Origin of the sequence: Allobosea sp. LjRoot9, from assembly GCF_964252745.1 — a bacterium.
Lineage (GTDB): Bacteria > Pseudomonadota > Alphaproteobacteria > Rhizobiales > Beijerinckiaceae > Allobosea.
In genome coordinates this window covers 1,408,252-1,638,052 of the sequence record NZ_CAXUPC020000001.1, presented here as the reverse complement: position 1 = coordinate 1,638,052, position 229,801 = coordinate 1,408,252, and the positions used below count along the sequence as shown (strand labels likewise).

General features: G+C 66.0%; 188 protein-coding genes, 2 tRNA genes, 1 pseudogene and 1 riboswitch (2 of these 192 running past the window's edge). Of the genes and pseudogenes, 122 read left to right on the top strand and 69 right to left on the bottom strand.

Features of this window, described 5'->3' with window-relative positions:
• The 7 genes from ACSQ3P_RS07495 to ACSQ3P_RS07465 all read left to right on the top strand — a co-directional run.
• Nucleotides 1-820: the 3' portion of a transporter substrate-binding domain-containing protein gene (locus ACSQ3P_RS07495; RefSeq protein ID WP_436164940.1), read on the top strand. 29 nt of this gene lie to the left of the window's left edge; 820 of the gene's 849 nt are visible here — the last part of the coding sequence; its start codon lies off the left edge, out of view; it ends in the stop codon at nt 818-820.
• Nucleotides 821-922: 102 nt separating this feature from the next.
• The gene (locus ACSQ3P_RS07490; protein WP_436164939.1) at nt 923-1,585 is read left to right on the top strand and encodes an amino acid ABC transporter permease; all 663 of its coding nucleotides are present in this window, start codon (nt 923-925) and stop codon (nt 1,583-1,585) included.
• 10 nt (nt 1,586-1,595) lie between these two features.
• A complete protein-coding gene (locus tag ACSQ3P_RS07485; RefSeq protein WP_436164938.1) occupies nt 1,596-2,357 on the top strand; it encodes an amino acid ABC transporter ATP-binding protein in 762 nt (253 codons plus the stop codon).
• Nucleotides 2,358-2,370: 13 nt separating this feature from the next.
• Nucleotides 2,371-3,645 (top strand): NAD(P)/FAD-dependent oxidoreductase, encoded by a 1,275-nt coding sequence (locus ACSQ3P_RS07480; protein ID WP_436164937.1) that lies wholly within the window; start codon nt 2,371-2,373, stop codon nt 3,643-3,645.
• Nucleotides 3,645-4,613 carry a hypothetical protein gene (locus ACSQ3P_RS07475; protein WP_436164936.1) on the top strand — a complete coding sequence of 323 codons (969 nt, stop codon included), beginning with the start codon at nt 3,645-3,647 and terminating at the stop codon, nt 4,611-4,613. Before ACSQ3P_RS07480 ends, ACSQ3P_RS07475 begins: the two co-directional genes overlap by 1 nt.
• Complete coding sequence (locus ACSQ3P_RS07470) at nt 4,610-5,758, top strand: alpha-hydroxy acid oxidase (RefSeq protein WP_436164935.1); 1,149 nt, start codon at nt 4,610-4,612, stop codon at nt 5,756-5,758. Before ACSQ3P_RS07475 ends, ACSQ3P_RS07470 begins: the two co-directional genes overlap by 4 nt.
• Nucleotides 5,759-5,863: 105 nt before the next feature.
• Nucleotides 5,864-6,790 carry a 2-hydroxyacid dehydrogenase gene (locus tag ACSQ3P_RS07465; protein ID WP_436164934.1) on the top strand — a complete coding sequence of 309 codons (927 nt, stop codon included), beginning with the start codon at nt 5,864-5,866 and terminating at the stop codon, nt 6,788-6,790.
• A 345-nt stretch (nt 6,791-7,135) separates the two neighbouring features.
• Here ACSQ3P_RS07465 and ACSQ3P_RS07460 read toward each other — a convergent pair whose 3' ends face one another.
• Nucleotides 7,136-7,693, bottom strand: a complete 558-nt coding sequence (locus tag ACSQ3P_RS07460; protein ID WP_436164933.1) for a methylated-DNA--[protein]-cysteine S-methyltransferase — start codon at nt 7,691-7,693, stop codon at nt 7,136-7,138.
• 185 nt (nt 7,694-7,878) lie between these two features.
• Between ACSQ3P_RS07460 and ACSQ3P_RS07455 the strand changes: the two genes are divergently transcribed.
• The 3 genes from ACSQ3P_RS07455 (at nt 7,879) to ACSQ3P_RS07445 (ending at nt 10,880) form a co-directional block, all read left to right on the top strand.
• The gene (locus tag ACSQ3P_RS07455; RefSeq protein ID WP_436164932.1) at nt 7,879-8,376 is read left to right on the top strand and encodes a GAF domain-containing protein; all 498 of its coding nucleotides are present in this window, start codon (nt 7,879-7,881) and stop codon (nt 8,374-8,376) included.
• 302 nt (nt 8,377-8,678) lie between these two features.
• On the top strand, nt 8,679-10,109 hold the full coding sequence (locus ACSQ3P_RS07450; RefSeq protein ID WP_310150881.1) for an aldehyde dehydrogenase family protein: 1,431 nt from the start codon (nt 8,679-8,681) through the stop codon (nt 10,107-10,109).
• A gap of 363 nt (nt 10,110-10,472) precedes the next feature.
• Entirely contained in the window at nt 10,473-10,880 is a 408-nt protein-coding gene (locus ACSQ3P_RS07445; protein ID WP_436164931.1) for an ester cyclase, read from the top strand.
• A gap of 392 nt (nt 10,881-11,272) precedes the next feature.
• On the opposite strand, the gene ACSQ3P_RS07440 is transcribed toward ACSQ3P_RS07445, so the two are convergent.
• Entirely contained in the window at nt 11,273-12,388 is a 1,116-nt protein-coding gene (locus ACSQ3P_RS07440) for a Gfo/Idh/MocA family protein (protein ID WP_436164930.1), read from the bottom strand.
• Between the two features lie 151 nt (nt 12,389-12,539).
• Between ACSQ3P_RS07440 and ACSQ3P_RS07435 the strand changes: the two genes are divergently transcribed.
• Nucleotides 12,540-13,406 (top strand): LysR family transcriptional regulator, encoded by an 867-nt coding sequence (locus ACSQ3P_RS07435; RefSeq protein WP_436164929.1) that lies wholly within the window; start codon nt 12,540-12,542, stop codon nt 13,404-13,406.
• An 87-nt stretch (nt 13,407-13,493) separates the two neighbouring features.
• Here ACSQ3P_RS07435 and ACSQ3P_RS07430 read toward each other — a convergent pair whose 3' ends face one another.
• Nucleotides 13,494-14,270: a lipo-like protein gene (locus ACSQ3P_RS07430; protein ID WP_436164928.1), complete on the bottom strand. Its 777-nt coding sequence runs from the start codon at nt 14,268-14,270 to the stop codon at nt 13,494-13,496.
• A 68-nt stretch (nt 14,271-14,338) separates the two neighbouring features.
• On the bottom strand, nt 14,339-14,956 hold the full coding sequence (locus tag ACSQ3P_RS07425; RefSeq protein ID WP_436164927.1) for a ParB-like protein: 618 nt from the start codon (nt 14,954-14,956) through the stop codon (nt 14,339-14,341).
• A gap of 348 nt (nt 14,957-15,304) precedes the next feature.
• Here ACSQ3P_RS07425 and ACSQ3P_RS07420 point away from each other — a divergent pair, with 348 nt between their 5' ends.
• The 5 genes from ACSQ3P_RS07420 (at nt 15,305) to ACSQ3P_RS07400 (ending at nt 25,115) form a co-directional block, all read left to right on the top strand.
• Complete coding sequence (locus ACSQ3P_RS07420; protein ID WP_436164926.1) at nt 15,305-16,576, top strand: MdtA/MuxA family multidrug efflux RND transporter periplasmic adaptor subunit; 1,272 nt, start codon at nt 15,305-15,307, stop codon at nt 16,574-16,576.
• A complete protein-coding gene (locus ACSQ3P_RS07415) occupies nt 16,573-19,680 on the top strand; it encodes an MdtB/MuxB family multidrug efflux RND transporter permease subunit (RefSeq protein WP_436164925.1) in 3,108 nt (1,035 codons plus the stop codon). The genes ACSQ3P_RS07420 and ACSQ3P_RS07415 overlap by 4 nt, the downstream gene beginning before the upstream one ends.
• A gap of 3 nt (nt 19,681-19,683) precedes the next feature.
• Nucleotides 19,684-22,962: an efflux RND transporter permease subunit gene (locus ACSQ3P_RS07410; RefSeq protein WP_436164924.1), complete on the top strand. Its 3,279-nt coding sequence runs from the start codon at nt 19,684-19,686 to the stop codon at nt 22,960-22,962.
• A gap of 210 nt (nt 22,963-23,172) precedes the next feature.
• Nucleotides 23,173-24,600 carry an efflux transporter outer membrane subunit gene (locus tag ACSQ3P_RS07405; RefSeq protein ID WP_436164923.1) on the top strand — a complete coding sequence of 476 codons (1,428 nt, stop codon included), beginning with the start codon at nt 23,173-23,175 and terminating at the stop codon, nt 24,598-24,600.
• A 245-nt stretch (nt 24,601-24,845) separates the two neighbouring features.
• The gene (locus tag ACSQ3P_RS07400) at nt 24,846-25,115 is read left to right on the top strand and encodes a hypothetical protein (protein WP_436164922.1); all 270 of its coding nucleotides are present in this window, start codon (nt 24,846-24,848) and stop codon (nt 25,113-25,115) included.
• 100 nt (nt 25,116-25,215) lie between these two features.
• On the opposite strand, the gene ACSQ3P_RS07395 is transcribed toward ACSQ3P_RS07400, so the two are convergent.
• Nucleotides 25,216-26,715: a Do family serine endopeptidase gene (locus tag ACSQ3P_RS07395; RefSeq protein WP_436164921.1), complete on the bottom strand. Its 1,500-nt coding sequence runs from the start codon at nt 26,713-26,715 to the stop codon at nt 25,216-25,218.
• Nucleotides 26,716-26,871: 156 nt separating this feature from the next.
• The gene (locus tag ACSQ3P_RS07390; protein ID WP_436164920.1) at nt 26,872-27,588 is read right to left on the bottom strand and encodes a glycine-rich domain-containing protein; all 717 of its coding nucleotides are present in this window, start codon (nt 27,586-27,588) and stop codon (nt 26,872-26,874) included.
• A 523-nt stretch (nt 27,589-28,111) separates the two neighbouring features.
• On the opposite strand from ACSQ3P_RS07390, the gene ACSQ3P_RS07385 reads away from it, so the two are divergent.
• Nucleotides 28,112-29,143, top strand: coding sequence for an LLM class flavin-dependent oxidoreductase (locus tag ACSQ3P_RS07385; RefSeq protein ID WP_436164919.1), 1,032 nt, complete (start codon nt 28,112-28,114; stop codon nt 29,141-29,143).
• 224 nt (nt 29,144-29,367) lie between these two features.
• Here ACSQ3P_RS07385 and ACSQ3P_RS07380 read toward each other — a convergent pair whose 3' ends face one another.
• The 6 genes from ACSQ3P_RS07380 to ACSQ3P_RS07355 are packed head-to-tail and all read right to left on the bottom strand — an operon-like array spanning nt 29,368 to nt 36,787.
• Nucleotides 29,368-30,567, bottom strand: coding sequence for a M24 family metallopeptidase (locus ACSQ3P_RS07380; protein WP_436164918.1), 1,200 nt, complete (start codon nt 30,565-30,567; stop codon nt 29,368-29,370).
• Between the two features lie 44 nt (nt 30,568-30,611).
• Nucleotides 30,612-32,267 carry a dipeptide ABC transporter ATP-binding protein gene (locus tag ACSQ3P_RS07375; RefSeq protein ID WP_436164917.1) on the bottom strand — a complete coding sequence of 552 codons (1,656 nt, stop codon included), beginning with the start codon at nt 32,265-32,267 and terminating at the stop codon, nt 30,612-30,614.
• Between the two features lie 4 nt (nt 32,268-32,271).
• Nucleotides 32,272-33,090 (bottom strand): ABC transporter permease, encoded by an 819-nt coding sequence (locus tag ACSQ3P_RS07370; RefSeq protein ID WP_436164916.1) that lies wholly within the window; start codon nt 33,088-33,090, stop codon nt 32,272-32,274.
• On the bottom strand, nt 33,083-34,033 hold the full coding sequence (locus tag ACSQ3P_RS07365; protein WP_436164915.1) for an ABC transporter permease: 951 nt from the start codon (nt 34,031-34,033) through the stop codon (nt 33,083-33,085). The genes ACSQ3P_RS07370 and ACSQ3P_RS07365 overlap by 8 nt, the downstream gene beginning before the upstream one ends.
• A 7-nt stretch (nt 34,034-34,040) precedes the next feature.
• Complete coding sequence (locus ACSQ3P_RS07360) at nt 34,041-35,597, bottom strand: ABC transporter substrate-binding protein (protein WP_436164914.1); 1,557 nt, start codon at nt 35,595-35,597, stop codon at nt 34,041-34,043.
• Between the two features lie 11 nt (nt 35,598-35,608).
• Nucleotides 35,609-36,787 carry a M24 family metallopeptidase gene (locus ACSQ3P_RS07355; RefSeq protein ID WP_436164913.1) on the bottom strand — a complete coding sequence of 393 codons (1,179 nt, stop codon included), beginning with the start codon at nt 36,785-36,787 and terminating at the stop codon, nt 35,609-35,611.
• Between the two features lie 116 nt (nt 36,788-36,903).
• On the opposite strand from ACSQ3P_RS07355, the gene ACSQ3P_RS07350 reads away from it, so the two are divergent.
• The 4 genes from ACSQ3P_RS07350 to ACSQ3P_RS07335 all read left to right on the top strand — a co-directional run bounded on the left by ACSQ3P_RS07350 (nt 36,904) and on the right by ACSQ3P_RS07335 (nt 40,844).
• Nucleotides 36,904-37,638 carry a GntR family transcriptional regulator gene (locus ACSQ3P_RS07350; RefSeq protein ID WP_436164912.1) on the top strand — a complete coding sequence of 245 codons (735 nt, stop codon included), beginning with the start codon at nt 36,904-36,906 and terminating at the stop codon, nt 37,636-37,638.
• Complete coding sequence (locus ACSQ3P_RS07345) at nt 37,635-38,933, top strand: hydantoinase/carbamoylase family amidase (protein ID WP_436164911.1); 1,299 nt, start codon at nt 37,635-37,637, stop codon at nt 38,931-38,933. Before ACSQ3P_RS07350 ends, ACSQ3P_RS07345 begins: the two co-directional genes overlap by 4 nt.
• Before the next feature lie 169 nt (nt 38,934-39,102).
• Nucleotides 39,103-39,837: a 5-oxoprolinase subunit PxpB gene (gene pxpB, locus ACSQ3P_RS07340; protein ID WP_436164910.1), complete on the top strand. Its 735-nt coding sequence runs from the start codon at nt 39,103-39,105 to the stop codon at nt 39,835-39,837.
• Nucleotides 39,834-40,844: a biotin-dependent carboxyltransferase family protein gene (locus ACSQ3P_RS07335; RefSeq protein WP_436164909.1), complete on the top strand. Its 1,011-nt coding sequence runs from the start codon at nt 39,834-39,836 to the stop codon at nt 40,842-40,844. Before pxpB ends, ACSQ3P_RS07335 begins: the two co-directional genes overlap by 4 nt.
• Before the next feature lie 3 nt (nt 40,845-40,847).
• Here ACSQ3P_RS07335 and ACSQ3P_RS07330 read toward each other — a convergent pair whose 3' ends face one another.
• Nucleotides 40,848-41,612 (bottom strand): LamB/YcsF family protein, encoded by a 765-nt coding sequence (locus ACSQ3P_RS07330; RefSeq protein WP_436164908.1) that lies wholly within the window; start codon nt 41,610-41,612, stop codon nt 40,848-40,850.
• A 322-nt stretch (nt 41,613-41,934) separates the two neighbouring features.
• Between ACSQ3P_RS07330 and ACSQ3P_RS07325 the strand changes: the two genes are divergently transcribed.
• From ACSQ3P_RS07325 to ACSQ3P_RS07255, 15 genes are all read left to right on the top strand, one after another.
• Nucleotides 41,935-42,816, top strand: coding sequence for a transporter substrate-binding domain-containing protein (locus tag ACSQ3P_RS07325; RefSeq protein WP_436164907.1), 882 nt, complete (start codon nt 41,935-41,937; stop codon nt 42,814-42,816).
• 110 nt (nt 42,817-42,926) lie between these two features.
• Entirely contained in the window at nt 42,927-43,814 is an 888-nt protein-coding gene (locus ACSQ3P_RS07320; RefSeq protein ID WP_436164906.1) for an amino acid ABC transporter permease, read from the top strand.
• A 28-nt stretch (nt 43,815-43,842) separates the two neighbouring features.
• On the top strand, nt 43,843-44,646 hold the full coding sequence (locus tag ACSQ3P_RS07315) for an amino acid ABC transporter ATP-binding protein (protein WP_436164905.1): 804 nt from the start codon (nt 43,843-43,845) through the stop codon (nt 44,644-44,646).
• 4 nt (nt 44,647-44,650) lie between these two features.
• Entirely contained in the window at nt 44,651-45,244 is a 594-nt protein-coding gene (locus ACSQ3P_RS07310; protein ID WP_436164904.1) for a cysteine hydrolase family protein, read from the top strand.
• The gene (locus ACSQ3P_RS07305; protein ID WP_436164903.1) at nt 45,241-46,581 is read left to right on the top strand and encodes an LLM class flavin-dependent oxidoreductase; all 1,341 of its coding nucleotides are present in this window, start codon (nt 45,241-45,243) and stop codon (nt 46,579-46,581) included. The genes ACSQ3P_RS07310 and ACSQ3P_RS07305 overlap by 4 nt, the downstream gene beginning before the upstream one ends.
• Before the next feature lie 59 nt (nt 46,582-46,640).
• On the top strand, nt 46,641-48,017 hold the full coding sequence (locus tag ACSQ3P_RS07300) for an LLM class flavin-dependent oxidoreductase (protein WP_436164902.1): 1,377 nt from the start codon (nt 46,641-46,643) through the stop codon (nt 48,015-48,017).
• A 210-nt stretch (nt 48,018-48,227) separates the two neighbouring features.
• Nucleotides 48,228-50,144: a putative bifunctional diguanylate cyclase/phosphodiesterase gene (locus ACSQ3P_RS07295; RefSeq protein WP_436164901.1), complete on the top strand. Its 1,917-nt coding sequence runs from the start codon at nt 48,228-48,230 to the stop codon at nt 50,142-50,144.
• Nucleotides 50,145-50,187: 43 nt separating this feature from the next.
• On the top strand, nt 50,188-51,195 hold the full coding sequence (locus ACSQ3P_RS07290) for an aspartate/ornithine carbamoyltransferase family protein (protein ID WP_436164900.1): 1,008 nt from the start codon (nt 50,188-50,190) through the stop codon (nt 51,193-51,195).
• On the top strand, nt 51,183-52,100 hold the full coding sequence (locus ACSQ3P_RS07285; protein WP_436164899.1) for a hypothetical protein: 918 nt from the start codon (nt 51,183-51,185) through the stop codon (nt 52,098-52,100). The genes ACSQ3P_RS07290 and ACSQ3P_RS07285 overlap by 13 nt, the downstream gene beginning before the upstream one ends.
• Before the next feature lie 83 nt (nt 52,101-52,183).
• Nucleotides 52,184-52,313: riboswitch (TPP riboswitch) on the top strand.
• Nucleotides 52,314-52,406: 93 nt separating this feature from the next.
• Nucleotides 52,407-53,525: a hypothetical protein gene (locus tag ACSQ3P_RS07280; protein WP_436164898.1), complete on the top strand. Its 1,119-nt coding sequence runs from the start codon at nt 52,407-52,409 to the stop codon at nt 53,523-53,525.
• A 4-nt stretch (nt 53,526-53,529) separates the two neighbouring features.
• Nucleotides 53,530-54,978, top strand: coding sequence for an acyl-CoA reductase (locus ACSQ3P_RS07275; protein ID WP_436164897.1), 1,449 nt, complete (start codon nt 53,530-53,532; stop codon nt 54,976-54,978).
• Entirely contained in the window at nt 54,968-55,732 is a 765-nt protein-coding gene (locus ACSQ3P_RS07270) for an ABC transporter ATP-binding protein (protein ID WP_436164896.1), read from the top strand. The genes ACSQ3P_RS07275 and ACSQ3P_RS07270 overlap by 11 nt, the downstream gene beginning before the upstream one ends.
• On the top strand, nt 55,729-56,478 hold the full coding sequence (locus ACSQ3P_RS07265) for an ABC transporter permease (RefSeq protein ID WP_436164895.1): 750 nt from the start codon (nt 55,729-55,731) through the stop codon (nt 56,476-56,478). Before ACSQ3P_RS07270 ends, ACSQ3P_RS07265 begins: the two co-directional genes overlap by 4 nt.
• A gap of 3 nt (nt 56,479-56,481) precedes the next feature.
• On the top strand, nt 56,482-57,465 hold the full coding sequence (locus tag ACSQ3P_RS07260; RefSeq protein ID WP_436164894.1) for an ABC transporter substrate-binding protein: 984 nt from the start codon (nt 56,482-56,484) through the stop codon (nt 57,463-57,465).
• A gap of 12 nt (nt 57,466-57,477) precedes the next feature.
• The gene (locus ACSQ3P_RS07255) at nt 57,478-58,245 is read left to right on the top strand and encodes an SDR family oxidoreductase (protein WP_436164893.1); all 768 of its coding nucleotides are present in this window, start codon (nt 57,478-57,480) and stop codon (nt 58,243-58,245) included.
• Here ACSQ3P_RS07255 and ACSQ3P_RS07250 read toward each other — a convergent pair.
• The 5 genes from ACSQ3P_RS07250 to modA form a co-directional block, all read right to left on the bottom strand.
• Entirely contained in the window at nt 58,242-60,593 is a 2,352-nt protein-coding gene (locus ACSQ3P_RS07250; protein ID WP_436164892.1) for a xanthine dehydrogenase family protein molybdopterin-binding subunit, read from the bottom strand. The genes ACSQ3P_RS07255 and ACSQ3P_RS07250 overlap by 4 nt on opposite strands.
• 121 nt (nt 60,594-60,714) lie before the next feature.
• On the bottom strand, nt 60,715-61,089 hold the full coding sequence (locus tag ACSQ3P_RS07245) for a winged helix-turn-helix domain-containing protein (RefSeq protein ID WP_436164891.1): 375 nt from the start codon (nt 61,087-61,089) through the stop codon (nt 60,715-60,717).
• A gap of 166 nt (nt 61,090-61,255) precedes the next feature.
• The gene (modC, locus tag ACSQ3P_RS07240) at nt 61,256-62,344 is read right to left on the bottom strand and encodes a molybdenum ABC transporter ATP-binding protein (RefSeq protein ID WP_436164890.1); all 1,089 of its coding nucleotides are present in this window, start codon (nt 62,342-62,344) and stop codon (nt 61,256-61,258) included.
• The gene (gene modB / locus ACSQ3P_RS07235) at nt 62,341-63,039 is read right to left on the bottom strand and encodes a molybdate ABC transporter permease subunit (protein WP_436164889.1); all 699 of its coding nucleotides are present in this window, start codon (nt 63,037-63,039) and stop codon (nt 62,341-62,343) included. Before modB ends, modC begins: the two co-directional genes overlap by 4 nt.
• Nucleotides 63,036-63,842, bottom strand: a complete 807-nt coding sequence (gene modA, locus ACSQ3P_RS07230) for a molybdate ABC transporter substrate-binding protein (RefSeq protein WP_436164888.1) — start codon at nt 63,840-63,842, stop codon at nt 63,036-63,038. Before modA ends, modB begins: the two co-directional genes overlap by 4 nt.
• Before the next feature lie 145 nt (nt 63,843-63,987).
• Here modA and ACSQ3P_RS07225 point away from each other — a divergent pair, with 145 nt between their 5' ends.
• A complete protein-coding gene (locus ACSQ3P_RS07225; RefSeq protein ID WP_436164887.1) occupies nt 63,988-64,194 on the top strand; it encodes a TOBE domain-containing protein in 207 nt (68 codons plus the stop codon).
• 30 nt (nt 64,195-64,224) lie between these two features.
• Here ACSQ3P_RS07225 and ACSQ3P_RS07220 read toward each other — a convergent pair whose 3' ends face one another.
• The 5 genes from ACSQ3P_RS07220 to ACSQ3P_RS07200 form a co-directional block, all read right to left on the bottom strand.
• The gene (locus ACSQ3P_RS07220) at nt 64,225-65,529 is read right to left on the bottom strand and encodes a TRAP transporter large permease (RefSeq protein ID WP_436164886.1); all 1,305 of its coding nucleotides are present in this window, start codon (nt 65,527-65,529) and stop codon (nt 64,225-64,227) included.
• Nucleotides 65,530-65,593: 64 nt separating this feature from the next.
• The gene (locus ACSQ3P_RS07215) at nt 65,594-66,202 is read right to left on the bottom strand and encodes a TRAP transporter small permease subunit (protein ID WP_436164885.1); all 609 of its coding nucleotides are present in this window, start codon (nt 66,200-66,202) and stop codon (nt 65,594-65,596) included.
• A complete protein-coding gene (locus tag ACSQ3P_RS07210) occupies nt 66,199-67,203 on the bottom strand; it encodes a TRAP transporter substrate-binding protein (RefSeq protein ID WP_436164884.1) in 1,005 nt (334 codons plus the stop codon). Before ACSQ3P_RS07210 ends, ACSQ3P_RS07215 begins: the two co-directional genes overlap by 4 nt.
• A gap of 96 nt (nt 67,204-67,299) precedes the next feature.
• Nucleotides 67,300-68,928, bottom strand: coding sequence for a hydantoinase B/oxoprolinase family protein (locus ACSQ3P_RS07205; protein ID WP_436164883.1), 1,629 nt, complete (start codon nt 68,926-68,928; stop codon nt 67,300-67,302).
• An 11-nt stretch (nt 68,929-68,939) separates the two neighbouring features.
• A complete protein-coding gene (locus ACSQ3P_RS07200; RefSeq protein WP_436164882.1) occupies nt 68,940-71,054 on the bottom strand; it encodes a hydantoinase/oxoprolinase family protein in 2,115 nt (704 codons plus the stop codon).
• Between the two features lie 216 nt (nt 71,055-71,270).
• On the opposite strand from ACSQ3P_RS07200, the gene ACSQ3P_RS07195 reads away from it, so the two are divergent.
• The 3 genes from ACSQ3P_RS07195 to ACSQ3P_RS07185 all read left to right on the top strand — a co-directional run bounded on the left by ACSQ3P_RS07195 (nt 71,271) and on the right by ACSQ3P_RS07185 (nt 76,424).
• Nucleotides 71,271-72,764 carry an amidase gene (locus tag ACSQ3P_RS07195; RefSeq protein WP_436164881.1) on the top strand — a complete coding sequence of 498 codons (1,494 nt, stop codon included), beginning with the start codon at nt 71,271-71,273 and terminating at the stop codon, nt 72,762-72,764.
• Between the two features lie 100 nt (nt 72,765-72,864).
• Nucleotides 72,865-74,445 (top strand): ABC transporter substrate-binding protein, encoded by a 1,581-nt coding sequence (locus ACSQ3P_RS07190; protein ID WP_436164880.1) that lies wholly within the window; start codon nt 72,865-72,867, stop codon nt 74,443-74,445.
• A gap of 392 nt (nt 74,446-74,837) precedes the next feature.
• Entirely contained in the window at nt 74,838-76,424 is a 1,587-nt protein-coding gene (locus tag ACSQ3P_RS07185) for an ABC transporter substrate-binding protein (protein ID WP_436164879.1), read from the top strand.
• Between the two features lie 90 nt (nt 76,425-76,514).
• Here the strand turns inward: ACSQ3P_RS07185 and ACSQ3P_RS07180 are convergent, their stop codons facing one another.
• On the bottom strand, nt 76,515-78,122 hold the full coding sequence (locus tag ACSQ3P_RS07180; RefSeq protein ID WP_436164878.1) for a gamma-glutamyltransferase: 1,608 nt from the start codon (nt 78,120-78,122) through the stop codon (nt 76,515-76,517).
• Nucleotides 78,123-78,247: 125 nt separating this feature from the next.
• On the opposite strand from ACSQ3P_RS07180, the gene ACSQ3P_RS07175 reads away from it, so the two are divergent.
• Nucleotides 78,248-79,750, top strand: coding sequence for a PLP-dependent aminotransferase family protein (locus tag ACSQ3P_RS07175; RefSeq protein ID WP_436164877.1), 1,503 nt, complete (start codon nt 78,248-78,250; stop codon nt 79,748-79,750).
• Between the two features lie 15 nt (nt 79,751-79,765).
• On the opposite strand, the gene ACSQ3P_RS07170 is transcribed toward ACSQ3P_RS07175, so the two are convergent.
• Nucleotides 79,766-81,091, bottom strand: coding sequence for an aminotransferase class III-fold pyridoxal phosphate-dependent enzyme (locus ACSQ3P_RS07170; protein WP_436164876.1), 1,326 nt, complete (start codon nt 81,089-81,091; stop codon nt 79,766-79,768).
• Nucleotides 81,092-81,274: 183 nt separating this feature from the next.
• Between ACSQ3P_RS07170 and ACSQ3P_RS07165 the strand changes: the two genes are divergently transcribed.
• The 16 genes from ACSQ3P_RS07165 to ACSQ3P_RS07090 all read left to right on the top strand — a co-directional run bounded on the left by ACSQ3P_RS07165 (nt 81,275) and on the right by ACSQ3P_RS07090 (nt 102,116).
• Nucleotides 81,275-82,024 (top strand): SDR family NAD(P)-dependent oxidoreductase, encoded by a 750-nt coding sequence (locus tag ACSQ3P_RS07165; RefSeq protein ID WP_436164875.1) that lies wholly within the window; start codon nt 81,275-81,277, stop codon nt 82,022-82,024.
• The gene (locus tag ACSQ3P_RS07160) at nt 82,024-83,157 is read left to right on the top strand and encodes a TIGR03364 family FAD-dependent oxidoreductase (protein WP_436164874.1); all 1,134 of its coding nucleotides are present in this window, start codon (nt 82,024-82,026) and stop codon (nt 83,155-83,157) included. The genes ACSQ3P_RS07165 and ACSQ3P_RS07160 overlap by 1 nt, the downstream gene beginning before the upstream one ends.
• Before the next feature lie 7 nt (nt 83,158-83,164).
• Entirely contained in the window at nt 83,165-83,950 is a 786-nt protein-coding gene (gene phnX, locus ACSQ3P_RS07155) for a phosphonoacetaldehyde hydrolase (RefSeq protein WP_436164873.1), read from the top strand.
• A 14-nt stretch (nt 83,951-83,964) separates the two neighbouring features.
• Entirely contained in the window at nt 83,965-85,485 is a 1,521-nt protein-coding gene (locus ACSQ3P_RS07150) for an alkaline phosphatase family protein (RefSeq protein ID WP_436164872.1), read from the top strand.
• Between the two features lie 209 nt (nt 85,486-85,694).
• The gene (locus ACSQ3P_RS07145; RefSeq protein ID WP_436164871.1) at nt 85,695-86,825 is read left to right on the top strand and encodes an extracellular solute-binding protein; all 1,131 of its coding nucleotides are present in this window, start codon (nt 85,695-85,697) and stop codon (nt 86,823-86,825) included.
• 248 nt (nt 86,826-87,073) lie between these two features.
• Complete coding sequence (locus tag ACSQ3P_RS07140) at nt 87,074-88,171, top strand: ABC transporter ATP-binding protein (protein WP_436164870.1); 1,098 nt, start codon at nt 87,074-87,076, stop codon at nt 88,169-88,171.
• A gap of 4 nt (nt 88,172-88,175) precedes the next feature.
• The gene (locus tag ACSQ3P_RS07135) at nt 88,176-89,096 is read left to right on the top strand and encodes an ABC transporter permease (RefSeq protein WP_436164869.1); all 921 of its coding nucleotides are present in this window, start codon (nt 88,176-88,178) and stop codon (nt 89,094-89,096) included.
• Nucleotides 89,093-90,316: an ABC transporter permease gene (locus tag ACSQ3P_RS07130; protein ID WP_436164868.1), complete on the top strand. Its 1,224-nt coding sequence runs from the start codon at nt 89,093-89,095 to the stop codon at nt 90,314-90,316. The genes ACSQ3P_RS07135 and ACSQ3P_RS07130 overlap by 4 nt, the downstream gene beginning before the upstream one ends.
• A gap of 240 nt (nt 90,317-90,556) precedes the next feature.
• Nucleotides 90,557-91,426 (top strand): ImuA family protein, encoded by an 870-nt coding sequence (locus ACSQ3P_RS07125; RefSeq protein ID WP_436164867.1) that lies wholly within the window; start codon nt 90,557-90,559, stop codon nt 91,424-91,426.
• Nucleotides 91,332-92,876 carry a Y-family DNA polymerase gene (locus ACSQ3P_RS07120; protein WP_436164866.1) on the top strand — a complete coding sequence of 515 codons (1,545 nt, stop codon included), beginning with the start codon at nt 91,332-91,334 and terminating at the stop codon, nt 92,874-92,876. Before ACSQ3P_RS07125 ends, ACSQ3P_RS07120 begins: the two co-directional genes overlap by 95 nt.
• Before the next feature lie 10 nt (nt 92,877-92,886).
• Nucleotides 92,887-96,252 carry an error-prone DNA polymerase gene (locus tag ACSQ3P_RS07115; protein WP_436164865.1) on the top strand — a complete coding sequence of 1,122 codons (3,366 nt, stop codon included), beginning with the start codon at nt 92,887-92,889 and terminating at the stop codon, nt 96,250-96,252.
• A gap of 173 nt (nt 96,253-96,425) precedes the next feature.
• Nucleotides 96,426-98,024, top strand: coding sequence for an ABC transporter substrate-binding protein (locus ACSQ3P_RS07110; RefSeq protein ID WP_436164864.1), 1,599 nt, complete (start codon nt 96,426-96,428; stop codon nt 98,022-98,024).
• Nucleotides 98,025-98,253: 229 nt separating this feature from the next.
• Nucleotides 98,254-99,207: an ABC transporter permease gene (locus ACSQ3P_RS07105; RefSeq protein ID WP_069691260.1), complete on the top strand. Its 954-nt coding sequence runs from the start codon at nt 98,254-98,256 to the stop codon at nt 99,205-99,207.
• A gap of 1 nt (nt 99,208) precedes the next feature.
• On the top strand, nt 99,209-100,099 hold the full coding sequence (locus ACSQ3P_RS07100) for an ABC transporter permease (RefSeq protein WP_436164863.1): 891 nt from the start codon (nt 99,209-99,211) through the stop codon (nt 100,097-100,099).
• A 2-nt stretch (nt 100,100-100,101) separates the two neighbouring features.
• Nucleotides 100,102-101,139, top strand: coding sequence for an ABC transporter ATP-binding protein (locus ACSQ3P_RS07095; protein WP_436164862.1), 1,038 nt, complete (start codon nt 100,102-100,104; stop codon nt 101,137-101,139).
• Nucleotides 101,136-102,116, top strand: a complete 981-nt coding sequence (locus ACSQ3P_RS07090; RefSeq protein WP_436164861.1) for an ABC transporter ATP-binding protein — start codon at nt 101,136-101,138, stop codon at nt 102,114-102,116. Before ACSQ3P_RS07095 ends, ACSQ3P_RS07090 begins: the two co-directional genes overlap by 4 nt.
• Nucleotides 102,117-102,126: 10 nt before the next feature.
• Here ACSQ3P_RS07090 and ACSQ3P_RS07085 read toward each other — a convergent pair whose 3' ends face one another.
• From ACSQ3P_RS07085 to ACSQ3P_RS07045, 9 genes are all read right to left on the bottom strand, one after another.
• Nucleotides 102,127-102,876 carry a SapC family protein gene (locus ACSQ3P_RS07085; RefSeq protein WP_436164860.1) on the bottom strand — a complete coding sequence of 250 codons (750 nt, stop codon included), beginning with the start codon at nt 102,874-102,876 and terminating at the stop codon, nt 102,127-102,129.
• Nucleotides 102,877-103,003: 127 nt separating this feature from the next.
• On the bottom strand, nt 103,004-104,665 hold the full coding sequence (locus ACSQ3P_RS07080; protein WP_436164859.1) for a ShlB/FhaC/HecB family hemolysin secretion/activation protein: 1,662 nt from the start codon (nt 104,663-104,665) through the stop codon (nt 103,004-103,006).
• Nucleotides 104,662-123,819, bottom strand: coding sequence for a leukotoxin LktA family filamentous adhesin (locus ACSQ3P_RS07075; protein WP_436164858.1), 19,158 nt, complete (start codon nt 123,817-123,819; stop codon nt 104,662-104,664). Before ACSQ3P_RS07075 ends, ACSQ3P_RS07080 begins: the two co-directional genes overlap by 4 nt.
• Before the next feature lie 374 nt (nt 123,820-124,193).
• Entirely contained in the window at nt 124,194-125,303 is a 1,110-nt protein-coding gene (locus tag ACSQ3P_RS07070; RefSeq protein WP_436164857.1) for a 5-methyltetrahydropteroyltriglutamate--homocysteine S-methyltransferase, read from the bottom strand.
• A gap of 54 nt (nt 125,304-125,357) precedes the next feature.
• Nucleotides 125,358-126,101, bottom strand: coding sequence for an ABC transporter ATP-binding protein (locus ACSQ3P_RS07065; protein WP_436165178.1), 744 nt, complete (start codon nt 126,099-126,101; stop codon nt 125,358-125,360).
• Between the two features lie 31 nt (nt 126,102-126,132).
• Nucleotides 126,133-126,915 carry an ABC transporter ATP-binding protein gene (locus ACSQ3P_RS07060; RefSeq protein WP_436164856.1) on the bottom strand — a complete coding sequence of 261 codons (783 nt, stop codon included), beginning with the start codon at nt 126,913-126,915 and terminating at the stop codon, nt 126,133-126,135.
• Nucleotides 126,912-127,943, bottom strand: a complete 1,032-nt coding sequence (locus ACSQ3P_RS07055; protein WP_436164855.1) for a branched-chain amino acid ABC transporter permease — start codon at nt 127,941-127,943, stop codon at nt 126,912-126,914. The genes ACSQ3P_RS07060 and ACSQ3P_RS07055 overlap by 4 nt, the downstream gene beginning before the upstream one ends.
• A gap of 1 nt (nt 127,944) precedes the next feature.
• Nucleotides 127,945-128,799, bottom strand: a complete 855-nt coding sequence (locus ACSQ3P_RS07050) for a branched-chain amino acid ABC transporter permease (RefSeq protein ID WP_436164854.1) — start codon at nt 128,797-128,799, stop codon at nt 127,945-127,947.
• A gap of 185 nt (nt 128,800-128,984) precedes the next feature.
• Complete coding sequence (locus tag ACSQ3P_RS07045; protein WP_436164853.1) at nt 128,985-130,181, bottom strand: ABC transporter substrate-binding protein; 1,197 nt, start codon at nt 130,179-130,181, stop codon at nt 128,985-128,987.
• 267 nt (nt 130,182-130,448) lie between these two features.
• On the opposite strand from ACSQ3P_RS07045, the gene ACSQ3P_RS07040 reads away from it, so the two are divergent.
• From ACSQ3P_RS07040 to cysN, 4 genes are all read left to right on the top strand, one after another.
• Complete coding sequence (locus ACSQ3P_RS07040; RefSeq protein ID WP_436164852.1) at nt 130,449-131,234, top strand: SDR family oxidoreductase; 786 nt, start codon at nt 130,449-130,451, stop codon at nt 131,232-131,234.
• 187 nt (nt 131,235-131,421) lie between these two features.
• Nucleotides 131,422-132,252 carry a phosphoadenylyl-sulfate reductase gene (locus tag ACSQ3P_RS07035; protein WP_436164851.1) on the top strand — a complete coding sequence of 277 codons (831 nt, stop codon included), beginning with the start codon at nt 131,422-131,424 and terminating at the stop codon, nt 132,250-132,252.
• On the top strand, nt 132,249-133,151 hold the full coding sequence (gene cysD, locus ACSQ3P_RS07030) for a sulfate adenylyltransferase subunit CysD (protein ID WP_436164850.1): 903 nt from the start codon (nt 132,249-132,251) through the stop codon (nt 133,149-133,151). Before ACSQ3P_RS07035 ends, cysD begins: the two co-directional genes overlap by 4 nt.
• Entirely contained in the window at nt 133,151-134,785 is a 1,635-nt protein-coding gene (gene cysN / locus ACSQ3P_RS07025; RefSeq protein WP_436164849.1) for a sulfate adenylyltransferase subunit CysN, read from the top strand. The genes cysD and cysN overlap by 1 nt, the downstream gene beginning before the upstream one ends.
• A gap of 83 nt (nt 134,786-134,868) precedes the next feature.
• Here cysN and ACSQ3P_RS07020 read toward each other — a convergent pair whose 3' ends face one another.
• The 7 genes from ACSQ3P_RS07020 to ACSQ3P_RS06990 form a co-directional block, all read right to left on the bottom strand.
• On the bottom strand, nt 134,869-135,747 hold the full coding sequence (locus ACSQ3P_RS07020) for an EF-hand domain-containing protein (protein WP_436164848.1): 879 nt from the start codon (nt 135,745-135,747) through the stop codon (nt 134,869-134,871).
• Nucleotides 135,748-135,933: 186 nt separating this feature from the next.
• The gene (locus ACSQ3P_RS07015) at nt 135,934-136,341 is read right to left on the bottom strand and encodes a RidA family protein (protein WP_436164847.1); all 408 of its coding nucleotides are present in this window, start codon (nt 136,339-136,341) and stop codon (nt 135,934-135,936) included.
• 46 nt (nt 136,342-136,387) lie between these two features.
• Nucleotides 136,388-138,031, bottom strand: coding sequence for a benzoate-CoA ligase family protein (locus ACSQ3P_RS07010; RefSeq protein ID WP_436164846.1), 1,644 nt, complete (start codon nt 138,029-138,031; stop codon nt 136,388-136,390).
• Nucleotides 138,028-139,239 carry an acyl-CoA dehydrogenase family protein gene (locus ACSQ3P_RS07005; protein WP_436164845.1) on the bottom strand — a complete coding sequence of 404 codons (1,212 nt, stop codon included), beginning with the start codon at nt 139,237-139,239 and terminating at the stop codon, nt 138,028-138,030. Before ACSQ3P_RS07005 ends, ACSQ3P_RS07010 begins: the two co-directional genes overlap by 4 nt.
• Before the next feature lies 1 nt (nt 139,240).
• Nucleotides 139,241-140,074, bottom strand: coding sequence for an enoyl-CoA hydratase family protein (locus tag ACSQ3P_RS07000; protein WP_436164844.1), 834 nt, complete (start codon nt 140,072-140,074; stop codon nt 139,241-139,243).
• Nucleotides 140,071-140,616, bottom strand: a complete 546-nt coding sequence (locus ACSQ3P_RS06995; RefSeq protein WP_436164843.1) for a MarR family winged helix-turn-helix transcriptional regulator — start codon at nt 140,614-140,616, stop codon at nt 140,071-140,073. Before ACSQ3P_RS06995 ends, ACSQ3P_RS07000 begins: the two co-directional genes overlap by 4 nt.
• 3 nt (nt 140,617-140,619) lie before the next feature.
• Nucleotides 140,620-141,387, bottom strand: coding sequence for an SDR family NAD(P)-dependent oxidoreductase (locus tag ACSQ3P_RS06990; RefSeq protein WP_436164842.1), 768 nt, complete (start codon nt 141,385-141,387; stop codon nt 140,620-140,622).
• 229 nt (nt 141,388-141,616) lie between these two features.
• On the opposite strand from ACSQ3P_RS06990, the gene ACSQ3P_RS06985 reads away from it, so the two are divergent.
• The 4 genes from ACSQ3P_RS06985 to ACSQ3P_RS06970 all read left to right on the top strand — a co-directional run bounded on the left by ACSQ3P_RS06985 (nt 141,617) and on the right by ACSQ3P_RS06970 (nt 146,924).
• Nucleotides 141,617-143,941 carry a bifunctional salicylyl-CoA 5-hydroxylase/oxidoreductase gene (locus tag ACSQ3P_RS06985; RefSeq protein WP_436164841.1) on the top strand — a complete coding sequence of 775 codons (2,325 nt, stop codon included), beginning with the start codon at nt 141,617-141,619 and terminating at the stop codon, nt 143,939-143,941.
• A gap of 109 nt (nt 143,942-144,050) precedes the next feature.
• Nucleotides 144,051-144,386 carry a hypothetical protein gene (locus ACSQ3P_RS06980; RefSeq protein ID WP_436164840.1) on the top strand — a complete coding sequence of 112 codons (336 nt, stop codon included), beginning with the start codon at nt 144,051-144,053 and terminating at the stop codon, nt 144,384-144,386.
• A 172-nt stretch (nt 144,387-144,558) separates the two neighbouring features.
• A complete protein-coding gene (locus ACSQ3P_RS06975; protein ID WP_436164839.1) occupies nt 144,559-145,506 on the top strand; it encodes a ring-cleaving dioxygenase in 948 nt (315 codons plus the stop codon).
• A 275-nt stretch (nt 145,507-145,781) separates the two neighbouring features.
• Nucleotides 145,782-146,924 (top strand): tlde1 domain-containing protein, encoded by a 1,143-nt coding sequence (locus ACSQ3P_RS06970; RefSeq protein WP_436164838.1) that lies wholly within the window; start codon nt 145,782-145,784, stop codon nt 146,922-146,924.
• 12 nt (nt 146,925-146,936) lie between these two features.
• Here the strand turns inward: ACSQ3P_RS06970 and topA are convergent, their stop codons facing one another.
• Nucleotides 146,937-149,624, bottom strand: a complete 2,688-nt coding sequence (topA, locus tag ACSQ3P_RS06965) for a type I DNA topoisomerase (protein ID WP_436164837.1) — start codon at nt 149,622-149,624, stop codon at nt 146,937-146,939.
• A 230-nt stretch (nt 149,625-149,854) separates the two neighbouring features.
• Between topA and panB the strand changes: the two genes are divergently transcribed.
• Nucleotides 149,855-150,676 carry a 3-methyl-2-oxobutanoate hydroxymethyltransferase gene (gene panB, locus ACSQ3P_RS06960; protein WP_436164836.1) on the top strand — a complete coding sequence of 274 codons (822 nt, stop codon included), beginning with the start codon at nt 149,855-149,857 and terminating at the stop codon, nt 150,674-150,676.
• Nucleotides 150,677-150,782: 106 nt separating this feature from the next.
• Here the strand turns inward: panB and ACSQ3P_RS06955 are convergent, their stop codons facing one another.
• A complete protein-coding gene (locus ACSQ3P_RS06955; protein WP_436164835.1) occupies nt 150,783-151,799 on the bottom strand; it encodes a hypothetical protein in 1,017 nt (338 codons plus the stop codon).
• A gap of 220 nt (nt 151,800-152,019) precedes the next feature.
• Here ACSQ3P_RS06955 and ACSQ3P_RS06950 point away from each other — a divergent pair, with 220 nt between their 5' ends.
• From ACSQ3P_RS06950 to dprA, 5 genes are all read left to right on the top strand, one after another.
• The gene (locus ACSQ3P_RS06950; RefSeq protein WP_436164834.1) at nt 152,020-152,964 is read left to right on the top strand and encodes an aspartate carbamoyltransferase catalytic subunit; all 945 of its coding nucleotides are present in this window, start codon (nt 152,020-152,022) and stop codon (nt 152,962-152,964) included.
• 5 nt (nt 152,965-152,969) lie between these two features.
• The gene (locus ACSQ3P_RS06945; protein WP_436164833.1) at nt 152,970-153,212 is read left to right on the top strand and encodes a hypothetical protein; all 243 of its coding nucleotides are present in this window, start codon (nt 152,970-152,972) and stop codon (nt 153,210-153,212) included.
• On the top strand, nt 153,205-154,509 hold the full coding sequence (gene pyrC / locus ACSQ3P_RS06940; RefSeq protein ID WP_436164832.1) for a dihydroorotase: 1,305 nt from the start codon (nt 153,205-153,207) through the stop codon (nt 154,507-154,509). Before ACSQ3P_RS06945 ends, pyrC begins: the two co-directional genes overlap by 8 nt.
• Before the next feature lie 162 nt (nt 154,510-154,671).
• Nucleotides 154,672-155,295, top strand: a complete 624-nt coding sequence (gene plsY / locus ACSQ3P_RS06935; protein WP_436164831.1) for a glycerol-3-phosphate 1-O-acyltransferase PlsY — start codon at nt 154,672-154,674, stop codon at nt 155,293-155,295.
• A gap of 6 nt (nt 155,296-155,301) precedes the next feature.
• Nucleotides 155,302-156,528, top strand: coding sequence for a DNA-processing protein DprA (gene dprA, locus ACSQ3P_RS06930; RefSeq protein WP_436164830.1), 1,227 nt, complete (start codon nt 155,302-155,304; stop codon nt 156,526-156,528).
• Nucleotides 156,529-156,554: 26 nt separating this feature from the next.
• Here dprA and ACSQ3P_RS06925 read toward each other — a convergent pair whose 3' ends face one another.
• The 3 genes from ACSQ3P_RS06925 to ACSQ3P_RS06915 all read right to left on the bottom strand — a co-directional run bounded on the left by ACSQ3P_RS06925 (nt 156,555) and on the right by ACSQ3P_RS06915 (nt 158,063).
• A complete protein-coding gene (locus tag ACSQ3P_RS06925; RefSeq protein WP_436164829.1) occupies nt 156,555-156,761 on the bottom strand; it encodes a hypothetical protein in 207 nt (68 codons plus the stop codon).
• A 142-nt stretch (nt 156,762-156,903) separates the two neighbouring features.
• A complete protein-coding gene (locus ACSQ3P_RS06920) occupies nt 156,904-157,050 on the bottom strand; it encodes a hypothetical protein (protein WP_436164828.1) in 147 nt (48 codons plus the stop codon).
• A gap of 89 nt (nt 157,051-157,139) precedes the next feature.
• Complete coding sequence (locus ACSQ3P_RS06915) at nt 157,140-158,063, bottom strand: AEC family transporter (protein ID WP_436164827.1); 924 nt, start codon at nt 158,061-158,063, stop codon at nt 157,140-157,142.
• A 267-nt stretch (nt 158,064-158,330) separates the two neighbouring features.
• Between ACSQ3P_RS06915 and ACSQ3P_RS06910 the strand changes: the two genes are divergently transcribed.
• Nucleotides 158,331-158,774, top strand: coding sequence for a hypothetical protein (locus tag ACSQ3P_RS06910; protein WP_436164826.1), 444 nt, complete (start codon nt 158,331-158,333; stop codon nt 158,772-158,774).
• A gap of 60 nt (nt 158,775-158,834) precedes the next feature.
• A complete protein-coding gene (locus ACSQ3P_RS06905) occupies nt 158,835-159,140 on the top strand; it encodes a hypothetical protein (protein ID WP_436164825.1) in 306 nt (101 codons plus the stop codon).
• Between the two features lie 19 nt (nt 159,141-159,159).
• On the opposite strand, the gene ruvX is transcribed toward ACSQ3P_RS06905, so the two are convergent.
• The 3 genes from ruvX to ACSQ3P_RS06890 all read right to left on the bottom strand — a co-directional run bounded on the left by ruvX (nt 159,160) and on the right by ACSQ3P_RS06890 (nt 161,606).
• Complete coding sequence (ruvX, locus tag ACSQ3P_RS06900) at nt 159,160-159,684, bottom strand: Holliday junction resolvase RuvX (RefSeq protein WP_436164824.1); 525 nt, start codon at nt 159,682-159,684, stop codon at nt 159,160-159,162.
• 91 nt (nt 159,685-159,775) lie between these two features.
• Nucleotides 159,776-160,750: a tripartite tricarboxylate transporter substrate-binding protein gene (locus ACSQ3P_RS06895; protein WP_436164823.1), complete on the bottom strand. Its 975-nt coding sequence runs from the start codon at nt 160,748-160,750 to the stop codon at nt 159,776-159,778.
• Nucleotides 160,751-160,850: 100 nt separating this feature from the next.
• A complete protein-coding gene (locus ACSQ3P_RS06890; protein WP_436164822.1) occupies nt 160,851-161,606 on the bottom strand; it encodes a GntR family transcriptional regulator in 756 nt (251 codons plus the stop codon).
• A gap of 90 nt (nt 161,607-161,696) precedes the next feature.
• Between ACSQ3P_RS06890 and ACSQ3P_RS06885 the strand changes: the two genes are divergently transcribed.
• The 5 genes from ACSQ3P_RS06885 to ACSQ3P_RS06865 all read left to right on the top strand — a co-directional run bounded on the left by ACSQ3P_RS06885 (nt 161,697) and on the right by ACSQ3P_RS06865 (nt 166,672).
• Nucleotides 161,697-161,984 (top strand): UxaA family hydrolase, encoded by a 288-nt coding sequence (locus ACSQ3P_RS06885; RefSeq protein WP_069691299.1) that lies wholly within the window; start codon nt 161,697-161,699, stop codon nt 161,982-161,984.
• A 223-nt stretch (nt 161,985-162,207) separates the two neighbouring features.
• Entirely contained in the window at nt 162,208-163,398 is a 1,191-nt protein-coding gene (locus ACSQ3P_RS06880; protein WP_092166517.1) for a UxaA family hydrolase, read from the top strand.
• A 234-nt stretch (nt 163,399-163,632) separates the two neighbouring features.
• A complete protein-coding gene (locus ACSQ3P_RS06875) occupies nt 163,633-164,682 on the top strand; it encodes a YeiH family protein (RefSeq protein ID WP_436164821.1) in 1,050 nt (349 codons plus the stop codon).
• A gap of 83 nt (nt 164,683-164,765) precedes the next feature.
• Complete coding sequence (locus tag ACSQ3P_RS06870; RefSeq protein ID WP_436164820.1) at nt 164,766-165,695, top strand: hydroxyacid dehydrogenase; 930 nt, start codon at nt 164,766-164,768, stop codon at nt 165,693-165,695.
• Nucleotides 165,692-166,672: an Ldh family oxidoreductase gene (locus tag ACSQ3P_RS06865; RefSeq protein WP_436164819.1), complete on the top strand. Its 981-nt coding sequence runs from the start codon at nt 165,692-165,694 to the stop codon at nt 166,670-166,672. Before ACSQ3P_RS06870 ends, ACSQ3P_RS06865 begins: the two co-directional genes overlap by 4 nt.
• On the opposite strand, the gene ade is transcribed toward ACSQ3P_RS06865, so the two are convergent.
• Entirely contained in the window at nt 166,669-168,369 is a 1,701-nt protein-coding gene (gene ade, locus ACSQ3P_RS06860) for an adenine deaminase (RefSeq protein WP_436164818.1), read from the bottom strand. The two genes, ACSQ3P_RS06865 and ade, sit on opposite strands and share 4 nt — an antisense overlap.
• A gap of 121 nt (nt 168,370-168,490) precedes the next feature.
• On the opposite strand from ade, the gene ACSQ3P_RS06855 reads away from it, so the two are divergent.
• From ACSQ3P_RS06855 to ACSQ3P_RS06840, 4 genes are all read left to right on the top strand, one after another.
• Nucleotides 168,491-169,189 (top strand): metal-dependent hydrolase, encoded by a 699-nt coding sequence (locus ACSQ3P_RS06855; protein ID WP_436164817.1) that lies wholly within the window; start codon nt 168,491-168,493, stop codon nt 169,187-169,189.
• Nucleotides 169,190-169,266: 77 nt separating this feature from the next.
• Nucleotides 169,267-169,554 carry an Asp-tRNA(Asn)/Glu-tRNA(Gln) amidotransferase subunit GatC gene (gene gatC, locus ACSQ3P_RS06850; protein ID WP_069691306.1) on the top strand — a complete coding sequence of 96 codons (288 nt, stop codon included), beginning with the start codon at nt 169,267-169,269 and terminating at the stop codon, nt 169,552-169,554.
• An 85-nt stretch (nt 169,555-169,639) separates the two neighbouring features.
• Nucleotides 169,640-171,172, top strand: a complete 1,533-nt coding sequence (locus tag ACSQ3P_RS06845; protein WP_436164816.1) for an amidase — start codon at nt 169,640-169,642, stop codon at nt 171,170-171,172.
• On the top strand, nt 171,172-171,474 hold the full coding sequence (locus ACSQ3P_RS06840) for a chorismate mutase (RefSeq protein ID WP_436164815.1): 303 nt from the start codon (nt 171,172-171,174) through the stop codon (nt 171,472-171,474). The genes ACSQ3P_RS06845 and ACSQ3P_RS06840 overlap by 1 nt, the downstream gene beginning before the upstream one ends.
• Before the next feature lie 129 nt (nt 171,475-171,603).
• Here ACSQ3P_RS06840 and ACSQ3P_RS06835 read toward each other — a convergent pair whose 3' ends face one another.
• Both ACSQ3P_RS06835 and ACSQ3P_RS06830 read right to left on the bottom strand, forming a co-directional pair.
• Nucleotides 171,604-174,789, bottom strand: coding sequence for an efflux RND transporter permease subunit (locus ACSQ3P_RS06835; RefSeq protein WP_436164814.1), 3,186 nt, complete (start codon nt 174,787-174,789; stop codon nt 171,604-171,606).
• A 71-nt stretch (nt 174,790-174,860) separates the two neighbouring features.
• On the bottom strand, nt 174,861-176,018 hold the full coding sequence (locus tag ACSQ3P_RS06830) for an efflux RND transporter periplasmic adaptor subunit (protein WP_436164813.1): 1,158 nt from the start codon (nt 176,016-176,018) through the stop codon (nt 174,861-174,863).
• A gap of 229 nt (nt 176,019-176,247) precedes the next feature.
• Between ACSQ3P_RS06830 and gatB the strand changes: the two genes are divergently transcribed.
• Genes gatB through ACSQ3P_RS06815 form a run of 3 tightly spaced genes read left to right on the top strand, consistent with a single transcriptional unit; the run spans nt 176,248 to nt 178,787 of the window.
• On the top strand, nt 176,248-177,729 hold the full coding sequence (gene gatB / locus ACSQ3P_RS06825) for an Asp-tRNA(Asn)/Glu-tRNA(Gln) amidotransferase subunit GatB (RefSeq protein WP_436164812.1): 1,482 nt from the start codon (nt 176,248-176,250) through the stop codon (nt 177,727-177,729).
• Complete coding sequence (locus tag ACSQ3P_RS06820; RefSeq protein ID WP_436164811.1) at nt 177,726-178,232, top strand: N-acetyltransferase family protein; 507 nt, start codon at nt 177,726-177,728, stop codon at nt 178,230-178,232. The genes gatB and ACSQ3P_RS06820 overlap by 4 nt, the downstream gene beginning before the upstream one ends.
• Nucleotides 178,233-178,292: 60 nt before the next feature.
• Nucleotides 178,293-178,787 carry a GNAT family N-acetyltransferase gene (locus tag ACSQ3P_RS06815; protein WP_436164810.1) on the top strand — a complete coding sequence of 165 codons (495 nt, stop codon included), beginning with the start codon at nt 178,293-178,295 and terminating at the stop codon, nt 178,785-178,787.
• Nucleotides 178,788-178,822: 35 nt separating this feature from the next.
• On the opposite strand, the gene ACSQ3P_RS06810 is transcribed toward ACSQ3P_RS06815, so the two are convergent.
• Nucleotides 178,823-179,398: a hypothetical protein gene (locus ACSQ3P_RS06810; RefSeq protein WP_436164809.1), complete on the bottom strand. Its 576-nt coding sequence runs from the start codon at nt 179,396-179,398 to the stop codon at nt 178,823-178,825.
• 298 nt (nt 179,399-179,696) lie between these two features.
• Between ACSQ3P_RS06810 and ACSQ3P_RS06805 the strand changes: the two genes are divergently transcribed.
• Nucleotides 179,697-180,404 carry a glutathione S-transferase N-terminal domain-containing protein gene (locus ACSQ3P_RS06805; protein WP_436164808.1) on the top strand — a complete coding sequence of 236 codons (708 nt, stop codon included), beginning with the start codon at nt 179,697-179,699 and terminating at the stop codon, nt 180,402-180,404.
• Between the two features lie 134 nt (nt 180,405-180,538).
• Here the strand turns inward: ACSQ3P_RS06805 and ACSQ3P_RS06800 are convergent, their stop codons facing one another.
• A complete protein-coding gene (locus ACSQ3P_RS06800) occupies nt 180,539-180,931 on the bottom strand; it encodes a DUF2147 domain-containing protein (RefSeq protein WP_436164807.1) in 393 nt (130 codons plus the stop codon).
• A 355-nt stretch (nt 180,932-181,286) separates the two neighbouring features.
• Here ACSQ3P_RS06800 and ACSQ3P_RS06795 point away from each other — a divergent pair, with 355 nt between their 5' ends.
• Together ACSQ3P_RS06795 and ndk are read left to right on the top strand one after the other, a co-directional pair.
• Entirely contained in the window at nt 181,287-181,556 is a 270-nt protein-coding gene (locus ACSQ3P_RS06795) for an SEL1-like repeat protein (RefSeq protein WP_244546197.1), read from the top strand.
• Between the two features lie 92 nt (nt 181,557-181,648).
• Nucleotides 181,649-182,071 (top strand): nucleoside-diphosphate kinase, encoded by a 423-nt coding sequence (ndk, locus tag ACSQ3P_RS06790; protein WP_310154174.1) that lies wholly within the window; start codon nt 181,649-181,651, stop codon nt 182,069-182,071.
• Nucleotides 182,072-182,180: 109 nt separating this feature from the next.
• Here ndk and ACSQ3P_RS06785 read toward each other — a convergent pair whose 3' ends face one another.
• Together ACSQ3P_RS06785 and ACSQ3P_RS06780 are read right to left on the bottom strand one after the other, a co-directional pair.
• Nucleotides 182,181-182,609 (bottom strand): MerR family transcriptional regulator, encoded by a 429-nt coding sequence (locus ACSQ3P_RS06785; RefSeq protein WP_436164806.1) that lies wholly within the window; start codon nt 182,607-182,609, stop codon nt 182,181-182,183.
• A 104-nt stretch (nt 182,610-182,713) separates the two neighbouring features.
• On the bottom strand, nt 182,714-183,535 hold the full coding sequence (locus ACSQ3P_RS06780) for a MipA/OmpV family protein (RefSeq protein WP_436164805.1): 822 nt from the start codon (nt 183,533-183,535) through the stop codon (nt 182,714-182,716).
• A 176-nt stretch (nt 183,536-183,711) separates the two neighbouring features.
• Here ACSQ3P_RS06780 and ACSQ3P_RS06775 point away from each other — a divergent pair, with 176 nt between their 5' ends.
• The gene (locus ACSQ3P_RS06775; RefSeq protein ID WP_436164804.1) at nt 183,712-185,799 is read left to right on the top strand and encodes a molybdopterin-containing oxidoreductase family protein; all 2,088 of its coding nucleotides are present in this window, start codon (nt 183,712-183,714) and stop codon (nt 185,797-185,799) included.
• 121 nt (nt 185,800-185,920) lie between these two features.
• On the top strand, nt 185,921-186,268 hold the full coding sequence (locus tag ACSQ3P_RS06770; protein WP_436164803.1) for a hypothetical protein: 348 nt from the start codon (nt 185,921-185,923) through the stop codon (nt 186,266-186,268).
• On the opposite strand, the gene ACSQ3P_RS06765 is transcribed toward ACSQ3P_RS06770, so the two are convergent.
• A complete protein-coding gene (locus ACSQ3P_RS06765) occupies nt 186,252-186,974 on the bottom strand; it encodes a glutathione S-transferase family protein (RefSeq protein WP_436164802.1) in 723 nt (240 codons plus the stop codon). The genes ACSQ3P_RS06770 and ACSQ3P_RS06765 overlap by 17 nt on opposite strands.
• Nucleotides 186,975-187,093: 119 nt before the next feature.
• On the opposite strand from ACSQ3P_RS06765, the gene ACSQ3P_RS06760 reads away from it, so the two are divergent.
• A complete protein-coding gene (locus ACSQ3P_RS06760; RefSeq protein WP_436164801.1) occupies nt 187,094-187,882 on the top strand; it encodes a helix-turn-helix transcriptional regulator in 789 nt (262 codons plus the stop codon).
• Here ACSQ3P_RS06760 and purN read toward each other — a convergent pair.
• Both purN and purM read right to left on the bottom strand, forming a co-directional pair.
• The gene (gene purN / locus ACSQ3P_RS06755) at nt 187,810-188,373 is read right to left on the bottom strand and encodes a phosphoribosylglycinamide formyltransferase (protein ID WP_436165177.1); all 564 of its coding nucleotides are present in this window, start codon (nt 188,371-188,373) and stop codon (nt 187,810-187,812) included. The genes ACSQ3P_RS06760 and purN overlap by 73 nt on opposite strands.
• Before the next feature lie 71 nt (nt 188,374-188,444).
• Nucleotides 188,445-189,518 (bottom strand): phosphoribosylformylglycinamidine cyclo-ligase, encoded by a 1,074-nt coding sequence (gene purM, locus ACSQ3P_RS06750; RefSeq protein WP_092165070.1) that lies wholly within the window; start codon nt 189,516-189,518, stop codon nt 188,445-188,447.
• 138 nt (nt 189,519-189,656) lie between these two features.
• Here purM and ACSQ3P_RS06745 point away from each other — a divergent pair, with 138 nt between their 5' ends.
• The 3 genes from ACSQ3P_RS06745 (at nt 189,657) to ACSQ3P_RS06735 (ending at nt 192,328) form a co-directional block, all read left to right on the top strand.
• The gene (locus ACSQ3P_RS06745; RefSeq protein ID WP_436164800.1) at nt 189,657-190,187 is read left to right on the top strand and encodes a CDP-alcohol phosphatidyltransferase family protein; all 531 of its coding nucleotides are present in this window, start codon (nt 189,657-189,659) and stop codon (nt 190,185-190,187) included.
• Nucleotides 190,188-190,520: 333 nt separating this feature from the next.
• On the top strand, nt 190,521-191,630 hold the full coding sequence (locus tag ACSQ3P_RS06740; RefSeq protein ID WP_436164799.1) for an AI-2E family transporter: 1,110 nt from the start codon (nt 190,521-190,523) through the stop codon (nt 191,628-191,630).
• 5 nt (nt 191,631-191,635) lie between these two features.
• A complete protein-coding gene (locus ACSQ3P_RS06735; RefSeq protein WP_436164798.1) occupies nt 191,636-192,328 on the top strand; it encodes a hypothetical protein in 693 nt (230 codons plus the stop codon).
• Between the two features lies 1 nt (nt 192,329).
• Here ACSQ3P_RS06735 and ACSQ3P_RS06730 read toward each other — a convergent pair whose 3' ends face one another.
• Both ACSQ3P_RS06730 and ACSQ3P_RS06725 read right to left on the bottom strand, forming a co-directional pair.
• Nucleotides 192,330-193,565: an acyl-CoA desaturase gene (locus ACSQ3P_RS06730; RefSeq protein WP_436164797.1), complete on the bottom strand. Its 1,236-nt coding sequence runs from the start codon at nt 193,563-193,565 to the stop codon at nt 192,330-192,332.
• A gap of 99 nt (nt 193,566-193,664) precedes the next feature.
• Nucleotides 193,665-194,309, bottom strand: coding sequence for a hypothetical protein (locus ACSQ3P_RS06725; protein WP_436164796.1), 645 nt, complete (start codon nt 194,307-194,309; stop codon nt 193,665-193,667).
• Nucleotides 194,310-194,603: 294 nt separating this feature from the next.
• Between ACSQ3P_RS06725 and ACSQ3P_RS06720 the strand changes: the two genes are divergently transcribed.
• From ACSQ3P_RS06720 to ppx, 3 genes are all read left to right on the top strand, one after another.
• Entirely contained in the window at nt 194,604-195,206 is a 603-nt protein-coding gene (locus tag ACSQ3P_RS06720) for a TetR/AcrR family transcriptional regulator (RefSeq protein ID WP_436164795.1), read from the top strand.
• A 149-nt stretch (nt 195,207-195,355) separates the two neighbouring features.
• Nucleotides 195,356-197,560 carry an RNA degradosome polyphosphate kinase gene (locus tag ACSQ3P_RS06715; protein ID WP_436164794.1) on the top strand — a complete coding sequence of 735 codons (2,205 nt, stop codon included), beginning with the start codon at nt 195,356-195,358 and terminating at the stop codon, nt 197,558-197,560.
• Between the two features lies 1 nt (nt 197,561).
• The gene (gene ppx / locus ACSQ3P_RS06710; RefSeq protein WP_436164793.1) at nt 197,562-199,079 is read left to right on the top strand and encodes an exopolyphosphatase; all 1,518 of its coding nucleotides are present in this window, start codon (nt 197,562-197,564) and stop codon (nt 199,077-199,079) included.
• Nucleotides 199,080-199,100: 21 nt separating this feature from the next.
• Here the strand turns inward: ppx and rnd are convergent, their stop codons facing one another.
• Complete coding sequence (gene rnd / locus ACSQ3P_RS06705) at nt 199,101-200,240, bottom strand: ribonuclease D (RefSeq protein ID WP_436164792.1); 1,140 nt, start codon at nt 200,238-200,240, stop codon at nt 199,101-199,103.
• 141 nt (nt 200,241-200,381) lie between these two features.
• On the opposite strand from rnd, the gene aspS reads away from it, so the two are divergent.
• Genes aspS through ACSQ3P_RS06680 form a run of 5 tightly spaced genes read left to right on the top strand, consistent with a single transcriptional unit; the run spans nt 200,382 to nt 204,849 of the window.
• Complete coding sequence (aspS, locus tag ACSQ3P_RS06700; protein ID WP_436165176.1) at nt 200,382-202,157, top strand: aspartate--tRNA ligase; 1,776 nt, start codon at nt 200,382-200,384, stop codon at nt 202,155-202,157.
• 6 nt (nt 202,158-202,163) lie between these two features.
• Complete coding sequence (locus tag ACSQ3P_RS06695) at nt 202,164-202,535, top strand: hypothetical protein (protein ID WP_436164791.1); 372 nt, start codon at nt 202,164-202,166, stop codon at nt 202,533-202,535.
• A gap of 13 nt (nt 202,536-202,548) precedes the next feature.
• Nucleotides 202,549-202,866 carry a hypothetical protein gene (locus ACSQ3P_RS06690; RefSeq protein WP_436164790.1) on the top strand — a complete coding sequence of 106 codons (318 nt, stop codon included), beginning with the start codon at nt 202,549-202,551 and terminating at the stop codon, nt 202,864-202,866.
• A 43-nt stretch (nt 202,867-202,909) separates the two neighbouring features.
• Nucleotides 202,910-203,800 (top strand): glycosyltransferase family 2 protein, encoded by an 891-nt coding sequence (locus tag ACSQ3P_RS06685; protein WP_436164789.1) that lies wholly within the window; start codon nt 202,910-202,912, stop codon nt 203,798-203,800.
• 32 nt (nt 203,801-203,832) lie between these two features.
• Complete coding sequence (locus tag ACSQ3P_RS06680) at nt 203,833-204,849, top strand: acyltransferase family protein (RefSeq protein ID WP_436165175.1); 1,017 nt, start codon at nt 203,833-203,835, stop codon at nt 204,847-204,849.
• Here the strand turns inward: ACSQ3P_RS06680 and ACSQ3P_RS06675 are convergent.
• Nucleotides 204,824-205,441, bottom strand: a complete 618-nt coding sequence (locus tag ACSQ3P_RS06675) for a CatB-related O-acetyltransferase (protein ID WP_436165174.1) — start codon at nt 205,439-205,441, stop codon at nt 204,824-204,826. The two genes, ACSQ3P_RS06680 and ACSQ3P_RS06675, sit on opposite strands and share 26 nt — an antisense overlap.
• 184 nt (nt 205,442-205,625) lie before the next feature.
• Entirely contained in the window at nt 205,626-207,563 is a 1,938-nt protein-coding gene (locus ACSQ3P_RS06670) for a hypothetical protein (protein ID WP_436164788.1), read from the bottom strand.
• Nucleotides 207,564-207,744: 181 nt separating this feature from the next.
• Between ACSQ3P_RS06670 and ACSQ3P_RS06665 the strand changes: the two genes are divergently transcribed.
• The 6 genes from ACSQ3P_RS06665 (at nt 207,745) to ACSQ3P_RS06640 (ending at nt 210,305) form a co-directional block, all read left to right on the top strand.
• Complete coding sequence (locus ACSQ3P_RS06665) at nt 207,745-208,221, top strand: DUF192 domain-containing protein (RefSeq protein ID WP_436164787.1); 477 nt, start codon at nt 207,745-207,747, stop codon at nt 208,219-208,221.
• A gap of 101 nt (nt 208,222-208,322) precedes the next feature.
• Nucleotides 208,323-208,399, top strand: a tRNA-Pro gene (locus tag ACSQ3P_RS06660).
• 68 nt (nt 208,400-208,467) lie between these two features.
• Nucleotides 208,468-208,773: an ETC complex I subunit gene (locus tag ACSQ3P_RS06655; RefSeq protein ID WP_069691335.1), complete on the top strand. Its 306-nt coding sequence runs from the start codon at nt 208,468-208,470 to the stop codon at nt 208,771-208,773.
• Nucleotides 208,774-208,840: 67 nt separating this feature from the next.
• Nucleotides 208,841-208,917, top strand: a tRNA-Arg gene (locus ACSQ3P_RS06650).
• 374 nt (nt 208,918-209,291) lie between these two features.
• Nucleotides 209,292-209,951, top strand: coding sequence for a hypothetical protein (locus tag ACSQ3P_RS06645; RefSeq protein WP_436164786.1), 660 nt, complete (start codon nt 209,292-209,294; stop codon nt 209,949-209,951).
• Between the two features lie 138 nt (nt 209,952-210,089).
• A complete protein-coding gene (locus ACSQ3P_RS06640; RefSeq protein ID WP_092165111.1) occupies nt 210,090-210,305 on the top strand; it encodes an alkylphosphonate utilization protein in 216 nt (71 codons plus the stop codon).
• Nucleotides 210,306-210,314: 9 nt separating this feature from the next.
• Here ACSQ3P_RS06640 and ACSQ3P_RS06635 read toward each other — a convergent pair whose 3' ends face one another.
• A complete protein-coding gene (locus ACSQ3P_RS06635) occupies nt 210,315-210,602 on the bottom strand; it encodes a hypothetical protein (protein ID WP_436164785.1) in 288 nt (95 codons plus the stop codon).
• Nucleotides 210,603-210,898: 296 nt separating this feature from the next.
• On the opposite strand from ACSQ3P_RS06635, the gene ACSQ3P_RS06630 reads away from it, so the two are divergent.
• From ACSQ3P_RS06630 to ACSQ3P_RS06620, 3 genes are all read left to right on the top strand, one after another.
• Nucleotides 210,899-212,587: an ArnT family glycosyltransferase gene (locus ACSQ3P_RS06630; protein WP_436164784.1), complete on the top strand. Its 1,689-nt coding sequence runs from the start codon at nt 210,899-210,901 to the stop codon at nt 212,585-212,587.
• A gap of 73 nt (nt 212,588-212,660) precedes the next feature.
• Entirely contained in the window at nt 212,661-213,413 is a 753-nt protein-coding gene (locus ACSQ3P_RS06625) for a glycosyltransferase family 2 protein (RefSeq protein WP_436164783.1), read from the top strand.
• Entirely contained in the window at nt 213,410-213,739 is a 330-nt protein-coding gene (locus tag ACSQ3P_RS06620) for a lipid-A-disaccharide synthase N-terminal domain-containing protein (RefSeq protein WP_092165117.1), read from the top strand. Before ACSQ3P_RS06625 ends, ACSQ3P_RS06620 begins: the two co-directional genes overlap by 4 nt.
• 87 nt (nt 213,740-213,826) lie before the next feature.
• Here ACSQ3P_RS06620 and ACSQ3P_RS06615 read toward each other — a convergent pair whose 3' ends face one another.
• Together ACSQ3P_RS06615 and metC are read right to left on the bottom strand one after the other, a co-directional pair.
• Nucleotides 213,827-214,567, bottom strand: a complete 741-nt coding sequence (locus ACSQ3P_RS06615) for a transporter substrate-binding domain-containing protein (protein ID WP_436164782.1) — start codon at nt 214,565-214,567, stop codon at nt 213,827-213,829.
• A gap of 3 nt (nt 214,568-214,570) precedes the next feature.
• A complete protein-coding gene (gene metC, locus ACSQ3P_RS06610; protein ID WP_436164781.1) occupies nt 214,571-215,761 on the bottom strand; it encodes a cystathionine beta-lyase in 1,191 nt (396 codons plus the stop codon).
• Nucleotides 215,762-216,018: 257 nt separating this feature from the next.
• Here metC and ACSQ3P_RS06605 point away from each other — a divergent pair, with 257 nt between their 5' ends.
• From ACSQ3P_RS06605 to ACSQ3P_RS06570, 8 genes are all read left to right on the top strand, one after another.
• Nucleotides 216,019-217,044 carry an amino acid ABC transporter substrate-binding protein gene (locus tag ACSQ3P_RS06605; protein WP_436164780.1) on the top strand — a complete coding sequence of 342 codons (1,026 nt, stop codon included), beginning with the start codon at nt 216,019-216,021 and terminating at the stop codon, nt 217,042-217,044.
• 141 nt (nt 217,045-217,185) lie between these two features.
• Complete coding sequence (locus tag ACSQ3P_RS06600; protein WP_436164779.1) at nt 217,186-218,208, top strand: amino acid ABC transporter substrate-binding protein; 1,023 nt, start codon at nt 217,186-217,188, stop codon at nt 218,206-218,208.
• Between the two features lie 169 nt (nt 218,209-218,377).
• Nucleotides 218,378-219,400, top strand: coding sequence for an amino acid ABC transporter substrate-binding protein (locus tag ACSQ3P_RS06595; RefSeq protein ID WP_436164778.1), 1,023 nt, complete (start codon nt 218,378-218,380; stop codon nt 219,398-219,400).
• 149 nt (nt 219,401-219,549) lie between these two features.
• A complete protein-coding gene (locus ACSQ3P_RS06590; RefSeq protein ID WP_436164777.1) occupies nt 219,550-220,572 on the top strand; it encodes a transporter substrate-binding domain-containing protein in 1,023 nt (340 codons plus the stop codon).
• A 103-nt stretch (nt 220,573-220,675) separates the two neighbouring features.
• Nucleotides 220,676-221,869, top strand: coding sequence for an amino acid ABC transporter permease (locus ACSQ3P_RS06585; RefSeq protein WP_436164776.1), 1,194 nt, complete (start codon nt 220,676-220,678; stop codon nt 221,867-221,869).
• Nucleotides 221,870-221,879: 10 nt separating this feature from the next.
• A complete protein-coding gene (locus ACSQ3P_RS06580; protein ID WP_436164775.1) occupies nt 221,880-223,259 on the top strand; it encodes an amino acid ABC transporter permease in 1,380 nt (459 codons plus the stop codon).
• A gap of 20 nt (nt 223,260-223,279) precedes the next feature.
• Entirely contained in the window at nt 223,280-224,071 is a 792-nt protein-coding gene (locus ACSQ3P_RS06575; protein ID WP_436165173.1) for an amino acid ABC transporter ATP-binding protein, read from the top strand.
• Nucleotides 224,072-224,252: 181 nt separating this feature from the next.
• Complete coding sequence (locus ACSQ3P_RS06570) at nt 224,253-224,555, top strand: hypothetical protein (protein ID WP_436164774.1); 303 nt, start codon at nt 224,253-224,255, stop codon at nt 224,553-224,555.
• 84 nt (nt 224,556-224,639) lie between these two features.
• Here the strand turns inward: ACSQ3P_RS06570 and ACSQ3P_RS06565 are convergent, their stop codons facing one another.
• Entirely contained in the window at nt 224,640-225,812 is a 1,173-nt protein-coding gene (locus ACSQ3P_RS06565; RefSeq protein WP_436164773.1) for a glycerophosphodiester phosphodiesterase, read from the bottom strand.
• A gap of 110 nt (nt 225,813-225,922) precedes the next feature.
• Between ACSQ3P_RS06565 and ACSQ3P_RS06560 the strand changes: the two are divergent.
• A pseudogene (locus ACSQ3P_RS06560) lies at nt 225,923-226,303 on the top strand (Lrp/AsnC family transcriptional regulator); the annotation flags it as partial.
• Nucleotides 226,304-226,325: 22 nt separating this feature from the next.
• On the opposite strand, the gene ACSQ3P_RS06555 reads toward ACSQ3P_RS06560, so the two are convergent.
• A complete protein-coding gene (locus ACSQ3P_RS06555) occupies nt 226,326-226,466 on the bottom strand; it encodes a hypothetical protein (protein WP_175525400.1) in 141 nt (46 codons plus the stop codon).
• 491 nt (nt 226,467-226,957) lie between these two features.
• Between ACSQ3P_RS06555 and ACSQ3P_RS06550 the strand changes: the two genes are divergently transcribed.
• Together ACSQ3P_RS06550 and guaA are read left to right on the top strand one after the other, a co-directional pair.
• Nucleotides 226,958-228,256, top strand: coding sequence for an RsmB/NOP family class I SAM-dependent RNA methyltransferase (locus ACSQ3P_RS06550; RefSeq protein WP_436164772.1), 1,299 nt, complete (start codon nt 226,958-226,960; stop codon nt 228,254-228,256).
• A gap of 49 nt (nt 228,257-228,305) precedes the next feature.
• Nucleotides 228,306-229,801: the 5' portion of a glutamine-hydrolyzing GMP synthase gene (gene guaA / locus ACSQ3P_RS06545; RefSeq protein ID WP_436164771.1), read on the top strand. Its footprint extends 70 nt past the window's final position; the window shows 1,496 of its 1,566 coding nt (coding positions 1-1,496); it begins with the start codon at nt 228,306-228,308; the stop codon falls past the right edge of the window.

Below are 229,801 nucleotides of genomic sequence, written 5' to 3'. Positions count from 1 at the left end.
GATCGGGGCCGGCGCCGTGGCAGCTACCGCGCTGTCGCTGGCATCCAGCAGCGCCAGCGCCCAGAGCGCTTCGCAGAACACTTTTGACCGCATCCTCGCTACCAAGAAGCTGCGCCTCGGTGCGGTCGCAGCCGGCGCGCCCTGGTTCATGAAGGACCAGGCGACGGGCAAATGGGCCGGCCAGTTCTACGATATCGGCTCGGCGCTCGCCGCCGATATGGATGTGCAGCTCGAACTGGTCGAGACGACCTGGGGCAATGCGATCCTCGACCTGCAGGCCGACAAGATCGACATCATGTTTGGCCTGAACCCGACGCCGAAGCGCGCCATGGCGATCGATTTCTCGGGCACGGTCTATGACAGCGCGCTGGTCGTGATCGCGCGCCCTGGCTTCGAGCCCAAGACCTGGGCCGAGCTCAACGACCCCAAGGTCAAGATCTCGGTCGATATCGGATCGGCCCATGACCAGGTCGCCGGCCGGCTCTGCCCCAAGGCTCAGATCGTGCGCTTCAAGTCGATCGATGAAGCTACGCTGGCCCTGCGCAGCGGTCGCGTCGACGCCCAGTGCATCTTCTGGATGGGTGGCGTCCGCGCGGTGAAGCGCGACGCCGCGCTCGGCAAGGTCGTGGTGCCGCAGCCTCTGTTCGGCTCCACCTCCAATGCCGGCTTCCGCCGCGAGTCCGACAAGACCTGGCGCGATTTCGTCTCGATCTGGATCACCTATTCGCGCGGCCTCGGCATCGTGCGTGAGGCAGTGGTCGCCAGCCTCGCCAAGGTCGATCTGTCGCTCGACGACATCCCTCCGGGCGTCACATTCTGAAGCCTTCCGACCACTGGCTCCGGGCTCAGGCCCGGAGCCTTCGCGTCGTAGCTTCCGCCTGACTGGGGCCGCGGCGCCAATAACCTCCCGGAGGAGGACAGAATGTATCAGTGGCATTTCGACATCGTCTGGGGCTATCGCTGGCTGTTCCTGACCGGAACAGCGGTGACGATTGGGCTGACGATCGCGATCGTCATCCTCGGCATGGTCGTCGGGCTCGTTGCCGGCATCGCCCAGATTTCGCGCTCGCCGGTGCTGCGCTGGCTCTCCTGGGCCTATATCGAGATGTTCCGGCTGACGCCGCTGCTCGTGCTGCTGCTGTGGTTCTACTATGCCCTGCCGATCATGACCGGCATCAAGCTCGACGCGCTTCCCGCCGCGATCGTGACCCTCTCGCTCTATGGCGGATCGTTCTACGCCGAGGTGATCCGCGGTGGCATCGTCTCGATCGAGCCGGGGCAGTCGGAGGCTGGGCTCGCGCTGGGCATGACGCCGGCGCGCGTGATGCGCCGCATCGTGCTGCCTCAGGCGATCAAGCGCATGATTCCGCCGCTGATGAACCAGTCGATCATCCAGTTCAAGAACACCTCGCTGGTCTCGGTGCTGGCGGTGCCGGACCTGCTCTATCAGGGGCAGATCGTGGCGATGGACACCTATCGTGCGCTCGAGACCTACACCCTGATCGCAGCCATCTATGTCGTCGTGCTTCTGCCGCTGACAGCGATCGTCAAGCGCGCGGAAAAGCAACTCGCGCACAGCAACTAAGGCCACGACGATGAACCCCAAGATCGAGGTCTCCGGCCTGCGCAAGAGCTTCGGCTCCCTGACCGTGCTGCGCGACATCAACCTCACCGTCGAACCGGGCGCGGTCGTCGCGCTGATCGGCCCCTCCGGTTCTGGCAAGTCGACCTTGCTGCGCTGCCTGAACCTGCTGGTGATCCCCGAAGGCGGCAAGATCCGGATCGGCGAGAGCAGCTTCTCCTTCGGCGACAGCTCAAAGCTGCCTGGCGTGCGCGAGCAGGCCCGTTTCCGCTCCAACACCGGCATGGTGTTCCAGCACTTCAACCTGTTCCCGCATATGAGTGTCCTCCAGAACGTCATGGAGGGACCGCTCTCGGTGAAGAACATGCCGAAGGTCGAGGCCCAGGCGCTGGCGCGCCGGCTGCTCGCCAAGGTCGGCCTGAGCGACAAGGTCGATGTCTTCCCCAACAAGCTCTCGGGCGGCCAGAAGCAGCGCGTCGCGATTGCCCGCGCGCTCGCCATGGAGCCGGAGGTGATGCTGTTCGACGAGGCGACCTCGGCACTCGACCCCGAGCTCGTCGGCGAGGTTTTGGGCGTGATGCGCGATCTCGCCGCCGAAGGCATGACCATGATCATCGTCACCCATGAGATGGGCTTCGCTCGCGAGGTCGCCGACCGCGTCATCTTCATGCGCGACGGCGTGATCGTCGAGGAAGGGCCGGCCCGCGAGGTCATCGAGAACCCGGTGCAGGACGCGACCCGCGCCTTCCTCAGCCATTTCCACAATCGCGGCTGAGCGGATCAAGGCGATGGCGCGCGAGGCTTCCCAGACCGTCGCCGTCATCGGCGCCGGCATCATTGGCCTCTGCGCGGCGCTGGAGATCCAGCGCTGCGGGCACAAAGTCGTTCTGATCGAGCCCGAGGACCCTGGCGGCAGGCAGGCGGCCTCCTATGGCAACGGCACCTGGCTCAGTCCGGCGGCGATCATGCCGATCTCCGTTCCCGGCCTCTGGCGCAAAATTCCAGGCTTCCTGCTCGACCCGACCGGCCCCTTCGTGATCCGCTGGCGCGACCTGCCGGGGCTCGCCGGCTGGCTCGTCCGCTTCATCCTCGCCGGGCGCAGCTGGGCGCAGATCGAGGCCTGCGTCGCCGCGCGCTACCCGCTCTGCAAGGACACGGTCACCGACCACGCCGCCTTGGCGCAGGAGGCCGGCGTGCCGGAGTTGATCCGCAGGGAGGGGCTGATCTTCGTCTATCGCGATCGCACCGAGTTCCTGGCGGAAGCCCTGGAATGGGAGATGCGTGCTGCCCTTGGCGTGCGCTTCTCGCAGATCGAAGAGGATGAATTGCGCCGCCTTCTGCCGCAACTCGGGGCAGCCTATCGCTTTGGCGCAAGACTCGACGATGGCGGCCAGGTCGCCGATCCCGGCGCCTATTGCCGGGCCCTGGCCGAATTGGCGCTGCATCGCGGAGCGACGCGCGTCACGGCCCGCGCGACAGGCTTCACCATCGCCAGTGGCCGCTTGCGCGCGGTGGAGACCGATCACGGTTCCGTCGCCTGCGACCGCGCCGTGATCGCCGCCGGCATCGGTTCGCGCGATCTCGCCCGCCGCGCCGGCGACGCCGTGCCATTGATCTCGGAGCGCGGCTATCACGTCGTGATCCCTGATCCGGGCGTGGAGCTCGGCGCCGGGCTGATGCCGTCCGACGGCAAGATGGGCGTGGTCTCGACGCCGCAGGGCCTCAGGCTCGCGGGGCAGGTCGAGCTTGCTTCCGTCTCGACGCCGCCGGACTGGCGCCGCGCCGACATCCTGCTCGGCTTCGCCCGCACCATGTTTCCCGCGCTCGCCGAGCGCTTCGAGCGCGCCGAGATTGACCGCTGGATGGGCCATCGCCCCTCGACGCCGGACGGGCTGCCCTGTATCGGAGCGGCCTCGGCATGCCGCGATGTGGTCCACGCCTTCGGCCATGCCCATACCGGGCTGATCCAGGCTCCGGCTACGGCGAAGCTGGTCGCGGCTCTGATCGACGGGCGCATTCCGCCCTTCGATCCGTCTCCTTATTCGGCAAAGAGGTTCGGCTGATGGGCAATGAGTTGCTCTATCTCTCGCGCGGCGATGTCCAGGCGCTTGCCATCGCGCCGTCGGAGGCGCGCGAGGCCGTGCTGCAGGCCTTCCGCGACCATGCCGCCGGGCTGAACCAGAGCCTGCCGAAGAGCGCGCTGGGTCTCGGCCCCGGCCATGGTTTCCAGGCGATGACGGCTGCCTCCTCGGCGCAGTCCATCGCGACGCTGAAATGGGTGTCGATGGCGCCCGTGACGCCCAAAAGTCCGGTGCCAGGCATCAATGCGCTGATCTGCGTCAGCGATTATGCGAGTGGCGCGCCGATCGCGGTGCTCGACGGTGACGAGATCACGTTGATCCGCACCGCTGCCTTGTCGGCGGTTGCGGCATCCAGGCTCGCTCCGCCGGCGCCGCGCACGATCGGTTTCGTCGGCTGCGGGCTGCAGGCGCACGCCCATCTCGCCGCCTTTCTCGATCTCTATCCAGCTCTCGCCTCTGCGCTGCTGTTCAGCCGTAGCCGCGCCTCGGCCGAGAGCCTCGCCGAAGCCGCCTCCTTGCGTGGCCTCACGGCGGAGGTGGTCGAGGATGCGGATCAGCTGCTCGCGCAAAGCGACATCGTGATCTCGATGGTGCCCGGCGCGCCGGGTTTGCGGCCTTTCCTCGATGCCAACAGGATGAAGCCGGTCGCCTTCGCCTCGGCGGTCGATATCGGCCGCAGCTGGCGTCCGGAAACGCTACCCGCCTTCGACGTGCTCGTGACCGACAGTCTCGCCCAGTCGAGCGCGCCCTATGATGTCGACGGACAGCCGGTGACGACCGTCCGCTTCCAGCACGATCTCGTCGAGCTTGCCAACGCGCCGCATCCGACTGCTGCCGGGCGTCGTTCCTTCTTCTGCTTCCGCGGCTTTGCCCTGGCCGATCTCGCACTTGCGCATCTGGTCGTCGCCAAGGCGCGCATTGCGGGCATCGGCTTCAAGCTGCCGCGATGACCAAGCCCGCCTTCGCCCATATCCTCAATGTCGAGGATGCGCGCCGGGCCGCGAAACGGCGCCTGCCGCACGGTCTGTTCGAATATCTCGACCGCGGCAGCGAGGACGAGCTTTCGATCTCCGGCAACCGGCGGCAGCTCGATGCGATCCGGCTCGCGCCCTCGGTGCTGGTCGATGTGTCGCAGCGTTCGCTCGAGGCGGAGATCCTCGGCCATTCGCAGCCGCTTCCGCTTGTGATTGCGCCCACGGCCATGGCGGGTCTGGTCTGGCATGATGGCGAGATCGCGCTGGCCAAGGCAGCGGCGCGCGCCGGCATCCCTTTCTGCGTCTCGACCCAGTCGATCACCTCGGTCGAGCGCATCGCGGCGGAATCGGGCGCAAAGCTCTGGTTCCAGCTCTATGTCTGGAAGAACCGGCAGCGCACGCTGGCGCTCATCGACCGCGCCTGGGCGGCCGGGGCGGAAACGCTGGTGCTGACGGTCGACACCGCCGTCGGGCCCAACCGCGAATATAATCTGCGCAACGGCTTCGGCATTCCGCTCAAGGCCTCGGCGCGCGCCGGCATCGACCTGATGCTGCATCCGCGCTGGACGGCCTCGGTGATGCTGCGTTCGCTGATCGCCTCGGGCGTGCCGACCTATGCGCATTATCCCGAGGAGTTCCGCACCCAGCTCGGGCGGAGCTCGCTCTCCGACGAGCTGAGCCTCGCCACCGATGTGACTTGGGAGGATGTCCGCCTGCTACGCCAGCGCTGGAAGGGCAAGCTCATCCTCAAGGGCATCTTGCGCGTCGATGATGCGCTGACGGCGCTCTCCCATGGCGTCGATGCGATCGTGGTCTCGAACCATGGCGCGCGCAATCTCGACTGCGCGCCTGGCCCGACCGAGGTCCTGCCCGCCATCGTCGCGGCGATCGGGGGCCGCATGGAGATCCTGGCCGATAGCGGCGTGCGCCGTGGCGCCGACATCGCACGCTTCCTGGCGCTGGGTGCAAGCGGCGTCCTGATCGGCCGCGCGACGCTCTACGGCGTCGCGATCGGGGGCGCGGATGGGGCAGGGCGCGTCCTCGATCTCCTGAGCCATGAACTCAATGTGACGATGGGCATGCTCGGTGCGCGTAATCTGGCTGATCTGCGTCGCTGCTGAAGCTGTTGGCAGCGCGTGCCGGAGCGATGTCGACACGGACCATCATTGCATACAAGACAGAGCCTTCCAGGGACGCTAGGAACATGCCGTAGCGCGAGGAAAACTATGATCTTTCTGTACAAGTCCGAGGCTGTGCGCGGTAATCACTGGAAGGCCGTCTTCGAGGAGCGCGAGCCCGATCTGCCGTTCCGGATCTGGCCGGATGTCGGCGATCCCGCGCTGGTCAAATACATGGCGGTCTGGCTGCCGCCGGACGACATCTCGACCGGCTATCCCAATCTCGAGGTGCTGTTCTCGGTCGGCGCGGGCGTCGACCAGTTGAACCTCGATTTGGTGCCGCCAAACGTCAAGGTCGTCAGGATGCTCGACCCGAGCGTGCCGCAGATCATGGCCGAGTTCGTCACGACGGCGGTGCTGTCCCTGCATTGCGATGTCCTGACCCATATGGACCAGCAGCAGCGCGGGCTCTGGAACCCCCAGCCGTCCGCGACGGCTGGGACCAGGCGCGTGGGTGTGCTCGGGCTTGGGCAGCTGGGCAGCCTGGCGTGCAAGAAGCTGGCTTATGCCGGCTTCAAGGTCGCCGGCTGGAGCCGGTCGCGCCATGAGATCGAAGGCATCGAGACCTTCTCCGGGGAGGGCGAGTTCGATGCCTTCCTCGGCCGCACCGATATCCTGGTCTGCCTCCTGCCATTGACGGCGGAGACCCAGGGCATCCTGAACGGCGACCTCTTCGCCAAGCTGCCGCGCGGCGCCATGCTCGTGAATGTCGGGCGCGGGGGGCATCTCGATCAGGACGCCTTGCTGGCGGCACTGGATAGCGGCCAGATTTCCGGTGCGGTGCTCGACGTCACCGATCCCGAGCCGCTGCCGCCCGATCACCCGATGTGGACGCATCCGCGTATCCTGCTGACGCCGCACATCGCGAGCTCGGCGCAGCCGGGAACTTCCGTGGAGGTCATCCTGAAGAATCTGGACCTGTTGCGGGCCGGCAAGGAGCCGATCGGCCTGATCGATCGACAGCGCGGCTATTAGAGCGCGCCGGTTATGCTCTGAAACACACCGTCATTCCGGATCTACGCGGCTTCGCCGCTTGTCCGGGATGACGGCGTGGTTCCCGCACACCCGCCCAGCCTAACGGCTTCGCGAGGCCAGCGTTGCGGTGAGATTGCTCGTCGCCTGCAAGGCGCGGAGGTGCACCAGTAATTGGTCGAGGAGCCGTGACATGACCTTGGTGATTGCCGCCGTCCCCAGGCCGTGGCGGCCAGGATTTTCTCCTGCGGCTATGGCGGCGCCCTGCGCATGCATGAACGCAGACGCGAGCTGACCGGGCTCGAAGCAGCGGGGCGAGGGCGCGTATGCGCCCCCGATCCGCACAATTCAGGCAGCAGGCCGAAGGCTGTGCTGCGCTTCCGGCCGCGCCGTCGCATATCTCGCGACAGCCTCTTTCTCGCGCTGCAGCAGCACCCTCTTGCGGTACACGCCCCAGCGATATCCCGAGATCGAGCCGTCCTTCTTGAGGACGCGGTGACAGGGCACCAGGATCGCGATCGGATTGGCAGCGATCGCCTTGGTGACGTCGCGGGCATCGCGCGTGCCGAGGAGCGCGGCCAAGGCTCCGTAATGGATGGTCTCGCCCATCGGGATATCCCGGAGCATCTGCCAGACATTGATCTCGTAGGGCGTTCCGCGCAGATCGAGCGGGATGTCCGGGGCGAGGCCCGGTTGCTCGACCAATTGCGCCGTCGTACCAACGAGCTCGGCCAGGCCGCTTTCGTTGCTGACGATCTCAGCGTCCGGGAAGCGCGCATGCAGTGCCTCCTCCGCGGTCTGGCGCTGGTTGGCGAACTCGAAGGCGACCAGGCCCTTGGCCGAGACCGCAACCAGAAAGTCGCCCAGGCCGCTTTTGCCCCATGCAAAGTGGATGATGTCGCACATGGCTTTCTCCTGTCGGGTCCGATTGCTGGTCCTGAAAATAGGGTCCGAAGGCAGCGTCCTCCACCCGATTCCTGCCCAAGGGGGATGCTCATGCGGTGCGCGGACCGATGGTCGCGGCGGCACCCGGCATGTTAGGGAGGGCCAGACGGATGCCCAGCGTCCAGGCCCCCTGATGAGGAATGGCGATGTTTGAAGCGCTCGCGATCGCGACGGACGACAAGGCGGAATTTTATCGCGAATTGTCGCAGCAGCTCGAGGCTCTTCTGGCGGGGGAGGGCGAGGCGATCGCCAACGCCGCCAATACCTCGGCGTTGCTGTTCCAGATGATGCCGGGCCTCAACTGGGCCGGCTTCTACATCATGCGCGACGGCGAGCTCGTGCTCGGGCCGTTCCAGGGCAAGCCGGCTTGCGTGCGCATTCCGGTCGGGCGCGGCGTCTGCGGCGCGGCGGTCGAGCGCCGGCAGTCGATGCTGGTCGAGGATGTCCATGCCTTTCCCGGCCATATCGCCTGCGATGCGGCCTCCCGCTCCGAACTGGTCGTGCCCTTGCTCCGCGACGGCAAGGTGATCGGGGTGATCGACCTCGACAGCCCACATCCGGCCCGGTTCGACGCGGCCGATCAGGCCGGCATCGAAGCCATCGCCGCGATCTATCTCTCGGCGAGCGCTCCGATCGCGCCCTGACATGGCGGCATGGGGCCATGCCTGAATCCGGGCCGATCCGGCCGTGACAACCATCCGGCATCTGCCTACGTTGTAACCGTCGGAACACAGCGCGAAGCGCGTGCGGACAGACCGTGGACCGATCCTCGTCGTTTCGTCTGGCGGGATCGAACCGCGCGCCATCGTTTGGTCGTGAGGAACGCCAAGCTGTCGAGACCAGACCGATCGATCGCCTTTCGCCCGCTCGCAATCATTGCCGGCGCGGGCGGTTCCGGGCGGTCGGGAATAGCCACCTGCTGAGATCAGCCTTCGGAGAACGCACCATGTCGCACGCCTTGCAATTCTACATCGATGGTCAGTGGGTGGCTCCCTCGGGGAACAAGACGCTCGACGTGATTGATCCTTCGACGGAGGAAGCCTTCGCCACGATCGCGCTCGGCGAGCAAGCCGATGTCGACAAGGCGGTCGCTGCCGCCCGCGCCGCCTTCCCGGCCTTCGCCGCGACCTCCCGCGCCGAGCGCCTGGCGCTGATGCGCCGCCTGGCCGAGGCCTACAAGGCGCGTTATGCGGATATCGCCGATGCGCTCTCGCGCGAGATGGGCGCGCCGAAGGAGCTGGCCCACCGGGCGCAGGCCGGCATGGGCACCGCCCATCTGGCGAAGATGATCGAGACGCTGGAGACCTTCGAATTCGAGGAGCTGCGCGGCACGACCCTGATCGCCAAGGAGCCGATCGGCGTCGTCGGCATGATCACGCCGTGGAACTGGCCGCTGAACCAGATCATGTGCAAGGTCGCGCCGGCTCTCGCCGCCGGCTGCACCATGGTGCTGAAGCCCAGCGAGATCGCCCCGATCAACGCCATCATCTTCGCGGAAGTGATGCATGAGGCCGGCGTGCCGAAGGGCGTGTTCAACCTCGTCAATGGCGATGGGCCGACGGTGGGCGAGGCGATCTCGCGCCATCCGGGCGTCGACATGGTCTCCTTCACCGGTTCGACCCGCGCTGGTATCCTCGTCGCCAAGGCCGCGGCCGATACGGTCAAGCGCGTGCATCAGGAGCTCGGTGGCAAGTCGGCCAACATCATCCTGGACGATGCCGACCTGCAGAAATCGGTGAAGCTCGGCGTCGAAAGCGTCATGCGCAACTCCGGCCAGTCCTGCAACGCACCGACCCGGATGTTCGTACCGGAGAGGCTGCATGAGGAAGCGCTCGCCATCGCCAAGCAGGTCGCCGAGCCGCTCAAGGTGGGTGCTCCCTCGGCGGACGGCGTCTTCCTCGGCCCAGTCGTCAGCGAGGTGCAGTACGAGAAGATCCAACGCCTGATCGAGGCCGGCATCAAGGAAGGCGCGACGTTGGTCACCGGTGGACCGGGGCGTCCGGAAGGGCTGAACCGAGGCTACTATGTCCGCCCGACGGTCTTCGGCGGCGTCACCGACGAGATGGCGATCGCGCGCGAGGAGATCTTCGGCCCCGTGCTCTCGATCCTGCCTTATGGCAGCGAGGATGAGGTGATCGAGCGGGCGAACGATACGCCTTACGGGCTGGCCTCCTATGTCCAGTCCGGCTCGCTCGATCGCGCCCGTAAGGTCGCGGCCAAGATGCGCAGCGGCAATGTCTACATCAACTACCCGGCCTGGGACGCAGGCGCCCCCTTCGGCGGCTACAAGCAGTCCGGCAATGGCCGCGAATATGCCGGCTTCGGCCTCGAGGAGTTCCTCGAGATCAAGGGCACCGTCGGCTTCGAGGCGGCCTGAGCATGGCCACCCTGCGGCGGGGGCGTTTTACCCCCCCGCCGTATCGGGCCTGCGTGAGGGCCCGAGCCTCTGAAGTACCATGCCTCCGAAGCGCCATGCCGGAGCCGCAATCGGTTGAGACAAGCAAACCGTGCCGGGGACGACGGCCGACATTACGCCTGTGAAGCCAGGGTGGCCTGTGACAGCCAGGATGTGCCCATGCTTGTGTTTCCGATCGGTCCCGCGCTTTGCGCCTTGGCCTGCATGCTGGATGCAGAGTGTTGATCTCAATAAGCTTGATTTCGATGCTTCAGTGTATTGGCGCGCCCGCCGATCGGATACGATCTAAGGATGTACTGGACTGTTCAGGGGGGATTCTAAGAGATGGCCACCGAAGAAAACAAGAAGTTGGTTCGAAACTTCGTAGAGATTGCCATCAATAATCGGAATCTTGATGCCGCCGGCGATTATATGGCGGAGGACATGGTCGAGTTGGTTCCGTTTCCTGGGCAAGGTCCTGGCCTTGCCGGGTTGAGGGACGTGCTTCGCGGAATGTTCGCTGCATTTCCGGATATGCACTGGACCATCGAGGAGCAGATCGCCGAAGGCGCCAGTGTGCTGACCCGTTTTACTTGGACAGGCACGCACAATGGCGAATTCTTTGGCGTCCCGGCTTCGGGCCGTAAAGTGTCGGTTTGGGGGATGGTGATTGATAGTTTGGAGCACGGCAAAATCAAGCGCTCGCGTATCCTGATGGACGCGCTTGGTCTCATGCAGCAGATCGGTGGCTAGCGGAAAGCGCGAGTTCCTTACCAGCCAACCGGGTCGCTTCCGAGTGACCCCAGCGGGGAACGCATTGGGCCGAACAGACGGAGCTCTTGGCTCCTTGGTCCGGCTCGAATAACTCGACCTCTCCGTGGCATACGTTGGGTCCGCCTCTAATGCGCCAAAAGCGAAATTCCGGCTCCCGGAATTTCCTTTAGAAATCAATAGACACAACGTAGGCTTGCCCAGTTTCATCCTCTCTGGCGCTCGGCAGCAACGAGACCTTCTTCTACGGGCCGCTGCGCCTGTTCACGGGCGTCGAGGGGCTTTCCGGCCTCGTCTTCATCGGCTGGACCTCGGCTTTCACCTATTAGTGTATGACCCAGTTCTGGAACGGCCATTGAGGCGCAGGGATCAATCTAGAGCGATACCCGCCTTCCGCTCGCGGCGGCTCTCTCAATGGCGGCAATGACACGATGCACGGCCACAGCATCGTCAAAACGCGGTGTCGTGCGCGTGCCGTGCCGCAAATCATGCGCCATCCCGGCATAGACGCGAGCGACATTGCCCGGCTCGACATCGTCCGGCCAGCCGGCGCGATATGAGGCTGGCACTTCGATGGCTCGGAATGCCTTCTCCTCCCCCCTGATCCCTTTGAGGGTGAGCTGCACCATCTGCGTGTGACCGGACGGGCCTGAGACGCGGATGTCGCCCTTGGTCCCGTTGATTTCCCAGAACAGGCCATCGCCGTCGCGCGGTTCGCCGCCACGATAATGCAGCGAGACAGGCACGCCACCGGTCAGCATCCCGGAGATGAGGACCTGGTCGGGGGCGGATACGGGCATGATCTCGCCAGTGTCGACCACAAGCGCGGTTGGGCGCCGCGTCGTCAGCGCCGCCGAAACCTCCATGACGGGCCCGAGCACGCTCGTAAGCGCTGCCAGCGTATGGCCGACCGGGATCGTCAGCATGGTGGCGCCATTGCTGCGATCCAGCAGATAGCCATAGGTTTTCTTGTCGGGAATGTTGCCTCCGCCCTGCAGGGCGCCGCCCCACGCGACAAGCGTGGTCGACAGCACCTCTCCGACGAAGCCGTCCGCGATCAGCTGCTTCAGATATGCGATTTCCGGCGCAAACGGCGCCTGTGTGCCGACGACACCCAGGATGCCTTTTGCGTCCGCCAGTGCGGCCATGTCCTCTGCCTCGGCCAGGCCATTGCCGAGCGGCCATTCGCAATAGACGTGTTTGCCTGCTGCGATGGCCGCTTTCACGATCTCGAAGTGAGGGGGCACCTTGACGGCGACGGTCACGATATCGACCTCCGGCGCTGCGATCAGCTCCGCGACGGTGTCGAAGGCACGGGAAAGCCCGGTCTCGGCAATGGCTGCTTCGGCGCTCGCCCTGCTCGAATTGGCGACGCCCACGATCTCGAAGCTGTCCGAGAGCGCGCGCAGCGCAGGCACATGGGATCTTGCAGCCCAGCTCCGGCCTGGCTGCAAGCCCACGATGCCGACTCCCAAACGTTGGCCTGGCATGATGTCTCGTTCTCCTGGCTACCGTGTCGGCTGTGCCATCGGCGTCATCTGACATCGTGGATGGCAGGCCGATTTCGGTACCCAAACTATGTCCGCGCGCTCTCTGCAAAAATTCGGTATATCTGCCAGCGATCCCTGAGAATTCGCACAGATGACCGATTGGGAAGACATCCGCCACTTTCTGGCTGTGGCCGAGTGCGCCACGCTCTCAGGAGCGGCCCGCAAGCTGAAAGTAGATCATGCGACAGTGAGCCGACGGCTCGCGGCGCTCGAAACGGCGCTCGACGTCCGTCTGGTCGACCGGCTGCCGCGATCCTGCCGTCTGACGGCTATCGGGGAAGCCGTGCGCGAGCGCGCCCTGACGATGGAGGCAGGCGCGGACGGCATTGCCCGGCTGGCAAAGGCTGCACATGCGCCGCTCGTCGGCCGCGTCGCGGTCAGCGCGCCGCCCGTCCTCGTCGCTCCGCTGCTGGCTCGCCACCTCGCACGCTTCCATGACGAGCATCCCGACATCCGACTGTCGCTTGCGGCGCAAGGCGAGCAGGTTTCGCTGAGCCGCCGAGAGGCGGATGTCGCCGTTCGGCTGGTCCGCCCCGACGAGGCTGGCAGTGTCACGCGGAAGATCGGCGCGATGCCTTTCGGCCTCTATGCCCAGCGCTCGTACAGCCATCTCGCTGCACCTGAGCGTTGGCAATTCATCGCCTTCGACCAGGCCTTCGCCGACATGCCTCAACAGCAATGGCTGCTCGGCATTGCGGGCGACCGACCTATTGTCTGCGAATTGAACTATATCAGCGAGCACCTGATCGCAGCGCGGGCCGGGGTTGGCGTCGCCGGTTTGCCCTGCTTCCTTGGCGAGGCGGATTCCGATCTCGTCAGGATCGACAGGAACGCGCCGTCCTTCTCGCGCGATATCTGGCTCGTCGTCCATCGCGACCTGCGCAATTCGAGGCCAGTGCGCGCGGTCATGGATTTCGTCGCCCATATCATTGCCGAGGAACCGCTGCTGAAGCCGTAGACCGGACAGTTGCTGAGGCGCTTTCCTTGGCGGGGGCAGGGAGCAGCTCGGACGGTTCGGTCAGAATGCGACGTGATCCACGCCGCCTCAGGGCCCGTGGACCCAGGTCAGGCCCTTGTAGTTGAAGCCCTCTTCGAGCGTCGGCTTGATGATCTCGAAATAGGGCGAGATGTCGAAATCGGCAGGCGCGTAGAGGCTGTGATGCCGGATATGCAGGAGTTCCTGTCGGCGCCAGCTGCTGATGCCGCGCTTGACCGCGACGCCCTGCTCGATGCGCGGCAGGATGGGGTAGCCGATGCGCCCGAACGCCTCGGCGAGCAGGGTCGAGCAGATCGCCCGGGTCGGCTCTCCCGATCCGAGCGCGATCATGCGCCGCCGCCAGCGCGAGGGGATGGGCGGTGTCGGCAGCAGATAGCGGGCGAGGTCGACGATGTTGCGCATGTCGTAGCGGATGCCGAGGCGCGAGATCATGAAGTTGATCAGTTCGTCACGATCGCCGTCCGTCAGCCCGACCGGTCGGCAGATGCGGGTGTGGAACCGCGCCAGGCTCGAGAGCGGAATCGACCTGCAGCCCGCATCGAGGACGACTTCGATCAAGGTGTGGCGCTCGCTGCCGTCATCGGGCGCTCCAAGCACGTCCCCGACATAAAGCGCGGCATGCGACCAGGTCGAATGGGTCAGGTATTTGACCGCCGTCGCGATCATGCTGGAGCCGGCGACCAGCACGACATCGCCCGGCCGCAGCGTACGCCGCAGCGCATCCGGATCCGACGGGATGAAGAGCTCCTGGCCGGGCGTCTCGCGCAGCAGCACGCGGGCCAGCCTGTGTCCGAGCCAATCGAGAGCCGTATTGGATTGCCTCATCGCATCGTCACCTTGCGCCCTGCGTCCCGGGATATTCCTCGTCCGGCTGCGCCGGAGCGTGCGGTTGGCTAATCCTCTATGGGACCGCACCATCCCGGCAGATAGCTGGCCTCCTGGCCCCTTGCGAGATCGAGCGCCTTGACCACCGCTGCTTCGAATGCGCTCACGACACGCTTGCGCGGGATGCGCCGCCGCAGGAAGTCGGCCCACAGGAATTCGGAGAACGGCGTCACATCCTTGGCGAAACCGCCGGCGCGGCGGAGCTCTCCGGCGAGCGACCGATAGGGATCGTCCTTGAGGTCGCGGACCCGCTTGGGGATGTCGTCGACGCTGCGGCGCAGGCCCTCCGTGTCATAGGGATGGGTCCAGGCGCGGTGCTCGCAGACCGTCCAGAAGCTCTGCCTGGTCAAGCCCGACAGATCGGACACCACATTGACGAGCACCTCCTCGACGCCTTCCTCGTCAAGCGCGCGCGCCAGATGATGATGGTCGAGGATGTAGAAGCGGTCCTTGGGGCCCTTGAGCACCGGAATCATGTGCTTGCCCAGGAATTCCTGCGCATGCACGCCGTGTTTCTCGCGCCAGAGCCGGCGCTTGGCCTCGACCTCGCGCAGACCGACCGTCATCTGGGTCGGTCGGAGCTCGCTGATCCTGACGGGGTGAAGGATGGGCTCTCGCGTCGTCATCGGGGGCACCTCGCATGGGGGCGGCGGATTTCGGTGTGTAGGGACGATCGGGAGGAGATCGGCCGATCTTGACGGTATTCCATGGTGGCGCATGGATAAGACGCGAAATGAATAGGACGGGAAAAAGCCACATCTGTGGCTAGGTTGACCTGTGCCGAGTCGGCCCAGATCACGTCGCATGCGACGTGATCGATTCTAAAAGTTTAGAGCATTGCTCATGCGAAAAACCGGTACCCACTTTTTCGCGCAATGCTCTAGGGCCAGCGCTGGCAATGGGGATAGCCGCACGGCGTTTGCCCAACTGGTGTATCGTCGCAGTGGAGATCCGATAGTGGTGACGGTGCGCCGATGAACCAGAAGCCCGTGTTCCCGAAGCTGTCGCCCGACAGCGAGGCGCCTGCGGTTCCCGTGCGGAGATCGCGCCTGCGCTCGCCGGTCATCTGGCTGCTCCTCCTGCTCGTTGCCGGCGGCGCGCTCTGGTGGAGCCGGCGACAGGCCGCTGAGGCGCCGCCGCCGGCACGCGGCGGCCGCACGGCCGTGCCGATGTCGATCGTGCCGGAAATCGTTAGGAAGGGCGATATCGCGATCAATCTCGACGCGCTGGGAACCGTCACCTCGCTGGCGACCGTCTCGGTTCGGTCGCAGATCAGCGGGCAACTGGTCCGGATCGATTTCAAGGAAGGCCAGGACGTCAAGAAGGGCGATCTGCTCGCCGAGATCGACACGCGCCCCTATGAGGCGGTCCTGGCGCAGATGAAGGGGCAATTGGCGCGCGACGAAGCCCTGCTCAAGGGCGCGCAGGTCGATATGGCGCGCTATCAGGGCCTGTCCGCACAGAACGCCGTCTCGCGCCAGACGCTCGATACCCAGACCGCGCTGGTCGCCCAGTATGAGGGAACGGTGGCCGCCGACCGCGCCCAGGTCAACGCGGCCGAGGTCAATCTGCAATATTGCCGGATCGTCGCGCCGGCTGATGGCCGCGTCGGCCTGCGTCAGGTCGATCAGGGCAATTACGTCACCCCCGGGGACACCAACGGCCTCGTAGTGATCACCCAACTGGCGCCGATCAGCGTCCTGTTCACGATGCCGGAGGATAATCTTCAGGCGATCTCGGCGCGCTTAAGGAGCGGCGCGACGTTGCCGGTCACGGCTTTTGACCGCGCCGGCGCCAAGAAGATCGCCGAGGGCGTCCTGCAGACCTTCGACAGCCAGATTGATTCCACCACCGGAACGATCAAGCTGCGCGCGCAGTTCGGGAATGAGGCGAGGACGCTCTATCCGAACCAGTTCGTGAATATCCGCCTGCTGGTCGACACGCATAAGGACGTCACGCTGATGCCGACGGCCGGCGTGCAGCGTGGGGTGCCGGGAACCTTCGTCTATCTCGTTAATGCCGACGCCACAGTCTCGGTCCGCAAGGTCGAGCTCGGGATCAGTGATGGCGAGCATGTCGAGGTTCGCTCCGGGCTGAACCCGGGCGATGCCATCGTCGTCGACGGCGCCGACAAGCTGCGCGATGGCGCGAAGATCAGCGTGCGCTCGGAAAGCGGCGCGAGCCCGGCGCAACCAGAACAACCGGCAGGCGGCAGGCGGCGGCAGAATGGCGGCCGCCAGCCATGAGCCCGTCGCGGCCCTTCATCCTGCGGCCGGTCGCGACCACATTGCTGATGGTCGCGATCATGCTGTCGGGCATCCTGGCCTTCCGCTTCCTGCCGGTCGCGGCCCTGCCTGAAGTCGACTACCCGACCATACAGGTGCAGACCTTCTATCCGGGCGCGAGCCCCGATGTGATGACCTCCTCGGTCACCGCGCCGCTCGAGGTCCAGTTCGGCCAGATGCCGAACCTCAACCAGATGAGCTCGGTCAGCTCCGGCGGCGCATCCGTCATCACCTTGCAGTTCGGGCTCAACATCACGCTCGACGTCGCCGAGCAGGAGGTCCAGGCCGCGATTAACGCCGCCGGCAACCTGTTGCCCTCGGACCTGCCGGCGCCGCCGATCTACGCCAAGGTCAACCCGGCCGATGCGCCGATCCTGACGCTCGGACTGACCTCGGCGACGATGCCTCTGACGCAGGTGCAGGATTTCGCCGATACGCGGCTAGCGCAGAAGATCTCGCAGCTCCCGGGCGTCGGGCTGGTCAGCATCAGCGGTGGCCAGCGGCCGGCGGTGCGCATCCGCGCCGATATCCGCAAGCTCGCCGCCTATGGCCTGAACATCGACGATCTGCGCAGCACGCTCGGCACCGCCAATGTCAACACGCCCAAGGGCAGCTTCGACGGCCCCCTGCGTGCCTCGACGATCAACGCCAACGACCAGATCCGGACCGCCAATGGCTACAGGTCGCTGATCGTCGCCTACAAGAACGGGGCGGCGGTCCGGCTCAGCGACATCGGCGAGGTCGCCGACGGCTCGGAGAACGACAAGCTCGGCGCCTGGATGAATGCCTCGCCGGCCGTCATCCTGAACATCCAGCGGCAGCCCGGCGCCAATGTCATCTCGGTGGTGGAGGGCATCAAGGCACTCCTGCCGCAGCTCAAGGCATCGCTGCCGGCCGCGATCGACATGGCCGTGCTCACCGACCGCACCGTTACCATCCGCGCCTCGGTGCGGGATGTGGAATACGAATTGACGCTGGCGGTGGTTCTCGTCGTGCTGGTGATCTTCGTCTTCCTGCGCAGCACGCGCGCGACCCTGATCCCGAGCCTGTCGGTTCCGCTGTCGCTCGTCGGCACGCTGGGCGTGATGTATATGAGCGGCTTCAGTCTCAACAACCTGACCCTGATGGCGCTGACCATCTCGACCGGCTTCGTCGTCGACGATGCCATCGTCGTGATCGAGAACATCTCGCGCTATATCGAGGAGGGCGACACGCCGCTTCACGCCGCCTTGCGCGGTTCGGAGCAGATCGGCTTCACCATCATCTCGCTGACGGTATCGCTGATCGCCGTGCTCATCCCGCTGCTGTTCATGGGCGATGTCGTCGGCCGGCTGTTTCGGGAGTTCGCGATCACGCTTGCCGTGACGATCCTGATTTCCGCCGTGGTTTCGCTGACCCTGGTGCCGATGGCCTGCGCGAAGCTGCTGAAGGCTGCGGCCGAGACCCATGAGAACGGCTTCCAGCGCTGGAGCCGCGAAGCCTTTGACGGCATCATCGCAGTCTATGCCCGCATGCTGAACTGGGTGCTCGATCGCCAGACCTTGGTGCTGCTGGTGGCTTTGGCGACCTTCGGGCTGACGGGCCTGCTCTATGTGGTCATCCCGAAAGGCTTCTTCCCGCTGCAGGATACCGGCGTCATCCAGGCGATCTCGGAGGCGCCGCAATCGGTGTCCTATGCTGCGATGGCCAAGCGGCAGCAGGCGCTGGCGAGCGAGATCCTGAAGGATCCCGATGTCGAGAGCCTGTCCTCCTTCATCGGCGTGGACGGAACCAACAGCACGCTCAACAGCGGCCGCATCCTGATCAATCTCAAGCCGCATGAGGAGCGGACATCCAACATCGCCGCGGTGATGCAGCGCCTGCAGGAGCGCACGGCGCCTCTTCCGGGCATCACGCTCTACATGCAGCCGGTGCAGGACCTGACCGTCGAGGGCACCGTCAGCCGGATGCAGTATCAATTCATCCTGCAGGATGCGAGTGCCGACCAGCTCGCGGAATGGACGCCCAAGCTGGTCGACAAGCTGAAGGAGCTTCCGCAACTGGACGATGTCGCGAGCGACATCTCGGCCCGCGGGCTCGCCGTCTTCGTCGATATCGACCGCGACCAGGCGGCGCGCTTCGGCATCACGCCGGCGACGATCGACAATGCGCTCTACGACTCCTTCGGACAGCGCATCGTCTCGACGATCTTCACCAACTCCAACCAGTACCGCGTCATCCTCGAGGCCGATCCGCAGCTCCAGAAGTCGCTGCGCTCGCTGTCGGCGATCCACCTGCCGTCCTCGGTCGGTGGGGGACCTGTGCCGCTCGACGTGGTCGCGAGGATCCGCGAGGGCATGGCGCCGCTCCAGGTTTCGCATCTCGGCCAGTTCCCGTCCGCCACCGTCTCGTTCAACCTGGCGCCGGGCGCATCGCTCGGCGAGGCCGTGACCGCGATCAAGCAGGCGGAAGCCGAGATCGGCCTGCCGGAGAGCGTGGTCAGCACCTTCCAGGGCGCGGCCCAGGCCTTCCAGTCCTCGCTCTCAAACCAGATCTGGTTGATCCTGGCGGCGATCGTGACGGTCTATATCGTGCTGGGCGTTCTCTATGAGAGCTTCATCCATCCGCTGACGATCCTCTCGACCCTGCCGTCGGCGGGCATCGGCGCGCTCCTGGCGCTGATGGCGGCCGGGCAGGAGCTCACGATCGTCGCGATCATCGGCATCATTCTCTTGATCGGCATCGTGAAGAAGAACGCGATCATGATGATCGACTTCGCGCTCGACGCCGAGCGGAACGAGGGCAAGACGCCGCGCGAGGCGATCTATCAGGCCTGCCTGCTGCGTTTCCGGCCGATCCTGATGACCACGATGGCGGCGGTGCTGGGCGCGCTGCCGCTGATGCTGGGAACCGGCGCTGGATCGGAACTCAGGCATCCGCTCGGCATCTCCATCGTCGGCGGCCTGCTGGTCAGCCAGGTCCTGACCTTGTTCACGACGCCGGTGATCTATCTCTGGTTCGACCGCCTCGCGGTGCGTTTCGCCGGACGCGAGCCCGTCATCGGCCCGGCACGAGAGACGAGCTAGGCGATGAGCCTGTCCAGCGTCTTCATCCGCCGCCCCGTCGCTACGACGCTGCTGACCTTCTGGCTTGCCGCGGCGGGCGCGGTCGCGTTCTTCCAGCTCCCGGTCTCGCCGCTGCCGGAGGTCGATTTTCCGACGATCTCGGTGCAGGCCTCGTTGCCTGGCGGCAGCCCGCAGGATGTCGCGACGACGGTCGCGAGCCCGCTCGAGCGCCATCTCGGGCAGATCGCCGACGTCTCGGAGATGACCTCGTCGAGCAGCGTCGGATCGGCGCGCATCACCCTGCAATTCGGGCTCAATCGCGACATCAACGGCGCGGCGCGCGACGTGCAGGCCGCGATCAATGCCGCCCGCGCCGACCTGCCGACGAGCCTGCGGGCCAATCCGACCTATCGCAAGGTCAATCCCGCCGACGCCCCGATCCTCATCCTCACCCTGACGTCGGACACGCTGACGCGCGGGGCGCTCTACGACGCCGCATCGACCGTGCTGGCGCAGAAATTGTCGCAGGTCGAAGGCATCGGCGAGGCCGTCGTCGGCGGCGGCTCGCTGCCGGCGGTGCGCGTCGAACTCATCCCCCAGGCGCTCTACAAATACGGCATCGGCCTGGAGGATGTCCGCGCCGCGATCGCCAGCGCCAATGCCCATAGCCCGAAGGGCGCGATCGATGTCGGCGACCGGCGCTATCAGATCTATGCCAGCGATCAGGCGGAGAAGGCGGCGCAGTACAGATCGCTGACGATCGCCTATCGCAACGGGGCCCCGGTGCGCCTCTCGGATGTCGGCGAGGTGGTGGATTCCGTCGAGAACCTGCGCAATTCAGGCCTCGCCAATGGCAAGCCCAGCGTTCTCGTCATCCTGTTCAGGCAGCCGAATGCGAACATCATCGGCGTGGTCGACCGTGTGAAGGCGCTGCTGCCGACCTTGCGCGCCTCCGTCTCGCCGGCGATCGACATTGAACCGGCCGTCGATCGATCGACGACGATCCGCGCCTCCCTGCACGATGTCGAGCGAACGCTGGTGATTGCGATCCTGCTCGTCATCGCGGTGGTCTTCCTGTTCCTGCGGGACTGGCGCGCGACACTGGTTCCGATCGTGGCCGTCTCGGTGTCGCTGATCGCGACATTCGCGGCGATGTATCTGATGGGCTACAGCCTCAACAACCTGTCGCTGATGGCGCTCACGGTCGCCACCGGCTTCGTCGTCGACGACTGCATCGTGGTGCTGGAGAACATCACGCGCCATATCGAGGACGGCATGGCGCCGCGCGACGCCGCCCTCAAGGGCGCCCAGGAGGTCGGTTTCACCGTTCTCTCGATGAGCCTGTCGCTCGTCGCCGTCTTCATCCCCATCCTGCTGATGGGCGGCATCGTCGGGCGCCTGTTCCGCGAATTCGCGATGACGACCTCGCTGGCGATCATGATCTCGCTGGCGATCTCGCTGGCGACGACGCCGATGATGTGCGCGGTGCTGCTCCGCAAGCAGACTGGCGAGCGCCATGGGCGGCTCTATCGCGGCAGCGAGCGCGTCTTCGAATGGATGCTCGACGGTTACCGGAGCAGCCTCTCTTTGGCGCTGCGCCATCCCCGAGCGATCATGCTGATCTTCGCCTCGGTGGTAGGTCTGAACGTCTATCTCTACGACATCATCCCGAAAGGCTTCTTTCCGCAGCAGGACACCGGGCGGATCATCGGCGCGATCCAGGCCGACCAGAGCATCTCCTTCCAGCTCATGCAGCAGAAGCTCGCGCAGTTCGTCTCCATCGTCCGGCAGGATCCGGCGGTTGACACCACCGTGGCCTTCACCGGCGGCGGGCAGACCAATTCCGGCAATGTCTTCATGTCGCTGAAGCCCATGGCCGAACGCAAGATCTCGGCGGACCGGGTGATCGCCCGTCTGCGGCGGGAGCTCTCGGCTGTGCCAGGCGCAACCCTGTTCCTGCAGGCCGTGCAGGACATCCGCGTCGGCGGCCGCGCCGGCAACGCGCAATATCAATACACGCTGCAGGGCTCGACCCTCGAAGAGCTCTATGAATGGGCCCCGAAGATCACGGCCGCGTTACAGGGCCAGCCCAACCTCGCTGACGTCAACAGCGACCAGCAGAACAAGGGGCTCCAATCCAATCTGGTCGTCGACCGCGACACGGCTGCCCGCCTGGGCATCTCGATGAGCCAGATCAACAACACGCTCTATGACGCTTTCGGCCAGCGCCAGGTCTCGACGATCTTCGTCGCCCGCAACCAGTATCATGTGATCATGGAGGTCGCGCCGCGCTTCTGGCAGAATCCCGAGACGCTGAAGAACGTCTTCATCAGCACCTCCGGCGGGTCGGTCGGCGGTTCGCTGGCGACCAATGCGGTCTCGGGAACGGTGGCGGCGGCGGGGCAGTCGACCTCGGCGACCTCGGCCAGCGCCAATGCCGCCCGCAACCTCGCGACCAATTCCATCGGCCAGACCGGGCGCGGCACCGCCTCGAGCGGGTCGGCCGTCAGCACCTCCAGCGAAACCATGGTGCCGCTATCGACGCTGGCGCGCTTCGAGCAGGGTTCGACCCCCCTGTCGGTCAACCATCAGGGCCTGTTCGTAGCCAGCACCATCTCGTTCAACCTGCCGCCCGACGTCCCGCTGAGCGCGGCTGTCGAGACGATCGACGCGACGATGAACCGCATCGGCGTGCCCGCCACGATCCGCGGCAGCTTCCAGGGCACGGCCCGGGCCTTCCAGGCCTCCTTGAGCAGCCAGCCCTATCTCATCCTTGCCGCCCTGATCACGATCTACCTGGTGCTCGGCGTGCTCTATGAGAGCTATGTCCACCCGCTGACGATCCTTTCGACCTTGCCGTCGGCGGGCGTGGGAGCCTTGCTCGCATTGATGGCGTTCAACACGGAGTTCAGCATCATGGCGCTCATCGGCGTCATCCTGCTGATCGGCATCGTCAAGAAGAACGCGATCATGATGATCGACTTCGCGCTCGACGCTCAGCGCACCCGCGGCCTGTCCGCTTTCGACGCGATCCATGAGGCGTGCCTGCTGCGCTTCCGGCCGATCATGATGACGACCATGGCGGCGATGCTCGGAGCGTTGCCGCTCGCGATCGGCCTGGGGGAGGGCAGCGAGCTCAGGCAGCCGCTCGGCATCGCGATCGTCGGCGGTCTCATCCTGAGCCAGGTCCTGACGCTCTATACGACGCCGGTGATCTATCTCTACGCCGACAGGTTCCGGGACTGGTGCGCGCGATTGAAAAGCGGCGGCAAAACGCCGGCCTCACCTGGTGCAGCCTTATGAGCGGGGCTTCTTTCCAGGGACGGCAAGACTTGCAGGGACGGCATGAGGGCTGCTTGTGGTCGGCCAAATGCTGTACGAAGACGATGATCGAACCCGAACCTTGCGGCCGTGAGCGGCATTCTGGTGCGGCGGACGCAAGTGCGGGCGAGGTGCGGAATGCGTGATGGTGTTGCGTTCGGGCCGGCTGCTTCCGTTCCGAAGATCGGCGTCATGCCTGGCCTCAAGCCGTTGGCCGCGCTCGTCCTGATCGGGATGGGGCTGTCCGGCTGCATTCTCGGGAGCGAGCGGCCCGCCACCAATCTCGAGGTGCCCGCGAGCTATCGCGAGGCGCCGCGCGCGCCCGGCAGTGCCGTGCCGGCGCTTGACTGGTGGCGCGGCTTTCGCTCGACGGAACTGACGCGCCTGATCGAGAATGCGCAGGCCGCCAATCTCGATATCGCCGTGGCCGTGGCCCAGATCCTCCAGGCCGATGCGCAGGCCGGCATTGCGGGCGCTCCCTTGCTGCCTTCGCTGACCGGGACCGGAACCGCCGAGCGCCTGCGCACGGCAAGCTCGTCCAGTAGCAGCAGCGCAAGCTCGCGCTCGACCTCGCAGTTCAACGCCGGCCTCACGGCGAGCTACATGATCGATTTCTGGGGCAAGAACCGCGCGACGCTCTATGCGGCGGAGGAGAGCGCGACTGCGGCGCGCTATAATCGCGACGTGGTGGCGTTGACCGCGACCGCGACCGTCGCCACCACCTATTTCGAGCTGCTGACGGCGCAGGACCGCCTGCGCATCGCGCGGCGCAATGCGGCCTCGGCCGAGCGCATCCTGGTCCTGATCAAGCAGCAGTTCACAGCGGGAACCGCATCGCAGCTCGAAGTGTCGCAGCAGGAGACCTTGGTCGCGACCCAGCGCGCCTCGATTCCTCCGCTGGAGATCACCTTGCGCCAGAACAGCGCCACGCTCGCCTTGCTGGTCGCCCGGGCGCCGGCGAAGTTCACGGTGAACGGCGGAAGCCTCGCCAGGCTCGCCGTTCCGCGCGTCACGCCGGGCATTCCCTCGGAGCTCTTGCGGCAGCGGCCTGACATCATGCAGGCGGAGGCGCAGCTTGCTGCGTCCAATTTCAGCGTCGAGTCGGCGCGCGCCGCCTTCTTCCCGCAGATCCAGCTGACGGCCGATACCGGCTTCCAGAGCAAGGCTTTGTCGTCGCTGTTCGGCCCTGGCGCGTGGTACTACACCCTCGCGGCGGGCCTGACCCAGCCGATCCTCGACGGCAATCTGTTGAAGAGCCAGTTGGAGCAGGCGCAAGGAGTCCAGCTCGAAAACCTGCAGGCCTACCGCAAGGCGGTCCTGTCGGCCTTCACCGATGTCGAGAAGGCCCTCGTCGCGCTTCAGCAGACGAGCTTGCAGGAGCGTTTGCAGGGCGAGGTCGTCGCCAGCTCGCGCCGGGCCTTTGAGGTGGCGGAAACCCAGCTGCGCGGCGGCACCGTCAACCTGGTCAGCGTGCTTCAGGTCCAGCAGACCTTCTTCACAGCTGAGGACAATCTGGCGCAAGTTCGCCTGACGCGTTTCCAGGCGGCGACGAGCCTGTTCCAGGCCCTGGGCGGCGGCTGGACGCGTGTCCCGGGGCCAGCCGGACCAAAGCGGTTCTGAGAGCCACGGCTTCAAACCGCGGCGCGAGCGACGGCCCGGTCGACTTGTTATGATCTATATGTAAACTGGTGGCGGAAGTGGTTGTTCCGGCATGCATTTTCGCCGTGCTTGACGAATTGAAACGCCGGCGGCGCAGCCCATCTCTCAGGACGAGGAACGCAAAGGCGCTACGGCCTCGGTCGGAGATACCGATTAGCGGCCGAGATCGCACACCCGTTCAGGCGTTCCCTTTTGGAGGTTACGTCATGCGTTATTTCATCATTGCCGCGGGCTTCGCCGCGTTGTCCTTCATGACGCCGGCGCAAGCCAGCACGCCCTGGGAGGCGGCCTGCGCCTATAAGATGCCCTCGGGCATTCCCGGGCAAGGCTGGACCAACATCGCCGATGACTGCACGCGGCTGGTATTCTGCCAGAAGATGGAGAACCAGGATGCCGCAGATCTCTCCCAGATGGGCTGCTTCGGCTTCTCGCCGGAACAGACCATACCGAGCAAGCACGGGCGCAGCCACGGCTGAACTCCGCCGCGCCAGGGATAAATTCCATAAGCTTTCCACGCGGATGTCCAACCGAGTTGAACATCCACGTTGAACATCCACGTGGAGACTTTCAGTTGCCTCAGGCCTTCGGCAGCGGGAAGGCCATGAACAGCGCGCCCTGCGCGGTCTTGATCTTGAGCAGAACGGCCTTCTTGCCGTCCTGAGCGGCGCTCGCGATGCCGGCCTTGACCTCGGCCGGCTGAGTGACGCTCCTGCCGGCGACCTCGAGGATCACATCGCCCTTGCTCAGCCCCTTGCTCGCGGCCGGGCCATTGGGGTCGACGCGCGCGATCATGACGCCTTGCCCGGCGGCACCATGGGATGGCTTGGCCGGAGCGAGCAGGACGCCGAGGACCGAGGCGCCGCCATGCGGCTCCTCGACGGCTTCAGCGACCTTCTCAATCTTCAGCGGGGCGAGTGCCACGTTCAGGGCGAGTTCCTTTCCGGAGCGCAGAACGGCAATCTCCGCCTTGTCGCCTGGCTTCAGCGCACCGACACGGCGCGTCAGGTCGCGATCATCCTTGACGGGCTGGCCGTTGAGCTTGGTGATCACGTCGCCCGACTTGACCCCGGCGTCTGCCGCTGGCGTGCCGGGCAGGGCGCTGTCGACCAGCGCTCCCGAGGCATCGTCGAGGCCGAGGCTGTCGGCGATGTCGCGCGTCACGGGCTGGATCTGTACGCCGAGATAGCCACGCTGGACGGCGCCGCCCTGTTGAAGGGCTGCGACGACCGTCGAGACCGTGTCGGCGGGAATGGCGAAAGCCAGGCCGACGCTGCCTCCCGACGGCGAATAGATCGCCGTGTTGACGCCGACGACCTCGCCCTTGAGGTTGAAGGTCGGCCCGCCGGAATTGCCCTTGTTGATCGGAGCGTCGATCTGCAGGAAATCGTCATAGGGGCCGTTGCCGATGTCGCGGCCGCGCGCCGAGACGATTCCGGAGGTGACGGTGCCGCCGAGGCCGAATGGGTTGCCGATCGCCACGACCCAGTCGCCGACCTTCGGTGTGTCCCTGGCCAGCGAGACATAAGGATAGTCGCCCGGCGCGAGCACCTTCAGCAGCGCGAGATCGGTCTTCGGATCGGTGCCGATGAGCTTGGCCTCGAGCACCTTGCCGTCTTCCGTGGTGACGGTGACGACCTTGCCGTGCTCGACGACATGGTTGTTGGTGACGACATAGCCGTCCGCCGAGACGAAGAAGCCGGAGCCTTGCGCCATGCCTTGCCGGGGCGCCTGCCGATGCTGTGCGCCGCCATTCTTCTCGAGGCGCTTGAATAGCTCCTTGAGCTGGGGCGGCAGCTTGTCGAGCTCGTGGGAGACCTCGCTTCCGCTGTCGGCCATGTTCTCGATCAGGACCCGCACCGAGACCACTGCGGGCTTCACGCGCTCCACGATGGGAGCAAAGGACGGCACGGCCTGCGCCTGCAGGTCGGAGGTCACGACCGCTGCGGCGCGCGCCGGATTCGCATAGGTGATCATCGCGCCGCCGACGGCGCCCGAGGAGACCAGCGCCAGGGCGGCAACCGAAGCGAACAGGCGCCGGCGACGCCGATTGGGGAAGGGCTCAGCAAGATCCGACATCGGAACTCTCCGTTGGCCAGGCCGCCCATATGCGGCCCATCCTCAAAGGCTAAGCCTTCCGAGGTGCCGGCGATCTCACCGGCGCATTACGGTTCTTTCACGTTGCGGTGGCGGCCGGATTTTGCGTTTCTCCCCACATGGCGGCTTGGCGAACAGCTAATCCCCGCCACCGCCGCCACAACCTCCACCATCGCCTCCACCGCCGTCACTGCTGCTGCTATCCGACCCGCCGCTGCCGCTGCTGTCGTTGAGGCCGTCCGTCCCGCCGTCGTAGGAGCTGTCGGAAAAGTCGCCCCCGCATTGCGAGCCGGCGTCGCCGTTGCGGCGCAGCTGTGCGCAATCGGGATAGTAGCGATAGCCGCCTGGAATGTTCAGCTTCACGTCCAGCGCGAAGAGCAGAGGCAGCCGCGACGGGTTCGTGGGATTGATGCCATCCTCACGGCAGCACAGGAGCCAGACACGGCGCAGGCCGGTATTGTCCTGCTTGCGGCCCTCAGCCAGAGCGACCGCCGGCGTATGGTGCAGAAACCCGCCAAAAGCCCGACCGCAAAAATCCTGATAGGCGCGGGTGTAGAGGATGAACTCGTGCCACAGATCGTCCGCCACCTGTGAGGGCATGGCGACATAACGCTGCCCGCTGTTGAGATAGGCGAGAAAGAACTGCCGCAGGCCTTGGGCGACGAGGGCCGTCTCCTTGCGGGTAAAACTGCGATGATGATGGGCCGCGAGCTTGTCGAGCAGGCCTGGCGGCCAGCTGTAGTTGCGAATGAACTCGGCCCGCTGCAGGCGGCGATGGGCTGGCCAGATCACCAGCCCGACAACTAGGACGCCGCCCAGCGCCAGGCTCAGCGCGCCACTCAACCAAGCTGTCATTGTCGCTCCCCCGCCACGAGCCGCCGAGAGAGATCAGATCACGAGTGCAGGGCTGATGCATCCCCATACGGCGGGCAGCGGCGTGCCGATCCTCACCAATCCGGCGTGATCTTCGTCGGGGCGAGGCCACGCAGCTGCTGCAGCGCGTGAGGAGGTGGGCCGAAAGCGGCTGGCGCGGTGCGGCATGCGTGACTAGCTAGGGGTTGTTATGGACTACGGGGATGATTTGACGCTGGCGATTTTGCGCGAATGCCAGGAGTTCGAGGACGCAAACCTTCCGGTTTGCTACGAAGAACGACGCCGCAGTCGCGCAAAAGCGCCGCGCCCTGCGGGTGAGGTGAAAACGACGGAGCTGCAGCGTCGCATCGCTTGCCGATACCGATGGTATCGCCTGCGCAATGCTCCTCCCATCTCCGCCGTTTTGACCTCATCAAATCGTCCCCGTAGTCCATAACAACCCCTAGGGCCATCGCCGCGCCCGCCACGCGCGGGACGACTGGACGCGCCGCAGAAGGATGACTCTATGACACCGGCCCTCGAATTCGGCCTCGATACCTTCGGCGATGTGACCGCAGGCGCCGACGGCGTCTTGCTGTCCCATGCGGCGGTCATTCGCGATGTCGTGGCGGAAGGCGTCCTCGCCGACGAGGTCGGCGTCGATTTCTTCGGCATCGGCGAGCATCATCGCGAGGATTTCGCGGTCTCCACGCCCGAGATGGTGCTCGCGGCGATCGCGGCGCGGACCAGCCGGATCAAGCTCGGCTCCGCCGTGACCGTGCTCTCCTCCGATGACCCGGTCCGCGTCTTCCAGCGCTTCGCGACGCTCGACGCCGTGGCGAAAGGGCGCGCCGAAATCATCCTCGGGCGCGGCTCCTTCACCGAATCCTTTCCGCTGTTCGGCTTCGAACTCGACCAGTACCAGACGCTGTTCGAGGAGAAGCTCGATCTCTTCGCCGAGCTCATCGCAGGGAAGGCGGTGACATGGAGCGGGACCACGCGCGCCTCGCTTACCGACCAGCGGGTCTTCCCGCCGATCGAGACGGGAACCCTGAAGACCTGGGTCGGCGTCGGCGGCAGCCCTGAATCCGTGGTTCGCGCGGCCAGATACGAATTGCCGATGATGCTGGCGATCATCGGCGGCGATCCCTTGCGCTTCAAACCCTATGTCGAGCTCTACAACCGCGCCTTTAGCCAGATGGGCCGGCCGGTCCAGCCCATCGGCGTTCACTCGCCCGGCTATGTCGCCGACAGCGACGCGCAGGCGCGGGAAGAGCTCTGGCCGGACTTCAAGCGCATGCGGGACAGGATCGGCGCCGAGCGCGGCTGGGGGCCAATGAATCGCGCCGAGTTCGATCAGGAGGCCGATCGCGGCTCGCTCTATGTCGGAAGCCCCGAAACCGTGGCGCGGAAGATCGCGGGCACGGTGAAAGCGCTCGGCGTTTCGCGCTTCCAGCTGAAATACAGCGCCGGCTCCCTGTCCCATGACCGGCTGATGCGCAGCATCGAACTCTACGGCACGAAGGTCATGCCGCTGGTGAGGGAACTCCTTGCCTGAGACAGCACCGTCCGCTTCCCCGCGCGGTGAGCCGTCCTCGTCAGGGCTGCAGGCTTGTCCGCAACGAAGCCACGTCCTTTGCCGAGACAGCCGGAGCGGCGTTGCCCCGGCTGTTTCGGACATAGGTGAGAACGGCGGCGACGTCCTGGTCGCTGAGGTTCCAGGCGAAGGAGGGGTGCGCCTACGATTTTATGCGCTGGCTAATGATTATCGAGGCGCTGAATTCATCTCCGCAGCAGCGCCAGCGGAATCGTGCTGAAGACCTCGGGCGGGCCGTTCTCGCGCAGGGCGAATGTCTGGCCGACGCCGGCTGCGAGCCCCGTGCGCGTATCGGGGATCATGATGTGGACGAAGAAGACCATGTCGGCCTCCATTACCAGCGGGTTGCCGGAATAGATCATCGGCGGCACGTCCATCCAGGTCGGGCGATAGGTGCAACCGAGCGCATAGCCGCAGGCCGAGAAGCGTTCCTGGCCGAAGCCGGCCGCGTCGAGCACCTTGCGGTGGATGTCGTCGAGCGTGCCGAGCTCCCGCCCGGGACGCGCGGCGTCGAGCACCTGACGCATCGCCTCGCAGGCGACCTCGTGCTGCGCCTGCTGACGCGGGTCGAGCTGGCCCAGCACCAAAGTGTGCTCGATGCAGACATTGTAGCGGCAATAGGAGGCGCCGAGCTCGATCATGAGCTGGTCGGTCTCCTCCAGCATGCGCGGCCCGGCGACGCCGCGGCCATAGAGCGCGCGCGGACCGGAATTCACCAGCGGGCCGCCGGCCGGCATGTCGCCGCCGCCCTCCAGCATCGCCGCGACGCCGGCTGCCGTCGGCACGCTGTCGAGCACGCCGGGCCTCGCCTTCCCGGCCATGGCGAGCACCGCTGCGTCCGCGAGCTCGCCGGCACGGCGGATATAGGAGAGCTCGGCCGGGGATTTGACCAGCCGCTGCCGGCGCACGATGTCGGAGCCGTCGACGACCTCGGCGAAGCCGCTGAGCGCCGCCTCGACCTCGCGGCTATTGGCACCGGTCAGGCCATAGGTCGCGAATTCGACGCCGATACGCGAACCCTTCAGGCCGAGTTCCTCCAGGATCGCCTTCATCTCGTAGGCTGGCCGCGCCCCCTCGGCGTTGAGCCAGATCCTGACATCGTCATAGAGCGAGGCGACCTGGGCCTGGCGCAGATCGGGCCTGCGGGTCAGCAGGACCGTGGGACGCTCGTCGGCGGTGATGATCCCGACCTGGAAGAAGACATAGCCGGCCGTGTCGAAGCCGGTGAGGTAGTAGTGGCTCTCCTGCGCGAAGACGAGCAGTGCCGAGAGGTTCCGCCGCTTCAGCTCCGCGCGCGTGGCGGCGAGCCTGGCATCGTGTTCGGCCTTTTCGAAGCGCAACGTGATGGCTCGGCCGCTGCCGGTGGTGGCGGAGATCTCTTTCATGGCCAAGTCCTGCATCGCCATATCCTGCATCGCCATCTCCTGTCTCAAGGATGGATCGGGGGCGGCATCGCCTCGAGCAGCGCGCGCGTATAGGGATGGCGCTTCTGCGCATCGAAATCGGCAGCCTCGAACAGATCGACGAGGTCGCCGCGATAGACCACGGCGATGCGGTGGGCGAGCTGGCGGACGAGGTTGAGATCATGCGTGATGAACAGGCATGAGGCCTTCGATTCCGCCTGGAGATCGACGAGCAGGCGTGCCACGGCGGCCTGCACGGAGACGTCGAGCGAGGAGGTGACCTCGTCGCAGATCACCAGCTTCGGCCTCGCCGCGAAGGCGCGCGCGATCGCGACGCGCTGCTTCTCGCCACCGGACAATTGATGCGGATAGCGCCCGGCGAAATCGGCCGGCAGCCTGACCTGCGCCAGCAACTCCGCGACGCGTGCCTCGATGCCGCTGCCCTTGGCGAGGCCATAGAGCTTCAGGGGGCGCGCGATGATCTCGCCGACGCGCTGGCGCGGGTTGAGGGAGGCATCCGGGTTCTGGAAGATGATCTGCGCCGCGCGGCGATAGCTGCGGCCGATCGCGCCGCGCTCCCGGACGATATGATCGTCGAAACTGATCGTGCCGTTGAAATCGGCGATGCCGGCGATGGCCCGCGCGATGGTCGATTTGCCGGAACCGGATTCGCCGACGATGCCGAGGATCTCGCCCTCGCGGACATCGAGGTCGATATTGCGCGCGCCTTCGACGGCAGCCTCGCCACGCCCCGTCAGCTTTTGCAGCAGGGTGCGGCCGCCATAGCGCACGGTCAGGTCTTGCGTCGCAAGCACGGTCGGGGCGGTGGCGGCGGGTGCCGGACCGGAGAGCCTGATGTCGGGGCGGGGCGCGGCGGCGATCAGCGCGCGGGTGTAGTCGTGCTGCGGATTGCGGAAGAGCGTCGCGGTCGCGCCGCGCTCGACGATCTCGCCGCGATGGATCACCGCGACGTCATGGGCGATGCGCGAGACCAGCGCGAGGTCATGCGAGATATAGAGCGCCGCGACCCCGGTATCCTCCTGAAGCCTCTGGAAGATGTCGAGGATCTGGCGCGACGTGATGGTGTCGAGCGCCGTCGTCGGCTCGTCGAACAGGATGCATTCGGGGTCGCAGGCGAAGGCGGTCGCGATCACGACGCGCTGCTTCTCGCCGCCCGAGGCCTCATGCGGATAGCGCTTCATCATCGCAGCCGGGCGGGTGATGCCGGTGCGCGCGAGCAAAGCCTCGCCCTCGCTGAAGGCCTGCGCCTTGCTCATCTTGCGGTGGCGGATCAGGGTCTCGGCAAGCTGCTCGCCAAGCGTCAGCGTCGGGTTCAGCGAGGTGCTTGGATCCTGAAACACCATGCCGATGCGCGCCCCGCGAATATCGGCGATCTGGCTTTTTGTGGTGGCGCGCAGGCTCTCGCCGGCCAGCAGCAAATCGCCGCCGAGTTCGCGCGCATTCCCCGGCAGATAACGCATGATCGCCCAGGCGAGCGAGGTCTTGCCGGAACCGGATTCGCCGACGAGGCCGAGCGTCTTGCCGCGCGGAATGCTGATGTCGATGGATTTGAGCGCCTGGACCAGGCCGCCCGGCGTCTCATAGGCCAGCGAATAGGCGCGCGCCTCCAGGGCAGGGCGGGAGGCGGGGCGCGCGGAGGTGATGGCTGTGTTCTGCGTCACGCCGTCACCGCCGCCCGCGCGGGTCGGTGAGATCGCGCAAGGCATCACCGAGCAGGTTGAAGCCGAGTGCCGCGAGCGCGATGGCGACGCCGGGAGCCGCGACGCAGATCGGGTTGCGGAACATGTATTGTCTGGCTTCGGCGATCATCAGGCCCCATTCGGTCGAGGGTGGCTGGGCGCCGAGCCCGAGGAAGCCCAGCGTCGCGCCGAGCATGATCGCGAAGGAGACCCGGATCGTCGCCTCGACGATGATCGGGGCGATGGTGTTGGGCATGATCTCGCAGGCGATGACATAGGCGGGGGACTCGCCCCGCGCCTGCGCCGCCAGCACGAATTCGCGGGTGCGCACCGAAAGCACCGTGCTGCGCGCGATGCGCGCCAGCCCCGGCATGAAGGCGATCGCGACCGCGAGCATGGCGTGGCCCGAGCCGCCGCCCAGCACCGTGACGATCAGCAAGGTGAAGAGCAGGTCCGGCACGGCGAGCAGCCCGTCGAGCAGGCGCATGATCAGGCTGTCGATAGCGCCCCCGATCGCGCCCGCGACCAGGCCGATCGCGCCGCCGGCTGCAACGCCAGCCATGGTTGCGCCGAGCCCGAACAGAATGGTCGAGCGCGCGCCGTTGAGAATGCGCGAGAGGATATCGCGGCCGAACTGGTCCGTGCCGAGCCAGTACTCGACTGAGGGGCCCTGGAGCCGCGACAGCGGGTGGAATTGCTGCGGGTCATAGGGCGCGATCAGCGGACCGAAGATCGTCATCACGGCGATGAGCGCCAGGAGTACGGCGCCGGCGAGCCCGGTTGGATGCCGCAGCAGGTCACGCATAACGCACCCGCGGGTCGAGCCTGGCGATGACGATGTCGGAGACGAGGTTGGAGAGCGCATAGGTGAAGGCGAGCACCAGCGTCGCCGCCTGGATCACCGGCAGGTCGCGGTTCTGCAGCGCGTAGATGATCAGCCGCCCCAGCCCCGGCCAGGCGAAAACCTCCTCGACCACGAGAATGCCGCCGAGCAGATAGCCGATATCGAGCGAGATCACTGCGACCGCCGGCGCCATCGCATTGCGCAAGGCGTGACGCAGCACGACCGAGCGCTCGGAGAGACCTTTCAATCGCGCGGCGCGGATATAGTCGCTCGACAGAACGTCGGACATCTCGCTGCGCACCTGCCGGGCGATATGCGCGGTCAGGATCAGGGAGAGCGTCGCTGCGGGCAGGATGACATGCGATAGGGCTGCTCCCACGCCCTCCGAAAGCGACGCGAAGCCGCCGGCGGGGAGGAAACCGCGATCGGGCCCGGCCAGGAAAACCAGGAGCAGGGTCGCCGTGACGAATTCGGGTACCGCCGTCCCGATATAGGCGAAGAGGCCGATGATGAGGTCAATGAGCGTGCCGCGTTTCAGCGCCGCCAGAATGCCGAGCGGGATCGCGATCAGGGTCACGGTCGCCAGCGACGCCAGGGCAAGCGCCGCCGAGCGCCAGAACGCTTCGCCGATCAGCGCCGCGACCGGCTGCGACAGGCGCATCGAGACGCCCCAGTCGCCACTCAGCATGCCGGAGAACCAGCGCCAGTACTGGACATACCAGGGCTGATCGAGGCCGAGCTTCAGCTCCAGCGCCTGCAGCTGCGCGGGTGTGGCGTATTCGCCCAGGATCATCACCGCCGCGTTGCCGGGCAGGATCTGCGTGATCGAGAACACGGTCAGCGAGACGATCAGCAGGACGATGAGGATCGCGGCGAGCCGTCTGAGAAGATACGCCGCGCTCATGGCCGCATCACGCCTTGTCGAGCCAGACGTTCTCGACGAAGAAATAGCGCGCGAGCGGGTGGCCGACCCAGTTCTTCACATGGGAGCGGTTGGCCGTCAGCACATCCTGGAAGAAGGGGATGACGCTGGGCACGTCGCGCACCATCAGCGCCTGGGCCTCCGCATAGATCTTGCGCCGCTCGGCGTCGTCGATCGTGGCGCGGCCCTTGGCGACGAGTGCGTCGAATTCCTTGCTGTTCCAGGCGGTGTCGGCGAAGGCGGCGTCGGTCGTGAACAGCAGGGTAAAGGCCTGGTCCTCGGTCGATTGCATGCCCCAATAGCCGATATAGAACTGCCCCTTCATCCAGACATTGGCGAGATAGGTGTCGTGCGGCATGGTCTGCACGTCGATGTCGAAGCCGGCGGGCTTGGCCATTTCCTTGATCGCGATGCCGACCTGCGAGCGGATCGCCGGGCGGTTGGAGCAGATCAGCGGGATCTTGAGCCCATTCGGGTGGCCGGCTTCCGCGAGCAGCTTTTTGGCCGCGGCGGGATCGTATTTCGGCGCCGTGGTCTCGAGCAGGTAGCGATAGCCGGGCGAGATCACATTGTCGCCGGCGGGCCGGCCATAGCCTTCCAGGATGATGTCGACCAGCGTCGGCCGGTCGATCGCCATTGCCATCGCCCGGCGCACACGGACATCGTCGAAGGGCTTCTGGTCCTGCCGCATCACGACATTGACGAAGCGCCCCGACGGCGTGCGCACGCCGACGCTGCCGGGCGCGGTCGAGATGCGCTTGAAGTCGGCCTGCTGCACCTCGAGCATCGCATCGACGGCACCCGAAAGGTAGTTCTGCGTCTCGGCCGCGAGATCGGGGAAGAGATGCATCTCGACTGCGTCGAGATAGGGTTTGCCGGGCTGATGATAGGCCGGATTCTTCACCAGCTTCAGCATGCGGGCGCTGTCGAAGCTCTCCTGCTTGAACGGGCCGGTGCCGTTGGCCTTGGTGTCGAGCGCGGTCAGGGGGCCTTTCAGCGTCTCGGCCGAGACAATCCGCGCATTGGCATGGGCGAGCGAGATCGGCAGGTCGGCATAGGAGGAGGTGAGCGTGAACTTCACCGTCAGCGGATCGACCGCCGCGACATCGCCGATCATGCTCAGCACCGTGCGGGCGGGCGAGGCGCTCTTGGGATCCTGGATCGTCTTGATCGTGGCGACGACGTCCTCGGCGGTGAAGGGCTTGCCGTCATGGAAAGTGACGTTCGGCTTGAGCTTGAAGACGAAGCTCTTCGCATCGGCGTCGGCGCTCCATTCGAGCGCGAGATCGGGCTGCGCCCGCATGTCGGGGCCCATCCGGGTCAGGCCGGAATAGAGCATGTCGACAGCCAGATACTCGGCCGGGCCGGAGATCTGCAGCACGTTGAGCGAGGCGACGCGGGTCGGATGGCTGATCTTCAGCGTGCCGCCGCTCTTGGGCGCGCCGACGGTCTTGGGAGCGCCTTGCGCGAAGGCGAGATCGGGCAGGGCGGTTGTCGCGGCCAGGCCCGCGAGAGCGCTGCGGCGTGTGATCGGAAGCTGCGTCATGGGTCTTCCCCTCAGAGGACTTCGGTGAGAGCGTCAGGCAGGCCGGTCAGGATCTCAGGCGCGCCTTCGGTGACGAGCAGCGTATGGCCGACGCCCATGGCGTAGCCGGTGTCGCTGTCGCCGATCATGACGTGGTAGAACAGCGTCATGCCGGGCTGGCAGATAGTCGGGTTGCCGGAATAGATCATCGGCGGCACGTCCATGCTGGTCGGCGCCCAGGTGCAGCCGACCGAGTAGCCGGTCGCGCCGAAACGGTGCGCCGCAAAGCCGCCCTTGTCGAGGCCGTCGGCATGGACGTCGAAGATCTCGCCCAGGGTGGTGCCGGGCCGCGCGATCTCGGTCATCCGGTCCATCGTGGTCCGCGCCGTCTCGTACATGTGTTTCTGCTGGTCGCTGGCGCGGCCCATCAAAATCGTCCACTCGGTCTTGCAGCAATAGCGGCGATAGGCGACCGGATATTCGACGATGATCTGGTCGATTGCCTCCAGCCGGCGCGGCATGGAGACGCCGCGGCCATAGACCGCGCGCTGGCCCGAATTGAACAGGGGCGCATTGGGCGGCATGTCGCCGCCACCCTCCAGCACGACCTTGAGATAGGCCGCTGTCAGCGAGGAATCCATCACTCCGGGCCTGGCGGTCTCGATCACCACTTCGAGCGACTTGTCGAGCAGCTTGCCGGCCTGGCGCATGTAGTCGATCTCGGCCGGAGACTTCACCAGGCGCAATTTGCGGATCAGGTGGTCGTCATTATCGAGCGTGCAGAAGCCGTCGAGCGTCTTCTGCAGCCGCCAGAGATTCCAGCCGGTCAGGCCATGGGTATTGAGCTCGACGGCGATGTTGGCGCCCTTGAGCCCGAGCTCTTCGAGGATGCCCTTGAGATCGCGGGCCGGGTTGGCGTCCTCGGCGTCCCACCAGATCCGGATGTCCTCCATCGTCGAGGTCTGGCGCGCCTGGAGCAGGTCGGGGCGGCGCGTCAGCAAGACGATGGGGCGCTCATCGGCCGTCACCACTGAGCACTGGAAGAAGACCGAGCCACCGGTGTCGTAGCCGGTCAGCCAGTAATGGCTCTCCTGGGCGAAGACGAGCATGGCGTCGAAGCCGCGCGCCTTCAGGGTCTGCCGCAGGCGGCCCTGGCGCTCGAGGTGTTCCTCACGCGAAAAAGGCAAGGTGGGGGCGCCGGTAAAAGCCATATCCGTCTCCGCCGCAAGATCGTCAGGGCAAGATAGTCAGAGGTCGCCGACGAAGCTTGCTTGCAGTCACGCTACGAGGTGGTATACCACTCGTCAACCATTGGAATGCACAGAGCTTGGACACATCTGCACAGAAAGCGGTCTCGGCCGCCAATCGCTCCCGCAAAGCCGCCAAGGCACAGGAATCCGCCGGCGCCTTCGCTGAGCCGGAGAAGAGCCTGGCCGCCCAGGCTTATGAGGCGGTGCTCGACATGATCATGTCGGGGGAGGCCAAGCCCGGCGCTTTCTTCACCGAACGCAGGCTGGCCGAGCAGCTCGCCATGTCGCGCACGCCGCTGCGCGATGCGCTGCTGATCCTGGAGAGCGAGGGGCTGATCGTTCGCCTGGGCGCGCGCGGCGTGCAGGTTGCGACCATGCGCATCGAGGAGTTCGCCGAAAATCTCGGCGTGCGCCGCCTGCTCGAGCCGGAAGCCGCGCGCATCGCCGCCGGCCGGGTCGCGCCGGAGCTGCTGGTGACGCTGCGAGGGCGTTTCGAGGCGCTGCTGACCCATTCGCAAGCTGGCGAAACGCCCGATCGTACCGAGGTCAGGGGCGCCGACGACATGCTGCACAGCGCCATAGCCGATGCGGCCGGCAATTCCCGGCTTGCCGCGATCGTGCGCAATCTGCGCCGGCAGACATTGATGTTCGACCTGCGCAGCCTGCCTGAACGCTTCACCGATACCTGCCGCGAACATCTTGCGATCGCCCAGGCGCTCGCCGAGGGCGACGGTGAGAAGGCGGCGCAAGCGATGCGCGACCATCTCGACGCGGTGCGCGCCAGCATCGTCGCGCGGCTGGCGCGCCTGTGACGGCGCTTCAATCGGAACTGCCATCGCTGCCGGCTGAGCCCGATATCGCGCTTGCGGGGCGATTGTTCGATGAGCTGAGCGCCAGGACAGGCGGCACTGAGGGCATCACGCGCGCCTCCTATGGGCCCGGCGAGGCGATCGCTCATGACATCATCGCGCGCGAGGCCGGGCGTCTTGGGCTGGCGCTGCGGCGCGATCCGGCGCTCAACCTCTATGCGACCTTGCCGGGCCGGACGCGTGAGCCTGCGATCATGATCGGCTCGCATCTCGACTCCGTGCCGAATGGCGGCAATTTCGACGGCGCCGCCGGCGTCCTTGCCAGCCTTGCCGTCATCGCCGGGATCGTCCGGGCGGGGATCGTGCCGCCGCGCGACATCGTTCTGGTCGTAATCCGGGCTGAGGAGAGCGCCTGGTTCAATGCCTCCTATATAGGCAGCCGTGCCGCGTTCGGGGCGCTCGCGGCGGCCGAGCTCGATCAGGTCAAGCGCAGCGACGACAACCGCAGCCTGGGGGACCACATGCTGGAGGCCGGTGCGGATCTCGACGCTTTGCGCGCGGGAGAGGGCGTCCTCGCCCCTGCGGAGATCGGGGCCTTCATCGAGCCGCATATCGAGCAGGGACCTGTCCTGCTGGCGCAGGGCGCGCCGGCCGCGATCGTCACCGGCATCCGGGGCTCGGCGCGGTTTCGCCATGTCGTCTGCCGGGGCGAATATGCTCATTCCGGCGCCACGCCGCGTGCATTGCGGCGCGACGCCGCCTTGGCCGCGGCCGAACTCACGCTCCGGCTCGATGAGCTCTGGCGCGATCTGGAAGCCGCGGGCGAAGACCTTACGATCACCGTCGGACAGCTTGCGACCGACCCGGCGGAACACGCCTTCAGCAAAGTCGCCGGGCGCGCGGACCTTTCGATCGACCTGCGCAGCCGCTCGCCCGCCTTGCTGGCGCGCGCGCCCGATCTCATGCGCGACGTCGCGGCGCAGATCGCCCGGCGCCGCGGCGTCTCGATCGATCTTGGGCCGCTTTCGGGCACCGAGCCCGCCTTGATGGATGAGCGCCTCGCCATGCGCCTGACAGGAATGGCCGAGGCGGAGGGGCTCGCCTTTCCGCAGATGGGCTGCGGAGCCGGCCATGACGCGGCGATCTTCGCCAATCACGGTGTGCCGACCGCGATGATCTTCATCCGCAACGCGCATGGCAGCCATAATCCGCGTGAATCGATGGCGATTCAGGATCTCGCGGTCGCGGCGCGTATCCTGATGCGGTTTTGCCTTGAACCGGGCAGCATCAGTGCATGACAATCGCCGAGGCTCTCAGCCGGGCGCCGCGTGGTCTGGTGTGGCCGCTAGAGCATTTTCAAGCGAAGTGGACACCGGTTCGCGTGAAGAAAATGCGATAAAACAAGGAGGTAGAGCATTTCCGCGATTCGGAGAAACGCGGAAATGCTCTGGGCATTGCGAGAACCGGATGACGATCGAGACCTTGCCCCGTCCCCGCCTGCTGCGCTGCGGCGATGCCGCCATTTCGGTTGAATTCGGGGATGCGATCGATCCCGCCGTCAATGCGCGCGTGCTGGCGCTCGATGCTGCGCTCGCCGCCGAGCCGCAGCCCGGCCTGCTCGAGACCGTTCCGACCTACCGCTCGCTGCTGATCCATCTCGATCCGCTCAGCACCGATTTCCGGGGCTTGTCGGAGCGCATTCTCGCTCTCAGCGAGAGGCCGGTCGCGGCAGGCGGCAAGGTGCGGCGCTGGTGCGTGCCGGTCGTCTATGGCGGCGATTTCGGCATGGACCTCGACGATCTGGCGGCGCGCCACGGCACCAGCGAGGAGGCGCTGGTCGCGCGCCATGCGGCCGCGACCTATGTCGTCGCGATGATCGGATTCATGCCGGGCTTTGCCTATCTTAGCGGGCTCGACCCGTCGCTCGCCACCCCACGCCGGCTCGAACCGCGCATGAAGACGCCGGCGCAGTCGGTTTCCATCGGCGGGGCGCAGGGCGCCATCTCCACCGTCGAGGGGCCGAGCGGCTGGCATATGATCGGCCGCACGCCGGCACGCGGCTTCATGCCGGGGCGCGATCCGGTCTTCACCTATGCACCGGGCGATGAGATTCGTTTCGAGCGCATTGCTCCCGGCGAATGGGCCGGGCTCGATGCGCTGGCGGCCTCCGGAGCCCCTGTCGCCCGCTGCGAGGCGCCATGAGCGCGCTCATCGTCAAGGCCTGCGGTCCCGCGACCTCGATCCAGGATCGCGGCCGCTTCGGCTATCAGCGTTTCGGCGTCTCGCCTGCGGGCGCGATGGATCGCTTCCATCTGGCGGCGGCGAACCTGCTCGTGATGGCCGAGGCCGGCGCCGCGGCACTGGAGCTCGGCCCGGGCGGCGCCCGTTTGACGGCCGAGGGCGACGTCACGGTCGCGCTCGCCGGTCCGGCCTGCACGCTTGAGGTCGATGGTCGCCAGATCGCCCCCTTCACGGCGGTGCGCGTCACTGACGGCGGCACGGTCGTGGCGCGCCCCGCGCCAGGTGCGGCCTATGCCTATCTCGGCGTCGAGGGCGGCATCGCGACCGCACCGGACATGGGCAGCCGCTCGATGCATCGCCGCTCTGGTATTGGTGGCGAACCGCTCACGGTTGGTGCGCGTATTCCGGCCACGCCGGGCGGGCGCGAGGCGGTGCTGCTCTGCCTGTCTGAGCTTCCACGTGGTGAGACGGGCCCGATCCGCATCCTGCCCGGCCCGCAGGACGATCATTTCAGCGACGAGGCTTTGGCGATCCTGACCAGCGCCGGTTACCGCCTCAGCGGGCAGGCCGACCGGATGGGTGTGCGCCTGGACGGGCCGACGCTGCCGCATCGCGGCGGCTACAACATCGTCTCCGACGGCATCGTCGACGGCTCGATCCAGGTGCCGGGCGACGGGCGGCCGATCGTGCTGCTGCGCGACCGCCAGACCACCGGCGGCTACCCCAAGATCGCGACCATCATTAGCGCCGATATCGGCCGCTTCGCGCAGATTCCTCCGGGCGCGCCCGTGCGTTTCGAGATCGTGACCTTCGAGCAGGCAATCGAGGCGGCGCGCCGGCTTCAGGCCATGATCGAGGGCCTTGCCACCGCGCTCGTCCCGCTGGCCGCGCCGCTGACAAGCGAAAGGCTGCTCGGGCTCAACCTGATCGGCGGCGTCACCAGCGCGACGGAGGCGATCGGCGTTTGAGGGTCAGGATGTGGTGTGGCGCGCCACCGTCACGCCTGCCGCTTCGAGCTGGTTGCGCAGTGTGCGGGCGAGAGCAACGGCATGGGGATTGTCGCCATGGACGCAGATCGAATCGATGCCGACCTTGAGCGTCTTGCCGGTCACCGACACGACCGCGCCGGCATCGAGCATGCGCATGACGTGTCGGCACGCTTCCTCGGGATCGTGGATCACCGCGCCCGGCTTGGCGCGATCCGTCAGGTTGAAGCTGTCGTCATAGGTTCGGTCGGCATAAATCTCCCGAAAATAGGCCAGGCCGAGCTTCTCGGCCGCTCGTTCCGTCGCCATCCCCGGCATCACCAGGAAGAGCGCGTCGGGGTCGGCTGCCTTGATGCCGCGTGCGACGGCGAGCGCGAGCGCGTCGTCGTCATTGCAAATGTTGCCGAGCGCGCCATGCGTCTTCACATGGGTCATCGGATAGCCAGTCAATGCCGCGACCGCTTTGAACGCGCCGACCTGATAGGCGACGAGGTTCTCGACCTCCCGCTCGGTCAGGCCCGGCAGGCGGCGTCGGCCGAAGCCGATCAGATCGGCAAAGCCGGGATGGGCGCCGATCGCGACATGTTTGCTGCGCGCGAGCTCGGCGGTCTTTCGCATGATCTCGGGGTCGCCGGCATGAAAACCGCATGCGACATTGGCCGTGGTGACGATGTCGAACATCGCCGCGTCGTCTCCCATGGTCCAGGGACCGAAGCTTTCGCCGACATCCGCGTTGAGATCGATGTTCATCCGAGATCCTGAAGCGCTGGAACCGACCCTTTGGACTCGCAGGGTCAATGGCCATGGGCCGCAAGGCGGCTGGCCTGGGGAAGTTCTAGTTGAGCGCGCGGCCGGCTGCCAGCCTGAGCTGCAAGACGGCTCATGGTGCGGATCGGATGACGACAGCAGGCCGAAGAGCCTTTACCGGAGAGGCTGACGTGAGGAATCGAACAGGCGATGCCGAAGTCGGATTGCACGTCCTGATCGCTGGATCGGAAGGACGCGCCGGAGATCATAGTCGAGCGCTCGGAGCCTGCCGCGTCGAGCGCTGCAACAAGCAGGGGTGACCGTGATGTGGATCGATACCAGGCCGAGGCGTTCTGCCCTCCTCGCTGCGCTTTTCGGATTGGCCGCCTTGGTCGTGCTGCCGGGCGCGTCGCAGGCGCAGACGGTGGTCGAGGCCGCGCGCGCGGCCTTGCCGGAAGCGACGAGGGCGTCCGGCGTGCTGCGAACGGCGACCTCGCTGCAATGGCCGCCCTTCGGCTATAAATCAGAGGCTGGTGAGGTCGAAGGCATCGATATCCGCCTGATCACGCTGCTCGCGGGCAAGCTCGGCCTGAAGCCCGAATTCGACGACATCAAGTTCCCGTCGATCGTTCCCGGCGTCGCCAATGGGCGCTACGATGTCGGCGTCAACCAGATCGGCGTGACGGCAGAGCGGATGAAGGTCGCCGACTTCCTGCCCTATTTCAATTCGGGCTACGGGCTGCTCGTGCGTCGTGGCGCGACGGATATCGACATCAACCGCCTCTGCGGCAAGACGCTGGCCCTGACCCAGGGCAGCGCCCAGATCGCGGTCGCCGAGCAACTCTCGGCGGCCTGCGTCAAGAGCGGGCAGAAGGAAATCGCCTTCCTGTTCTTCCCCAACAGCGCCGACACCTATCTGGCGTTGTCGAACGGACGCGGCGACGGCTTCATGACGGCCAAGGCCGTCGGCATCTACATCGCCAAGGGTAATCCGAAGCTCGACATGACGACGAGCACCTTGGCGGACTCGATCAGCACCTCCGGCATCGTGATCGCCAAGGGCAACGAGGCGCTTCGCACGGCGCTCAGGCTCGCGCTCGAAAGCGCGGTCACTGACGGCAGCTATCAGAAGATCCTCGCTGATTTCGGCGTGCCCGACGGCGCGCTCTCCGTCGAGCAGATCCGTAATCCGCTGCCGCCGAGCTGAGTTCCGCTGATGCGCGGGACGATGAGGAGCATCATGATCACACGACTTTGCCGGGCGAGCGCGCGAACAGCCTTGCAAGGCTGTTTGCGGTGCCGGCGCAGGAGCTCGTGATGGATTCGCGAACTACGGCTGCTCGCGCAGACGACATCTCGGCGGGGCCTGAGATCCTGCCGCCCAGGCGGGTCGGGCGCTGGTTCGGGGTCGCTGTCGTCGGCGTCGTGGCTGCCTGGATCGTCTATCAGCTTCTCGTCAATCCCGGCTTCCAGTGGCCCGTCGTCGGCCGCTACATGCTCCACCGCGATGTCCTTGCCGGCGTTGCCATGACGATCCAACTGACCGCCCTGGTCATGGTCATCGGCACGCTCATCGGCATCGTGGTCGCGGTGATGCGCCTGTCCGCCGATCCGGTGCTGGCGTTCTGTTCGCACGCCTTCGTCTGGTTCTTCCGGGGCACGCCGGTGCTGGTCCAGCTCGTGTTCTGGTACAATCTGGCGTCGCTGTTTCCGGAGCTCTCGCTCGGCATTCCGTTCGGCGGGCCCAAATTCTACGAGATTTCCAGCACGGTCGCGATTTCCTCCTTCACCGCCGCCTTGCTGGGGCTCGGCTTCAACGAGGGCGCCTATATGGCGGAGATTGTCAGGGCCGGGCTGCTCTCCGTCGATGCCGGGCAGAGCGAGGCCTCGAAGGCGCTCGGTCACAAGCCCTTCCAGACCTTTCGCGTGGTCGTGCTGCCCCAGGCGATGAAGGCGATCGTGCCGCCGACCGGTAATCAGGTGATCGGCATGCTCAAATACACCTCGATCGCCAGCGTCGTGGCGCTGCACGAACTGATGCATTCGGTGGAGAACATCTACTCCAGGACCTTCGAGACGATCCCTCTGCTGATCGTCGCGGCGCTCTGGTACCTGATCATGGTCAGCGTCCTGTCGATCGTTCAGTTCTATATCGAAAAATACTATTCGCGCGGCTGGCATCACCATGCCGGCGCAGCCGCATAGCCTCACCAGAAGCGGAAATGCGGAGCCGATGAACCTGATCGCGCCTCAACCGGATCCAGCCTCGCCGATCGTCAGGATCGTCGATGTCTGGAAGACGCGCGGACACAATGCGGTCCTGAAGGGCGTCAATCTCGAAGCCCATCGCGGCCAGGTCGTCTGCCTGCTCGGGCCGTCCGGCGCCGGCAAGAGCACGCTGTTGCGCTGCATCAACGCGCTGGAGGTCAGCGACAGAGGCGTCGTCTATGTCGATGGCGTCGCGATCGGCTGCAAGGAGCATAACGGTGTCTTCTACCGCATGCCCGAGCGCGAGGTGAGCCGGCAGCGCGCCGATATCGGCATGGTGTTCCAGAACTTCAACCTGTTCCCGCATATGTCGGTCATCGACAACATCATCGACGCGCCGATCCGGGTGCGCGGAGAGCCGCGCACCCTTGCGCTCGAACGCGGGCACGACTTGCTGCGGCGGGTCGGCCTCGCCGACAAGGCAAACAGCTTTCCGCGGCACCTGTCGGGCGGGCAGCAGCAGCGGATCGCCATCGCCAGGGCGCTGGCGATGGCGCCGAAGCTGATGCTGTTCGACGAGCCGACCTCGTCGCTCGATCCGCATCTGGTCGGCGAGGTTCTGGAGGTGATCAAGGGGCTTGCCGCGACCGGAATGACGATGATCATCGTGACCCATGAGGTGCAGTTCGCCCGCGACGTCGCCGATCTCGTCGCCGTGATGGCCGACGGCGTCATCATCGAAAGCGGCCCGCCGCAAAGCGCCCTTTCGCAACCGCGCGATCCGCGCGCGCAGGCCTTTCTCGCGCGCTCGCTGCGCCAGCAGAATTGATCCGATGCCCCATCAAGACGATAGCTGGCTCATGGTGGTCGATCTCCAGCCGGCCTTTTCGCATCCGCAGAGCCCCTGGTTCACGCCGACGCTCGGTGAGGTCTCGCAGCGCATCGCGGCGCTGGTTCCGCTCTTCGGCGAGCGGGTGCTCTTCACCCGCTTCGTGCCTCCAAAAGTTCTGTCGGGGAGCTGGGAGGCCTATTATCGCAAATGGCCTTTCGCGACGGAGGTTGCCTCGGACTGGCTCTGGCCGGTCGATGATCCGTGGCAGGACCGCGCCAGCATCGCGAGCCACACCTTCTCCAAATGGCTGCCCGAGGCGCGCGCCTATTTTGGTCCCGAGCCGAGCGTCGTGCTTTGCGGCGTCTCGACCGATTGCTGCGTGCTCGCGACGGCGCTGGCGGCGGTCGATGACGGGGCTCATATCCGCGTCGTCGCCGATGCATGCGCCGCCAAATCGGCTGCGGTCCACGACCAGGCGCTCGCCATCATGGCGGCGCGCGCGCCGCAGCTCACCGTCGTGACCACGGCGGAGGAACAACGCTATCGGGCAGCCCAAGACGACCGGGCAGCTCAAGACGAAGCGAGATCGGCATGACGCGGCCGTCGCAAATGCATCTCGGCATGGTGGTGCTCGGGGCTGGGAACCATGTCGCGGGCTGGCGCATGCCGGATGCGCAGTTCGGCTCGCAGAACCTGCCTTTGCTGCAGCAGATCGCCCGCACCGCCGAGCGCGGCAAGTTCGACCTCGTCTTCTTCGCCGATGCGGTCAATACGGGGCTGAACGCCCATCCCGGCATGATGCTCAGGCTGGAGCCATTGACGCTGCTCGCTGCCCTGGCGATGACGACCTCGCGGATCGGGCTCGTCGCGACGGTGTCGACGACCTATAGCGAGCCCTACAACCTTGCCCGCGCCTTCGCTTCGATCGATCATATGAGCGGCGGCCGCGCCGGCTGGAACGTCGTCACGGGATCGAGCCCGGACGCAGCCGCGAATTTCAGCCGCGACAAGCACCCTCCGCATGCCGAGCGCTATGCCATCGCCGCCGAATATGTCGCGGTTGCGAAAGGGCTCTGGGACAGCTGGGAGGAGGGGGCACTCGTCGGCGACAAGGAACGCGGCGTCTTCGTCGACCCTGCCAGGATGCATGTGCTCGACCATGAGGGACCGTTCTTCAAGGTCAAGGGCCCGCTCAACATCACGCGCCCGCCGCAGGGCTATCCGGTGATCTTCCAGGCCGGCGCCTCGGATACGGGCCGCGACCTTGCGGCAGCGACTGCCGAGGTCGTCTTCACCGTGCAGCAGACGCTGGATGAGGCGCTGGCCTTCGCGGAGGATCTGCGGGATCGCTGCGAGGCGGTGGGGCGTCCCCGCGACGCGATCCGGATCATGCCGGGCGTCTGCCCGATCGTCGGGCGCAGCGAAGCCGAGGCCAAGTCCCGGATCGCCGAGCTCGCGAGCCTGGTCGATCCCGACGCTGCACTAAAGGTGCTGTCGGACCGGCTGGGGCAGGATCTGTCCGGCTTTCCGCTCGATGGCCCCGTGCCGGACCTACCGCCGTCCACGATGATGCAGGGGCATGCCGTGGTGCTGGCCTCGGCCGCGCGGCGGCACAAGATGAGCCTGCGCGAATTGCGTGACTATGCGGCGGTCGGCTCGGGGCACCGCCTAGTCTATGGCACGCCCGACCAGATCGCTGACGCGCTGGAGGAATGGCTCGCGGCCGGCGCGGCCGATGGCTTCCTGATCATCCCTCCTTATTTCCCGGTGCATGCCGAGGAATTCGTCGATGAGGTCGTCCCCGCCCTGGTGCGGCGTGGCCTGTTCCGCGCGGATTACGAGGGCGCTACCTTGCGCGATCATCTTGGTCTCGCCCGCCCGGCCCATCCCGCGGCGCAGATGCGGGCAGAGGGCGGACAGGCGCGAAGCTGACGACAGGCAGGCGCACGGGTGATCCTGCGCGCCATCTTGAGATTATTGGGAGTGTCGGAATGCCGAAACCGCCTGAGATGCATCTTGGATTGATGGTGTTCGGGGCCGGGAACCATGTCGCTGGCTGGCGCATGCCGGACGCGCAGTTCGGCTCCGAGAACCTGCCCTTGCTGCAGCACCTCGCCCGTACGGCAGAGCGCGGCAAGTTCGACTTCCTGTTCTTCGCCGATGCGGTGAATACGGGGCTGAACGCCCATCCGGCGATGATGCTCAGGCTGGAGCCGCTGACCTTGCTCGCCGCATTGGCGATGACGACCACGCATATCGGGCTCGCTGCGACGGTGTCGACGACCTACACCGAGCCCTACAATCTCGCCCGCGCCTTTGCCTCGATCGACCATATGAGCGGCGGCCGTGCCGGCTGGAACGTCGTCACCGGATCGAGCCCGGACGCAGCCGCGAATTTCAGCCGCGACAAGCATCCCCCGCATGCCGAGCGCTATGCGATGGCGGCCGAGTACCTCACCGTGGTCAAGGGGCTCTGGGACAGCTGGGAGGAGGGCGCCGTCGTCGGCGACAAGGAGCGCGGGATCTTCGTCGACCCGGCCAAGCTGCATGTGCTCGACCATGAAGGGGAGTTCTATAAGGTCAAGGGCCCGCTCAACATCACGCGCCCGCCGCAGGGCTACCCGGTCATCATGCAGGCCGGCGCCTCCGATACGGGCCGGGATCTTGCAGCGACGACAGCCGAGGTCGTGTTCACCGTCCAGCAGGATCTGGACGAAGCGATCGCCTTCGCCAACGATCTGCGGGATCGCTGCGAGGCGGTGGGGCGTCCCCGCGACGCGATCAGGATCATGCCGGGCGTCTGCCCCGTCATCGGGAAGACGGTAGCCGAAGCCAAGGCCAGGATCGCCGAGCTGGCAAGCCTCGCCGATCCGAACGCCGCCTTGAAAGTCCTGTCCGACCGGCTCGGACATGACCTGTCGGGTTTTCCGCTCGACGAACCTCTGCCGGAGCTGCCGCCCTCGGCCATGATGCAGGGGCACGCCACGACGCTGGCGTCGATCGCGAGGCGGCATGGAATGACGTTACGCGAATTGCGCGATTACACGGCTGCGAGTTCGGGCCATCGCGTGATCTACGGCACGCCGGACATGATCGCCGACGAACTTGAGGAGTGGGTCGTGAAGGGAGCGGCGCATGGCTTCATCATCAAGCCGACCCATGTGCCGGGGCCGTTCGAGGAGTTTGTCGACGAGGTCGTTCCGATCCTCGTCCGGCGCGGCTTGTTCCGGAAGGACTATAGCGGCCGGACGCTGCGCGAGCATTTCGGGCTCGCGCGCCCCGCTCATCCCTCTCAGGCGAAGGCGGCGGCTCGCTTGGAACCAGGCCAAGGGGTTGTTCCGGCATCTGGTGCCTCTCGGACAGCGTGATCCTGCCCTCCGGAACCCGTGCCTGCGCGAATTAATGGCGGGAATCTTAGGATTTATTCAACTTTGAAGGCAGATGCTCCTCGGGAGGCTTCGACTGGAGCCATAATTATCTGAGCTGGGTTGAACCCGGCGCTGAGCCGAGTGTGTCCTATGTCCAGAAGCACAAATCATGTCGCTGAGGCAGAACGGCTCCCCAAAGATAAGGATACGATGAATGCCCAGCTAGTCGCGGCGCTCTACGCCACGCCCGGGCCTATTCTTATCGGTTCGATCACGGTCACCTTGGTCATGCTGGGGGCGGGCCTGCTCGCCGGCCATGATCTCGTATTCTATGGCCTGGCCGTCCTGATGGCTTGCCTTGGATTGTTCCGGTTCGCGTCCCACAGGCTCTATGAGCGGGCTCACGCCGTAGCTGGCGCAACGTTTGATGCGGCCCGTTTCGAGCGGCTTGCGATGATTGGGGCCTGGGGAACGGCTGCGCTCATTGCCGGATTCAGCTGCTACGCCCTATGGCGCTATCCGAGCCAGCCGGTTGCCGTTCTGGCGATCGCGCAGTCGATCGGCTATCTGGCGGGGATATCGGGGCGCAACACCTCGCGCCCCCTGATCACGAAGATCCAGGTCCTGATCTCCGGCGCGCCTTTCACCGTCGCATTGGCTGCGACCTTGGAGCCGGCCTATGTCCTGATCGCGCTGACGGTCGCGCTGACGACGATTTTGACCTTCTCCAGCACGCAAATCATTCACGAGATGTTCGTGTCCCGCCATCGCACGATGGAGGAGCTCGAGATCCTGGCCAATCGCGACACGCTGACGAATCTGGACAACCGGCGCTCGATTCTGCTCAAGATCGAGAACCGGCTGGCACGCAAACAAGATACCGCGCTCCTTTCCATCGATGTCGATGATTTCAAGAGCATCAACGACACCTATGGGCATGATGTCGGGGACGCTTTGCTGCTCTCGATCAGCGAGACCCTGGCGTCTTGCCTTGGCTCTGGCGATATCGCCGCGCGGATGGGCGGCGACGAGTTCATGATCGTCACGTCGCGCGGGAGCACCGAGGCGATCGAGCTCGCGCGCCGCATCCTGATGCGGATCGGCTCCCAGAGGCGGATCAAGGGGCGCAGCATCGCCGCAACCGTCAGCGTCGGCGTCGTCGTTGCCGAAGCTGGCCTGGCTGTCGAACAGGCCCTCAAGCGCGCCGACATCGCGCTCTACAAGGCCAAGTCGGATGGCCGGAACCATCTGGTCGTCTATACGCCGGAACTGAGCGTCGAGCACGATGAGCACCTGGCCTTCGAGGTCGATCTACGGGACGCGCTCCGCGCCGGGCAATTCCAGCTCGTCTACCAGCCGATTTACAACCCGCGCTCCGGCAGCGTCACGCTGGTCGAGGCGCTGCTGCGCTGGGATCATCCGCGGCGCGGCGTGGTCAGCCCCGCAGCCTTCGTTCCCGTGGCCGAGCGCACCGGCTTGATCAAGGTGCTGGGCACATGGGCGATCGAGACCGCAGTGCGCGCCGCCCTGGCCTGGCCGCGCAATGTCGGCGTCAGCGTCAACGTCTCCGCGCGGCAGTTCGAGAGCGATCACGATCTCGTCGCGATCGTCGCCGCCATCCTGCGCAAGTCGGGCCTGCCGCCGCGCCGCCTGACGCTCGAGATCACGGAATCGACGCTCATCGAGGACGCGCCGCACATCATCGAGAGCCTGAAAAAGCTGCGAGCCATGGGCGTCAGGATCGCGCTTGACGATTTCGGGACCGGATACTCGTCCCTGAGCTATCTGGCCAAGCTGCCGATCGACATCATCAAGATCGATAAGACCTTCAGCCATGAGATCGATTCGTCGGTCAAGGTGAACGCGCTGATGACCGCGATCACCGACCTGGCTCATAAGCTCGGGCTCTCGATCATCGTCGAAGGCATCGAAACGGCGGCGCAGCTTGCCATGATGCGCCGCTTCAGCTTGCATGGGATACAGGGATTCATCCTCGCGAAACCGATGACCGACGAGGCTTTGCTCGCCATCATCAAGGATCGCGTGGCCTCCGACAGGATGAGCCTTGTCGGGGACCTCACGGCGCCTGCTGCGGTTGCCGTGAGGAAGCGGCCAGAAGTTGCTTGAGCGCGTCCCCGCGGTAATAGAGCCGGAACGGGAGCGAGGCGCCATGCAGAGGCCGAACTATCCGAGCGGCAAGGACCTGCTTGGCGCCGATTCGGTGTCGCGCGACGATCTCGATGATATCTTCGCGCGCGCCGAGCGCTTTCTGGCGGAAGAGAATGAGGAAGATGCGCCTGGCGACCAGCCGAGCCGACTTCATCTCATAAGGCGGCGGCCAAAGGTGATCGCGACCCTGTTCGACCAGCGCAGCACGCGGACGCGGCTGGGCTTTCAGGCCGCGGCCTTGCGCCTGGGTCACCAATCGCTCGACGTCTACGATACCGATCGCAGCCGGATGGGCAGCGCGACAGGGGAAACGCTCGACGATCATATCCGCACCGTGGAGGCCTATAGCGACCTGATCGTGGTGCGCTCGCATACCGAGAGCCTGCCATATCAGATCGGCCGGTTGAGCTATCTGCCGGTCGTCAATGCCGGCAACGGCGCCGACGAGCACCCGACCCAGGCTTTGATCGATCTCTTCGCCATCCACAAATTGCGCGGGGACGTCAAAGATCTGTCGATTGCCTTGTCGAGCGATACGCGCGCGCGCTTTGCCCTGTCCTTCGTGAAGATGCTGCGCCTCTCGCCGCCCCGGCGCTTCACGCTCTGCTCCCTGCCGGACGTGCCGATCAATCCGCCGATGCGCGAAGCGATCGCGTTGCTGGCGAGCCTGGGCTGCAAGGTCTCCTTCGTTCACGACGTCAGGGACACCCTGGAGCACGACGTCCTGATCATTCAGATGCAGGATATGAGCCGCTTCGCGCATGCGTCCCTGGGCAGCGAGGCCGTCGACAAGGAAACCGAGACGGAACCCTTCACGCTGACCGCCAAGAAGATCCTCGATGCGAAATCCGACACCCTGATCCTGAACCCTCTCCCGCGTTTCTCCGAGCTGGACGTGTCATGCGACGCGCTGCCGAATGCAGGCTATTTTCGACAGGTCAAATTGTCCTTGCCGGTGAGGATGGCCATCTTGGAGCGAATGCTTCTGGGTATTCCATGGACAGGTTGACGCGCCGTTTCCTGGCATTCTCGGTTTGGATGCTGGCCTATTTCCTGGCCTATATCGCGGTGGCGATAGCCATTCGCTATCTGTCGCATTCCTTCCGCATCGTCGAGATCGCGGCGATCCGCTCCGCCGGCTCGCTCATCCTTGCCGGATTTCTCGTCTTCAGAAGCAAAGCGGTCTTGCGCCAACTGGTCGGCATGCAGTTCGGCTATCATGTCCAGCGCAGCTTGATACACCTGATCGGGTCCTTGGCGTTGATCTGGAGCCTGGCCAATCTTCCCCTGGGCTTCATCGCGACAATCGAGTTCTCGGGGCCTCTCTTTGCGGCGATGCTGGGCCTCGTCGTCGCGGGATTGATCCCGGGAGCTGTCGCCTGCCTGGGATTGTCGCTCATCGCCGTTGGAAGCGCCTATCTGCTGTTCTCGCAGGGTGTGTCGCATGATCCGCGCCTGCTGATCCCTGTCGGTGCGGTCGCCCTGCTGACGATCACGAATTTGATGCTGGCCCGGCTGGCCGAGAGCAAGAGCATCGTCCTGATCGTGTTCGTCATGCATGCCGTGCAGCTTCCGGTTTATCTGTGCGCGCTCTTGATCGGCCTCGACGTGGGGGGAGCGGCTCAGCCGCGCGACTTTCATCTCGAGGACGTGCTCGGCGTTTCACTGGCGGTTGGTGTGCTGATGCTTGCCGGTTTCGTCACGCAGACGGCGCTGGCGAACGCCTCGCGTTATGGTTCCGCGCTGCAACTCTGTGCCGCCGACACGCTGCGCGTGCCGTTCCTGACGCTCATCGGCTATTTCGTCTTCAAGGAGATGCTGAGCGAGAGCGTCGTCCTGCCCGGATTGCTCGTCGTGGCGGGAGCGATCATCACCAGCCTGCCGCAAACGCGCGCTCGAAGCCGGGAAGGCTGAGCTCATGCCGCCGGCAAGCTCGCGATAGCGGGCTGTCGGCATGTCGCATTCTTGACATGGCCGCGCCGCCGCCGTCATGGTGCGCCCGTTCCCAGGGGGGCCTCGCTAGGAGGCTGAGATTCCGCCGGCTCGAATCCGTTTCGAGCAACGCGGTGACCCTCCGAACCTGATCCGGCTCATACCGGCGTAGGGATGCGGGACATAGGGTGGCAAGCCGCCCCTTTTCCATGCTCGCGCCATTGGCCGGACAGCGGGTCGCAGACCGGAAGCGTGCCGGATTGCGCCTTGATGTCTCGGAAGGTGTGCATGGACGTGACGGAAGCGCAGATCATTGCGACCCTGCTGGAGTTCTTCGACAGGGAAGAAGCGACGGACGAGGATTTCGACCGGCTGGCGCTGCGCATCTTCGCCTACCAGTTCGAGAACAATCAGCCCTATCGCCGCTTTGCCGCGGCGCGAGGCAGGACGCCGCTTGCCGTCCGGAGCTGGCGCGACATTCCCGCTGTTCCGATCGACGCTTTCAAGGATCTGACGCTGAGCTGCCGCCCCACGGAGGGGATCGAGCACGTTTTCATGACGAGCGGCACGACCCGTGGCGGGCAGCGGGGACGCAGCTATCACCCGACGCTCGCTGTCTACGACCGTTCGATGATCCTGAATTTCCGGCAGCGCTTCATGCAGGGGCGGAACGGGATGCAGGGGCTGGACCGAATCCGCATGGGTATTCTGTTCCCCGACGAGCAGGCGATGCCGAATTCCTCGCTCGCGCATTACCTCGCTTTGGCGCGGCGCGAATTCGGGACGCCCGACAGCGAAGGCTTCATCGACGAGGCAGGCCTCGCCACTGCGCGTCTGCTCGCGGCGCTGGCGCATGCCGAGGCGAGGGGCGAGCCTTATGCGCTGCTGGGAGCGAGCTACAGCTTCGTGCATCTGCTCGATGAATTGCAGCGGCAGGGCCGGCGCTTCGCGCTGCCGCCGGGTAGCCGCATCCTCGACACTGGCGGCTTCAAGGGGCAGTCGCGCGAATTGGCGGCGGACGAGTTCTACGACGCTCTCGCGGCCGCGCTCGGCGTGCCCCGGGAGCGCTGCATCAACATGTACGGCATGACCGAGCTCAGCACCCAGTTCTACGATTGGGGCAACGAGACTTGCCCGCCCAAGACTTGCCCACCGGTGAAGTCGGGCCCGCACTGGATCCGCAGCCGGGTGGTGAACCCGCTGACCGGTCAGGATGTGCCTGCGGGCGAGACCGGCGTGCTGGTCCATCACGATCTCGCCCATTTCAACTCGGTCTCGGCGATCCTGACCGAGGATGCCGGCATCGTCGTCCCGGGCGGCTTCCGCCTGCTGGGCCGCGTCGATGGCGCCGATTCCAAGGGCTGCTCCGTGGCGGTCGAGGAATTCCTGAAAGCGGCTCGTGGCTGAGGTCATGGCCGAATTCGCAGGGCATCTGCCTGGCTTGTCAGCCGGCGAGGTGGAGTGGAAGCTGCTTCACTTCAGCGCTTGGGGCGAGGCTGTGGAGGTCCGCGTGCCCGTGCTGAGCGAAGCGCAAGCCACTGCGCTGGCAGGGCGCGTGCGCGATAATGCCCGCGCTTATCTCAAGACCCTGCGCATCGCCGAGATCACCGCGATCATCGACCAGGCGATCGCGCGATTGCTCGATCGGGACGATGCCTGGCGGCAAAAGGCCGAAAGACTGCTGCCGATCGTGACGGGTTATGATCCCGAGATGATCCGGCTCGGCCTGACCGGCTATCTGAAGACCTTCCGGCAGCCGCAGCTCAAGCGCTTCCTGGCCGAGGATTTCGCCGATCCGCAGATCCTCGACGATTTCCAGTCCAGGCCGAAGGGCGGCTTTGCCAAGGCGTTCGGGCCGGACCTACTGCTGCATGTCTGGGCCGGCAATGTTCCGGGCCTGCCGCTCTGGAGCCTGATATCGGGCCTGCTGGTCAAGGCCGGGAGCATCGGCAAGGTCGCCACCGCCGAGCCGCTGCTGGCGGGTTGGTTCGCCCGCATCCTGGCCGAGATCGATCCGCGCCTGGGCGAGTGTCTCGCCGTGGTCTGGTGGAAGGGCGGTGACGAGGCCGGCGAGCGCGTCTGGCTGGCGCAGGCCGACGCCATCGTCGCCTATGGCGGCAATGATGCGCTGAAGGCGATCCGGGATCGCGCGCCGGTCACCGCCCGTTACCTGCCGCACGGCCACAAGATCGGCTTCGGCATGGTCGCGCGCGCGGCGCTGGATACGCGCAAGGCAGGCGCGCTTGCCCGGCAGGCCGCCTATGACGTGATGCGCTATGATCAGCAGGGCTGCTATTCCCCGCAGATGCTCTTCGTCGAGCGCGGCGGGCGCGTCTCGCCGCGCGACTTCTCCGCCTATGTCGGCCATGAACTGGCGAGCTTCGCCCGCAAGCACCCGCGCCGCGCGCTCTCGATCGAGGAGGCTGCCAGTGCCGCGTCCTGGCGCGGCGCGCAGGAGCTTCGTAGCCTTGGCGGCGACCGCGACCTCCTGGGTGACGCTTCCGACGCTTGGAGCATCGTCCATGTCGAGAATGCGCAGGCGCTGGCCCCCAGCGGCCTCAATCGGACGCTCTCCATCGTCGCCGTCGACAGGCTCGACGACGTCGTCGGCCTGATCGCCCCCTTCCGGTCCTTCCTCCAAAGCGCCGGGATCGCGGCGGAACCCGAGGAGCTATTCCGGCTCGCCGGTCTGCTCGGGCAGGTCGGCGTGACGCGCATCTGCGCGCTTGGCGCGATGACCGCGCCCGAGGCCGGCTGGCACAATGACGGGCGCTTCAACCTGCTCGACTTCGTCACCCTGACCGAGATCGAGCATGCGGCGGAAGCCGCCGCGGACGGGTTCGCGCCTTATGTCGATTGAGCCGCATAGCGAAGGCTTCGTCGCCATCGACCGGGCGAGCTATGGCTATGGCGATTGGCCCGCAATCGTCGACCATGTCGACTGGACGATCCCGCGCGGCGCGATCCATTGCCTGGTCGGGCGCAGCGGCTGCGGCAAGACGACCCTGCTGAAGCTTGCCGCCGGCCTGCTCCTGCCCGATGAGGGGATCGTCAGGATCGACGGCGCCGCCTTGCGCGAGCCGGGTCCGCAGATCGGCTTCGTCTTCCAGGCCCCGACCCTGCTGGATTGGGCGAGCGTGCTCGACAATGTGCTCTTGCCGATCTCGCTGAAGCGCCGCCCGCGCGCGGCGGACCGGGAGGCTGCGCTCGATCTGCTGAAACTGGTTTCGCTGGACGGCTATGCGCAGCGCTATCCCAGCGAATTGTCGGGCGGGCAGCAAAGCCGCGTTGCGGTCGCGCGCGCGCTGGTCACCCAGCCGGCCGTGCTGCTGCTCGACGAGCCTTTCGCCGCGCTCGACGCGCTGACCCGCGAGGAATTGCAGGACGACCTCCTGAGGCTCTGCGCCCTGCATGGAACGACGGTGCTGTTCGTGACCCATGACATCACTGAGGCCGTCTATCTGGCCGATCGCGTTGCGGTGATGGCGGCGGGGCGTTTGCACCATCAGATCGCCGTGGACCTGCCCCGGCCGCGCCAACGCGAATTGCGCTACGGCCAGGCCTTCAACGCGCTCTGCCGCGAGTTGCGGCAGGCGATGGATCTGGCGCCATGATCGCGCGCCTGTCCTCTGCCCTGTTGCTTCTGGTCCTGCTCGCCGGCTGGGAGCTCTATTGCCGGTTTGCCGGCGTGCCGGCGCTGATCGTGCCGCCGCCCTCAGTCGTGCTGGCGACGCTGTGGAGCGAGATCGCCAGCGGGCGCCTGCTGCCGCATCTGCGGATCACGGCGGCGGAGATGGCGCTGGGCCTCGCCTTGGGCTGCGCGGTCGGGCTTGTGGCCGGGGTCGTGCTGGCGGAGGTAGGCTTCCTGCGCCGCCTGCTACATCCCTATATCGTTGCCAGCCAGGTCGTGCCCAAGCTCGCGCTCGGCCCGCTCTTCATCATCTGGTTCGGCTTCGGCATGACCTCGACGGTCGTGATCACCGCCCTGATCTGCTTCTTCCCGCTGATGGAGAACACCATGACCGGGCTGAGCCAGGTCGATCCAGCGCGGCGCGAGCTGTTCCGCATGCTGGGCGCGACGCGTCTCCAGACCTTGCTGCGGCTGAAGCTGCCGAGCGCCTTGCCGGTGATCATGGCGGGTGTCCGCGTCGCGGTCGTGCTGGCGCTGGTTGGCGCGGTCGTCGGCGAATTCATCGGGGGCAGGGCTGGGCTCGGGGCCTCCATCATCGCCGCCCAGAGCGTGATGGATTCAGGCCTGATGTTCGCACTCTTCATCGTGATCACCCTCATGGGCATGCTGTTCTACCAGGCCGCGATCTGGCTCGAGAGCCTGCTGCTTCGCCATCATCTGAAAGGATAGTCCATGTTCAGCCCATCACGTCGCTGCATCGCCCTGGCGCTGGCTTTCTCAGCCTTGCTGGGTTGCGCCAGCCGGGCGCAAACCCTGGACACGGTCACCGTCGCAGGTTGGAGCCAGCCGATCAGCGAGATCACCAATCTGCTCGCCGAGCCCGACAAGGGCTTCTTCAAGGCGAAAGGGATCGCACTGGACTACGTGCCAGGCACGGGTGGTGGCTCCGCCATCCAGACCATGCTGACCGGCAAGGCCGACATCGCCTTCACCGATCCGGCCTCGCTCTATCTCGCCCTCGACAAGGGCGAGAAGCTGGTGGCGATCTACAACATCTATCCGCAGAACGTCTTCAACGTGGTCGCGCCCAGGAGCGCCGGCATCAAAAGGCCGGCTGACCTCAAGGGCAAGCGCATCGGTGTCTATAGCCTGTCGAGCGGCACGCGCCAGAACCTGCAGGTGCTGCTGCAGCAGGTCGGCCTGACCGAGAGCGACGTCACCATCGAGGTCACGGGCCTGCTGAACTTCGCGCCGCTGGTCCAGGGGCAGGTCGACGCCACCGCCGCGACAGATACGGGTCTCCTGGTCGGCCGGATGAAGGGGCTGCCCGAGGTCGACGTCATCGAGGTCAAGGACCATCTCAACCTGCCCAGCGACATCTTCGTGGTGACGCAGGCGACCTATGAGGCGAAGAAGCCGCTGCTGAAGCGCTTCCTTGCCGCCTATCGCGAGAGCGCCGCCTGGATGATCGCCAAGCCCGAGGAGGCCGCGAAGATCGCCGTCACCCGCGCCATCAACGGCCGCGACGAGGCGCTCAATCTGGAGATCATCAAGCTGCGCAACCTCTCGACCGTCTCCCCGACCACCGACAGCAAGGGGCTGGGCCATTTCGACCCCGAGCCGATGCAGAAGGGGGCCGATACCTTCAGGCAGCTCGGCCTGATCGCCAAGCCGATCGATATCGGCCAGGTCGTCAAATCCGACCTGATCCCATAGGACGGGAACGCTATGAATTTCCGCGACAGAACCATCATCGTCACGGGTGCGAGCCGGGGCATCGGGGCTGCGCTTGCAAAAGCCTTCGCCGCCGAGGGCGGGCTCGTCGTCGTCAACTATCTCAGCAATGAGGCGGCTGCGCTGCAGGTCGTCGAAGCCTGCCGGGCGCTGGGCGGGCAGGCCCTGGCGATCGCAGCCGATGTGACCTCGGAAGCGCAGGTCACGGCGATGATGGCGCGCATCGCCGACGAGGTCGGCAAGGTCGACGCTGTCATTAACAACGCTTTCGCGCCCTATGTCTTCGATCCCGACGATCGGACGCGCTTCTGGGACACGCCTTGGTCGGCCTATCAGACGCAATTCGATGGCGCGCTGAAGGCGACCTATAATCTCTGCCAGGCCGTGCTGCCCTTGATGAAGCAGCGGCTGAGAGGCAGCATCGTCAACATGACGAGCGATCTCGTTGCGCGTCCGAGCATTCCCTATCACGACTACACCACGGCGAAATCGGCCCTGATCGGCTTCAGCCGGACCCTCGCCGCCGAACTCGGGCCCCTGGGAATCCGGGTCAATTGCGTCGCGCCCGGGCTGGTCTATCCGACCGATGCCAGCCGCGCGACCAAGGAGGAGGTGAGGGAAGCTCTCATCGCCCAGACGCCGCTGCGCCGGATCGCGACGCCCGAGGATGTCACCGGCCCGGTCCTCTTCCTCGCCTCGGACTGGAGCGGCTTCGTTACCGGGCAGACGCTCCATGTCGATGGCGGGCTGGTAATGGCTTAAGGCGCGGCCGCCTGCGCATCCCTGATCGCCCGCCAGACGCGGGCAGGGGTTGCGGGCATGTCGAGATGCGTCACGCCGAGCGGGCGCAGCGCGTCGAGGACCGCGTTCATCACCGTTTGCGGCGCGCCGATGCAGCCGGCCTGGCCCGAGCCTTTCGCACCCAGCGGATTGGCTTTCGTCGGCACCTCGACCATCTCCAGATCGAAGAACGGAATGTCGTCGGCGCGCGGCATGGCGTAGTCCATGAAGGTCGCGCTGAGGAGCTGGCCGGAATCGGGATCGTAGACCGCTTCCTCGAGCAGCGCCTGCCCGATGCCTTGCGCCAACCCGCCATGGACTTGGGCCTCCGTCAGCAGCGGATTGACCAGCCGGCCGTAGTCGTCGACGGCGACATAGCGCTCCAGCGACACGGCTCCCGTTTCGGGATCGATCTCGACCTCGGCGACCTGCGCGCCGTTGGGAAAGGTGATGACGTCGCAGATATTGTCGCCATGGCTGCTCAGGGCCGCGCCGGTGCTCTCCGCGACATGCCGGGCAATGGTGAAGAGATCGATCTCCTTCACCAGGCCGTCGGCCCCTGCAACGGTGCGAAAGCGACCGTCGCCGAAGGCCAGTTCGCCCGCCCCGACCTGCAGCAATTGCGCCGCGACGGGGCGCGCCCTGGCGATCAGATCGTCGGCGGCCATCAGCAACGCCGTTCCGCCCAGATGCAGGGAGCGCGCCCCGCCATGGCCGCCGCCGCGCGGCACCAGGGCGGTGTCGCCCTGCACCAGCTGGAAGGTTTCAACGGGCAATCCCAGCCGCTGCGCTGTGACCTGTGCGAAGCTTGTCTCATGGCCCTGGCCGTTGGATTGCGTGCCGACCGCCATGTCGATGGCCCCGTCGCGCCGCACCGTCAGCCAGGCCTCTTCATTGGGCTGGCCGCGCGACGTTTCCAGAAAGCAGCCGATGCCGAAGCCGCGCAACTTGCCGCGCTTCTTCGCCTCGCGTTTGCGCTTGGCGAAGTCGGCACGGTTGGCCGCGGCCAGGACCCGGTCGAGATTCTCCGCGAACGTGCCGCAATCGATCACGGTGCCGAAGGCGCTACGATGGGGAAAGCGCCGGATGAAGTTGCGTCGGCGCAGTTCCGCCGGATCGATCGCGAGCTGGTGCGCGGCCGTATCGATCAGCCGCTCCAGCAGATAGTTGGCCTCCGGTTTGCCGGCGCCGCGATAGGCGTCGATGGGCACCGTGTTGGTGAAGACGCCGCGCACATCCATCGTCATGGCCGGGATGTCGTAGAGCCCGCCCATCGCGGTCGATGGTGAATTCGTCGAACTTCCCGGGCCGAGCGAGGAGATATAGGCGCCGAGATTGCCGAGCGTTTCGACCGCCAGCGCCAGGAAACGGCCCTTGGCGTCGAGCGCCAGCCGCGCCTTGGTGAGGTTGTCGCGGCCATGTACGCCGCTGGTGAACTCGTCGAGGCGGTCGGCCGTCCAGTGCACCGGTCGCGCGAGCTTGCGCGCCGCCCACAGCACCAGGGCATATTCGGGATAGGTGACGTTCTTCATGCCGAAGCCGCCGCCGACATCGGGGCAGGAGACCTCGATCTTGTCGAGGGGCAGGCCGAAGACGCCCTCAGCCAGCTCGCGGCGGATGGCGTGGACCGAGGCGCCGCTGATCGCCAGGCTATAGACCCCGCTCGCCGGATCGAAGCGGCCGAGTGCGATGCGCGGCTCCAGGGCGGCCGCCACGATGCGGTTGTTGACGAGGTCGCAGGAGGCGACATGGGCGGCGCTGGCAAAGGCCTTCGCCACCGCTTCCCGGTCGCCGCGCTCGAAGCGGAAGGCCAGGTTGCCTGGCGCTTCCGGCCAGATCTGCGCAGCCTGCGGGTCAAGCGCGCTGCGCAGTTCGGTTACCGAGGGCAGGATGTCGTAGTCGACGATGACCTGCTCGCAGGCGTCGCGCGCGGCCTCGCGGCTCTCGGCGACGACGAAGGCGACGAGATCGCCGACATGGCGCACCCGCTCGCGCGCCAGCGGAAAGCGCGGTGGCACGATCAGCGGATCGACGGTCTTGACCACGATGTAGCAGGGCAGGGGGTGAAGCCCGTCGAGATCGTCGGCAGTGTAGATGCCCCGCACACCGGGCATCTCGGCTGCTGCCGCGGTATCGATCGAGAGGATGCGGGCATGGGCATGGGGCGAGCGCACCATGGCGGCGAAGAGTTCGCCAGGGACGGGTTGATCGTCGAGATAACGGCCCGCGCCGGTGAGAAAGCGCTGATCCTCGCGTCGCCGTAACGAGCGCGGGTCATCGGGCGCGGGGACCATGCGCATGGTGTCCGAGGCGATCAGGCCGTCATTCATATCGCTTCGCTCTCGCCTTTATGCCGTCCGCAGCCAGGTCGCAGCCCATGCGGAGCTGGATGCAACCGCTTTGCCATCTAGCCGGCTACGAGCCCTGTTCCTGGATACACCCAACGAGAAATTAGGAGGTCGGCTCGGCTGCCGCATCCCGGAGGGCGTCGATATGCAGGGCGGCCGCTTTCATGGCCTTGCTCTCGATGGCCCGGTAATGCGCCACGATCTCGCGGCCCATCGGCGTCAGATGCGCGCCGCCGCCCTTGGCGCCGCCGGGCGCGGCCTCGACGAGCGGCTGGCGAAACATCCGGTTGAGATTGTCCACCAGGAGCCAGGCCCGACGATAGGACATCGCCATGGCGCGTCCGGCGCCCGAGATCGAACCCGATGCCTCGATCGCCTCCAAGAGCTCGACCTTGCCCGGCCCGAGCCGGCCGATCGGCACGAGGTCGATCCTGACGCTGATCAGGGCGGAGGGTTTTTGCCGGGTGGTCTCGGGCATGTAGGCATCCTGTTGCTTCCATCCGTTCTAAACAGGTTTTTGCCGGACCGCACCGACAGCTTCCGATTGCGCCGCGCCGACACCGCCTCTCAGGAAGAGAGGCGAGCCCTGTATCGCCTGGAACATAGCCCAGGCTGCGTAAGGTGCCTCGCAGCGGGGCGGAGCCTCAACCCGTCTCGACGGAAACGCTCTTGATCACCGCATAGACCTGGCTGCCTTGCCTCAGCGCCAGGCCCGCCACGGATTTCATGGTCAGGCGCGCCAGCAGGCTCTCGCCATTGCAGTCGATGACCAGCTCGATAGCCGCGCCCCCGCGCCTCCTGCCGATTTCGGCGATCGTGCCCGGCAGGATGTTGAGCGCGCTTACGCCGGCCGGCGGCGTCAGGCTGATCAGGACGTCGCTGGCGAGAATGCGAACCCGGACATGCCCGCCGATCGGCAAGGCGCTGCGCGAAACCTGCAACAGGCCGGCCTGGGTTCTCAGGCTGGTCAGATGGTATTCGGTATCGTGGCTGACGATCTCCGCTTCCAGGATGGAGCCGGCCTCGGCCGCACCCGACAAGCCGGCGACGTCCAACCGTGACATCACCTGCGCCGTCGGCCCGCAGGCCTTGACGGCGCCCTGATCGACCACGACCAGCGTCGTCGCCAGCCGCGCCACTTCCGCGACCGAATGCGAGACATAGACGATGGGAATGCCGATCTCGTCGCGCAGCCGTTCGATATAGGGCAGGATTTCCGCCTTGCGCGCCTCGTCGAGCGAGGCCAGCGGCTCATCCATCAAGAGCAGGCGGGGATTGGCCAGCAAGGCACGGCCGATCGCGATGCGCTGCTTCTCGCCGCCCGACAGGCCGGCCGGTCTGCGTTCGAGCAGATGACCGATCCCGAGCAGGTCCAGCACCGTCTCAAAGGCGATGCTGTCGCGCCCTTCGCGCGGCGCGAACCAGCGCCCGAACAGCAGGTTCTGGCGCACCGTCAGATGAGGAAAAAGCCGCGCCTCCTGGAAGACATAGCCGATCCGTCGGCGGTGCTTGGGTACGAAAACGCCGCGCTTGGTATCGACCAGCACCTCGCCATCGACGAGGACGCGCCCGCGCTCCGGGCGGATGAGGCCGCCGATGACGTTGACGAGCGAGGTCTTGCCGGAGCCCGAGCGGCCAAACAGCGCCGTCAAGCGCCCGTTGGAGGTGAAGTTGGCGTCGAGCTTGAACTCGCCGAGATGGTGCTCGACCGCGATCTCGATGAGCGGGCTCATTCGACCGCGATCCTGCGCCCGACGAAGCGCGCCATCCATTCCGAGACGACGAGCGCCGCGACCGAGATCGCAATCGAGATCAGCGTCAGGCGTGTCGCGCCGGCTTCGCCGCCGGGCACCTGGGTGAAGGTGTAGATTGCCGAGGGCAAGGTCTGCGTCTCCCCGGGGATGTTGGAGACGAAGGTGATGGTCGCGCCGAATTCGCCCATCGCCTTGGCGAAGCACAAGATCATGCCGACGACGATGCCCGGCAGGCAAAGCGGCAGCGTGACGACGAGGAAGACCCAGGCGGGGCTGGCGCCAAGCGTGCCGGCTGCGTCCTCCAGCTTGCGGTCGACCGCCTCGATCGAGAGGCGGATGGCGCGCACCATCAGGGGAAAGCCCATCACCGCGGCGGCCAGCACCGCGCCCGTCCAGCGGAAGGAGAGCACGATGCCGAAATAATCATAGAGGAACTGCCCGATCGGCCCGCGCCGGCCAAAGCCGATCAGCAGGAGATAGCCGGTCACGACGGGCGGCATGATCAACGGCAGATGGACGGCCGCATCGAGGAGCGACTTGCCCCAGAAGCGACCGCGCGCGAGCAGGAAGGCGACGCCGAGCCCGAGCGGCAGGCTCGCGAGCATGGCGGTCGTCGCGACGATCAGGCTCAGGCGGACCGCCGTCCATTCCTCGGGAGAAAGCCAGTCGCTCACGAGGCGTTGGCGAGCCTGTTCAGCACGGTGAAGCCTTGGCGTTCGAAGGCGGCCTTCGGTCCCGCTCCGCGCAGATAGGTCAGGAAGCCCTGCGCGTCAGGATTGGTCGCGTCCTTCGTCACCGCGACGGGATAAATGATCGGCGGGTGCGAATCCTCCGGGAAGACCGCTGCGACCTTGACCTTGGGGTCGGCGGCGGCATCGGTGGCGTAGACGATGCCGAGCGGTGCCTCGCCCCGCGACACCAGGAGCAGCGCGGCGCGGACATTGTCCGCCTGCGCGATCTTGTCCTTGACCTTGTCCCAGCCGCCGAGCTTCTCCAGCGCCGCCTTGCCGTATTTGCCGGCCGGAACCGACTCGACATTGCCCATGGCGAGGCGGCCGGAACCGAGCGCTGCGCTCAGGTCGTCACCGGATGTCAGGGCGACCTTTGCCGTCGAATCCGCGGGCGCGACCAGCACGATCCGGTTGGCCAGCAGGCTGATCCGCGTCTCCGGCTTGATCAGGTTCTTGCTCGCCGCATAGTCCATCCAGTCGAGATCGGCCGAGAGGAAGAGATCGGCCGGGGCGCCCTGTTCGAGCTGCTTGGCGAGCGCATTGCTGGCCGCATAGGAAATTTTTGGAGCCGGCTTGCCGGTTTCCTTCACCCAGGCGGCGGCGGCTTCGTCGAGCGCGTTCTTCAGGCTCGCGGCGGCGAAGATGACGAGTTCCTTGGTCTGGGCTTGCGCGGTCGCGACGTTCGCGCTGAAACCGAGCAGGAGTGCGGCAGCGACGCCCATCACAAATCGGCGGTTCGTCGTCATCTGCGTTCGCCCTCGTCGCGTTTGCTTCCGTTCTGTTTGATTGAATATAACGGCTGCCGCAACAGGTCGAGCCCAACATTGCCGTGAACTCGGTCTGCCGCCCTATTTCAGGGCCGAGCGGCCCATTCGTTTCAGGAGAAGCCCCGTGAAGATCAGCGCCCGCAACCAGCTCAAAGGCACGATCATCGAGATCACCAAGGGCGCGACGACCGCCCATGTCCGGCTCGATGTCGGCGGCACGATCGTGACCTCGGCGATCACCAATGCAGCGGTGGAGGAACTCAAGCTTGCTGTCGGGCAGCAGGCCTATGCCGTGGTCAAGGCGTCCGACGTGATGATCGCGATCGACTGAAGCAAAAGCCCGCTCGGCCGGGCGGGGCTCTTACCCGGCCAGCACTTTCGGCAGCCACAGCACGATCTCGGGATAGACCGTCAAGAGCAGGGTGAACAGGATCAGGATGACCAGATAGGGGAAGGTCACCTTGGCGATGTAGCCGAGACCGTCCCCGGTCAGGCCCTGGATCACGAACAGGTTGAAGCCGACCGGCGGCGTGATCTGCGCCATCTCCACCACCAGCACCATGAAGACGCCGAACCAGATCGGGTCGAACCCCGCCTGCTTCACGATCGGCAGCACGATCGGCAGCGTCATCACGATCATCGAGAAGCCGTCGAGGAAGCAGCCGAGCACGATATAGAAGGCGATCAGCGCGACGATCAGCATGAAGGGCGTGAGATTCAGCCCCTTGACGAAGGCGGCGACCGCCTGGGGAATGCCAAGGAAGGCGGCGGCATTGCCCAGGATCGAGGCGCCCAGCACGATCAGCGCGATCATCGAGCAGGTGATCACCGAGCCGATCAGGATGCCCTTGATCGCCTCGAAATTCAGCGAGCCCTGGAAGGCGGTGACGAGCGCCGCGCCGAGGACGCCGACCGCGGCAGCTTCGGACGGCGTCGCGATGCCGCCATACATCGAGCCGAGCACGCACAGGATCAGGAATAGCGCCGGGGCCAGATCGCGCAGGGCGGAAAAGCGCTCGCGCCAGCTCAGATTGCGCAGATCGTTCTCGGCCTGGGGCACGAGGTCGCCGCGCAGCGTGGTGTGGATCATCACCCAGGCCATGAAGGTGCTGGCGAGCAGGAAGCCCGGGATGAAGCCGGCGGTGAACAGCTTCAGGATCGAGACGTCGCCGAGCACGCCATAGATGATCATGATGTTGGAGGGCGGGATCAGGAAGCCGAGCGTGCCGGCGCCCGCCAGCGAGCCGACGGCGATGTCCTTGGAGTAGCCGCGCTTGAGCAATTCGGTGAGTGCGATACGCCCGACGACCTGGGTGGTGGCAGCCGAGGAGCCTGAGATCGCCGCGAAGATCGTGCAGCCGAAGATGTTCACATGCAGCAGGCGCCCGGGCAGCAAGCCGGCCCAGGGTGCAAGCCCCTTGAACAATGAGCGCGACAGATGGGTGCGAAACAGCAACTCGCCCATCAGGATGAAGAGCGGCAGCGCCAGCAATTCCTGCGTCGTCAGGATGTTCCAGGCATATTGCGGCAGGAGCCGGTCGAGCGGCATCGAGCGGAACAGGAAGAGCAGCACCGTGCCGGTCAGCGCGAGCGTCAGACCGATCCACAACCCGCAGGCCAGGAGGCTGAACAGGATCGCGAACATGACGATGACTTCGATGGACATGGGTGTAATCCCGACCGGCGCACCGGTCTGCGAGTAAGGGAAGGGCGCTGTGGTGAGGCGATGCTCAGTCCGCGGGGGACGCGGCCTTCATCGAGTGATCTTCCAGCGGCAGGCCAAGGGCTGCCTGGATGACGCGCGCGAGGTATTGCAGGGTCAAAAGCAGCATGCCGAAGGTCACCACAGCCTGGGGAAACCAGACCGGCGTGTCGCTCGAGACCGAGGTCTGGCCACGGCTGAACGAGCCCCAGGCGAAGCGCACCATCGCGTAGGTCAGGAAGCTCATGAAGGCGAAGCCGAGCAGCGCCGCCAGGACCTCGAGAGGCCGTCGCAAGGCCGGCGGGGCCTTGCCGATCAGCAGGGTGACGCGGACATGGCCTCCCGCGCGCAGCGTCATCGCGGCGCCGAAGGTGAAGGACGCCGCCATCAGATAGGAGGAATACTCCCACGCCACCGGAATGGAGGCGGGGAAGAAGGGCAGGAAATTCGACAGGAAGCGGGTGCCGATCTCGCACAGCATGAGCAATGTCAGCGCCAGCAGGCAGCCGCCGCCGATCCAGCCGTCGAGGCGGCTGAGCCGGTCGATTCCGTCGAGCACGGCGCGCAGGGCTGCCGGGACGGCGACCGCTTGCGGTTCGGCAATCCTTGGCGGTTCGGAGGGGGAGGCGTTGGTCACGAGCCGCGCTTCATCTCGGTGAGATAGGCCTTCACCGGCTTGTCGGCGGCGGGAACGCGCTTGAGGAAGGCGTCGAGCAGCGGCGCGGTCTTGGCGCGCAGATCGGCCATCATCGGCGCCGGCACCGGCACGACCTCCATGCCGCCTTCGGTCAGGCGCTTCAGGCTGTCGGTATCGGCCTTGACCGAAGCGGCCCAGAAATCCGGCTCGAGCTTGGCGGCGATCTCTTCCATCGCCTTGCGTTCCTCGGGCTTCAGCTTCTTCCAGCTGTCGAGATTGATCGTGACCATCTCGGACGACCAGACATGGTTGGTCGGCAGCACATATTTCAGGAATTCCCAGAACTTGCCGTCGACGCCCGACACCGCCGAGGTCGAGACGCCCGAGACCACGCCCGAGGCCAGCGCCGGCACGGTCTCGCCCCAGGGGATCAGGACCGGTGACATGCCGACCGCGTTGAGCATGTCGACGGCGTTCTTGTCGGGCACGCGGATCTTGATGTTCTTCAGCATCTCGACCGTGGTCGCCTTGGCCTTGAGCTGCAGATACTGCGTCGGCCAGGGCACGATGAAGAGGATCTTCTGGTTGTTGCGCTCGGCGATCTTGTCGTATTCGGGCCGCACATATTTGTGCAGGACCTTGAGCTCCTCAGGCGTGCCGACGAGGAAGGGCACGCTCTCCACGCCCATGAAGGGTTCGTCGCCGACCTGCTGGATGTTGAGGATGTCGGCCATCGGCACGATGCCGTCGCGCACGGCGCGCAGATGCTCGGGCCCCTTGAAGCCGAGCTGGCCGCCGGCCTTGACCAGGATGTCGACGCCGCCATTCGTCGCCTTCTTCACCTCTGCGGCGTAGCGCATGGCGTTTTGCGTGTGGAAATTGCTCTCAGGCCAGACGGTCGAGAGGTCGAGCTGGGTTTGCGCGGCCGCAGGCTGGGCCAGCATGCCGAGCAAGCCCATTCCGAGCAGAAACGCGCGCCGCGCGATGCGATGGTCCGCCATAGTCCGTAAGCCTTTCCGGTGAAGCCGTTTGCCGGTGAAGTCGTTTGTCGATGGGGCAGAAAGCAAATCCCCGGCCAAGAGGGGCCGGGCTGCTGGTCAGCCTGCGCTGACCAGCTCTTCCTCGATGTCACGGCTCAGCAGGGCCGGGTCGCGTTCGGCCGGGTCGCCGATGCCGGCGCCGCCCGGCGTCAGGACGACCAGCCGGTCTCCGGCCGGGATTTCCTGAAAGCCCTTGCCCTTGAGCTTCTTGCCGGATTTGAGCCCGACATAGCCGGCGGCACCGTTTCCGCCGCCATCGCGTCCGCGCGGCGGATGGTCGATCCGGTCGAAGGCCGCCAGGATCTCGAAGGAGGCGTCGACCCCGCTCTCGATCTCGATGATCTGGCCGTGGCCGCCGCGGGTGCGGCCATTGCCGCCGCTGTCGGGACGCAGCTCCTTCTTCCAGAAGATCAGGGGCGTCTGCGTCTCGGCGATCTCGACCGGCGTGCCGCGCACGCCGCTGGGATAGGCGGTGGCCGAGAGCCCGTCCTTGTCGAAGCGCGCGCCGGTGCCGCCATTGCTGGTCACGGCCATGGCGAAACCGTAATTGCCCTGCGCGCCGGCATGCGTCCGGCCGCGCACGTTCAAATTCCACAGGCAGGAGGTGCCCTCGGCGGGCACGCGCTCCGGGATGACCTGGCGCAGGCAGCCGAAGACGACGTCGGGCAGCATCTGGCCGATGACATGGCGCGAGGAGACGGCTGCCGGCTTGGGCGCGTTCAGGATCGAGCCTGATGGCGCGGAAACAGTCAGCGGGCCCAATGAGCCGGCGTTGTTGGGGATCTGGGCGGCGACGACGCAGCCCAGCCCGAAGACCGTATAGGCGGTGGTATAGGAATGCGGCACGTTGATGCCGCGTTGCGCCTGCGGCGAGGTGCCGGTGAAATCGACGTGGATGCCGTCATCCGAGATGGTCAGCTCGGCGGCGAGTGTGACCGGCACGTCATAACCGTCGACCACCATCTCGTTGCGCCAGGTGCCTTTCGGCAGTTTGGCGATCTCGGCCAGCACGGCTTCGCGTGAGCGCTCGCAGATATGGTCGGCGAGCTCGTCGAGCGTCTCGATGCCGAACTCGTCCATCATCTCGACCAGGCGTTTCGCGCCCATGTCGTTGCAGGCGGCGAGCGAATAGGTGTCGCCCTCGGTGTCGACGGGCTGGCGCGTATTGGCGCGGACGATGGCCATGACGTTCTGGTCGACCTTGCCGGCGTCGATCAGTTTAAGCATCGGCAGATAAAGCCCCTCCATGAAGACGTCGGTGGCGTCGGGCCCGAAGCCGATGCCGCCGATATCCATCAGGTGGCTGGTGCAGGAGAAGAGCGCGACCGGCTTGCCGTTTCTGAAGGCGGGCGTCGTCACGACGAAATCGTTGAGATGGCCGGTGCCCATCCAGGGATCGTTGGTGATGTAGGCGTCGCCTTCCTTCATCGTTTCGATCGGGAAATGGCGGATGAAGTGCTTCACCGATTCCGCCATGGAGTTGACGTGGCCCGGCGTGCCGGTGACGCCCTGGGCCAGCATCCGGCCCTGCAGGTCGAAGACGCCGGCGGAGATGTCGCCGCATTCGCGCACGATCGGTGAAAACGCGGTGCGCATCAGGATCTGGCCCTGCTCCTCCACCACCGCGATCAGGCGGTTCCACATGATCTGGAGGTCGATCAGGCTGATCTTGTCGGTCTGGCTCATCTGATCTCTCCTCACGCGGCTTCGCGGTCCAGAATCTGGCGGTCGAGAATTTTGCGATCCATCACGATGCAGCCGATGGCGTCGATATGCGCGTCGAAGCTCATCGACACGAAGGTCGAGGTCTCGTCCTCGGCGATGATGGCGGGGCCGGCGATCGAAGCGCCCGGCATCATCGCCTCGCGCCGATAGAGCGGGATCATGATGCTGGCGCCGGCCTTGCCGTCATGGAAGGCGCGGCTGCCGGAAGCCTCCGGCGCAGCCGAGTTCGCGACACGCGGCGCCATTTCGGGCTTCGGGGGCTGCGTCGTGACCAGAACCGACCAGCTCAGGATCTCGATCGCGGCTCCGGGAATGGGCCGTGCGAACAGGGCGGCGTAATCGGCCTCGAAAGCGCTCCGCAGCGCGGGGATGTCCTGTTCGCCCAGCACGCCCGAGGGCAGCGTCACGGTGATCTCATGGCCCTGGCCGACATAGCGCATGAAGGCGACGCGGCGCGCGATCACCGGCTCGCCGCGCGCGCCGGGCTCGACCAAAGCGCGTGCTTCCTGCTCCATCTCCGCGAGGAGGCCTGAGACCTGCGCGCCGTCGAAGGCATCGAGCCTGACATGGCGGCTTCGGACCAGCTCATAGGAGACCGGCGCGGCGAGGAAGCCGACAGCCGAGCCGACGCCGGCATTGGGCGGCACGATGACGCGCTTGACGCCGATCTTCTCGGCGACGCGCGCGGCATGCAGGGGGGCCGCCCCGCCGAAGGCGATCAGCGTGTGATCGCCGACGACCGCGCCGCGCTCGACCGCATGCACGCGGGCTGCGCTCGCCATGTTCTCGCAGACCATTTCATGCACGGCATAGGCGGCGGTTTCGGCATCGAGCCCGAGCGGCTCGCCGATATCGGCCAGGAGCGCCTTGCGCGACAAGTCCGGGTCGAGCGGAATGGTGCCGCCGGCAAAGGCGACGGGATCGATCATGCCGAGCACGACATCGGCGTCGGTGACGGCGGGATGCACGCCGCCGCGTCCGTAGCAGGCGGGGCCGGGCTCGGAGGAGGCGCTTTCGGGGCCGACCGTGACGCGCTTCAACGCATCGATCCGCGCGATCGAGCCGCCGCCGGCGCCGATCTCGACCATCTCGATCACCGGAATACGCACCGGGAGCCCTGAGCCCTTGAGGAAGCGGGCGGCGCGGTCGACCTCGAAGATGCGCGAGGATTGCGGTTCGAATTTCTCGATCAGACAGATCTTGGCGGTGGTGCCGCCCATGTCGAAGGAGAGCACCTTGCTCTCGCCGAGCTGGGCTGCGGTCAAGGCGGCGAAGATCGCTCCGCCCGCGGGCCCGGATTCGACGAGGCGCACCGGGAAGCGTTGCGCGGTCTCGATCGAGGTCAGGCCGCCGCCCGAGGTCACCAGGTAGATCGCGCCACGAAACTGCTCCTGCGCCAGCCCCTCGGCCATGCGGGCGAGATAACCCGCCATCAATGGCTGGACATAGGCGTTGGCGATGGCCGTCGAGGTGCGTTCATATTCGCGCACCTCCGGGCAGACCTCGCTGGAGAGCGTGATGCCGAGCTGCGGCATCGCCGCCTTCAGCAGCGCGCCGGTGCGGCGCTCATGCTCGGCATTGGCGTAGGAATGCAGGAAGGCGATGGCGACGCTCTCGACACCGGCCGCCTTCAGTTTCGGCACGAGCGCGGCCACCGCCGCCTCATCCAGCGGCAGGCGGACCTTGCCGTGCACATCGACGCGCTCGGGCAGGGTGAAGCGCAGGGCGCGCTGCACCAGCGGGCGCGGCTTCTCGATCGAGAGATCATACTGGTCGTAGCGGCTTTCTGTGCCGATCTCGATGATGTCGCGAAACCCCTCGGTCGCGATCAAGGCGGTTTTTGCGCCGCGTCGCTCGATGATGGCGTTGGTCGCCAAGGTGGTGCCATGGACGAAGACATCGATGTCGGACATGTGCATCCGCGCATCCGAGAGGATCAATCGCATGCCGTCGAGCACGCCTTCCTCCGGCCGCGACGGCGTCGTCAGCACCTTGCGCGTCATCCGCCCGGCTTCGGTCTCCAGCACCACATCCGTGAAGGTGCCGCCGATATCGACCGCGAGTCTGACGTGCTGGTTCGGTGCCATATCGATGTGTCTCCGTCGGATCGCCCGCGGTCAGCGTCTGATCCGCAGCAGGCACTATGCAAGAAGCGGAGGCAAGAAGCGGGGGCAAGAGCATGCGCGGTATGCATGGGGCATCTAACGTCAGGGGGCGACATGCCGGAGATTCGCAGGTCATAGTTGCCGCCCCGAGGCATGGCTCTTGCCTGCGCGGCCCGTCGTCGACGAGAGGTCCTTCCCTTGACTGAACCCTGTGAACTCAGCGCCGTAGAGGCTCGCGCCTTGATCGGAACCAAGAAGCTGTCGGCGAGCGAATTGCTCGAAAGCTGTATCGCCCGCATCGATGCGGTGGACCCGGCCGTCAACGCCATGGTGGCGCGTGACGATGAGCGGGCGCGCAAGGCGGCAAAGCTCGCCGATGAGGCGACGATGCGCGGCGACCGGCTCGGCGCGCTGCACGGGCTGCCGCTCGGCGTGAAGGATCTCGAGAACGTCGCCGGCCTGCGCACGACCTATGGCAGCCCGCTCTTTGCGAACCATGTGCCGACCGAAGACCAGTTGATCGTCGCCAACACCCGCAAGGCCGGCGCGATTGTTCTGGGCAAGACCAACACGCCGGAATGGGGCGCCGGCGCCAACACCCGCAACGCCGTCTATGGCGCGACCGGCAACCCGTTCGACCCCTCGAAATGCGCCGCCGGCTCCTCGGGCGGCTCGGGCGTCGCGCTGGCGACGAACATGGTGCCGATCGCGACCGGCTCCGACACTGGCGGCTCGCTGCGCAACCCGGCCGCCTATAACGGCATCGTCGGCTTCAGGCCTTCGCCGGGACTGGTGCCGAGCGAGAAGCGACCGCTTGGTTGGAACCCGCTCAGCGTGCTCGGGCCGATGGCGCGCACTGTGCCCGATCTGTGCCTGCTGCTCTCGACCATGGTCTCGGATGACGCGGCCGATCCGCTCGCCACGACGATCCATGGCAGGACGGTGCGCCGCCCCGAGGATTTCGCCAGGCCGGGAACGATCGATCTCTCCTCGCTCAAGGTCGCGCTGACACCGGATTTCGGTTTCGCACCGACCGAGCGCCATATCCGCGAGGTCTTCTCCGAGAAGACCGGCGCCTTCAGCCATCTCTTCGCACAGGTCGAGGCGGCGACGCCCGATTGCTCCGGCGCGGACGAGACCTTCGAGGTGCTGCGCTCGGTTGCGTTCCTCGCCGGCATGTATGAGCGCGTCCGCGACACGCCCGAACTCGTCGGCCCCAATGTCCGCGCCAATGTCGAGGAGGGGCTGCGCTACAGCGCGCTCGACGTCACCCGCGCGCTGAAGCAGCAGACCGTGCTCTACAAGAACTGGCAGGGCTTCTTCGAGGATTACGACGTCATCCTCTCGCCTGCCGTCACCTTGAGTCCGCGGCCCTGGTCGGAGCTCTACCCGGCCGAGATCGATGGCACGCCGACCCGGACCTATTTCCACTGGCTCGCCATGGCCTATGCCGTCACCAATGTCGGCCATCCCGCGATTTCGCTGCCGGTCGGGCTCGACCGCAACGGCATGCCGTTCGGCCTGCAGATCGTCGGCCCGCGCGGCGGCGACGCCAAGGTCTTGGCGGTGGCGGCCGCGCTCGAGGCAGCCCTGGCGGGTGATACGCTGACGGCGCGCCCGGTGCCCGACATCGCCAAACTGGCGGCCGCGCCGAAGCTGAGCGACAGCCCGGGCTTCCTGGGTTTCGATTAAGATTTGGGCTTCGATTGAGGTTATTGGGCTTCGATTAAGAAAAGCCGGTGTATGCCGGCCCGAATCCATAAAGCTGCAAGTCATAATGAGGGGAACAGCAATGAAGCGTCGTACATTCCTGAAGGGGGCGACCGCTCTGACTCTGACCGGGCCGGCGATGACGGAGCGCGCCTCCGCGCAGGCTGGGACAACCTTGAAGTTCGCTCCACAGGCCAATCTGACGGCGCTTGATCCGATCTGGACGACGGCGACCGTGACCAATAATCACGGCTACTACGTCTACGACACGCTCTACGCCCACGACCTCGACACGAAGCCGCAGCCGCAAATGGCTGAGGGGCATGAGATTTCGGCCGACGGCAAGGTCTGGAAGATCAAGCTGCGCGAAGGCCTCGTCTTCCATGACGGCACGCCGGTGAAGCCGGCCGACTGCATCCAGAGCCTGAAGCGCTGGGCACAGCGCGACTCTTACGCCCAACTCCTGGCCAAGGTGGTCGAGAGCATGACGGCGCTCGACGAGCGCAGTTTCGAGATCAAGCTGACGCGGCCTTTCCCGATGATGCTCGACCTGCTCGCCAAGGCGGACTCACCCCTCTTCATCATGCCCGAGCGCCTGGCCGTGACCGATGCGAACAAGCAGGTCACCGAAATGGTCGGCTCCGGGCCTTATCGCTTCGTGCCGGGCGAATTCGTCTCGGGCAGCAAGGTCGTCTACGAGAAGTTCGAGGCCTATAAGCCGCGTGCCGAACCGCCGAGCCGCGGCGCCGGCGGCAAGATCGCGAATTTCAAGCGGATCGAATGGCAGATCCTGCCCGATCCCGCGACGGCGGCGAATGCGCTGATCAAGGGCGAGATCGACTGGTGGGAGCGCCCGCTCTCCGATCTCCAGCCGATGCTGGCGAAGGTCCCGGAGGTTGTCCGCGAGGTGACTGATGAGGCCGGGCGCGGCGCGATCATGCGCATGAACCACCTTCAGCCGCCCTTCAACAATCCCAAGGTGCGTGCCGCCGTGCGCATGGCGGTGAACCAGGAAGATTATATGCGCGCGGCCCAGGGCGATGACACCTCGCTCTGGCAGACCTCGCGCAATCTCTGGTGGCGCGGCACGCCCTATTACGACGGCGAGCATGAGGACCTGATGCCGCAGAGCCTGGAAAAGGCCAAGGCGGCGCTGAAGGAGTCCGGCTATAACGGCGAGAAGGTCGTCATCATCAACCCGACGGACTTTCCCGATATCGGGCCGCTCGGCGACGTGACGGCCGAACTGCTCAAGCAGCTCGGCATGAATGTCGAGTTCGTGGCAAGCGACTGGGGCACGGTGATCCAGCGCCGCAACAGCCGCGAGCCGGTCGAGAAGGGCGGCTGGAGCATCTTCCACACCACGGGCTCGACCATGGCCTGGGCCAGCCCGGCGCAGTCCTTCCTGGTGCGCGGGCAGGGGGCCAAGGGCTGGTTCGGCTGGTATGACAGCGCCAAGGCCGAGGCGCTGGCGGAGGAGTGGCTCTACGCCCCTGACGAAGCCGCGCAGAAGAAGGCCGCCGCCCAGCTCGGCCGCCTCGCGCTCGAGGAGACCGCGACGGTCCCGCTCGGCAGGTTCATGATCCGGACGGCCTATCGCAAGAACCTGACCGGCATGCTGAAAGGCTCGGCGCCTTACCCCTGGGGCCTGAAGCGCGCCTGATCGGCGCGGAAGAGCCAGCACCATCCCGGCAGTCACTAGCCGTCCGGGACGATCTAGATTTTGGGCTCGGGGCTCCAAGCCCCGAGCCCTCTCTGTTTAGCCGCTGCCGCCGCCGACCAAAGCGAGGTCACGTCGCTGCAGCCTTCCGCGCCTCCTGGTCGACGCGGATGATGTTGGGGCCCGCGCGGCGCCAAAATGCTTGCTGTCGCTGCGGCACTCGAGTCACTCTTGGCCGGCGGTCCGCTGACGGCGTCCTCCACACCGGACATCGCCAGATTGAAGGCGGCGCCGAAGCTCAAGGAGCCCGAATTTCCTCGGCTTCGACTAGGGTGTCTTCCGGGGCAGGACGTAGTGTTCTCATGGAAGGCCAACCATAAACGGGGAGAGATCATATGAAGCGCCGTCAGTTCCTGCAGGGCACGGCAGCCGCCGCGCTGTTTGCTCCAACGTTGGCTCGCGAGGCCTTGGCTCAATCGTCGAGCCCGACCGTGCTCAAGATGGCGCCGCAGGCGAACCTCACCTCGCTCGATCCGATCTGGACGACCGCGACCGTCACCAACAATCACGGCTACTACGTCTACGACACGCTTTATGGCGGCGATCTCGACCTGAAGGCGCAGCCGCAAATGGCCGAGGGCCATGAGGTCTCGGCCGACGGCAAGGTCTGGAAGATCAAGCTGCGTGAAGGCCTCGCCTTCCATGACGGCCAGCCGGTCCGGCCCGCCGACTGCATCGAGAGCCTGAAGCGTTGGGGCCAGCGCGATCCCTACGGCCAGTTGCTGCTCAAGGCGGTCGAGGCCTGGGGCGCGCCGGATGAGCGCACCCTAGAGATCAAGCTGACCCGGTCCTTCCCGATGATGCTCGATTGCCTGGCCAAGGCCGACAACCCGCCCTTCATCATGCCCGAACGCCTCGCCAAGACCGACGCGACCAAGCAGGTCACCGAGATGGTTGGCTCGGGTCCCTACAAGTTCGTCGCCAGCGAGTATGTCTCCGGCAGCCGCGTCGTCTATGAGAAGAACGAGGCCTACAAGCCGCGAGCTGAGCCGCCAAGCCGCAATGCCGGCGGCAAGATCGCGCATTTCAAGCGGATCGAGTGGCCGATCCTGCCGGATCCAGCGACCGCTGCCTCAGCGCTGGCCAAGGGCGAGATCGACTGGTGGGAGCGTCCGCTCGCCGATCTTCAGCCCCTGCTCGCGAAAAGCCCTGACATCACCCGCGAGGTCATCGACAAGAACGGCCGCGGCTCGATCATGCGGCTGAACCATCTCCAGCCGCCCTTCAATAATCCCAAGGTGCGCGCCGCCGTGCGCATGGCGGTGAACCAGGAAGACTATATGCGCGCCAGCCAGGGCGACGACACCACTGTCTGGCAGGTCTGCCGGAACCTGTGGTGGCGCGGCACACCCTATTACACCGGCGAGCTCGAGGATCTGATGCCGCAGAGCCTCGACAAGGCCAAGGCGGCGCTGAAGGAGTCCGGCTATAACGGCGAGAAGGTCGTCATCATCAACCCGACCGACTTTCCCGATATCGGCCCGCTCGGCGACGTCACCTACGAGTTGCTCAAGCAGCTCGGCATGAATGTCGAGTTTGCGGCGAGCGACTGGGGCACGGTGATCCAGCGCCGCAATAGCCGCGAGCCGGTCGAGAAGGGTGGCTGGAGCATCTTCCACACCACCGGCGCGGCGGTCGGCTGGGGCAATCCCGCCCTGTCGAATCTCGTTCGCGGTCCCGGCGAGAAGGGCTGGTTCGGCTGGTGGACCAATGCCAAGGCCGAGGAAATGGCCGAGGAATGGCTCTACGCGCCGGACCAGGCCAAGCAGAAGCAGATCGCGGTCGCGCTCGGCCGGCTGGCGCTGGAGGAATGCGCCACCATCCCGCTCGGCCAGTTCGTCATCAAGACGGCCTATCGCAAGAACCTGACCGGCATGTTGCCGGGCTCCGCGCCTTATCCATGGGGGCTGAAGCGCGTGTGATCGGCGCGGAAGCGTCAGCATAACCCCGGGCGGCAGCAAATCGCCCGGGGTGATCGCGATTTTGGGTCGCGGAGCTGCGAGACCCAGTTCTCAGTGTTTAGCAGCCACGGCTGCGGACCAGGGCGAGATCACGTCGCTGCAGCCCTCCGCACCGTCCTTGCCGACGCGGATGATGTTGGGACAGGCGAAGTTGATCGGCAGCACGCCGTGCTCCACCACCGCGAGCGGGCCGACCGCCTCCAGCGCCGCCAGCGTCTCGTCGGGCAGGCGGTAATCGGCGCTGGTCGAGTCTGGGCCGGAGACGTCGATGCGCGGGGTATGGGCGGCCTCCGCGATCTCCATGCGGCAATCCAGCGTCCAGGCCAGCATCTGGTAGACGCTGGCGAGAATCCGCCGGCCGCCGGAGGAGCCTGCGGCCAGGCGCGGCCAACTGCCATCCTTCGGCGTCACGATGACCGGGCACATGTTGCAAAGCGGCCTGGCTCCGGGCGCGATCGCATTGGCGCTGCCGGGGCGTGGATCGAACCACATCATGCCGTTGTTCATCAGCACGCCGGTTCCGGGCAGCACAACGCGGCTACCCATCGAGGAGAGCAGCGTCGTCGTCACCGAAACGAGATTGCCCTCGCCATCGACGACGGTGAGATGCGTCGTGCAGGTGTCGCCGGGCTCGGTTGCGGCCTTCGCCGCACCCAGCCCTTCGAGCCGGCTCGCATAGGCCTGGCGCATCACGCGTGACAGCGTCGCGAACCAGGTGGCATCGGGGCCCTCGGAAGAGGGCGCGCTGTCCGCCATGCCCTCGACCACGGCCGCGAGCGTCGGCGCGGCCGTCAGCCCGCCGGCGGTGTGCAGGAGATGCGTGCCGCGCCAGTCGATCACCGGGGCTTCGCGCAGGACTGCCTTGCAGTTGGCGAGGTCCTCCGCATCGACCACGCCGCCCAGCGCCTTGATGTCGGCGGCGAGCCGGGTTGCCAGTTCGCCATGGTAGAAATCATCCAGCCCCGCCTCGGCCAGGCGCTCCAGCGTCGATGCGAGATTGCCGAGCCGGAAGAAGCCCGGCATGCCCTGATAGGGCGGCACCGGCGGCAGGCCGCCGGGCAGGTAGATGCGCGCACTTTCCTCGTAGAGCCGCAGCACCGAGGCCGAGGAGGAGACCTTGAGCGTGGTGTACCAGTCCTGCGCGAGGCCGCGCTTGGCCAGCGCGATCGCCGGGGCCAGCAGATCCGCGACCGGCAGCGCAGTGCCGAAAGCCTGCTTCAGCTTGGCGTAGCCCGCGACCGAGGAGGGGATGCAGAAGGAGAGCGGGCCGTGAATGTTCACGTCGCCCACCACCTCCGGCCAGGTGAAGAGGTCCTTCTTCATCTCGCCGGTCAGGGGGTAATCGGCCGGGTCGGCGCGGCGCGGTGCGACGGGGCCGAAATCGACGACCTGCGCCCGCGTCTCGTTGGCCTTCAGCACCAGCGCGAAGCCGATGCCGCCGAGCCCGCTGTTCCAGGGCTCCACCGCCGCGAGTGCAAAGCAGGCCGCGACCGCCGCATCGGCCGCGTTGCCGCCGGCCTCCAGGATCGCGACGCCGGCCTCGGCCGCTTCGCGGTTCTGCGACACGACGATACCGTGGCCGCCTTTCGCCGTCGGCTTGGTCAGGGTCCAGTTCTGGGTGCGGTAAGGCTGCGTGCGTGTCGATACAGGCGTGGACATCAGCGTCTCTCTGGTTTGGCGTGCCGGCATAGTGGCACGCCGGCAAAGCCAGCGTCGAATGCGTCCTGCGCAGATGGGCGGCATGTTTCGTGCTTGGCGGCAGGACCGTTTTTCACCAGTGAATCATGCTGCAGTTTGTCCTGACGAGCCCGCTTGATCCGCAGAAGGGGCTGCAGAGCCAGATCCAGGAGCGGCTCGTCGCCGCGATCCTGGCGGGCGGCCTGCCGTTGCACGAGCCCTTGCCGGCCTCCCGTATCCTCGCCCGGAAGCTCGACGTCTCCCGCAACACGATCACGCTGGTCTATGAGCGGCTGGCCGAGGACGGCTACCTCAAGGCGGTCAATCGGCGCGGCTACTTCGTCAACGACCGGTATCTGCGCGAGCAGCTCAACGTGCCCGTCGACGAGCATGCGGGGAGGGCACTGCTCCGCTCGGACGAGCCGGTGGATTTCGCCCGCCGCCTGCGCCGCCCCCTTGTCGAACAGGCCAATATCGTCAAGCCGGCGAACTGGCGCGAGTTTCCCTACCCCTTCGTCTATGGCCAGCTCAGCCCGGACAAGATCTCGCTCAGCCGCTGGCGCGACTGTGTCAGGCTCGCCGGCACAGTCCGCCACAGCCATGACTGGATGGGCGATCTGATCGACAATGACGATCCGATCCTGATCGAGCAGATCACGCGCCGCATGCTGCCGCAACGCGGCTTCAGGGCCGATCCAGGCAGCATCCTCGTCACGGTCGGGGCGCAGAACGCGCTCTTCCTCATCGCCATGCTGCTCTGCGGCACTGGCACGCGCGTCGCCATCGAGGAGCCGGGCTATGTCGATGCCCGCAACATGTTCCTGGCGCTGGGCGCAACGCTTGAGCCGCATCCGGTCGACGCCAACGGCATGCGCATCAGTGAGGCGCTGGCCGGCGCCGATCTCGTCTATGTCACGCCCGGGCACCAGTCGCCGACCAATGTGACGATGAGCGTGGAGCGCCGGCTCTCGCTGGTCGCGGCGGCCGAGCGGCACGACTTCCTGATCGTCGAGGATGACTATGAGCACGAGCTCAACTTCGTCGGAGCACAGCGCGCCTCGCTGAAGAGCTTCGATACATCAGGGCGCGTGCTGCATGTCGGCAGCCTGTCGAAGCCGCTCTTCCCGGGCCTGCGGCTCGGTTTCATCGTCGCCGCGCCGGCTTTGATCCGCGAATTGCGGGCGCTGCGGCGCTTGATGTACCGCCATCCCTCGGCGCTCGACCAGCGCGCCATGGCGCTGTTCCTGGCCGAGGGCCATTACGACGCGCATATCCGCCGCCAGCGCAAGGAGCTCGCCGCCAGATGGGGGCTGATGCTGCGCGAGATCGACCGGCAATTGCCCGGCTGCGACGTGACCATGACGACAGGCGGCTCGGGCCTCTGGCTGACGCTGCCGCGTGGCGTCAGGGCACAGGATCTCCAGCTGCGCGCTGCGCAGCTCGGCGTGCTGATCGAGGCCGGCGACGTGCATTATCTGAGCGAGAACCGGCCGGGAAACCGCATCCGCATGGGCTATGGCGCGATCGCGCAGGACAGGATCGCGCCAGGCATCGCGCAATTGGCAAAAGCGCTGGACGGGTTGGCGAGGGAAGGCGCGAAGCAACCCTGAGCTTGCCGCTGCCCCTCAAGCCGCCATCAGCTCGCCGCGCCCCAGCACCTTGCGCAGGATGTCGGTCATCGCGCCTATCTCGTCCTCGGTCGTGACCAGCGCCGGCGCGAAGATCAGCGCGTCGCCGGTCGCCTTGACGTGCAGCCCCTCCTTGAACAGCAGGCGCTGCACGAGCGAGCCTTTCTCGCCGGGCGTCTTGCCGGGCGTGAGCTGGATGCCCGAGATCATGCCGTAGCCGCGCAGATCATGGACCTGAGCCAGGTTGCGCAAGCTGAAGACGGCGTCGAGGAAGGCATCGGACATCGCCTGGCCGCGCGCGAACAGGCCGTCATCACGGTAGATGTTCAGCGAGGCGAGCGCAGCCGCGCAGGCCACCGGATGGGCGGAATAGGTGTAGCCATGCATCAGTTCGGGCCGGTCGGCCTTGATCGAGCCGATCACGGCCTGCTGGATTTCAGTCTTGACCGCGACCGCGCTCATCGGGATCGCGCCATTGGTCAGCGCCTTGGCCATGGTCAGCACGTCAGGCGTCACGCCGAACTCCTGCGAGGCGAAGGCAGCGCCGGTACGGCCGAAGCCGGTGATGACCTCGTCGAAGACCAGCAGGATGCCATGCTTGTCGGCGATACTGCGCAAGCGCTGGAGATAGTCTTTCGGCGGCACGATGGTGCCGATCGAGCCGGCGATCGGCTCGACGAAGACGGCCGCGATCGTCTCTCCGCCATAGGTCTTGCAGAGTTCTTCGAGATCATCGGCGAGCCAGGCACCGTCATCGGGCTGGCCGCGGGTAAAACGCTGCTCGTCGCTCCAGGTATGGCGCATATGGACGACGTCGCAGGTCACGCTGGAGAATTCGCGGCGGTTGCCGACCATGCCGGCAAGCGAGGTGCCGCCGAGATTGACGCCGTGATAGCCCCAGGCGCGCGAGACGAAGCGCGTGCGCTGGGCCTCGCCCTTGGCGCGGTGATAGGCGAGGCAGATCTTCATCGCGGTGTCGACGGCTTCCGAGCCTGAGGAGCCGAAGAAGACCCGGTCGAGGCCCTTCGGCAGGATGCCTGAGAGCCGCTCGGCCAGCTCGAAGGAGATCGGCGCGGCGCGCTGGAAATGCGGGGAATAGTCGAGCTCCAGCAATTGCGCGTGCACCGCCTCGGCGATTTCGCGCCGGCCATGGCCGGCGGCACAACAGAACAGCCCCGACGCGCCGTCGAGGATCTCGCGGCCCTCCGGCGTCCAGTAGCGCACGCCCGAGGCCTTGGCGAAGAGCTGCGGCTCGGCATGGAACAGCTTGTTGTTGGTGAAAGGGAGCCAGTGATGGTCCATGTTGAGGGGCTGCTGGTCCATGGCCGTCTCCTGAATGCGTTCGCCTCTGGGTCGTGCTGCTTTAGTCGCGCGGGTGGGGCTGATCGTAGAGCCAGGCGTGACATTCGTTAGGTCCAGCGCCGAAGGCGCGAGGTCATCGCCTTGTCACGGGGGGCGTTCCTCCTGCAAAGCTGCGTAAGTTCTGAAAGGCGCATGAGGACGGCGATGGCCAAGACGATTCTGATTTCGGGTGCGACGGCGGGCTTCGGCGCAGCGACCGCGCGCCGCTTCGTTCAGGCCGGCTGGCAGGTCATCGGCACGGGCCGGCGCGCTGAACGGCTGGATGCGCTGAAGGCTGAACTCGGCGAGGCCTTCCATGGCGCCGCCTTCGACATCACCGACGAGGCAGCGATGCTGGTGGCGCTCGCGGCCCTGCCTGAAGGTTTCAAGGGCATCGACGTGCTGGTCAACAATGCCGGCCTTGCGCTCGGCACCAAGCCGGCGCCGCAATCCGCGCTCTCCGACTGGAAGACGATGATCGACACCAATGTCACCGGTCTCGTGACGCTGACGCATCACCTGCTGCCGGGGCTGATCGAGCGCAAGGGCGCGATCGTCAACATCGCCTCGGTCGCGGCGAACTGGCCCTATTCCGGCGGCAACGTCTATGGCGCCACGAAAGCCTTCGTGCAGCAGTTCTCGCTCGGGCTGCGCTCCGACCTGCACGGCAAGGGCGTGCGCGTCACCTCGATCGAGCCCGGCCTGTGCGAGAGCGAGTTCACCCTGGTGCGCAATGGCGGCGACCAGAAAGCCTATGACGCGCTCTATGGCGGAGCCAACGCATTGCAGCCGCACGATATCGCCGAGACGATCTTCTGGATCGCGACGCAGCCCGCGCATGTCAACGTCAATAGCCTCGAGATCATGCCGGTGAGCCAGTCCTTCGCCGGCTTCCAGGTTCATCGGGAGGCGTGATGGCGACCTTCGATCTCGCCATCGTCGGCGCCGGCATCGTCGGACTCGGCCATGCCTTGGCAGCCGCCAGGCGCGGCAAGCGGGTCGTCGTGATCGATCGCGATGCGCAGGCCAATGGCGCCTCGGTGCGTAATTTCGGCTTCGTCACGGTGACGGGGCAGGGCGCCGGCGATTGCTGGAATCTCGCCAGGCGCGCCCGCGACGTCTGGGTCGAGATCGCGGATGCCGCCGGCATCGACATCCTCCAGCGCGGGCTTGTCTTGGCCGGACGCTTGCCCGAATCGGAGGCTGTGATCGAGGCCTTCCTGGCGAGCGAGATGGGGCAGGGCTGCGAACGCCTCAGCGCCGGACAGGCGCTTTCTCATGTGCCCTGCCTGAGGCCCGAGGCCGCGCGCTTCGCCTTGTACAGCCCCCATGAGGTGCGCGTGGAATCGCGCGAGGCGGTGCCGCTGGTCGCGCGCTTCCTCACTGAGCGCCATGGTGTCGAATTCCGCTGGGGCACGAGCGTTGTTGCGGTCGAGGCCCCGCGCCTGATCACCGCCGATGGCGGTATCATCGAGGCCGAAGCCGTGATCATCTGCCCCGGCGACGAGTTCACGGCCCTGTTCCCGGAGCGGATCGCGGCCTATGGCGTGACCCGCTGCAAACTGCAGATGATGCGGGTCAGGCCTGCCACGCCTGTTGCCCTGAGGACCGCGGTGATGTCCGATCTCGGGCTCGGGCGCTATCTCGGCTATGCCGAATTGCCTGAGGCCGAACCGTTGAAGCGGCGCCTGGACACCGAGATGGCGGCCCATCGCGAAAACGGCATCCACCTGATCGTGACCCAGTCGGCCGATGGCTCGCTGGTCGTCGGCGACAGCCATCATTATGCCGCGACGCCCGACCCGTTCGGCTCCGAAGGGGTCGACCAGCTCATCCTCGACGAGTTCGACACGGTGCTGGATTTGCCAGGTCGGACCGTGACCGAGCGCTGGATCGGCACCTATGCTTCGGCTTCCGGCCGCTGGCGATTCACCGATAAGCCATCGGACGCGGTCCGCATCGTCGTCGTCACCAGCGGCTGCGGTGCCTCGACGGCCTTCGGGATCGGCGAGGAAACCATCGACGAGCTCTATGGGCGGCAAGGGTGATCTCGGCATGAGCAAGTTCAAGGCGGTGGTGTTCGACTGGGCCGGCACCATGATCGATTTCGGCTCATTTGCGCCGATGGGGGCTTTCGTCGACACCTTCGCCAAATTCGGTGTCGCGGTGACGATCCCCGACGCCCGCAAGCCGATGGGCCTGCCCAAGCGCTTGCATATCGCCGCGATGCTGGCGGAACCCCATATCGCCGAAGGCTGGCGGGTCGCGCAGGGCGCGCTGCCCGACGAGGCCGCGATCGATGCCGTCTACAAGCTCTTCGTCCCCCTCAACGAGGAGGTGGTGAGCAATTACTGCACGCTGGTGCCCGGCGCGCTCGAAACCGCCAATCATATCCGCGCCAAGGGCATGAAGATCGGCTCGACCACGGGCTATACCCGCTCGATCATGCAGCGCGTGCTGCCGCTGGCCGCCGCGCAGGGCTACGCGCCCGACAATCTCGTCTGCGCCGACGACCTGCCATTGGGACGGCCGACCGCGATCGGGATGTATAAATGCTTCCTCGATCTGATGGTCCATCCCGCCTCGGCCGTGATCAAGGTCGACGATACCGAGCCCGGCATTGCCGAGGGCGTCGAGGCGGGCTGCGTCACGGTCGGCTTGACGCTGTCGGGCAATGAGGCTGGCCTGACGCCGGACGAACTCGCCGCGCTCTCGCCTGCGCAGCGTCAGGCGCTGCATGAACGCGTCGCCGCCAAGCTGATCGCGGCCGGCGCGGACTATGTCATCGGCACCGTTGCCGAGCTGCCGGCCCTGATCGACCGGCTGGAGGATGACCGCTGAGAGATGGCGACGGCATGAAGCCCAACGTCCTACTCGTCACCGCCGACCAATGGCGCAGCGACTGCCTCTCGGCCGTCGGCCACCCTTGCGTGCGGACGCCGAATATCGACGCGCTGGCCGCCGAGGGCGTGCTGTTCGCGCGGCATTATGCGGGAGCCGCGCCCTGCTCGCCGGCGCGGGCGGCGCTCTATACCGGCCTTTACCAGATGAACCATCGCGTCTGCCGCAATGGTTCGCCATTGGACGATCGCTTCGACAACCTCGCCCGGCTGGGGCGGAGGGCGGGCTATGACCCGACGCTGTTCGGCTACACCGACGTCTCGCTCGATCCCCGGACCTTGCCGCCGGGCGATCCGCATCTGACGACCTATGAGGGCGTGCTGCCGGGTTTTTCCGTGCGTGAATTGCTGCCCGAGCATGAAAAGCCCTGGCTGTCCTGGCTCCGCTCGCGTGGGCACGAGGGAGCGACCGATCGCGGCGTGCATGCGCCGGCAGGGCAGAGAGCCGAGGTCGGCAACGCGCCTCCGGCCTATGGCCGGGACGAAACCCAGACCGCCTATCTGACCGATGCCTTCCTGCGCTGGCGCTCCGAGCAGGATGGGCCCTGGTTTGCGCATCTCTCCTTCCTGAGGCCGCATCCGCCCTTCGTCGTGCCGGCGCCCTACAACACGATGTTCACCGCGCAGGACGGGCCGGATTTCGTCCGCGCGCCCGACCGCGCGACCGAGGCGGCGCTTCACCCTTATCTTGCCTTCCAGATCGCGCAGAACACGCAATCCGGCTTCGTTCAGGGCGCGAGTGGGCGCGTCCAGGACTGGAGCGCCGGGGAGCTCGCGACGTTGCGCGCCACCTATTTCGGCATGATCGCCGAGGTCGACGCCCAGCTCGGCCGGATATGGCGGGGGCTGCAGGCGAGCGGCGAATGGCAGAACACCATCGTCATCTTCTGCTCCGACCATGGCGAGATGGCCGGCGACCACTGGCTGCTCGGCAAGGGCGGCTTCTTTGAAGGCAGCTACCATATCCCGCTGGTGATCCGCGATCCCGCCCAAGCTGCGCATGCCGGCCGCAGGATCGAGCAGTTCACCTCGGCTGCCGACATCATGCCGACATTGGCCGAGCGGCTCGATCAAGCGCCCCTGAACCATCAGGACGGGCGCTCGCTGCTGCCGTTCCTGACGGGGCAGGAACCGGCCTCCTGGCGCGATGCGGCCTTCTGGGAGTTCGATTTCCGCGACATCGAGAACGGTGTGGCGGAGCGCCATTTCAGCCTCGGCTCCAACGCCTGCAACCTCTCCGTCATTCGTGACGAGGCCTATAAATACGTCCATTTCGCCGGCTTGCCGCCGCTGCTCTTCGACCTGAAGAGCGACCCTGCCGAAACGCGCGATCTCGCATCCGACCCGGCCCATCTCGCGGTCAGGCTGTATTATGCGGAGAAGCTGCTGGCGCTGAGGGCGCGGCATCTCGACCAGACGCTGGCCTATACGCATCTCTCCGGCCGCGGTCCGGTCTCCAAATTGTTCGACACCTGAGGCTCCGGCGTGCCGTCGCCGGGTTGTTGCAATCGCGCGGCAAGTCCATGGCCGAGGAATCCCATGGCCGGAGAAGCTGGACCCATAGAATTCGACCTGTGGCTCTAATCTTGCTTGGCTCTCCCCCATAACAATCGAGGGGCGCGCCGGCTTGAAGCCGGCTTCCGATCAGAAGCAGACGCAGCGCAACGCAATCACAGGGGATCACGATGTCCAAGAAGCCTGGAACCGCCTTCGCCCGCCGTGACGTCCTCAAGCTCGCGGCCATGGCCGGCGTCGCCATGCCGGCGCTGATCAGCCGCGGCGCTCTCGCCTCCTCGGGCGAGATCAACATCATGATGTGGTCGGACTATCTGCCGGAGAGCTTCGTCAAGGGCTTCACCGAGAAGACCGGGATCAAGGTCAACTTCACCGGCATCGGCTCGAATGACGACATCCTCAACAAGATGAAGGCGTCGAACGGGCAGGGTTTCGACATCGTCACCCCGACCGTCAACCGCAGCCCGCTCTGGAAGGATCTCGGCCTGCTGATGCCCTTCGACATGAAGAAGGTCGCGATCGCCAAGGTGAACCCGGCCATGGCGCTGGGCGAGACGCATTGGAACTTCGCCGGCAAGGGCAGCCATTGGCTGCCGCATATCTGGGGCACCGAGGGCGTTTCCTGGCGTACCGACAAGTTCACGCCCGCCGGCACCGCGCCGAGCTACTACGACGTCTGGGACGATGCCAATGCCGGCAAGACGATGGGGCGCGGCCATTCGATGATCCTCGGCCTCGGTCTGGGCATGGAGCGGCGCGGCGAACTGGCGCCGGGCTCGGTCTGGGAGGCGTACAAGACGCCCGAGAAGATGACGGAGGTCTGGACCAAGCTGACCGAGGTCGCGATCAAAAAGAAGAAGAACATCAAGCTGGTCTGGAACGATGCCGACGCCCAGAAGAACGGCCTGCTCAACGAGGGCGTCATCGTCGGCCAGACCTGGGACGGCCCGCCGATCGCGCTCAAGACCGCCGGCGAGCCGGTGATGTACCGCGCGCCGGTCGAGGGTGCGATGGCCTGGGTCGACGGCCTCTCCCTGCCGATCGGCGCCAAGAACATCGATCAGATCTACGCCTTCATCGACGCCTGCTACGACGCCAAGCTCGCAGGCGAGGCGATCAAGACCCATGGCTACAATTCGCCGGTCATCGGCGCCGACAAGTTCGGCGGCGAGGTCTACGCCAAGAATTTCGCCGATGCCTATCCCGGCGACTCGCTGGCCAAGCTGAACCCCTGGCCGGCCGAGGCGCCCTGGTATGCTTCCAAGCGCTCGGAATTCACCAACAAGTTCATGAGCGCCTGAGCTGTCGTCGACACGATTGCCTTTGCAACCGCCGCGGCGTCATCCCGGGCAAGTCGCGCAGCGACGCAGACCCGGGATCCATTCCGGAACAATTCAGGAATGGATCCCGGATCTCCGCCGAGTTTATCCTTGGGCCGATCGAAGATCGGACCCGGGGGCTGCGTCCGGGATGACGGTGCGGAGAAATGGAAGGAGTGCGTCCAGGTAAACGGACGCCAGCCTTTGACGATTTCTCATCCAGGATCAGCATGAACACCAGGGACGTCGTCCTCGAACACGTATCGATCCGCTTCGGAAACTATCGGGCCGTCGAGAACGCCCATCTCGCGATCAAGGGCGGCGAGTTCTTCTCGTTCCTCGGGCCGTCGGGCTGCGGCAAGACCACTCTGCTGCGCTGCATCTCGGGCTTCGTCCAGCCGAGCGAGGGCCGCGTGCTGATTGGCGGCAAGGATATGAGGAATGTTGGCCCCAACAAGCGGCCGACCGCGCTGATCTTCCAGAATCTCGCGCTCTTTCCGCTGCTCTCGGTCGCCGAGAACATCGCCTTTCCGCTCGAGGTGCGTGGTGTCGGGCGTAAAGAACGCCGCAAGCGCGCCGATGAACTGCTCGAGATGATCGCGCTGCCCGGCACCGGCGACAAGAAGGTGCATGAGCTCTCGGGCGGACAGCGCCAGCGCGTCGCGATCGCCCGCGCGCTCGCAGCCGAGCCCGACATCCTGTTGCTCGACGAGCCGCTCTCGGCGCTCGACCTCAAGCTGCGCCAGCATATGCGCACCGAACTGCGCGCCATCCAGCAGCGCGTCGGCCTGACCTTCATCTACATCACCCACGACCAGGGCGAGGCCCTGACCATGTCGGATCAGGTCGCGGTGATGAATGCTGGCGTGGTCGAGCAGGTCGGCGATCCGCAGACGATCTATAACCGGCCCAAAACCCCCTTCGTCGCCTCCTTCGTTGGCGAGACCAATGCGATTCCGGGCGCCGTCATGAGCCAGCAAGGCGCATTGGTGACGCTCGACACCGCGCTCGGTCCGCTCACCGGGCAGTCGGCGGGCGGACGCGACTATCAGGCCGGCGAGCGTTGCACATTGTTCGTCAGGCCCGAGCAGCTCGCCCTTGCCGATGCGGCTCCCGCGACGAATGCGATCGCCGCCAGGCGCGTCAACGAGGAGTTCGAGGGTTCTATCCGCACGCTCTACCTCAATGCGAACGGGCTCGATCTCAGGCTTTACCGCATGAATGCCGATGCCTCCGGGCTGGAGCTCGCAGCTGACGGCGCGGCCAACGTCTGGTTTCGCGCGGAGCATGCGACCGTTCTTCCCGTCGATCCGTCGCGGAGCGGCTGAGGCCATGGCAGCGCTTCGTCAACTCTGGAGCACCGTCGCCGATCGGCACGGCCTGGGCGTCGCGGTCTTCATCGGCGGCGCGGTGCTGTTCTGGGTGCTGGTCCTGATCGTGCTGCCGCAGCTGGCGATGTTCGACGTCTCGCTGCGCCACAACCTGCCGCGCCCCGAGATCGGCGGGCCGGCCGATGTCTACACCCTGAAGAACTACAGTTATTTCCTGTTCGGCAATGGCGCCCTGAACACGCTCGACATCGGCGTGCTGGTCAAGACCTTGATCGCCGCCGTCATCGTCACCCTGCTCGACATCGTCATCTGCTACCCGATCGCCTTCATCCTCGCCCATTCCGCCACCGGCGTCGCGGCGCGGATGATGGTCATCGGCCTGATCGTGCCCTTCTGGATCAACGATATCCTGCGCGCCTTCGCCTTCCGCATCCTGTTCGGAGCGACAGGCGTCATCAACGGCATCGGCCAGGCGCTGGGCCTGTGGTCGAGCCCGATCGACTTCATCCGGGCCGATGTCGCGCTCTATGCCGGGCTTGCCTACACCTACACCCTGCTGATGGTGTTCTCGATCTACAACGCGGTCGAGACGCTCGACCGTAACCAGATCGAGGCGGCGCGCGACATGGGCGCGAGCTGGTGGCGGGTGCATTGGCGGGTGGTGCTGCCGGTCGCCAAGCCCGGCATCGCATCCGGCGCGACCATGGTCTTCATGCTGACGGCGGGCGCGCTGGCGGCCCCGCAGATCCTCGGTGGGCCGTCGAACCTCTGGTTCACCCAGATCATCTATCAATGGTTCAACGATGCCGGCGACTGGCAGCGCGGTTCCGCCTACGCCACCATCCTGCTCGGTGTCTGCCTCGCCTTCGTCTTCCTGATGATGCGTGTCTTCAAGGTCTCGATCGGAGCGATCGGGCGATGACGCGGGGCTCAGGCGGCGGCCTTTTCGCGTTCAGCTACGCGCTGTTGTTCTTCCTGTTTCTGTTCGGCCCTCTGATCATCATGGTGATCACGGCCTTCAACTCCTCGGCCTTCCCCAGGGTGGTGCCCTGGGAGTGCTTCACCACCGACTGGTTCGGCGTGCTGGTGCGCAATGAGCGGTTGATGAGCGGGCTGTGGACCAGCCTCGCGATCGGCGTCGCGGTGGTCGCGATCGCTGTGCCGTTCGGGTTGGCGGGCGCGCTCGCACTTGCCGATATCGGCCCGCGCCTGCGGGCCGGGCTCTACGCCGTGCTGATCACGCCGATCCTGATCCCCGGCGTCGTGCTCGGCATCTCGACCATCGTCTTCTGGAGTTTTGTCGGACGCGGGGTGGGAGCCAGCTACGATACGGTCTTCTACAACGGCTTTTTCCTGACGCTGCTCGGGCAGGTCGCCTTCATCGCCTCCTACGCCATGCTGGTCCTCAACGCCCGGCTTCAGCGCTTCGATCCGACGTTGACGGAAGCCGCGCTCGATCTCGGCGCGACGCCGGGCCAGGCCTTCCGCAAGATCCTGCTGCCCTTCATGAAGCCGGCGCTGGGCTCGGCCGCCTTCATCACCTTCCTGGCTTCGTTCGAGAACTACAACACCACCGTCTTCACCATCCTGTCGGGCAACACCTTCACCACGGCGCTGGCCTCGAAGGTCAGGCTCGGCACCGACCCTTCGCTCTCGGCGCTTGCCGTCATCATCATCGCGGTGACGCTGATCGGGGCGATGGTCAGCGAGGCCCATACCCGCCGCCAGGAGCTTTTGCGCAGCGGCAAGGCTGGCCAGTCCCGGCTCTACGCCAACCCGCTCTCGCGCCTGCTGACGCATCCGGGCGCGGTCCTCGTTCTGCTCGTCGGCGTGACGGGCTTCGTCGCCTGGTCGGCAAGCCGCGTCGATGCGGATGTCTGCCGCGCCGCGATCCTGCAGGAGAAGCAGCAAGTGCAGGAAAGGCTGATGCAGGAGCAGCGCAACCGCATCCAGCAGCAGGCCCCGGCGCAGCCGGCAATGCCGTCGCCCTCCAACAACCCGTCACCCTTCGGCGGCGCATTCAACCCGAATTCGCTGGCGCCGCCGGCCCAGCCTGCGCCTCCCGCCGCGCCGCCGCCGTCGAGCAATCCCTCGCCCTTCGGCGGAGCCTTCAACCCGAACTCGCTTGCCCCCAAGAACTAGCTTGCCCCGAAGCCATGACGACTGCGGTTCAGGGACAGGCAGCAGGACCCACGGGGCGGTTTTGAGTTGAGCCCTCATCCTGAGAAGCCGCGAAACGGCGTCTCGAAGGATGTTCCAGGAGGTTCGGGAGCCTCAGGATGAGGGCTGAGGAATCTCGGACGATCTTCAACCTCTCGTTCAAGCGACTCGCCTTCGCGTGGAGCACGTTCTATATAAGAACAAAGAGAGAACACGCATCCAATGAACCCGAAACCCGCCCCTCTCGCCCTAGCCGATCTGCGGCGCAGCCTTGCCGAAGCGGCGCTGCGCACCGCGCCGGCTGCGGTCGGGCGTGTGAGCTTCGGAGCGCCTGCTCTTGATGAGCCGCTGGGCGGAGGCATCGCGCGCGCGGCGCTGCATGAGGTTTACGCGCCGGGAACGGCGGACCTCGCTGCGGCGACGGGTTTCGCCGTGGGGCTGACGATCCGGGCGGCGCAGATGCGCCAGGTCCTCTGGGTCAGGCAGGATGTTCTCGATGCCGAGACCGGGCGTTTGCACCCGCCGGGGCTGGCCGAGCTCGGTCTCGATCCTGCGCGCATCCTTCTGGTGCGGGCGCGCGATGCGCAGGACGTGCTGCGGGCCGGCGCGGAGGCCGCGCGCTGTTCGGCACTGGGGGCGGTGCTGATCGAGCCCTGGGGCGAGCCGCGCCTGTTCGACCTGACCGCGAGCCGGCGATTGGCGCTGGCGGCGGAGGCGTCCGGCGTCACGACGGTGCTGCTGCGTGCGAGCGCCCGGCAGGATGCCAGCGCCGCCCGGACCCGTTGGCTGGTGCGCGCTCTGCCGTCGCGGGCCCTTGAGGCCAATGCGCCGGGCGATCCGGCATTCAGTCTCAGGCTGCTGCGCGATCGCGGTGGCCTGGGCGAGCGTGAGTGGCGTGTGGAGTGGAACCGTGACCGACAATCTTTCCACGAGAGAGCTGCCTTCCAGGCAAACCCTGCCTTCCATGAGAGAGCCGGCAACCAGGGGAGACCACAGGATGCCGCGCCGCTATCTCGCCCTCTGGTTCCCTTTCCTGCCGACGGACCGGCTGCGGAGGGAGCGCGGGGTCCCGGCTTCCGGCGGGCGGGGTGAGCCGCCGCTGGTGGTGGTCGAGACGGTGCGCAACGCGCTCCGGCTGGTCGATTGCGACCAGAACGCCATCAGGCTCGGGCTCACGCGTGGGCTGACGCTTGCCGATGCGCGCGCCCGGATTCCGGACCTCGTCGTGGTCGAGGCTGAGCCGCAGGTCGATCAGCGCCTGATCGAGCGGCTGGCCGCCTTCTGCGACCGTTTCACGCCGCTGGTCGCGCTCGACCCGCCTCATGGCCTGCTGCTCGACATCACCGGCTGCGCCCATCTCTTCGGCGGTGAGGCGGCGCTTCGGGCCATGATCGCCGAACGGTTGCGGGCAGGCGGGCTCAATCAGCGCAGCGCGATCGCCGGGACGCCGGAGGCGGCGCATGCGCTCTCCCGCTTCGGCGCGGGCGGTATCGTACCGCCGGGCGAGGACGAGGCCATGATCCGCCCGTTGCCGGTCGCGGCATTGGAGATCGGCGCCGAGACCGTCATCGCCTTGTCCCGGGCCGGGCTGAAATCGGTGGGTGACCTGGCCGAGCGACCCTCCATGGTCCTGTCCGCCCGTTTCGGCGAGGATCTGGCGATCCGGCTCAGGCGCACGCTGGGCCGGGAGGATGTCCGGATCACGCCGCTGCGCCCGGCGCCCGCTTGCATGGTCGAGCGGCATTTCGCCGAGCCCCTGCTGGACATGCAGGGGCTGGAGACGGTGGTGACGCAGCTGATCGCGGAGGCTGCCCGCCTGCTGGAACAGCGTGGCGAGGGCGGACGCGCCTTCGAGGTCAGCCTCTTCCGCACGGATGGCGCGGTCAGGCGGTTGGACATCGAGACTGGCCGGCCCTCGCGCGACGCCGATGCCATCCTCAGGCTCTACCGCGAACGCATCGACACGCTGGCGGATCCGCTTGACCCGGGCTTCGGCTTTGACGCGATCCGCCTCGCCATCCCGGTCTGCGAGCCACTGAACACGCATCAGCCCAGCCTGGATGGGCGCGCTGTCGAGGACGAGGCGGTGGCCGAGCTCCTCGACCGCCTGGTCACCCGTTTCGGCCGCGACCGTGTGCTGCGGTTTGCCGCGCGGGACACGCATGACCCGCGCCGTGAGGCGAGGGCGGTTCCGGTCGCCGCGCCCGCGTCAGCGATCGCCTGGCCCACGCCCGAACCCAACGAGCCGCCGACGCGCCCGCTCCAGCTCTTCGAGCCGCCGCAGCCGATCGAGACCTTGGCCGAGGTGCCGGACGGGCCGCCCTTGCGTTTCCGCTGGCGGCGCGTGCTGCACGAGATCGCTCGTGCCGAGGGGCCAGAGCGCATCGCGCCGGAATGGTGGCGCGACGGGCCAGCCGAGCCGGCGCGCGACTATTACCGTGTCGAGGACGCGCAAGGGCGCCGCTTCTGGCTCTTCCGCGCCGGGCTCTATGAGCGCGAGAACGAGATGCCGCGCTGGTTCCTGCACGGGCTTTTCGCGTGAGAAACTTGGCATGAATCAACCTCTGAGCATTTACGCCGAACTCGTTGCCACCACGAACTTTTCTTTCCTGCGCGGTGCCTCGCCCGGGCCCAATCTGGTGCTGACCGCCCTGCTGCTCGGTCATGCCGGCATCGGCATCGCCGACCGCAATACGGTCGCGGGCGTGGTGCGCGCCTTCAGCGCCCTTGCATATCTGCGCGAGCATGGCTTGCCGGAGCCCGAGAAGATCCGTGAAGGCGGCAGTCCGGGTGAATTTATCTGGGTCGAGAACCCGGCCTTCGCCGATCTGCCCTTCACCGGACCGCAGCTCCAGAGCATGGCCCGAGCCTTCAAGCTCGCTGTCGGCAGCCGGCTCGTCTTCGCCGACGGCACGCCCGACATCGTCGTCTACCCCGCCAATCGCGCCGGCTGGGGAAGGCTCTGTCGGCTGCTCAGCCAGAGCAATCTGAAGGCGCGGAAGGGCGACTGCATCCTGCATCTCGATGATCTGCTCTCGGATGCGCGCGACCTGCTGCTCATCGTCATGCCGGGCAAGCGCCATGACGCTCTGCCCGCGCTCCTCGCCCGGCTGGACGAGGCCGCGCCCGGCGCGGTCTGGCTGGCAGCCAGCATGCATCGCAAGGGCGACGATCGCCGCCGCCTCGCCCGGCTGAAGTCGATTGCGGCTGCGACCCGCACGCCGCTGCTGGCCACCAATGACGTGCTCTACGATGCCCCCGAGCAGCGCGATCTGCAGGATCTGCTGACCTGCATCCGCGAAGGCGTCGCAATCGACCAGGCAGGCCGCTTGCTGGAGGCCAATGCCGAGCGCCATCTCAAGGCCGGGCGAGAGATGGCGCGGCTCTTCCGCGATGCGCCCGATGCGATCGCGGAGACCGGCCATCTGCTCGGCCGCATCGAGTTCGACCTGGGCGAGCTCACCTATGAGTATCCGGACGAGCCGGTGCCGCCGGGCTGGACCGCGCAAGGCTGGCTTACGGAGCTGGTCCGCAAGCGCTCGCAGATGCGCTATCCCGATGGCGTGCCCGCAAAAGTGCAGGCGCTGCTCGACCAGGAACTCGTCTTGATCGGGAAGCTCGAATACGCCCGCTATTTCCTGACCATCCGCCAGATCGTCGAATTCGCCGACGGTGAGGGCATCCTCTGCCAGGGCCGGGGCTCGGCCGCCAATTCCGCCGTCTGCTATGTGCTCGGCATCACGGCGGTCGATCCGGCCGAGAACGACGTGCTCTTCGCCCGTTTCATCTCCGAGGAACGGCGCGAGCCGCCCGATATCGACGTCGATTTCGAGCATGAGCGGCGCGAGGAGGTGATCCAGTGGATCTATGAGAAATACGGCCGCCACCGCGCCGGCATCGCCGCAACCGTGATCCATTACCGGCCGCGCAGCGCCATCCGCGATGTCGGCAAGGCACTGGGCCTGACCGAGGACGTCACCGCCCGGCTCGCGGACACGCAATGGGGTAGCTGGGGCACAGAGATCGGCGACAATCATGTCCGCCAGGCCGGGCTCGATCCGACGAACCCGACGATCCTGCGCGCAGTCGGCTTCGCGCTCAGGCTGCTCGGTTTCCCGCGCCATCTCTCGCAGCATGTCGGCGGTTTCGTGCTGGCGCGCGGCCGCCTCGACGAGATGGTGCCGATCGGCAATGCCGCGATGGACGACCGCACCTTCATCGAATGGGACAAGGACGACATCGACGCGCTGCGCCTGATGAAGGTCGATGTGCTGGCGCTCGGCATGCTGACCTGCATCCGAAAAGCCTTCGACCTGCTGCGCGAGCATGAAGGCAAGGATTTGGGGCTGGCCGATGTCCCCAGTGATGACGAAGCGACCTACGACATGCTCTGCGAGGGGAAATCGCTCGGCGTCTTCCAGGTCGAGAGCCGGGCGCAGATGAATATGCTGCCGCGTCTGAAGCCGCGGGTCTTCTACGATCTCGTCATCCAGGTCGCGATCGTCCGGCCGGGCCCGATCCAGGGCAACATGGTCCATCCCTATCTCAAGCGGCGGGCTGGGCTGGAAGAGGTAGTCTATCCTTCACCGTCGCCCGAGCATGGTGATGCCGACGAACTCGTCGAGGTGCTCAAGAAGACCTGCGGCGTGCCGCTCTTTCAGGAGCAGGCGATGAAGCTTGCCATGGTGGCGGCGAAATTCACCGATCCCGAGGCCAACCGCCTGCGCCGCGCCATGGCGACCTTCCGCAATCTCGGCACGATCGGCCGGTTCGAGGAGATGATGGTCGGACGCATGGTGGCGCGCGGCTATGAGCGCGATTTCGCCCAGCGCTGCTTCGACCAGATCAAGGGTTTCGGCAGTTACGGCTTTCCCGAGAGCCACGCCGCCTCCTTCGCCAAGCTGGTCTACATTTCCTCCTGGTTGAAATGCCACCACCCCGCGATCTTCGCCTGCGCGCTGCTGAATTCGCAGCCGATGGGGTTTTACGCGCCGGCGCAGATCGTCCGCGAGGCGCAGGAGAATGGCGGTGTGGAGGCACGCGCCATCGATGTCAGTTTCAGCTTCTGGGACAATACGCTGGAGCGTCGCGAGGATGGCGCCATCGCGCTCAGGCTCGGCCTGCGCCAGATCGACGGCTTCGCGGAGGACTGGGCGGAACGCCTCGCAAGTGCCCGCGGCGAAGGCTATTCCGACGTCGAAGGCCTCGGCCGCCGCGCCAGGTTGCCGGCCCGCGCCATGCGCCTGCTCGCCGATGCCGACGCTTTCCGCTCGCTCGGGCTCGACCGGCGCGAGGCTCTCTGGGCCGTGCGCCGCTTGCCCGATGACGAGGCGCTTCCCCTGTTCGCGGCGGTGCAGGCGCATGAACTGGGCGAAGAACCCGCCATGGCGCTGCCCGTCATGCCGTTGCCCGAGCACATCGTCGCCGACTACCAGACGGCGCGCCTCTCGCTGAAGGGCCATCCGATGGGCATGCTGCGGCCGCTCTTCAGGCGGGAGGGGGTGTTGAGCTGTGCGCAGACCGAGGCGAAGCCGGACGCTGCCTGGGCGCGCACAGCCGGCGTCGTGCTGGTGCGCCAGCGCCCGGGCAATGGCAACGCGGTCTTCATCACGCTGGAGGATGAAACCGGCATCACCAATGTCGTGCTCTGGGCGCGGTTGTTCGAACGCTTTCGCCGCGAGGTCATGGGTGCACGACTGCTGTTGGTCGAGGGCCGGGTGCAGAAGAGCTCGGACGGCGTGACGCATCTGATGGCGCAGCGCGTGATCGACCGTACTGCCGACCTGCTGAGCCTCTCGGATACGCATCGCACTGAGCGCGCCTCGATGCTGACCGACGAACTCCTGACTCCGCAGATCCCGCGCGGCCGCCATCCGCGCAATGTCCGTATCCTGCCGAAATCGCGGGATTTCCATTAAGCTCGGGCTCTGCCTATTTAAGCGGCAATGATGGCTGCATTCTTTTTAGGCAAGTCTTTGCGTGACGGTTGCCTCAGTAAAGATCACGGCGGTGCATGGCGTTGCTCCGCCGCGCCGCACTGGCACAGCCTTTGCTCAGGCTTCTTCGAAATCATCCATTTCGGAGTTAGCCGATGATCCGTTCCGCTCTCGCCTTGTCTTTTGCCGCAGGGCTCCTGCTCGCGGCGCAATCGGCTTCCGCCCAGGGCACGCTGCGGATCGGCATGACGGCCTCCGACATCCCGCTGACCACTGGCCAGACCGACCAGGGCGGCGAGGGCATGCGCTTCATGGGCTATACGGTCTATGACGGGCTGATCAACTGGGACCTCAGCAAGGCCGACAAGGCCTCCGATCTCGTTCCCGGCCTCGCCACGAGCTGGGCCGTCGATGCCGCCGACAAGACCAAATGGACCTTCGTGCTGCGCGAGGGCGCGAAGTTCCATGACGGCTCGGAGTTCACCGCCGACGCCGTCGTCTGGAACCTCGACAAGCTCCTGAAGAACGACGCCCCGCAATTCGACCAGCGCCAGGCCGCACAGGGCCGCTCGCGTATCCCGGCCGTCGGCACCTACAAGGTGATCGACAAATACAAGGTCGAGATCGTCACCAAGACGCCGGACGCGACGCTGCCCTATCAGATCGCCTGGATCATGATGTCCTCGCCGGCGCAGTGGGAAAAGCTCGGCAAGAGCTGGGACGCTTTCGCCAAGACGCCTTCGGGCACTGGTCCCTGGCAGCTCACCGCTTTCCAGCCGCGCGAGCGCGCCGAGCTTTCGCCGTTCCCAGGCTATTGGGACAAGGCCCGCGTGCCCAAGCTCGACAAGCTCGTGCTGCTGCCACTGCCTGAGCCCAATGCTCGCGCCGCCGCTTTGAGGGCGGGGCAGGTCGACTGGATCGAGGCGCCGTCGCCCGATCTCGTGCCCTCGCTCAAGAGCGCCGGCTTCCAGATCGTCACCAATGCCTATCCGCATAACTGGACCTGGCATCTCTCCCGCGCCGAAGGCTCGCCCTGGAACGACATCCGCATCCGCAAGGCGGCCAATCTGGCCGTCGACCGCGAGGGGCTGAAGGAATTGCTCGGCGGCATGATGATCCCGGCCGAGGGCTTCTATCCGCCGGGCCACCAATGGTTCGGCAATCCCAGCTTCAAGCTGAAATACGATCCTGAGGCCGCCAAGAAGCTGCTCGCCGAGGCCGGCTATTCGCCTGCCAAGCCGGTGCAGACCAAGATCCTGATCGCGCCCTCCGGCTCCGGCCAGATGCAGCCTCTGCCGATGAACGAGTTCGTCCAGCAGAACCTCGCCGAGGTCGGAATCAAGATCGATTTCGAGGTTGTCGAATGGAACACGCTGATCAACATCTGGCGCGCCGGCGCCAAGCATGAATCGTCGCGCCAGGCGACGGGCATGAACTACACATATTTCATCCAGGATCCCTTCACCGGCCTGATTCGGCATCTGCAGTGCAACCTGCAGCCGCCGGCGGGCACCAACTGGGGCTATTACTGCGACCCCGAGATGGACAAGCTCTTCGAGCAGGTCCGCAACACCTTCGACCCGGCCGAGCAGACCAAGGTGCTGCAGAAGATCCATGAGAAATATGTCGATGAGGCGCTGTTCCTGATGGTCACGCATGACGTCAACCCGCGCGCCTTGAGCCCCAAGGTGAAGGGCTTCATTCAGGCCCAGAACTGGTTCCAGGACTTCTCGCCGATCACGATGACGAAGTGAGGCGGAGAATGGCTCGCATTGCCGCGGAGACAGCACGACAGAAGCCGTCATGGTCGGGCAGGTTTCGACGGAGACCGACATATGTCGGTCATCCGTCATGGTCGGGCTTGTCCCGACCATCCACGTCTTCCTTCGTCGAGACCTGTGTTCAAGACGTGGATGCTCGCCACAAGGGCGAGCATGACGGTCGCGGAGTCGGATTGTTGTCAGGTTGGGCTGTGGCAATCTCATGCTGAGCTATCTCGCCAAGCGTATCCTCTATGTCCTTCCGGTCGCGTTCGGCGTCAGCGTGTTCTGCTTCCTGCTGGTTCATATCGCGCCCGGCGACCCGCTGACTGCGGTGCTGCCGCCGGACGCCTCGCAGGCGATGCAGGACGAGTTGCGCAAGATCTACGGTTTCGACCGGCCGCTGCCGATACAGTTCGGCCTCTGGTTGCTGAAGGCGCTGCAGGGCGATCTCGGCACCTCGATCGCCACCGGCCGCCCGGTCGCGGCCGAGGTCTGGCGCGCGGTCGGCAACACGCTGCTGATCGCCGTGCTGGCGACGGTGATCGGCTTCCTGCTCGGCTCGTTCTTCGGCTTCGTGGCTGGGTATTTCCGCGGCTCCTTCCTCGACAAATTCGCTTCGATGCTGGCTGTGCTCGGCGTCTCCGTGCCGCATTACTGGCTCGGCATGGTGATGGTGATCGTGTTCTCAGTGCAGCTCGGCTGGCTGCCGCCGGGTGGGGCGGGGCCGGGCGGTTCGGCCGCCTGGATCTGGGATTGGGAGCATGTCAGCTACATGATCCTGCCCGCCATCACGATGTCGGTGATCCCGATGGGCATCATCGCCCGCACCGTGCGTGCGCTCGTCGCTGACATCCTGAACCAGGAATTCGTCCCGGCCCTTCGCGCCAAGGGGCTGATGGATTTCGGCGTGTTCAAGCATGTCGTGAAGAATGCGGCCCCCACTGCGCTCGCCGTGATGGGGCTCCAGCTCGGCTATCTGCTCGGCGGCTCGATCCTGATCGAGACCGTGTTCTCTTGGCCCGGCACCGGCTTCCTGCTCGGCAATGCGATCTTCCAGCGCGATCTGCCGCTGCTGCAGGGCACGATCCTGGTGCTCGCGATGTTCTTCGTGGGCCTGAACCTGCTCGTCGACATCCTGCAAGGGCTGCTCGATCCGCGCGTGCGGAGGCGCTGAGATGACCACGCTCACCGAGGCCGCCACTCCCGCCGTCGCCCCGCTCGCCAAATCGCCGGGCTATTGGGCCGGCGTCTTCAGGCGCTTCAAGACCGACAAGGTCGCGGTCGGCGCCGGCATCGTCGTCCTGCTGATCATCCTGATGGCGATCTTCGCCGACTATATCGCGCCGGCCGATCCGACGCGCTCCTCGATGCTGCGGCGGCTGCGCCCGATCGGCACGCCGGGCTATCCGCTCGGCGCCGACGAGCTTGGCCGTGACATGCTCTCGCGATTGATCTTCGGCGCCAGGCTCTCGCTCTTCATGGGCGTCGTGCCGGTCTTCATCGCCTTTGTCTTCGGCTCGCTGATCGGCGTCGCGGCCGGCTTCTTCGGCGGCAAGTTCAACACCATCACCATGCGCACGGTCGATGTGTTCTACGCCTTCCCCTCGGTGCTGCTGGCGATCGCGCTTTCGGGTGCGATGGGGGCCGGCATCGCTAATTCGCTGCTGTCGCTGACCATCGTCTTCATCCCGCCGATCGCGCGCATCGCCGAGAGCGTGACGACGCAGGTCCGCGGCATGGACTATGTCGAGGCGGCGCGCGCCAGCGGAGCCGGAGCCGGCACGATCATCCGCGTGCATGTGCTCGGCAATGTGCTGGGGCCGATCTTCGTCTATGCGACCAGCCTGATCTCGGTCTCGATGATCCTGGCCTCGGGCCTGTCGTTCCTGGGGCTCGGCACCAAGCCGCCGACGCCGGAATGGGGGCTGATGCTGAACACGCTGCGCACCGCGATCTATGTCCAGCCCTGGGTGGCGGCCCTGCCGGGCGCGGCGATCTTCATCACCTCGATCTCGTTCAACCTGCTCTCGGACGGCTTGCGCTCGGCGATGGATGTGAAGGGCTGATCATGGCTGAGACCCCGACCCTGGACGAACGCGACCGCGGCGGCGCCGGAACCCCGCTGCTCGAGGCGCGCACCCTGACCAAGCATTTCCCGCTTGGCCGCGGTGCGGTGGTGCGCGCCGTCGATGGCGTCGATTTCGCAGTGCTCAAGGGCGAGACGCTCGGCGTCGTCGGCGAATCCGGCTGCGGCAAATCGACGACGGCGCGCGTGGTGATGCAGCTCATCGCGCAGGACAAGGGCGAGATGCTGTTCGACGGCGAGATCGTCGGCGGGCTCTCGCTCAGCCTGAAGGAGTACCGCCGCCAGGCCCAGATGGTCTTCCAGGACAGTTACGCCTCGCTCAATCCGCGTCTGACCATCGAGGATTCGATCGCCTTCGGGCCGACGGTGCATGGCGTCTCGAAGCAGGCCGCAATCCTGCGCGCTCGCGATCTCCTGGTTCGCGTCGGGCTCGATCCCGCACGCTTTGCCGCGCGCTACCCTCATGAGCTGTCCGGCGGGCAGCGCCAGCGCGTCAATATCGCGCGCGCGCTCGCACTGGGCCCGCGCCTCGTTATCCTCGACGAGGCGGTCTCGGCGCTCGACAAATCGGTCGAGGCGCAGGTGCTGAACCTGCTGATGGATCTGCGCCAGGAGTTCGGTCTGACCTACATCTTCATCTCGCACGACCTCAACGTCGTTCGCTTCATCAGCGACCGCGTCATGGTGATGTATCTCGGTGAGGTGGTCGAGATCGGCCCGGTCGACGAACTCTATGACGATCCGCGCCACCCCTATACCCGCGCGCTGCTCTCGGCGATGCCCTCGATGGATCCGGACAACCGGACGATGGAAGCGCCGCTCGCCGGCGATCCGCCCAACCCGATCAATCCGCCCGAAGGCTGCCGCTTCCATCCGCGCTGCCCGCAGGCCCAGACCGTCTGCGCCAAGGTCAAGCCCGTGCTCGCGACAGCGGGCGAGGGCGCGCGCCAGGTCGCCTGCCATATGGAGGTCGCCGGCTCCGGCCATAGTCGCGCGCCTAAGCTGGAGGAGGCTGCGTGACCGCCCCGCTCGTCGCAATCGAGAACCTCACCGTCCGCTTCCGTGGCGCGCAGAACGTCCATGCCGTCAACGGAGTCTCGCTGACGCTGGAGCCCGGCAAGGTGCTCGGCATCCTCGGCGAATCCGGCTCGGGCAAGAGCGTCACGCTGAAGACGCTGCTGCGGCTCCTGCCCGAGAGCCGCACCGATATTGGCGGCACGGTCCAGGTCGATGGCCGCGACGTGCTGGCGCTGAACCCGCAGGACCTCTCCGACTATCGCGGCCGAGTCACCTCGATGATCTTCCAGGACCCGATGCTGGCGCTGGACCCGGTCTATACGGTAGGTGAGCAGATCGCCGAGGCGATCGTCCGGCATGAGAAGATCAGCAAGAAAGCCGCGATGGCACGCGCGCTCGAATTGCTCGAGCTCGTCCGCATTCCTTCGCCGGAGCGAAGGCTCAAGGCCTATCCGCATGAGATGTCGGGCGGCATGCGCCAGCGCGCCATGATCGCGCTCGCGCTCGCCGCCCGTCCCAAGCTGCTGCTCGCCGACGAGCCGACGACGGCGCTCGACGCCACCGTGCAGATCCAGATCCTGCTGCTGCTGCGCCAGCTCCAGCGCGACCTCGGCATGGGCGTGATCTTCGTCACCCATGACATCGGTGTCGCGGTCGAGGTCTCGGATCGGCTCGCGGTGATGTATGCCGGTCAGATCGTCGAGACCGGCACGGTGCGCGAACTGATCCGCGATCCGCAGCACCCCTATACCAAGGGTTTGCTCGCTGCGAATTTGCACGGTGCCAGGAAGGGCGAGCGGCTGGAGGCTATCCCAGGCGCGCCGCCGGCCCTGAACGAGCCGCCATCCTCCTGCTCCTTCGCGCCGCGCTGCAAGCACGCCGAAGAGCGCTGCCACGCCGCCTTGCCGCCGGTCGTGACGCTGGGCGAGGGGCGCGTGGTGCGCTGCGTCCTGGCCGAGGACGCGCTGGCTCCGGCTTGACGCGCGGCGGTCAGGCGGCTTCCGCTGCCGCCGCAGCTGTGGCGCGGGCTCCTGCGCGATCGCCGAGTGCGCCGAAATTCCCCAGGCTGATCAGGTGCGAGTAGATCGGCGCGAGATAGCCCTTGCGGCGCAGATCGGCCAGAGCGTCGTCAGGCAAGGCGTTGAAGCGCTCTTCGCTGATGGCGAGGAAGCCGCTGAAGCTCGAACTCAAGCCTGTGGGCGAGCGGATATCGATATTGATCGTTTGAAACAGGTCGAGCGCCTTGAGTTCCGCGGTGAAGACGCCTGTCGCCTTGGCCGCATCGGCATATTCGCCGACGAAGATGACGGCGCGTTGCAGCATCTCGCTTGGCTCGCCGGCTTCGTTGAAAAGGCGCTCACCGGCCTGGTCCTGCAGGCCGGCATAGCCGCCATCGAGGCAGATCACCTGCTGCTCCTGCGAAACCTCGCCGCCAATGAACGGGTAGCGGCGCAGATAGGCCGGCGCATGCACGCCGTTCCAGCGTCCGCTCGCCTCGACGAAATCGTTCTCGCCGCTGCGCATCCCGACCATGAACAAGGGCGAGACGCTGCCGGCCTCTTCCAGGAACAGGATCGGCATGTCACGGCAGCCGAGCACGAATTCCGCCATCAGCGCCGGCACGACATGGCTGCCGGCCGCGAAGGCGTAACCCCGCTCCGCCGGAGCGATCCGCGCATCGCGGTGGATGTTGCGATCGAGTACGACGATGCTCGTATAGAAGAGGGGCAATGGCGCCATGGTGCGGCTCTTATCCTGGAGAGACGGGACGGGTTCTCGTGATGGCCTTGGAGCGTGATGCCGGCCCGAAGTTTCGCATCGGCGAACCGCGGAAGGCGCTTTCGTTGTCACGATCTAAGCTATTGATCTAGATATTCTTTCGCAAGGTCAGTCGGAAGTAGAGCTCGTGATCGCGCTGCGCCACCGAGACCCGCTCCAGCGGGCGCGCGATGCCGCCTTCCAGCGTCGCCCAATCGGTCGGCCGCCAGGCGAGGCCGGCGCCGACGGAGGTCGCGCGCATGCTCGTAGGCACTGTCCCATAAGTGATGCCGTGATCGAGGAAGACGAAGGCGTCGAGGGTCTTCAGCGGCTCGGGCAGCACGTAATGCAGCTCGGCCTGACCGTAAAACCCTGAATCGCCGAAGGCGGCGCCGATCGGATAGCCGCGCACCGTGGTCGGGCCGCCGATCTGGAAGATCTGGTCGCCGGGAAGCTGCTTGTCATTCGTATACTGCCACGCGCCGATGAGCGAGGCGTAGATATCGTCGTTCAGGCGCAGGATCGTCGAGGTGTTTCCGGTCCAGAGCGTCAGATTGCGCTTGGCCTGACCGATCTTGTCTTCGAAATCGACCCGGGAGAGCGTCGGAGAGGTCGTGTGCATGAAGCCCGGCAGCGACACGGTGAGCGAAAGTCCGCCGGACGCCTTGGTGTTGCTGCTATGCGCTGTCGTGATGTCGATCTGCTTGCTGCTGCTGATCCCGCTACCGATGCTCGCGACAGCCTGCAGCAGCACCGCATCGGTTGCGAAAATGGGCTGAGAGAGGTTGAGCGCGCGGCTTTCCGAGATGCCCTCGGGCCGCAACTCCTTGATTGCTCCGGTCACGATATGGAAGGCCGAGCGCGTATAGCTGATGCTCAGCCGCGTGCCGAAGGGCGAGACCGGGATGCTGTAGCTGCCGCTTCCGAGGATGCTGCCGCGCGAACGCGAGCCGTAGAAGACCAGCCTGTCGTCTAGTCCAAGCAGGCCGTGATGCTTCAGGAACAGCACGCCCTGATAGCGGCCGGTCGATTTCACCGCCTGGTTGTCATAGGAGATCTGGGCGAGGTTACGTGGCGGCTCGGTCGCCGCCAATTCGATATCGGTCAGGCCGAACTCGCCGCCGGCCCGCAGCTGAGCCCGCAACTGGACCTCGTTGAGGCGGTTGAAGATCGAGACCTCGCGGTTCAACGTCGGCGTATCGACCACGCTCTGCGGAACGGTGGATATCTGCGACTGGAGATACCACGGCCAGGTCTGAACCGTACCGGTGACGCTGACCTTGCCGACGCGGCCCTCGATGAGCCCGACCTTGAGCACGCCGCCATCGAGTTTCTGCGGCGGCAGGATGGCGCTGGCGGTGACCTGCCCTTTCTCGGAGTAGAGGTCGTTGACCTCCTGGACGAGCTTCCCGATCTCGGCCAGATCGACCTTGCGGCCAAGATAGCGGGCGCGCAGCGCATCGAGCTCCGCCTCGCTCAGGAAGGCGGATTTGTCGAAGTCGATGCGCTTCAGGACGATCGTCGTCCCGCCCGAGGGAAAGCTCAGCTTCGGCAGGGGCGGCGGCGCCACGACGCCAGGGCCGCTTTGGCGCGGTGGGGTGGTCTGGCGTTCGATTTCCAGGCGCTGGCGCTCGGCTTCCGTCTCGATCGTGCGGGGCGCGATCTGCGCCAGTGCAAGGCTCGGAAGCCCTAGTCCAAGCAGGGCGGCCAGGAGCGGAGCGACAGCGCGGGCGGCTTCGCGCCGGCGCTGCCCGCAAGGATATCTCGTCAAGGCTGGGCCTCGCCGCTTCCGGACTGGTCGAGATTCACCCGCGGACCACTGCCTTCACTGAGGCTGGCGGTCGTCTCTGGATCGGTGCTGCGCCAGCGGCCGTCAGCGCCCAGTACGAAGCCGCGGGCGATGTCGCCGAAGCTCGGTCCCGTCGGCGCGACGACGCCGAGCCGCGCCATGTCGCGCACCAACGAGACGCCATCCGCGGTGTCGACATTCGCGATATTGCCGTCGAAGCGCACGACATAGGCGTTCGATGACAATTGGTTGCCGTTGACGGAGATGAAGAAGGTCCGGTCCTTCTGGTAGAGCTGCACATCGAAACCGCGAACCGGAGCGATGCTGCGATTATTGGCCAGGACGGTCATTCCGGGGGTGGTCAAGCGCAGAGCTCCCGGAACGAAATTGGCGGCGAGATCGAAGCGGCTGGCGCTCGTCGTTATGACAGCGTCTGTAACCTCTATCCGGTTGGCGCGGAAGCGCAATGCGTCGATCGACAGGGCGGCGGATCTCGCCGTGCGCTCGCGCATGCCGGCGATGTCGAGCACGAGCGGAGTGCCGGAGCCGCCGGGCAACTGCACGATGCTGGAGGCGATGTCCGTCCCCAGGATGGTGATGCTGTCACCGGCGCCGAAGCGGCCAAGGCGGACATCGTCGGGCGCGGAGAATTCCGCGTTGCGCGCCGCACCGACGCCGAGCCGGATCGAGCCGCTGCCGCCGAGGCCTGCCCGCGCGAGGAGCGCGTCGGTGGCGACGATGGTGTCGCCGTCGATGTCGCCGGTGCTGGCGAGGCTGGCGGAGCGGCCGGCATCGAGCGCAACGAAACTGATTGCCTGCCCGGCGATGGCGATGTTCTCACCGGCTTGCGCGGTGGTGATGGTGACGCCGGCGCGCGTCGAATTCAGCACGAGCGACCCGCCTGCCGTCAGGCTTTCAAAACGCAAGGCCTCTGCGGCCGTGAGCGTTACGTCGTCGTGAGCGACAAGCGTCTGAATGTCGATGCCCGCGCCCGAGGAGGTGGCAGTGACGGAGCCGGCGCTGCGTGCGGTGCCGACGGTGATGGCGCCCGGCGCCTGCAGCAGGAGCGCGGCGGAGGCATCGAGCGTTCCGGCGCGGATCGTGCCGAACTCGGATGCGACGGAGAGATCGCCCGATTGCGTCAGCACGCTGCCGAGTGTGACCGTGCCGCGGCCGTTCAGATTCGCGCTCTCGCCTGCTGTGAGCGCGGTGAGGGCGATGACATCGCCGGAGATGGTCGTTCCGCCGCCGCTGCGCAGGTCATTGATCGTCACGGTCCCTGCCGCCACGAGATCGGCGCGGCCATCGGCGCGCAGGGTCTGCGCGGTGATGCCGTCTGCCGTCGAGCGCAGCGACAGGTTGCCCGCGCTCGTCACGCTGGTGAGGGTCAGCATGTTGGCAGCGGTGAGCGTGGCATCGCCGCCGGTCGCAAGCGTGCCGATCGTCAACCCGGCGCGCGTCGAAGCGCTCGTTCCGCTCCCGCTGCTGGCCGTCTGGACGGCGATGGCACCTGCCGCGTCGAGTGCGATCGCGCCTGCCGCGTCCAGCGCGGCCGCCGTGATGCCGGCAGCGTAGGAGGTTGCCACGATGTCGCCGGCCCGCGTTGTAAGCGTGCCCAGGCTGATCGCGCCAGCGGCCGAGAGCTCGGCGGTGTCGCCTGTCGTCGCAGTCGCGAGGTCTATCGTCGCATTCCGCGAAGAGAGCGTGGCTGCACCGCCGGCATTCAAGCTCGAAACGATGAGCGCGCCAGCTGCATCCAGATGTGTGACGCCGCCGCTGGTCAGCGAACCGATTTCCAGGGCGCCGAGCTGGGTGGTGGCCGTGGCGTCGCCGCCGGTCGTGACGGTGTCGATGTGCAGCGTGGCAGCGCTCAGGGTCGTCGAGCCGAAGGCCTGGATGGTCGTGGCGGTCAGGCGGCCGCCCGTCGATGTCGCGAGGAGGTCTCCTGCGGTCGTGGTTGCCGTGCCCAGCGCAATGGCGCCTGCGGCCTGCAAGGTCGCGGTCGCGCCTGCGTTCAGCGTCGCGATCGTCAGCCTGCCCGTTGTCGAGTGGATGCTGGCCTGGTCGCCGCTTGTCAGCGTCGTGCCGGAAATGTCGCCGAAGGCCGCCAGTTCGAGTCCGGCGGCCGAAACCAGGGTCGCAGCCGAGATCCCCGCATTGGTCGAGGACACGGCAAGATCGCCGGCGGTCGTCTGCACCGTTCCCAGCGTGACGGCGGTCGCGCCGCTGAGCGTCGCAGTGTCTCCCGACGTCATGGCCAGGAGGTCGAGCGATCCGGCCGACGAGGTGACGGACGCCGTGCCGCCGGTGGTCAGCGATGTCGTGATCGAGATCGCCCCGGCGGCGGTCAGCGCAGCGTTTCGAGCCACCGCGAGCGTGGCTGCCGCGATCCCGGCGGTGGTCGAGGAGACGGAGAGATCGCCGCTGGTGATCTGAGCGGAGCCGAGAGTGACAGCGCGGGAGGCTGCGAGCGTGGTTGTTCCACCAGCCGTGAGCGTGGTGATGTCGAGCGTGCTGCCCGAGGAGGTCGCGCTCGCGCCGCTGCCGCTGGTCAGCGTCGTGACGCTGATCGTACCTGGGGCGGTGAGTGTCGCCGTACCGGCCGCATCGAGCGTGGTTGCGGCGATGTTGCCGCTGGTCGAGGAGACAGCGAGGTCGCCGGCTGTCGTCCGGGCGGTTCCCAGCGTGACGACAGTCGCCCCGCTGAGCGTGGCTGTGCCGCCCGATGTCAGCGCCACGAGATCGAGCGCCCCGCCGGACGAGGTGGCGGACGCCGTGCCTCCAGTGGTGAACGATGTCGTGACCGAGATTGTCCCAGTAGCGGTCAGGGCGGCGTTTCGAGCTACATCGAGCGTGGCGGCGGTGATGCCGGCATTCGTCGAGGAGACCGAGAGATCGCCAGCCGTCGTTTGCGTATGGCCGAGCGTGATCGTGCTGAAGGCGGCAAGCGCCGTCGTTCCACCAGCGGTGAGCGTAGCGATGCCAAGCGTGCTGCCGGACGAGGTCGCACTGGTGCCGCCGCCACTGGTCAAGGTCGTGACGGTGATGGCGCCAGGAGCACTGAGTGTCGCTGCACCAGCCGCATCGAGCGTGGTTGCGGTGATGCCGGCGGTTGTCGAGGAGACGGAGAGGTGACCTGCTGTTGTCTGCACGGTTCCCAGCGTGACGGCAGTCGCGCCGCTGAGCGTCGCAGCGCCTCCCGATGTCACAGCCGCGAGGTTGAGCGATCCGCTCGACGAGGTGACGGACGCCGTGCCGCCGGTGGTCAGCGATGTCGTGATCGAGATCGCGCCGGCAGCGGTCAGAGCCGCGTTCCGGGCCGCATTGAGCGTGGCGGCTGTGATCCCGGCATTCGTCGAGGAGGCCAGGATATCTCCGGCCGTCGTCTGAGCCGAGCCGAGCGTGACAGCGCCGAAGGCCGCAAGCGTCGCCGTCTCCCCAGCCGTAAGCGTGGTGATATCGAGCGTTCCGCCCGATGAGGTCGCGGTTGTGCCGCTGCCGCTGGTCAGGGTCGCAACGGTGATGGCGCCGGGAGCGGTGAGGGTGACAGCCCCATCGGCATCGAGCGTGGTCGCGGTGATGCCGGCGGTGGTGGAGGAGACCGAGAGGTCTCCCGTCGTCGTCCGCGCAGAACCGAGCGTGACCGTGCCGGAGGCTGCGAGCGTCGTGGTTCCGCCGGCCGCGAGCGTTGTGACGCCAAGCGTGCTGCTCGACGAGGTCGCACTCGTGCCGCCGCCGCTGGTCAGTGTCGCGACGCTGATCGCGCCTGGAGCGGTGAGGGTGGCTGCTCCGGCCGTCTCCAGCGTGGTCGCGGTGATGCCTGCATTGGTCGAGGACACGGCCAGATCGCCGGCGGTGGTCCGCACCGTCCCCAGCGTGACGGTCGTCCCGCCACTGAGCGTGGCGGGCCCGCCAGATGTCACGGCCGCAAGGTTGAGCGCCCCGCCCGAAGAGGTGACGGAGGCGGCGGCGCCGGCGGTGAGCGATGTCGTGACCGAGATCGCCCCGGCTGCGGTCAGCGTCGCGTTTCGCGCCGCATCGAGCGTGGCAGCCGTGATCCCGGCGAGTGTCGAGGACACGGACAGATCGCCTGCGGTGGTCCGCGCCGACCCGAGCGTGACGGTGCCGGAGGCGGCGAGCGTGCTCGATCCTCCTGCGGTCAGCGTGGTGACAGCGAGCGTGCTGCTCGACGAGGTCGCATTCGTGCCACCGCCGCTGGTCAACGTCGCCACGGTGATCGCACCGGGAGCGGTGAGCGTGGTCGCGCCGGCGGAATGCAGGGTGGTGGCGTTGATGCCGCCGGATGTCGATACGAGAGAGAGATCGCCTGCCGTCGTCGTCGCCGATGTCACGCCGAGCGCATTCGCCGCGCTCAGGGTTGTGGCTCCGCCCGAGCTGAGGGTGCCGATCGTCAGCATCCCGGCCGTCGAGGTCACGCTTGCCGCCCCGCCGCTCGTCAGGGCGTCGACCGTGAGGTTGCCCGCCGCGAGCAGGCTGGCGGGGCCGGTATCGGCTGTCAGCGCCGTGACGCGCGCTGTCGTGGCGGTCTTGAGGTAGACGCCACCTTGCAGGCTGCGGGCCGACAGGCTCGGTGCGTCGAAGCTCACCGGCGCCAGGCTGCTGCCGATGCCGCTGCCGGCATTGAGCGCGATCACGCCGCCGGCCTGGCCAGCGCCGAGATTGACGACGCTGTCGCCATTGCCGGCGATGCTTCCCGCGGCCGAAACGGCGATGGAGGCCGTGCCGGCGGGGGCGATGAGCGTGCTCATGACCCGCCCGAGCGTCACATCGCTGAGCGAGGTGAGCGTGATCTGCCCGCCCGATTGCGCGGTCGCGCCGCTCGCCATGCTGATCGCGCCGGCCGTGATGGAGAGCGGCCCGGTGGTCGCGGACAGGCTGCGCAGGATCCGCACCTCGGCATCGGCTGCGAGCGAGAGCCCACCAGCGGCCGTCAGCGCGCCGATCCGCAGCGCGACGGCGGATTGGCTGGCGAGCGTCGGCGTCGAGAGCGTGGCCGAGCCGCCGACCTGGCCGGAGACCTCGCCATCGCCGGCGGCCTGGATCGCGAATGGCGTGACGGCGCTGCCGACATTGGCGGACGCGTTGAGCACGATGGTGGAAGCCGAGATCGCGACGCCCGGCAGGTAGCTCTGGATCGAGCCGCTGACCGCCGTGAGCGAGGCCGTGCCGGAGGCGAAGATGCGGCCGATCTGGGCGTTGCCGGCTGCGGCGACGAGATAGGCGTCGCCCGCGCCGGCCGAGGCCGAGACCAGCCGTCCGCCGATCTGGTAGGTCAGCGGCGTCGCCGCCGAGCCGATGCCGCCGCCGGCTCCGGTCAGGATCAGGTCGGTTCCGGCCTGGATCTGGACCGCGTTGAGCGGCGTCGTGCTGTTCGGCGCGGTCGCGACGGTGATCCCTTGCGGCGCCTGCAGGTTGATCGCGCCGGTGGCGGTGACGCGTCCGATATTGAGCGAGCCGCCGCCCGACTGCGCGCCGGTCGTCGCCTGGACATAGATGTCGCCCTGGGCCGTGCCGGAGAATGTACCGGTCGCGCTGATGAAGAGCGGCGCGGTCTGGCTGATGTCGACCGAGGTCAGCGTCACGCCGACGGGCACGGCGTTGATGTCGGAGACCGCGACGCGCTGGCCGCTTCCATTCGTGCCGAAGAGCTTGACCGACCCCGGCGTGGTGGCGACTGCAAGCGCCTGGAGCTGGCTCGTGGTCAGCGTGCCGTTGCGGATTGTGTCGAGGCCGACGCTGACGTCGGGCGCCAGCGAGCCGATGCTGCCGCCGATGTTCAGGCTCACGTCGCGACCGACGATGATCGCGGTGCCGTTGCCGACGACACCCGAGGCCGGCTGCAGCGCCGCCTGGTCGATCGCGGCGACGAGCTGGCCGGTTTGCCAGACGGCGTTGGCGGTGATGGAGGAGGCGAGCCCGCTCACGGCGCCCGGCGAGGCGGTGGTGAAGCTGAAATTGCTCTCGAGTGTGTTTTCCTGGAAGCGCGCCAGCGTGCTCCAGCTCGCGCCATAGGCCTTCTCGAATACGCTGGCGTAGCTCGCATAACGGTCCGCCACATAGGCCGGGACGCTCATCCCGGCGGCGTCGGCGAGCGGCTGGTAGAGCGCGGTGGCGGCGGCGTCGAGCGTGAAGACGCCGTTGGTGACGCTGCCGTTGCGTATCAGGCTGGAATAGAGCGCGTAGGTCTGGGTGACGTTGCGCTCGAACACGGCGACGCTGGCGAGCGCCGCGGCGTCGGCGCCGTCGGCCTGGGTCAGCTTGAGCTTGCTCTTGATCGTCGAGAGCTGCTCGGTCGAGAGCGACTGCGCCGCGGTCTGGGCATTGGCGGCCTTGAGCGTGCCGTCGACGACGTCGACGCGGACATTGCCGCCGGTGCTGGAGATCAGCCCGACGCGCAGATTGCCCGAGAGCTGCTTGATGCCGATATCGCCCTGTGCCGAGATGTTGACCACGCCGCCGGTCTGGCTGCCATTGGCCAGCGTCGTCGCCATGGCCTGGATGCGCAGCGGCGTGTTGATGCCGCCGACGGTGCCGTTCTGGCTGCTGATCGTGATGTTGTTGCCGAGCAGATGGGTGTAGTTCGGATCGGCCCAGCTTGCGACCTCGAGCCCGCCGGTGGCGCGGAGATTGATGTCGCCATAGCGGCCGGAGGCGGCGTCGAGATCGGCGTTGAGGCGCCAGATCTTGGCGTCGGAATCGATGTTGAGGTTGATGCCGCCGGCCCCGGAATAGGCGGCCACGGCCGCGCCCGCCGTCAGCGTCGCCTGGATTGGCGCGGCGACCGTGCCGACGGAATCGCGCCCGGTCAGGGTCAGGTGGTTGCTGAGGATCGAAACATTGGGCGCCTGGGTGAAGCTGCCGACCGAGGCCGTGATCGTCGTTGCGCCGCTCGGGTTGATGATATTGCCTTGCTGACGGATCGACGTGTTCGAGGTGATGTTGAGCTGGCCGCTCGCATTGCCGGCGAAGCTGACGGCGAAGGGGTTGTCGGCCTTTACCGAGGCCGTCACCTGAAGCCAGGCGTCGATGACGTAGTTGTAGTTCCAGTAGGTGTTGTCGGTCGAGCCGGGCACCTGGCGGAAATCGCGGCTGCAGAGGCTCGGATTGCCGCCGTTGCAGTGTTCGTAACCCTGCATTGCGTTGGCGACCTGCGTGACGCCGCCCTGTAGCGTCTCGAAGAAGACAGGGTCGCTGATGTAGTAGTACTGGTTATTGGTGAGGCGGCCTTGTGCCGTGCTCGTCACGTTCCAATAGTCGGGGCCCGACGAGGTGCCGTCGCCCCAGATGCCGGTGGCCGGAGCCGCAACAAACTGCCACGGATTGTTGGCCGAGCCCGAATTATAGCGCCAGACGCCCTGCGCATTCGGATCGTTGATGGTGAGGCCGTCCTTGTGGACCCATAGCTGCTGCGTCCACTCATAGCGCGTGCCCGCGACGGGGTTGTAGCTCGTGGTGTCGCCGGCGATGAAGGAGAAAGGCGTCGTGGCGCCGACGCCGCTCAGGATCGGTTGCGCGCCGTTCACGGTCTTGTAGATCGCGATGCCGGAGCCCGGCGTATAGGCGTAGACGGTCGTGTTCGGCCCGTTCTGGATCAGCCGGTCGACGATCGTGATCTTGCTGACGCTGGCGTTGGCGCCGCTGGCCGTGCCGGTGTTGATGCGGTTGGTAACGAGCTCCAGGCCGCTGTTGTTGACGATGTCGACATGGCCGAAGCCGCCATTGATCTTGATGCGGCCGAGCGTGTTCGTGCTGATGATCTGGCCGTCGAGCAGGACCGAGCCGCCGCCCGAGGAGGCGTTGACGTCGCTGATGTTGAGCTGGCCGGTGCGGATGTCGTAGCTGACGGGGATCAGCTTGTCGCCGCTGTGGAGGACGCTGTAGGAGCCGGCCGCGCTGCCGTAATTGATCAGGCGCGTATCGTTGGTGAGATCGACCACGGGCGCGCCGTAGCCATAGGTGTTGTAGTTGAAGATCGCGAAGCCGAGCGCCTGGATCAGGTTCTCGCTCAGAACGACCGACTGGTTGGTGACGCGCCCGGCCTCGATCGAGGCGTTGACGTTGATGATCGTGGCCTTGATCGCGACCTGTGCGCCGTAGATCTGCGTGCCGCCGCCCTGCGCCTGGACGTTCTGGGGCTGGTAATATTTCGGTACGATCGGGATCTGGGCGAAGTAGATGCCGTTGCCGAAATCATAGCCGCCCTGGCAGTTATAGCCGGTCGCGCCATAGCCGATGCAGTTGCCGTAGAGGATGGTGCTGTAGCGCATCCCCGGATCCCCGCCATCCTCGATCCGATGATAGAGATTGTAGTTCAGGCTGCCGCCGGAGCCGAAATACAGGGTGTTGCCGATCGCGTTGATCGTGTCGTTGATCACATAGTTCTGGGACGCCGTCCCGGGCGCGCCGCCGGGATAGGTGATCGCGGAATTCCACTCGGCCTGCGGCGAGGCGCCGGCATTGTACATGCCGTTGGGGCCGTTCGAAGAGATCGCGACGGCGCCGTTCGGCACCGTAACGTTGAACTGCAGCGAGTCGATGCGCTGGCCTGAGAAGCCGAATGAGCCCTGCGTGTTGTTGATCGAGACCAGGCCGCCGAGATTGCTGATGTCGCCGGCGATCATCAGCGCCGGCCCGTAGCCGCCGATATCGTCGCGGGTATAGGCGTTGTTGATGATGACGCTGGCCGTGCCGTTGGCATTGAACCTGGTTTGGGTCAGCCCGGCCTGGCCCTGGGCTGCGCCGGTGAACAGGATCTGCCCGGTCGAGAGGTCGGGGATATAGGCGCCGGCGTCGAGGATCATATAGGCGGCGCTGTTGTTGACGACCTTGATGGTCGGCCCGCCATTGGCGGTCAGCGTGCCATTGCCCTGGATGGTGTCGCCATTGACGAAGACGTTGCCGCCGGCCGCATAGAGCTGGCTGATCCGGTAGGCCCGCACCAGCCCCGAGGAGACGCCGCCGACCAGCGTGTCGGCGACGGCGGTGTCGTCGATCGTGCCGTTGGTCGTGGTGTAGTTGGCGCGGACATAGGCCACCGCATCGAACGCGTCGTCGCGGCTGACCACGACCGGCGCGCCGCCGGCCTTCACATAGACGGTCGGCGTGGCGCCGAGGTCGCAGATCGACAACCCACCGGTGCCGCAGCCGATGATGATCTCCTGCTCGTGGAACACGCCGCCGACGGCGCGACCGTTCATCACCACCGTCGAGGTCGCCGAGGCGCCCGGGCTCTCGTCGCGCTGCGTCACCGGGATGAAATAGAGCTGGAAGCCGTGGCCGGCGCCGTCGGCATTGGGCGTCACCGTGCCGTTATAGGCGCCGAGCGTGACGTTCTGGGCGCTGAGCAGCGCCGCCCCGGTGTTGATGTTTAGCCGCGCCCGGTTCTGCAGGTCGGTCGAGGCATCGGCATCGGGCACCGCGATCACGCCGCGCACATAGCCGATCGCCGTGGCGTCGCCCAGGATCGAGGTCATGAACAGGCCCGAGGCGTCGCGCCCGGCGGTGACGTTGACGTTGTCGAGGCCGGTCAGCGTGCTGTTGGCGCCGATCGTGACGGTCTGGTTGGTGATGATGTCGGTATCGGCCTCGGCGACGCCGACGGCGGCGAGGCCATAGGTGGTGACGAGCGCGTTCGTCTTGACCGTCGCGGTGGTGTAGGTGCCGATATTGATCGTGCCGGAGGAGGTCAGCGTGACGCCCGTCCCGAGCGTGACCTCGTTGTCGACATCGCGGGCGCGGTATTGCGAGGTGACGCCGGCGCCCTGCAGCGCACCGCCGGTGGTCAGCGTCACCGTGTCGTTGGCGGTGAGTTCGGTGATCGCCTGGATCGCGATCGGACCGGGCGAGGAGACCGCGCTGCCGCCGCTGGTGAAGTTGGCGTTGTCGCCGATCACGACCTTCGACCAGCCGTCCACGTCAGTCGTCGATTTCGCGCCGACGCCGTTGATGCCGCCGCCCGCGCCGGCGCTGATCGTGTCGCCGAGCGCGAGCTGGGTGAAGATGTTGCGGCTCTCGAGCTCGATGCCCTGGACGCAGGTGGTGACGTAGCAGCCGGAGGTACCGTTGCCGAGCGCAACGAAGACGGCAGACGCGCCGATGTCGACCTTCACATGGGAGGTCGCGTCGTGGCTGGCCAGCGAGGCGCTGGCGCCCAGCGCGGCCGCCTGCGTCGCATCGACCCGGTTGGCGTATTGGTCGGTGTGGCTCGCATTGACCAGGATGGTGTTGGCGCCGATCTGCGTACGCGCGCCGATGCTGGCCGTGACCGTGGCGGTGTTGGCGGTATCGGCCGAGGCGCCGGCACCGGAGATCAATCCGCCGCTGCCCGATGTGGCGCTGGCGATCTGCGTGTCGCTGCCGGCTGCAATCAGGCTGAAGCTCGTCGCGCTGTTGCCCAGCAGGCGGGCGTCGTCGCCGAGCGTCGCGCTCGTCGTCGCCGTCGAGCTCGCCTTGGCCAGCACGGCGCCGATCGAGTATTTGCCGGCGATCGAGAAGCCGGTCGCCGAGGCGATCTGGCGCGTCGTGTTGGTCGCGTTGATTGCGACGGTGCCGGCCGGCAGCCGGACATTATTGCCCGCCGAGGCGGTGACCGTGGAGGTGTTGACGGCCTGCGCGTCCGAGCCGACGGCGCTGGCATAGTAGGATCCAGAGCCGGAGAAGGACCAGGCGGCGGCTCCGGTGCCGCCGCGGCTGAACGTGCTGGTCGCGCCCGGCGAGCCGCCGATCGAGGTCACGGGCGTGCCGAAGATCGTGCTGGTGGCCAGGATCGAGAGGCTGCCGGCGGTGAGCGCGCGCTGGGCGGCGGCTCCGCCATCCATCGCTGCGATCACGGTCTGGTTGGTGGTGGCGCGCGAGATCGCAGCGCCTACGGCGAGCCCGCCCGTCACCGAGACGCCATAGGCGGCGGCCTTGGCGTCGGGCGTCGCTGTCGCGGTCACGCGGATCGCCCCGGTCCCGACATTGACGCTGGCGTTGTCGCCGAGATGGGCCTCGACGCGCGAGGAATCGCTGGCGCGCGCGTCTGCGCCAGTGCCGGCGACCAGCAAGCCACCTGCGCCGGCGGTCGCCGAGGCATAGGAGATGCCGGCGCTGCTGGCATCGACCGTGAGCGATGTTCCGCCCGAGAGCGTGGTGTTGGCCGCGACGTTCGACGTCGCCGTGCCGTCGAGGCTGCTATTGGCGATCGAGATGCCGAGCGCGCCGCCGCCCGCCGCCGCCGCGCCGAGCGCATCGGCGCGCGAGCCTTGCGTCGCCGTCGTGCTGACCGTCGTCGCGCCGGTGACCGTGAGCGTGCCGCCGAGCCTGGCGGTGAGCGTGTTCGAAACCGCGCCTTGCGCCACCGCCGCGCCGGCGGAAGCCGTGCCCGAACCCGCGCCGGCCCTGACGTCGACCCTGGACGCCACGCCCCCGGCGCCATCGATGGCCGAGGCATTGACCGTGATTGAGCCCGTCGTCACCGTCGCCTGGTCGAGCCGGGCGCTGACATTGTCGGCGACCGTGGTGTAGCCGAGTGCCGCGCCGACGCCGATGCCGCCGACGCCGATGCCGAGCGCGGTGTTCTCGGTCGAGGTCTTCGAGGTCGAGGTGACCGAGACCGAAGTCGCCGTGATCGACCCGCCGAGCGCGGTCGCGCCGGTCTGCGCGCCGCTCGAATCGAGCAGGGCCGTGGCGCTGATCGCGCTCGGCGTCGCGGTGCGGGCGCGGTTGCTGGTGAACCAGGCATATTGCGAGGCGGCGTATGCACTCACTTCGCTGAAGGTCGCAGTACGGCCGAGCTCGGCGTCGGCGGCGGCCTGATAGACGGCCGCGCCCGAGCCGCGCAGCGAGTAGAGCCCGTTCACCGGGACGCCATTGGCGAGCAGCGTGGCATAGGCTGCGTCGGCGGCGATCTTGACCTGCGCGTCGGTCAGGTTCGGCGTCGCAACCTCGAGAACCTGCCGATAGGAGTTCAGACCGGCGTCGCCGATGACATATTGCAGCTTGGCCGCCTGCAGCACGGTGTAGCGCGCCGCTGCATAGTCGCGGACTTGGCTGTCGGTCGCGGTCGGCAGGAAGAGCGCGATGGCGGCGTTGGAGCGCAGCGCCTGCACGCCGCTGGCGGTCAGCGTCAGCACGCCGTTGACGACGGTGCCGTTCTGGATCAGCGCCAGATATTCGGCATTGGCTGTGGTGCGCAGCTGATCGTCGGTCGCGCCGGACGCATAGGCGCCGCGCAGGGTGCGATAGGTCGCAAGCCCGCTGGTGCTCAGCATGAAGCCGGGATCGACGGCGGTGAGCTGGTTGACGCGCGAGAGCGTGCCGTCGCCGTTGATATTGAGATCCGCGCCGGCCGGCGCGCCCGTGCCGACCGAAATGACGTTGACGGCCGCGCCGAGCCCGATCGAGCCGCCCTGGCCGATGGTGAAGGCGTTGGCGTCGACGCTGCGGTCGCTCACCGCCTGGACCACGACCGCGCCGGTCGTCGAGATCGTGCTGCCGGAGAGGTCGGCGAGCACGCTCGAGTCGAGGCTGGCGACATTGGTTGCGGAACCGAGGCCGACGCCGGCGCCGCCGATGGCGGCCACGCCCGTCTCCGGCGTGATCGTCGTGGTCTCGCGTGCGATGACGTTGAGCGAGCCGTCGATGCTCTGGCCGGCCAGGTTCTGGATCGGCGTCGGCGCCTGCCTTGAGGTGACACCGTAGAGCCCGGCTCGCGTCGTGTTGGCGACGTCGATCAGGTTGACCATACCGGCGATGCCGACCAGGCCCGCGGCAGAGCCGCCGGCCGCCAGCGCGGTGAAGCTGTTGGTGCTGGTCGCCAGCACGTCGAGCCGGCCGTTCAGGTTGAGCGTCGTGACATTGGCGCCGCCGCCGATCGTCGCCAGCGTGGTGCTCTGGCTGCGGGCCACGACGAAGGCGCTGCCAAGCGCGACGCCGCCGCCGGAGCCGACGCCGGCGACACCGTAGAAGCCGTTCGTGCTGTCGGCGGTGACGCGCAGCGAGGCCGCGTTGAGGATGCCCTGGTCGATAGTCGCGGTCGTGACCGCCTCGAAGCTGTTGACGAGGCCCGTCGCCGCCGCGCCGGCGACGCCGGCGGAAAAGCCGATCGTCTTGCCGGTCGAGGCTTGCGAGGACACCGCCGCGACCTCGACTGCGCCGACGCCGCCGAGCCCGGCCTGGCTGGTCGCGATCGTGCCCGTGGTCGAGTTCGTCAGCGCGGCGCTGGTCTGGCGCTTCAGCGTGGTCTGCGCGTCGGCGCCGGCGCCGGCCGCGCCGCCGATCGCGCCGACGACGATGTAGCTGCCGGCATAGGAATGACTGGCGGCGTCGACCACGATCGCGGTCGGGTTCTGGCCGCCGTTCAGCCGCGTGTCGATCGTGCTGCCGTCGATCGTGGCCGAGGTGGTTCCGCCGAGCGAGTTACGAATGGTGACATAGCCGACCGCGCCGCTGATCGGGTAGACCGCGATGCCTGCGGTCACGGCGTTGGCCATCACAGCCTGCTGCGAGGTCGCGATCACGGCCAGCCCGCGCAGGCTGCGCTGGGCCATCGCCAGGTCGGGCAGGGTGGTCGAGGGGCCGGTCGGGCTGGACAGGCTCGGCGGGCTGACGACCGCGCCGCTGGCGAAGCTGAGCGACCCGGTGCCGTTGACGCGCGCATCGACCGAGCTGCTCTCGCTGATCGAGGCGACGGTGCTGCCGCCGATCGTGTTGCTCACGATCGAGAGGCCGCCGGCGACGCTGGGCGAGCCGCCGGCCGCGCCGAGCGCGCCCGCCGAGACCGCGATGCCGTCATGATTGGTCGCGATCACGCCGACATTGTTCTCGGCGATGATGTCGGCGCGCTTCACGGTCGCGGCGACGTCGGTCGCGACGCTACTGGTGGCGACCGAGCCGGCAAGGCCGACCTGGCGCGAGATCGCGATGCCGATCGACAAGGTCGAGATCGTGCCGGCCGACTGGCTCTGGACCAGCAGGTCGCGCGAGGCGCGCAGCCGCGCATCCTCGATCGTCGAACTGACCGTGTTTTCAATGCTGTTCTCGACGACGGAGAGGCCGAGCGCGGCCGAGCCGAAGCCGAGGCCGAGCGAGCCGGCGCTGCCGCGGATGGTCGCGGTCGTGCTGCCGTTCAGCCGTACGTCTCGGGCCGTGACGATCGTGCCCGTGCCGGTGATGCCGGCGTGCACGACGTTGTCGACCGATTGCAAGGCGACTGAGGCGACGCCGGCGAACTGGCCGGTGGCCCCGCCGAGCCCGACCGCGACGCCGGTGATGCTGGCGCCATCCTGCGCCCGCACCGAGACATCGCCGGTCGCGGTCAGGATGACGTTGTCGATCGTCGCGATATGCGACTGCGCCACCTCGTTGCTGAGAAAGGAGATGCCGACATTGTTGCGCCCGACTTGCACCATGCCGGTGATGGCGACGATCGCGGCGCCGTTCGGGTTGGGGTCGCCGCCATTGGCGACGGAACCGTCGAACTGGACCTGGGCCGCGTCGGCCTGGGAGAAAGTCTGGCGGCCGGAGATGATGGCGTCGAAGGTCGTATCGCGGCTGCTGTCGGCGGTGACGACGACGTCGCCGCCGATCGTGATGGTCGACGGCGCTCCGGCCGTGCCAGTGATCTCGGCCCGCGTCGTCGGCGTGACCTTGTTGAAGACGAAGGCGCCAGCCAGGCCGTTGCCGCCGAGGCCGACCGTGGCGGCCCCCGAGGCGATACGGCTTGAATTCGAGGCGACGACGTTCAGGCCGTTGAGATTGACGAAGCTCGAGTTGCGGATGGTCGCGCTGACCGCGTCCTGCCCGCTCGGATCGCCGATCTCGGCATAGCTCAACGAGAGCCCGATGCCGGACTGCCCGCCGAGATAGGCCGCGCCGCCGCCGATGCCGATATCGGTGGTCTGATAGGCGTTGACGCTGGCGAGTTTCGAGACCGAAGTGGCGGCATCCCCGGTGATGGCAGAGTTGGCGATCGAGGCCTGAACCCGGCTGGTGACGAGCCCGACCGCCGCGGAGATCGCAGCCGCGCCGCTGCCGCCGGCCGAGACGCCGATGCTCACGCCGACGATCGTCGCGCGGCCGCCGGCGATGGCTTGGACGGAGGTGTCGTAGGCGCCGGTCAGGCTCGATCCGGTGATCTGCGCGTCGGTGCTGTTGTCGAGGACGCCGATGGCGACGGCCCCGGCGATGGCGCCGCTTGCGCCCGAGGTGTTGGCGAGATTGGCGGCGGCCGCGCCGGCGCCGACCTCGATGATCGTCGAGTTCACGGCCCTGACCGAAGTGGTCAGTCCGGCATTGTCCTTCTTCTGCAGCCGGGCGCCGTCGATCCAGGCCGAGGTGCCCATTGTCGTCAGCGCGACGGCCGATGCGCCCGCCGCCGAGAGGCTGGGGCCGCTGCCGGACTGCTTGTTGAAGCTGTCGGAGATTTTCCGGATCGCCTCGCTCGTGCCCGGCGGCAGGGTCGTGGCGACAGCGCCGTCGGCGGCAGCCGCGGCGACGGCGGCCGCCGTGATCCGCCCGGTCGTCGCCGCCTCGACAGCGAGCGAAGCTGCCGTGATCAGCCCCTGCGGCGCTGTGCCGGCGAGCCGGCCATCCGTGAGATCGTCGGAATTGTCGCCGACATAGGCGCGCGTGACCGAGCCCGCATCCAGCACTGCCACCGAGACGCCGATGCCATTGCCGCCGCCGAGCACGATGCCGCCGCTGAGCGCGAAGACGGAGACGGACTGCTCGGCTTTGACCGAGATCGAATTGGCGGTGACGATCGCTCTGTTGCTGATCGAGGCCAGCGTCTGGTTGTGAATGCCCGAGACCGAGACGATGCCGTTCAGCGCGATCGTGCCGGCCGAGCGCCCGGAGGTGGTCGCGATCGCGAATAGTATATCGGAGGTGTTGGCGGTTACCGCGAGGTCGGTCGCCGTGATCGTCGCGCCGGCGGCGACCGCCGCGACGGTCTTGCTGCTGCGCCCGATATCGATCAGCGAACCGCCGACTGCCGAGCCGGAGCCGCCATTGACACCGCCGGTAAAGCCGAAATTGCCGCCGACATCGACCGAGTGCTGGTCCGTATCGGCCGTGATGGTGACGGCGCTCGCCCAGTTCTGCAGGTAGTTGCCGGAAAGCGTCGTCGACCAGGCGCCCATCGCCGAGGTCTGGTTCAGCGTCGCGCCGCTGGCGATATAGGCCGAGGTGTCGTTGCTGACGCGGAAATAGTCGACAGCGCCGGCGAGCCCCAGATCGTTCGACTGCGAGGCGGCGTTGGCATAGCTCGTCAGGATATTGTTGACGATGCCGAGATTGCCATTGATGTGCGAGAAGACCTCGCCGAGCCCGGACCAGTTCGTCCAGGTGTTGGAAATGGGGTTCTCGCTGAGCGCAGCGACGCCGATGTGGTTGGCGTTGATCGTCACCCCGGAACCCACCGAGGCGGTCGAGCTATGGGCGTAGTTGCCGACGGCGATACCGAAGGAGAGCGAGACCTGCGCCTCGGGATTGCTCGCGGTCGGGTCCTTCGAGTTGGAATTGGTCGAGCTGTCGGCGATCAGGCGCACGCCGAAATCGCGTTGCCGGCTCGCCACCACGACATCGCCCGAGGCATAGATCGTCGGCGGCGTATCGCCCGAGTCGGCTGCAATCGCGGCCGTGGCGCTCAGGTCGCTGCTGGCGATGGTGACGGCGCTGCCGACCTTGATCGGCACGCTCGAGGAGGCGCTCGACAGCTTCCCGAAGAGTTGGCTGAGCAAGTTCGAGACGGTGCTTCCGGCCGGTCCGGCATTGAAGATGATGTTGTCGCCAGTCGTCGCCGATGAACTCGTGGCGTTCTTCGTCGTGTCCGAAAGGGCCTGGACCGTGACGTTCTGGACCTTGTCGGCGCTGGTTCCAAGCGAGGCGCCGAGCAGCGCATCGGCCTCCGCCTTGTAGTCGGAATAGGCGACGGCGATGCCGGCGACGCCACCCGAGGCCGCCACGGCCGTCGAGGAGGTCGAGAAGGAATTGGTGTTCTTGGCCGTGACGCTGACGGTTCCGAAGCCGCTGGTCGCCCCCGCGGTGACCGTCGCGCCGGAGTGGACCTTCGCGGCGGTGGTGACATCGACATAGCCATAGGCGACGGTCGCTGCGACCAGGCCGGTGCCGACCGAGATCGAGATGGCCGAGACAGCGAGTTTGACGTCGTTCTCGGCGTTGACGGCGAGGTTGCGGCCGACCTTGATCGTCGCGCCCGACGCGACGTCGGCGGTGACCGTTCCCATGATCTCGCCGATCGACACCGCCGCCGCGAACGGGTTTCCGCCGCTCAGCGTGATCGCAGGCAGCGAGGCCTCCTGCCGGGCCTTGGCGGAGATGGTGACGTCGCGCGTCGCCTCGATCGTCGCGCCGTCGACGACACGGATGCGGCTCAGCACCTGGCTGCCGACATAACCGCCGTTCAGGCCAAAGAGGATGCCGCCCACGCTTTGCGCCGCCAGTGCCAGCAGCGGCCCGGCAGAGGGATCGACATAGGAGGCGACGGCGGTCGCGTCCGCCTTCAGCGAAATGTCTCGTCCCGTGATCGTGCCGTGAATGTCGATGGTCGAGGTCGCGCTGGCCATGCCGGCGATCCGGATGTCCGATGTCGTCGCGTCGAGCGTGACATCGCCGGCGGTATAGGCGCTGCCCGTGCTGACGCCGGCGAGCAGCGAGCCAAACACGCTGACATTTGGGGAGGTCAGCAGAATTGCGCCGGAATTGCCGGTCGAGGGATTGGAGGCCGAGAGCACGCCGCCATTGGCGGAACGGTTGAACTGGCGCGTGTCGATGACGCCGTCGGCGGCGATCGTGATGCTGTTGGTCGCCTGCAGCGACACATCCGTGCCGTTGGTGATCATGCTGGCGCTGCCGCCGGTCCCGATGATCAGGTCTGTCGGGTCGATATAGAGCAGGCCGGCCTTGCCCGAGCGGGAGGAAAGATCGACATCGACCGCGCCCAGCGTGACCGTCTTCGTCGCGCTGAGTTCGGTGAAGCCGCCATCGCCGGTCAGGCCGCCCTTGCCCCTGAAGATCGCGCCACTCTCGACATCGAGATTGGTCCCGGCGAAGACCTTGATCTCGCCGCCCTTGCCGGCGACGCCTTGCGCCGCGCTGGCCTCAAAGCGCGCTCCGCCGGCAATCGAGATCGCGGCGTCGGAGGTGATCGAGATCTTGCCGCCGTCGCCGGTGTTGACGGCAGCCTGGCCCGCTGTGGCGCTGCCCTGCGAAAGCCTGGCCGAGGGCGCTGCCCCCTGTGCGCTCAGCCGCGCCGTCTGGGTGATCGTCGTGCCTCGGCCGGAGCGCACGATGATCGAGCCGGCGGAGCGCCGTGCCGTCGCATTGGCGCTCAGGGAGCCCGAAATGCTCGCCGTGCCCGCCGCGACGATCTCGATGCCGCCGCCGCGCCGCGCCACCATCGCGCCGCCATGGCGGACGCCGGAGGTGTTGACGCTGGCCGCGAAGGCGTTCTGGTGACGCCGCCTGCGTTCGCCGATATCGACGGGAGCGGCATTGGCCGTGATCTGCCCAGCGACGCTGACGGAGCTGCCGTACAGCGTCACGCCGCGTTTGGCGTTGATACGGCCCTCGATCGAGATCGCGCCGTCGGGCGAGATCGGAATGTCGTTGGCCCTCAGCCTCGCCGCCATCGTCTCGTTGACGACGCCGTTGGGGCCGATCACCTGATCGAGGAAGTCGCGCGTCGGCGTGTTGACGGTCAGCTGTCCGGTGTTGATCACCCCGGACGGCCCGACCGTGAAGCCGGCGGAGTCCGAGAAGTAGACGTGCCCGCCGATCTGGCCGTTCTTGTAGGAATTCAGAATGCCGTTGACGACAACGGGGCCGTTGCGGACGATATTGACCAGCGCGCCGGTATTCTGCGGCAGGTGCATGTTGACGGTCGTGCCGCCCGCCTGCTCGAAGCGCGAGAACGAGTTGTAGCCGGCATTGCCGGACACCGTCTGGGTGGTGATCGTCGTGGTCGCGCCGCTGACGGAGACATTGGTCTGTGTCCGCCCGTCGGGCGTGATCATGTTCTGCGCGAAGGCCGGAGCGTTCCACAGCACCAGCGCCATGGCCTGGCCGACCAGGCAACGCTGGCGCAAATTCGCCAGCACGGACTTAACAGGCACGGACCTGGGCCGGACCGCGGGCGACAGCGTCGGGAGCATGACGTGCGGCAGCCGCGGCGAAGCGGAGCGACGGCGTGTGGTCTTGGGGCGTAGTGAGCGCAACGCGGAAGCCTCGGCCCGTCCGGCAAGACGGTGTTGTTTCGCCGGATTCCGAGTCGAGATGCTGGCGCTCGAATGCCGGCGCGGATCGCGCCGGTCTCCGAATGCCCGTTTCCCCCCTGGATCAGGCTTAACGACTCACTACCAGAGGCCGCTTGTCCTTGCGTCAGTGGAGGATGAATGCATTGCGAACCACAGTTCACATCACGCGTGCAGCAGGCGCCTAATGGCGGAAAACCGCCATCGTGGTTAGCGCGCGGCCGGTGGAATGGGGCTCAGCCCCAAACTTCGCGTGCCGTCTCCACGATCAGCTCGAGCTTCCGCCACTGCTCATCCTCGGCCAGCGTATTGCCTTCCTCGGTCGAGGCGAAGCCGCATTGCGGGGACAGGCAGAGCTGGTCGAGTGAGACGAATTTCGAGGCTTCGTCGATGCGGCGCTTGAGATCGTCCTTGCTCTCCAGCACGCCGGTTTTCGAGGTCACCAGGCCGAGCACGACATGCTTGCCCTTGGGCAGGAAGCGCAAGGGCTCGAAGCCGCCGGAGCGGTCATTGTCCCACTCCATGAAATAGCCGTCGACCGGCATGGTGTTGAACAGCAGTTCGGCGATCGGCTCGTAGCCGCCGGACGCGATGAAGGTCGAACGGAAATTGCCGCGGCAGAGATGCATCGTGATGGCGAGGTCGGCCGGCTTGTCCTTGAGCGCGGCCCGCACCATGCCGGCATAGATCTCGGGCTGGTGCTCGGGGTCGTCGCCGCGGGCCCGCAGCATCTCGCGCTGGTCGGGGTCGCAGAGATAGGCAAACGAGATGTCGTCGAGCTGCAGATAGCGGCAGCCGGCATCATAGAAGGCGTGGACGGCCTTGTTATAGGCCGCGCCGACATCGCCGTAGAACGCCTCCATCTGCGGGTAGACGCCCATATTGATCATCTTCCGGCCGCCCCGGTAGTGCAGCATGCTCGGGCCCGGGATGGTCATCTTCGGCGTCGAGCCCGGAGAGACATTGTCCCGCAGGAACTTGAAATGCTCGATCATCGGGTGGCCGCTGAAGCCGACTTTCCCGACGATGCGCAGCGATTTGGCGATGCCGACGCCGCCCTTGAAGTTCATGCCTGAATCGGCGGTGATCGCCTCGATGCCGTCGAGTTCCTCCATGAAGTCGAAATGCCAATAGGCGCGGCGGAACTCGCCATCGGTGACGCCCTTCAGGCCGATCGCCTCCTGCCTGGCGATCAGCTTGCGGATCTCAGCGTCCTCGATCGCCTTGAAGGCGGCATCGTCAAGCGTCCCGGCGGCGTGCGTCTCGCGGGCCTGCTTGAGAGGGGCGGTGCGCAGCAGGCTGCCGACCATGTCGGCGCGGAAGGGGGGCTTGGCCCTGGTCGTCATGGTCTTGGTCCTTGGATCAGGCGGGGTTGCGGGCAGGCCTAGTTGTGGGCAGGCCTAGTTGAAGGTTGGTGGCGACCGTCGCGAGCGGGCCGGCCGTTCTGCGACGGCGAGATGGGCGGACATGGCCGTCTCGTCAGCCAGGAGCGCCTCGGAGCGCGCGGCGTGAACGATGGCGCCCCGGTCAAGGATGATCGCCTCATCGGTGAAGGGCAGGATCTTGCGCGCCTTCTGCTCGACCAGGATCGTGGTCAGCCCGTCCTCGCGGTTGAGCCGGGCGATCGCAGCCAGCAATTCATCGACGATGATCGGGGCGAGCCCCTCCAGCGGCTCGTCGAGCAGCAGCAGGTCGGGGTTGAGCATCAGGGCGCGCGCCACCGCCAGCATCTGCTGTTCGCCGCCGGAGAGCTGGTTGCCGAGATTGCGGCGGCGCTCGCCGAGGCGCGGGAACAATTCATAGGCGCGAGCCACCGTCCAGGCCGTGCCGCGCTGAACGACGGTCAGGTTCTCCTCGACCGTGAGCGAGCGGAAGATATTGCGCTCCTGCGGAACCCAGCCGACGCCGATCGCCGCGCGCTTTTCCGGAGGCAGATGGGTGATGTCTTCACCTTTGAAGCGGATGCGGCCTGAGACATGGCGGGTCAGCCCCATGATCGTGTCGATCAGCGTGGTCTTGCCGGTGCCGTTGCGCCCCAGCAGCGCCAGAGCCTTGCCGTCCGCAAGCCGCAGCGATAGCCCGTTGATGACGATCGCCTCGCGATAGCCGGCGACGAGCTCGTCGATTTCGAGCAGGCCGGAGATGGCTTGGGACTTAGATAAGAGACTTTGCGGCTCAGACATGCGCGTCCTCCCCGAGATAGACGGCCTTCACGCGCGGGTCGGTCGAAATCTCCTCGACGCCGCCTTCCGCGAAGAGCTGGCCCTGGACCAGGACCGAGATCCGGTCGGCGAAGGAGAAGACCAGCTCCATGTCGTGTTCGATCAGCAGGACGGTGACGTCCTGCGGCAGCGCCTCGACACTGTCGAGCACGTCGTGGCGTTCATCCTCGGGCACGCCGGCCGCCGGCTCGTCGAGCAGGAGCAGCTTCGGCTTGCAGGCCATGGCGAGCGCGATCTCGAGCAGCCGCTGCTTGCCATAGGGCAGCGTCGCGGTGCGCCACATCATCACCTCACCGAGCTTCATGCGCCTGAGCAGCGCCTCGGCCTCGTCGACGACCGCGCTGTTCTGGCCGACGCGGCTCCACCAGCGCGCACCGGCACCCTCGCGCTCGGCGATGGCGAGGCCGACGGTCTCGATCGGCGTGAGATCGGCGAAGAGCTGGTTGATCTGATAGGTCCGCGCCATGCCGCGCTTGACGCGACCTTGCTGGCTGACGCGCGTCACATCCTCGTCCAGCAGCCGGACTGCGCCGGATGTCGCCGGCAACACGCCCGTGAGCAGGTTGATGAAGGTGGTCTTGCCGGCGCCGTTGGGGCCGATCAGCGCATGGCGCGCGCCCTTGGCGACGCAGAGCGAGATCTCGGAATTGGCCTTGAAGCCGCCGAAGGATTTGCTCAGGCCGAGGGTTTGGAGGGCAAGCGTCTGGAGGGCAAGTGTTTGGGGGGGGAGCGTCATGGCCGGCGCGCTCCCAGCAGCCTGAGCAGCGGGGCAAAAGGCCTGGCCAGTGTCGCCATCAAGCGGTCGCGGCCGATCAGCACCAGGATCACCAGGATGAAGCCCATCCAGAAGATCCAATAGGCCGGCGTCATCGCCGAGAGCGTGTCCTTCATCAGCTTGAAGGCGATCGCGCCGATCGGCCCGCCATAGAGATAGCCGGAGCCGCCGATGACGAGCACCAGCAGTGCGTCGGCCGAGCGCGCGAAATCGAGCACCTCCAGCGAGACGAACTGCGTCGTCTGGGTGAGCAGGGCGCCTGCCATGCCGGCATAGATAGCGGCCAATGTGTAGATCGCGACGATGCGTCGGTTCGGCGCGATGCCGATCGTCGCCGCGCGCAGGCGGTTGTCCTTGAGTGCCTTCAGCGACAGGCCGAAAGGCGAATGCACGATCCGCCTTGCCAGCAGGAAGAGCAGGAATGTCGCGGTCAGGCTGTAGGTATAGGCCGCGGTGCCGGCGAAATCGAAATCGAAGCGGCCCAGGATCGGGCCGACCGAGACGCCGAGCAAGCCGTCCGCGCCGCCGGTGATCCAGTCGAGCCGGTTGGCGAGTTCGTGGAAGATCAGGGCGACGCCCAGCGTCACCATCAGCCGGGTCAGATCGGTCCCGCGCAGGATCATGAAACTGGCGAGGAAGCCGACGAGGCCGGCTGCCGCCCCGGACAACAGGAGCCCGGTCACCGGCTCGGACACGCCGTGCTTGGCCAAGAGCCCCGCCGCATAGGCCCCGACGCCGAAGAAGGCGGCATGTCCGAGCGAGACAATGCCGGCATAGCCCAGGATCAGGTCGAGCGAGAGCGCAAACAGCCCCAGGATCGCGATTTCGTTGAGCAGGAGATGGCGATTCGGAAACAGAAGAATCAATCCGAAAGCGCTGATCCAGAACAGGATTTCAGGCCAGCGCCAGGCTGCCTTCGCTTGCAGGAAGGCGGCGGGCGAGGGCGCTTGCGCCCCCTGTGGCCGGGTACCGGGAGGCTTGCCGGGCATCTCAGCGCCCACGCGCGAACAGGCCCTGCGGCCTGAGCATCAGGACCGCGAGCATGATCGCATAGATGATGAAGGCTCCAAGCTGCGGCACGAGATATTTGCCCATCACGTCGGCGACGCCGAGCATGAGCGCCGCCAGCAGCGGCCCGGTCAGGCTCGAGGTGCCGCCAACCGTGACCACGATCAGGAAGTAGAGCATGAATTTGAGCGGGAAGGTCGGATCGAGCCCGACGATCTCGGCGCCGAGCGCGCCTCCCAGCCCCGCCAGCCCGGAACCGAAGGCAAACGTGATGGCGAAAACCTTGACCACCGGGATGCCGAGCCCGCGCGCGGCGCGCCGGTCATCGACGGCGGCGCGCAACTGGCTGCCGAAGCGCGTCTTCGCCAGCATCCATTGCAGGCCAAGCGCCATCAGGCCGCAGAGCACCACGATGAAGAGCCGGTAGATGCCGATGCCGACCCCGCCGATGAAGACGCGGCCCTGCAGATAAGCCGGCAGATGGATGTTCTGCTGCTGCGAGCCCATCAGATAGTCGGTCGCGGCGATCGACATGAAAACCAGGCCGATCGAGAACAGCACCTGGTCGAGATGGCTGCGCTCATACATGTGCCGATAGAGCAGGCGCTCGAAGATGAAGCCCAAGACTGCGCTGAACAGGAAGGCGAGCGGCAGGCACAGCAGGAACGGCACACCAAAGCGGTTCATCAGGATGACGGTGGCGTAGCCGCCGGCCATGGCGAAGGCGCCATGCGCCAGGTTGACGAAGTTCATCAAGCCGAGCGTCACGGCCAGCCCTGCCGCCAGCACGAAGAGCAGCATGCCATAGGCGATCCCGTCGAACAGGATGGTCAGCAAGGAGGGCTCCGCTCTCGGGTTGGAGTTGGCAGCGCTAGATCGTCATTGCGAGGAGCGCAGCGACGAAGCAATCCAGGGGGAGGTCGAGCACGGCCGCTCTGGATTGCTTCGCGGAGCCTGTACTCGGGCTTGCCGAAGGCAAGACCCGGGTGCTCGCTATGACGGTTGCGGTGTCGATCAGTGCCTCACTTCGCGGCCTTCACCGGGTCCGGCACGGCCTCGAAGGTCGAGAACTCGACATTGTAGAGCTCGCCATTCACCTTCTCGACCTTGCGGACATAGACGTTCTGGATGATGTCGCGCGTCTTGGGGTCGATCGAGATCGGCCCGCGCGGGCTGACCCAGCTCATGCCCTTCATCGCCTCGACCAGCTTGGTGCCGTCGGTGTCGCCATTGGTCTTCTTCAGCGCCTGATAGATCAGGTGCATGCCGTCCCAACCGCCCACCGCCATGAAATTGGGCCGCACATTGGCGGCCTTGCGGAAGGCCTCGACGAAGGCCTTGTTCTCGGGCGAGGGGTGGGCCGCCGAATAGTGATGCGTGGTGACGAGGCCGAGCGTGACGTCGCCCATGCTGTCGAGCGACTCGTCATCGGTGACGTCGCCGGTCGCGATCAGCCGAATGCCGGATTTGTCCAGGCCGCGCTCGACGAATTGCTTCATGAACTGCACACCGAGGCCCGATGGCACGAAAACGAAGAGCGCATCGGGCTTGGCGTCGGTGACGCGCTGCAGGAAGGGCGAGAAATCGGGATTGCGCAGCGGGATTCGGATCTCGCCGGTGATCTCGCCGCCAGCGGCTGTCAGCCGCTCCTTGAAGGACTTCTCGGCGTCGAGGCCCGGGCCGTAATCGGCGACCAGCGTCATTGCCTTCTTGATGCCGTTCTTGGAGGCCCAGTCGGCGATGCCGATCGTCACCTGCGGCAAGGTGAAGGAGGTTCGCACGATGAAGGGGGATTGTTCGGTGATCGAGGACGTGCCTGCCGCCATGACGATCTGCGGCGTCTTCGACTGCGTCGCCAGCGGCGCGACCGCGAAGGCGAGCGGGGTCAGCCCGAAACCGGCCAGGAAGGAGACCTTGTCGTTGACCAGCAGCTCCTGCGCGATGCGTCGGGTGACGTCGGGCGTGCCGGTATCGTCCTTGATGATCAGCTCGATCGTCTTGCCCGCGACGCTCGCGCCATTCTGGGCCATGTAGAGCTTCGCGGCGGCCTCGATCTGGCGGCCGATCGCGCCGGCGAAGGGACCGGTCATCGGCAGGATCAGGCCGATCTTGACGGTCTGCTGTGCCTGCGCCTGTGCTGGCGCCGAGGCGAGCATGAGGGCCGTGCCGCCCAGGGCCAGCAAGGCGCGGCGCGATAAGGTGGTTGTCGATTTCGGCATGATACCCCTCCCAAAACGTGCGATTACCGCACTATTATTTTGATTTCGCACAATTTTCCGCTGGCCGATGCCATCTGTCAATCTGGCCGAAAGGCGATGCCGGCTGCAGCCTAGCACGCGCCAGCGCAACCTAGCACGCGCCCGCGCAACGCGTCCTCGTCCTGTCTGCCCCGGCGAAGGCGGCCATTCCCTTGGCGAGGCCGAGCCGCTATCAGCGAGCCGACCGCGCGCGAACGCGTGCGCCCAGGAAACCGGACGGAGTACATCATGGATCTTGGCCTTCACGACAAGCGCGCTCTGGTGCTGGGCGCGAGCCGCGGCCTCGGCGCAGCCATCGCCCGGACGCTCGCGACGGAGGGCGCGACGGTGATCGCGGCCGCGCGCAACGTCGCCGCGACCAATGCCTGGATTGCTGAATGTCCAGAAGCGGTGCGCGGGCGCATCTCTGCGGCGAGCCTCGATCTGTCGGATATCGCCGCTGTCGACGCCTTTCTTGGTGAGCTCAATGGCGCCGGCGGCGTCGACATCCTGATCGGCAATTCGGGCGGCCCGCCGCCGGCCGAGGCGCGCGAGGCCAAGCGCGAGGACTGGCTGAAGCATTTCGAGGGGATGGCGGCCAACCTCTTCCATCTCGCGCAGGGCCTGCTGCCCGGCATGACGGGGCGCGGCTTCGGCCGCATCATCACCATCGCCTCGTCCGGCGTGGAACAGCCGATCCCGCGCCTGGCACTGTCGAACGGCATCCGCTCGGCGGTGATCGGCTGGTCGAAGACGCTCTCGGCCGAAGTCGCCGCGCAAGGCGTCACGGTGAATGTCGTCCTGCCCGGGCGCATCCATACCGAGCGCGTCGACCAGCTCGACAAGGCCGCCGCCGACCGCACCGGCATCACGCCCGACGAGGCGGCAAAGGCGTCGCGCGCGACGATTCCCGTTGGGCGCTACGGTACGGCGCAGGAATTCGCCGATGTCGTCGCCTTCCTGGCCAGCGCGCGGGCGAGCTATGTCACCGGCGCCAAGATCCGCATCGACGGCGGGGCCACGCGCGGCATCTGACGCTCCGCATGGGCGCGAGCGCCCATGATTCCGCAGCGGAAACGGGCCGTTTGCCTCGCTGCGGAAGGTTTTTCTCCTTTTGAAGTGAAATAAGAAAAACCACGCTACTGCCTGTGAATTGATCATTCGGGATTTCGGGACTAGGTGAAGCGTTCGATTTACCGAACGCTTCATCTGGCGAAAACCGATGTCCGCCGATCCTTTGAATGCGCCGGGCCTACCCGGTCAGATCACCCCTTCGGATGCCCAGACTGCTGGCGCGACGCTGGAGCTGCGGGCCCGGGCCTTGAACGAGGCGTTCGGTGCGGCGGATGTCGCTGCCCGGCTTGCTGGTGCCGCGGCAGCCGCGCATGGTCGCCTCGTCTTCACGACCAGCTTCGGCCTGGAGGACCAGGTCCTCACCCATTTCATCATTGCTGCCGGGCTTCCGGTTGAGATCGTGACGCTCGACACCGACCGGCTGTTTCCCGAGGTGCATGCGCTCTGGAAAGAGACCGAGGCGCATTTCGGTGTTCGGATCCTGCCCTTCTATCCACGCCATGACGCGGTCGAAGGGTTTGTCGGCGAATATGGCCTCGATGGCTTCTACACCTCGCGCGAGGCGCGCAAGGCCTGCTGCGACATTCGCAAGGTGGAGCCGCTCGGACGGGCGCTGGCCGGCGCCGATATCTGGATCACCGGCCTGCGGGCCGATCAGTCGGCCGCGCGCGGCGGCGTCTGCTTCGCCGAGGCCGAGGCGGCGAGGGGGCTGATCAAGCTCAGCCCGTTGCTCGACTGGTCGCGCGACAGGACGCTCGCCTTCGCCAAGGCGAATGGCGTTCCGCTGAATCCGCTGCACGAGAAGGGTTTCGTCTCGATCGGCTGCCAGCCCTGCACACGCGCCATCCGCCCCGGCGAGCATGAGCGCGCCGGGCGCTGGTGGTGGGAGGACGATGCGGCCAAGGAATGCGGGCTCCATGTCGGGCCGGACGGGAAATTGACGCGGGCGAAGCCCGCTTCGCTGGAGGCAGGCGCATGATCCAGCTCAGCCATCTCCAGAAGCTCGAAGCCGAGGCCATCTTCATCATCCGCGAGGTCGTGGCGACCTGCGACAAGCCGGTGCTGCTCTATTCGATCGGCAAGGATTCCGCCGTCCTGCTGCATCTCGCCATGAAGGCGTTCTATCCGGCCAAGCCGCCTTTCCCGCTGCTCCATGTCGATACGACCTGGAAATTCCGCGAGATGATCGCCTTCCGCGACGAGACCGCCGCCCGGCTCGGGCTCGATCTCATCGTGCATGTCAACCAGGAGGGCGTGAAGGCCGGCATCGGCCCCTTCGCCTCGGGCTCGCGCATCCATACCGATGTGATGAAGACGCAAGGCCTGAAACAGGCGCTCGACCTGCACAAATTCGACGCGGCCTTCGGCGGCGCCCGGCGTGATGAGGAGAAGAGCCGCGCCAAGGAGCGCGTCTTCTCCCTGCGCTCGCCCGAGCATCGCTGGGACCCGAAGAACCAGCGACCCGAGCCCTGGCAATTGTTCAACACCCGCAAGCACAAGGGCGAAAGTTTTCGCGTGTTCCCGCTCTCCAATTGGACCGAGCGCGACGTCTGGGACTACATCGCGCTCGAGAATATCCCGGTCGTGCCACTTTATTTCGCCGCTCCGCGCCCGGTGGTGAAGCGCGACGGCGCCTGGATCATGCGCGACGACGAGCGCATGGAACTCCTGCCCGACGAGGTCGTCGAGAGCCGCATGGTCCGCTTCCGCACGCTCGGCTGCTACCCGCTGACGGGAGCGGTCGAGAGCGAAGCCGCGAGCCTGACCGAGATCATCGCCGAGATGCGCTCCTCGCGCTCGTCGGAGCGGCAGGGCCGCGTCATCGACCATGACGGCGCAGGCTCGATGGAGCAGAAGAAGCAGGAAGGCTATTTCTGATGACCGCGCTGGCCAAGGAGAAGCGGTCCTCGGGCCCGGCTGCCGGGCAGGTTCCTGCCAATGACTCGACCGGGCTCGGGGCCTCGGGCCAGCATTCCTTGCTGCGCTTCATCACCTGCGGCTCGGTCGATGACGGCAAGTCGACGCTGATCGGCCGGATGCTCTATGAGGCCGGTGCGGTGCTGGACGATCAGCTCGACACGCTCGACGCCGATTCCCGTAAATTCGGCACGCAAGGGACGCAACCCGATTTCGCCTTGCTCGTCGACGGCTTGTCGGCCGAGCGCGAGCAGGGCATCACCATCGATGTCGCCTATCGCTATTTCGCCACGGAGAAGCGCAGCTTCATCGTCGCCGACACGCCCGGTCACGAGCAATACACCCGCAACATGGCGACAGGCGCCTCGACCGCCGATCTCGCCATCATCCTGATCGATGCGCGCAAAGGCCTGCTGCCGCAGACGCGGCGGCATTCCTTCATCGTCTCGCTGGTGGGCGTCCGCCATGTCGTGGTCGCGGTCAACAAGATGGACCTCGTTGGCTATGACGAGACCGTCTTCCGCCGCATCGTCGAGGATTATCGCGAGGCGACGAAGTCGCTGGGCTTCGCCTCGGTCCGCTTCATCCCGGTCTCGGCGCGCGACGGCGAGAATGTGATGCGTCGCTCGCCCGCGATGCCCTGGCATGACGGCCCGGCGCTGCTGCCCCTGCTCGAAACCATCGCGGTCGCGCCGGAGCAGCAGGGCGAAGAGGGCTTCGTGCTGCCGGTGCAATGGGTCAACCGGCCCAATCTCGATTTCCGCGGCTATGCCGGCCTGGCCGTGCGCGGTCGGGCGCGCGTCGGCGATGCCGTGACTGTCCTGCCCTCGGGGCGCGCGAGCCGCATCGCCCGTTTGATCGGGACGGCAGGCGAGGCCAGCAACGCCGCCGTCGGCCAGGCGGTGACCGTGACGCTGGAAGACGATGTCGATGTCTCGCGCGGCGATGTCATCGTCGCTGCGTCTTCATCCATGCCGGTCAGCCGCGAAGTGAAGGCGCGCCTGCTCTGGACCGGCGAGCGGGCTTTGCTGCAGGGCGGCCAGTTCCTGCTCAAGCTCGCGACGCAAAGCGCCAATGCGACGCTGGACGCGCTGCATCACAGCATCGATATCGAAGGTTTCCGTCCGGTGCCGGCCCAGAGCCTGCGCATGAACGGCATCGGCTTCGTTAGCTTGAAGCTCGACAAGCCCATTATCGCCCTGCCTTACCAGGAGAACCGTGAGCTTGGCGGCTTCATCCTGATCGACCGGATCAGCAACGAGACGGTCGCTTTCGGTTTCGTCGAGGCGGCTGCGGGCGCAGGCTCGGCCGGTGGCGCGGCGATTGGCCCGCTGGCGCGCCTGCGGCAGGCGCTGATTAGGACGGTCGGCCGTTCCGGCACGCCCGATCGCCGGTTGTGGCTGGCTGCGGTGAGCTGGCGGCTGTTGAGCACCGCCGGGCTGTTCCTGGCGGCCTGGGCGGTAACCGAGCAGGTCGGCATATCCGCTGTGCTGGCGCTGGGGGATATCGCCCTGCGGCCGCTGCTGCGCAGGCTCCACGCGCTGCTGTGGCGCGAGCGCGCAGGCTCGGCGTTGCAGGACGGCGCAGGTATCTGAGAGACGCAGGTATCTGAGAGACGAAGGTATCTTGGAGACGCCGACCGGCGTTCTGCCGGCCGGAGTTGGTCAGGCGATGGAGATCACGCCGCCTGCGAATAGCTGCTGGTTGCGGAGCTCGAGGCTCCCAACTGGTAGACGTTGCCATAGCTCTGCGAGGCGTTGAGGAACGCGGCCGAGGGCTGGGGCGGAGGCCCGCGCTTGTCCGACGCTTGCTGGAAGGCGGTCTGCTCGTCCTTGGAAATCGATCCGTTCTTGTCGGAATCGATTGCATCGAACAGCTTGCTCAGAAGATCGCTGGAAGCCGTCTTGTCCGAAGACAGCGCGCTCAGGAATTCGTCCTTGGCGACGCTGCCATCGGAATTCGCATCGAGCTGCGAGAAGATGTCCTGATCGTCGGAATCCTCGCTGGAGGCGTCCTGCGCAGGCGGCGGAGGTGGCGGCGGTCCGGCAGCCTTGAGCGTGTCCTGGAAGGCAGTCTGCTCGTCCTTCGAGATCGAGCCGTCGGAGTCGGAATCGATCGCGTCGAAGAGGTCGCCCAAGGCGCTGGTCGAGTCGCTCGTGCCCATGGAGAAGGCCTGGGTGAACTCGTCCTTGGCGATGCTGCCGTCGGAGTTCGCATCGATCTGCGAGAAGATGTCGGTCTCGTCGCTCGTCGTGCTGTCGCTGGCGCTGCTGGTCTGGCCGGATTGAAGCCCGAACAGGAAGGATTGCAGCTGCTGGCCTGCCTTTTCGGCCTTGGCCTTGAACGCATCCGATTCGGCCTTTGTAACCGAGCCGTCGCTGTCGCTGTCGATAGCCTTGAAAAGCGCTTCGCTCTTGGCGGTGTCAGTGCCTTTGGGAGCTCCGCTCTGGAACTCGTCGAGGCTGAGCGAGCCGCTGCTGTCGCCGTCTAGTGTATCGAAGCTGGGTGGTTTCGGCGGAGGCGGACGAAAGCCACCAACGCTGCCGATGCTCGACATGAAATGTCTCCATCACTGATTGCCGCCGGTCGACGGCGCAAACAGAGTCAACGAGAAATCCATGCCGGATCGCTAAGCCTGTGCCATTGCGGAAAAGATCTTGGTTTCGCTTGTTTTCGAAATGCGGCTACCGAAACATATGGAAACATAATCACCGCGCCGGCCAGGCCTTCACGGGTCAGGCCTTCAGCGGCCGATGACCGCGGTCGCCTCGATCTCGATCAGGGCCTGCGGCTCGACCAGCGCCACCACCTGCACCACAGCCATGGCGGGGAAATGTCGGCCGAGCACCTCGCGATAGACCGGCCCCATCTCCTTCAGGCTGGCGCGATAGGTCGCGATGTCGGTGACGTACCAGGTCAGCCGGACGATATCCTCGACCTGCCCGCCGCCTGCTTCGACCACGGCCTTGATGTTGACCAGCGTCTGTCGAAGCTGCGGCAGGAAGCCCTGCGCGAAGACGCCGGCCGCGTCCCAGCCGACGAGCCCGCCGGTGACCAGGACGCGCCCCTCCGCGACCATGCCGTTCGCATAGCCGCGTGGCGTGGGCCAGCCCTCCGGCAGGATGGCGCGTTGTGTTGCAGCACTCGACATGGTGTCGCCTCGGTTGGGCCGTTCCGGCTCGTGTTTCGAAGAAGGGTCAGGCCTCGCCGCGCGCGATCTCGCGCAATGCGAAGCGCTGCAGCTTGCCGGTCGGCGTTTTGGGCAGCGCCGTCACGAAGGCGACGGCGCGCGGATATTTATAGGGCGCGATATGGGCTTTCACGTGGTCCTGCAACTCCTTGACGAGGTTCGCATCGCCCAGGAAGCCCTCGCGCAGCACGACATAGGCTTTGACGATCTGTCCCCGGTCTGGGCAGGGCGCGCCGACGACACCGCATTCGGCGACCGCAGGGTGCGTCAGCAGGCAGATTTCGACCTCGGGGCCGGCGATGTTGTAGCCGGCCGAGATGATCATGTCGTCGGAGCGGGCCTGGTACCAGAAATAGCCGTCGGCATCGCGCAGATAGGTGTCGCCGGTGATGTTCCAGCCATCCAGCACATATCTGGCCTGGCGCGCGTCGGCGAGATAGCGGCAGCCTGTCGGGCCGCGTACCGCCAGCCGGCCGGGCGTGCCGTCGGGGCACTCGACGCCGGCCTCGTCGACGATCTTGGCCTCATAGCCGGGAACGGGGAGACCGGTCGCGCCCGGCCTGATCTTCTCGCGCGGTGCACCGATGAAGATGTGCAGCATCTCGGTCGCGCCGATGCCGTCCATCAGCGGCAGGCCGGTCTTGGCAGCCCAAGCCTCGAAAGTCGGCTTGGGCAGGGCCTCGCCGGCTGAGACGCAGATGCGCAGGCTGGAAATGTCGCGCCCCTCGAGCCGGTCGAGCATGGCGCGATAGGCCGTCGGCGCGGTGAAGACGACGGAGGCCTTATGACGCTCGATCGCATCTATCAGGTCGGGCGGGCCGGCCTTCTCCGGCAGGATCATCGCCGCGCCGATCCGCATCGGGAAGAGCACGAGCCCGCCGAGCCCGAAGGTGAAGGCGAGCGGCGGCGAGCCGATGAAGCGGTCCTCCGGCGAGGCCTTGAGCACGCGGGCGCCATAGCAGTCGCAGATTGCCAGGATGTCGCGCTGGAAATGCATCGTGCCCTTGGGCTCGCCGGTCGTGCCGGAGGTGAAGCCGATCAGGCAGACATCGTCGCTCGCTGTGTCGGCGGCAGTGAAGCTCTCATAACCGGGCTGGCGCATCAGCGTGTCGAGGCTACCGGCCGCCTCGTCGCCCCAGCTCACGATCCGTGTCAGCTCCGGCGCCTGGGCCTGGGCTGCCTCCAGGTCGGCGAGCAGGCGATGGTCGCACAGCGCCAGCGAAATCTTCGCCTTGCGGATTGGATAGACCAGTTCACCCACGCGCAGCATCGGCATGGTCGCGACCACGACGCCGCCGGCCTTCAGCACGGCGAAATAGCTCGCCACCATCATCGGCGTGTTGGCGGCGCGCAGCAGCACGCGGTTGCCCGCGACCATGCCGAGGTCGCGGGTCAGCACATTGGCGATGCGGTTCACCTGTTCGGCGAGATCGGCATAGCTCCAGTGCAGATCGCCCGCGATGATCGCGGTCCGCCCGCCGCGCCCTTCCGAGATATGGCGGTCGAGCAGTTCCGTGACGACATTGAGCCGTTCCGGATAGGTCAGCCCCGCTTCTGTCAGCCTGAGATCGGGCCAGCTCTCGCGCGGCGGCAGGTTGTCCCGCGCGAAACCGTCCTCATGTCCCGATCTCGCGAATCCGGTTGCTGTCATCTCGCCCCCTGCCTAGCGGCATGTGTCTTCAGCAGGTCGCGTGCGATCACGACCTTCTGGACCTCGCTGGCGCCCTCATAAATGCGCAAGGCCCTGATTTCCCGGTACAGTTCCTCCACCTTGACGCCCTTGGTCACGCCGAGCCCGCCATGGATCTGGACGGCACGGTCGATGACGCGCTGGGCGTTCTCTGTTGCGACGAGTTTGGCGAGCGCCGCCTCGCGGGTGACGCGGGGCGCGCCGCGGTCCTTGGTCCAGGCGGCGCGATAGACCAGCAGCGCTGCGGCATCGACCTCGGCCGCGCTGTCGGCGATAGCGGCTTGCGACAATTGCAGGTCGCCGAGCGTGCCGCCGAAGAGCTTGCGGCCATTGGCGTGCGAGACCGTCTCGTGCAGCGCCCGCCTTGCGAAACCCAGTGCGGCTGCGCCAACTGTCGAGCGGAAGATGTCGAGCGTCGCCATCGCGACCTTGAAGCCGTCGCCGGGGCCGCCGATGCGGTTCTCGACCGGGATGCGGCAGGCATCGAAGCGCAAGGTGGCGAGCGGGTGCGGCGCGATCACGTCGATGCGCTCGGCAATGCTCAGGCCCGGCGTGTCCGCCTCGACCAGATAAGCCGAGAGGCCGCGCGCGCCGGGCGCCTCACCGGAGCGGGCGAAGACGACATAGTGGTCGGCGATCCCGCCATTCGAAATCCAGGTTTTTTCGCCGTCGATCCGGATATGCGTGTTGCCGTCCGGCGTCGCGGTCGTCGCCATTGCGGCGACGTCGGAACCCGCTTCCTGTTCCGATAATGCGAAGGCGGCGATGCGCTTGCCGTCGCGGATGCCGGGTAGGATGCGCTGCTTCATCGCCTCCGAGCCTGCGAGCGTGATCGACCCCGTGCCGAGCCCCTGCATGGCGAAGGCGAAATCGGCGAGCCCGTCGCGCGCCGCCAAAATCTCGCGGGCGAGGCAAAGCGTGCGGACGTCGAGCGTCTCGCTCAGGCCGCCATAGGCAGCCGGCACGACTGCCTTGAGGAAGCCCGCCTCGCCAAGTGCCTTGACGCGGGCCCGACAGGCGGCGTCGACATCGTCATGCGGCAAGCCGGGCAGGGTGGTGTCGGCCCAGGCCGAAAGCGTCCCGGCGAAGCGGCGATGGCGATCCTCGAAGAAGGGCCAGTCGAGCGTGTCGTCCAGGATCGCCATGCCGAGAATGCCGCTGCCCGCCATCTCAATTCCCCTCGAAGACCGGCTTCTGCTTGTTGGCGAAGGCGTGGTAGGCGCGGGTGAAATCCTCGGTCTGCATGCATAGAGCCTGCGCCACGGCCTCTGCCTCGATCGCGCTCTCGACCGACATCGCCCATTCCATTTCGAGCATGCGCTTGGTCATGGCGTTGGCGAAGGTCGGCCCGTCGGCGAGCTCGGCGGCGAGCACCTGGGCGTCAGCGAGCAGGCTCTCCTTGGTCACGAGCCGGTTGAGGAACCCCCAGCGTTCGGCGTCCTCGCCCTTCAACACGCGGCCGGTGTAGAGCAGTTCGGCTGCGCGTCCCTGGCCGACGATGCGCGGTAGCATCGCGCAGGCGCCCATGTCGCAGCCGGCCAGGCCGACGCGGTTGAACAGGAAGGCAATCTTGGCCTCGGCCGTGCCCAGCCGCAGATCCGACGCCATCGCCATGATCGCACCCGCGCCGGCGCAGATGCCGTCGATCGCGGCGATGACAGGCTGCGGGCAGGCGCGCATCGCCTTGACCAGTTCGCCGGTCATGCGGGTGAACTTCAGCAGCTCCTTGGTCTCCATCGCGACCAGAGGCCCGATGATTTCGAAGACGTCGCCGCCTGAGGAGAAGTTACCGCCGGCGCCGGTGACGACGATCGCCTTGACGTCCTCTTCCTTCTGCGCGGCGAGGAAGAAATCGGTGAGTTCGCGGTAGCTTGCGAAGGTCAGCGGATTCTTTTTCTCAGGTCGATTCAGCGTCACCGTCGCGACCTTGCCGGCGACGTTCAGTTGGAAATGCGCCGGCGTGAAATCCGCCAGCGGCAAGGTCGTGGCGTTGGCGAGGCTCATGCTTTGTCTCCGTTGGCTGCCTTGTCTCCATTGGCGCGCTGCGCGATGGCCGCATGCAGGGAGGTCTTGGTGCGGCCGAGCAACCGGAACAATTGCGTGGTCTCGGCATGGTCGAGCCCGGCAAAAAGCTCCGCGATCCAGCCCTCATGCCGCTCGGCCATCGCCTTGAAGGCTTTGCGCCCCTGCGCCGTCAGCGTCAGCACCTGCACGCGCCGGTCCTGCGCGGCGGCGCGCTTGTCGACGAGCCCGTCGGCCAGCAGGCCGGCGACGACGGCGGTGACGTTGCCGTTCGAGACCATCAATCGCTGCGAGACCTCGCCGACGGTCATGCCGGTGGTCGATTTCTCGAGCTGCGCCATCAGGTCGAAGCGCGGCAGCGTCGTCTTGAACTCCTCGCGCAGGCGGTTGCGGATCTCGGTCTCGATCAGGGTCGAGCAGGTCAGCATTCTGAGCCAGAGCCGCAATTCGTCCTTGTGATCGCCGGGGCGTTCGCTGGCCTTGGTCTCGCGGTCGAGCACGAGGCTGGGGGAGGGCGTTTCCATGGCCTAGAACTCCCCGCCATTGATCAGGATCGATTGTCCGGTGATAGATTGGCTGGCCGGCCCGCAGAGATAGAGCACGGCGGCCGCAACCTCCTGCGGCGCGATCAAGCGCCCCTGCGGATTATCCTTCACCAGTTGCGCCAGCGCCTGCTCGTCGGTGAGGCCGGTCTTGCTGGTAATCGCGCTGATGCTGCCTGCAACCATGTCGGTGTCGGTGTAGCCCGGGCAGATCGCGTTGACCGTGACGCCGGCGCGCGCCGTTTCCAGCGCGAGCGAGCGGACGAGGCCGATCACGGCATGTTTGGCGGCGGCATAGGCCGAGACATAGGCGTAGCCGCGATGCCCGGCGGTCGAGGCGATCGCGATCAAGCGGCCGTTGCGGCGCTCCAGCATGCCGGGCAGCACCGCGTGGAAGGCGTTGACCGTTCCGATCAGGTTGATCTCGTTCATGCGCCGGAAGCGCTCGGCATCGCTGCGTGTGAACGGCCCGGTCTCGACTGCGCCGGCATTGGCGATGGCGATGTCGAAAGGCCGGGCTTGGGGCTGGATTTGCGCCAAGGTGGCAGCGGCGGCGGCAGTCGCGGCCTCGTCGCGGATATCGCAGGACATGAACGCGTCGGCGTCGCCGGCCTCGACCGCCTCTTGCAGAACCTTCGCGTCGCGCCCGATGATGCTGACGCGGGCGCCCTCGCGCTTCAGTGCGGCTGCGACGGCGCGGCCGATGCCGCGCCCACCGCCTGTCACCAGTGCATGCTGTCCTGCCAGACCCATCCTGAGCGACCTCCTGATGAATCAATATATTTTAGGTCTAAAGGAATTTGCAAGCGCCCTGATCGTTGTGGAGGCGGGCGAAGAAATCACAGGGAAACTGCCGCGCATTGGCCGCGTGTGATCAGATACGACGCCCGTCGTTCGATTTTTCGGTGAACGAAATGAACCTCTTGAGATAAAATTATTTTAGACCTAAAATAATTTTACAGCCCATGTTTCGGAGGTCATGATGCGCATCGCGGTCGTTGGTGGCGGACCCGCCGGGCTCTATTTCGCGCTCCTGATGAAGCGCGACTGGCCGCAGCTCGAGGTCACGGTCTTCGAGCGCAACCAGCCCGACGACACCTTCGGCTTCGGCGTCGTCTTCTCAGACCAGACGCTCGACACCTTCAAGGCGGCCGATGCGACAAGCTATGCCGCGATCCGCGACAATTTCGCATACTGGGACGATGTCGAGATCCATTTCAAGGACAGCGTCCAGCGCGTCTCCGGTAACGGCTTCTGCGGCTGCTCGCGCCGTTCTCTGCTCATGCTGGTGCAGGCTCGCGCCCGCGAACTCGGCGTCGATCTTCGTTTCGGCGAGGAGGCTGCCGATATCGAAGCGCTGAAGCGCGACTACGATCTCGTCGTCGCCGCCGACGGCATCAACAGCCGGATCCGCGAGGGCTGGCGCGAGCGCTTCCTGCCTGAGACCGACCTGCGGCCCAACATCTTCACCTGGATGGGATCGACCCGCCCCTTCGACGCCTTCAACTTCTTCTTCAAGGAAACCGAATTCGGGCTCTTCATCGCCCATTGCTACCAATATGAGGTCGGCCGCTCGACCTGGGTGCTGGAGACCGATCCCGAGACCTTCGCCAGGGCCGGGCTCGACAAGCTGGGCGAAGCGGAATCGGCCGCCTTTCTCGAAGGCGTCTTCGCCGAGGAGCTGCAGGGCCACAAGCTGGTCACCAATCGCTCGCTCTGGCGGAATTTCCCGATGATCCGCTGCCGCAACTGGGTTTCGGAGAACGTCGTTCTGATCGGCGACGCCAAGGCGACGGCGCATTTCTCGATCGGCTCGGGCACCAAGCTTGCGATGGAAGACGCGATCGCCCTGCACAAGGCCTTCGGCAAGGCGCAGCTGAATGTCGCTGAAGCTCTTGCACTGTTCGAGCGCACGCGCCGCGAGGAGGTCGAGAAGACGCAGCACGCGGCCGATGTCTCGCTGGTCTGGTTCGAGCAGTTGCGCCGCTTCTGGGATTTCGACCCGCTGCGTTTCGCCTTCGGCCTGATGACGCGCTCCAAGGCGATCACCTATGACAATCTGGCCTTGCGGGCGCCGGGCTTCGTCGCGGCGATCGACAAGCTGGTCGCGCAGGAGCTTGGCCCGCTCGCCCGCACCCGCAAGGACGGTGCTCCCGTGCCGCCGGCCTTCCAGCCGCTCAAGCTGCGCGAGATGCAGGTCGAGAACCGCATGGTGCTCTCGCCGATGTGCCAGTATTCGGCTGGGGATGGCCTGCCCAATGATTGGCACCTGATGCATTACGGCTCGCGCGCCATTGGCGGCCCCGGGCTGATCTTCACCGAGATGACCTGCGTGGCAGCCGATGCGCGCATCACGCCGGGCTGCGCCGGGCTTTACACCGACGCGCAGGAAGCCGCCTGGGCTCGAATCGTCGACTTCGTCCATGCCAATTCGGTGGCGAAAATCTGCCTCCAGCTCGGCCATGCCGGGCGTAAGGGCGCAACCAAATTGATGTGGGACGGCATGGACAAGCCGCTGGAGGAGGGCGCCTGGCCGATCATCTCGGCCTCGCCCTTGCCCTATTACCCCGAGAGCCAGATTCCGAACGAGATGAGCCGCTCCGACATGGGCCGGGTCAAGGCCGAGTTCGTCGCGGCAGCGCAGCGTGGCGAGCGCGCCGGCTTCGACATGTTGGAGCTGCACTGCGCCCATGGCTATCTGCTGGCGAGCTTCCTCTCGCCGCTGACCAATCACCGGACGGATGAATTTGGCGGCTCGGTCGAGAACCGCCTGCGCTACCCGCTCGAGGTCTTCCGCGCCCTGCGCGAAGCCTGGCCACAGGAGAAGCCGATGTCGGTGCGCATTTCCGCAACCGACTGGAAGGCGGGTGGCGTGACCCCGCAGGACATGATCGCGATCTCCACGGCCTTCGCGGAGGAGGGCTGCGACCTCGTCGATGTCTCGACCGGGCAGACGGTCAACGACAGCCGTCCGATCTATGGCCGCATGTTCCAGACGCCGTTCTCCGACCAGATCCGCAACGAGGCCCGGGTCGCGACCATGTGCGTCGGCAACATCACCACGGCCGACCAGGTCAACACCATCATCGCTTCGGGCCGCGCCGACCTCGTCGCGCTCGGCCGGCCGCATCTGGCCGATCCCTCCTTCGTGCTGCGCGCCGCTGCCTGGTATGGCGTCGATGTCGCCCAGCCGGTGCAGTATCAGCCGGGCAAGGACCAGCTCATGCGCAACACCCCGCGCGAGCGCGAGGAAAGCGAAGCGCTGAAGCTCAAGGCCAAGCCGAGCCGCCACGCGGTCTCGGTCTAATCAAGGGACCCGAGCCGCCACGCAGTCTTGGCCTGAAGCCGGCGCGGGAGGAACATCCGGTGTGCCCGCCTGTTTCTTGAGTATCACAGTCCCGGCCAGAAGGACCGACATGCTCGCCACCACCCGTTCGCTCGTCGCCGCGATAGCCGTCGCGACCGGCTCTTTCGCCGCGCTCGCCCAGGGGGCGGTCACGCCGACGCAATCGCCCTCGGCCGTCGCACCGCAATCCAACAGCGGGCTCGGCCCGGTGACGACGCATCCCTCGCAGGTCGACAGGGGCCAGAACATGATTCTGCCATCGGCCGGGAGTTCCGGACAGTCTGCCGCGCCGACCATGATCTATGATTGCAAGGCCAAGCCGCAGGACTGCACGACGCCCGCGACGCCTGCCGACAAGGCAACGGCTCCGCAAATTTCCGCTCCGCCTGCAACGACGACCCCGTAGCGCAGCAGAGTCCGATTGCGCGGACGCGTGTCGGCCGGAGTGTTTCTCCCTGTTGATTGCGCAGATGCAAGGTTGAGATTGGGCGATGGGGGCTTCCGCTGGCGGCGGGAGGGGCTATCTCCAGCGCAGACAGCGGGCCGATCCGGCCTGGCGCCCAATCATGAGGTTCCCGATGAAGCTCACCGGCATTCACCACGTCACTGCCATCTCGGCCGATGCGCCGGGCAACCGCCGCTTCTATGCCGAGACGCTGGGCATGCGGCTCGTCAAGAAGACAGTGAACCAGGACGACACCTCGGCCTATCACCTGTTCTATGCCGATGGCGCCGGCTCGCCTGGATCGGACCTGACCTTTTTCGACTGGCCTGCCTCACCGGCCCGGCGTGGCACGCATTCGATCAATCGCACCTCGCTGCGTGTCGCCAATGAGGCGTCGCTGGAGTGGTGGCGCGAGCGTCTGACCAAGGCCGGCGTCAAGGTTTCAGACATCCGCGCGATCAATGGCCGCTCAGCCGTCGATTTCGAGGATCCGGAGGGCCAGCGCCTGACCTTGCTCGCAGATGGCGGCGAGATCCCCTTCGTCGTCTGGGAGAAGAGCCCGGTTCCCGCCGAGCATCAGATCCGCGGGCTCGGGCCCGTCACCATCTCGGTGCCGAAGCTCGAGCGCACTGAGGTCGTGCTGACCCAGCTTCTCGGCCTAGAACGCATCGCGTCCTATCGCGATGCTGCCCATGCCAGCGGCGAGATCCATGTCTTCAAGATCGGGGAGGGTGGTCCGGCTGCCGAGCTGCATGTCGCAGTCGAGCCCGATGCGCCGCAGGCGCGCGAAGGGGCAGGCGGCGTGCATCACCTCGCGCTGCGCACGCCGACCTTCGCCGATTACGACGCCTGGGCGGAGCGCCTCAAGGCGGCCGGCTATCCCAATAGCGGCAAGGTCGACCGCTTCTACTTCCGCTCGCTCTATCTGCGTGAGCCGAACGGCATCCTGATCGAGATCGCCACTGACGAGCCCGGCTTCTCCGCCGATGAGCCGGCCGAGACGATGGGCGAGAAGCTCGCCCTGCCGCCCTTCCTGGAGTCGAAGCGGGCGCAGATCGAGGCAGGGCTGAAGCCACTCTGACAGGCTGGAAGAACTTCAACGCGCCGACTTATGAGGCGCGGCGGACCAGATCGGGCCGCCGCGCCTTTTTTGTCGCAAATTGCCGCGTTCGATTCACCCGCAATTAACCACGCAGGATTTTACTGAACTCAGTCGAGTTGCTGGCTTCCCTGCATGGACGATCAGCGCCTGTCTCAGTCTGTGCTCTTGTTCGAGCACGGCGGCGAAACGGTCGCTTTGGGTTCGTTCACTGGGGTAAGCGGCGTGTTGCGTTGTTGAGTTGAGAGCGCCGCCCCATGTCGGACCAAGGCTACAGGCCGCGTGCAGTCAGGTTGCGCTCGCGCGCCCGGCTGCGCCGCAAGGTGTTGCTCCAGCTTGCCTTCGTCGCAGCCACCACCGCACTTGGTTTCCTGGCGATGGATGGATCGCAGGATAGGCCGGCGACACATGATGCGAGGTCTGTGCGGACGGCGGCTGCGTCGCTGCAAAAGACAGAGACAGCAAGAGTTTACAGCAATCTGCTGAATTCCGAATTCAAGCTCGGCCCTGCGCCCACCACGCTCGCGCGCAGCGCACCGCTGGATGCGGGCTTCTACGTCAACACGCCGCTGCAGACGGCTTCGCTCGCGCCTGCCGCCCTGTCGCAGCCAATCGTTTCGGCCTCGGTTGCCATCGTCCCGCGCGACGTGGACACAACCGGCAGCATTGCGCCTACGGCATCTCCTTCGACCGGGTCGGTGTCGGAAATTCTCAAGACCCCTGCAGCACCCAGGCTCGCGCCCGGCGCGCCGCTGCCGATCGCACGGCCGTCTGAGCTCAAGCTTCCCGAGACCCGCGAGCCGCCGGCCATCGTGCTGCGCCAGCCGGCGCGCCGGCCCAAGGTCGCCTCCGCGCCTGCGCAAGCGCCGGATAACCGTTCATTCTTCGAAAAATTCTTCGGCGTGCCACCGCAGCCGGCCGGGCCCGCTCTTGCCTACGCGGCGCCCGAGGATGATGTCGTCGACCGTTCACGCGGACGCCGGCTCAGCCCCGGCACGGCGCCGTCGTTCGGTTCGGCGCAGGCGACGGCGATCTACGACATCAGCGCGCGCACGGTCTACATGCCCAATGGCGATCGCCTGGAGGCGCATTCAGGCCTCGGCGACAAGATGGACGACCCTCGTTTCGTCCATGTCCGCATGCACGGCGCCACGCCGCCGCATACTTATGATCTGACCGAGCGCGAGGCGCTGTTCCATGGCGTGCGGGCGCTGCGTCTCAATCCCGTCGGCGGCAGCGGCGCGATCCATGGCCGCGCCGGCCTCCTGACCCACACCTATCTGCTCGGCCCCAACGGCGATTCGAATGGCTGCGTGTCGTTCAAGGACTACGACAAATTCCTGCAGGCCTATCTGCGCGGCGAAGTGAAGCGCCTGGTTGTCGTCGCCAGCAGGAGCTGACGCCGCCGCCCATTAGCCCTTGGCGGTGGCCTTCGGTTTCGCCGCTGCCTTGGCGGGCGCCTTTGCCTTTGCCTTTGCAGCGGCCTTGGGCTTGGCCGAGGATTTCGCGGCAGCCTTGGCGGGTGCCTTCGTCTTCGCCGCAGCCTTTGGCTTCCCACCGCCCTTGACGCCGCTGGCCTCGGCCTTGGCGTTGACGAGTTCGACCGCCTGTTCGAGCGTGATCGCCTCTTGCGTCATCGCCTTGGGCAGGGTCGCATTGACCTTGCCCCAGTTGACGTAAGGGCCGTATTTGCCGGCGCGGACGACGAGCTTGCCGCCGCCCGGGTGCTCCCCGAGATCGCGCCCCGGCACGGCTGCGCCGCGCCCGAAACGGCTGCCGCCGCCGCCGCTCTCCTTGGCGACGATCAGGTCGATGGCGCGGTTGCCGCCGAGTTCGAGGATATCGTCATCCTTGTCGATATTGGCGTAGGTCTTGCCGTGCTGGACATAGGGCCCGTAGCGGCCGATGCCGACGAGGATCGGCTCGCCGCTCTCGGGATGCTTTGCGACCTCCCTTGGCAGCGCCAGCAGCGCCAGCGCCTTCTCCAGCGTCACGCTGGCCGCGCTCATGCCCTTGGGCAGGCTGGAGCGCTTGGGCTTTTCACCCTCGCCGAGCTGGATATAGGGCCCGAAGCGGCCATCACGCAGCGTGACGTCGACCTCCGTAACCGGATCCTTGCCGAGAATGCGCACGCCCGGCGCACCCTGGCCGCCTTCGGCGGTGGCTTCGCCATCAGCCGCGGAGACGGTCAGCGGCCGGGTGTAGCGGCATTCCGGATAGTTCGAACAGCCGACGAAGGCGCCGAACTTGCCGAGCTTGAGCGAGAGCGTACCGGTGCCGCAGACCTGGCAGGAGCGCGGATCGCCGCCATCCTCGCGCGCCGGGAAGACATGGGCGCCGAGCACGCCGTTCAGCGCCTCCAGCACCTCGGTGACGCGCAGATCCTTGGTCTCGCCGATCGATTTGGTGAACTCTTCCCAGAATTCGCGCAGCAGCACTTTCCAGTCGATCTCGGCGTTGGAGACCCGGTCGAGCTGCTCCTCGAGATTCGCCGTGAAGTCGAACTCGACATAGCGCTTGAAGAAGCTCTCCAGGAACGCCGTCACCAGCATGCCCTTGTCCTCGGGGACGAGGCGCTTCTTCTCGATGCGCACATATTCGCGGTCGCGCAGGGTCGACAGCGTCGCGGCATAGGTCGAGGGCCGGCCGATGCCGAGCTCTTCCATGCGCTTGACGAGGCTGGCCTCCGAATAGCGCGGCGGCGGCTCCGTGAAGTGCTGGTCGGCCGCGATGGCGCGCTTCTCGAGCAGCTCGCCATCCTTCATCGCCGGCAGCTTCTTGGAGTCCTCGTCCTCCTCGTCGTCGCGGCTCTCCTGATAGAGCGTCAGGAAGCCGTCGAAGAGCACGACCTGGCCGGTGGCGCGCAGTTCCAGATTGCGCGTCCCGACCTTGGCCGCAATGTCGACCGTGGTGCGTTCGAGCGAGGCCGATTCCATCTGGCTGGCGATGGTGCGCTTCCAGATCAGTTCGTAGAGCTTGGCCTGCTCGGGTTCGAGATGGCGCGCGACCATGGCCGGCAGGCGGCCGAGATCGGTCGGCCGGATCGCCTCATGGGCCTCCTGCGCGTTCTTGGCCTTGACCGTGTATTTGCGCGGTACGCCGGGAACATAGGCGTCGCCGAACTCCTTGCCGATGACGTGCCGGGCGGCGGTGATGGCCGAGCCGTCCATGTCGACGCCGTCGGTTCGCATATAGGTGATGAGGCCGACGGTCTCGCCGCCGATGTCGACGCCCTCATAGAGCCGCTGCGCCAGTTGCATCGTCCGCGCCGGGGCGAGGCCCAGCTTGCGCGAGGCCTCCTGTTGCAAGGTCGAGGTCTGGAAGGGCGGATAGGGGTGGCGCTTGACGGGCTTGGCCTCGACATTCGCCACGCTGAAGGCGGCAGTCTCCAGTGCCGCCTTGAAGGCGCGCGCCTCGTCGCCTGTGCCGATGTCGAGCCGGGTGATCTTCTTGCCGTCGGCGCCGACGAGCCGTGCGTCGAAGACGCCGCCCGCGCTGGTGGCAAGCGTGGCCACCAGCGACCAGTATTCGCGTGCCCGGAAGGCCTCGATCTCGCGCTCACGGTCGCAGACGATGCGGAGCGCGACCGACTGGACACGGCCGGCCGAGCGCGCACCGGGCAATTTGCGCCAGAGCACGGGGGAGAGCGTGAAGCCGACGAGATAGTCGAGCGCCCGGCGTGCCAGATAGGCGTCGACCAGCGCCTGGTCGACCTGGCGCGGGTTGGCGAGCGCCTTCTGCACTGCGTCCTTGGTCACGGCGTTGAAGGTGACACGCTCGACGGGAATGCCCTTGAGCGCCCGCTTGGCGTTCAGCGCTTCCAGCACGTGCCAGGAGATGGCCTCGCCCTCGCGGTCCGGGTCGGTTGCGAGGATCAGCTTGTCGGCGCCCTTCAGCGCCTTGACGATCTCGGCGACCTGCTTGGCGCCACGCCCCTCGATCTCCCACTTCATCGCGAAGTCCTGCTCGGGCTCGACGGAGCCGTCCTTGGCGGGCAAGTCGCGGATATGCCCGAACGAGGCGATGACCTCGTAATCCGAGCCGAGATATTTGTTGATCGTCTTGGCCTTGGCCGGCGACTCGACGACGAGGAGCTTCATGGTGCGTTTCAGTCTCAATGGGCGAAGGACGGGGCCGGGCAAAGCACAGGGAAAGCACGTTATGTGCCTGCCTGGCGAAGCTTGGCGCAGGGCGCGTTGATAGCGGTTCGGAATGGCGCGCGAAAGTGGTTCACGCCGTTCTCTCTGTCAAACGCCGATTATGCTTTGCCCGGGCGGGTGGAGGCCTTACCGGGGGCGCTGGCGTTCGACGACGATGAGCGGAGGATATCGTGTCTGTACACAGCTTGATCAAGCGCCGGACCGCGCAGGACATCCAGATACGCAAATCCGGCGAGCCGATCGTCTCTCTGACCGCCTATACCGCCGCGATGGCGGGCATCGTCGACGAGGTCGCCGATTTCATCCTGGTCGGCGATTCGCTCGGCATGGTGGTCTATGGGCTCGACAGCACCGTTCCGGTGACGCTGGAGATGATGATCCTGCATGGCCAGGCCGTGATGCGCGCGACGCGCCAGGCCCTCATCGTGGTCGATATGCCCTTCGGCAGCTACGAGGAAAGCCGCGAGCAGGCCCTGCGCAACGCCGCCCGCATCCTCAAGGAGACCGGTTGCGGCGCGGTCAAGCTCGAAGGCGGCGCGCGCATGGCGCAGACGATCCGCTTCCTGGTCGAGCGCGGCGTGCCCGTCATGGGCCATATCGGGCTGACGCCGCAGGCCGTCAACACGCTCGGCGGCTTCAAGGCACAGGGCCGCAGCAAGGCGCAGTGGCCGGCCATTCTCGCAGATGCCGATGCGGTCGCGCAGGCGGGCGCCTTCGCGATGGTGATCGAGGCTGTCGCCGAACCGCTGGCCGCGCAGATCACTGAGGGGGTCGGCATCCCGACCATCGGCATCGGCGCGTCCGCGGCTTGCGACGGCCAGATCCTCGTCCTCGACGACATGCTCGGCCTGACCGGGCGCGTGCCGAAATTCGTGAAAACCTATGGCAATCTCGCCGCTGAGGTGAGGCAGGCGATCACCGGCTATGCCGACGACGTCCGGGCCCGCCGATTCCCCGGGGCCGATCACGTCTACAGCGTGAAGGCGGAGTGAGGCTCCAGAGCATTTTCGAGCGAAGTGGACACCGGTCCGCGTGAAGACAATGCGATAAAGCAAGGAGGTCGAGCATTTCCGCAATTCGGAGAAACGCGGAAATGCTCTAGTTGCAGCCCTCGGGAAGCTCCGTCGCCCGCAGGGTTTCGGGGCCGCTTTTGGAGGAATTGCCCATTGGATGCTTGACGTTCCAGCGGCCGGAGCCGTCGAGCTTCAATGTGCCTTTGCCGTCTTGCAATTCCAGCGCATAGCTGCCGCTGCCATAGAACTGGGCCCCGACCATCCGTCCGTTATAGGCGTAGGTTCCCGTCTTCTCGCCGTTCGGCGTGAATTGGAAATTGGCATTCGGCGAGGTTTTGACTGTGAATGCCTCTGCCGAATCGCAGACCTTGTCGGAGAATTTCAGGTCGTCGACCTGGCCGGCGACGCTGAAGGCCAGGGCGCAGCGAACCTCGATTCCGAGTAGGCTCTCAGGCGTCGGGCCCGGGCTGCCGGAGGTGATCTTGGTTTTCTTCTGCTTCAGCACGCGCCGGATCTCGCCGGCCAGCACCTCGATCTGGGCCCTATAGGCCTTCACTTCGTCCTCGGCCTGTTCATAGGCATGGCGCTCGTTGAATGCGTAGAAGCCCAGTCGCTGGCATGTATCGCGATGTGCGGCCTCATGGACCTGAAGCGCCTTCGCAATCCCGTCGCAGACGCTTCCTTGTGTCGTCGCCTGCTTCATCGCGGCTTCGTTCTCGGGTGCACACAGATCCTTGCCGGCCTTGCGGTGTTTTTCCTCGATCTCGCGGCGCAGCGGAAGGTCGGGCTGAGTGTAGTCGTTCACCCATTTTGTTGCTTCCGGAATGCCTTCCTTCTCCCGGTTGTTGGCGGCGTTGTCGCGCAGCTGTGCTCCGCGCGGTACGAATTTGATCTCCTGCGGGGCCCCCGGCGTCGGCGGGGGGAGGCCATCCCGTGCGCTGCCCGGCGCTGGTTTCTCGCCCTTTTTGGGCGGAGCTTCGAAGGCCTCGTAATCCCGCCGTGCAGCGTTGACGGCGAAATCCTTCGGCGGGGCGCCGTATTTCTCGCGCAGATCGTGGGCCTTGGCGGCGTGCTTGTCGCGCAGCGTCAGGGCGAGCTTCAATTCATTCTGCAAGGATTTCAGCCCTTCGCAGGTGCAGGCGGCGGCCTTTGCCTCGCTACCTGCCGTCACAAGGATCGCGCTCAGCAGCGCAAGCGCGGGCCGTTTCATGAAAACTCCCCTGTCTCAGCGTTGGGCTCATCTGACATGACCTAGCGGTAGACGACAATATGCAGCACCGCCTTGCGCGCGCCACGACTCGCGCCTAAACACCCGTCTTCAAATGACATCGCCAGCACCGCTCTACCCGCACCGCCACCTCCTCGGCATCGAGGGGTTGTCCCATCTGGACATCGAGGCGCTGTTGGACAGGGCCGACACCTATGTCGCGCTCTCCCGGCAGGTCGAAAAGAAGACGGCGACCCTGCGCGGCCGCACCCAGATCAACCTGTTCTTCGAGCCCTCGACCCGAACGCAGGCCTCCTTCGAGCTCGCCGGCAAGCGGCTCGGCGCCGATGTCATGAACATGTCGGTCGCCTCCTCTTCGGTGAAGAAGGGCGAGACGCTGATCGACACCGCCGCGACGCTGAACGCGATGCGGCCCGATATCCTGGTGGTGCGCCATCATGCGGCCGGTGCGGTCAATCTTTTGGCCCGCAAGGTCGATTGCTCCGTGGTCAATGCCGGCGATGGCGCCCATGAGCACCCGACGCAGGCGCTTCTCGACGCGCTCACCATCCGCCGCAACAAGGGCCGCATCGCCGGGCTGACGGTAGCGATCTGCGGCGACATCCTGCATTCGCGCGTCGCCCGCTCCAACATCATCCTCCTGAACGCGCTCGGCGCGAAAGTCCGCCTGATCGCACCCTCGACCCTGCTGCCGGCCGGCATCGAGCGCATGGGCGTTACTGTCTTCACCGACATGAAGAAGGGGCTGGAAGGCGCTGACATCGTGATGATGCTGCGCCTGCAGCTCGAACGTATGCATGGCGCGTTCGTGCCGTCTCCAAAGGAGTATTTCCGCTATTTCGGCCTCGATCGCGACAAGCTCGACGCGGCTCAGCCGAATGCGCTCGTGATGCATCCAGGCCCGATGAATCGCGGTGTCGAGATCTCCTCCGAGGTCGCCGACGGCGCACAGTCCTTGATCCGCGAACAGGTCGAGATGGGCGTCGCCGTCCGCATGGCCGTACTCGATGCACTCGCCCAGCACCTGCCGAATGGCTGAGCGCAGTGGATCTCGCCCTTGCCCTGCTGCTGAAGCTGATGCGCCGGGTCCGATACGTCTTCGTGGCGCTCTATCTCGTCGTCTCGGCCGGGTTCCTCTACGCCGAGCCGCGCTCGGGCTGGACCTGGTTCATCGTCGTCGCGGGCGCTGTTTTATGTCTGGCCTTCTGGGGGCTGGTGGGCTTCTGGACTTATGCCTTCGCGCGCAGGCAGAGCCGTGACGGCAGGAATGGAACCGACCATGGCTGAACTTCAGGACATCGCGATCGTCAACGCCCGGCTCATCGATCCGGCGACGGGACGCGACCAGCGCGGTTCGCTTCTCATCCGGTCGGGCCTGATCGTGGATGTCGTCTGGGGCGGCGCCCCCCCGACCGTCGCGGAAGGCACGCATCTGATCGATGCGGGCGGCCTGGTTCTGGCGCCGGGGCTGGTCGATCTGCGCGCCTTTCTCGGCGAGCCGGGGGCCGAATTCCGCGAGACGCTCGGCACCGGCTCGCAAGCCGCCGCTGCGGGCGGCGTCACCACGGTGGTCTGCCGGCCCGATACCGATCCGCCGATCGACGATCCCGCGATCATCGACTTCATCAAGCGCCGCGCCCGCGACAAGGCGATCGTCAACGTTCTGCCTTCGGCAGCCCTGACCAAGGGTATGCTGGGCAAGGAGATCACCGAGTTCGGCCTGTTGCTGGAAGCCGGTGCTGTGGCCTTCGGCGATGGCGCCAAGGCAGTCCGCAATCCGCAATTGCTGCGCCGGGCGATGATTTACGCCCGCGATTTCGACGCGCTGTTGATGAACCATGTCGAGGATCCCGATCTGCGCGGTTCGGGCGTCATGAACGAGGGCGAGTTCGCCAGCCGCAAGGGGTTGCCGGGCATCCCCCACGAGGCCGAGACCGTGATGCTGGAGCGCGACATCCGGCTCGCGCGGGCGACCGGCTCGCGCTACCACGCGGCGATGATTTCCTGCGCGGAATCGGTCGAACTGGTGCGCCGGGCCAAGGCATCGGGACTGCGCGTCACCTGCGGCGTCTCGATCAACAACCTGACGCTGAACGAGAACGATGTCGGGGACTATCGCACCTTCTGCAAGGTCTCCCCGCCGCTGCGCCATGAGCAGGAACGCCTCGCCATGGTCGCGGCGCTGGCCGAGGGCGTCATCGACGTCGTGGTGTCCGATCATGATCCCCAGGACGTCGAGACCAAGCGCCAGCCCTTTGCGGAAGCCGCCGACGGCGCGCTCGGCATCGAGACCTTGCTGCCGGCCGCCCTGCGCATGGTCCATGCCGGGCAGATCGGCCTCGCCACGCTGCTGGCTTCGCTCTCGGCGAGGCCGGCCGGCTTGCTGGGCCTGCCCGGCGGCCGGCTTGCGGTGGGCGCGCCCGCAGACCTCGCTCTGTTCGATCCCGATGCCCCGCATGTCGTCGACAAGCGCAAGCTCAAATCGCGCGCCAAGAACTCGCCTTTCGACGAGGCCAAGCTCGAAGGGCTGGTGCGCACGACACTGGTCGCGGGCAGGGTGGTCTATCACGACGACGCGGTCTAAAAGCGTTTTCGAGCGAAGTGGATACCGGTTCGCGTGAAGAAAACGCGTTAAAGCAATGATCGATTCCAGGAGTTGAGAGCATTGCTCCTACGAAAAACCGGTACCCACTTTTTCGCGCAATGCTCTAAGCTCCCGCATGCGGGCTGAGACGAGAGGGGCGGCATGCCGGACTGGATGAATTTGGGCCTGTCATGGCCCCCTGTCTGTGCGGCCCTCGCCATCGGCTATCTGCTCGGCTCGATTCCCTTCGGGATCATCCTGACGCGCCTGTCGGGCGGGCCGGATCTGCGCAGCATCGGCTCGGGTAATATCGGCGCGACCAATGTACTGCGCACCGGCAACAAGAAGCTCGCAGCCCTGACGCTGGCCGGCGACATGCTCAAGGGCACGGCGGCGGTGCTGCTCGGCGCCTATCTCGTCGGCGGCAAGAGCGCCGCCCTGCTGGCAGGGTTCGGAGCGTTTCTCGGCCATCTCTTCCCGGTCTGGCTGCGCTTTCGTGGCGGCAAGGGTGTCGCCACCTATCTCGGTATCCTGATCGGGTTGAAATGGCCGATTGCTGTCACTTTTGCCGCGATATGGCTCAGCGTCGCCTATCTCAGCCGGTATTCCTCGGTCTCGGCGCTGCTGGCGAGCGTGCTGGCGCCGCTCCTGCTCTGGTTCTGGGCGCATGAATATCAGATGGCGGCAGTGATGGCGCTGCTCACCGTGCTGCTCTGGTTCATGCACCGGGAGAACATCGCGCGGCTGCTCGGCGGCCGCGAAGGCAAGATCGGCCAGAAGGACTGAACGGGCATGGCTGGCGTCGCCCTCACCGATCGCCAGCGCCTGGATTGGCTGAGACTGATCCGCAGCGAAAGCGTCGGCCCGCGCACCTTCCGCGCCTTGATGAACCGCTTCGGCGGGGCGGCCGCAGCGCTTGAAGCCCTGCCGGATCTCGCACGGCAGTCCGGCCGCACGCTGCGGCTCTGCACGCCGGCCGAGGCGGAGCGTGAGTTTGCGGCTCTACAGCATCAGGGTGGCCGTTTGATCGCCCTGGGCGAGGCGGCCTATCCGAAGCCCTTGCAGGCGATCGATTCGGCCCCGCCTTTGCTGGCAGTGATTGGGGCTGCTGATGCACTGCTGCGGCCTTGCGTTGCGCTCGTCGGCTCGCGCAACGCTTCCGCCGCCGGGCAGAAATTCACAGCCAGGCTGGCGCGCGATCTTGGGGAGGCGGGTTTCGTCGTGGTCTCGGGGCTGGCGCGCGGCATCGACACCGCAGCCCATGAAGCGAGCCTTGGGACTGGAACGATCGCCGTGCTGGCTGGCGGTCTCGACGAGGTCTATCCGCCTCAAAATGAGCCGTTGTTCCGGCGGCTTCTGGAGAGCGGCGCCGGGATCAGCGAGATGCCGATGGGCTGGGCTCCGCGCGGGCGCGACTTTCCGCGCCGCAACCGGCTCGTCTCCGGGCTGTCGTTGGGAACCGTGGTGGTCGAAGCGGCACGCAAATCGGGCTCGCTAATCACGGCGCGATTCGCCAATGAGCAAGGCCGGCAGGTTTTCGCGGTTCCCGGTTCGCCGCTCGATCCGCGCGCCGAGGGTGGCAACCACCTGATTCGTGAGGGCGCGACGCTTTGTGCGGAAGCCGCTCACGTCATCGAGGCGCTGCTGCCGCTGGTCGAGTTCGAACAGTGGCCTGGCGGCGGCGGAGCCGTGATGCGGGATGGCGCGGGAGAGGCTCCGCCCCAGGCGCTGTGGGACGAGCTCGATCTGCCTGGGATTACGCCCGCGCCGAAGACGGAACTCCCGGCGGAGACGGCTTGGCAGGACAAGGCGTGGCAGGACAAGGCCCTGCCGTCGGAGACGAGCGATCAGGGCATCAACCTGCTCGATCTGCTTGGGGCGGCGCCGATCTCGATCGACGATCTCGTTCGCGCCAGCGGCCGTTCCGCCCGCGACGTCAGCCGGGAGCTTCTGGAGCTGGAGCTTTCAGGCACGGTCTTGCGGCAGCCGGGCGGCTTGCTGACGCGCCTGATGCCCTGAGGTGGGATCGCGTGGCGCGAAGGCTGTCAGTGATCGGGGCGGCAACGCTCGGTCTGGTGGCTCGCCTCCTGGCGCGTTAGTTCGAGGAAATAGACCAGATGCCGCAGATCGGCGGCGCGCGCCATCGTGCCGAGTTCGATGAGCAGCAATTCGATATAGTGCGAGACCTCGAACTGGAGCTGGCGCTGCTGGGCGACGCAGCCATTGATCGCGCCGGCCGGCGCAGCGGCCATGGGAGACGAAGCTTCGCCGCCCTTGCGGGGCTGGGTTCCGGGGAGGGCTTGGCCGGGTTCGGCAGCTGCAGTCACGTCCATGCCTCCATAGGGTGCGGCGTCATGATATTGCAACCTGGAGTTTAAAAAAGATTGACTTGAGCTATCCCTGCTCCTTGCGAGGCCGCATCAGGGTCGTGCCGGCTTCGCGCTTGAGCTGGATGGATGCTTCGAGCCGCGCCATGTCCAGGAAAAAGGCGAGGCTCTCCATATCGGCGGATTTAGCCATCCGGAGCAGCTCGGCGCTCATGCGCTCGATGTAGAGCAGGGTCGCCTGCTGCAATTCGGAGAGCTGTGGCTCTTCGGCGAGATGACTATCCTAAACGTGGCAGAGGTCGCTCAGGTGAGGATGAGCACCGCCAGCGGCAGGGTACCGAGCGCGAGCAAGGTCTGCATCGTCGTGATCTCGGCCATCAGCGGCGCGTCTCCGCCGAGGTCGCGCGCCAGGAAATAGGCGGCCGTGGCGGTCGGGACGGCGGCGGCGACCACCGTCATCGTCAGGGCGGGCCCCGAGACGCCGAGCTGCCGGGCGAGCGTCCAGGCCAGCACCGGCATGACGACGAGCTTGAGCGCGATGGCCAGGCCATGAGCGAGCCGGGGCTTGGCGAGGCGGCCCAGATCGAGCCCGGCCCCGACCACCAACAGCCCGATGCCGAGCGCCGCGCGGCCCAGGATATCGACATAGGTCGCAACCGCGACCGGGAGCATCCACTGCAACTGGTTGAGGATCAGCCCGAGCGCCGACGACCAGATGAAGGGATTGAGCGCGACCGAGCGTATCGTTGCACCTGGGCTCATCGGCTGTCCGTTGGCGTAGCGCGCCAGTACGATCACGCACATCACGTTCAGCAGCGGGATCATCGCCGCGACCGCGATCGCCATCATCGTCGCGCCGTCGCGGCCCAGGAGCCCCGAGGCGAGCGCCAGGCCAACAAAGGTATTCCAGCGCACCGAGCCCTGGAAGATCGAGGTGAAGGCCGGACCCTCGATCCCGAGACGTCGCAGCAGGGGGCGGCTCAACAAAAGCGCCGCGGCGACGCAGAGTATGGTCAGGATCAGGCTCAGGCCCATCGCCAGGACGGGCAGGCGGCTCAGATCGGCGACAGCCAGGGTATGGATCACGACCGCGGGGAACAGCACCTGATAGGTCAGGCGCTCGACGCCGCTCCAATGCGTCGCCGTGACGAAGCCCGCGGTCTTGAGGCCCCATCCCGTTGCGATCACCAGGAAGACGGCGACGAGGCTGTTGATCATCGGGCTCATGTCGCGGGCGGATCCAGGTGGCGGCTGCCGGTCGCGGCGGGCTGGGGCGCCCGAAATCGGAACAAGCGGCCGAGACGCTCGTTGTTGAGACCAAGAGCATCGTCAAGGCGGGTCATTCTCCTGTCATGGCGATGAGGCCCGGACAAGGGCGCAGAGGAATGGGCGGCCTGCTGTCGCCGCAATACTGCCGCGATTGGTTCAGGCCGTGTTCAATTCGGCGCAGGCATCTTGTGGATGCTGCTGCTGACCACCTCAGGAGATACCATCATGGCTTCCAAGAGGACTGTTTTCATCGCGGGCGTGACGGCTGCGGCTATCGCAGGCGCAGGGCTCGTGACTCCTGCCTTCGCAAGCGAGACGCGACTGCGTGTCGATGCGCAGAGGCTCGATGCGGCCCCGGCCGAATACAGCTATTATCGCGGCCATCGTCGCGGTTGGCATGGTGGGCGCGGTGCGGCCGTCGCTGGTGCGGTTGGCCTCGGCCTCCTCGGTGCGGCGGCGATCGCTTCGAGCCGCCCGGCCTATGCCGATCCCTATGACGGCTATGACGACGGCTACTATGCCCCGCGCCGCCCGGTCTATTACGAGCCGGCGCCGGTCTATGAGGAGGCTCCAGTCTACGCCCCGCGCTACCAGTACTATCAAGGTGGCTACGACTCACGCTATCGCTCCCGTAACGGATCGGTCGACCCGTCTCGCGGCGGTCGCTGACACACATGGGCAGGCCCGGCCGGAAAGGCCGGGCCTGCCGACATGACTGGAAAAAATTCGATGTCTTACGATCGCAAGGCGATATGGCTTTGCCTTGGCCTCGTCGTGTCCGCCATTGGCGGAGCCGGCTCGGCCTCGGCCCAGTATAATCGCGGCTATGACCGCGATCCCGATTATGATCGGCGTGAGCGCTACGAGCGCAGGGACCGCTATGATCGGCGCGATGGTTACCGCCGCGATGATCGCGGCGGCTACGATCGTCGGGCGCGCGGTTATGATCAGGGAGCTGGACCGGGCAGGGGCAACAACAACCCGCGCGGGACCCAGCAGGATCTGATCAGGCGCGGGCTCCTCGGGACCCCGTAAATCAGGCCTTTTAGCGCGCCTAACGCGCCGCGTCGGCTCCATCCGGCGCGGCGTCGTCATGTCCGGCATCGCCCGGCTCCATGCGCATCAACCGGTCGAGCGCACCCTGCAAGATGTAGGCGGCAGCCATCTTGTCGACGACCTCGGCCCGCTTGGCGCGCGAGGCGTCGGCGAACAGCAGGGTGCGGGTGACGGCCATGGTCGACATGCGCTCGTCCCAATAGGCGATCGGCAGCGGCGTGAGCGGCGCCAGATTGCGCACGAAAGCGCGCGTCGACTGAACGCGCGGTCCTTCCGAGCCGTCCATGTTGAGCGGCAGGCCGATGATCAGCCCTGCGACGGCATGGCTCTGCGCGATCTTGATCAGGGCCGCCGCATCGAGCCCGAACTTGACCCGACGGATCGTCTCCAAAGGCGTCGCGATCTGCCGTTCGACGTCGGACAAGGCGAGCCCGATCGTCTTGGTGCCGAGATCGAGCCCGAGCAGTCGGGCATGGTCGGGCAGGTCCAGGAAGGTTTCGAGCGGCACGACATTGCTTGACATGCCATGGCCGGTAGCACGCGCCGCCCATCGAGGCGAGCGGCGCGTGGCCGCGCGGCTAGAGCGTTTCCGATCCAATCGGATCGGACATGGCTTAGTTCACATTCTGCGGCGTGACGCCGGCCGCCTGCAGTGAGGCCGCCCATTTCGCGATCTCAGCATTGAAGCGCTTCGCATGCGCCTCGCGGGTCCACTCACTCTCCGGGAAGGTCTGGGTGCCAGCCGATTTGAAGCGCTCGAGCACGGTGGAATCCTTGAGCGCTGCCCTGAGCGCGCCATTGAGCTTGTCGAGCACAGCGGTGGGCGTGCCCTTCGGGGCGTAGAGTCCGTGCCAGATCGTCATTTCGAGGTCGGTGCCGCTCTCGCGCGCCGTCGGCGTATTGGGCAGGACATCGAGGCGCTGCGGCGAGGTCACGGCATAGGCGCGGATCTTGTCGCCCTGGATCTGCGGCACGGCCGTGGTCGACTGGTCGCAAAGCAGATCGACCTGTCCGGAGACAAGGTCGTTCATTGCCGGTCCGGTGCCGCGATAGGCGACCTGCGCGAACTTCACGCCAAGCGCCTGGCCCAGCAGCACGGCGCAGAGATGCGCGTTCGAGCCGATGCCGGCATGGGCGATCGTCAGCTTCTCGGCCTGGAGCTTGGCATAGGGAAAGAACGCCTTGGCATCGACCGGCGGCAAGGCGAGCTTGCCTGCGAGCACCATTGGCCCGGCATTGATCAGGCCGACCGGTGCGAAGGCCGTGCGCGTGTCATAGGTCAGATTGCCGTAGAGCGCGGGTGCGGCGGCGAGCGCGAGATGGTGGATCAGCAGCGTATGTCCATCGGGCTCCGCCGATGCGAGGCGCCGTGCGCCTGCCGTGCCGCCGGCGCCGGCGACGTTCTCTACGAGGATCGGCTGACCGAGCGTGCGCCCCATATGGTCGCCGACCAGGCGGGCGATGACGTCGCTGGGCCCCCCGGCGGCGAAGGGTACGATCAGGGCAATCGGCTTGCTGGGAAAGCTTTGCGCCCATGCCGGCATGGCAAGCCCCAGGGCCAGCAGGCCCCCGAGCGCAAGGCGTCTCATCGTGTTCGTTGGCATGGTGTTCGCTGGCATCCATTTCCTCCGGTTTTTGAAACCGCTCTGCGGCGGCTTGGTGGGAAAGCGAGCGATCGGACCTTGCGCGTCAGCGCAGGTCGGACAGGTAGTGGGCCTCCTTGGTCAGGCAGATGCTCAGGCGTCGCTCGACCGGCGAGCCATCGAGCGAAAAGGCGATGCGGTCGATCCGCAAGGCGGGTGTGCCAGCGGGGGCCGCGAGCAGGCTGGCCTCGTCGGCGTCTAGCGCCACGGCCTTCAAGCGCTCCCGCGCATTGGCGATCGTCACGCCGTAGCGTGCGGCAAACAGGCTGTAGAGATTATTGGGGATCGGCCCTACCTCCAGCCCGGGAAAGACGCGCTGCGGCAAGGTCAGCGTCTCCAGAATGATGGGCACGGCATCGAGCGACCGCAGTCGGCGGATGCGGATGACGTCGGCTTGGCTGTCGAGATCGAGCGCCACGCATTCGGCTTCATCGGCCTTACCGGTCTCCACCCCCAGCACGGTGCTGTCGGGAAAGCGGCGCTCGCCATCGTCGTGAACCAGCTTGAAGAACTGGAACAGGATGCGCCGCTCGTCATGTTCGGCGACGAAGGTGCCGCGGCCCTGGCGGCGCACCAGCAGGTTCTCGGCAGCGAGCTCGTCGAGCGCCTTGCGCACCGTACCCTGGCTCACGCCGATCTCGGTGGCGAGCTGGCCTTCGCTGGGCAGGCTTTCGCCCGGCGCCCAGACGCCATCCACGAGCCGCCTGACGAAGATCGCTTTGACCTGTCGGTAGAGCGGCCGGAAGCCGAGCGGCTCGGCTGTGTCGGCGAAGTTGCGCCCGGGATTTTCGGTCTTGTGCACACTCATATGTCTTATATAAGACTTGGTGTCATTCAGGTCGAGCGCCGATTTGCCCGGACCGATCTGGCGTCACTCCCGGAGGAGCCCCGAATGAGCAAGCCCCATCTCCTGGTCCACGAAAAGAAGGACACAGTCGGCGTCGTCGTCGTCGAAGGCCTCAAGGCCGGCACGGACATGCTCGGCGTCGTCACTCACGACAATTCCGATTTTCGCCTGACCGCCAAGATGGACATCCCGATCGGCCATAAGGTCGCGCTCAAGGACATCAAGGCAGGCGATACGATCTGGAAATACGGCCAGGACATCGGCAAAGCCGTCGCCGATGTGAAGCGGGGCGAGCATCTGCACGTCCACAACGCCAAGACCAAGCGTTGGTGAGACCAAACGCTGGTGGGTTCTTGCGTCGCTGAAGGAAACCGACGCAGGCGCCTGAAAAGAATCTGAAAACCTGAAAAGAATCTGAAAAAGGGCTCCCGGCAAGGTCGAGCCCACAACGAATGGAGGAAACGCCATGTCGATCGTCGCCAATTTCGATCTCGTGAAGGGCAAGCTCGGCCGCATCAAGGGCCGCAAGATCGAGGCGCCCGAATTCAAGGCTCCGATGGTCCGGCGTCCGACCGGTCGCAGCCTCGATGCCTTCCATGGCTGGCGTCGCGAGAATGGCCGCGTCGGCGTGCGCAACCATGTGCTGCTGCTGCCGCTCGACGATCTCTCCAACGCCGCCTGCGAGGCCGTCGCCAACAACATCAAGGGCACGCTGGCGATCCCGCATGCCTATGGCCGGCTCCAGTTCGGCGAGGACCTCGACATCCATTTCCGCACCCTGATCGGCACCGGCGCGAACCCCAATGTCGCGGCCGTCGTCGTGATTGGCATCGAGGACGGCTGGACCAAGCGCGTCGTCGACGGCATCGCCGCCACCGGCAAGCCGGTCGTCGGCTTCGGCATCGAGGGGCATGGCGATATCGCTACCATCGCCAAGGCCTCCTATGTCGCCAAGGAGTTCGTGCAATGGGCGAGTGAGCTCCAGCGCGAGAAATGCGGCATCGAGGAGCTCTGGGTCTCGACCAAATGCGGCGAGTCCGACACGACGACCGGGCTCTCCTCCTGCCCGACGGTCGGCAACATGTACGATAAATGGATCCCGCGCGGCATCCATGGCGTCTTTGGCGAGACCTCGGAGATCACCGGCGCCGAGCATCTCTGCAAGGCGAGGGCTGCGACGCCCGAGGTCGGCGAGCGCTGGTACAAGATGTGGAAGGCCTATCAGGACGACGTCATCGAGGCGCACAAGACCGACGACCTCTCGGACTCGCAGCCGACCAAGGGCAACATCGCCGGCGGCCTGACGACGATCGAGGAGAAGGCGCTCGGCAATCTCGAGAAGATCGGCCGCGAGTGCAAATACATCGACATCCTGCAGCCGGCCGAGGCGCCGTCCAAGGGGCCGGGGCTCTACTACATGGATACCTCATCGGCCGCGGCCGAATGCGTGACGCTGATGGCGGCGGGCGGCTATGTCGTGCACACCTTCCCCACCGGGCAGGGCAACGTCATCGGCAATCCGATCGTGCCGGTCATCAAGATCACCGGTAACCCGAAGACGATGCGCACCATGCCCGAGCATATTGACGTCGACGTCTCCGGCATCCTGCGCCGCGACCTCACCATTCCCCAGGCCGGCGATGCGCTGATCCAGAACATCGTGCGCACCGCCAATGGTCGCCTGACCGCGTCCGAAGCATTGGGGCATCGCGAATTCTCGATGACCAAGCTCTACCGCTCGGCCTGAGCGGCTGGTAGATCACGTCGCGTTCGAACGGTTTCGTCCGAACGCGAAAAACGTGATCGATTCCTGGAGTTTAGAGCATTGCTCATGCGAAAGAACCGGTATCCACTTTTTCGCGCAATGCTCTATCAGCCGGAGCGGCGACGCGAGCCGTCGCTTCGGCCCTGTTTTTGCTAAAATCATTTACCGAAGCCATTTGCCGAAGCCATCTCGACCAGACGAGTCGGAGCCGCGTTCTTGCCCGTTGCGACAACTTCACCGCTGAGCGCCTGGCGCCCCCTTCTCGACGGCATCGCGCTCTCGGTCGTCGTCGCGGTTGCCTCCGTGCTGGTCGAGCCGCTGCTCAAGGCTGCGGCTGGCGGCCGTGTCGGCATCCCCGCCGTCGTGATCGCGCTGGTGATCGGCATGCTGCTGCATCCCTTGGCCAACACCACCCGCTTCGCGCCGGGCATGACCTTCTGCGTCAAGAAGCTGCTGCGCTGGGCGATCGGGCTGCTGGGCCTGCGCGTCGCGCTTGGCGACATCATTGCGCTGGGGCTCTCGACCGCGCTGCTCATCATCGCCTCGATGATCGTGACCGTGATCTGCGGCTTCCTGTTGGCGCGCTGGCTCGGCCGCGAAGCCGGGGTCGGCGCTCTCGCCGGCGTTGCGACGGCGGTCTGCGGGGCGTCGGCCGCGCTCGCGACCGCGACCGTGGTGCCCGATTATCGCGGCAAGGCGGCCGATGTCGCCTTCACCGTCATCGCCATGAACGCCTTCGCGACGCTGGCGATGCTGGCCTATCCCTTGATCTGCGCCTGGCTCGATCTCTCGCCGATGCAGACCGGCATCATGCTGGGCGCGACGATCCATGACGTCGCGCAGGTCGTCGGCGCCGGCCAGGCGGTCTCCGACGAGGCTGCCAATGCGGCGATCATCGTCAAGCTGTTCCGGGTGTTCATGCTGCTGCCGGCGGTGCTGGCCGTGGGCTGGCGGATGGTGCGCGAGGGCGGGCATGCCGAGCATGCGAAGGTACCGGTCCCGGTCTTCGCGATTGTCTTTCTCGGCCTGTGCCTGCTCAACAGCCTGCTGACGACGCAGCCGGCGCTGGCGAGCGTCTATCTGCCGCTGCGCGACACCTTGCTCGAGGTCTCGCGCTGGGGCCTGTTGATCGCCATCGCGGCACTTGGGCTCGGCACCTCCATGGCGGCGATGGCCCGCCTCGGCTGGCGGCACCTCGTGCTTGTCACGGGCACAAGTCTCGTCATTCTCGTCATCGTCACCGGCGGCCTTCTGGCGCTGGGCTGAAGAGGGGGCGCGTGAGAAGCGGAAGATTGCTTCAAGGCGATCTCACCTTATCAACGCGCGAATGAGAGCCGGCCGGAGACCCCATGGCAGATATCATCATCACCGAATTCATGGACGAAGCTGCCGTCGCGATGCTGCGCGCGCGCTACGAGGTCCATCATGACCCCGAGCTTTTCGGCAAGCCGGACGAATTGGCAGAGCTGGTTGCGCAATCTCCCGCCTTGATCGTGCGCAACCAGACGCAGGTGAGGGGGGCCGTGCTCACTGCAGCCAAGGCGCTCAAGGTTGTCGGGCGGCTCGGCGTCGGGCTCGACAATATCGACATGGAGGCCTGCACGACGCGCGGTATCAAGGTTTTCCCGGCGACCGGCGCCAACAGCCTGTCCGTGGTCGAATACGTCATCGGTAGCGCCATGGTGCTGCTGCGTGGCGCCTATTTCGCCAATGCCGCGATGGTCGCCGGAGAATTTCCCAAGACCAAGCTGATTGGCCGTGAGATCGCCGGCAAGCGGCTCGGCCTGGTCGGCTTCGGCGCGATTGCGCGCGATGCCGCCAACCACGCTCGATTGCTCGGCATGAACGTCGTCGCCTACGATCCTTACGTGCCAGAGGACGACCCGGCCTGGCAGGCGACCCAGCGTCTCGACCTCGATGCGGTCCTCTCCAGTGCGGACGTCATCAGCATCCATTTGCCGCTAACGCCGGAGACGCGCGGATTGATCGGCAAAGAGGCCTTTGCCCGGATGAAGCCGGACGCCGTGCTGGTCAATGCGGCTCGCGGCGGCGTCATGGACGAAGGGGCGCTGATCGCGGCGCTGAAAGGTGGCAAGCTTGGCGGCGCGGCGCTCGATGTCTTCGAGGAGGAACCCCTCCGTGAAGGCGGAAAACGCTTCGCCGGGACGCCCAATCTGATCCTGACGCCGCATATCGCGGGCAATACGGTGGAGTCGAATGGCCGCGTCTCCGGTCTCGTCGCCGAGCGCGTCATGGCCGCGCTGGAGGGGCGCATATGACGAAGCTGTCGTTCGAGGCGGTCGAAACCAGGCTTGCGGACCTGTTCGCGGCGGCCGGTGCATCTCCCGCCAATGCGGCCTCGGTCGCCTGGGCGCTCGTCATGGCCGAGGCTGATGGGCTCAAAGGCCATGGCCTGTCGCGCGTGCCGACCTATCTCGCCATGCTCCGATCCGGCAAGATCAACGGGCAAGCGGTGCCGATTGCGCGCCGGCCCAAGCCCGGCGTGCTGGCGATCGACGCCTGCCATGGCTTCGCTTATCCGGCGATCGACCTTGCCGTCATCGAATTGCCGGCGCTCGCCCGCGAGCAGGGCGTGGCGGTCGCCCCGATCCGGCGTTCGAATCATTGCGGCGCAGCCGGCCTCCATGTCGAGCGATTAGCCGAGCAAGGGCTTGTTGCACTGCTTTTCGCCAATACGCCCGCCGCGATCGCCCCTTGGGGCGGGGCGAAACCCGTCTTCGGTACCAACCCGATCGCCTTTGCCGCGCCGCTCGCCGGCCGCGACCCGCTGGTCATCGACATGGCCTTGTCGAAGGTCGCGCGCGGGCCGATCGTGGCGGCGAAGCAAAAGGGCGAAGCCATTCCCGAAGGCTGGGCGCTCGACCCGGCCGGGAAGCCGACGACCGACCCTGCCGCCGCGCTCGCCGGCACCATGGTTCCGCTCGGCGACGCCAAGGGCGCCACCTTGGCGCTGATGGTCGAGATCCTCGCGGCCTCGCTGGTCGGCGCCCATTTCGCCTTCGAGGCCTCCTCCTTCCTCGACGACAAGGGCGGTCCGCCTGATACCGGCCAGCTCATCCTCGCGATCGACCCCTCAGCCATGGGCGGCCATTGGTTCGGCGAACGCATGCGGATGCTGGCGCATGCGATCGAGGACCAGGACGGCACGAGGCTGCCGGGCGTCAGGCGCCTGAATCTGCGTGCGAAGGCGAGGGCGGAAGGGCTTGAGGTTGCTGATGAATTTCTGGCTGGCTAGACGAAGTCGAACTTGTCGACATCGACCAGCCCCTTATCGGTGATCTTGAGATGCGGGATCACAGGCAGCGTCAGGAAAGCCACTTGCAGGAAGGGTTCCGCCAGCACGACGCCGAGCGCCTTGGCGGCGGCGCGCAGATCCTCAAGCCCGTGCCTGACGACCTCGAATGGCTGGTCGCTCATCAGCCCGGCCACCGGCAGCGCCAGCTCGGCTGTCACGACGCCACCGTCGGCGACGGCAAACCCCCCGCCAATTTCGATCAATCGGTTGGCTGCGGCGGCCATGGAGGCCTCGTCCACGCCGACGACGCAGAGGTTGTGGCTGTCATGGCCGACCGACGAGGCGATGGCGCCATGCTTCATGCCGAAGCCATGGACGAAGCCGGTGGCGATGCCGCCGGATTTGCCATGGCGTTCGATCACCGTGACCTTGACCGCGTCCTGCGCCAGATCGGGCAGCGCTTCGCCGTCGCGTGAGGGCAGGGCCATGCTCAATCGCTCGGTGATGATGCGGCCGGGCACGACGCCGATCACCGGTGTTTCGCCTTGGCGCTCTGTTGCCTTGAAATCCGCCGGCGTGAGCTGCCGATTTTTGACACTGCCGAGCCCGACAGGCGCGACCGGGATGCGATCTGCGAACAATGCGTCCTCGACCAGCCGGCCGCCGGCAAAGACGATCTTCGGGCGGCAGGTCGTGAGATCGTCTAGCAGCACGATATCGGCGCGTTTGCCCGGCCCGATGAAGCCGCGATCGAACAGTCCGAAATTCCGCGCGGCCGAGAGCGTCGCGACGCGGTAGGTTGCCAGCATATCCGCGCCATGGGCGATGGCCGTGCGGATCATGTAGTCGAGATGGCCTTCCTCGGCGATGTCGAGCGGGTTGCGGTCATCAGTGCAGAAGGCGAGGAAGGGCGAGGCGTCTCGGCTGATCAGCGGGATCAGCGCATGCAGGTCCTTCGAGACCGAGCCTTCGCGGATCAGGATCGCCATACCCTTGGCGAGCTTTTCGCGGGCCTCGTCGGCGGTCGTCGTCTCGTGGTCGGTGCGGATGCCGGCCGAGAGATAGCCGTTCAGATCCATCCCGCGCACAAGCGGCGCGTGGCCGTCGATATGCCGGTGCGAAAAAGCCTCCAGCTTGGCGAGGCAGCCGGGATCGCGATGCAGCACGCCCGGAAAATTCATGAACTCGGCCAGCCCGATCACCTGGGGGTGGTCCATCAGGGCAACCAGATCGGGGGCTTCCAGCCGCGCACCGGCTGTCTCCAGATGGGTCGCCGGCACACAGCTCGAGAGCTGGACGCGCAGATCCATGCGCATCGCCTCAGCGCAGGCCAGGAAATAACGGATGCCCTCGACGCCCAGCACGTTGGCGATCTCATGGGGATCGCATATCGCGGTCGTCACGCCATGGGGCAGCACGCAGCGCTCGAATTCGAGCGGCGTCACCAGCGAGGATTCGACATGCAGATGCGTGTCGATGAAGCCCGGCACGGCGATGAGGCCGGCCGCATCGAACTCGACCTTGCCCTGATAGGAGCCGTAGGTGCCGACGACGGTGTCGCCGCAGAGCGCGATATCGGTCTCGATCAGCCCGCCCGTGACGAGGTCGAGGAGTCGCGCACCGCGGATAACGAGGTCGGCCGGCTCGTCGCCGCGTCCCTGGGCGATCCGGCGGGCGAGGGTTGCGGCGTCGGTCATGGCGCTGATTCCGTATGGCAGGGATGCGGAAGCCTGCACGCAGCCCGGCGGATTGTCGACTTGGAGGAGTGAGCCTCTCGGCCTAGATAGTCGAACGCCATTCCTTTGCCCGGAGACCGCGATGAAACTCACCTGGTACGGCCATTCCGCCTTTCGCGCCGAGATCGACGGCGCCGTCATCCTGATCGATCCCTTCTTTACCGGGAATCCGGCTTTCGAGGGCGACATCGCGGCGATCTCGCAGGGCGTGAGCCATATCGTCGTCACGCACGGCCATGGCGACCATGTTGGCGACACGCTCGCCATCGCCGAGAAGACCGGCGCGACGGTTATCACCAACTACGATCTCGCCATGCATCTGGCCTCGAACGGGCTGAAGAACTTCCAGCCGATGAACACCGGCGGCAGCGTCGATCTCGGCCCGTTCAGCGTGACGCTGGTGCGGGCTGATCATTCGGCTGGCATGGGCGAAGGCGGCGTCAACGTGCCCGTCGGCAACGCCAATGGCGCGATCATCAAGGCCAGGGGCGAGAAGACGCTCTGGCACATGGGCGACACCGACATCTTCTCCGACATGGCGCTGCTTTCCGAGATCCACGGCGTCGAAGCCTGCATCTGCCCGATCGGAGACCGCTTCACCATGGGCGGCAAGGTCGCGGCGCTTGCCATGACCCGCTTCGTCAAGCCGAAACTCGCGATTCCCTGCCATTACGGCACCTTCCCGATCATCGACGCTAATGCCGATGCGTTCGTGGCGGGGTTGAAGGGCAGCGCGGTCGAGGCGCTGGTGCCGAAGAAGGGCGAAGCGGTTTCGCTTTGATCAGTCAGTCATTACTGACTTACGTGTTCGACGCCCGCGCGCTATAGCGCGGGCAAATCATTTTTCAGGAGCCCGCCATGTCGGTCGACCTCGCCACCGTCAAGCGCGTCGCGCATCTCGCGCGCATTGCCGTTCCGGAAGCCGATCTGCCCAAGCTGCAAGGCGAGCTCAACGCGATTCTCGGCTTCGTCGAGCAGTTGAACGAGGTCGATGTCGCGGGCGTCGAGCCGATGACCTCGGTGACGCCGATGGCGATGAAGCTGCGGGCCGATATCGTGAATGACGGCGAGATCGCCGACACGATCGTCGCCAACGCGCCAGCGTCCGAAGACAATTATTTCATGGTGCCGAAGGTGATCGAATAGGCGCGAGAAGCGCCTATTCGATCATCCTCGGGGGCGCGAAGCGCAACCCGGGGATCTCCTGACGTTTGCTGAACGGATATCCCACGTGACCGATCTCACCCGCCTGACCCTGACCGAAGCCCGCGATGGGCTGAAGGCGAAGACCTTTTCCGCAACCGAGATCACCAAGGCCCATATCGCCTCGGTCGAGAAGGCGCGCGCGCTCAACGCTTATGTGCTGGAGACGCCCGAGCATGCCCTGAAGCAGGCAGCGGTCTCGGACGCGAAGCTTGCAAAAGGCGAGGGCGGCCCGCTTGAGGGCCTGCCGCTCGGCATCAAGGATCTGTTCGCCACCAATGGTGTGCGCACCACGGCCTGCTCGAAGATCCTCGGCAATTTCGTGCCGGCCTATGAATCGACGGTGTCGAGCCAGCTTTGGCGCGACGGCGCGGTCATGCTCGGCAAGCTCAACAATGACGAATTCGCCATGGGCTCGTCGAACGAGACCTCGGCCTTCGGCCCGGTAGTAAATCCGTGGCGGCGCAAAGGTTCTAACGTAGGACTGGGCTCGAATGTCGGGGCAGGGGCGACGGGAGCGATAGAGGGTGCCCATCTCGTTCCCGGCGGCTCGTCGGGCGGCTCGGCTTCGGCTGTCGCGGCCGATCTCTGCCTGGCCGCGACCGCGACCGACACCGGCGGTTCGATCCGCCAGCCCGCCGCCTTCACCGGCACGGTCGGCATCAAGCCGACCTATGGCCGCTGCTCGCGTTGGGGCATCGTCGCCTTCGCCTCCTCGCTCGACCAGGCGGGGCCGATCGGCAAGACGGTGCGCGACTGCGCCGTGATGCTGCGCTCCATGGCCGGGCATGATCCCAAGGACACGACCTCGGTCGACATGGCCGTGCCGGATTATGAGAAGGCCGTCGGCCGCTCCGTGAAGGGCATGAAGATCGGCATTCCCCGGGAGTATCGGCTCGAAGGGCTCAATTCCGAGATCGACGCGCTCTGGCAGAAAGGCATCGACTGGCTGAGGGCGGCTGGCGCCGAGATCGTCGAGATCTCGCTGCCGCATACGAAATACGCCTTGCCAGCCTATTACATCGTTGCCCCGGCCGAGGCCTCGTCCAATCTCGCGCGCTATGACGGCGTCCGCTACGGCCTGCGCCAGCAGGGCCGCGACATCGTCGAGATGTATGAGAAGACCCGCGCCGAAGGCTTCGGCGCCGAGGTCAAGCGCCGCATCATGATCGGCACCTATGTGCTCTCGGCGGGCTATTACGACGCCTATTACCTGCGTGCCCAGAAGGTCCGCACCCTGATCAAGCGCGATTTCGACCAGGCCTATGCAGCCGGCATCGACGCCGTGCTGACGCCGGCTACGCCGTCGGCGGCTTTCGGCATCGGCGAGAAGGGCTCAGCCGATCCGGTCGAGATGTATCTCAACGACATCTTCACGGTGACGGTGAACATGGCCGGCCTGCCAGGCATCGCCGTGCCGGCAGGGCTGGACAGTCAGGGTTTGCCGCTTGGCCTTCAGCTCATCGGCCGGCCCTTCGACGAGGAGACGCTGTTCTCGCTCGGGCAGGTGATCGAGGACGCGGCCGGTCGTTTCCCTGTGAGCGAGCGCTGGTGGGGCTGATGGCAGACCGCGATCTTCTTGACGTTCCTGCGCTCGCGGGGCTGAGGCGGGAGATCGATGCCATCGATGCCGAGCTCGTCGCGCTGCTGCGCCGGCGGCTCGACGTTGTCGAGCGTGTGCTGGTGGTCAAGCGCGGCGACGGCCTGCCGGCGAATATTCCCGCTCGGGTCGAGCAGGTGGTCGAGACCGTCAGGGAAAGGGCGCAGGAGGCGGGCCTTCCGCCGGAACTGGCCGAGACGCTCTGGCGGCCGCTGATCGGCTGGACCATCGCCTATGAGGAAGGGTGCCTGACGCCGCTCTGATCTCAAAACTAGGCGCGACCGGCGCCATCAAATGGAAAGGGCCTTCCGCGCCGCGCGGAAGGCCCTTTTTTCGTTAGAGCAGGATGCGAAAAAGTGGGAACCGGTTTTTCGTATTGATCCGGCTCACATCTAGTGCGTGGGCTGCGGGGCGTGAGACACGTCAACCGCTTTCTTCTTGCCGCGGAGCTCCGCCAGCCAACGCACGATGACGTAGAAGGCAGGAGTGAAGATCAGGCCGAAGAAAGTCACGCCGATCATCCCCGAGAACACCGCCACACCGAGCACCTGGCGCATCTCCGCGCCGGCGCCGATCGAGATCGTCAAGGGCAGCACGCCGAGGATGAAGGCGAGCGAGGTCATCAGGATCGGCCGCAACCGGGTCCTGGCCGCGGCGATTGCGGCCTCGCGCCGGTTCATGCCCTCGTCTTCGGCCTGCTTGGCGAATTCGACGATCAGGATCGCGTTCTTCGCAGCGAGGCCGACGAGCACGACGAGACCGATATCGACCAGCACGTTGCGGTCGAAGCCCTTGTAGCCGACGCCGATCATTGCCGCGAGGATACACATCGGCACGATCAGGATGACCGCGAGCGGCAAGGTCCAGCTCTCATACAGCGCCGCCAGCAGCAGGAAGACGAAGACGACAGCGAGGCCGAAGGCGATGATCGCGGTGTTGCCGGCGAGCTTCTCCTGCAGCGCGATCTCGGTCCATTCGAAGCCGAAGCCGGCCGGCAGAACCTTCTGCGCGATCTGCTCCACAGCTGCGATGCCCTGGCCCGTCGAGAAGCCGCGCGCCATCGACAGCTGCACCTCGGCTGCCGGGTAGAGGTTGTAGCGCGGCACGCGGTAGGCGCCGGTCGTGTTCGAGAAGGTCGCGACCGAGCCGATCGGCACCATCTCGCCATCGGCATTGCGCGTCTTCAAGGCGGCGACGTCGCGGATATCGAGCCGATAGGGGTTGTCGGCCTGCGCCGTCACCCGGAAAGTGCGGCCGAGGATGTTGAAATCGTTGACATAGGCCGAGCCCATATAGACCGAGAGGGTCTCGAACACGCGGGTCACGGGCACACCGAGCATTTCCGCCTTGGTCCGGTCGATATCGGCAAAGATCTGCGGCGTCTTGGTCGAGAACAGGGTGAAGGGCTGCTGGATGCCCGGAGATTGCCCTGCTGTTCCCGCCACGGCCCAGGTCGCGCCTTCCAGCGCGGCAAGGCCGCGCCCGCCCTTGTCCTGGACGTAGCCCTTGAGACCGCCGCCATTGCCGATACCGGGAACGGCCGGAGGCTCGATCACCAGGGAGAAGGCTTCGTTGATCTGGAACAGCTGGGTGCGCAGGTCGTTGAGAATGCCTTGGGTCGTCAGGCCAGCCTTGGCCCGTTCCCTGAAATCCGAGAGGGTGACGAAGGCGACGCCGGCATTGGGCGCCAGGGTGAAGGTCGCGCCGTCGAGGCCGGCGAAGGCGACGGCATGGGCGACGCCCGGCCGCGACAGCAGCATGTCTGTCGCCTTGCGGATGACCGCGTCCGTTCGCGGCAAGGAGGAGCCTGCCGGAAGCTGGAAGACGGCGATGAAGTAGCCGCGGTCGAGCTGCGGCACCAGGCCCGTCGGGATTGCAACAAGGCGCTGGCCCGCGACCGCGATCAAGGCGGCATAAACCAGCAGCATCAGGACGCTGACGCGAATGAGACGCGAGGTCACCGCGCCATAGCCGCGCGAGAGCCAGTCGAAGCCCTTGTTGAAATATTTGAAGAACCAGCGGATCGGCGCGCCGAGCGCCGCGATGAAGCCCTTCGGCTCCTCATGGCTGTGCGGCTTCAGCAGGATCGCCGACAAGGCCGGCGACAAGGTCAGCGAGACGAAGCACGAGATCATCGTCGAGGCCGCGATGGTCACCGCGAACTGCTGGTAGAACGTGCCTTGCAGGCCGGTGATGAAGGCGGTCGGGATGAACACGGCGCAAAGGACGAGGGCGATCGCCAGCAGGGCGCCGCCGACCTCGTCCATGGTCTTGTGCGCAGCGTCCTTGGCGCTCATCCCCTGCGCGAGATAACGCTCGACATTCTCGACGACGACGATCGCATCGTCGACGACGATGCCGATCGCCAGCACGAGCGCGAGCAGCGAGATCGTGTTGAACGAAATTCCGACCGCGCTCATGACCAGGAAGGTGCCGACCAGCGAAACCGGGATCGCGATGATCGGGATGATCGCGGCGCGCCAGGTCTGCAGGAACAGGATCACGACGATGACGACGAGCACGATTGCCTCGAGCAGCGTCTGCACGACTGCGGAGACGGATTCCCCGATGAACTCCGTCGGGTTGTAGACGATCCGGTATTCGAGGCCGCCCGGGAAGTCCTTCGACAGCGTCTGCATCGTCTTGATGAGGGATTCGGAGGCCGCCAGCGCGTTCGAGCCCGGACGCTGGAAGACACCGATCGCGACCGCTTCCTTGTTGTCGAGATAGGAGTTCGACAGGTAGTCCTGCGCACCGAGTTCGACGCGAGCGATGTCGCGGACGCGGATCGTGCCGCCATCGGCGTCGGAGCGCACGACGATGTCATAGAACTCGTCGATACTGGTGAGACGTCCCAGCGTGTTGACCGACAGCTGGAAGGCGCCGTCCGACTTGGCCGGTGGCTGGTTGATCGCGCCCGCCGCGACCTGGATGTTGGCGGCACGGATCGCGGAGACGACATCGCCAGCGGTCAGGTTGCGCGAAGCGACCTTGGCCGGATCGAGCCAGACCCGCATCGAATAGTCGCGCGCGCCGAAGACCTGGACGTCGCCGACGCCGTCGACGCGGGTCAGCACGTCCTTGACGTTGAGCGTGGTGTAGTTCGAGACATATTGCTGGTCACGCGAGCCGTCGGGCGACAGCATGTGGATGACCATCAGGAAGTCGGGCGAGGCCTTGCGGACCTGCAGGCCGAGCGTGCGCACATCCTGAGGCAGGCGCGGCTCGGCCGCGGAGACGCGGTTCTGCACCAGCACCTGAGCCTGGTCGACATCGGTGCCGGCCTTGAACACGACGCTGATCGTGACGCGCCCGTCGCCGGTCGATTGCGACGAAATATAGAGCATGTCGTCGACGCCGTTGACCTCCTGCTCGATCGGGGCCGCGACCGTCGAGGCGACGACCTCGGCCGAGGCGCCGGGATAGGTCGCCGTGATCGTGACTGTCGGCGGGGCGATCTCGGGATATTCGGCGATCGGCAGACCGCGCTGGGCGATCGCACCCGCGATGGTCAGAAGGATCGACAGCACGGTCGCGAAGATCGGCCGGTCGATGAAGAAATGCGCGAAACGGAACATGGACGTTTCCTGGCCGGAAGGCAGGGCGGACGGCGAGGCGCCGTCCGTGGCTCAGATCGGAGGGTGAACGGTCAGTTCGTGGCGGCCGGCTTGATCTCGCCGGGTTGTGGCGTCACCGTCCCGCCCGGACGCACCATCGGGTTGGCGAGGCCGCCGATGATGACCTGGTCGGTGGGGCTGAGGCCTTCGCGGATGACGCGCAGACCGCCGGTGATCTGGCCGAGCACGACGGGCTTGGGCACGACCTTGTTCTCGGGCCCGATGGTCAGGACGATCTTGCTGGCCTGGTCGGAGACGATGACGGTGTCGGGCACGAGCAAGGCATCGGCCTCGCCCGCGAAGAGGCGCAGCCGCCCGAACGTGCCCGGCGTCAGGAACTGGTCCTTGTTCTCGAACACGGCGCGGCCGCGGATGGTGCCGGAGCGGGCGTTCAGCGCGTTGTCGACGAAGTCGATCTTGCCCCTGCGCTTCCACTCGCGCTCATCCGCCAGGCGCACTTCGGCCGGGCTGCCTTCTTCGCGGCTGGTGACCTTGCGCAGGTCCTTGGTCAGCCGCGAATAGCGCAGGTAATCGGCCTCCGAGGCATCGAAGACGAAGTTGATCGGGTCGACGGCGACGATCGTGGTCAAAAGCGTCGCGCCTGACTGTCCGCCGGCGACGAGGTTGCCCGGGTCGACGCGCCGGTTGGAGATGCGCCCTGCGAGGGGCGCGCGCACCTGGGTCCATTCGAGATTGAGCTCGGCCGTCTTGAGGTTGGCCTCGGCTCCTTGCAGGGTGCCGATCGCGCTGTTGAGGTTGGCGCGGCGCTGGTCGATGTCGCGGGCCGTGATGGTCCGGTTCTGGGTCAGGCCCTCGGCGCGCTCGACCTCATTCTGCGCCAGCTCGACCTGCGCCTTGGCGCGCGCCACATCGGCGCGCGAGACATCGACCGAGAGCCGGTAGGGGCGCGGATCGATGGTGAAGAGCAGGTCGCCCTTCTTGACGAGATCGCCGTCACGGAAATGCAGCGAATCCAGGAAGCCCGAGACCCGGGCGCGAATTTCGACCTGCTCGCTCGCCTCGAAGCGGCCGGTATACTCGTCCCAGTTGGTGACGCGCTTGGCAAGCGGAGCCGAGACCTGCACGGGCGGCGCCGGCGGCGCGCCCTGGGCGAGGGCCGCGGCGGCGGCGAAAGTCAGTGCGGCGGAAGCGACGACGAGTCCGAAACCTGTGGCGCGGCGATGTGTCATGGACGGACTCCGGATAGCAGGACCGGCGCAACCAGCGAGGGTTTCCGGATTTTGCTGCAAGAAGGGGATCGGGCTGACGATTGTCAAGATCGTTCACTCGACACTAAGGCAAACAGGGGCCAAATACGCCACAATACGGCCAAGTGGTGACAGGAGGGCAACAGCCGCTTGCCCGCCGCGCGCCGAAATCGTAACCCGTAGCCGAGATTTCCAAGTCGAAAGAGCCAAGATGAACGCGCATGTTCGCCCCGCCGACCCCAAGAAGCTGATCAAGGGAGCGACCGGCGATTGGGAAGTGGTGATCGGCATGGAGATCCATGCACAGGTGACCTCCAATGCGAAACTCTTCTCCGGCGCCTCCACGGCGTTCGGTGCAGAGCCGAATGAGCATGTCAGCCTCGTCGATGCCGCCATGCCGGGCATGCTGCCGGTCATCAATGCCGAGTGCATCCGCCAGGCCGTGCGCACCGGCTTGGGCCTCAACGCCCAGATCAACAACCGTTCGGTCTTCGACCGCAAGAACTACTTCTATCCCGATCTGCCGCAGGGTTACCAGATCAGCCAGTACAAAAGCCCGATTGTCGGGGAGGGCGAGATCGTCGTCGACCTGTCGCCGACCGAGCAGATCACGGTGGGCATCGAGCGCCTCCATTTGGAGCAGGACGCCGGCAAGTCGATCCATGACCAGCATCCGACGATGAGCTTCGTCGATCTCAACCGCTCGGGCGTGGCGCTGATGGAGATCGTCTCGAAGCCGGATCTGCGTTCGGCCGAAGAGGCGCGCGCCTATGTCACCAAGCTGCGCACCATCATGCGTTATCTCGGCACCTGCGACGGCGATATGGAGAAGGGCAATCTGCGCGCCGATGTGAACGTTTCGGTCCGCAAGCCCGGTGCGGAGCTGGGGACGCGCTGCGAGATCAAGAACGTCAACTCGATCCGCTTCATCGGCCAGGCGGTCGAGGTCGAGGCGCGCCGCCAGATCGGCATCATCGAGGATGGCGGCACGATCGACCAGGAGACGCGGCTCTATGATCCCGGCAAGGGTGAGACGCGCTCGATGCGCTCCAAGGAAGAGGCGCATGACTACCGCTATTTCCCGGACCCGGACCTGCTGCCGCTCGAATTCGACGACGCCTTCGTCGCGGAGCTGAAGAGTATTTTGCCCGAATTGCCGGACGCCAAGAAGGCGCGCTTCATCGCGGAATACAGCCTCTCGCCCTATGACGCCGCGGTGCTGGTCGCCGAGCGCGAGCAGGCCGACTATTTCGAGGCCGTGGCGAAAGGCCGCGACGGCAAGGCCGCCGCGAACTGGGTGATCAACGAGCTCTTCGGCCGGCTGAACAAGGAGGGCCAGGATGTCGGCTCCTCGCCGGTCTCGGCTTCCCAGCTCGGCGGGCTGGTCGAGCTGATCGGCGAGGGCGTCATCTCGGGCCGGATCGCCAAGGATCTGTTCGAGATCCTCTGGTCCGAAGGTGGCGACCCGCGCGTTATCGTCGAGGCGCGCGGCATGAAGCAGGTCACCGATACCGGCGCGATCGAGAAGGCGGTGGACGAGCTGATCGCCGCCAATCCCGACAAGGTCGAGCAGGTCAAGGCGAAGCCGACCATGCTGGGCTGGTTCGTCGGTCAGGCGATGAAAGCTTCGGGCGGAAAGGCCAATCCGCAGGCCCTGAACGAGATCCTGAAAGCCAAGCTGGGCATCGAGTGACGCCAGACGGTCTCATCATCCGCGACGCGCTGCCCGCCGACCTCCCGGCGGTGCGCGGCCTGCTGGTCGAGACCTGGCATGCGACCTATGACGGCATCTATGGCTGGCAGCGCGTCGCCGAGATCACCAATGCCTGGCATTCACTGGAGAGCCTCTCGGCCCAACTCGGGCGCGACAATGGGGCCTTTCTCGTCGCCCTGGTCGGCGAGGAGATCATCGCAACCTCCTCGGCGCGGCTCGAGCGCGACCGCGCGGCGCTGCTGACGAGGCTCTACGTCCTCCCGAGCTATCAGGGCATCGGTGTTGGCCGCACGCTGCTGCAGGTGACACTGGCCTGTTTTCCGCAAGCCCCGGTCGCGCGGCTGGAGGTCGAGAGCCAGAACGAGCCGGCCATCGCCTTCTACGAGCGTATGGGTTTTTTCCTGCAGCGCCAGGCCCGCTTCGACGGACGCGAGGACACCCCGAACACGCTGCTGATGGCGAAGCGGCTTTTCGCCGAGTGATCGTTCCAACGATTCGGGCGCTGACGAGTTTCGAGTGATGACGAGATGAAGGACCAGAGCATGAGCCGCAGCGCCATCGATCCCGCCGAGATCACGATCCGCGAGGCCGTGCGGGTCGATGCGCCCCGCATCGCCACCCTGATCATGCTGGGCGCGGCGCGGCAGGCCAAGAGCCCCGAGGAGATCGCCGTCGAGGTCGCCCATCCAGCTTATCTCGATGCCTTCGACGAGATCGCCGCCAGCCCTCACAACACATTGTTCGTGGCGGAGCGACTGGGGCAGGTCGTCGGCACCTTCCAGGTCACGCTGATCCCCGGGCTCGTCGCGCGCGGTCGCAAGCGGGCCAAGATCGAAAGCGTCCATGTCGCGCCGGAGAGCCGCAGCCTCGGCATCGGCGCCGTGATGATGCACCACGCGCTCGCCTTCGCTGGGGAGAAGGGGGCGGGCCTCGTCGAGCTGACCTCTGACAAGGCTCGGACCGACGCGCATCGCTTCTACGTCAATCTCGGCTTTGCCCAGAGCCATGAGGGCTTCAAGTTTGTGATCGCGTCGTAGCGAGCCGGTCCGTGCCGTCTCAAGGCATCGAGGTCTCAAAAGGCTTGCAGAATCCAGAGAAGCTGCATCGAGAGATGGAGGGCGGCCACGGCGATCTGCACGGATCGCCGTGCGACGAGGAAGCCTAGGAGGCACAGGGCGAGGCCGATGGGAATCTGCAGCAGATAAGCGCCGCTCAACTGGCTCCAGCGCTCCGAACCCTTGATCAGCGTATCCGTCACGTCGAGGGCAAAGGTCGCCGCCAGCAGGCTGAAGAACCAGCGGCGCCTCTTGATGAAGAAGTCCTCATAGCCCGCATATTCCGAGATGTTGTCGGGAAAGAGCAGGGCCGCCAGCATGTAGAGGACGACGGCATAGCCGATGAGGAAGGTGAAGACGCCGAAATTCCAGACGGGAATCCGCGAGAGTGCGAATTCCCACCACCAGAACAGGATCAGTTCGAGCAGGATCGAACCGACCCAGAGCAGGTGGATCAGCGACAGGCGGTGACGGGCGGGATGCTGGATGAAGCCGGCGGTGCCGGTCAGCAGCCGGGTCACGCCGAGCCCGGTGACCATGCCCATGACGATTCGGACATGGGCGAAGAGTTCTTGCGACGGGACAGTCTCCATGGTGCGTCCATAACTTGCCTGCTGCGACGAGCCTAGAGCGTTTTCGAGCGAAGCGGATACCTGTTCGCGTGAAGAAATCGCGTTAAAACAAGGATTTAGAGCAATTGAACGATCCAATTGGATCGGAAATTGCTCTGGCACATCGACAGAGGAAGTGGATGCCGCCCTCCTCAGCGGTCTCGCCGGTCGCCCGCCCCCATGACATGGCGAGGCCGCTTATGGCGCGGGTTCCGGTGCTTTCAGGACGGCGCGGGTGAGACTAGATCTGTCGCATCCAGCAACCGACGGGAAGCGCAGTATGGCACAAGTTCAGACCAAGCCGATCGATCTCCACTACTGGCCGACGCCGAATGGCTGGAAGATCACCATCATGCTCGAGGAGTGCGGGCTGCCCTACACCGTCATTCCCGTGAACATCGGCAAGGGCGACCAGTTCAAGCCGGAGTTCCTGGCGATCTCGCCCAATAACCGCATGCCCGCGATCGTTGATCCCGAGGGGCCGGACGGCAAGCCGATCTCGGTCTTCGAATCCGGAGCGATCCTGCAATATCTCGGTCGCAAGACCGGCAAATTCTATCCCGCTGACGAGCGTGGCCGCGTCGCCGTCGATGAATGGCTGTTCTGGCAGATGGGCGGCTTTGGTCCGATGCTCGGCCAGACCCATCATTTCCGGCTCTATGCGCCCGAGCAGCTGCCCTATGCCATCGAGCGCTATACCAATGAGGCGAACCGCCTCTATGGCGTGCTGAACAAGCGCCTTGCCGGTCGCGACTACATCACCGGCGATTATTCGATCGCCGATATGGCTTGCATCGGTTGGGCACGCGGTTGGGAGCGCCAGGGCCAGGACATCAAGCAGTTCCCGCATGTCGAGCGCTGGATCGCGACGATGCTGGCACGCCCGGCCGTCGAGCGTGGTCTTGCCGTCGCTTCGGAGCTGCGCAAGCCGCCGGAACAGCGCACGCCCGAGGAGCACGCGATGCTATTCAACCAGAAGGCGCGCTGAGGCTTCGAGCCGTCATGCTCGCCTTGTGGCGAGCATCCACGTCTTGAACACCGCATGCGGCCAAGGAGGACGTGGATGGTCGGGACAAGCCCGACCATGACGATGAGGCCGCAATTCCGCCTGCGCTTCGGGCGTCAGTTCGCCCGCGACCACTTCACCGAGCGGCAGATCAGCCCGCCGAGCACGCAGCCCGATGTCGTCAGCGCGTCGCCTGCCAGCGTCATCGTGCCCGAATAGGTCTTGCCGTCCTCGGGGTTGAAGGCACTGCCGCTCCACTTGCCGCCGCCGGCGGGCTTCATGTCGTAGAAGATGCGCTGGCCGATCTTGGCGGGACCGTTGGGATCCTTGAGCCAGGCGATGGTGCCGCAAACCGCCTCACCGCATTTGGCGAAGCGGACGCGCGAGGCACCGGTGTCGCGCAGCCATGTGCCGGTGACGTCCTGGGCGCTGGCGGGCGCCGTGGCCATTCCGATCAGGAGCCCGAAGCCCAAAAGCGCCGAACGGCCCCCGATTGCACGCTTGTTCATGTCGATCCTCCCTTGTCCGACCCGCTATGCTGCATGGTTCAGATATGAACCATATCGAAGGCGAGCCCCGTCTCCAAGTCTGCTTTAACGGGAGGATGAAGTGGGTAACCGCGCACCAAGGTGAACGTCGCGTCAACACAGCGAACGCTGACCCAACGGGAGGCTTTTGAAATCACGCAGCTTTTCGCGCTGCCAGCATGAATCGATCGTTGATTTAACCCGGCGATTACATCTTGTTGAGCTTCGATTCATCGCGATTTTTATCGAGCTCTTTAAGGGCTGAGGCCAAATCTCACCTTCACAAGCCGCGGCCTTGGACGGGTGCTCGGCGCAACAGGACAAGAGGGTGGTTGTCATGGCACGCATGGAAATGAGCGCGATCCCCGCTTCGCTGGTGATCCCAACGGAGGCCTCCGCCGAGGCCTATTACGAGCTTGGGCTGATGTATGCCGCAGGCCGCAATCAGCCGGTCGACCTCGTCGCGGCGCAGAAATGGTTCAACGTCGCCCTGGCGCGCGGTTGTGGTCGGGCTGCCGCCCATCGCCAGGAACTGGCGCTCGAGATGACGCGTGACGAGATCGCCGAGGCGCTGCGCGAGGCCCGCAGCTTCCTGACGCGCCACTAGCGACCCGCTGAAACGCCCGGGAGCCTTGTGGGGCGGAGAGGCGGCCGCTATAAGCGCGCCGCATTCTCCAGAAATTCCCCAAGGATATATCGATGGCTGTCCAGCGTACCTTCTCCATTCTCAAGCCCGATGCGACGCGGCGCAATCTCACCGGCGCGGTCAACGCGGTCATCGAGAAGGCCGGCCTGCGCATCGTCGCGCAGAAGCGCATCCAGATGACCAAGGCCCAGGCCGAGACCTTCTATGCGGTTCACTCAGCGCGTCCCTTCTTCGGCGAGCTGGTCGAGTTCATGATCTCCGCCCCGGTCGTGGTGCAGGTTCTCGAAGGCGAGAACGCGATCGCGACCTATCGCGACGTGATGGGCGCCACCAACCCGGCCAATGCCGCCGAGGGCACGATCCGTAAGCTCTTCGCCCAGTCGGTCGGCGAGAACACCGTGCACGGCTCCGACGCGCCCGAGACGGCCGCGATCGAGATCGCGCAGTTCTTCGCCGGCAACGAGATCGTCGGCTGATCTCTCAAAATCCACGCCGTCGTCTTGGGCAAGCCGCGTAGCGGCGCAGTTTCAGGATGACGGCAGGTTGCATGATGTGCAGGCGGGCTCTTGAGCCCGCCTTTTTCGTTCACGCCACGCGGTGATCGTGCAGGCAGTGGCCGTGATCGGCGAGGGATTCGATCACGCGGCATTCGGCCACGCGGCCGTGCCGGCATTCGCCGACCATGCGCTGGAGCTCGCCGCGCAGCGATTGGAGCTGGGCGATGCGCCGCTCGACATCGGCGAGATGGCGTTGCGCGATGCTGTCGGCGCGGTCGCACGAGGCCTGCGGCTCGGCCGCCATCGCCAGCAATTCGCGGATATCGTCGACGGCGAAGCCGAGATCGCGCGCATGCCGGATGAAGCGCAGGCGCTGCAGATGGGCGTCGCCATAGCTGCGGCGGTTGCTCTGCGTGCGAATGGGGGCGGGCAGGAGCCCGATCTCCTCATAGAAGCGGATCGTCGGGACCTTGACGCCTGTCGCTTCCGACAGCGCGCCGATCGGCATCTGTTCCATCGCGGCGACCTCCTAATCCTCTAGTCCCTAGAGGATATAGCGCGCCGATCCCGCAAGTGAAACCCCGTGGCCAGATCCCGGCTCACGGGGTTCGGAGTTCGCGCTCAGAAACCGAGATCGAAGGCGTAGCTCGCCGAGATGCCGAGCGTGATCGAGTCGCGCGAGCCATAGGTTCTCACGATCGGCGACTTGGCGGCATCGCCGACCAGGCGCTTGTACTCGATATAGGTTGTGGTCGAGAGGCGCTCGGACCAGTTATAGGTCGCCTGCGCGATCGCGCCATAGGAATGGATCCCGGCATTGTAGCGCTGCAGCAGCCCGCCGGTGCCGGCGGTGCCGGGATAGGAGCCGAAATAGGTCCGCAGATAGTCGGCGCCGACGATGCTCATGCGCGGGCCGGCGCCGAACGACCATTGGCCGACCCTGGCGAAGGCGTCGAGCTTGATTTCGGCGACCAGCGCGTCATGGGCGATGAAGCCGCGGCGCAGATCGACGCGGGCGCGCAGCCAGGAGGCCGGGTAGAACTCGGCGAAGCCGCCGGCCTCGATGCCGAATTTCGTGTCGGGAACCGCGACCAGAGCGGGGTTGGTGCTGGCCTTGCGCTGCCAGAGCAGATCGCCGGAGAAGCCGACGCGCCAGCCCTTGCCGGAGAAGAAGCCGATCGAGAGTGCGTCATCCTCGGCCACCCACCAGGTGCTCTTCACGCCCTTGCCGAGCGAGATGATCGGGCGCGGCCGGAAGACGTAGTTGTTGGAGCCTGAATAATCGGGCTGGTAGCGCAGGCCGGCGCCCAGCGTCAGATTCCAGTGCTGCGCGGATTCAGGCGAGGTGAGGGTGCTGTAGTCGCTCGACTGCGCCAAAGCGCGCTGGCCGGACGAAAGGGCGAGACAGGCCAGCAGGCCCGCCAGGAACACAACGCAACGCATCGATGAGAACTCCGGCGCAAGCGACGCCTTTTCGAACACAACCTCGTTCAACTTGACTCGTTAGTGTTAACCGCCGGTTGACACCCGCGCCTCTGCTGCGCCGGAGGAGCTTTGGGAAAGGGTGACGGCGTGGGCGAGCCATTTCTCCTGCTCTGAACTTGGTCTAATAAGCAGCTATGACCGAGCTTCCCCGCATCGCCCATCTGCCATCCGTTTGCCCGCATGACTGCCCTTCCGCCTGTTCTCTGGAGGTCGAGGTCATCGATGGGCGCAGCATCGGGCGGGTGCGCGGCAGCAAGCGCCAGAGCTACACGGATGGGGTGATCTGCGCCAAGGTCGCGCGTTATTCCGAGCGCATCCACCATCCCGACCGGCTGCTGCATCCGCTGCGCAGGACCGGGCCGAAGGGATCAGGCCAGTTCGAGCGGATATCCTGGGACGAGGCGCTCGACGAGATTGCGCGCCGTTTCCTGGCGATCGAGAACGAGCACGGCGCGCAGGCCGTCTGGCCCTATTACTATGCGGGCACGATGGGCCTCGTCATGCGCGACGGCATCAACCGCCTGCGCCACGCCAAGGGCTATTCCGGCCAGTATTCGACGATCTGCACCACCATGGCCTGGACCGGCTTCATCGCCGGCACGGGCCGCCTCGCGGGCCCCGATCCGCGCGAGATGGCCAAGTCGGATTGCGTCGTGATCTGGGGCACCAACGCCGTGCATACTCAGGTCAATGTGATGCACCACGCCGTCAAGGCGCGGAAGACGCGCGGCGCCAAGATCGTCGCCATCGACATCTATCACAATGCCACGCTCGCCCAGGCCGATCTCGCCCTGGTGCTACGACCGGGCACGGATGCGGCGCTGGCCTGCGCGGTGATGCATGTCCTCTTTCGCGATGGCCATGCCGACCGCGACTATCTGGCGCGGCACACCGATGCTCCAGAGGAGCTGGAAGCGCATCTCGCCGACCGTACGCCGGAATGGGCGGCTGCGATCACCGGGCTCGAGGTCGCGCAGATCGAAGAGTTCGCGGCCCTCATCGGCACGCGCAAGAAGAGCTTTTTCCGACTGGGCTATGGCTTCGCGCGCCAGCGTAACGGTGCGGTCTCGATGCATGCGGCGCTGTCTGTGCCAACCGTTACAGGAGCCTGGCAATATGAGGGCGGAGGCGCCTTCCACAGCAACAGCGGCATCTACAAATGGCGCAAGAGCCTGATCGAGGGGCTCGACCTCATCGATCCGAAAATCCGCCAGCTCGATCAGTCGCAGATCGGCAGGGTGCTCACCGGCGATGCGCAGGCGCTGCGGCAGGGCGGGCCGGTCAAGGCGCTCTTCATCCAGAACACCAACCCGGTTTCGGTCGCGCCTGAGCAGGAGCTGGTCAAGCAGGGTTTTGGGCGCGACGACCTCTTCACCGTCGTCCATGAGCAGTTCATGACCGAGACGGCCGGGATGGCCGATATCGTGCTGCCGGCGACCCAGTTCATGGAGCATGACGACGTCTATCAGGGCGGTGGCCACCAGCACATCATGTGGGGCGGCAAGCTGGTCGACCCGCCGGGCGAATGCCGCTCGAACCATGAGGTCGTCAGTGCGCTCGCCGAGCGGCTCGGGGCGCAGCATCGCGGCTTCCAGATGTCGCCGCGCGAGATCGTCGACTGGACGTTGCGCGAGAGCGGGCGCGGCACGCTCGACGAATTGATCGCCAATGATTTCCACGACGTACAGCCGGATTATCGCACGGCGCATTATCTCGACGGCTTCGGCTACCGCGACAAGAAGTTTCGCTTCAAGCCCGATTGGCCGAAGGTGCCCAACGCCAATGCCGGCACGGTCGGCCCATACTTGCAGATGCCGGCGCTGCCCGACTACTGGGCCGTCATCGAGAATGCTGATGCTGAGCATCCCTTCCGCCTGGCGACGAGCCCGGCGCGCAGCTTCCTGAACTCGACCTTCACCGAGACCCCGGGCTCCCAGAAGAAGGAGGGGCGGCCGACGCTGATGCTGCATCCCGGCGATGCGGAAAAGCTCGGCATCGCGGCCGATGACGAGGTCGTGGTCGGCAACAGCCGTGGCAGCGTGCATCTCCATGCCGTGCTGTTCGAGGGGTTGGTGCGCGGCGTCGTCATCGCCGAGTCGATCTGGCCCAATGCGGCGCATAAATATGGGCGCGGCATCAACACGATTACGGGGGCAGACGCCGTTGCGCCCTTTGGCGGCGCGGCTTTTCATGATGTGAAGGTGTGGATCAAGCGGGCGTGACCTTCCGCGCTCTTGACCTTTGCGAGGCGCTGTGAACCATCGCCGACGCGCGGGCGAGGCATGAATCATGCGATCAGGGGCCCGTTTTCTTAGGGCTTGTGAAATCATGATGATGCGGCGGATGGGTGCGGTCGTTTTGGCCGGTGGATTGTCTGTGCTGATGGGCACGGTCGTACTGGCTGCGAGCAGCTCCGCGCCGCTCCCGCCACCGGATCCGACGGCGAAGAACCTCACCCCCTATATGATCCAGCTGCGCGCATTCGACGCCTGCCTGCACACCCAGTCGCAATTGCTGCAGACGACCCGCGAGGCGGTGCATACGCCGTGCAGCTGCTACGCCAAGGGCACGGTCAACGCCATGTCCAAGGACGAGATCCAGGCTTTTCGCGACACCGGCTATTTCAACGACACGGCGCGCGAGAAGGGTCTGGAGTTCCTCGACAAGTGCAAGCTCAAGCGGCCGCTTTGACGGCAGCGGCTTCCGCAAAGAAACGCGCCCTGATCCGCGCTTCATAAGCGACGAGATTGGGGTGGCTTTCGACGACGCCGCGGATGGCGGAGTCGAAGATCGGGCTGAGCGCCGACATCGTGAAGGCGCCCAGCGCCGCGTCGGCGCCGCAAGGCGTGTCGCCGAGCAGGAACCGGCGCTCGCCCAGAATAGCGGCGATCGCGGCATAGGCGCGTTTGGTCAGGGCCAGCCGCTCCTCGGCGCTGTGCCGCCCGATGCCCTGGCCGTCGAGATTGTTCCGCACCTTGCGTTTCACCATGGCGATGACCAGCGGGCGCAGCGGCGCCGGCACCGCCTTGAAGAAATGACGCGGGCCGCGGTCGAAATTCCCGCTGTCGATCCAGCGCTCATGCACGACCATCCAGTAGAGCTGCTCTTCCAGCATCTTCTCCACGGCCCAGGCGATGCCGCGCTGCTCCGGCGTGAGGCCGGTGTCGAAATCGATGCCGTGTGCGCTCTCCAGATGGAAGCGGATGAAGCTCGAATCCGGGATGGTGACGCCGTCGTCGACGATCATCGGCAGCTTGCCCTTGGGCGCGCTGCGCATGTTCCCGGTCACGCGCTCGAACGGTAGCCCCGACATCCGCAGCAGGATCTCGGCCTTGATGCAGAACGGGCTCGGATCGGGCAGGCCGAAGCCTGGCCCGAAGCTGTGCAGGATGATCATGTCGCGGTTTCCTCTTGGCATTCTCGCCGACCTGGACGCTACTGCCACGCTCCTGACAGGATTCGTCAGCAGGCTGGGCCATTCTGAGCCTGACGAAGCTCGGGTGGAAACTGAAGAACATGCAGCGCGCCGAACGATTGCTCGATCTGATCCAGAGCCTGCGCCGCCGGCGCCGGCCCGTGACGGCCGATACGCTCGCCGCCGAGCTCGATGTCTCGGTTCGCACCGTCTATCGCGACATCGCCGCGCTGATGCGCCAGGGCGTGCCGGTCCGGGGCGAGGCCGGCATCGGCTATGTTCTCGACGCCGGCTTCGACCTGCCGCCGCTGATGCTGTCGCCCGACGAGATCGAGGCGGTTCTCGTCGGCATGCGCTGGCTCAGCGAGCGGGCGGACCCTGTTCTGGCGCGCGCGGCCGAGGATGTGGTCAGCAAGGTCGCGGCCGTGTTGCCGGCGCATCTCAAGCCGATCCTGCTCGATGGCGCCTTGTTTGCCCCCGCCTATGGCTCGGAGAAGCCGGTCGACCAGGTCGATGTCGCCGGCGTCCGCGCTGCGATCCGGCAAGGCCGCAAGCTTTCGATCCGCTATCGCGACGAGGCGGGACGGAATTCGCAGCGCATGATCTGGCCGATCGGCATGACCTTCTATGAGCGGGTGCGCATCGTCATCGCCTGGTGCGAGCTGCGCGAGGCGTTCCGCCATTTCCGCACCGACCGCATCACCGACCTCGCCTTGCGCGAGGAGCGCTACCCGGCGCGGCGCGCCGATCTGTTGCGACGCTGGCAGCAGCAGGAGGATGAGCGCGACAGGGCCGCTTGCGAGCAGCGGGAGGCGGCTCAGAGCCGCGCGATCGCGCCCTCGACCAGCGCGACACGGCCTGAGGCGACCTCGGCGAGCGCGCGCGGATAAAGCGTGTGCTCCTGAGCCAGCACGCGCTGGCTCAGGCTGTCCTCGTCGTCGCCCGGCAGCACGGGGACTTTGGCTTGGGCGATCACCGGTCCGGCATCGAGCTCGGGCACGACGAAATGCACGCTGCAGCCATGCTCAGTGACACCGGCCTCAAGCGCCTGCCGGTGCGTATGCGTGCCTTTGAACAGGGGCAGCAGCGAGGGATGGATGTTGATCAGTCGCCCTTCCCAGCGCCGGACGAACCAGGGTGTCATGATCCGCATGAAGCCGGCGAGCGCGATCAACTCGATCTGGTTGATGCGCAGGACCTCGTCCATGGCACGCTCGAAGGCCTCGCGATCTTTGTTGAAGGCGCGGTGGTCCACCGTCGCGGTCGCGATACCCAGGGCGCCGGCGCGTTCGAGCCCGCCGGCGCCGGGGATGTTCGACAGCACGAGCGCGATCTCGGCGGGGAAATCATTCGCCTGTGCGGCCTCGGCCAGCGACAGCATGTTGGAACCGCGCCCGGAGATCAGGACCGCGGTGCGCTTGCGGGCGACAGACTTGCGGACGATCGGCGTGCTCACAGGGCGAGCTTGCCGCGATAGCTGACCGGCTCGTCGCCGGCGGCGAGCGAGACGACTTCGCCCAGCCGGATGGCGGGTTCGCCGGCGGCCTTCAGAGCGGCTTCGACCTCGTCGGCCTTGGCGGCGTCGGCGGCGACGATCATGCCGATACCGCAATTGAAGGTGCGCAGCATCTCGCGCTCGACGACGCCGCCGGTCGCCGCAAGCCAGGCGAAGACGGGCGGGACGGAGATGGCAGACAGATCGAGCGAGACGCCGAGCCCCTCGGGCAAGACGCGAGGGATATTGTCGGGAAAACCGCCGCCGGTGATATGGGCGAGCACCTTGATGCCGTCGGTCGCCTTCAGCGCCGCGAGCAGGGTCTTCACATAGATCCGCGTCGGGGTCAGCAGCGCCTCGGCCAGGCTCTGGCCAGGGGCGAAGGGAGCGGGCGCATCCCAGCTCAATCCGGCCAGCGCAACGATGCGGCGGACCAGCGAATAACCGTTGGAATGCACGCCGGAGGAGGGCAGGCCGAAGACGACGTCGCCGGCCGCGAGATCGGCGCGCGGCAACAGCGTCCCGCGCTCGGCCGCACCGACCGCGAAGCCTGCGAGATCGTAATCCTTGTCGGCATACATGCCGGGCATCTCGGCGGTCTCGCCGCCGATCAGCGCGCAGCCCGCCTGCCGGCAGCCATCGGCGATGCCGCGCACGATCTCGACGCCGACCTTCGGGTCGAGCTTGCCGGTGGCGTAGTAGTCGAGGAAGAGCAGCGGCTCGGCGCCTTGCACGACAAGGTCGTTGACGCACATCGCGACGAGGTCGATGCCGATCGTCGCATGCAGCCCGCTTTCGATCGCGATCTTGACCTTGGTGCCGACGCCGTCATTGGCTGCGACCAGGATCGGATCGTTGAAGCCGGCGGCCTTGAGATCGAACAACCCACCGAAGCCGCCGATCTCGGCGTCGGCGCCAGGACGGCGCGTCGAGCGCACGAGAGGCTTGATGGCGTCGACCATGGCGTTGCCGGCGTCGATGTCGACGCCTGCCTGCGCATAGGTCAGTCCGTTCGCGCCGGGCTTTGTCATGATCTGCAGCCTCATCCTGTTTGAGGCGAGCGATAGGCAAGCGCGGCGCTGCTTGCAAGCCGGGACAGCGCTTTCGCCCTTGCCGATCCACCGATTCGGGTTCTAGCGTCGCAGCCCCGCCTCCGCGAACCCCATCGCATGACGCTTCCCAACCTGATCACCATCGGCCGCCTCATTCTGGTGCCGCTCGTGATCGTCATGATCATCGACGCGCGCTGGCAGCTTGCCTTCATCATCTTCGTGGCGGCGGGCGTGTCGGACGCTGTCGACGGCTTCATCGCCAAGCGCTTCGACATGGCCAGCGAACTCGGCGCCTATCTCGACCCCGTGGCCGACAAGGCGTTGATCGTCTCGATCTACATCACCCTGGCCATGGTCGGGGCCATACCCTCCTGGCTCGTCATCCTAGTGGTGTCCCGCGACGTCATGATCGTCTCGGCCGTGATCCTGTCCTGGGTGATGGAGCGGCCGGTCGAGATCGCGCCCTTCATCGTCAGCAAGCTCAATACCGCTGCGCAGATCGCCTTCGCTGCTCTGGTGCTGGGCTCGCGCGCCTTTGGTGTCGATCCGGGGCAAGCCATGCAGCTCGGCCAGCTCCTGGTGGCTCTGTTGACGCTCGGCTCGATGACAGCCTATCTCACCTTCTGGTTGCGGCACATGGCGGCGTGAGGCTCTGGCGGCGTGAGGCTGCTGGCCGTGCGGAAGGGTAACGACGATCTCGGGCCCCTAGAGCAGGATGCGAAAAAGTGGAGACCGGTTTTTCGCATCGATCCTGCTCTAACTCTATGATGAGAGACGGATTCAGATTTCAGATGGGATCGCTTCGTGATTCCATCTGAAATCATCCGGCTCTTGGAACTTTCATCTGCTTCGCCCATTTGTGCAGCGCATGATCGCCGACCCACAAAGCCTTGAGTCCGCTTCTGATCGACAAGTGAGAGCAGGATTCATGCGAAAGATCGGTTTCCACTTCTTCGCATCCTGCATGAGGGGCCTGGATCGATGACCCTGCAACGTCAAATCGGCTTCTGGCTGGTCTCGCTCGTCGTCTTTGTGCTGCTGCTCGTGTTGCTGCGCGACGTGCTGCTGCCCTTCGTCGCGGCGCTGGCGCTCGCCTATCTGCTCGATCCCTTGGCCGACCGGTTGGAAAGGATGGGGATGGGCCGGCTCGCGGCGACGATCGTCATCCTCTTTGTCTTCCTGCTGGTCTTCGTGCTGGCGCTGGTGCTGCTCGCGCCGCTGCTCGGCCAGCAGCTGGCCGGGCTGGTCCAGCGTCTGCCCGCTGACGCGGCAAAGCTCCAGGCGCTCGTACTGGAGCGCGGCGCACCCTGGCTGGAGCGGCTTGGCGGTGCGAAGCTTGCCACCGAGGCCCAAAGTTCGCTCGGTAATCTCGTCGGCGAGGGCACCAAATGGGCCGGCAGCGTGCTTCAGTCGCTCTGGACCGGCGGCACCGCCATCATCGGGGTGTTTTCGCTCTTGGTGCTGACGCCGGTGATCGCCTTCTACCTGCTTGTCGATTGGGACCGCATGATCGCGACCGTCGACGGCTGGCTGCCGCTCGACCATCGCGATACCATTCGCGGCCTGCTTCACGAGATGGACGTCGCCATCGCTGGTTTCCTGCGCGGCCAGGCGCTGGTCTGCCTGCTGCTCGGTATCTTCTATGCGGTGGGCTTGAGCCTGCTCGGCGTCAATTTCGGCGCGTTGATCGGCATCATCAGCGGCTTCCTCTCCTTCATTCCCTATGTCGGCTCGCTGACGGGGCTCGTGCTCGCGGTCGGCGTCGCCATCGTCCAGTTCTGGCCGGACTGGACCTGGCCGCTGGCGACGCTCGCCGTTTTCGCCGCGGGCCAGTTCCTCGAAGGCAACATCTTCCAGCCGAAATTCGTCGGCGGCTCGATCGGTGTGCATCCGGTCTGGCTGATGTTTGCGCTGCTCGCCTTCGGCTCGCTGTTCGGCTTCGTCGGCCTGCTGCTGGCGGTGCCGCTGGCGGCCGTCATGGGCGTGCTCTGTCGCTTCGCGCTCAGGCAATACCTCGCCAGCAATATCTATCATGGCGGGGACGCGACCAAGGCTGCAAAAGTCAGCGCGCGCGCTGGGGCGGATACCTGATCTCCATGTCCGATCTGCCGAGCCGCCCCCGCCAGCTTGCGCTCGACCTGCCGGTCGACAGCCGCCACGGAATCGAGGATTTCCTGATCGGCCCCTCCAACGAGGCCGCCTATGGCCTGGTCGAGGCCTGGCCGAACTGGCCTGAATCCTGGCTGCGGCTCGTCGGGCCGCAGGATGCCGGCAAGACCCATCTCGCCGCGATCTGGGCGAAGACCGCCCATGCCTGGACGGTTTCGGTCGCCGAGGTCACGCAGGAGGACGTCCCGCATCTGATCTCCGGCGGCGCGCTCGTGGTCGAGGATTGCGACCAGGGTGTTCGCGATGAGCCGGCGCTGTTCCACCTGATGAATGCGATGAAGGCGAAGGGCGGCTTCCTGCTGCTGACAGCGCGCAGTGCCCCCGACCTCTGGGGCCTGCGCGTGCCCGATCTGCTGTCGCGCCTGAGGCTGGCGCCGCAGGCGACGATCGCGCCGCCCGACGACGCGCTGCTGCGGGCGGTGCTGGTCAAGCTCTTCATCGACCGGCAGCTCATCATCGACGCCGGCATCATCGAGATGCTGGCGCTCAGGATGGAGCGCTCCTTCGCGGCAGCGCGCGCGCTGGTCGATACGCTCGACCGGCTTTCGCTCGAACGCGGCCGGCGCGTCACCCGCGCGCTCGCGGCCGAGGCGCTGGCTGCGCTGTTCCCGGCGGAGTGAATCAGCCGCGCGGCGGGGTCACAGATGGCTGCGAGACCAGCCGGGCATACATCGCCTCGGTCAGCAGATCATGGGCGCGCGCCGCGATGGCATCGAGCGAGGGCGTCTTGACGAACATGGCGGCCGCTTTCTCCGTCAGTTCCTCGCGCGTCGGCAGGACCGGCAGATGCAGCTGCGCCAGCGCCTCATGCGCCTGCTGCTGCATTTCGACCAGGCGATCTCCGGCGCGATGCTGCAGATCGGCCAGCGCTGTGCGCAGATCGGCCAGCGTCATGGTCGGCAGATGCAGATCCGAAAGGCTCGGCGTCGCGGCATAGGCCTCCCAGAAGGCTGCGATGGCGCGTTCCAACGGCACGGAAGCAGCCAGTCGCTCGGCCGAGCGCTCGATCACGCGCGGCGGCAGCGCCTGGGAGCGCTCGATGACCGCTTGCGGCGGCTCTCTCAGTTCCCAGACCAACCCGAGCTTCGAGAGCCCGAGGATGATGTAATAGGTCGGATCCCACTGCCACCAGCGAAAGCCCTGGCGCACGCTATACTGATAGGCGTGATGGTTGTTGTGCCAGCCTTCGCCCATGGTGATGACCGCCAGCCACCAATTGTTGCGGCTCTCGTCGCCGGTGACATAGTCCTTGTCGCCATGCACATGCGCCAGGGAGTTGATGCAGAAGGTGGCGTGGAAGACGCAGACCGTCGACCAGAAGAAGCCGACGAACAGCCCGGCCCAGCCATCGATCGCAAAGCAGATCAAGGCGAGCAGGACGGCGGGCGCGATCTCGAAACGATGGAGCAGGCGCAGTTCCGGGAACTTCGTCAGGTCCGTGATCGTCGCGGGATCGAAGCGGTCATGGCCGCGGGCGAAGATCCAGCCGAGATGCGAATAGGCGAAGGACGTCAGCACCGGCGAATGCACGTCATGCTCGGTGTCGGCGTAGCGGTGATGGTGCCTGTGCTTGGAGGCCCACCAGAGCACGCTCTTCTGCGCCGTCGACTGCGCCAGCAGTGCCAGCAGGAACTGTCCGAAGCGGCTGGTCTTGTAGGTTCGGTGCGAGAAATAGCGGTGATAGCCACCCGTCACTGCAAACATCCGCAGCCAGTACAGGCCGATCGCCAGCCAGACCGAGGTCCAGGTCACACCGCTCCAGATCGCGCCCAGACAGGCGAGATGCGCCAGCACGAAGGGGATGGCGGCGGGATAGACGATGTCGCCATCGTCGTGAGGGGTCTCGATCTGGGACAAGTCGTTTCTCTGATCTGAATGGCAGGCTGCAAGGGTGGCGCTGTAAGGGTGGTGCTGCGCGACAAGAACAGTACCGGCAAGGCTCGCGCAAGTGCGGTATTATGATCCAGCCGTCGCGATGGTCAGCGGCGTCCTGCGCAAGCAAAGCCGGAGAGCCAGGGCCGCGATCAGCACTGTGATGAAAGGCCAGTAGAACGGGTCCATGACCGCGCGCTTGCCGAAGGTTACCATGAAGCTGAGCCAGATGTAATAAGCCCCGCACAGATGGAGCCCGCGCCAGGCTTTCGGGCCGATCAAGGCGGCGGTTCTGTCGAACGATGTTGCGGCCATGGCGAGGATGAAAACATAGGCGAGCCCGCCCGAGATCAGTGTTCCCGTGTTGCTGAGCTGCTTGAACAGGGTCGGGGCCGTGCTGGCCAGGGCGATGATGGCAAGTCCGTGCAGGCCATGGGACAGGGCGAAGGACAGTCCGAGATAGCGCCGGTTCCGCCTTTGCCAGCGCGTCCAGATATTGGGGCAGGCCTGGAACAGGGCCGAGGCCGTGAAAGCCAGGCAGAACAACACCAGAGATGTCCGCGCCGTGATGCGGACAACCAGCCGGATGCCGTCGCTTCCGCCGGAAGAGGTGGCAAGCGCGGCAAGCGCGCCCAAAACGAGCCCGGATGCGAGCAGCCCAAGGAGTGGCCAGCCTTCCAGCTGGCCTGCCGGAAATGATGGCTTCGGCTGGTTGCGTGCGATTGTCATGTCGGTGCCGTTTCGTGAGAGGCGTGCGTCGCTATGAGCGACGATTGCACCGGCGGCCACTGCAGGCAATAAATGTAATCGATGATTACATGATTGTGATGCGAGGACGCTTAGCCTGATTTGCAATGCGAAGAAGCTCGCGTTCAGCGCCTTCGGAACGGGTTTCCTCCTTTGCTGGCAGGTTTCCTCCTTTGCCGGAACGTGCACTAGCTTCGATCCATGAGCACTGTGAAACCGACTCGGACCGGAGACCGCGAGGCGGGCGAGGGCAGTCCGGCCTATCATCACGGCAATTTGCGCGAGGAGCTCGTCGAGCAGGCGCTCAAGCTGGCTGAGGAGGGGGGCCTCTCTGCGGTGAGTGTCCGGGCGGCGGCGCGATTGGCCGGGGTCTCGCCGGCAGCTCCGTTCCGCCACTTCCCGGACAAGATGACGCTGATGACGGCGGTGGCCGAGGAGGCGATGCGGCGCTTCAGGGCCGAGATCGTGCTGGCGCTGGCGCAGGAGGTGGATGATGATCCGATGCTGCGCATACGCGCCATCGGGCGGGCTTATCTCGATTGGGCCAGACGCAATCCGACCCATTTCGAAATCATCTCGTCACGGCGCTCGATCGATTTCGACGGATCGCCGTCGCTGGGCCGGGAGAACGCCGAAATCCAGGCTCAGATCGAAGCCCTGTTGCAGGAGGCGGCGCAACGCGGGCTTCTGCGTTGCAAGGACCGGCACCTGATCCAGATCGCGGCGCGTGCGTTGGTGTATGGTCTGGCGCGCATGCTGGTCGATGGCCATTTCCCGAGTTGGCAGGTCGCGGATGCGGACATCGAAGGAACCATGGCCAAAGTGCTCGATCTGTTCGTGGACGGGCTGGTCAAGGAGCGGTCGCGTCCCGAACCGTGATCCGGCAGGTGCGATGGACATGAAGGCCGGGATCGAATGTCATCGAAGCGTCACGCTAGGGTGGCTTCAAGAGCGGACGGGATCGAAGCGGCGGAACTGACGCGGCGAGACTAACGCGGCACGCGGCGGCGGAGGCAAAAGCGAAGCAGATGAACGCGCAAACGGCAGAAATCATGGACCTCGACATCCCCGCCATTGACGCCCTCGGCGCTGATACCCCGCTGCGGCAATCGCCCGCCCGCTTCATGAACCGCGAGCTGTCCTGGCTGCAGTTCAACCGCCGCGTCATGGAAGAGGCCTCGAACCGCAATCACCCCCTGCTGGAGCAGCTGCGCTTCCTCTCGATCTCGGCCGCCAACCTCGATGAATTTTTCATGGTCCGCGTCTCGGGCCTGCGTGAACAGCTCAAGGCCGGCGTGGTCACGCGCAGCCAAGACGGCCTGACGCCGGCCGAGCAGCTTGCAGAACTGGGCAAGGCGGTCTCGGCGCTGACGGACGACCAGCAGGCGCGCTGGGTCGAGCTGAAGCGCGACCTGCATGAGAACAAGATTCACCTGCTCGGGCCGAGCGAGGTCGGCAGGCCGGAGCGGGTCTGGCTGGAGGATTATTTCCTCCACTACATCTTTCCGGTGCTGACGCCGCTGGCGATCGACCCGGCGCACCCGTTCCCCTTCATCCCCAATCTCGGCTTCACGCTGGCGCTGGCACTGGAGAGAATCAGCGACGGGCGCCAGCTCGATGCGCTGATCCGCGTGCCGATCAAGATGGACCGCTTCATCGAATTGCCGGATCTGGGGCGCGAAGGCCTGCACCGCTTCATCACGCTGGAGGATGCGGTCTCGCTCTTCATCGGCAAGCTCTTCCCGGGTTATGACGTCAAGGGCACCGGCTCGTTCCGCGTCATCCGCGACACCGATCTCGACATCGAGGAGGAGGCCGAGGATCTGGTGCGCGTCTTCGAGACGATGCTGAAGCTGCGTCGGCGCGGCGTCGTCATTCGGCTCGAGGTTTCGACCGGCATGCCGGCGCATCTGCGCAAGCTGATCGTGCGCGAGCTCAAGGTCGACGCCGACGAGATCGTCGATGTCGCCGGCATGATCGGCCTCAACGAACTCTCGCAGCTCGTCGGCGTCGACCGCTCCGATCTCAAGTTCAAGCCCTACAATGCCCGCTTCCCCGAGCGCATCCGCGAACATGCCGGCGACTGCTTCGCCGCGATCCGCCAGAAAGACCTGATCGTCCACCATCCCTATGAGAGCTTCGACGTCGTCGTGCAGTTCCTGCAGCAGGCGGCGCGCGATCCCAGCGTGGTCGCGATCAAGCAGACGCTCTATCGCACCTCGTCGAACTCCCCGATCGTGCATGCTCTGGCCGAAGCGGCGGAGGCCGGCAAATCAGTGACCGCCCTGGTCGAGCTCAAGGCGCGCTTCGACGAGGAGGCCAATATCCGCTGGGCCAAGGATCTGGAGCGCGCCGGCGTCCAGGTCGTTTACGGCTTCATCGAGCTCAAGACCCACGCCAAGCTGTCGATGGTGGTGCGCCGCGAGTCCGGCCAGCTCGTGACCTATTGCCATATCGCAACCGGCAACTACCACCCGATCACGGCGCGCATCTACACCGACGTATCCTTCTTCACCGCCGACCCGGTGATGTCGCAGGATGTCGCGCGCATCTTCAACTTCATCACCGGCTATGCCGAGCCGGCCGAGTTGGAGAAGATGTCGGTTTCGCCGGTGGGGCTGAAGCAGCGCCTGCTCTCCGACATCGCCGAGGAGGTCGCCCATGTGAAGGCCGGCCGCAAGGGCGCGATCTGGGGCAAGTGCAATTCGCTGGTCGATCCCGAGATCATCGACGCGCTCTATGATGCGAGCCAGGCCGGGGTCGAGATCGACTTCGTCGTGCGCGGTATCTGCTGCCTGAGGCCCGGCGTTCCCGGGCTGTCCGAGAACATCCGCGTCAAGTCGATCGTCGGCCGCTTCCTGGAGCACACCCGGGTCTACGCCTTCGGGGCAGGCCACGGCCTGCCTTCGGCCAAGGCCAAGCTCTATATCTCCTCGGCCGATCTGATGCCGCGCAATCTCGACCGTCGCGTCGAGGCGCTGACGCCGATTCTGAACGCCACGGTGCACCAGCAGTTGCTCGAACAGATCATGCAGGCCAATTTCCTCGACAATGAACAGAGCTGGACGATCTTGCCCGATGGCGGTTCGCAACGCATTGTCCCGGCGCCGGGCGACGAGTCGTTCAACGCCCATAAATATTTCATGACCAATCCGAGCCTGTCCGGACGTGGAAAATCGCTCTCCAACTCCAGCCCCAGGAGCCTCCCCAAGCGGGCGGCCAAGAAGAGCTGAGATGACCGGCATGGGCCTCGTTGCGGGGCGGTTGAGCCTTGGCGAGACGATCGCCATCATCGACATCGGTTCGAACTCGGTTCGTCTCGTCGTCTACGAGATGCTGGCGCGCTCGCCCGCCCAGGTCTTCAACGAGAAGGAAATGGCGGGGCTCGGCCGGCAGGTCGCCACCACCGGCCGGTTGGCCGAGGATGCGATGGAGCGTGCGCTCGAGGCGCTGCTGCGCTTCCGCATCCTTTGCGAAGCGATGCAGGTCGGCGAGATCCGCGTCATCGCCACCGCGGCCGCGCGTGAGGCCGCCAATGGGCCTGCCTTCCTCGCCAAGGCGGAGCAGGCGATCGGCCAGCGGATTGAACTGATCTCCGGCGGTCGTGAGGCTTATCTCTCCGGGCTTGGCGTGATTTCCGGATTCGCCGAGCCGCATGGCGTCGCCGGCGATCTCGGCGGCGGCTCGCTGGAACTTGTCGGGGTCGATGGCGACCGCGTCGGACCCGGCATCAGCCTGCCGATTGGCGGCCTCGCGCTGATGGACAAGGCGAAGGGCCAGATCAAGCTGGCCGAGAAGATCGTTCGCGAACAGCTCGACCATCACCCGCAACTGGCGGCGATGCGCGGCAAGGATTTTTTTGCTGTCGGCGGCACCTGGCGAGCGCTTGCGACCCTGCACCAGCGCCAGTCCGGCTATCCGCTCAGCGTCATGCATGGTTATACCGTGCCGGCCCGCGACGTTGCCGATTTCGCCCGGCTGGTCGAGCGCGCCGACGCCTCCGTGCTGGAAGCGATCGACGCCGTCTCCTCCGCGCGCCGGCCGCTCCTGGCCTATGGCGCGCTCGTGCTCGATCTGCTGATCAAGCGCGGCCGCCCTCGCGCGGTGGTGATCTCGGCGAGCGGTGTGCGCGAGGGCCTGCTATACGACATGCTCCCGGAAGATGAGCGCCGGGTCGACCCGCTGCTGCGCGGCGCACAGGACTACAACCAGTTGCGCGCCCGCGAGCCGCGCCATGCCGCCGATCTGATCGAGTGGGTGCAGCGCCTGGTCGCAAGTGCCGGCTTGCCGGACGATCCCGCTGGTCGCCGCCTGCAGGACGCTGCCTGTCTGCTGTCCGATATCGGCTGGCGCGCCCATCCCGATTATCGCGGCGAGCAGAGCCTCAACGTGATCGCGCATGCGGCCTTCAGCGGCGTCGATCACGCAGGCCGCGCCTTCCTGGCGCTGACCGTGTTCCATCGCTATGCCGGCGCCAAGAGCGATTCTCCCGCTGCCGCCGGCTTGAGGCAGTTGCTGACGCCGCGCCTGCTGGAGCGCTCGCAGCTTCTCGCCAGCGCCTTCCGCGTCGGCTATCTGCTCTCGGCCGGAATGCCTGGCATCCTACCGCGCGCGACGCTGGCCTGTGTCGACAGCCGGCTCGTCCTGCGCCTCTCCGGCGAACTCCACGCCTTGTCGAGCGAGCGCGTGACGGGCCGATTGAAGCAACTCGCCAAGCTGCTCGGCCGCGAGTACGAGATCAGCCTCGGCTGACACGACCTTCCAGGGCCGGATCTAAGCGACTGAAACCCGGCCGCGCACGATGCGGAGGCCCAGATTGCCGTTCTTGAGCGCGATCGCCTTCTCGCCGAAGACCTCGCGCCGCCAGCCCTTCAGCGCCGGCACATCGGCCTCATCGTCGAAGGAGATGGCTTCCAGATCGTCGGAGGAGGCGATGATCTTCGGTGCCACGCGCTCAGCATCCGCGACCGCCTTGAGCAGCACCTTGAGCAGATCAAGCACGGCGCCGTTCGTAGCGCGGCCGCGCTCCCGCTCCAGCCGGGGCAAGGTCTTGGGATCGAGAGCGAGCCCGCGCGTGACCGCCGCCAGCACCTCGCCGCCGGCGCGCGAGCGCTCGAAGCCGTTGGGCACCGAGCGCAGCTCCGCCAGCGCCTCGACCGAGACGGGCCCGCGCTGCACGATGTCCATCAACGCATCGTCCTTGAGCACGCGTTGGCGCGGCACATCGCGGCTCTGCGCCTCGCGCTCGCGCCAGGCAGCGAGCTCCATCAGCAGTGCCAGTTCCTTGGGCTTGCGGATCCGGCCCTTCAGGCGCTGCCAGGCGTTCTCCGGCTTGACCTCGTAAGTGCCAGGCGAGTTCAGCACCGCCATTTCCTCGGCGACCCAATTCTCGCGGCCGCTGGCTTTGATGTCGGCGTCGAGCGCGAGGTAGATGTCGCGCAGATGGGTGACGTCTGATTCCGCATAGACCAATTGGGCGTCGCTGAGCGGGCGGCGCGACCAGTCGGTGAAGCGCGAGGATTTGTCGATCCGCGCTTTGGCGAGGTCATTGGCGAGCTGCTCGTAGCCGACCGAGTCGCCATAGCCGCAGACCATGGCGGCGACCTGCGTGTCGAAGAGCGGCTTGGGGATCAGCTTGCCGATGATCCAGACGATCTCGAGATCCTGCCGCGCCGCATGGAAGACCTTGACCACGGCCTCATCGGCCATCAGCGTCAGGAAGGGCGCGAGATCGATGCCGGGCGCGAGTGGATCGACCAGCACGGCCTCGTCTGGCGAGGCGAGCTGGATCAGGCAGAGCTTGGGATAATAGGTCGTCTCCCGCAGGAACTCGGTGTCGACCGTGACGAAGGGATGCGTAGCCAGGCGCGCGCAGGCGTCGGCCAGATCCTGAGTGGTTGTGATGAGGCTCATGAGGTCGGCTCATAGCAGACAGAGTATCGCCATGTCGCGGGCGTTCTTGACAATCCGCGCCGCGGCGTGTGCTTACCCCCGAAACCGTGCGCGCGCCTGTTGCGGACGGCCTTGACCTCCGAAGAGACCAGTACCGTGACCTTGCATCGTTACCGTTCCCACACCTGCGGCGCCCTTCGCGAGAGCGACATCGGGGCTCAGGTCCGCCTCTCCGGCTGGTGCCACCGCATCCGCGACCATGGCGGCGTGCTGTTCATCGATCTGCGTGACCACTACGGCATGACCCAGGTGGTCATCGATCCGGATTCGCCGGCCTTCGCCGATGCCGCTGCGGTGCGCTCGGAATGGGTCGTCCGCATCGACGGCAAGGTCAAGGCGCGCTTCACGGGCACTGAGAACGCCAATCTCGCAACCGGCGCTGTCGAGGTCTTCGCGACAGGCATCGAGGTTCTCGGCGCTTCCGGCGAATTGCCGTTGCCGGTTTTCGGCGATCTCGAATATCCCGAGGATACCCGGCTGAAGTACCGCTTCCTCGATCTGCGCCGCGAAAAGCTCCACAACAACATCATGTTGCGGACGAAGGTGATCGACTCGCTGCGCAACCGGATGAAGACCTCCGGCTTCTCCGAGTTCCAGACGCCGATCCTGACGGCGTCCTCGCCCGAGGGCGCGCGCGACTTCCTGGTGCCGAGCCGGCTGCATCCCGGCAAGTTCTACGCGCTGCCGCAGGCGCCGCAGCAGTACAAGCAGCTCCTGATGATGGCGGGCTTCGACCGCTACTTCCAGATCGCGCCCTGCTTCCGCGACGAGGACCCGCGCGCCGACCGCCTGCCGGGCGAGTTCTACCAGCTCGACGTCGAGATGAGCTTCGTCGAGCAGGAAGACGTCTTCGCCACGATGGAGCCGGTGATCGCCGGCGTCTTCGAGGAGTTCGGCGGCGGCAAGTCGGTGACGAAGAACTGGCCGCGCATCCCCTATGCGGAAGCGATCAGCAAATATGGCTCCGACAAGCCGGACCTGCGCAACCCGTTGGTGATGCAGGACGTCTCCGCGCATTTCCGCGGCTCGGCCTTCAAGGTCTTCGCGCGCATCCTCGAGGATGAGAAGAACCAGGTCTGGGCGATTCCCGCGCCCGCCGGCGGCTCCAGGGCCTTCTGCGACCGGATGAACTCCTGGGCGCAGGGGGAAGGGCAGCCGGGGCTGGGCTACATCATGTGGCGTGAAGGCGCGGGCGCGGGTCCGATCGCCAACAATATCGGCCCCGAGCGGGTCGAGGCGATCCGCGTCGCGCTCGGCTTGAAGGATGGCGACGCGGCCTTCTTCGCCGCCGGCAACCCCGACAAGTTCTACAAATTCGCCGGAAACGCTCGTAACAAGGTCGGCCAGGAACTCGGCTTGATCGACGAGAACGCGTTTGCCTTCGCCTGGATCGTCGATTTCCCGATGTACGAGTACAACGAGGACGACAAGAAGGTCGATTTCTCGCACAACCCGTTCTCGATGCCTCAGGGCGGCCTCGAATCGCTAGAGAATGACGATCCACTGGCGATCAAGGCCTTCCAGTACGACATCGCCTGCAACGGCTATGAGCTGGCCTCGGGCGGCATCCGCAACCATCGCCCCGAGGCGATGGTGAAGGCCTTCGAGATCGCAGGCTATGGCGAGGAGACGGTGATCGAGCGTTTTGGCGGCATGTATCGCGCCTTCCAATACGGAGCACCGCCCCATGGCGGCATGGCGGCGGGCATCGACCGCATCATCATGCTGCTCGCGGGCGCGACGAATCTGCGCGAGGTCGCGTTGTTCCCGATGAACCAGCAGGCCGTCGATCTGCTGATGGGTGCGCCGTCCGAAGCCTCGCCCAAGCAGCTGCGCGAGGCGCATCTGCGCGTGAACCTCACCGAAAAGAACGGCTGACCCTCGATGCCCGCCTCTGTCGTCGTGCGCCCGCTGGCGCTCGCCTGTCTGCTTGCGCTGCCGCTGGGGGCTTGCGTCCAGGGTTCGGCCAATCCGGGCGCGGGGAGGGGGGCGGAATTGGCCAGCCTGGTCTCGCGTTCGATCGCCTGCCAGGCAGGCTACCCGCGCGCCAGCACGCTGGAGCGCTTCATCGCCTCCGAGCGCGAGCGCGGCGCGACGCCTGACCAGATTGCCAGCGCGCGCTCGGCCTATGTCACCGTCTCCGAGGCGGAGACGATCAACCAGGACATCCGTCCGCAGGCCTGCACGCCCGAGGAACGCGCCGCGCTCAAGGAGCGGATGGTGCAGGTCCGGGCCGGGCGCTTCGACGCGCTCTGAGCAGGGCTGCCCCATGTCCTTCGCCAAGTCATGCCGCGCCAAGCCGTGCCTTGCGGGGCTGTCCCTGCTTGCTCTCGCCGCCTGCACCGGCACCATCACAGCCTTGCCCGGTACGCCCGAATTCGCGGCGGCCCAGGTGTCGCGCGGCTATGATTGCGGGCTCAAAGTGGACCGCCAAGGCGTGCTGGTGCGGGTCGCGCGGGAAGACCGTCAGCGCTTCCTTTCGACTTCGGCGAGCCTTGCGGTGAAATCCTACAAGGCGCCGCGCCGCTGCGACGCGGCGGAGCGTCTTGCTGTGCAGCGCGAACTGGCGCTCCTGACCCGGCGCTGAATTTCGCTTGCCTGCAGCCGCGCCTTGCGGCCAAACAGCCATCATGTCGCAGGCCTTCGCAGACGCCGTCACAGCCATCGTGGTCGCCTATGACAGCGCCCTGGTCCTGCCTGCCTGCCTGGCGGCGCTGGCAAGCGAGGGCGTGCCGGCGATCGTGGTCGACAACGCCAGTCAGGACGAGACCCGCGCCATCGCGCAGGCGCAAGGCGCTCGGGTGCTCGCCAACGCCTTGAATGAAGGCTATGGCCGCGCCAATAATCGCGGTGTCAACGCAGCCGAGACGCCCTATGTGCTGATCGTCAATCCCGATCTCGAGCTGCAGCACGGCGCGGTGGCGGCGCTGCTGGCGGCCGCGGAGCGCTACCCCGATGCCGGCATGCTCGCGCCGCGCATCGTCGAACCTTCCGGCCGCGTCTTCCTGCAGCCTCGCTCCTTGCTGTCGCCGCCCTATCTCAATCATCCCGGTGAGGCTGTTATCCCGGAAGGGGATGCCTGCCTGCCTTTCCTCTCTGGCGCTTGCCTCCTGATTCGCCGCGACGCCTTCCTGGCGGTGGGCGGCTTCGATCCGGCGATCTTCCTGTTCTATGAGGATGACGACCTCTGCCGCCGCATGCGCGACGCCGGCCACAGCCTTCTCCATGTCGATGCGGCTGAAGCGCGGCACGGCCGGGGCCGCTCCAGCGCACCCTCGCCGCAACGCCGCCTCACGGCCCGCTGGCACCTCGCCTGGTCTGAACGCTATGTCGCCAACAAATACGGCCTGCCTGCTCCAGGGGTGCTCAAGATCATAGAAAATGCCTTTAAAACAATCGGTTACGGGGTCATTCTGAACCGAGACAAGATGTTTGCGCATGCCGGCTCCGTCGCTGGCGCGCTGGCCTGGCTACAGGGAGCGAGCGCGCTCGCACGGCAAGGGCTGGAGGCGAGGCCGTGACGTCCGCGCGTTTCTGTTGCGTTGGCGACGGGATGGTCTGCGGCTCGAACAATTTTGGAATTCTGCGCCTCGTCATGGCGCTCGCCGTGGTCGTCTCGCACGCTTTCAGCGTGGCGACGGGCCATGTCGACGAGGAGCCGCTCATGCATGCCACCGGCTTCACGCTCGGCGAGCATGCGGTCAACGGCTTCTTCGCCATTTCCGGCTTCCTGGTGACGATGAGCTATGAGCGGCGCGGCTGGCGCGATTATGGGCTGGCTCGCCTGCTCAGGATCGTGCCCGGCTTGATCGCGGCCACCCTGTTCGTTTCACTCGTCATCGGAACCGTGATGACACGCCTCGATTGGGCGTCCTATTTCGCGGATGGACAGCTCTGGCGTTTCATCCGGGGCACGCTGACCACCTTCAAGAGCGCGGCAGCGCTACCAGGCGTCTTCGACCAGAATCCGCTCTCCTTCCCGATGGGGACGGTCTGGACCCTGAAATATGAATGCCTCTGCTATCTCGGCGTCCTTGTCGCGGGTCTGGCCGGGTTGTTGTGTCGGCGCAGCTGGGTGCTTTGCCTCTGGGGCCTGCTGCTGGCCGCCGTCATCCTGCGCGAGATCATCGCTCCCAATGGCGCCAAGGGTGTGGAGACCGGGTTGCGCTTGCCGCTGATCTTCGTGACCGGGGGTGTGATCTATCTCTGGCGCGAGCGCGTGCCGCTGTCCGTATGGGGGCTTTGCGGGCTTGCCGTCCTTGTCGCGCTGCTGGCGCGAACGCCGCTCTACAAGGCCGCGCTCTTTTCGGTCACGGCCTGGGGCGTGATCGTGCTGGCTCTAGCGCCGGCCCTGACAGCTTGGCGCAGTACCCCTGCGGTCGATGTCTCCTATGGCGTCTATCTTTATGGCTGGCCGGTACAGCAGGTCTTCTATGCGCTGTTTCCTGCGGCCGGCGCGCTGACCCTGCTCGCGCCTTCTTTGTTGCTGACCCTGCTCCTGGCCGCGGCGAGCTGGTACGTCGTCGAGAGACCGGCGCTCGGGCTCAAGCGTCGCCTGCTCTACGGTTGATCTCGGCCACGAGGTCTTCGACCTGCCCGGACATCAGGAGCGGCAGCAGGTCGGCGACCTGGTCGCGGGGTAGCTCCCACCAGCGCGTCGCCAAGAGCGCTGCGACCTGCGCATCGTCAAAGCGCATCCTGACCACCCGCGCCGGATTGCCGGCGACGATGGCATAGGCGGGCACGTCACGCGTCACCACGGCGCGCGCCGCCACCACCGCACCATGGCCGATCGTGACGCCCGACATCACCATGCATTGCGAGCCGAGCCAGACATCGTGCCCGATGATGACATCACCGCGCGAAGTGTCGCTGCCGGTGATCCCGACAGCCTCCGGCCAGAGCCGGGGCAGGGCCGGAAAGGGATAGGTCGTCGCCCAATCGAGCCGGTGATTGCCGCCGAGCATGATTTCGACGCCATCGGCAATCGAACCGTAGCGGCCAATGCGCAGGCGAACCCCGCTCTCGGGAAAGCGCACCTTCGGCCGGCCATAGGTATAGGCTCCAACCGCGATCTGGCTGGGCCGCCGCGCGATCAGCCGCGCCAGATGCAGCCGCGTCTGGTTGTCGGGGTTGACGTGGCGGCGCAGGGCGCCGCGCAGCACTGGGGCCAGGCCCGACCACCAGGCCGCGAGCGGGCCTGGCCGCCAGTCCTCGTCTTCTGGCGGCAGAATGCCGCCTGGAGCAGTTTCCGATCCGGTTGGATCGTTCAATTGCTCCAGGCCCTTGTTTGAACGCGTTTTCTTCACGCGAATCGGTGTCCGCTTCGCTCGAAAACGCTCTGGCTCACTCGGCATTGGCTTTGAGATCGATCTTGTCGAAGATCTCGGTCGGATCCGTGAGCGTGATCACATCGGCGAGACCGAGCCCGCTGCCGGATTTCGCGCTGGCCTGGACGGTGAGCGTGCCGGGCTTGGCGACGAAACGCGAGACCGCCGCCGTCAGCGTCTTGGCGGCGTCGGACGGGCCCAGGATGGCGGCTAGCCCGAGGCTCGCCATCATGGCGTATTCCCGGCGCAGATCCTCGGGCTTGCGCTTGGCCTTGCGCGCCTCATTGTCGAGCAGCTTCTCGAACAGGCCCTGATTCAGCAGCTTCGCCTCGACCAGGCGCGCGGTCGCGCCCAGCGCCGCGACCTGCGCCAGGGCGAGATCGCTCGAGAACAGATCCTTGGTGACATTGCCCAGCGTGCCCTTGGCCTCGAGCTTGCCCATGCCGGCTCCGCCAAACGAGATCGCGCGGATGGCGAGCTCGCTGCGCGCCGCCTCCCAGGCGAGGTCGATCTTGGCCGAAAGGTCGAGCATGCGGTAGCCCATGGCGATCAGGTCGCGCGCGGCCGGATTGCCGCTCGCTTCCGTGACCGGGGCCAGCAGGTTGTCGATGGTCAGGCCCAGGCTGGTGGGAACGCCATTGAGCTGTTCGCCGGCCTTCAGCTCGAAGGTCTTCAGCCCGACCTTCAAGGGCGCCAAAGCGGGCTGCCCGGGCTTGCCCGGTTGCGGCACATCGACCGAAAGCCCGTCCAGGCGGAGCGTCCCGATGGTCGGGATGAATTTGCGGAAATCGATCGTGTCGAGTTCGGGAGCGGTCTCGGGAGCGGGCTTGGAGAGCAGCGCCTTCAATTCACTGAGGACGGAGCCCATCGCGAAGCCGGAATGGCTCAGCGAATCGATCTGGCCCTTGGCGCCGCCGGCGGCGAATTGCAGGCCCTCGACGGCGAAGCCTGATTTCGCCGGCGCGTCCTCGCCGAAGGCGATCCGCGCGATCTTCATATCGACGGTCTCGGATTTGGCGCTGGACGTCGCCGGCGTGACGATGGTCATCGCCATGTCGCGCGCCTCGCCGCTGCCATAGGAGAAATTGTCGTAGAGCGAGAGCAGGGACAGGCCCATGCGCCGGTCTTCCTCGCTCTTCAGCGAAGGCGGCTTGGCTCCGGGTTCCTTGGCGGCTTTTGCCTGAGCCTCCGACATGGCCATGAACCGTGTCATCACCTCGCCGAGCGGCTCGTCGCCAACCCTGGCAGCAAAACCGCGCCCCGTCGTCTTGCCGAGCGAGACCTTGCCGGCCGCACCCATGTCGAGCGTGTAGCCGTCCTGCTCGAAGCGGCCGAATACCGGCAGCATCGCTTCAGTGACGCCCGGTTGCGCCTTCTCGGTCAGCACGCGCGCCATGTGCTTCAGGTCGAGCGCCTCGAAGCTGGTGCGGAGCAGCTGGCCGCTGATGGACGTCGGGCGGGTGCTTGCGCCACTGGCGATGGCCTTGGCTGCGTCGCCGAGCGCGCCGCCAGCGGACGGCGGCTTCGCGGGGCTTGCGCTGGCGGGAAGCGTCGCCGTAACCGTGCCGCTCGCTGCGGTGCCGCGACCGATCTTGCCGTCCTTCACATCGGAAAAGCGGATATCGCGATAGCGGGTGACCTGCTTCTGGTCGCCGATCGCCTGCTCGATGGTCAGTTCCGGCGCACTGATCTCGGTGGCGTTGAGCTTGCTCATCCGGGAGACGGCGCTTTCGCCTGTGCTGCCGTTGAACAGGGAGACGAAGGCCTCACGCTCTAGCGCCGAGCCCTTCACGTCGATCTTGGGCACTGCGATCACGACGGCGCCGAAATCGAGCTTCAGCCCGTCGATCTGGAAATCAGCGGCCCGGGCCGGTTGCTGCGCGAGCGCGATGAGGATGGTGGCAAGAGCCGCGCAGCGGTAGCTCGTCAGCCGTTGGAGGGGCAAAGCGATCATGAAACTCTCCCGTTTGGGTGCGCGACCCTGCCGCAACGCCGCGACGAAGGGAAGCGGGGCGACAGGCTGTGCGTGACGAAATACTTGACCAATTCCGAGCTATCGCCGGTATCTGTCGGAAATTCGCCATCTCCCGGGTCGAGAGAGGGCGTCGTTTGCCGCAGCCGGGGAGCACTAAGCCATGCGGGCCGCCTTGTCTTTCATTACTGCTTGCCTTGCCTGGGTCGCCCTGGCTGCAGGGCCGTCTCCCGCTCTGGCGCAAGCTGCGGCTCCCGCCGCCGGGCTCGAGCAGCTCGTCATCGTCAGCGGCGGCACGCGCCATGTCTTCCAGGTTGAGGTCATGCGCACGCCCGACCAGCGCGCCAAGGGGCTGATGTACCGCAACTATATGCCCGAGGACCGCGGCATGCTGTTCGATTTCGCCCGCACCGAACCGGTCGCGATGTGGATGCAGAACACCTATATTCCGCTCGACATGCTTTTCATCCGCGCCAATGGCACGATCTCGCGCATCGCGGAGCGCACCGAGCCGATGTCGACCCGCACGATTCCCTCGGGCGAGCCGGTGCTCTCGGTGCTGGAGATCAATGGCGGCGTCGCCGAGAAGCTCGGCATCAAGCCCGGCGACAAGGTCGAGCATGTCTTGTTCAAGCGCTGATGTGTTCATCGCTTGATTCTTGTCATCGTCTGATTCTTGGCTTTCGCTTGCGGCGCAAGCCCGCGCCGTGATAGCCAACCGCGACGCGAGGAGTGCTCAGTCGGGGTATAGCGCAGCCCGGTAGCGCATCTGCTTTGGGAGCAGAGGGTCCCAGGTTCGAATCCTGGTGCCCCGACCAGCCTTCTCGTTTCGAAACGGTTCGCCATAGGCGGGCCTGGGCAATTCTGGTGACGGCCGAGCGAGACCATGACCGCACGCATTTACCGCCCCGCCCGCACTGCGATGCAGTCCGGCACCGCCAAGACCGATCGCTGGCTGCTGGAATATGAGCCGGAGCGTCCGCGCGAGATCGAGCCGCTGATGGGCTGGACCTCGTCTGGCGATATGAAGAGCCAGCTCAAGCTCTGGTTCGACAGCGAGGCGGAAGCCGTCGCCTATGCCACGCGCAACGGCATCGCCTACCGGGTCGAGCAGCCCCATGAGGCCAAGCGCCGCTCGATGGCCTATGCCGATAATTTCAAGTTCAGCCGCGTCGGGCAGTGGACGCACTGATCAATACGCGCCGCGTCCTGCGTGGCGCGCGAGCGAGACAGGCGAGGGCGCTTGCGCCTAAGCCCACGGGCCCGTAGCTCAGATGGATAGAGCAGCAGCCTTCTAAGCTGCTGGTCGCTGGTTCGAATCCAGCCGGGCTCGCCATATTTCTTCGGGGTTTTGGCCATTTCGGCAGCCTCGGAAAGTTGGAAGGAGGTTGCCGCCTTCCAATTCGGTTTCACCATCGCTCCCAGCAGGCGCCCCCTGACGCGACCAGCCAGGCCGGTCTTATCGAGTTCGACTGCCGTGTCGACGTCGAGCAGGGCACACGTCTCATGAAGCGCGTGCGAGGTCCGGATTCTGTCCGCCAGCTTCGCGGACTGCCCCCTGGTTGGATGCGCCGCTGGCGAGCGCCTGGCTGCTGCCCGAGTGCATGGCGAAAAAGCTTGTTGCTCCGCCACGAGGCTCATAGCTTGGGGTGACGTTGCGTTATGTTTTCGGCGGCGCGGTTATCCTTGGGCGGCTGGGGGGGCAAGTTGATGCTGGAAAACTATCTGCGCCGTGGCGTTCGGCTGAAATGGTTGCCGCCGCGCTCACAAACCAGCGACAACAATGGCGCAGTGATACCGACGCCGCCCGTGTCGCCGAACCCGATCAATTATGACGGGATGGACGACCAGATCCTGGCAGGCTTCCACGCCAATACGCTGGGCCTGAGGATGGGGCAGTCGATCCCCTATCGCTGGCTTTCATATGTCGCCGGCCGCACCACCACCATGCCGCTTGCCGGTGGCGACGTCCTCACCGGGCCGATGAGCGGCTGCCTGATTGCGACCTGGACGGATGGCGGCGCGAAGATCGCGCATGTCGGCACCATCGACAACAACCTCGCGGCCAGCACCAAGGTGAAGCGGACCTTTGCAGCGGAAGCGGGCGCGGCGGGAAACCTGACTGCTTTCAACCCCGCAGCCGTCTGGAACCCAGGCGAGATCGCTGCCGCCATGGGCACGCGCGCCATGGGCTTCCAGATTTACGCGCTCGTGACCGGGCTCGGCAGCTATTTCTCTGTGCTCATCTTCGAGCTGCCGATCGGCCACGGCAACAACCTCGCCGGGCGTGGCTTCCAGCGTGTCGTCGGGGGGATCAAGCCGGTGCCGGTGATGGCAGGCGTGCGGCTGCGTGCCTTTCTGATGTCCTGAGCAGCGCCACGCAAGAGCTTCCAACTTGCCCCGGGAAAGGCAGGTGGCTATAGGACGCCTGCGTTGGAAAAGGTCTTGTCAGATCAGCTAGAGCGCCGCGCCTTCGGCACGCCAAGGCTTCAGATTTCGGGAATTGTCATGAGCGATGTCAGGGACAGCAACGGCACGGCGCTGAAAGACGGCGATTCCGTGACCTTGATCAAGGATCTCAAGGTCAAGGGAACCTCCGTCACGCTGAAGCGTGGCACGCTGGTCAAGAACATTCGCCTGACGGACGATCCGGGTGAGATCGAGTGCAATGCCGAGAAGGTGAAGGGCCTCGTACTGAAGACCGAGTTCCTCAAGCGCGCCTGAATTCAGCTCTCAATCGTCCCGGCCCCAATTGCGCAGGCGCTTGATCGCCGCTCGAAGATCGCGCGGCCGCTGGCGCCACAGGCCGCGCGCCAGCCCGAACGCGAAAAACAGCCCGAAACTCGGCAATGCGATGGCGAGCGGCGCTGTCACCAGCCCCATGGCGCAGCCGCCGGAATCGCCTACGCCGCATTTCGGGTCGAAGATCATCGCCGCGATCACGAGCAGCACTGCAATCAATGGCCCCAGCAGCAAGCCCCAGAGGCCGCTGCGTATCGCCCCGAGAAGAAGCCTGCCCATCGCCGTCTCCAGTTGGAACCCAAGCTAGAGCATCGGCCCGAAAAGTGAGAACCGGTTTTCGGGACAAGCCGATGCATAGTCAAAGCTCTACAGCATCGGTCTGTCATGGCGTTTGGCTTGCAGCGCCGCGACAGGCGGCGTAAACCGCGCCGGTCATGGCTTTCGAGGCATGGCTCCGCCTTGATCGCGCCCGAAAGGCTCGTCATCCGGGCACAGCTCCGCTATGGGCTTTCGCTCGTGATGAGGGGCTGCCACACCGGCACGTCACGAGCGCGACCTCGGTCGCAAGGATCATCATGGTTTCGCTGACCCCTGCGATCGACCGCATCACGAGCTTTGCTTCAGCGAGCCATCTGCGCGCCTGCGTGCTGCTGTTCCTGCTGGCGCTCGCCGCGTTCCTGCCGGGCTTCAGCACGCTCCAGCCGCTTGACCGCGACGAACCGCGCTTCGCTCAAGCCTCCAAGCAGATGCTGGAGAGCGGCGATTTCGTCGATATCCGCTTCCAGGCCGAGGCGCGTCACAAGAAGCCGGTCGGCATCTACTGGCTGCAGAGCGCGGCGGTCTCGGCCGGCGAGGCGCTCGGCGTGCCGCAGGCGCGGACCCAGATCTGGCTCTACCGCTTGCCCTCGCTGGTCGGCGCCGTGGCGGCTGTGCTCCTGAGCTATTGGGCGCTGCTCGCCTTCGTCAGCCCGCCATTGGCCTTGCTCGGCGGCGCCTTGATGGCTGCTTGTGTGCTGCTCGGCGTCGAGGCGCGCATCGCCAAGACCGATGCGGTGCTGGCCGCCTGCGCGGTCGCGACCATGGGCGCACTCGCGCGGACCTGGCTCGACTGGACACGCTCGCTCGCCTTTGTGCCGAGCCGCTGGAACTGGCTCGTCTTCTGGGGCGCCACCGCGATCGCCTTGCTGATCAAGGGGCCGATCGTGCCGATGGTCTGGGGCCTCGCCATGATCGTGCTCTGCGTGAGCGAACGTGGCGTCCGCTGGTTGAAGCCGCTGCGCTTCGGGCCGGGCCTGCTGCTCTGCCTCATCGTCGTGCTGCCCTGGTTCATCGCCATTATGATGAAGACGGGTGGTTCCTTCTTCGCTGAGAGCGTCGGCCAGGACATGCTCGGCAAGGTCTCCGAGGGCCAGGAGAAGCATTGGGGGCCGCCTGGGCTCTATCTGCTGATCTTCTTCGGCACCTATTGGCCGGCGGCGGCATTCGCGGCGATGGCGATCCCCTTCGCCTGGGTGCGCCGCCGCGAACCGCAGATCCTGTTCCTGCTGGCCTGGATCATCCCGTCCTGGATCGTCTTCGAGGCGGTGCCGACCAAGCTGCCGCATTATGTCCTGCCGCTTTATCCGGCAATCACCGCCCTGCTGCTGCTGGCGCTCGTCAATGGCGGTATCGACCGCTTCCGGCGTGGCGCCGTGGCGACCGCCGCGCTGGTGTTCCTGGTCCCGCTCGCGCTTGTCGGGGTGATCCTCTACGGCAACTGGACGCTCGACCAGACCTTGCCCTATCTGGCGCTGCCGCTGCTTGTCCTGATGCTGCTCGTCGCCTGGCGCGTGGTCGCGGCCTTCCGTCGTGGCGATCTCGAAGGCGCGCTCTGGCGCTGCGTGCTGGCGAGCCTCCTGCTCGGCGCCGGCGTCTATGGTTTCGCTGTCGAAAGCCTGCGTTCGTTGAAGCTGTCGCCGCGCCTGGCCGAGACCGTCGCCACGGCCGGCTGCACCGATCCCAAAGTCATCACGGCGGGTTATCGCGAGCCGAGCCTGGTCTTCCTGACCGGCACCGATCTTGCCATGGCGGCGGACGGCGCGGCGGCGGCGTCCTTCCTGGGCCAGCCCGGCTGCCGCGTCGCCTTCGTCGAGAAGCGCTTCGCGGCCGAGTTCCAGACGGCGATCTCCCAGGCCGGCTTGACGCCGCGGCTGCTGACCACGCTGAACGGTTTCAATCTCAATGGCGGCCGCCGGCTCGAGATCGCGGTGTTCGTGCGCCCGTGAGCCAGATGAATGTTCCTTGCCGCGCAGCCCCGCTTGACGCAGGTTGCGCGCCGTTTTCCCGGATGATGTCCCGTTGACCGACAGCCCCGCAGTTCCACCGCCGATCCTCAGCGTCGTCGTCCCCGTCCGCAACGAGGTCGGCAATGTCGGCCCCTTGCTGGCCGACATCGAGACCGCCTGCGCCACGATCAGTGGTTTCGAGGTGATCTTCGTCAATGACGGCTCGAGCGATGGCACCGCGCAGGCGCTGGCGGGGCTGATAGTGAGCCGGCCCTGGCTGCGCGTCGTCACTCACGCCCAGTCCTGCGGTCAGAGCGCGGCCGTGCGCAGCGGCGTACGCCATGCCCGCTCGGCGATCGTCGCGACGCTCGACGGCGATGGCCAGAACGACCCGGCTTTCCTGCCGCGCATGCTGGAGGCGCTGCAGCAGGCGGGTCTGCAGGCCGGACTCGTGCAGGGGCAGCGCGTCGGGCGTAAGGACACCGGCTTCAAGAAGCTGCAATCGCGCATCGCCAACGGCGTGCGCGGGCGCATCCTCAAGGACGGCACGCGCGACACCGGCTGCGGCCTGAAATGCTTTCGCCGCGAGGCCTATCTCGCCCTGCCTTATTTTGATGCGCTGCACCGCTTCATGCCGGCGCTGATGGCGCGCGAGGGCTATGGCATCGTGCATGTCGAGGTCCGTGACCGGCCCCGGCTCACCGGCGTCTCGAATTACGGCTTTTTCGACCGGCTGTGGGTCGGTATTCTAGACCTTGCCGGCGTCTGGTGGCTGATCCGCCGGCGCAAGCGCATTCCTCAGATCGTGCCGGACACGCAATCATGATCATCTCGATCGGCCACGCCGTATCCGACTATATCTACGACGTCTTCGTGCTGAAGTTCGACTTCTGGCTCGCCTTCGGCATCATCGCGCAGTTGCTCTTCACAGCGCGCTTCCTGGTGCAGTGGCTCGTCAGCGAGCGCGAGGGCAACTCCGTGATGCCGCTCTCCTTCTGGTATTTTTCGATGGCCGGCGGCGCGATGACGCTGGTTTACGGCATCGTCAAGCGCGAACCTATCATCATCATGGGTCAGGCGCTGGCGGTGGTGATCTATGTGCGCAATCTCATGCTGATCTTCAGCAATCGCAAAAGGCGCTCGGCCTCATAGAGCGTTGCGCGAAAAAGTGGGTACCGGTTTTTCGCAGAAGCAATGCTCTAAACTCCAGGAATCGATCACGTTTTTCGCATTCGGACGTTACCGCCCGAATGCGACGTGATCGAGCGTCAGGTCGTCGGGCGAAAACCCGTAGCGCGCCATCATGCTGCGGTGCCAGGCGCTGCCGAGCTGGCTGCGCAAGGCTTCATCGAAACGCCGCCTGAAACCGGCCGCCGATTTGGCGAAGGCAAAAGCGCCGCGAGCCGGCATCGCGGCTCCCACCGTGACGACGGCAAGCTTGGGGTCGGGGTGGAGCGCGAGGTAGCCGCGATGCGCCATGGCGACGCTGGCATAGGCGTCGGCACGTCCCGATCGCACCAAATCCACGGCATCCTCCTGCGTGGCGACCCGCAGGATGCGATCATCGAGGATGCCTGCTTTCAATCCGGTCTGCTCCTGGACCTGATCGGACACGACGGCGAGCCGTGAACGCCCATCGCGCGCCAGGGCTTCATAACTCGTCAGGCGCGCGCTATCCGCCTGCCTGGTCATCAGGCCGTCGGCCAGAGCCCAGACCGGATGGCTGAAATCAACGAGTTCCAGCCGCTCCGGTGAGATGAAGAGCGGGGTGGTGATCGTCCAGCGCCCGTCGACGAGGCCGGGCAACAGTTCGGCGAAGCTCGTCAGCCGGGTCTCGAACGAAACGATGCCAAGCGCCTTCAGCACGGCCGTCACCAGCTCGACATCACTGCCTCCCGCCGTCCCGCCCTCTGCTGGAAAGCAGAAGGGCGGTTCGTCGAGATAGGCGAAGACGATCGGGCTCGATGGGCTATCCGCCACGCCTCAGCTCGCCGCGCGCAGCCGGGCGAAACCGGCGTCGAGATCGGCCTTCAGATCCTCGAGGTCCTCGAGCCCGATATGCAGGCGGATCGTCGGCCCCGCGAAGTTTGGCATCGTCGCCGTGCGGTAGGGCTTGCAGTCGAAAGGCAGGACGAGGCTCTCATAGCCGCCCCAGGACGCGCCCATGCCGAACAGGGTCAGGCCGTCCAGCATGGCGCCGACAGCTTTCATCGCCACGGGCTTCAGCTCGATCGCAAACAGCGAGGAGGCGCCGGTGAAGTCGCGCTTCCAGAGCGCGTGGCCTGGGTCGCTCGGCAGCGCCGGGTGCAGCACCCGCGCCACTTCCGGGCGCTCGCTCAGCCACTGCGCCATGTCCAGGCCAGCCGGCATCTGCTCCTTCAAGCGAATATGCATGGTGCGGATGCCGCGCAGCGTCAGGAAGGCGTCCTCGGGCGCGATGATGACGCCGAGCGTCTCCCAGCAGTCCCGGACCAGCTTGTAGAGCTCGGGCGTACGCGCCGAGACGGTGCCGATTAGCACGTCGGAATGTCCGGCGTAGTACTTCGTGCCAGCCTGCACCGAGATGTCGACGCCGAATTTGTGGCTGTCGAAGAACAGCGGCGTCGCCCAGGTGTTGTCCATCAGCACCAGCACGTCGCGGGCATGCGCGGCTTCTACGATGGCCGGAATGTCCTGCATCTCGAAGGTCTGCGAGCCCGGCGCCTCGGTCCAGACAGCCTTGGTGTTCGGCTTGAACAGCTTCGCGATATCGCCGCCGACGGCGGGATCGTAATAGCTGACCTCGATGCCCAGGCGCGGCAGCATCTTGTTGCAGAAGTTGCGCGTCGGCCGGTAGACGCTGTCGGTCACCAGAAGGTGATCGCCGGCCGAGAGCACCGCTAGCATCGGCAAGGTGCAGGCGAGCAGGCCCGAGGGGCAGACGACGACGCCAGCGCCGCCTTCCATGGTGTTCAGCGCCGCGATCAGCGCATCGATCGTCGGGTTGCCCTGCGTGCCGTAGGTGTAGCGCGACTTCCGGGCGAGGAAATCCTCCATATTGGGATAGATCACCGTCGAGCCGCGCACGATTGCGGGATTGACGAAACCATAGCTATCGGCCGGATCGCGGCCTGCAAGGACGAGGCGGGTTTTCTCGCGCAGGCGCGCGAAGTCAGGCGGGGACAGCTTTTTCATGGATGGAATCGCGAGGCCGTTCTTTGGTTCCGGGTCAGGCTTGACCACCCTTCGAAACTTGCATGTGATGCGAAGGCGGGAAAGAGGCGTGCCGGATATGGGCCGTTGCTTGACGCTCATGAGCGTCTCTGGCAATCGACCTTGGGGACGCCGCTTAATTCCTGTGCAATCAGAGCGGGCAAAATGCCTGCAGGCGGCGAAGCCGATGACGGCCTGCCGGCCCGGCCGGACAGGAGACCTCAATGGGAGAGAGAGCAATGAAGAAATTTTTGGCAGCCGCGATCGCAGGGCTTGGGCTCGCGGTCACCGCCACAGCGGTTTCGGCGCAGGCGCCTGCGACTTTGGCCCAGGTCAAGTCGCGCAACATCCTCAACTGCGGTTCCAACACCGGCCTCGCCGGCTTCGGCGTGCCGGACGCCCAGGGCAACTGGGTCGGCCTCGATGTCGATTACTGCCGTGCTATCGCCGCGGCGATCTTCAACGATGCCAACAAGGTCAAGTTCATCCCGCTTTCGGCGAAGGACCGCTTCACCGCGCTGCAGTCGGGCGAGGTCGATCTGCTCGTCCGCAACTCGACCTGGACGATGTCGCGCGACACCTCGCTCGGCCTGCTCTTCACCGGCGTGAACTACTATGACGGCCAGGGCTTCCTGGTCCGCAAGAAGCTCGGCGTCACCTCGGCGCTGCAGCTTTCAGGCGCCTCGGTCTGCACCCAGCAGGGCACCACGACCGAGCTGAACCTGGCCGACTTCTTCCGCGCCAATAACCTGAAGTACGAAGTCGTCGCCTTCGCCTCCTCCGACGAGACGGTCAAGGCCTATGACGCCGGCCGCTGCGACGCCTTCACCACCGACGCCTCGGGCCTCTATGCCGAGCGCCTGAAGCTGACGGCGCCGGACGATCACATGGTCCTGCCCGAGATCATCTCCAAGGAGCCGCTCGGCCCGTCCGTCCGCAACACCGATGCGCAGTGGTTCAACCTGGTGAAGTGGGTGCACTACGCCATGCTGAACGCCGAGGAGCTCGGCGTGACCAAGGCCAATGTCGACGAGATGCTGAAGTCGCCCAATCCCGAGATCAAGCGTCTGCTCGGCGTCGAGGGCAAGTTCGGCGAAGGCGTCGGCCTCACGGCCGATTGGGCCTACCGCATCGTCAAGCTGGTCGGCAATTACGGCGAATCCTTCGAGAAGAACGTCGGCCAGGGCTCGCTGCTGAAGATCGCACGCGGCCAGAATGGTCTCTGGACCAAGGGCGGCCTGCAATACGCCCCGCCGGTTCGCTGACATCAAACCAAATCCGGGCGCCGACATTGTTCGGCGCCCGGGCTGCTCACGCCGAATAGGTCCTCATAAACCGCAGAATATGCGGCTCTAGGTGCCCAGAATACGCGAGAGCGGATGAACCGCTCCGGATAGGGGACTACCATGAAACGATTGCTCGTAGCGGCGCTCGCGCTTGCCGCATTCCTTCCTGGCGTTGAACACGCCCAGGCACAGACCTCCTCGCTCGCAACGGTCAAGAACCGCGGCGAACTCATTTGCGGCGTCAGCCCGGGCTTGGCCGGCTTCGGCATACCTGATGCGCAAGGAAACTGGGTCGGCCTTGATGTCGATCTGTGCCGTGCTATCGCGGCCGAGATCTTCAACGATGCCAGCAAGGTCAAGTTCGTTCCGCTGTCGTCGAAGGACCGCTTCACCGCGCTTCAGTCAGGCGAGGTCGATCTGCTGTCGCGGACGAGCACCTGGACGATGGCACGCGACACCGCGCTCGGCTTGAGCTTCTCGACCGTGAACTATTATGACGGCCAGGCCTTCCTGGTTCAGAAGAAGCTCGGCGTCCAATCCGCCCTGAAGCTCGATGGCGCGTCGATCTGCCTGCAGCAGGGCACGACGACCGAGTTGAACGTCGCGGATTTCTTCCGCGCCAACAAGATCAAGTACGAGGTCGTCGCCTTCGACAAGGGTGACGAGGCGATCAAGGCCTTCGAATCCGGACGCTGCGATGCGCTGACCGACGACTCCTCCGCGCTCTACGCCCTGCGCCTGAAGCTGACCGCGCCCGAGGATGCCGTCGTCCTCCCCGAGATCATCTCCAAGGAACCGCTTGGCCCGGTTGTCCGCAGCAGCGACATGCAGTGGATCAACCTGGTGAAATGGACGCATTTCGCGATGCTGAACGCGGAAGAGTTCGGCATCACCAAGGCGAATGTCGACGAGATGCTCAAATCGGCCAACCCCGAGATCCGGCGCCTGCTCGGTGTCGAGGGCAAGTTCGGCGAAGCGGTCGGCCTGAGCAATGACTGGGCCTACCGGGCCATCAAGCTCGTCGGCAATTACGGCGAGGCGTTCGAGCGCAATGTCGGTGCTGGCTCCGTGCTCAAAATTGCCCGTGGAAAGAATGCGCTGTGGACCAACGGGGGATTGCAATACGCTCCTCCGGTCCGTTGATCGATTCAGCGGAGCGTCGGTTCTGCCGGCGCTCCGTTCGCGGTTTGGTCGCGACGGCTTTATTTTGTGAGGGAAGAAGGGGAGGATACCGGGCGAGGATCGTTTGGTCCGGGACTTGCTACCATTTCGAGAACGGGAAGAACCCGTTCCGCCAACAGGGGAAACAACCATGAATAAATTTTTCGCCGCCGCGATCACCGCGGCAGCAACCATCGCTTGCGTCGGCGGAGCGCAAGCGCAGACCGGCACGCTTGCCCAGGTCAAGAACCGAGGGATTCTCCATTGCGGTTCGGGGACGGGCCTTGCCGGCTTCGGTATTCCCGATGCCCAGGGTAACTGGACAGGCTTGGACGTCGATCTCTGCCGCGCGGTCGCGGCGGCGATCTTCAACGATCCGCTGAAGGTCAAGTTCATCCCGCTCTCGGCGAAGGACCGGTTCACCTCGCTGCAATCGGGCGAGGTCGATCTGCTCTCGCGCACCACGACCTGGACGCTGTCGCGCGACACCTCGCTCGGGCTCAATTTCGCGGGCGTGAACTATTATGACGGCCAAGGCTTCCTGGTCCGCAAGAAACTCGGCGTCGACTCCGCGTTGAAGCTGGCCGGGGGCTCAATCTGCACGCAGCAGGGCACGACCACGGAACTCAACCTTGCGGACTATTTCCGTTCCAACAAGATGAAGTACGAGGTCGTTGCCTTCGCGAGCAACACCGAAACCGTCAAGGCCTATGAGGCAGGCCGCTGCGACGCCTTCACCACGGACGCCTCGGGTCTCTATGCCGAGCGCCTGAACCTGACGACGCCTGCCGACCACATCGTCCTGCCTGAGATCATCTCGAAGGAGCCGCTCGGCCCCGTCGTTCGCCATGGTGACGACAACTGGCTCGACATCGTCAAATGGACTCACTTTGCCATGCTGAACGCCGAGGAACTCGGCATCACCCAGGCGAATGTCGATGAAATGCTGAAATCGGACAATCCCGAGATCAAGCGCTTCGTCGGCACCGAGGGCAAGTTCGGCGAACCGATGGGCCTGACCAATGACTGGGCCTACCGGATCATCAAGCATGTCGGCAATTACGGCGAGGTCTTCGAGAAGAATGTCGGCCAGGGCTCGCTCCTGAAGATTGCGCGCGGCCAGAACGCGCTCTGGACCAAGGGGGGGCTGCAATACGCTCCGCCGATCCGCTGAAGCATCGCGAGAGATCGGCGTCGGCTGCGTGCCGGCGCCGTATCGATCCCGGCCCCGCGCCGTCCGCTACGCATCGAAAGCGCATGGTCCGGGACTTGCTAAGCGTTTTAGGTACGGGCGTAAGCCCGCACCTAAAACAGGGGAACGCAATGAAAAAAACCGTCACGTCCGCACTGGTGCTCGCATCGCTCGCTCTCGGCGCGGGCTTTGCCCAGGCCCAGACAGGGTTGCTTCCGCAGATCAAGGCGAGGGGCGTCGTCACATGCGGCACGAGCCCGGGCCTCGCCGGTTTCGCGATGCCCGATGCGCAGGGCAATTATACAGGCATCGACGTCGATCTTTGCCGCGCCTTGGCGGCTGCGATCTTCAACGACCCGCAGAAGGTCAAGTTCGTACCGCTCTCGTCGAAGGACCGCTTCACGGCGCTTCAGGCCGGCGAGGTCGATCTGCTCTCGCGCACCACGACCTGGACCTTGTCGCGCGACACCTCGCTCGGCCTCAACTTCGCTGGGATCAACTACTTCGACGGCCAGGGCTTCATGGTCCGCAAGAAGCTCGGCGTCGACTCCGCGCTCAAGCTCGCCGGCGCCTCGGTCTGCGTCGCGCAAGGCACGACCACCGAGTTGAACCTCGCCGACTTCTTCCGCGCGAATAAGATGAAGTACGAGGTCGTGGCCTTCAGCAGCGGCGACGAGACGATCAAGGCCTATGAATCCGGCCGCTGCGACGCCTTCACCACGGACTCGTCGGGTCTTTACGCCGAGCGCCTGAAGCTCCAGGTTCCGACGGACCATATCGTGCTGCCCGAGATCATCTCGAAGGAGCCGCTCGGCCCGGTTGTCCGCCATGGCGACGACAATTGGCTCGATGTCGTCAAATGGACGCATAACGCGATGTTGAACGCCGAGGAGCTTGGCATCACCAAGGCCAATGTCGATGAGATGCTGAAATCGGAGAACCCCGAGATCAGGCGCTTCGTCGGCACCGAGGGCAAGTTCGGCGAGCCGATGGGCTTGAGCAATGATTGGGCTTATCGCATCGTCAAACTTGTCGGGAACTATGGCGAGGTTTTCGAGAAGAATGTCGGCGCGGGCTCGCCGCTGAAGATCGCGCGCGGTCAGAACGCGCTCTGGACCAAAGGGGGGTTGCAATACGCGCCGCCGATCCGTTGAGGCGCTCTAGCGCAACGGTCTGAGATCAGAAGGAAACATCCGGCGGCGGTCGAGGCCGCTGCCGGTTCAGCTGCCGCAATCAAAACAAAAAAGGGCGTAACACGTGTCGACCATTCCGACCGAGACGGTTCAGCCAGGCAAGGCCTCGCTGCTCTACGATCCCAAGATAAGGGGCTATGTCTACCAGCTGGCCCTGCTCGCCGTTGTCGGCTTCCTGCTCTATTCGGCCGCGTCGAACGCGATCACCAATCTGCGCGCGCAGAAGATCGCGTCCGGCTTCGGCTTCTGGCACAATGCCGCAGGTTTCGACGTCAACCAGAAGCTGATCCCATTCAGCGCCTCGGGCTCGACCTATGGCGAGGCTTTCTATGTCGGCCTTCTGAACACGCTGCTGGTCGCTTCGATCGGCATCGTGCTGTCGACCTTCCTCGGTTTCTTCGTCGGCGTGGCGCGGCTCTCCAGCAATTGGGTGCTGTCGAAGCTCGCGATGATCTATGTCGAGGTCATCCGCAACCTGCCGCTGCTGCTGCAATTGTTCTTCTGGTACAATGCGGTGCTGAAGCCGCTGCCCAATCCGCGCCAGTCGATCGAACTGCCGGCGGGAGCGTTGCTCAACAATCGCGGCCTCTACCTTCCTGATCCTCAGCTCGGTCCCGGCGGCTCTCTCATCGTTTGGACCTTCCTGATCGGCATCGTCGCCTCGATCATCTTCCGCATCTGGGCTCGCAAGCAGCAGGAGGCGACGGGCAAGCAATATCCCGTCGGCTGGATCGCGCTCGGCTTGATCGTGGTGCTGCCGTTCTTCGTCTATCTCGTCACGGGCCGCCCGGTCTCGTTCATCTATCCGGAGATCGCCGGCTTCAACCTGCGCGGCGGCATCCAGATCTTCCCGGAATTCGTCGCGCTGTTGCTGGGTCTTACGACCTACACTGCAGGCTTCATCGCGGAGGTCGTGCGCGCCGGCATTCTCGCCGTCTCGAAAGGGCAGACCGAGGCTGCCAATGCGCTGGGGCTGCGCGCCGGGCCGACCTTGAAGCTCGTCGTCATCCCGCAGGCCATGCGGGTGATTATCCCGCCCCTGACCTCGAACTACCTCAACCTGACCAAGAACTCCTCGCTGGCGGTCGCGATCGGCTATCCCGATCTCGTCCAGGTCTTCACCGGCACGGTGCTGAACCAGACCGGGCAGGCGGTCGAGGTGGTCGCGATCACCATGGCGGTCTATCTCACGATCTCGCTCGTCACCTCGTTTTTCATGAATATCTACAACAAGCGCATGGCGCTGGTGGAACGGTGAGGGCGCCACGATGACCGACGCAACGCTCGAAAACTCACCTTACGCCTTCGTTCGCAAGGAGACGCTGCCTCAGGAAGCCGCGCCGCTTTCAGTCGCGGGGCCTCTCGCCTGGGTCCGCTCCAACCTGTTCTCCGGCCCGGTCAATTCGATCCTGACGCTGCTCTGCGTCTACATCGTCGTGACCACCGTGCCGGAGATGGTGCGGTTCTACTTCATCGACGCCGTCTGGAGCGGCACCAGTCGCGACGCATGTCTGGCCGACAAGATCGGCCGGCCGGTCGGGGCGTGCTGGGCCTATATCGCCGACCGCTTCCAGTACTTCATCTACGGCTCCTATCCGGTGCCGCAACGCTGGCGCGTCAACATCGTCTTCGCGATGTTCGCACTCGGCGTGGTCTGGCTGCTTTGGGAAAGGGCGCCACTGAAGAAGGTCGGCCTGTTCTTCTTCTTCGTCATGCTGCCGATCGGCGCCTATGTGCTGCTGCTCGGCGGCCCCAATGCCGAAGGCTTCCTGCGCTGGCTGATCATCCTGACGCTGGCGCTGATGGTGGTCTATCTGGTGCTGTCCTTCGTGCCGGCCCTGGCGCGTTTCTGGATCGGCCCTGCCTTCCTGGCCGTCGAGGAAGCGCTGCCGCCCTGGAAGCGCTTCTACCGGCCCAAGCGCCTGATCCTGCTGTCGCTGGTCGTCTTCGGCCTGATCGCGATCCTGGCTGACTCGATCGGCCTGCCGCGTGTCGACACCGGCCTTTGGGGCGGCATGACGGTGACCTTCCTGATCGCGGCGGTCGGCATCGTCTTCTCGCTGCCGCTCGGTGTCATCCTGGCGCTGGGGCGGCGCTCGAGGCTGCCGATCATCCAGCTCCTCTCGGTGGTCTTCATCGAGTTCGTCCGTGGCGTGCCGCTGATCACGGTGCTGTTCATGGCCAACACCATGCTGCCGCTGTTCGTGCCGCAGGAATATTCGCCGGACCGGCTGCTGCGGCCGCTGGTCGGCGTCGCACTCTTCGCCGCCGCCTATATGGCGGAGGTTATTCGCGGTGGCCTGCAGGCCATGCCGAAGGGCCAATATGAAGGAGCGATGTCGCTCGGCCTGGGTTATTGGCAGATGATGCGGCTGATCATCCTGCCCCAGGCGCTGCGCATCGTCATTCCGGGCATCGTCAATACGTTCATCGGGCTGTTCAAGGATACGACGCTGGTCACCATCGTCGGCATCTTCGACTTCCTGCGCACCATCGAAGCGACCCTGGTCGATCCGACCTGGGCGACGCCGACCACACGCGCGACAGGCTATGCCTTCGCCGCGATGTTCTATTTCCTGTGTTGCTGGGGCATGTCGCGCTACTCGATCTCGGTCGAGAAGCGGATGGCCGCCGGTCAAAAGCGCTGAAGGGACAAACCAACATGACCATGGCAGAAACGAATACCGCGAGCCGCCCCGCCGCGCTGAAGCAGACCTCGCTGAACACACCGACCGCGGTCGAGATGGTCGGCGTCAACAAGTGGTACGGCGAGTTCCACGTGCTGCGCGACATCAACCTGAAGGTCGAGCGCGGCGAGAAGCTGGTGATCTGCGGACCGTCGGGCTCCGGCAAGTCGACGATGATCCGCTGCATCAACCGCCTGGAAGAGCACCAGAAGGGCTCGATCGTCGTCGACGGCACCGAACTCACCAACGATCTGAAGAAGATCGACGAGATCCGTCGCGATGTCGGCATGGTGTTCCAGCACTTCAATCTGTTCCCGCATCTGACGATCCTCGAGAACCTGACGCTGGCGCCGATCTGGGTCCGCAAGATGCCCAAGAAGGACGCCGAGGAGATCGGGATGCACTATCTCAAGCGCGTCAAGATTCCCGAGCAGGCCGCGAAATATCCCGGCCAGCTTTCGGGCGGCCAGCAGCAGCGTGTCGCCATCGCGCGCTCGCTCTGCATGAGCCCCAAGATCATGCTGTTCGACGAGCCGACCTCGGCGCTCGATCCCGAGATGGTCAAGGAGGTGCTCGACACCATGGTCTCGCTCGCCGATGAGGGCATGACCATGCTCTGCGTCACCCACGAAATGGGCTTCGCCCGCCAGGTCGCCGACCGGGTCATTTTCATGGATGCCGGGCAGATCGTCGAAATGAACGAGCCCAACGCCTTCTTCAAGAACCCGCAGCATGAGCGCACGAAGCTCTTCCTGAGCCAGATCCTGCACTGATCTGCGTTGGATAGGACAATATGGCGCGCCGGACAGTCCGGCGCGCCATTTTTGTTGCGATTGAACCATCCTCGACTGGTGATTTTATTACCGCCCTTGGGATAGGGCGGCGCGCAAATGGCGGCTATTGGGAACAAAACACCTCCGCACTCTGTTTTCCTCTCGAAATGGAGGAAACAAGATGAAACGCTTCATCCCCGCTCTCATAGCCGCCACGCTGATGACCGGCGGCGCCTATGCCCAGTCCATCAGTGTCGGTCCCGGCGGCGTCGGCGTCGATACGCGCGGCCCGCGCGAGCGCGTCAACGAGCGCGAAGTTCGCCGTGATAACCGCGACGGTTACGATCGTCGCTCGGACCGCGGTTATCGACGCGATGATCGTCGTCGCGTCGAGTTCCGCGACCGCGAGCGCTGCCGCACGGTCATCACGCGCGAGGAGACACGGCGTGGCGTGATCAAGACGCGGCAGCGCGTCTGCAGCTGATCGGCAGTCCAGGTTCGGCGCAACCCGAATCGAAAGGCCGTCCCGCTCGCGCGGGGCGGCCTTTTTTGTGCGCGGTTTGGCAGCCTATTTGCTGTCACGCACTTTCACGGCCGCGTCCGGGAAATCCGAGAACAGCCCGTCGATGCCGAGGTCGAAGAACGCCTTGTACTCGGCGGCCGGATCGCCCTTGTAGTTCGAGGCCAGGCGCTTGGGCTCGCTACGGAAGGTCCAGCTATGGACGAAGAGCCCGGCGGCGTGCGCGTCCTTGACCACATTGGTCGGCGCGATCAGCACGCGGTCGCGCTCGTCGATCACACCGTCCTTGTTCAGATCCTGAGGCTTGCCGTCATCGCCTAGGACCTGCTTGCCCGGCAGGATGTAGGGCTTCCACGGGGCGACGCCGTCGGCATAGGTCTTGATCTCCTTCAGCCCTTCTGCCGTGACGAGATCCTTGAAGCTGCGCTTGTCGCCGGTGACGACGAAATCATAGGGCTTGTCGAAGGGAGCGGCCAGAACGATGCCGCCATCCTTGTCGACATCGTCGGCATCGACGAGCTGGATCAGGCGCACCTGCGTCTTGCCGCGGAGATATTTCAAATTCGCGGTCTCGAAGCTCTGGATGATCACGGGCGAGGATTTCTCGGTCCAGCCGGCGGCCTTGAGCGCGTCGAGCAGGCGGTCCTCAAGCGGCAGGCCGATCGCGGCGTGGAAGATTGAATGCTTGGTCTCGGGATAGATGCCGATAACGCGCCCAAGCCGGGTGCTCTCGGTCTTGGCGAGGTCGATGATCTCCTGCAGCGTCGGAATCTCGTATTTGCCGTTATGGGACTGGTCGCGATCGGCAAAGGCCTGCTTGGCGCGCAGGGTCTTGATCTCGGCGAGCGTGAAATCGCCCGCGAACCAGTCGGTGGTGTCGACGCCGTCGATCTTGCGCGTGGTCTTGCGGCTGGCGAATTCCGGCCTGGTCGAGACGTCTGTCGTGCCGCTCATGATCGGCTCGTGCCGGGCGATAAGCACGCCGTCCTTCGTCGCCACGAGATCGGGCTCGATGAAGTCCGCGCCCATCTCGATCGCGAGCTTGTAGGATTCGAGCGTATGCTCGGGCCGGTAGCCGCTGGCGCCGCGGTGGCCGACGATCAGCGGTTTCTGGCCCGACAAGGTCGGTGTGGCGGTCTGAGCGATCGCTTCAGCCGCGCCCAGCACGTTGCAGGTGAGGCCGGCCAACATCGTGGCACGGAGCAGGGTCGCTTTCATCATCGGTTCGGTCCTTGGTCGCGTCAGCGTTGGCGCGACCATGATCAGGCGATGTGACAGGCCGGTGAAGTCGACGGGCCTGGCCTATTCGGCCGGGGCGACCTGCATTACTGGTGAACCTCTCGCGCAACGCCTGCTGGCGCAGGATCAAGCTGCTGGAGGAGGCCGGCGTCATCCGCGCCCGCGTCGCGTTGGTCGAGGCGTCGAAGGTCAATGCCGGGCTGACGGTATTGATCCGGATCAGGACGAGCCAACACAGCGCCAAATGGGCGGAAGCATTCCGGGATACGGTCAGGGCCCTGCCGGAAATCGTCGGCGCCTATCGCACCTCGGGCGAGGTCGACTACATCCTGCGGGCTCGCGTGCCGGATGTCGCGGCCTATGACAGGCTCTATCAGCGTCTCGTCGCCCGCATCGACATGGTCGATGTCGCGGCGAGCTACGTCATGGAGGAGATCAAGGACACGACCGAAGTGCCGCTCGGCTACGCCTGAGCGGCACTTCGGTCGGCATTCGTCAGTAGCGGTTCTCGAGCGTCGTCTTGGCGTCGAGGCGCTTCTTGGCCGGCGGCGTCAAATCCGGCGGCGGCGTGGTGGCGCAGGCGGCGAGCGCCAGCGTCATGAGCGCAGCAAGGGTGAGGCGGCTAAGGCGGATCATCAGCGGTTCCATTCGGTGGGAGCGGATCGCTTCTTCTTTCCGCCGATGCTGACGCCTCGTCAAGCAAGCTGTTTTACGCTTGGACCAATCACAAACACGCGCGGGAAGGGGTCCTGCCGTCGATTCCGCATCGGCGGCAGGCGCTCCCTCGGGACGCGCGGGTCGGGATGGCTAGAAGGTCCGGTTCTCCATCCGGATGGTCGCATCCGGCGAGCTGGCGGAAGGCTTCATCGGCGTCGCCTGTGGCTGGCCTTGGGTTTTCGACGTGCTCGTGAATGACGGATTCGAGCCCATGCTGGCGTGGGCAATGTCGTTCTCGATACAGCCCGCCAGGGACAGGGCCAAAGTAGCCAGGATTGTGATAGGGATTATGCGAACCATGATAGTACCTCGCGAAATACCGGCATTGCCGGTCTCGCCCCCGCCGCCTAATTGTGCCATCACCGCGTCAATTTTGTGTCGCGCATGCCGGCACGACACGGATCCGAAATATGACGCCCGCCGCCCGCATCAGCGCCGCCATCGAGGTGCTGGACGACCTCATCCAGCGCCGCCGCCCAGCCTCCGACGCGCTGAAGGATTGGGGCCTTTCACGGCGTTTCGCCGGCTCCAAGGACCGTGCCGCGATCGCCTCGCTCGTGTATGACGCGCTACGCCGCAGGGCGTCCTCGGCCTTCGCCATGGCGGCGGAGACGCCTCGCGCGCTGGTGCTCGGCATGCTCGCCGGCCTGCGCGGCCTCGGCGCCGAGGAGATCGCGCTGCTCTGCTCGGGCGAGAATCACGCACCCGTGCCGCTCGATGCCGAGGAGTGGGCAAGGCTCGCCGCCTTTTCGCTCGATGGCGCGCCCGACTGGATCCGCGCCGACGTCCCGGAATGGCTCTGGCCGGCTTTCGCTGCGGGCTTCGGTGGGGATGCGGTGGGCGAGGGCCAGGCACTGGCCGGTCGCGCGCCGATCGACATCCGCGCCAATCGCCTGAAATCGACGCGCGACGCGCTGATGGCGGATCTGGCGCACGCCTCGCCCGAACCCGGCGCCTGGTCGCCCGATGCGCTGCGCTTCCAGCCCGGCCATGACGGGCGCGGACCGTCATTGCAGGCCGAACCGTCCTTCTTCGCCGGCGGCTTCGAGATCCAGGACGAGGGCTCGCAGCTCGTCACCTTGCTGGCCGGCGCGCAGCCGGGCCAGACGGTGATCGATCTCTGCGCCGGGGCTGGCGGCAAGACGCTGGCGCTGGCAGCACTGATGGGCAATCAGGGGCGTCTGTTCGCGACCGACCTGGACAGCCGCAGGCTTGCGCCGCTGCATGAGCGGCTGGCGCGCTCGGGCGCGACCAATGTCGAGATCCGCATCCCGCGCAGCCGCGGTCACGAACCGCTGATCGATCTGGCGGGACAGGTCGATCTCGCCTTGGTCGATGCGCCCTGCACGGGCTCGGGCACCTGGCGGCGTAATCCCGATGCGAAATGGCGTGTGCGGCCGGGCGCTTTGGCCGAGCGCATCAAGGACCAGGCCGAGGTTTTGGCGCGCGCGGCGCGGCTAGTGAAGCCAGGCGGGCGCATCGCCTATATCACCTGCTCGATGCTGCCGGACGAGAACGACGAGGCCATCCGGGCTTTCCTCGCGCGACATGCCGGTTTCGCGGCGGTGCCGCTCGCGCAAGTGCTGGCCTCGACCGAAGGTGACTTTGGTTTGCTTGCCCGTTTCGCCACGGAATTCGGCCTGCAGCTCTCGCCGCGTCGCACCGGGACGGACGGATTCTACCTGGCTTGCACGCAACGCATTGCCTGAAGGCCAACAGGACGTTGCACGCTCGCGCGCGATCCATTAACCGAACGCGATGACGAGCGAAAAAATCCACGACTCCATTCTCATCATCGACTTCGGCAGCCAGGTGACGCAGCTGATTGCGCGTCGCGTGCGCGAGATCGGCGTCTATTGCGAGATCGCGCCGTTCCAGTCGGCATCCGAGGCCTTCCAGCGCCTCAAGCCCAAGGGCGTGATCTTTTCCGGCGGCCCGGCCTCCGTGCCGGATGAGGGCTCGCCCCGCGCGCCGCAGGAGGTGTTCTCGACCGGGCTACCGGTGCTCGGCATCTGCTACGGCCAGCAGACCATGGCGCATCAGCTCGGCGGCAAGGTCGAGAGCGGCCACGCGGCTGAATTCGGCCGCGCCGATGTCGAGATCATCACACCCTCGGCGCTGTTCGAAGGCATCTGGGAGGAGGGCGGTCGCTACCCCGTCTGGATGAGCCATGGCGATCGCGTCACGCAGCTGCCTGCGGGCTTCTCGGTCAAGGCGACCTCGGAGAACGCGCCTTATGCGGTGGCGAGCGACGAGGACCGGCGCTTCTACTCGACCATGTTCCACCCCGAGGTGGTGCATACGCCAGACGGTGCCAAGCTGCTGCGCAACTTCGTCGTCACCATCTGCGGCTGCGTGCCGGACTGGAGCATGGCGGCCTATCGCGCCGAGACCATCGCCAAGATCAAGGCGCAGGTCGGCAAGGGCCGCGTCATCTGCGGCCTCTCCGGCGGCGTCGACTCGGCGGTTGCAGCCGTGCTGATCCATGAGGCGATCGGCGATCAGCTCACCTGCGTCTTCGTCGACCACGGCCTGATGCGGATGAACGAGGCCGAAGAGGTCGTGCGCCTGTTCCGCGACAGCTACAACATCCCGCTCGTTCATGTTGAAGCCGAAGCGCTTTTCCTCTCCGAGCTCGCCAAATGTGGCGCCGATCCGGAAGCCAAGCGCAAGACCATCGGCCGGCTCTTCATCGAGGTCTTTGACGAGGAGGCGAAGAAGCTCGGCGGCGCCGATTTCCTGGCTCAGGGCACGCTTTATCCCGACGTGATCGAGAGCGTCTCGTTCTCCGGCGGCCCGTCTGTTACGATCAAGTCGCACCATAATGTCGGCGGCCTGCCCGAGCGCATGAAGATGAAGCTCGTCGAGCCGTTGCGCGAGCTCTTCAAGGATGAGGTCCGCGTGCTCGGCCGCGAGCTTGGCCTGCCGGAAGCCTTCGTCGGCCGCCATCCCTTCCCGGGACCGGGCCTGGCCATCCGCTGCCCCGGCGAGATCACCAGGGAGAAGCTCGACATCCTGCGCAAGGCCGATGCGATCTATCTCGACGAGATCCGCAAGGCGGGCCTCTACGACGTGATCTGGCAGGCTTTCGCCGTGCTGCTGCCGGTGCGCACCGTCGGCGTGATGGGCGACTATCGCACCTATGACCATGTGCTGGCGCTGCGCGCGGTGACCTCGGTCGACGGCATGACGGCCGATTTCTACCCCTACGACATGGCCTTCCTCGGCCGCACCGCGACCCGCATCATCAACGA

Excerpts from the sequence above, each read along its gene's own strand:
- ndk (WP_310154174.1), top strand. The coding sequence starts at position 181,649 with ATGGCTGTCCAGCGTACCTTCTCCATTCTCAAGCCCGATGCGACGCGG.
- ACSQ3P_RS06785 (WP_436164806.1), bottom strand. The coding sequence starts at position 182,609 with ATGGAACAGATGCCGATCGGCGCGCTGTCGGAAGCGACAGGCGTCAAG.
- ACSQ3P_RS07175 (WP_436164877.1), top strand. The coding sequence starts at position 78,248 with ATGCTGCAGTTTGTCCTGACGAGCCCGCTTGATCCGCAGAAGGGGCTG.
- ACSQ3P_RS06975 (WP_436164839.1), top strand. The coding sequence starts at position 144,559 with ATGAAGCTCACCGGCATTCACCACGTCACTGCCATCTCGGCCGATGCG.
- ACSQ3P_RS07255 (WP_436164893.1), top strand. The coding sequence starts at position 57,478 with ATGAATTTCCGCGACAGAACCATCATCGTCACGGGTGCGAGCCGGGGC.
- ACSQ3P_RS07125 (WP_436164867.1), top strand. The coding sequence starts at position 90,557 with ATGAACCCGAAACCCGCCCCTCTCGCCCTAGCCGATCTGCGGCGCAGC.
- ACSQ3P_RS07160 (WP_436164874.1), top strand. The coding sequence starts at position 82,024 with ATGGCGACCTTCGATCTCGCCATCGTCGGCGCCGGCATCGTCGGACTC.
- metC (WP_436164781.1), bottom strand. The coding sequence starts at position 215,761 with ATGAAAAAGCTGTCCCCGCCTGACTTCGCGCGCCTGCGCGAGAAAACC.
- ACSQ3P_RS07305 (WP_436164903.1), top strand. The coding sequence starts at position 45,241 with ATGACGCGGCCGTCGCAAATGCATCTCGGCATGGTGGTGCTCGGGGCT.
- ACSQ3P_RS07135 (WP_436164869.1), top strand. The coding sequence starts at position 88,176 with ATGGCAGCGCTTCGTCAACTCTGGAGCACCGTCGCCGATCGGCACGGC.
- ACSQ3P_RS06665 (WP_436164787.1), top strand. The coding sequence starts at position 207,745 with ATGCGGGCCGCCTTGTCTTTCATTACTGCTTGCCTTGCCTGGGTCGCC.
- ACSQ3P_RS06905 (WP_436164825.1), top strand. The coding sequence starts at position 158,835 with ATGTCTTACGATCGCAAGGCGATATGGCTTTGCCTTGGCCTCGTCGTG.
- rnd (WP_436164792.1), bottom strand. The coding sequence starts at position 200,240 with ATGAGCCTCATCACAACCACTCAGGATCTGGCCGACGCCTGCGCGCGC.
- ACSQ3P_RS06795 (WP_244546197.1), top strand. The coding sequence starts at position 181,287 with ATGGCACGCATGGAAATGAGCGCGATCCCCGCTTCGCTGGTGATCCCA.
- ACSQ3P_RS07365 (WP_436164915.1), bottom strand. The coding sequence starts at position 34,033 with ATGAGCGCGGCGTATCTTCTCAGACGGCTCGCCGCGATCCTCATCGTC.
- modA (WP_436164888.1), bottom strand. The coding sequence starts at position 63,842 with ATGACGACGAACCGCCGATTTGTGATGGGCGTCGCTGCCGCACTCCTG.
- ACSQ3P_RS06970 (WP_436164838.1), top strand. The coding sequence starts at position 145,782 with ATGTCGGACCAAGGCTACAGGCCGCGTGCAGTCAGGTTGCGCTCGCGC.
- ACSQ3P_RS07000 (WP_436164844.1), bottom strand. The coding sequence starts at position 140,074 with ATGAGCCTCGCCAACGCCACGACCTTGCCGCTGGCGGATTTCACGCCG.
- ACSQ3P_RS07035 (WP_436164851.1), top strand. The coding sequence starts at position 131,422 with ATGTCCGCCGATCCTTTGAATGCGCCGGGCCTACCCGGTCAGATCACC.
- ACSQ3P_RS07485 (WP_436164938.1), top strand. The coding sequence starts at position 1,596 with ATGAACCCCAAGATCGAGGTCTCCGGCCTGCGCAAGAGCTTCGGCTCC.
- dprA (WP_436164830.1), top strand. The coding sequence starts at position 155,302 with ATGGCTGGCGTCGCCCTCACCGATCGCCAGCGCCTGGATTGGCTGAGA.
- ACSQ3P_RS07045 (WP_436164853.1), bottom strand. The coding sequence starts at position 130,181 with ATGCCGAAATCGACAACCACCTTATCGCGCCGCGCCTTGCTGGCCCTG.
- ACSQ3P_RS06735 (WP_436164798.1), top strand. The coding sequence starts at position 191,636 with ATGTCCGATCTGCCGAGCCGCCCCCGCCAGCTTGCGCTCGACCTGCCG.
- ACSQ3P_RS07185 (WP_436164879.1), top strand. The coding sequence starts at position 74,838 with ATGAAGCGCCGTCAGTTCCTGCAGGGCACGGCAGCCGCCGCGCTGTTT.
- ACSQ3P_RS06995 (WP_436164843.1), bottom strand. The coding sequence starts at position 140,616 with ATGGAAACGCCCTCCCCCAGCCTCGTGCTCGACCGCGAGACCAAGGCC.
- ACSQ3P_RS06885 (WP_069691299.1), top strand. The coding sequence starts at position 161,697 with ATGAGCAAGCCCCATCTCCTGGTCCACGAAAAGAAGGACACAGTCGGC.
- ACSQ3P_RS07120 (WP_436164866.1), top strand. The coding sequence starts at position 91,332 with ATGCCGCGCCGCTATCTCGCCCTCTGGTTCCCTTTCCTGCCGACGGAC.
- ACSQ3P_RS07450 (WP_310150881.1), top strand. The coding sequence starts at position 8,679 with ATGTCGCACGCCTTGCAATTCTACATCGATGGTCAGTGGGTGGCTCCC.
- ACSQ3P_RS06600 (WP_436164779.1), top strand. The coding sequence starts at position 217,186 with ATGAAACGATTGCTCGTAGCGGCGCTCGCGCTTGCCGCATTCCTTCCT.
- ACSQ3P_RS06840 (WP_436164815.1), top strand. The coding sequence starts at position 171,172 with ATGGCAGACCGCGATCTTCTTGACGTTCCTGCGCTCGCGGGGCTGAGG.
- ACSQ3P_RS06745 (WP_436164800.1), top strand. The coding sequence starts at position 189,657 with ATGACGCTTCCCAACCTGATCACCATCGGCCGCCTCATTCTGGTGCCG.
- ACSQ3P_RS06770 (WP_436164803.1), top strand. The coding sequence starts at position 185,921 with ATGGGTGCGGTCGTTTTGGCCGGTGGATTGTCTGTGCTGATGGGCACG.
- ACSQ3P_RS06640 (WP_092165111.1), top strand. The coding sequence starts at position 210,090 with ATGAGCGATGTCAGGGACAGCAACGGCACGGCGCTGAAAGACGGCGAT.
- ACSQ3P_RS06605 (WP_436164780.1), top strand. The coding sequence starts at position 216,019 with ATGAAGAAATTTTTGGCAGCCGCGATCGCAGGGCTTGGGCTCGCGGTC.
- ACSQ3P_RS06550 (WP_436164772.1), top strand. The coding sequence starts at position 226,958 with ATGACGCCCGCCGCCCGCATCAGCGCCGCCATCGAGGTGCTGGACGAC.
- ACSQ3P_RS07405 (WP_436164923.1), top strand. The coding sequence starts at position 23,173 with ATGCCTGGCCTCAAGCCGTTGGCCGCGCTCGTCCTGATCGGGATGGGG.
- ACSQ3P_RS07010 (WP_436164846.1), bottom strand. The coding sequence starts at position 138,031 with ATGACAGCAACCGGATTCGCGAGATCGGGACATGAGGACGGTTTCGCG.
- ACSQ3P_RS06780 (WP_436164805.1), bottom strand. The coding sequence starts at position 183,535 with ATGCGTTGCGTTGTGTTCCTGGCGGGCCTGCTGGCCTGTCTCGCCCTT.
- ACSQ3P_RS07115 (WP_436164865.1), top strand. The coding sequence starts at position 92,887 with ATGAATCAACCTCTGAGCATTTACGCCGAACTCGTTGCCACCACGAAC.
- ACSQ3P_RS07320 (WP_436164906.1), top strand. The coding sequence starts at position 42,927 with ATGGATTCGCGAACTACGGCTGCTCGCGCAGACGACATCTCGGCGGGG.
- ACSQ3P_RS06870 (WP_436164820.1), top strand. The coding sequence starts at position 164,766 with ATGGCAGATATCATCATCACCGAATTCATGGACGAAGCTGCCGTCGCG.
- ACSQ3P_RS06645 (WP_436164786.1), top strand. The coding sequence starts at position 209,292 with ATGCTGGAAAACTATCTGCGCCGTGGCGTTCGGCTGAAATGGTTGCCG.
- ACSQ3P_RS06575 (WP_436165173.1), top strand. The coding sequence starts at position 223,280 with ATGGCAGAAACGAATACCGCGAGCCGCCCCGCCGCGCTGAAGCAGACC.
- ACSQ3P_RS07275 (WP_436164897.1), top strand. The coding sequence starts at position 53,530 with ATGGCCGAATTCGCAGGGCATCTGCCTGGCTTGTCAGCCGGCGAGGTG.
- ACSQ3P_RS06805 (WP_436164808.1), top strand. The coding sequence starts at position 179,697 with ATGGCACAAGTTCAGACCAAGCCGATCGATCTCCACTACTGGCCGACG.
- ACSQ3P_RS06810 (WP_436164809.1), bottom strand. The coding sequence starts at position 179,398 with ATGGAGACTGTCCCGTCGCAAGAACTCTTCGCCCATGTCCGAATCGTC.
- ACSQ3P_RS06765 (WP_436164802.1), bottom strand. The coding sequence starts at position 186,974 with ATGATCATCCTGCACAGCTTCGGGCCAGGCTTCGGCCTGCCCGATCCG.
- ACSQ3P_RS06620 (WP_092165117.1), top strand. The coding sequence starts at position 213,410 with ATGATCATCTCGATCGGCCACGCCGTATCCGACTATATCTACGACGTC.
- ACSQ3P_RS06865 (WP_436164819.1), top strand. The coding sequence starts at position 165,692 with ATGACGAAGCTGTCGTTCGAGGCGGTCGAAACCAGGCTTGCGGACCTG.
- ACSQ3P_RS06915 (WP_436164827.1), bottom strand. The coding sequence starts at position 158,063 with ATGAGCCCGATGATCAACAGCCTCGTCGCCGTCTTCCTGGTGATCGCA.
- ACSQ3P_RS07415 (WP_436164925.1), top strand. The coding sequence starts at position 16,573 with ATGAGCCCGTCGCGGCCCTTCATCCTGCGGCCGGTCGCGACCACATTG.
- ACSQ3P_RS07220 (WP_436164886.1), bottom strand. The coding sequence starts at position 65,529 with ATGTCCATCGAAGTCATCGTCATGTTCGCGATCCTGTTCAGCCTCCTG.
- purM (WP_092165070.1), bottom strand. The coding sequence starts at position 189,518 with ATGACAAAGCCCGGCGCGAACGGACTGACCTATGCGCAGGCAGGCGTC.
- ACSQ3P_RS07070 (WP_436164857.1), bottom strand. The coding sequence starts at position 125,303 with ATGACGACCAGGGCCAAGCCCCCCTTCCGCGCCGACATGGTCGGCAGC.
- ACSQ3P_RS07085 (WP_436164860.1), bottom strand. The coding sequence starts at position 102,876 with ATGGCGCCATTGCCCCTCTTCTATACGAGCATCGTCGTACTCGATCGC.
- ppx (WP_436164793.1), top strand. The coding sequence starts at position 197,562 with ATGACCGGCATGGGCCTCGTTGCGGGGCGGTTGAGCCTTGGCGAGACG.
- ACSQ3P_RS07445 (WP_436164931.1), top strand. The coding sequence starts at position 10,473 with ATGGCCACCGAAGAAAACAAGAAGTTGGTTCGAAACTTCGTAGAGATT.
- ACSQ3P_RS07460 (WP_436164933.1), bottom strand. The coding sequence starts at position 7,693 with ATGTGCGACATCATCCACTTTGCATGGGGCAAAAGCGGCCTGGGCGAC.
- ACSQ3P_RS07270 (WP_436164896.1), top strand. The coding sequence starts at position 54,968 with ATGTCGATTGAGCCGCATAGCGAAGGCTTCGTCGCCATCGACCGGGCG.
- ACSQ3P_RS07265 (WP_436164895.1), top strand. The coding sequence starts at position 55,729 with ATGATCGCGCGCCTGTCCTCTGCCCTGTTGCTTCTGGTCCTGCTCGCC.
- ACSQ3P_RS07395 (WP_436164921.1), bottom strand. The coding sequence starts at position 26,715 with ATGTCGGATCTTGCTGAGCCCTTCCCCAATCGGCGTCGCCGGCGCCTG.
- ACSQ3P_RS07190 (WP_436164880.1), top strand. The coding sequence starts at position 72,865 with ATGAAGCGTCGTACATTCCTGAAGGGGGCGACCGCTCTGACTCTGACC.
- ACSQ3P_RS07170 (WP_436164876.1), bottom strand. The coding sequence starts at position 81,091 with ATGGACCAGCAGCCCCTCAACATGGACCATCACTGGCTCCCTTTCACC.
- ACSQ3P_RS07315 (WP_436164905.1), top strand. The coding sequence starts at position 43,843 with ATGAACCTGATCGCGCCTCAACCGGATCCAGCCTCGCCGATCGTCAGG.
- ACSQ3P_RS07455 (WP_436164932.1), top strand. The coding sequence starts at position 7,879 with ATGTTTGAAGCGCTCGCGATCGCGACGGACGACAAGGCGGAATTTTAT.
- ACSQ3P_RS07420 (WP_436164926.1), top strand. The coding sequence starts at position 15,305 with ATGAACCAGAAGCCCGTGTTCCCGAAGCTGTCGCCCGACAGCGAGGCG.
- ACSQ3P_RS07020 (WP_436164848.1), bottom strand. The coding sequence starts at position 135,747 with ATGTCGAGCATCGGCAGCGTTGGTGGCTTTCGTCCGCCTCCGCCGAAA.
- ACSQ3P_RS07430 (WP_436164928.1), bottom strand. The coding sequence starts at position 14,270 with ATGAGGCAATCCAATACGGCTCTCGATTGGCTCGGACACAGGCTGGCC.
- ACSQ3P_RS06740 (WP_436164799.1), top strand. The coding sequence starts at position 190,521 with ATGACCCTGCAACGTCAAATCGGCTTCTGGCTGGTCTCGCTCGTCGTC.
- ACSQ3P_RS06760 (WP_436164801.1), top strand. The coding sequence starts at position 187,094 with ATGCAGCGCGCCGAACGATTGCTCGATCTGATCCAGAGCCTGCGCCGC.
- ACSQ3P_RS06830 (WP_436164813.1), bottom strand. The coding sequence starts at position 176,018 with ATGACACATCGCCGCGCCACAGGTTTCGGACTCGTCGTCGCTTCCGCC.
- ACSQ3P_RS07295 (WP_436164901.1), top strand. The coding sequence starts at position 48,228 with ATGAATGCCCAGCTAGTCGCGGCGCTCTACGCCACGCCCGGGCCTATT.
- ACSQ3P_RS06655 (WP_069691335.1), top strand. The coding sequence starts at position 208,468 with ATGACCGCACGCATTTACCGCCCCGCCCGCACTGCGATGCAGTCCGGC.
- ACSQ3P_RS06800 (WP_436164807.1), bottom strand. The coding sequence starts at position 180,931 with ATGAACAAGCGTGCAATCGGGGGCCGTTCGGCGCTTTTGGGCTTCGGG.
- ACSQ3P_RS06695 (WP_436164791.1), top strand. The coding sequence starts at position 202,164 with ATGCCCGCCTCTGTCGTCGTGCGCCCGCTGGCGCTCGCCTGTCTGCTT.
- ACSQ3P_RS07470 (WP_436164935.1), top strand. The coding sequence starts at position 4,610 with ATGACCAAGCCCGCCTTCGCCCATATCCTCAATGTCGAGGATGCGCGC.
- ACSQ3P_RS07200 (WP_436164882.1), bottom strand. The coding sequence starts at position 71,054 with ATGGCACCGAACCAGCACGTCAGACTCGCGGTCGATATCGGCGGCACC.
- ACSQ3P_RS07290 (WP_436164900.1), top strand. The coding sequence starts at position 50,188 with ATGCAGAGGCCGAACTATCCGAGCGGCAAGGACCTGCTTGGCGCCGAT.
- ACSQ3P_RS06565 (WP_436164773.1), bottom strand. The coding sequence starts at position 225,812 with ATGATGAAAGCGACCCTGCTCCGTGCCACGATGTTGGCCGGCCTCACC.
- cysN (WP_436164849.1), top strand. The coding sequence starts at position 133,151 with ATGACCGCGCTGGCCAAGGAGAAGCGGTCCTCGGGCCCGGCTGCCGGG.
- ACSQ3P_RS06835 (WP_436164814.1), bottom strand. The coding sequence starts at position 174,789 with ATGTTCCGTTTCGCGCATTTCTTCATCGACCGGCCGATCTTCGCGACC.
- ACSQ3P_RS07210 (WP_436164884.1), bottom strand. The coding sequence starts at position 67,203 with ATGGCGGACCATCGCATCGCGCGGCGCGCGTTTCTGCTCGGAATGGGC.
- ACSQ3P_RS07150 (WP_436164872.1), top strand. The coding sequence starts at position 83,965 with ATGAAGCCCAACGTCCTACTCGTCACCGCCGACCAATGGCGCAGCGAC.
- purN (WP_436165177.1), bottom strand. The coding sequence starts at position 188,373 with ATGCTGTCGCTGGCCGAGGCCGCACAGGCGAATGATTTCCCCGCCGAG.
- ACSQ3P_RS07480 (WP_436164937.1), top strand. The coding sequence starts at position 2,371 with ATGGCGCGCGAGGCTTCCCAGACCGTCGCCGTCATCGGCGCCGGCATC.
- ACSQ3P_RS06690 (WP_436164790.1), top strand. The coding sequence starts at position 202,549 with ATGTCCTTCGCCAAGTCATGCCGCGCCAAGCCGTGCCTTGCGGGGCTG.
- ACSQ3P_RS06815 (WP_436164810.1), top strand. The coding sequence starts at position 178,293 with ATGAGCCGCAGCGCCATCGATCCCGCCGAGATCACGATCCGCGAGGCC.
- ACSQ3P_RS07100 (WP_436164863.1), top strand. The coding sequence starts at position 99,209 with ATGACCACGCTCACCGAGGCCGCCACTCCCGCCGTCGCCCCGCTCGCC.
- ACSQ3P_RS06570 (WP_436164774.1), top strand. The coding sequence starts at position 224,253 with ATGAAACGCTTCATCCCCGCTCTCATAGCCGCCACGCTGATGACCGGC.
- ACSQ3P_RS07055 (WP_436164855.1), bottom strand. The coding sequence starts at position 127,943 with ATGCCCGGCAAGCCTCCCGGTACCCGGCCACAGGGGGCGCAAGCGCCC.
- ACSQ3P_RS07490 (WP_436164939.1), top strand. The coding sequence starts at position 923 with ATGTATCAGTGGCATTTCGACATCGTCTGGGGCTATCGCTGGCTGTTC.
- ACSQ3P_RS07465 (WP_436164934.1), top strand. The coding sequence starts at position 5,864 with ATGATCTTTCTGTACAAGTCCGAGGCTGTGCGCGGTAATCACTGGAAG.
- ACSQ3P_RS07410 (WP_436164924.1), top strand. The coding sequence starts at position 19,684 with ATGAGCCTGTCCAGCGTCTTCATCCGCCGCCCCGTCGCTACGACGCTG.
- ACSQ3P_RS06920 (WP_436164828.1), bottom strand. The coding sequence starts at position 157,050 with ATGAGCGCCGAGCTGCTCCGGATGGCTAAATCCGCCGATATGGAGAGC.
- ACSQ3P_RS06895 (WP_436164823.1), bottom strand. The coding sequence starts at position 160,750 with ATGAGACGCCTTGCGCTCGGGGGCCTGCTGGCCCTGGGGCTTGCCATG.
- ACSQ3P_RS07205 (WP_436164883.1), bottom strand. The coding sequence starts at position 68,928 with ATGAGCCAGACCGACAAGATCAGCCTGATCGACCTCCAGATCATGTGG.
- ACSQ3P_RS07095 (WP_436164862.1), top strand. The coding sequence starts at position 100,102 with ATGGCTGAGACCCCGACCCTGGACGAACGCGACCGCGGCGGCGCCGGA.
- ACSQ3P_RS06855 (WP_436164817.1), top strand. The coding sequence starts at position 168,491 with ATGAAACTCACCTGGTACGGCCATTCCGCCTTTCGCGCCGAGATCGAC.
- ACSQ3P_RS07300 (WP_436164902.1), top strand. The coding sequence starts at position 46,641 with ATGCCGAAACCGCCTGAGATGCATCTTGGATTGATGGTGTTCGGGGCC.
- ACSQ3P_RS07475 (WP_436164936.1), top strand. The coding sequence starts at position 3,645 with ATGGGCAATGAGTTGCTCTATCTCTCGCGCGGCGATGTCCAGGCGCTT.
- ACSQ3P_RS07330 (WP_436164908.1), bottom strand. The coding sequence starts at position 41,612 with ATGAACATCGATCTCAACGCGGATGTCGGCGAAAGCTTCGGTCCCTGG.
- ACSQ3P_RS07280 (WP_436164898.1), top strand. The coding sequence starts at position 52,407 with ATGGACGTGACGGAAGCGCAGATCATTGCGACCCTGCTGGAGTTCTTC.
- ACSQ3P_RS06635 (WP_436164785.1), bottom strand. The coding sequence starts at position 210,602 with ATGGGCAGGCTTCTTCTCGGGGCGATACGCAGCGGCCTCTGGGGCTTG.
- ACSQ3P_RS06685 (WP_436164789.1), top strand. The coding sequence starts at position 202,910 with ATGTCGCAGGCCTTCGCAGACGCCGTCACAGCCATCGTGGTCGCCTAT.
- ACSQ3P_RS07435 (WP_436164929.1), top strand. The coding sequence starts at position 12,540 with ATGACCGATTGGGAAGACATCCGCCACTTTCTGGCTGTGGCCGAGTGC.
- ACSQ3P_RS06590 (WP_436164777.1), top strand. The coding sequence starts at position 219,550 with ATGAAAAAAACCGTCACGTCCGCACTGGTGCTCGCATCGCTCGCTCTC.
- ade (WP_436164818.1), bottom strand. The coding sequence starts at position 168,369 with ATGACCGACGCCGCAACCCTCGCCCGCCGGATCGCCCAGGGACGCGGC.
- pxpB (WP_436164910.1), top strand. The coding sequence starts at position 39,103 with ATGACGATCGAGACCTTGCCCCGTCCCCGCCTGCTGCGCTGCGGCGAT.
- ACSQ3P_RS07380 (WP_436164918.1), bottom strand. The coding sequence starts at position 30,567 with ATGAAAGAGATCTCCGCCACCACCGGCAGCGGCCGAGCCATCACGTTG.
- ruvX (WP_436164824.1), bottom strand. The coding sequence starts at position 159,684 with ATGTCAAGCAATGTCGTGCCGCTCGAAACCTTCCTGGACCTGCCCGAC.
- ACSQ3P_RS06670 (WP_436164788.1), bottom strand. The coding sequence starts at position 207,563 with ATGATCGCTTTGCCCCTCCAACGGCTGACGAGCTACCGCTGCGCGGCT.
- ACSQ3P_RS06595 (WP_436164778.1), top strand. The coding sequence starts at position 218,378 with ATGAATAAATTTTTCGCCGCCGCGATCACCGCGGCAGCAACCATCGCT.
- ACSQ3P_RS07325 (WP_436164907.1), top strand. The coding sequence starts at position 41,935 with ATGTGGATCGATACCAGGCCGAGGCGTTCTGCCCTCCTCGCTGCGCTT.
- phnX (WP_436164873.1), top strand. The coding sequence starts at position 83,165 with ATGAGCAAGTTCAAGGCGGTGGTGTTCGACTGGGCCGGCACCATGATC.
- ACSQ3P_RS07370 (WP_436164916.1), bottom strand. The coding sequence starts at position 33,090 with ATGCGTGACCTGCTGCGGCATCCAACCGGGCTCGCCGGCGCCGTACTC.
- ACSQ3P_RS07130 (WP_436164868.1), top strand. The coding sequence starts at position 89,093 with ATGACGCGGGGCTCAGGCGGCGGCCTTTTCGCGTTCAGCTACGCGCTG.
- ACSQ3P_RS07145 (WP_436164871.1), top strand. The coding sequence starts at position 85,695 with ATGTCCAAGAAGCCTGGAACCGCCTTCGCCCGCCGTGACGTCCTCAAG.
- gatB (WP_436164812.1), top strand. The coding sequence starts at position 176,248 with ATGAACGCGCATGTTCGCCCCGCCGACCCCAAGAAGCTGATCAAGGGA.
- ACSQ3P_RS06715 (WP_436164794.1), top strand. The coding sequence starts at position 195,356 with ATGAACGCGCAAACGGCAGAAATCATGGACCTCGACATCCCCGCCATT.
- cysD (WP_436164850.1), top strand. The coding sequence starts at position 132,249 with ATGATCCAGCTCAGCCATCTCCAGAAGCTCGAAGCCGAGGCCATCTTC.
- ACSQ3P_RS07105 (WP_069691260.1), top strand. The coding sequence starts at position 98,254 with ATGCTGAGCTATCTCGCCAAGCGTATCCTCTATGTCCTTCCGGTCGCG.
- ACSQ3P_RS07360 (WP_436164914.1), bottom strand. The coding sequence starts at position 35,597 with ATGACGCAGCTTCCGATCACACGCCGCAGCGCTCTCGCGGGCCTGGCC.
- ACSQ3P_RS07390 (WP_436164920.1), bottom strand. The coding sequence starts at position 27,588 with ATGACAGCTTGGTTGAGTGGCGCGCTGAGCCTGGCGCTGGGCGGCGTC.
- modC (WP_436164890.1), bottom strand. The coding sequence starts at position 62,344 with ATGAGCCCGCTCATCGAGATCGCGGTCGAGCACCATCTCGGCGAGTTC.
- ACSQ3P_RS06925 (WP_436164829.1), bottom strand. The coding sequence starts at position 156,761 with ATGGCCGCTGCGCCGGCCGGCGCGATCAATGGCTGCGTCGCCCAGCAG.
- topA (WP_436164837.1), bottom strand. The coding sequence starts at position 149,624 with ATGAAGCTCCTCGTCGTCGAGTCGCCGGCCAAGGCCAAGACGATCAAC.
- ACSQ3P_RS07310 (WP_436164904.1), top strand. The coding sequence starts at position 44,651 with ATGCCCCATCAAGACGATAGCTGGCTCATGGTGGTCGATCTCCAGCCG.
- gatC (WP_069691306.1), top strand. The coding sequence starts at position 169,267 with ATGTCGGTCGACCTCGCCACCGTCAAGCGCGTCGCGCATCTCGCGCGC.
- ACSQ3P_RS06725 (WP_436164796.1), bottom strand. The coding sequence starts at position 194,309 with ATGACAATCGCACGCAACCAGCCGAAGCCATCATTTCCGGCAGGCCAG.
- ACSQ3P_RS07040 (WP_436164852.1), top strand. The coding sequence starts at position 130,449 with ATGGATCTTGGCCTTCACGACAAGCGCGCTCTGGTGCTGGGCGCGAGC.
- ACSQ3P_RS07015 (WP_436164847.1), bottom strand. The coding sequence starts at position 136,341 with ATGTCGAGTGCTGCAACACAACGCGCCATCCTGCCGGAGGGCTGGCCC.
- ACSQ3P_RS06950 (WP_436164834.1), top strand. The coding sequence starts at position 152,020 with ATGACATCGCCAGCACCGCTCTACCCGCACCGCCACCTCCTCGGCATC.
- ACSQ3P_RS06880 (WP_092166517.1), top strand. The coding sequence starts at position 162,208 with ATGGTCCGGCGTCCGACCGGTCGCAGCCTCGATGCCTTCCATGGCTGG.
- ACSQ3P_RS07005 (WP_436164845.1), bottom strand. The coding sequence starts at position 139,239 with ATGGCGGGCAGCGGCATTCTCGGCATGGCGATCCTGGACGACACGCTC.
- ACSQ3P_RS07335 (WP_436164909.1), top strand. The coding sequence starts at position 39,834 with ATGAGCGCGCTCATCGTCAAGGCCTGCGGTCCCGCGACCTCGATCCAG.
- ACSQ3P_RS07165 (WP_436164875.1), top strand. The coding sequence starts at position 81,275 with ATGGCCAAGACGATTCTGATTTCGGGTGCGACGGCGGGCTTCGGCGCA.
- pyrC (WP_436164832.1), top strand. The coding sequence starts at position 153,205 with ATGGCTGAACTTCAGGACATCGCGATCGTCAACGCCCGGCTCATCGAT.
- plsY (WP_436164831.1), top strand. The coding sequence starts at position 154,672 with ATGCCGGACTGGATGAATTTGGGCCTGTCATGGCCCCCTGTCTGTGCG.
- ACSQ3P_RS07260 (WP_436164894.1), top strand. The coding sequence starts at position 56,482 with ATGTTCAGCCCATCACGTCGCTGCATCGCCCTGGCGCTGGCTTTCTCA.
- ACSQ3P_RS07060 (WP_436164856.1), bottom strand. The coding sequence starts at position 126,915 with ATGACGCTCCCCCCCCAAACACTTGCCCTCCAGACGCTTGCCCTCCAA.
- ACSQ3P_RS06910 (WP_436164826.1), top strand. The coding sequence starts at position 158,331 with ATGGCTTCCAAGAGGACTGTTTTCATCGCGGGCGTGACGGCTGCGGCT.
- ACSQ3P_RS06555 (WP_175525400.1), bottom strand. The coding sequence starts at position 226,466 with ATGATCCGCCTTAGCCGCCTCACCCTTGCTGCGCTCATGACGCTGGCG.
- ACSQ3P_RS07285 (WP_436164899.1), top strand. The coding sequence starts at position 51,183 with ATGGACAGGTTGACGCGCCGTTTCCTGGCATTCTCGGTTTGGATGCTG.
- ACSQ3P_RS07180 (WP_436164878.1), bottom strand. The coding sequence starts at position 78,122 with ATGTCCACGCCTGTATCGACACGCACGCAGCCTTACCGCACCCAGAAC.
- ACSQ3P_RS06580 (WP_436164775.1), top strand. The coding sequence starts at position 221,880 with ATGACCGACGCAACGCTCGAAAACTCACCTTACGCCTTCGTTCGCAAG.
- ACSQ3P_RS06680 (WP_436165175.1), top strand. The coding sequence starts at position 203,833 with ATGGTCTGCGGCTCGAACAATTTTGGAATTCTGCGCCTCGTCATGGCG.
- ACSQ3P_RS07400 (WP_436164922.1), top strand. The coding sequence starts at position 24,846 with ATGCGTTATTTCATCATTGCCGCGGGCTTCGCCGCGTTGTCCTTCATG.
- ACSQ3P_RS07140 (WP_436164870.1), top strand. The coding sequence starts at position 87,074 with ATGAACACCAGGGACGTCGTCCTCGAACACGTATCGATCCGCTTCGGA.
- ACSQ3P_RS07110 (WP_436164864.1), top strand. The coding sequence starts at position 96,426 with ATGATCCGTTCCGCTCTCGCCTTGTCTTTTGCCGCAGGGCTCCTGCTC.
- ACSQ3P_RS06775 (WP_436164804.1), top strand. The coding sequence starts at position 183,712 with ATGACCGAGCTTCCCCGCATCGCCCATCTGCCATCCGTTTGCCCGCAT.
- ACSQ3P_RS07250 (WP_436164892.1), bottom strand. The coding sequence starts at position 60,593 with ATGAATGACGGCCTGATCGCCTCGGACACCATGCGCATGGTCCCCGCG.
- ACSQ3P_RS07245 (WP_436164891.1), bottom strand. The coding sequence starts at position 61,089 with ATGCCCGAGACCACCCGGCAAAAACCCTCCGCCCTGATCAGCGTCAGG.
- ACSQ3P_RS07355 (WP_436164913.1), bottom strand. The coding sequence starts at position 36,787 with ATGGCTTTTACCGGCGCCCCCACCTTGCCTTTTTCGCGTGAGGAACAC.
- ACSQ3P_RS07385 (WP_436164919.1), top strand. The coding sequence starts at position 28,112 with ATGACACCGGCCCTCGAATTCGGCCTCGATACCTTCGGCGATGTGACC.
- ACSQ3P_RS06980 (WP_436164840.1), top strand. The coding sequence starts at position 144,051 with ATGCTCGCCACCACCCGTTCGCTCGTCGCCGCGATAGCCGTCGCGACC.
- ACSQ3P_RS06630 (WP_436164784.1), top strand. The coding sequence starts at position 210,899 with ATGGTTTCGCTGACCCCTGCGATCGACCGCATCACGAGCTTTGCTTCA.
- ACSQ3P_RS07440 (WP_436164930.1), bottom strand. The coding sequence starts at position 12,388 with ATGCCAGGCCAACGTTTGGGAGTCGGCATCGTGGGCTTGCAGCCAGGC.
- ACSQ3P_RS07425 (WP_436164927.1), bottom strand. The coding sequence starts at position 14,956 with ATGACGACGCGAGAGCCCATCCTTCACCCCGTCAGGATCAGCGAGCTC.
- ACSQ3P_RS06985 (WP_436164841.1), top strand. The coding sequence starts at position 141,617 with ATGCGCATCGCGGTCGTTGGTGGCGGACCCGCCGGGCTCTATTTCGCG.
- ACSQ3P_RS06990 (WP_436164842.1), bottom strand. The coding sequence starts at position 141,387 with ATGGGTCTGGCAGGACAGCATGCACTGGTGACAGGCGGTGGGCGCGGC.